The organism is Streptomyces sp. NPDC107538 (assembly GCF_055657445.1).
In genome coordinates, this window is sequence record NZ_JBVKAY010000002.1 from 171,031 (window position 1) to 398,472 (window position 227,442).

General features: G+C 70.9%; 203 protein-coding genes, 2 tRNA genes, 1 pseudogene and 1 riboswitch (1 of these 207 only partly in view). Of the genes and pseudogenes, 90 read left to right on the forward strand and 116 right to left on the reverse strand.

Translation table 11 applies throughout. The features are described from left to right. A protein-coding gene (locus ACZ7MG_RS06605; RefSeq protein ID WP_471387481.1) for an NAD(P)-dependent malic enzyme crosses the window boundary here: on the reverse strand, positions 1 to 283 show its 5' portion. 959 nt of this gene lie to the left of the window's left edge; 283 of the gene's 1,242 nt are visible here — the first part of the coding sequence; its start codon is at positions 281 to 283; the stop codon falls past the left edge of the window. A 612-nt stretch (positions 284 to 895) separates the two neighbouring features. On the opposite strand from ACZ7MG_RS06605, the gene ACZ7MG_RS06610 reads away from it, so the two are divergent. Genes ACZ7MG_RS06610 through ACZ7MG_RS06620 form a run of 3 tightly spaced genes read left to right on the forward strand, consistent with a single transcriptional unit; the run spans position 896 to position 3,610 of the window. Further along, complete coding sequence (locus tag ACZ7MG_RS06610; RefSeq protein ID WP_471387484.1) at positions 896 to 1,861, forward strand: ABC transporter substrate-binding protein; 966 nt, start codon at positions 896 to 898, stop codon at positions 1,859 to 1,861. A gap of 49 nt (positions 1,862 to 1,910) precedes the next feature. Further along, on the forward strand, positions 1,911 to 2,852 hold the full coding sequence (locus tag ACZ7MG_RS06615; protein WP_471387486.1) for an amino acid ABC transporter permease: 942 nt from the start codon (positions 1,911 to 1,913) through the stop codon (positions 2,850 to 2,852). Next, positions 2,849 to 3,610 (forward strand): amino acid ABC transporter ATP-binding protein, encoded by a 762-nt coding sequence (locus ACZ7MG_RS06620; protein ID WP_471387489.1) that lies wholly within the window; start codon positions 2,849 to 2,851, stop codon positions 3,608 to 3,610. Before ACZ7MG_RS06615 ends, ACZ7MG_RS06620 begins: the two co-directional genes overlap by 4 nt. 80 nt (positions 3,611 to 3,690) lie before the next feature. Here ACZ7MG_RS06620 and ACZ7MG_RS06625 read toward each other — a convergent pair whose 3' ends face one another. Then, positions 3,691 to 4,449, reverse strand: a complete 759-nt coding sequence (locus tag ACZ7MG_RS06625) for a class I SAM-dependent methyltransferase (protein ID WP_471387490.1) — start codon at positions 4,447 to 4,449, stop codon at positions 3,691 to 3,693. Positions 4,450 to 4,583: 134 nt separating this feature from the next. On the opposite strand from ACZ7MG_RS06625, the gene ACZ7MG_RS06630 reads away from it, so the two are divergent. After that, entirely contained in the window at positions 4,584 to 5,213 is a 630-nt protein-coding gene (locus ACZ7MG_RS06630; protein WP_471387493.1) for a CGNR zinc finger domain-containing protein, read from the forward strand. On the opposite strand, the gene sodX is transcribed toward ACZ7MG_RS06630, so the two are convergent. Continuing rightward, positions 5,117 to 5,575 carry a nickel-type superoxide dismutase maturation protease gene (gene sodX / locus ACZ7MG_RS06635; protein WP_471387496.1) on the reverse strand — a complete coding sequence of 153 codons (459 nt, stop codon included), beginning with the start codon at positions 5,573 to 5,575 and terminating at the stop codon, positions 5,117 to 5,119. The two genes, ACZ7MG_RS06630 and sodX, sit on opposite strands and share 97 nt — an antisense overlap. A 156-nt stretch (positions 5,576 to 5,731) precedes the next feature. On the opposite strand from sodX, the gene sodN reads away from it, so the two are divergent. Next, positions 5,732 to 6,127: a superoxide dismutase, Ni gene (gene sodN, locus ACZ7MG_RS06640; protein ID WP_351404147.1), complete on the forward strand. Its 396-nt coding sequence runs from the start codon at positions 5,732 to 5,734 to the stop codon at positions 6,125 to 6,127. Positions 6,128 to 6,267: 140 nt separating this feature from the next. Here sodN and ACZ7MG_RS06645 read toward each other — a convergent pair whose 3' ends face one another. After that, positions 6,268 to 7,623 carry a glycoside hydrolase family protein gene (locus tag ACZ7MG_RS06645; RefSeq protein ID WP_471387499.1) on the reverse strand — a complete coding sequence of 452 codons (1,356 nt, stop codon included), beginning with the start codon at positions 7,621 to 7,623 and terminating at the stop codon, positions 6,268 to 6,270. A gap of 183 nt (positions 7,624 to 7,806) precedes the next feature. Between ACZ7MG_RS06645 and ACZ7MG_RS06650 the strand changes: the two genes are divergently transcribed. From ACZ7MG_RS06650 to ACZ7MG_RS06680, 7 genes are all read left to right on the forward strand, one after another. After that, positions 7,807 to 8,826 carry a LacI family DNA-binding transcriptional regulator gene (locus ACZ7MG_RS06650; protein WP_471387502.1) on the forward strand — a complete coding sequence of 340 codons (1,020 nt, stop codon included), beginning with the start codon at positions 7,807 to 7,809 and terminating at the stop codon, positions 8,824 to 8,826. 200 nt (positions 8,827 to 9,026) lie between these two features. After that, complete coding sequence (locus ACZ7MG_RS06655) at positions 9,027 to 10,382, forward strand: ABC transporter substrate-binding protein (RefSeq protein WP_471387504.1); 1,356 nt, start codon at positions 9,027 to 9,029, stop codon at positions 10,380 to 10,382. A 99-nt stretch (positions 10,383 to 10,481) separates the two neighbouring features. Further along, positions 10,482 to 11,468, forward strand: coding sequence for a carbohydrate ABC transporter permease (locus tag ACZ7MG_RS06660; RefSeq protein ID WP_471387506.1), 987 nt, complete (start codon positions 10,482 to 10,484; stop codon positions 11,466 to 11,468). A gap of 34 nt (positions 11,469 to 11,502) precedes the next feature. Continuing rightward, positions 11,503 to 12,384, forward strand: a complete 882-nt coding sequence (locus tag ACZ7MG_RS06665) for a carbohydrate ABC transporter permease (protein WP_471388262.1) — start codon at positions 11,503 to 11,505, stop codon at positions 12,382 to 12,384. A gap of 58 nt (positions 12,385 to 12,442) precedes the next feature. Continuing rightward, entirely contained in the window at positions 12,443 to 12,868 is a 426-nt protein-coding gene (locus tag ACZ7MG_RS06670) for a helix-turn-helix transcriptional regulator (protein WP_471387509.1), read from the forward strand. A 9-nt stretch (positions 12,869 to 12,877) separates the two neighbouring features. Beyond that, positions 12,878 to 13,324, forward strand: a complete 447-nt coding sequence (locus ACZ7MG_RS06675; protein ID WP_471387512.1) for a VOC family protein — start codon at positions 12,878 to 12,880, stop codon at positions 13,322 to 13,324. Positions 13,325 to 13,417: 93 nt separating this feature from the next. Continuing rightward, positions 13,418 to 14,230, forward strand: coding sequence for a VOC family protein (locus ACZ7MG_RS06680; protein WP_471387515.1), 813 nt, complete (start codon positions 13,418 to 13,420; stop codon positions 14,228 to 14,230). A 54-nt stretch (positions 14,231 to 14,284) separates the two neighbouring features. On the opposite strand, the pseudogene ACZ7MG_RS06685 reads toward ACZ7MG_RS06680, so the two are convergent. The 5 genes and pseudogenes from ACZ7MG_RS06685 to ACZ7MG_RS06705 all read right to left on the reverse strand — a co-directional run bounded on the left by ACZ7MG_RS06685 (position 14,285) and on the right by ACZ7MG_RS06705 (position 19,536). Next, positions 14,285 to 15,573 (reverse strand): annotated as a pseudogene (locus ACZ7MG_RS06685) (RNA polymerase sigma factor). 67 nt (positions 15,574 to 15,640) lie between these two features. Beyond that, entirely contained in the window at positions 15,641 to 16,054 is a 414-nt protein-coding gene (locus tag ACZ7MG_RS06690; RefSeq protein WP_471387516.1) for a YciI family protein, read from the reverse strand. Positions 16,055 to 16,211: 157 nt separating this feature from the next. Beyond that, a complete protein-coding gene (locus tag ACZ7MG_RS06695) occupies positions 16,212 to 16,613 on the reverse strand; it encodes a hypothetical protein (protein ID WP_471387519.1) in 402 nt (133 codons plus the stop codon). 283 nt (positions 16,614 to 16,896) lie between these two features. Next, complete coding sequence (locus tag ACZ7MG_RS06700) at positions 16,897 to 18,018, reverse strand: family 2 encapsulin nanocompartment cargo protein polyprenyl transferase (protein WP_471946117.1); 1,122 nt, start codon at positions 18,016 to 18,018, stop codon at positions 16,897 to 16,899. Between the two features lie 111 nt (positions 18,019 to 18,129). Beyond that, a complete protein-coding gene (locus ACZ7MG_RS06705) occupies positions 18,130 to 19,536 on the reverse strand; it encodes a family 2B encapsulin nanocompartment shell protein (protein ID WP_471387525.1) in 1,407 nt (468 codons plus the stop codon). A gap of 316 nt (positions 19,537 to 19,852) precedes the next feature. Between ACZ7MG_RS06705 and ACZ7MG_RS06710 the strand changes: the two genes are divergently transcribed. Beyond that, positions 19,853 to 20,443 (forward strand): N-acetylmuramoyl-L-alanine amidase, encoded by a 591-nt coding sequence (locus ACZ7MG_RS06710; protein WP_471387527.1) that lies wholly within the window; start codon positions 19,853 to 19,855, stop codon positions 20,441 to 20,443. Positions 20,444 to 20,496: 53 nt separating this feature from the next. Beyond that, a complete protein-coding gene (locus tag ACZ7MG_RS06715) occupies positions 20,497 to 21,477 on the forward strand; it encodes a 1-aminocyclopropane-1-carboxylate deaminase/D-cysteine desulfhydrase (RefSeq protein WP_471387530.1) in 981 nt (326 codons plus the stop codon). Here ACZ7MG_RS06715 and ACZ7MG_RS06720 read toward each other — a convergent pair. Continuing rightward, complete coding sequence (locus tag ACZ7MG_RS06720; RefSeq protein WP_471387532.1) at positions 21,474 to 23,069, reverse strand: Na+/H+ antiporter; 1,596 nt, start codon at positions 23,067 to 23,069, stop codon at positions 21,474 to 21,476. The genes ACZ7MG_RS06715 and ACZ7MG_RS06720 overlap by 4 nt on opposite strands. Positions 23,070 to 23,128: 59 nt before the next feature. Between ACZ7MG_RS06720 and ACZ7MG_RS06725 the strand changes: the two genes are divergently transcribed. The 3 genes from ACZ7MG_RS06725 (at position 23,129) to ACZ7MG_RS06735 (ending at position 25,294) form a co-directional block, all read left to right on the forward strand. After that, positions 23,129 to 23,389, forward strand: a complete 261-nt coding sequence (locus ACZ7MG_RS06725; RefSeq protein WP_471387535.1) for a UBP-type zinc finger domain-containing protein — start codon at positions 23,129 to 23,131, stop codon at positions 23,387 to 23,389. A 337-nt stretch (positions 23,390 to 23,726) separates the two neighbouring features. Further along, positions 23,727 to 24,140 carry an ATP-binding protein gene (locus tag ACZ7MG_RS06730; protein ID WP_033525425.1) on the forward strand — a complete coding sequence of 138 codons (414 nt, stop codon included), beginning with the start codon at positions 23,727 to 23,729 and terminating at the stop codon, positions 24,138 to 24,140. Continuing rightward, positions 24,137 to 25,294, forward strand: a complete 1,158-nt coding sequence (locus ACZ7MG_RS06735) for an RNA polymerase sigma factor SigF (protein WP_471387538.1) — start codon at positions 24,137 to 24,139, stop codon at positions 25,292 to 25,294. The genes ACZ7MG_RS06730 and ACZ7MG_RS06735 overlap by 4 nt, the downstream gene beginning before the upstream one ends. A 27-nt stretch (positions 25,295 to 25,321) precedes the next feature. Here the strand turns inward: ACZ7MG_RS06735 and ACZ7MG_RS06740 are convergent, their stop codons facing one another. Beyond that, positions 25,322 to 25,774, reverse strand: a complete 453-nt coding sequence (locus tag ACZ7MG_RS06740; RefSeq protein ID WP_471387539.1) for a hypothetical protein — start codon at positions 25,772 to 25,774, stop codon at positions 25,322 to 25,324. Between the two features lie 121 nt (positions 25,775 to 25,895). On the opposite strand from ACZ7MG_RS06740, the gene ACZ7MG_RS06745 reads away from it, so the two are divergent. Continuing rightward, a complete protein-coding gene (locus ACZ7MG_RS06745) occupies positions 25,896 to 26,867 on the forward strand; it encodes a diacylglycerol/lipid kinase family protein (protein WP_471387542.1) in 972 nt (323 codons plus the stop codon). A gap of 318 nt (positions 26,868 to 27,185) precedes the next feature. Then, the gene (locus ACZ7MG_RS06750) at positions 27,186 to 27,443 is read left to right on the forward strand and encodes a WhiB family transcriptional regulator (RefSeq protein WP_003992873.1); all 258 of its coding nucleotides are present in this window, start codon (positions 27,186 to 27,188) and stop codon (positions 27,441 to 27,443) included. A 200-nt stretch (positions 27,444 to 27,643) separates the two neighbouring features. Here the strand turns inward: ACZ7MG_RS06750 and ACZ7MG_RS06755 are convergent, their stop codons facing one another. Further along, positions 27,644 to 29,110 (reverse strand): sensor histidine kinase, encoded by a 1,467-nt coding sequence (locus tag ACZ7MG_RS06755; RefSeq protein ID WP_471388265.1) that lies wholly within the window; start codon positions 29,108 to 29,110, stop codon positions 27,644 to 27,646. Between the two features lie 584 nt (positions 29,111 to 29,694). Between ACZ7MG_RS06755 and nagB the strand changes: the two genes are divergently transcribed. Continuing rightward, the gene (gene nagB / locus ACZ7MG_RS06760; RefSeq protein ID WP_471387544.1) at positions 29,695 to 30,480 is read left to right on the forward strand and encodes a glucosamine-6-phosphate deaminase; all 786 of its coding nucleotides are present in this window, start codon (positions 29,695 to 29,697) and stop codon (positions 30,478 to 30,480) included. Between the two features lie 122 nt (positions 30,481 to 30,602). On the opposite strand, the gene ACZ7MG_RS06765 is transcribed toward nagB, so the two are convergent. The 4 genes from ACZ7MG_RS06765 to ACZ7MG_RS06780 form a co-directional block, all read right to left on the reverse strand. Next, positions 30,603 to 32,192: a glycoside hydrolase family 3 protein gene (locus tag ACZ7MG_RS06765; protein ID WP_471387545.1), complete on the reverse strand. Its 1,590-nt coding sequence runs from the start codon at positions 32,190 to 32,192 to the stop codon at positions 30,603 to 30,605. 8 nt (positions 32,193 to 32,200) lie between these two features. Then, a complete protein-coding gene (locus tag ACZ7MG_RS06770) occupies positions 32,201 to 33,073 on the reverse strand; it encodes a carbohydrate ABC transporter permease (protein ID WP_471387547.1) in 873 nt (290 codons plus the stop codon). Then, positions 33,070 to 34,062, reverse strand: coding sequence for a carbohydrate ABC transporter permease (locus ACZ7MG_RS06775; RefSeq protein ID WP_471387549.1), 993 nt, complete (start codon positions 34,060 to 34,062; stop codon positions 33,070 to 33,072). The genes ACZ7MG_RS06770 and ACZ7MG_RS06775 overlap by 4 nt, the downstream gene beginning before the upstream one ends. 243 nt (positions 34,063 to 34,305) lie before the next feature. Then, positions 34,306 to 35,589, reverse strand: coding sequence for an extracellular solute-binding protein (locus tag ACZ7MG_RS06780; RefSeq protein ID WP_471387550.1), 1,284 nt, complete (start codon positions 35,587 to 35,589; stop codon positions 34,306 to 34,308). 367 nt (positions 35,590 to 35,956) lie between these two features. Between ACZ7MG_RS06780 and ACZ7MG_RS06785 the strand changes: the two genes are divergently transcribed. The 7 genes from ACZ7MG_RS06785 to ACZ7MG_RS06815 all read left to right on the forward strand — a co-directional run bounded on the left by ACZ7MG_RS06785 (position 35,957) and on the right by ACZ7MG_RS06815 (position 44,454). Then, positions 35,957 to 36,721 carry a GntR family transcriptional regulator gene (locus tag ACZ7MG_RS06785; RefSeq protein ID WP_033525434.1) on the forward strand — a complete coding sequence of 255 codons (765 nt, stop codon included), beginning with the start codon at positions 35,957 to 35,959 and terminating at the stop codon, positions 36,719 to 36,721. 263 nt (positions 36,722 to 36,984) lie between these two features. Then, the gene (locus ACZ7MG_RS06790; RefSeq protein ID WP_471387552.1) at positions 36,985 to 37,281 is read left to right on the forward strand and encodes a DUF3311 domain-containing protein; all 297 of its coding nucleotides are present in this window, start codon (positions 36,985 to 36,987) and stop codon (positions 37,279 to 37,281) included. Continuing rightward, the gene (gene mctP / locus ACZ7MG_RS06795) at positions 37,278 to 38,906 is read left to right on the forward strand and encodes a monocarboxylate uptake permease MctP (RefSeq protein ID WP_471387554.1); all 1,629 of its coding nucleotides are present in this window, start codon (positions 37,278 to 37,280) and stop codon (positions 38,904 to 38,906) included. The genes ACZ7MG_RS06790 and mctP overlap by 4 nt, the downstream gene beginning before the upstream one ends. Before the next feature lie 122 nt (positions 38,907 to 39,028). Continuing rightward, complete coding sequence (locus ACZ7MG_RS06800) at positions 39,029 to 40,018, forward strand: nucleoside hydrolase (protein ID WP_471387556.1); 990 nt, start codon at positions 39,029 to 39,031, stop codon at positions 40,016 to 40,018. A gap of 128 nt (positions 40,019 to 40,146) precedes the next feature. Next, on the forward strand, positions 40,147 to 40,653 hold the full coding sequence (locus tag ACZ7MG_RS06805; protein ID WP_471387558.1) for a GNAT family N-acetyltransferase: 507 nt from the start codon (positions 40,147 to 40,149) through the stop codon (positions 40,651 to 40,653). A gap of 63 nt (positions 40,654 to 40,716) precedes the next feature. After that, positions 40,717 to 40,852: riboswitch (cobalamin riboswitch) on the forward strand. Positions 40,853 to 40,975: 123 nt separating this feature from the next. Continuing rightward, a complete protein-coding gene (locus tag ACZ7MG_RS06810) occupies positions 40,976 to 43,444 on the forward strand; it encodes a ribonucleoside-diphosphate reductase subunit alpha (protein ID WP_471387559.1) in 2,469 nt (822 codons plus the stop codon). After that, positions 43,444 to 44,454, forward strand: a complete 1,011-nt coding sequence (locus ACZ7MG_RS06815; protein WP_471387561.1) for a ribonucleotide-diphosphate reductase subunit beta — start codon at positions 43,444 to 43,446, stop codon at positions 44,452 to 44,454. The genes ACZ7MG_RS06810 and ACZ7MG_RS06815 overlap by 1 nt, the downstream gene beginning before the upstream one ends. 6 nt (positions 44,455 to 44,460) lie before the next feature. Here ACZ7MG_RS06815 and ACZ7MG_RS06820 read toward each other — a convergent pair whose 3' ends face one another. Together ACZ7MG_RS06820 and ACZ7MG_RS06825 are read right to left on the reverse strand one after the other, a co-directional pair. Further along, positions 44,461 to 45,258, reverse strand: a complete 798-nt coding sequence (locus ACZ7MG_RS06820; RefSeq protein WP_471387563.1) for a hypothetical protein — start codon at positions 45,256 to 45,258, stop codon at positions 44,461 to 44,463. A 93-nt stretch (positions 45,259 to 45,351) separates the two neighbouring features. Next, positions 45,352 to 45,570 carry a hypothetical protein gene (locus ACZ7MG_RS06825; RefSeq protein WP_471387565.1) on the reverse strand — a complete coding sequence of 73 codons (219 nt, stop codon included), beginning with the start codon at positions 45,568 to 45,570 and terminating at the stop codon, positions 45,352 to 45,354. A gap of 93 nt (positions 45,571 to 45,663) precedes the next feature. Here ACZ7MG_RS06825 and ACZ7MG_RS06830 point away from each other — a divergent pair, with 93 nt between their 5' ends. Further along, positions 45,664 to 46,626: a GlxA family transcriptional regulator gene (locus ACZ7MG_RS06830; RefSeq protein ID WP_471387566.1), complete on the forward strand. Its 963-nt coding sequence runs from the start codon at positions 45,664 to 45,666 to the stop codon at positions 46,624 to 46,626. A 31-nt stretch (positions 46,627 to 46,657) separates the two neighbouring features. Here ACZ7MG_RS06830 and def read toward each other — a convergent pair whose 3' ends face one another. From def to ACZ7MG_RS06870, 8 genes are all read right to left on the reverse strand, one after another. Continuing rightward, positions 46,658 to 47,308, reverse strand: a complete 651-nt coding sequence (gene def, locus ACZ7MG_RS06835) for a peptide deformylase (RefSeq protein ID WP_471387569.1) — start codon at positions 47,306 to 47,308, stop codon at positions 46,658 to 46,660. 151 nt (positions 47,309 to 47,459) lie between these two features. Then, positions 47,460 to 48,464 carry a tetratricopeptide repeat protein gene (locus ACZ7MG_RS06840; protein ID WP_216589631.1) on the reverse strand — a complete coding sequence of 335 codons (1,005 nt, stop codon included), beginning with the start codon at positions 48,462 to 48,464 and terminating at the stop codon, positions 47,460 to 47,462. Positions 48,465 to 48,591: 127 nt separating this feature from the next. Further along, complete coding sequence (locus tag ACZ7MG_RS06845; RefSeq protein ID WP_471387572.1) at positions 48,592 to 49,821, reverse strand: HD-GYP domain-containing protein; 1,230 nt, start codon at positions 49,819 to 49,821, stop codon at positions 48,592 to 48,594. Beyond that, positions 49,818 to 51,230 carry an HD-GYP domain-containing protein gene (locus tag ACZ7MG_RS06850; RefSeq protein ID WP_471387574.1) on the reverse strand — a complete coding sequence of 471 codons (1,413 nt, stop codon included), beginning with the start codon at positions 51,228 to 51,230 and terminating at the stop codon, positions 49,818 to 49,820. Before ACZ7MG_RS06850 ends, ACZ7MG_RS06845 begins: the two co-directional genes overlap by 4 nt. 164 nt (positions 51,231 to 51,394) lie before the next feature. Then, entirely contained in the window at positions 51,395 to 51,784 is a 390-nt protein-coding gene (locus ACZ7MG_RS06855; RefSeq protein WP_471387576.1) for a roadblock/LC7 domain-containing protein, read from the reverse strand. 55 nt (positions 51,785 to 51,839) lie between these two features. Beyond that, a complete protein-coding gene (locus ACZ7MG_RS06860) occupies positions 51,840 to 52,553 on the reverse strand; it encodes a hypothetical protein (protein ID WP_471387577.1) in 714 nt (237 codons plus the stop codon). Further along, complete coding sequence (locus ACZ7MG_RS06865; RefSeq protein WP_471387579.1) at positions 52,553 to 53,389, reverse strand: DUF4388 domain-containing protein; 837 nt, start codon at positions 53,387 to 53,389, stop codon at positions 52,553 to 52,555. Before ACZ7MG_RS06865 ends, ACZ7MG_RS06860 begins: the two co-directional genes overlap by 1 nt. After that, the gene (locus ACZ7MG_RS06870) at positions 53,386 to 53,727 is read right to left on the reverse strand and encodes a hypothetical protein (protein ID WP_471388268.1); all 342 of its coding nucleotides are present in this window, start codon (positions 53,725 to 53,727) and stop codon (positions 53,386 to 53,388) included. Before ACZ7MG_RS06870 ends, ACZ7MG_RS06865 begins: the two co-directional genes overlap by 4 nt. Positions 53,728 to 53,923: 196 nt before the next feature. Between ACZ7MG_RS06870 and ACZ7MG_RS06875 the strand changes: the two genes are divergently transcribed. Continuing rightward, positions 53,924 to 54,289 (forward strand): hypothetical protein, encoded by a 366-nt coding sequence (locus tag ACZ7MG_RS06875; RefSeq protein ID WP_471387582.1) that lies wholly within the window; start codon positions 53,924 to 53,926, stop codon positions 54,287 to 54,289. A 112-nt stretch (positions 54,290 to 54,401) separates the two neighbouring features. Here the strand turns inward: ACZ7MG_RS06875 and rsrA are convergent, their stop codons facing one another. The 4 genes from rsrA to ACZ7MG_RS06895 form a co-directional block, all read right to left on the reverse strand. Further along, positions 54,402 to 54,713, reverse strand: coding sequence for a mycothiol system anti-sigma-R factor (gene rsrA / locus ACZ7MG_RS06880; protein WP_060883359.1), 312 nt, complete (start codon positions 54,711 to 54,713; stop codon positions 54,402 to 54,404). Next, positions 54,710 to 55,381: an RNA polymerase sigma factor SigR gene (sigR, locus tag ACZ7MG_RS06885; RefSeq protein WP_193242057.1), complete on the reverse strand. Its 672-nt coding sequence runs from the start codon at positions 55,379 to 55,381 to the stop codon at positions 54,710 to 54,712. The genes rsrA and sigR overlap by 4 nt, the downstream gene beginning before the upstream one ends. Before the next feature lie 269 nt (positions 55,382 to 55,650). Next, a complete protein-coding gene (locus ACZ7MG_RS06890) occupies positions 55,651 to 56,298 on the reverse strand; it encodes an alpha/beta hydrolase family protein (RefSeq protein WP_471387584.1) in 648 nt (215 codons plus the stop codon). Position 56,299: 1 nt separating this feature from the next. Continuing rightward, positions 56,300 to 57,115, reverse strand: coding sequence for an SOS response-associated peptidase (locus ACZ7MG_RS06895; RefSeq protein WP_471387587.1), 816 nt, complete (start codon positions 57,113 to 57,115; stop codon positions 56,300 to 56,302). A 50-nt stretch (positions 57,116 to 57,165) separates the two neighbouring features. On the opposite strand from ACZ7MG_RS06895, the gene ACZ7MG_RS06900 reads away from it, so the two are divergent. The 4 genes from ACZ7MG_RS06900 to ACZ7MG_RS06915 all read left to right on the forward strand — a co-directional run bounded on the left by ACZ7MG_RS06900 (position 57,166) and on the right by ACZ7MG_RS06915 (position 60,883). Continuing rightward, on the forward strand, positions 57,166 to 57,888 hold the full coding sequence (locus ACZ7MG_RS06900; RefSeq protein WP_471387590.1) for a M50 family metallopeptidase: 723 nt from the start codon (positions 57,166 to 57,168) through the stop codon (positions 57,886 to 57,888). Positions 57,889 to 58,047: 159 nt separating this feature from the next. Then, positions 58,048 to 59,388 (forward strand): 3-phosphoshikimate 1-carboxyvinyltransferase, encoded by a 1,341-nt coding sequence (aroA, locus tag ACZ7MG_RS06905; protein WP_471387591.1) that lies wholly within the window; start codon positions 58,048 to 58,050, stop codon positions 59,386 to 59,388. 16 nt (positions 59,389 to 59,404) lie between these two features. Further along, positions 59,405 to 60,418, forward strand: coding sequence for a ribosome small subunit-dependent GTPase A (gene rsgA / locus ACZ7MG_RS06910; protein WP_471387593.1), 1,014 nt, complete (start codon positions 59,405 to 59,407; stop codon positions 60,416 to 60,418). 141 nt (positions 60,419 to 60,559) lie between these two features. Continuing rightward, complete coding sequence (locus ACZ7MG_RS06915) at positions 60,560 to 60,883, forward strand: DMT family transporter (protein ID WP_200304996.1); 324 nt, start codon at positions 60,560 to 60,562, stop codon at positions 60,881 to 60,883. A 27-nt stretch (positions 60,884 to 60,910) separates the two neighbouring features. Here the strand turns inward: ACZ7MG_RS06915 and ACZ7MG_RS06920 are convergent, their stop codons facing one another. Further along, positions 60,911 to 61,537: a TetR/AcrR family transcriptional regulator gene (locus tag ACZ7MG_RS06920; protein ID WP_471387596.1), complete on the reverse strand. Its 627-nt coding sequence runs from the start codon at positions 61,535 to 61,537 to the stop codon at positions 60,911 to 60,913. 369 nt (positions 61,538 to 61,906) lie between these two features. Between ACZ7MG_RS06920 and hisN the strand changes: the two genes are divergently transcribed. The 3 genes from hisN (at position 61,907) to ACZ7MG_RS06935 (ending at position 63,924) form a co-directional block, all read left to right on the forward strand. Next, on the forward strand, positions 61,907 to 62,707 hold the full coding sequence (gene hisN / locus ACZ7MG_RS06925; protein WP_471387599.1) for a histidinol-phosphatase: 801 nt from the start codon (positions 61,907 to 61,909) through the stop codon (positions 62,705 to 62,707). Between the two features lie 189 nt (positions 62,708 to 62,896). Next, a complete protein-coding gene (locus ACZ7MG_RS06930) occupies positions 62,897 to 63,289 on the forward strand; it encodes a CBS domain-containing protein (RefSeq protein WP_471387602.1) in 393 nt (130 codons plus the stop codon). Positions 63,290 to 63,507: 218 nt separating this feature from the next. Next, the gene (locus ACZ7MG_RS06935; protein ID WP_471387605.1) at positions 63,508 to 63,924 is read left to right on the forward strand and encodes a Fur family transcriptional regulator; all 417 of its coding nucleotides are present in this window, start codon (positions 63,508 to 63,510) and stop codon (positions 63,922 to 63,924) included. Between the two features lie 81 nt (positions 63,925 to 64,005). On the opposite strand, the gene ACZ7MG_RS06940 is transcribed toward ACZ7MG_RS06935, so the two are convergent. The 4 genes from ACZ7MG_RS06940 to ACZ7MG_RS06955 all read right to left on the reverse strand — a co-directional run bounded on the left by ACZ7MG_RS06940 (position 64,006) and on the right by ACZ7MG_RS06955 (position 69,525). Then, positions 64,006 to 64,079, reverse strand: a tRNA-Met gene (locus ACZ7MG_RS06940). A 221-nt stretch (positions 64,080 to 64,300) separates the two neighbouring features. Next, the gene (locus ACZ7MG_RS06945) at positions 64,301 to 66,301 is read right to left on the reverse strand and encodes a tetratricopeptide repeat protein (RefSeq protein ID WP_471387608.1); all 2,001 of its coding nucleotides are present in this window, start codon (positions 66,299 to 66,301) and stop codon (positions 64,301 to 64,303) included. A gap of 172 nt (positions 66,302 to 66,473) precedes the next feature. Then, positions 66,474 to 66,547: transfer RNA gene (locus ACZ7MG_RS06950), tRNA-Met, on the reverse strand. Positions 66,548 to 66,591: 44 nt separating this feature from the next. Then, positions 66,592 to 69,525, reverse strand: a complete 2,934-nt coding sequence (locus ACZ7MG_RS06955; RefSeq protein ID WP_471388271.1) for a UPF0182 family membrane protein — start codon at positions 69,523 to 69,525, stop codon at positions 66,592 to 66,594. A 163-nt stretch (positions 69,526 to 69,688) separates the two neighbouring features. On the opposite strand from ACZ7MG_RS06955, the gene ACZ7MG_RS06960 reads away from it, so the two are divergent. Further along, entirely contained in the window at positions 69,689 to 70,231 is a 543-nt protein-coding gene (locus ACZ7MG_RS06960; RefSeq protein WP_471387610.1) for a PPA1309 family protein, read from the forward strand. Between the two features lie 94 nt (positions 70,232 to 70,325). Here ACZ7MG_RS06960 and ACZ7MG_RS06965 read toward each other — a convergent pair whose 3' ends face one another. The 4 genes from ACZ7MG_RS06965 to ACZ7MG_RS06980 all read right to left on the reverse strand — a co-directional run bounded on the left by ACZ7MG_RS06965 (position 70,326) and on the right by ACZ7MG_RS06980 (position 73,414). Beyond that, complete coding sequence (locus ACZ7MG_RS06965) at positions 70,326 to 71,423, reverse strand: YlbL family protein (RefSeq protein ID WP_471387613.1); 1,098 nt, start codon at positions 71,421 to 71,423, stop codon at positions 70,326 to 70,328. A 71-nt stretch (positions 71,424 to 71,494) separates the two neighbouring features. Continuing rightward, complete coding sequence (locus ACZ7MG_RS06970; RefSeq protein ID WP_471946126.1) at positions 71,495 to 71,716, reverse strand: hypothetical protein; 222 nt, start codon at positions 71,714 to 71,716, stop codon at positions 71,495 to 71,497. 74 nt (positions 71,717 to 71,790) lie between these two features. Further along, complete coding sequence (locus ACZ7MG_RS06975) at positions 71,791 to 72,252, reverse strand: molybdenum cofactor biosynthesis protein MoaE (RefSeq protein WP_471387618.1); 462 nt, start codon at positions 72,250 to 72,252, stop codon at positions 71,791 to 71,793. Between the two features lie 49 nt (positions 72,253 to 72,301). Continuing rightward, complete coding sequence (locus ACZ7MG_RS06980) at positions 72,302 to 73,414, reverse strand: SDR family oxidoreductase (RefSeq protein WP_471387620.1); 1,113 nt, start codon at positions 73,412 to 73,414, stop codon at positions 72,302 to 72,304. Positions 73,415 to 73,604: 190 nt separating this feature from the next. Between ACZ7MG_RS06980 and ACZ7MG_RS06985 the strand changes: the two genes are divergently transcribed. Next, on the forward strand, positions 73,605 to 75,020 hold the full coding sequence (locus tag ACZ7MG_RS06985) for a zinc-dependent metalloprotease (RefSeq protein WP_471387622.1): 1,416 nt from the start codon (positions 73,605 to 73,607) through the stop codon (positions 75,018 to 75,020). Beyond that, entirely contained in the window at positions 75,017 to 75,532 is a 516-nt protein-coding gene (locus ACZ7MG_RS06990; protein WP_471387624.1) for an NUDIX hydrolase, read from the forward strand. Before ACZ7MG_RS06985 ends, ACZ7MG_RS06990 begins: the two co-directional genes overlap by 4 nt. A 139-nt stretch (positions 75,533 to 75,671) precedes the next feature. Here ACZ7MG_RS06990 and ACZ7MG_RS06995 read toward each other — a convergent pair whose 3' ends face one another. From ACZ7MG_RS06995 to ACZ7MG_RS07010, 4 genes are all read right to left on the reverse strand, one after another. Continuing rightward, entirely contained in the window at positions 75,672 to 76,424 is a 753-nt protein-coding gene (locus tag ACZ7MG_RS06995) for an AIM24 family protein (protein WP_471387627.1), read from the reverse strand. A 27-nt stretch (positions 76,425 to 76,451) separates the two neighbouring features. Next, positions 76,452 to 77,129, reverse strand: a complete 678-nt coding sequence (locus ACZ7MG_RS07000; protein ID WP_471387629.1) for an AIM24 family protein — start codon at positions 77,127 to 77,129, stop codon at positions 76,452 to 76,454. 8 nt (positions 77,130 to 77,137) lie between these two features. Beyond that, on the reverse strand, positions 77,138 to 78,763 hold the full coding sequence (locus ACZ7MG_RS07005) for a TerD family protein (protein ID WP_471387631.1): 1,626 nt from the start codon (positions 78,761 to 78,763) through the stop codon (positions 77,138 to 77,140). A gap of 169 nt (positions 78,764 to 78,932) precedes the next feature. Further along, a complete protein-coding gene (locus ACZ7MG_RS07010) occupies positions 78,933 to 79,529 on the reverse strand; it encodes a M48 metallopeptidase family protein (RefSeq protein WP_471387634.1) in 597 nt (198 codons plus the stop codon). A gap of 218 nt (positions 79,530 to 79,747) precedes the next feature. On the opposite strand from ACZ7MG_RS07010, the gene ACZ7MG_RS07015 reads away from it, so the two are divergent. Both ACZ7MG_RS07015 and ACZ7MG_RS07020 read left to right on the forward strand, forming a co-directional pair. Continuing rightward, complete coding sequence (locus tag ACZ7MG_RS07015; RefSeq protein ID WP_471388274.1) at positions 79,748 to 81,013, forward strand: TOMM precursor leader peptide-binding protein; 1,266 nt, start codon at positions 79,748 to 79,750, stop codon at positions 81,011 to 81,013. After that, complete coding sequence (locus ACZ7MG_RS07020; RefSeq protein WP_471387637.1) at positions 81,006 to 82,361, forward strand: ABC1 kinase family protein; 1,356 nt, start codon at positions 81,006 to 81,008, stop codon at positions 82,359 to 82,361. Before ACZ7MG_RS07015 ends, ACZ7MG_RS07020 begins: the two co-directional genes overlap by 8 nt. 21 nt (positions 82,362 to 82,382) lie before the next feature. On the opposite strand, the gene ACZ7MG_RS07025 is transcribed toward ACZ7MG_RS07020, so the two are convergent. The 5 genes from ACZ7MG_RS07025 to ACZ7MG_RS07045 all read right to left on the reverse strand — a co-directional run bounded on the left by ACZ7MG_RS07025 (position 82,383) and on the right by ACZ7MG_RS07045 (position 86,314). Beyond that, positions 82,383 to 82,592, reverse strand: coding sequence for a hypothetical protein (locus ACZ7MG_RS07025; protein WP_471387640.1), 210 nt, complete (start codon positions 82,590 to 82,592; stop codon positions 82,383 to 82,385). A gap of 148 nt (positions 82,593 to 82,740) precedes the next feature. Continuing rightward, complete coding sequence (locus ACZ7MG_RS07030) at positions 82,741 to 83,064, reverse strand: hypothetical protein (protein ID WP_371577022.1); 324 nt, start codon at positions 83,062 to 83,064, stop codon at positions 82,741 to 82,743. Beyond that, complete coding sequence (locus tag ACZ7MG_RS07035) at positions 83,061 to 83,429, reverse strand: WhiB family transcriptional regulator (RefSeq protein WP_005480495.1); 369 nt, start codon at positions 83,427 to 83,429, stop codon at positions 83,061 to 83,063. Before ACZ7MG_RS07035 ends, ACZ7MG_RS07030 begins: the two co-directional genes overlap by 4 nt. A gap of 173 nt (positions 83,430 to 83,602) precedes the next feature. Next, a complete protein-coding gene (locus tag ACZ7MG_RS07040; RefSeq protein ID WP_471387642.1) occupies positions 83,603 to 83,926 on the reverse strand; it encodes a hypothetical protein in 324 nt (107 codons plus the stop codon). Between the two features lie 165 nt (positions 83,927 to 84,091). Beyond that, the gene (locus ACZ7MG_RS07045; protein ID WP_471387645.1) at positions 84,092 to 86,314 is read right to left on the reverse strand and encodes an ATP-dependent DNA helicase UvrD2; all 2,223 of its coding nucleotides are present in this window, start codon (positions 86,312 to 86,314) and stop codon (positions 84,092 to 84,094) included. Between the two features lie 218 nt (positions 86,315 to 86,532). On the opposite strand from ACZ7MG_RS07045, the gene ACZ7MG_RS07050 reads away from it, so the two are divergent. Next, positions 86,533 to 86,775, forward strand: a complete 243-nt coding sequence (locus ACZ7MG_RS07050; RefSeq protein ID WP_086758502.1) for a mycoredoxin — start codon at positions 86,533 to 86,535, stop codon at positions 86,773 to 86,775. Positions 86,776 to 86,788: 13 nt separating this feature from the next. Here the strand turns inward: ACZ7MG_RS07050 and nudC are convergent, their stop codons facing one another. The 5 genes from nudC to ACZ7MG_RS07075 form a co-directional block, all read right to left on the reverse strand. Continuing rightward, positions 86,789 to 87,736, reverse strand: coding sequence for an NAD(+) diphosphatase (nudC, locus tag ACZ7MG_RS07055; protein ID WP_471387651.1), 948 nt, complete (start codon positions 87,734 to 87,736; stop codon positions 86,789 to 86,791). 97 nt (positions 87,737 to 87,833) lie between these two features. Beyond that, on the reverse strand, positions 87,834 to 89,237 hold the full coding sequence (locus ACZ7MG_RS07060) for a dipeptidase (protein WP_471387654.1): 1,404 nt from the start codon (positions 89,235 to 89,237) through the stop codon (positions 87,834 to 87,836). Between the two features lie 10 nt (positions 89,238 to 89,247). Further along, entirely contained in the window at positions 89,248 to 92,760 is a 3,513-nt protein-coding gene (locus ACZ7MG_RS07065; RefSeq protein ID WP_471387657.1) for a UvrD-helicase domain-containing protein, read from the reverse strand. A 57-nt stretch (positions 92,761 to 92,817) separates the two neighbouring features. Next, the gene (locus ACZ7MG_RS07070; RefSeq protein ID WP_471387659.1) at positions 92,818 to 96,201 is read right to left on the reverse strand and encodes an ATP-dependent helicase; all 3,384 of its coding nucleotides are present in this window, start codon (positions 96,199 to 96,201) and stop codon (positions 92,818 to 92,820) included. A 323-nt stretch (positions 96,202 to 96,524) separates the two neighbouring features. Beyond that, entirely contained in the window at positions 96,525 to 96,890 is a 366-nt protein-coding gene (locus ACZ7MG_RS07075) for an MGMT family protein (protein ID WP_471387661.1), read from the reverse strand. Between the two features lie 185 nt (positions 96,891 to 97,075). On the opposite strand from ACZ7MG_RS07075, the gene ACZ7MG_RS07080 reads away from it, so the two are divergent. From ACZ7MG_RS07080 to ACZ7MG_RS07090, 3 genes are all read left to right on the forward strand, one after another. Then, on the forward strand, positions 97,076 to 99,910 hold the full coding sequence (locus ACZ7MG_RS07080; protein WP_471387664.1) for a lysylphosphatidylglycerol synthase transmembrane domain-containing protein: 2,835 nt from the start codon (positions 97,076 to 97,078) through the stop codon (positions 99,908 to 99,910). A 131-nt stretch (positions 99,911 to 100,041) separates the two neighbouring features. Further along, the gene (locus tag ACZ7MG_RS07085) at positions 100,042 to 101,592 is read left to right on the forward strand and encodes an alpha/beta fold hydrolase (protein WP_471387667.1); all 1,551 of its coding nucleotides are present in this window, start codon (positions 100,042 to 100,044) and stop codon (positions 101,590 to 101,592) included. 119 nt (positions 101,593 to 101,711) lie between these two features. Next, positions 101,712 to 103,226 carry an alpha/beta hydrolase gene (locus tag ACZ7MG_RS07090; RefSeq protein WP_471387670.1) on the forward strand — a complete coding sequence of 505 codons (1,515 nt, stop codon included), beginning with the start codon at positions 101,712 to 101,714 and terminating at the stop codon, positions 103,224 to 103,226. Between the two features lie 92 nt (positions 103,227 to 103,318). Here ACZ7MG_RS07090 and moeZ read toward each other — a convergent pair whose 3' ends face one another. From moeZ to ACZ7MG_RS07125, 7 genes are all read right to left on the reverse strand, one after another. Next, a complete protein-coding gene (gene moeZ, locus ACZ7MG_RS07095) occupies positions 103,319 to 104,497 on the reverse strand; it encodes an adenylyltransferase/sulfurtransferase MoeZ (RefSeq protein ID WP_471387672.1) in 1,179 nt (392 codons plus the stop codon). Positions 104,498 to 104,560: 63 nt separating this feature from the next. Continuing rightward, positions 104,561 to 105,310: a spherulation-specific family 4 protein gene (locus tag ACZ7MG_RS07100; protein WP_471387675.1), complete on the reverse strand. Its 750-nt coding sequence runs from the start codon at positions 105,308 to 105,310 to the stop codon at positions 104,561 to 104,563. Then, the gene (locus tag ACZ7MG_RS07105) at positions 105,298 to 106,257 is read right to left on the reverse strand and encodes an NAD-dependent epimerase/dehydratase family protein (protein ID WP_451268714.1); all 960 of its coding nucleotides are present in this window, start codon (positions 106,255 to 106,257) and stop codon (positions 105,298 to 105,300) included. The genes ACZ7MG_RS07100 and ACZ7MG_RS07105 overlap by 13 nt, the downstream gene beginning before the upstream one ends. A 196-nt stretch (positions 106,258 to 106,453) precedes the next feature. After that, complete coding sequence (locus ACZ7MG_RS07110) at positions 106,454 to 107,740, reverse strand: hypothetical protein (protein WP_471387678.1); 1,287 nt, start codon at positions 107,738 to 107,740, stop codon at positions 106,454 to 106,456. Continuing rightward, a complete protein-coding gene (locus tag ACZ7MG_RS07115) occupies positions 107,737 to 109,920 on the reverse strand; it encodes a DUF3492 domain-containing protein (RefSeq protein ID WP_471387681.1) in 2,184 nt (727 codons plus the stop codon). Before ACZ7MG_RS07115 ends, ACZ7MG_RS07110 begins: the two co-directional genes overlap by 4 nt. A 190-nt stretch (positions 109,921 to 110,110) precedes the next feature. Next, the gene (locus ACZ7MG_RS07120; RefSeq protein WP_471387684.1) at positions 110,111 to 111,148 is read right to left on the reverse strand and encodes a DUF3152 domain-containing protein; all 1,038 of its coding nucleotides are present in this window, start codon (positions 111,146 to 111,148) and stop codon (positions 110,111 to 110,113) included. A gap of 779 nt (positions 111,149 to 111,927) precedes the next feature. Continuing rightward, a complete protein-coding gene (locus ACZ7MG_RS07125) occupies positions 111,928 to 113,205 on the reverse strand; it encodes an alpha/beta fold hydrolase (protein ID WP_471387685.1) in 1,278 nt (425 codons plus the stop codon). A gap of 294 nt (positions 113,206 to 113,499) precedes the next feature. Here ACZ7MG_RS07125 and ACZ7MG_RS07130 point away from each other — a divergent pair, with 294 nt between their 5' ends. From ACZ7MG_RS07130 to ACZ7MG_RS07145, 4 genes are all read left to right on the forward strand, one after another. Further along, complete coding sequence (locus ACZ7MG_RS07130) at positions 113,500 to 113,718, forward strand: hypothetical protein (RefSeq protein ID WP_471388276.1); 219 nt, start codon at positions 113,500 to 113,502, stop codon at positions 113,716 to 113,718. A gap of 200 nt (positions 113,719 to 113,918) precedes the next feature. Further along, positions 113,919 to 114,560 (forward strand): TetR/AcrR family transcriptional regulator, encoded by a 642-nt coding sequence (locus ACZ7MG_RS07135; RefSeq protein ID WP_316725964.1) that lies wholly within the window; start codon positions 113,919 to 113,921, stop codon positions 114,558 to 114,560. Between the two features lie 169 nt (positions 114,561 to 114,729). Then, positions 114,730 to 114,957 (forward strand): DUF3107 domain-containing protein, encoded by a 228-nt coding sequence (locus tag ACZ7MG_RS07140; RefSeq protein WP_005480533.1) that lies wholly within the window; start codon positions 114,730 to 114,732, stop codon positions 114,955 to 114,957. Positions 114,958 to 115,209: 252 nt separating this feature from the next. After that, complete coding sequence (locus ACZ7MG_RS07145; RefSeq protein WP_471387689.1) at positions 115,210 to 115,482, forward strand: hypothetical protein; 273 nt, start codon at positions 115,210 to 115,212, stop codon at positions 115,480 to 115,482. A gap of 122 nt (positions 115,483 to 115,604) precedes the next feature. On the opposite strand, the gene ACZ7MG_RS07150 is transcribed toward ACZ7MG_RS07145, so the two are convergent. Then, on the reverse strand, positions 115,605 to 116,375 hold the full coding sequence (locus ACZ7MG_RS07150) for a ferritin-like fold-containing protein (RefSeq protein WP_086752268.1): 771 nt from the start codon (positions 116,373 to 116,375) through the stop codon (positions 115,605 to 115,607). A 535-nt stretch (positions 116,376 to 116,910) separates the two neighbouring features. Here ACZ7MG_RS07150 and ACZ7MG_RS07155 point away from each other — a divergent pair. Continuing rightward, positions 116,911 to 119,391, forward strand: coding sequence for a DEAD/DEAH box helicase (locus ACZ7MG_RS07155; protein WP_471387692.1), 2,481 nt, complete (start codon positions 116,911 to 116,913; stop codon positions 119,389 to 119,391). A 364-nt stretch (positions 119,392 to 119,755) separates the two neighbouring features. Then, positions 119,756 to 120,631, forward strand: coding sequence for an alpha/beta fold hydrolase (locus ACZ7MG_RS07160; RefSeq protein WP_471387694.1), 876 nt, complete (start codon positions 119,756 to 119,758; stop codon positions 120,629 to 120,631). A gap of 38 nt (positions 120,632 to 120,669) precedes the next feature. Here the strand turns inward: ACZ7MG_RS07160 and ACZ7MG_RS07165 are convergent, their stop codons facing one another. Then, complete coding sequence (locus tag ACZ7MG_RS07165; RefSeq protein WP_471388279.1) at positions 120,670 to 121,575, reverse strand: NYN domain-containing protein; 906 nt, start codon at positions 121,573 to 121,575, stop codon at positions 120,670 to 120,672. Positions 121,576 to 121,812: 237 nt separating this feature from the next. Between ACZ7MG_RS07165 and ACZ7MG_RS07170 the strand changes: the two genes are divergently transcribed. Beyond that, positions 121,813 to 121,965: a hypothetical protein gene (locus ACZ7MG_RS07170; protein ID WP_471387697.1), complete on the forward strand. Its 153-nt coding sequence runs from the start codon at positions 121,813 to 121,815 to the stop codon at positions 121,963 to 121,965. A 59-nt stretch (positions 121,966 to 122,024) separates the two neighbouring features. Here the strand turns inward: ACZ7MG_RS07170 and ACZ7MG_RS07175 are convergent, their stop codons facing one another. From ACZ7MG_RS07175 to ACZ7MG_RS07190, 4 genes are all read right to left on the reverse strand, one after another. Continuing rightward, the gene (locus ACZ7MG_RS07175) at positions 122,025 to 122,630 is read right to left on the reverse strand and encodes a MarC family protein (RefSeq protein WP_471387700.1); all 606 of its coding nucleotides are present in this window, start codon (positions 122,628 to 122,630) and stop codon (positions 122,025 to 122,027) included. Positions 122,631 to 122,729: 99 nt separating this feature from the next. Beyond that, positions 122,730 to 123,590 (reverse strand): PHP domain-containing protein, encoded by an 861-nt coding sequence (locus ACZ7MG_RS07180; protein WP_471387703.1) that lies wholly within the window; start codon positions 123,588 to 123,590, stop codon positions 122,730 to 122,732. A 183-nt stretch (positions 123,591 to 123,773) separates the two neighbouring features. Next, positions 123,774 to 124,415 carry a DUF6758 family protein gene (locus tag ACZ7MG_RS07185; protein ID WP_152171539.1) on the reverse strand — a complete coding sequence of 214 codons (642 nt, stop codon included), beginning with the start codon at positions 124,413 to 124,415 and terminating at the stop codon, positions 123,774 to 123,776. Positions 124,416 to 124,670: 255 nt separating this feature from the next. Then, a complete protein-coding gene (locus tag ACZ7MG_RS07190; protein WP_471387706.1) occupies positions 124,671 to 125,255 on the reverse strand; it encodes a suppressor of fused domain protein in 585 nt (194 codons plus the stop codon). A gap of 516 nt (positions 125,256 to 125,771) precedes the next feature. On the opposite strand from ACZ7MG_RS07190, the gene ACZ7MG_RS07195 reads away from it, so the two are divergent. Both ACZ7MG_RS07195 and ACZ7MG_RS07200 read left to right on the forward strand, forming a co-directional pair. Further along, positions 125,772 to 126,896, forward strand: coding sequence for a magnesium and cobalt transport protein CorA (locus ACZ7MG_RS07195; RefSeq protein ID WP_471387708.1), 1,125 nt, complete (start codon positions 125,772 to 125,774; stop codon positions 126,894 to 126,896). A gap of 41 nt (positions 126,897 to 126,937) precedes the next feature. Then, the gene (locus ACZ7MG_RS07200) at positions 126,938 to 127,456 is read left to right on the forward strand and encodes a hypothetical protein (RefSeq protein WP_471387710.1); all 519 of its coding nucleotides are present in this window, start codon (positions 126,938 to 126,940) and stop codon (positions 127,454 to 127,456) included. A 617-nt stretch (positions 127,457 to 128,073) separates the two neighbouring features. Here the strand turns inward: ACZ7MG_RS07200 and ACZ7MG_RS07205 are convergent. Further along, a complete protein-coding gene (locus ACZ7MG_RS07205; RefSeq protein WP_471387713.1) occupies positions 128,074 to 128,829 on the reverse strand; it encodes a hypothetical protein in 756 nt (251 codons plus the stop codon). Between the two features lie 176 nt (positions 128,830 to 129,005). Between ACZ7MG_RS07205 and ACZ7MG_RS07210 the strand changes: the two genes are divergently transcribed. The 3 genes from ACZ7MG_RS07210 to ACZ7MG_RS07220 are packed head-to-tail and all read left to right on the forward strand — an operon-like array spanning position 129,006 to position 132,241. Beyond that, entirely contained in the window at positions 129,006 to 130,337 is a 1,332-nt protein-coding gene (locus ACZ7MG_RS07210; RefSeq protein ID WP_471387714.1) for a magnesium transporter MgtE N-terminal domain-containing protein, read from the forward strand. Further along, on the forward strand, positions 130,327 to 131,064 hold the full coding sequence (locus ACZ7MG_RS07215) for a DUF1003 domain-containing protein (RefSeq protein ID WP_471387717.1): 738 nt from the start codon (positions 130,327 to 130,329) through the stop codon (positions 131,062 to 131,064). Before ACZ7MG_RS07210 ends, ACZ7MG_RS07215 begins: the two co-directional genes overlap by 11 nt. Positions 131,065 to 131,107: 43 nt before the next feature. After that, positions 131,108 to 132,241, forward strand: coding sequence for an Mrp/NBP35 family ATP-binding protein (locus ACZ7MG_RS07220; RefSeq protein ID WP_471387719.1), 1,134 nt, complete (start codon positions 131,108 to 131,110; stop codon positions 132,239 to 132,241). 55 nt (positions 132,242 to 132,296) lie between these two features. Here the strand turns inward: ACZ7MG_RS07220 and ACZ7MG_RS07225 are convergent, their stop codons facing one another. The 5 genes from ACZ7MG_RS07225 to sigE all read right to left on the reverse strand — a co-directional run bounded on the left by ACZ7MG_RS07225 (position 132,297) and on the right by sigE (position 138,765). Continuing rightward, positions 132,297 to 132,968, reverse strand: coding sequence for a hypothetical protein (locus ACZ7MG_RS07225; RefSeq protein WP_471387721.1), 672 nt, complete (start codon positions 132,966 to 132,968; stop codon positions 132,297 to 132,299). A 361-nt stretch (positions 132,969 to 133,329) separates the two neighbouring features. Next, positions 133,330 to 133,818 (reverse strand): sec-independent translocase, encoded by a 489-nt coding sequence (locus tag ACZ7MG_RS07230; protein ID WP_471387723.1) that lies wholly within the window; start codon positions 133,816 to 133,818, stop codon positions 133,330 to 133,332. 234 nt (positions 133,819 to 134,052) lie between these two features. Further along, positions 134,053 to 136,704 carry a S1C family serine protease gene (locus tag ACZ7MG_RS07235; RefSeq protein ID WP_471387726.1) on the reverse strand — a complete coding sequence of 884 codons (2,652 nt, stop codon included), beginning with the start codon at positions 136,702 to 136,704 and terminating at the stop codon, positions 134,053 to 134,055. A 142-nt stretch (positions 136,705 to 136,846) separates the two neighbouring features. Further along, a complete protein-coding gene (locus ACZ7MG_RS07240; protein WP_471387728.1) occupies positions 136,847 to 138,067 on the reverse strand; it encodes an anti-sigma factor family protein in 1,221 nt (406 codons plus the stop codon). Then, positions 138,064 to 138,765: an RNA polymerase sigma factor SigE gene (gene sigE / locus ACZ7MG_RS07245; RefSeq protein WP_086755380.1), complete on the reverse strand. Its 702-nt coding sequence runs from the start codon at positions 138,763 to 138,765 to the stop codon at positions 138,064 to 138,066. Before sigE ends, ACZ7MG_RS07240 begins: the two co-directional genes overlap by 4 nt. Before the next feature lie 307 nt (positions 138,766 to 139,072). Here sigE and ACZ7MG_RS07250 point away from each other — a divergent pair, with 307 nt between their 5' ends. Beyond that, a complete protein-coding gene (locus tag ACZ7MG_RS07250) occupies positions 139,073 to 139,750 on the forward strand; it encodes an O-methyltransferase (protein ID WP_471388283.1) in 678 nt (225 codons plus the stop codon). 137 nt (positions 139,751 to 139,887) lie between these two features. Here the strand turns inward: ACZ7MG_RS07250 and ACZ7MG_RS07255 are convergent, their stop codons facing one another. Beyond that, positions 139,888 to 140,055, reverse strand: a complete 168-nt coding sequence (locus ACZ7MG_RS07255) for a DUF3117 domain-containing protein (protein ID WP_003966491.1) — start codon at positions 140,053 to 140,055, stop codon at positions 139,888 to 139,890. Positions 140,056 to 140,431: 376 nt separating this feature from the next. Here ACZ7MG_RS07255 and chcB point away from each other — a divergent pair, with 376 nt between their 5' ends. Next, the gene (gene chcB / locus ACZ7MG_RS07260; RefSeq protein ID WP_471387731.1) at positions 140,432 to 141,223 is read left to right on the forward strand and encodes a 2-cyclohexenylcarbonyl CoA isomerase; all 792 of its coding nucleotides are present in this window, start codon (positions 140,432 to 140,434) and stop codon (positions 141,221 to 141,223) included. Between the two features lie 67 nt (positions 141,224 to 141,290). On the opposite strand, the gene ACZ7MG_RS07265 is transcribed toward chcB, so the two are convergent. Then, a complete protein-coding gene (locus ACZ7MG_RS07265) occupies positions 141,291 to 141,881 on the reverse strand; it encodes a DNA-3-methyladenine glycosylase I (RefSeq protein WP_471387734.1) in 591 nt (196 codons plus the stop codon). Then, positions 141,878 to 142,228 carry a DivIVA domain-containing protein gene (locus ACZ7MG_RS07270; protein WP_471387737.1) on the reverse strand — a complete coding sequence of 117 codons (351 nt, stop codon included), beginning with the start codon at positions 142,226 to 142,228 and terminating at the stop codon, positions 141,878 to 141,880. Before ACZ7MG_RS07270 ends, ACZ7MG_RS07265 begins: the two co-directional genes overlap by 4 nt. A gap of 119 nt (positions 142,229 to 142,347) precedes the next feature. Here ACZ7MG_RS07270 and folP point away from each other — a divergent pair, with 119 nt between their 5' ends. Further along, on the forward strand, positions 142,348 to 143,208 hold the full coding sequence (gene folP, locus ACZ7MG_RS07275) for a dihydropteroate synthase (RefSeq protein ID WP_471387740.1): 861 nt from the start codon (positions 142,348 to 142,350) through the stop codon (positions 143,206 to 143,208). Positions 143,209 to 143,330: 122 nt separating this feature from the next. Here folP and ACZ7MG_RS07280 read toward each other — a convergent pair whose 3' ends face one another. Together ACZ7MG_RS07280 and dapE are read right to left on the reverse strand one after the other, a co-directional pair. Continuing rightward, positions 143,331 to 144,089 (reverse strand): LOG family protein, encoded by a 759-nt coding sequence (locus ACZ7MG_RS07280; protein ID WP_471387742.1) that lies wholly within the window; start codon positions 144,087 to 144,089, stop codon positions 143,331 to 143,333. Between the two features lie 120 nt (positions 144,090 to 144,209). Further along, on the reverse strand, positions 144,210 to 145,289 hold the full coding sequence (gene dapE / locus ACZ7MG_RS07285) for a succinyl-diaminopimelate desuccinylase (protein WP_471387745.1): 1,080 nt from the start codon (positions 145,287 to 145,289) through the stop codon (positions 144,210 to 144,212). A 187-nt stretch (positions 145,290 to 145,476) separates the two neighbouring features. Between dapE and ACZ7MG_RS07290 the strand changes: the two genes are divergently transcribed. Together ACZ7MG_RS07290 and ACZ7MG_RS07295 are read left to right on the forward strand one after the other, a co-directional pair. Beyond that, on the forward strand, positions 145,477 to 146,433 hold the full coding sequence (locus tag ACZ7MG_RS07290; protein ID WP_471387746.1) for a VldE C-terminal domain-containing protein: 957 nt from the start codon (positions 145,477 to 145,479) through the stop codon (positions 146,431 to 146,433). Between the two features lie 340 nt (positions 146,434 to 146,773). Further along, complete coding sequence (locus tag ACZ7MG_RS07295) at positions 146,774 to 147,187, forward strand: ATP-binding protein (RefSeq protein WP_471387749.1); 414 nt, start codon at positions 146,774 to 146,776, stop codon at positions 147,185 to 147,187. Between the two features lie 113 nt (positions 147,188 to 147,300). Here ACZ7MG_RS07295 and ACZ7MG_RS07300 read toward each other — a convergent pair whose 3' ends face one another. After that, positions 147,301 to 148,395 (reverse strand): bifunctional succinyldiaminopimelate transaminase/glutamate-prephenate aminotransferase, encoded by a 1,095-nt coding sequence (locus ACZ7MG_RS07300; RefSeq protein ID WP_471387752.1) that lies wholly within the window; start codon positions 148,393 to 148,395, stop codon positions 147,301 to 147,303. A gap of 148 nt (positions 148,396 to 148,543) precedes the next feature. Further along, positions 148,544 to 148,861 (reverse strand): ferredoxin, encoded by a 318-nt coding sequence (fdxA, locus tag ACZ7MG_RS07305; RefSeq protein ID WP_086754973.1) that lies wholly within the window; start codon positions 148,859 to 148,861, stop codon positions 148,544 to 148,546. Positions 148,862 to 149,001: 140 nt separating this feature from the next. Between fdxA and ACZ7MG_RS07310 the strand changes: the two genes are divergently transcribed. Next, the gene (locus ACZ7MG_RS07310) at positions 149,002 to 150,054 is read left to right on the forward strand and encodes a GNAT family N-acetyltransferase (RefSeq protein WP_471387755.1); all 1,053 of its coding nucleotides are present in this window, start codon (positions 149,002 to 149,004) and stop codon (positions 150,052 to 150,054) included. Continuing rightward, the gene (locus tag ACZ7MG_RS07315) at positions 150,051 to 150,929 is read left to right on the forward strand and encodes a transglutaminase-like and tetratricopeptide repeat-containing protein (protein ID WP_471387758.1); all 879 of its coding nucleotides are present in this window, start codon (positions 150,051 to 150,053) and stop codon (positions 150,927 to 150,929) included. Before ACZ7MG_RS07310 ends, ACZ7MG_RS07315 begins: the two co-directional genes overlap by 4 nt. A gap of 183 nt (positions 150,930 to 151,112) precedes the next feature. Here ACZ7MG_RS07315 and ACZ7MG_RS07320 read toward each other — a convergent pair whose 3' ends face one another. The 8 genes from ACZ7MG_RS07320 to ACZ7MG_RS07355 all read right to left on the reverse strand — a co-directional run bounded on the left by ACZ7MG_RS07320 (position 151,113) and on the right by ACZ7MG_RS07355 (position 158,886). Beyond that, on the reverse strand, positions 151,113 to 151,727 hold the full coding sequence (locus tag ACZ7MG_RS07320; RefSeq protein WP_471387760.1) for a response regulator: 615 nt from the start codon (positions 151,725 to 151,727) through the stop codon (positions 151,113 to 151,115). After that, positions 151,724 to 152,926, reverse strand: a complete 1,203-nt coding sequence (locus tag ACZ7MG_RS07325) for a sensor histidine kinase (protein ID WP_471387763.1) — start codon at positions 152,924 to 152,926, stop codon at positions 151,724 to 151,726. Before ACZ7MG_RS07325 ends, ACZ7MG_RS07320 begins: the two co-directional genes overlap by 4 nt. Then, on the reverse strand, positions 152,923 to 153,663 hold the full coding sequence (locus tag ACZ7MG_RS07330; RefSeq protein ID WP_471387765.1) for an ABC transporter permease: 741 nt from the start codon (positions 153,661 to 153,663) through the stop codon (positions 152,923 to 152,925). The genes ACZ7MG_RS07325 and ACZ7MG_RS07330 overlap by 4 nt, the downstream gene beginning before the upstream one ends. Then, a complete protein-coding gene (locus ACZ7MG_RS07335) occupies positions 153,660 to 154,619 on the reverse strand; it encodes an ABC transporter ATP-binding protein (RefSeq protein WP_471387768.1) in 960 nt (319 codons plus the stop codon). The genes ACZ7MG_RS07330 and ACZ7MG_RS07335 overlap by 4 nt, the downstream gene beginning before the upstream one ends. A gap of 162 nt (positions 154,620 to 154,781) precedes the next feature. Beyond that, complete coding sequence (locus tag ACZ7MG_RS07340; protein ID WP_471387770.1) at positions 154,782 to 156,980, reverse strand: hypothetical protein; 2,199 nt, start codon at positions 156,978 to 156,980, stop codon at positions 154,782 to 154,784. A 160-nt stretch (positions 156,981 to 157,140) separates the two neighbouring features. Beyond that, complete coding sequence (locus tag ACZ7MG_RS07345; protein WP_471387773.1) at positions 157,141 to 157,572, reverse strand: DUF6113 family protein; 432 nt, start codon at positions 157,570 to 157,572, stop codon at positions 157,141 to 157,143. 64 nt (positions 157,573 to 157,636) lie between these two features. Then, the gene (mshB, locus tag ACZ7MG_RS07350) at positions 157,637 to 158,608 is read right to left on the reverse strand and encodes an N-acetyl-1-D-myo-inositol-2-amino-2-deoxy-alpha-D-glucopyranoside deacetylase (RefSeq protein WP_471387774.1); all 972 of its coding nucleotides are present in this window, start codon (positions 158,606 to 158,608) and stop codon (positions 157,637 to 157,639) included. An 83-nt stretch (positions 158,609 to 158,691) separates the two neighbouring features. After that, positions 158,692 to 158,886: a hypothetical protein gene (locus tag ACZ7MG_RS07355; RefSeq protein ID WP_005480627.1), complete on the reverse strand. Its 195-nt coding sequence runs from the start codon at positions 158,884 to 158,886 to the stop codon at positions 158,692 to 158,694. Positions 158,887 to 159,111: 225 nt separating this feature from the next. Between ACZ7MG_RS07355 and ACZ7MG_RS07360 the strand changes: the two genes are divergently transcribed. Beyond that, a complete protein-coding gene (locus ACZ7MG_RS07360; RefSeq protein WP_471387778.1) occupies positions 159,112 to 161,229 on the forward strand; it encodes a S9 family peptidase in 2,118 nt (705 codons plus the stop codon). A 166-nt stretch (positions 161,230 to 161,395) separates the two neighbouring features. Here the strand turns inward: ACZ7MG_RS07360 and ACZ7MG_RS07365 are convergent, their stop codons facing one another. The 5 genes from ACZ7MG_RS07365 to ACZ7MG_RS07385 form a co-directional block, all read right to left on the reverse strand. Then, entirely contained in the window at positions 161,396 to 162,487 is a 1,092-nt protein-coding gene (locus tag ACZ7MG_RS07365; protein WP_471387781.1) for an ABC transporter ATP-binding protein, read from the reverse strand. Next, entirely contained in the window at positions 162,468 to 163,463 is a 996-nt protein-coding gene (locus ACZ7MG_RS07370; RefSeq protein ID WP_471387783.1) for an ABC transporter ATP-binding protein, read from the reverse strand. The genes ACZ7MG_RS07365 and ACZ7MG_RS07370 overlap by 20 nt, the downstream gene beginning before the upstream one ends. A 189-nt stretch (positions 163,464 to 163,652) precedes the next feature. Further along, positions 163,653 to 164,681 carry an ABC transporter permease gene (locus tag ACZ7MG_RS07375; protein ID WP_471387786.1) on the reverse strand — a complete coding sequence of 343 codons (1,029 nt, stop codon included), beginning with the start codon at positions 164,679 to 164,681 and terminating at the stop codon, positions 163,653 to 163,655. Continuing rightward, positions 164,674 to 165,597, reverse strand: coding sequence for an ABC transporter permease (locus ACZ7MG_RS07380; protein WP_471387789.1), 924 nt, complete (start codon positions 165,595 to 165,597; stop codon positions 164,674 to 164,676). Before ACZ7MG_RS07380 ends, ACZ7MG_RS07375 begins: the two co-directional genes overlap by 8 nt. Before the next feature lie 6 nt (positions 165,598 to 165,603). Then, positions 165,604 to 167,238 (reverse strand): peptide ABC transporter substrate-binding protein, encoded by a 1,635-nt coding sequence (locus tag ACZ7MG_RS07385; protein WP_471387791.1) that lies wholly within the window; start codon positions 167,236 to 167,238, stop codon positions 165,604 to 165,606. Between the two features lie 409 nt (positions 167,239 to 167,647). Here ACZ7MG_RS07385 and ACZ7MG_RS07390 point away from each other — a divergent pair, with 409 nt between their 5' ends. The 3 genes from ACZ7MG_RS07390 to ACZ7MG_RS07400 all read left to right on the forward strand — a co-directional run bounded on the left by ACZ7MG_RS07390 (position 167,648) and on the right by ACZ7MG_RS07400 (position 171,530). After that, entirely contained in the window at positions 167,648 to 168,649 is a 1,002-nt protein-coding gene (locus tag ACZ7MG_RS07390; RefSeq protein ID WP_471387794.1) for an ABC transporter permease, read from the forward strand. A 68-nt stretch (positions 168,650 to 168,717) separates the two neighbouring features. Continuing rightward, the gene (locus ACZ7MG_RS07395) at positions 168,718 to 170,508 is read left to right on the forward strand and encodes an ABC transporter substrate-binding protein (protein ID WP_471387796.1); all 1,791 of its coding nucleotides are present in this window, start codon (positions 168,718 to 168,720) and stop codon (positions 170,506 to 170,508) included. A gap of 38 nt (positions 170,509 to 170,546) precedes the next feature. Next, positions 170,547 to 171,530: an ABC transporter permease gene (locus ACZ7MG_RS07400; RefSeq protein WP_471387799.1), complete on the forward strand. Its 984-nt coding sequence runs from the start codon at positions 170,547 to 170,549 to the stop codon at positions 171,528 to 171,530. Positions 171,531 to 171,561: 31 nt separating this feature from the next. Here ACZ7MG_RS07400 and ACZ7MG_RS07405 read toward each other — a convergent pair whose 3' ends face one another. The 9 genes from ACZ7MG_RS07405 to ACZ7MG_RS07445 all read right to left on the reverse strand — a co-directional run bounded on the left by ACZ7MG_RS07405 (position 171,562) and on the right by ACZ7MG_RS07445 (position 184,058). Further along, positions 171,562 to 171,945, reverse strand: coding sequence for a VOC family protein (locus ACZ7MG_RS07405; RefSeq protein WP_471387802.1), 384 nt, complete (start codon positions 171,943 to 171,945; stop codon positions 171,562 to 171,564). A gap of 71 nt (positions 171,946 to 172,016) precedes the next feature. Next, positions 172,017 to 172,670 (reverse strand): HAD-IA family hydrolase, encoded by a 654-nt coding sequence (locus ACZ7MG_RS07410; RefSeq protein ID WP_471387806.1) that lies wholly within the window; start codon positions 172,668 to 172,670, stop codon positions 172,017 to 172,019. A gap of 90 nt (positions 172,671 to 172,760) precedes the next feature. Further along, entirely contained in the window at positions 172,761 to 173,903 is a 1,143-nt protein-coding gene (locus tag ACZ7MG_RS07415; RefSeq protein ID WP_471387809.1) for an ABC transporter ATP-binding protein, read from the reverse strand. Between the two features lie 14 nt (positions 173,904 to 173,917). Then, positions 173,918 to 174,979, reverse strand: coding sequence for an ABC transporter ATP-binding protein (locus ACZ7MG_RS07420; RefSeq protein WP_471387813.1), 1,062 nt, complete (start codon positions 174,977 to 174,979; stop codon positions 173,918 to 173,920). A gap of 10 nt (positions 174,980 to 174,989) precedes the next feature. After that, the gene (locus ACZ7MG_RS07425; protein WP_471387816.1) at positions 174,990 to 175,967 is read right to left on the reverse strand and encodes an ABC transporter permease; all 978 of its coding nucleotides are present in this window, start codon (positions 175,965 to 175,967) and stop codon (positions 174,990 to 174,992) included. 126 nt (positions 175,968 to 176,093) lie between these two features. After that, entirely contained in the window at positions 176,094 to 177,896 is a 1,803-nt protein-coding gene (locus ACZ7MG_RS07430; protein ID WP_471387819.1) for an ABC transporter substrate-binding protein, read from the reverse strand. Between the two features lie 103 nt (positions 177,897 to 177,999). Further along, entirely contained in the window at positions 178,000 to 179,040 is a 1,041-nt protein-coding gene (locus ACZ7MG_RS07435) for an ABC transporter permease (RefSeq protein ID WP_471387822.1), read from the reverse strand. 415 nt (positions 179,041 to 179,455) lie between these two features. Continuing rightward, complete coding sequence (gene typA, locus ACZ7MG_RS07440) at positions 179,456 to 181,372, reverse strand: translational GTPase TypA (RefSeq protein WP_471387824.1); 1,917 nt, start codon at positions 181,370 to 181,372, stop codon at positions 179,456 to 179,458. A gap of 331 nt (positions 181,373 to 181,703) precedes the next feature. Next, the gene (locus ACZ7MG_RS07445; protein ID WP_471387826.1) at positions 181,704 to 184,058 is read right to left on the reverse strand and encodes an ABC transporter family substrate-binding protein; all 2,355 of its coding nucleotides are present in this window, start codon (positions 184,056 to 184,058) and stop codon (positions 181,704 to 181,706) included. A gap of 485 nt (positions 184,059 to 184,543) precedes the next feature. Between ACZ7MG_RS07445 and ACZ7MG_RS07450 the strand changes: the two genes are divergently transcribed. From ACZ7MG_RS07450 to ACZ7MG_RS07465, 4 genes are read left to right on the forward strand one after another with little or no spacing between them, the layout of a single operon-like run. Next, positions 184,544 to 184,834 (forward strand): hypothetical protein, encoded by a 291-nt coding sequence (locus ACZ7MG_RS07450; RefSeq protein ID WP_471387829.1) that lies wholly within the window; start codon positions 184,544 to 184,546, stop codon positions 184,832 to 184,834. 51 nt (positions 184,835 to 184,885) lie between these two features. Next, positions 184,886 to 185,722, forward strand: coding sequence for a hypothetical protein (locus ACZ7MG_RS07455; RefSeq protein ID WP_471387831.1), 837 nt, complete (start codon positions 184,886 to 184,888; stop codon positions 185,720 to 185,722). Beyond that, positions 185,722 to 187,674, forward strand: a complete 1,953-nt coding sequence (locus tag ACZ7MG_RS07460) for a fumarate reductase/succinate dehydrogenase flavoprotein subunit (RefSeq protein WP_471387834.1) — start codon at positions 185,722 to 185,724, stop codon at positions 187,672 to 187,674. Before ACZ7MG_RS07455 ends, ACZ7MG_RS07460 begins: the two co-directional genes overlap by 1 nt. After that, positions 187,671 to 188,456, forward strand: a complete 786-nt coding sequence (locus ACZ7MG_RS07465) for a succinate dehydrogenase/fumarate reductase iron-sulfur subunit (RefSeq protein ID WP_471387837.1) — start codon at positions 187,671 to 187,673, stop codon at positions 188,454 to 188,456. Before ACZ7MG_RS07460 ends, ACZ7MG_RS07465 begins: the two co-directional genes overlap by 4 nt. Positions 188,457 to 188,537: 81 nt before the next feature. Here the strand turns inward: ACZ7MG_RS07465 and ACZ7MG_RS07470 are convergent, their stop codons facing one another. Then, complete coding sequence (locus ACZ7MG_RS07470) at positions 188,538 to 188,834, reverse strand: hypothetical protein (RefSeq protein ID WP_471387841.1); 297 nt, start codon at positions 188,832 to 188,834, stop codon at positions 188,538 to 188,540. A gap of 150 nt (positions 188,835 to 188,984) precedes the next feature. On the opposite strand from ACZ7MG_RS07470, the gene ACZ7MG_RS07475 reads away from it, so the two are divergent. Next, positions 188,985 to 190,595, forward strand: coding sequence for a hypothetical protein (locus ACZ7MG_RS07475; RefSeq protein WP_471387844.1), 1,611 nt, complete (start codon positions 188,985 to 188,987; stop codon positions 190,593 to 190,595). A 103-nt stretch (positions 190,596 to 190,698) separates the two neighbouring features. Here the strand turns inward: ACZ7MG_RS07475 and ACZ7MG_RS07480 are convergent, their stop codons facing one another. From ACZ7MG_RS07480 to ACZ7MG_RS07505, 6 genes are all read right to left on the reverse strand, one after another. Then, positions 190,699 to 193,509, reverse strand: coding sequence for a SpoIIE family protein phosphatase (locus ACZ7MG_RS07480; protein ID WP_471387847.1), 2,811 nt, complete (start codon positions 193,507 to 193,509; stop codon positions 190,699 to 190,701). Positions 193,510 to 193,826: 317 nt separating this feature from the next. After that, on the reverse strand, positions 193,827 to 194,234 hold the full coding sequence (locus ACZ7MG_RS07485; RefSeq protein ID WP_471387850.1) for an ATP-binding protein: 408 nt from the start codon (positions 194,232 to 194,234) through the stop codon (positions 193,827 to 193,829). A 348-nt stretch (positions 194,235 to 194,582) separates the two neighbouring features. After that, positions 194,583 to 194,987 (reverse strand): (deoxy)nucleoside triphosphate pyrophosphohydrolase, encoded by a 405-nt coding sequence (locus ACZ7MG_RS07490; RefSeq protein WP_471387852.1) that lies wholly within the window; start codon positions 194,985 to 194,987, stop codon positions 194,583 to 194,585. A gap of 45 nt (positions 194,988 to 195,032) precedes the next feature. Continuing rightward, positions 195,033 to 195,233 carry an SPOR domain-containing protein gene (locus tag ACZ7MG_RS07495; RefSeq protein WP_471387855.1) on the reverse strand — a complete coding sequence of 67 codons (201 nt, stop codon included), beginning with the start codon at positions 195,231 to 195,233 and terminating at the stop codon, positions 195,033 to 195,035. Positions 195,234 to 195,677: 444 nt separating this feature from the next. Then, positions 195,678 to 196,430, reverse strand: coding sequence for a GntR family transcriptional regulator (locus tag ACZ7MG_RS07500; protein ID WP_471387858.1), 753 nt, complete (start codon positions 196,428 to 196,430; stop codon positions 195,678 to 195,680). Between the two features lie 147 nt (positions 196,431 to 196,577). Further along, positions 196,578 to 197,723, reverse strand: coding sequence for a DUF4190 domain-containing protein (locus tag ACZ7MG_RS07505; protein WP_471387861.1), 1,146 nt, complete (start codon positions 197,721 to 197,723; stop codon positions 196,578 to 196,580). A gap of 157 nt (positions 197,724 to 197,880) precedes the next feature. Here ACZ7MG_RS07505 and ACZ7MG_RS07510 point away from each other — a divergent pair, with 157 nt between their 5' ends. After that, on the forward strand, positions 197,881 to 198,987 hold the full coding sequence (locus tag ACZ7MG_RS07510; protein WP_471387864.1) for a threonine synthase: 1,107 nt from the start codon (positions 197,881 to 197,883) through the stop codon (positions 198,985 to 198,987). Between the two features lie 28 nt (positions 198,988 to 199,015). Here ACZ7MG_RS07510 and ACZ7MG_RS07515 read toward each other — a convergent pair whose 3' ends face one another. Together ACZ7MG_RS07515 and ychF are read right to left on the reverse strand one after the other, a co-directional pair. Further along, positions 199,016 to 199,189 (reverse strand): hypothetical protein, encoded by a 174-nt coding sequence (locus tag ACZ7MG_RS07515; protein WP_471387867.1) that lies wholly within the window; start codon positions 199,187 to 199,189, stop codon positions 199,016 to 199,018. Between the two features lie 141 nt (positions 199,190 to 199,330). Continuing rightward, on the reverse strand, positions 199,331 to 200,419 hold the full coding sequence (gene ychF / locus ACZ7MG_RS07520) for a redox-regulated ATPase YchF (RefSeq protein WP_471387870.1): 1,089 nt from the start codon (positions 200,417 to 200,419) through the stop codon (positions 199,331 to 199,333). Positions 200,420 to 200,578: 159 nt separating this feature from the next. On the opposite strand from ychF, the gene ACZ7MG_RS07525 reads away from it, so the two are divergent. Continuing rightward, positions 200,579 to 201,310, forward strand: a complete 732-nt coding sequence (locus ACZ7MG_RS07525) for a DUF6542 domain-containing protein (protein WP_471387873.1) — start codon at positions 200,579 to 200,581, stop codon at positions 201,308 to 201,310. A 246-nt stretch (positions 201,311 to 201,556) separates the two neighbouring features. Here the strand turns inward: ACZ7MG_RS07525 and ppgK are convergent, their stop codons facing one another. Beyond that, positions 201,557 to 202,303: a polyphosphate--glucose phosphotransferase gene (gene ppgK / locus ACZ7MG_RS07530; RefSeq protein ID WP_471387876.1), complete on the reverse strand. Its 747-nt coding sequence runs from the start codon at positions 202,301 to 202,303 to the stop codon at positions 201,557 to 201,559. 151 nt (positions 202,304 to 202,454) lie between these two features. Further along, positions 202,455 to 203,465 carry a 4-hydroxy-3-methylbut-2-enyl diphosphate reductase gene (locus ACZ7MG_RS07535; protein WP_471387879.1) on the reverse strand — a complete coding sequence of 337 codons (1,011 nt, stop codon included), beginning with the start codon at positions 203,463 to 203,465 and terminating at the stop codon, positions 202,455 to 202,457. Between the two features lie 274 nt (positions 203,466 to 203,739). Between ACZ7MG_RS07535 and xseA the strand changes: the two genes are divergently transcribed. Both xseA and ACZ7MG_RS07545 read left to right on the forward strand, forming a co-directional pair. Continuing rightward, complete coding sequence (xseA, locus tag ACZ7MG_RS07540; RefSeq protein WP_471387882.1) at positions 203,740 to 205,008, forward strand: exodeoxyribonuclease VII large subunit; 1,269 nt, start codon at positions 203,740 to 203,742, stop codon at positions 205,006 to 205,008. 10 nt (positions 205,009 to 205,018) lie between these two features. Continuing rightward, positions 205,019 to 205,303 carry an exodeoxyribonuclease VII small subunit gene (locus tag ACZ7MG_RS07545; protein ID WP_471387885.1) on the forward strand — a complete coding sequence of 95 codons (285 nt, stop codon included), beginning with the start codon at positions 205,019 to 205,021 and terminating at the stop codon, positions 205,301 to 205,303. 111 nt (positions 205,304 to 205,414) lie between these two features. Here the strand turns inward: ACZ7MG_RS07545 and ACZ7MG_RS07550 are convergent, their stop codons facing one another. After that, positions 205,415 to 205,924 carry a DUF4245 domain-containing protein gene (locus ACZ7MG_RS07550; RefSeq protein ID WP_471388286.1) on the reverse strand — a complete coding sequence of 170 codons (510 nt, stop codon included), beginning with the start codon at positions 205,922 to 205,924 and terminating at the stop codon, positions 205,415 to 205,417. A gap of 134 nt (positions 205,925 to 206,058) precedes the next feature. Between ACZ7MG_RS07550 and glpX the strand changes: the two genes are divergently transcribed. After that, entirely contained in the window at positions 206,059 to 207,093 is a 1,035-nt protein-coding gene (glpX, locus tag ACZ7MG_RS07555; protein WP_471387888.1) for a class II fructose-bisphosphatase, read from the forward strand. 76 nt (positions 207,094 to 207,169) lie between these two features. Here glpX and ACZ7MG_RS07560 read toward each other — a convergent pair whose 3' ends face one another. Together ACZ7MG_RS07560 and ACZ7MG_RS07565 are read right to left on the reverse strand one after the other, a co-directional pair. Continuing rightward, positions 207,170 to 207,547, reverse strand: a complete 378-nt coding sequence (locus ACZ7MG_RS07560; protein ID WP_351404479.1) for a WhiB family transcriptional regulator — start codon at positions 207,545 to 207,547, stop codon at positions 207,170 to 207,172. Positions 207,548 to 207,732: 185 nt separating this feature from the next. Continuing rightward, complete coding sequence (locus ACZ7MG_RS07565) at positions 207,733 to 208,455, reverse strand: DUF1707 SHOCT-like domain-containing protein (RefSeq protein ID WP_471387892.1); 723 nt, start codon at positions 208,453 to 208,455, stop codon at positions 207,733 to 207,735. A gap of 157 nt (positions 208,456 to 208,612) precedes the next feature. On the opposite strand from ACZ7MG_RS07565, the gene ACZ7MG_RS07570 reads away from it, so the two are divergent. From ACZ7MG_RS07570 to ACZ7MG_RS07585, 4 genes are all read left to right on the forward strand, one after another. Beyond that, entirely contained in the window at positions 208,613 to 210,280 is a 1,668-nt protein-coding gene (locus ACZ7MG_RS07570) for a fumarate hydratase (protein WP_471387895.1), read from the forward strand. A gap of 210 nt (positions 210,281 to 210,490) precedes the next feature. After that, on the forward strand, positions 210,491 to 211,876 hold the full coding sequence (locus tag ACZ7MG_RS07575) for a class II fumarate hydratase (protein WP_471387898.1): 1,386 nt from the start codon (positions 210,491 to 210,493) through the stop codon (positions 211,874 to 211,876). Positions 211,877 to 212,001: 125 nt separating this feature from the next. Continuing rightward, the gene (gene fomD / locus ACZ7MG_RS07580) at positions 212,002 to 212,694 is read left to right on the forward strand and encodes a cytidylyl-2-hydroxypropylphosphonate hydrolase (protein ID WP_471387901.1); all 693 of its coding nucleotides are present in this window, start codon (positions 212,002 to 212,004) and stop codon (positions 212,692 to 212,694) included. 355 nt (positions 212,695 to 213,049) lie between these two features. After that, on the forward strand, positions 213,050 to 215,170 hold the full coding sequence (locus ACZ7MG_RS07585; RefSeq protein WP_471387904.1) for an ATP-binding SpoIIE family protein phosphatase: 2,121 nt from the start codon (positions 213,050 to 213,052) through the stop codon (positions 215,168 to 215,170). Positions 215,171 to 215,290: 120 nt separating this feature from the next. On the opposite strand, the gene ACZ7MG_RS07590 is transcribed toward ACZ7MG_RS07585, so the two are convergent. Next, positions 215,291 to 217,681: a transglycosylase domain-containing protein gene (locus ACZ7MG_RS07590; RefSeq protein WP_471387907.1), complete on the reverse strand. Its 2,391-nt coding sequence runs from the start codon at positions 217,679 to 217,681 to the stop codon at positions 215,291 to 215,293. A 346-nt stretch (positions 217,682 to 218,027) separates the two neighbouring features. Between ACZ7MG_RS07590 and ACZ7MG_RS07595 the strand changes: the two genes are divergently transcribed. The 8 genes from ACZ7MG_RS07595 to ACZ7MG_RS07630 all read left to right on the forward strand — a co-directional run bounded on the left by ACZ7MG_RS07595 (position 218,028) and on the right by ACZ7MG_RS07630 (position 227,389). Then, positions 218,028 to 218,552, forward strand: coding sequence for a PadR family transcriptional regulator (locus ACZ7MG_RS07595; protein ID WP_257566873.1), 525 nt, complete (start codon positions 218,028 to 218,030; stop codon positions 218,550 to 218,552). Continuing rightward, positions 218,552 to 219,238 (forward strand): ABC transporter ATP-binding protein, encoded by a 687-nt coding sequence (locus tag ACZ7MG_RS07600; RefSeq protein ID WP_471387911.1) that lies wholly within the window; start codon positions 218,552 to 218,554, stop codon positions 219,236 to 219,238. Before ACZ7MG_RS07595 ends, ACZ7MG_RS07600 begins: the two co-directional genes overlap by 1 nt. After that, on the forward strand, positions 219,235 to 221,589 hold the full coding sequence (locus ACZ7MG_RS07605) for an ABC transporter permease (RefSeq protein WP_471387914.1): 2,355 nt from the start codon (positions 219,235 to 219,237) through the stop codon (positions 221,587 to 221,589). The genes ACZ7MG_RS07600 and ACZ7MG_RS07605 overlap by 4 nt, the downstream gene beginning before the upstream one ends. A gap of 118 nt (positions 221,590 to 221,707) precedes the next feature. Next, positions 221,708 to 222,241 (forward strand): alkylhydroperoxidase, AhpD family, encoded by a 534-nt coding sequence (gene ahpD, locus ACZ7MG_RS07610; protein ID WP_471387917.1) that lies wholly within the window; start codon positions 221,708 to 221,710, stop codon positions 222,239 to 222,241. Between the two features lie 162 nt (positions 222,242 to 222,403). Beyond that, positions 222,404 to 223,201, forward strand: coding sequence for a class I SAM-dependent methyltransferase (locus ACZ7MG_RS07615; protein WP_471387920.1), 798 nt, complete (start codon positions 222,404 to 222,406; stop codon positions 223,199 to 223,201). 652 nt (positions 223,202 to 223,853) lie between these two features. Next, positions 223,854 to 224,627: an isoprenyl transferase gene (locus ACZ7MG_RS07620; RefSeq protein WP_471387923.1), complete on the forward strand. Its 774-nt coding sequence runs from the start codon at positions 223,854 to 223,856 to the stop codon at positions 224,625 to 224,627. 326 nt (positions 224,628 to 224,953) lie between these two features. After that, complete coding sequence (locus ACZ7MG_RS07625) at positions 224,954 to 226,279, forward strand: PhoH family protein (protein WP_471387926.1); 1,326 nt, start codon at positions 224,954 to 224,956, stop codon at positions 226,277 to 226,279. Between the two features lie 405 nt (positions 226,280 to 226,684). After that, a complete protein-coding gene (locus ACZ7MG_RS07630; protein WP_471387929.1) occupies positions 226,685 to 227,389 on the forward strand; it encodes an aggregation-promoting factor C-terminal-like domain-containing protein in 705 nt (234 codons plus the stop codon). Positions 227,390 to 227,442 lie beyond the last annotated feature (53 nt).

Genomic DNA, 227,442 nt, shown 5'->3' on the forward strand with positions numbered 1-227,442 from the left:
CCGTCACGACGGCGACGACCGACGACTTCCAGGTGTAGTCGTTGACCAGGTCGGGCTGCTCGGCGATGGCGGTGCACACCCGCGCGACGCCGGGCGTGTAGGCGAGGGACAGGTCGTCCTTGTCCCGGATCGGCACGGTGGCCTGCACGGCCATCTTGCCGCCGCGGTGCAGGGCGAAGGCGGGATCGAAGGAGTCCAGGGAATTGAGGGGCTCCCCGCCGCCCTCCTGACCCGTACTGCCGTCGCCGCTGTCGGTGCGAGGATTGACAATCTCCGCTGCCACTTTGTGTACCCCTTAGGTCTTCATGGTTTGAGGGTGAACCGCCCCCGGTTCGGGAGCGGGCGGGCACCGCGTAAGTCCCAGGTCAACCGATACGTACGGCGACGCCTGCGGGCTCAGACGCGACGGGCGCGCCGCACACGCGCCCTGGGCCCCGGATGAGGGGTGTAAGGAACCTTCTTACCGGACGGACGGCGCCGAGGACGAGTCCATACGTCTTCATACCTCGAAGGTCACAACTCGAAGGTCATTTGAAGACGATCATGGGTGGTTCGACTCTTCGACGGATGACCGGACAAGTCGGGACACTTCACGACAAGTCCCGTACAGCCACGTGCGCGGAGTTCGTGGCCGACCGCATCCTGAGATGCACCGAAGATCTTCCGGCCGGAAGGCGGGATTCCCGCACAGCGTCCGGCGTGATCACCTGGTCCGCAGCGGTTCATGAGTCATTCGGGGGGTCACCCGTTATCCGATTTTGACATGGCCGGTCATCTGAATGCACATGCCCGAATGGCAAGATGCCGTAATCACACGAGGTCGCCACACTCGAAGACGCGTGTTATTCGTCGACCTGTCGGCAACTCCACACCACCCCCGCCGGAGGAACCCACCATGACCGCAAGCACCACCTGTCGTACGACCGGCCTGCGTTCCCGTACAGCCGCGGTCGGAGCGATCGCGGTCGCGGGCGCCCTGCTGCTCACCGGCTGCGGTGACCAGACCAAGAACAAGGACAACGGTTCCGACGACACCTCCACCAGTGCGGCCCCGCTGGCCGACAAGCTGCCCGCGGCCGTCCGGGACAAGGGCGTGATCAACGTCGGCTCGGACATCGCGTACGCCCCGGTGGAGTACAAGGACTCCTCCGGCAAGGTCGTCGGCATCGACATCGACATCGCGAACGCGATGGGCGAGCAGCTCGGTGTGGACTTCAAGTTCCAGAACGCCACCTTCGACACCCTCATCGGTGGTCTGGCGGCCAAGCGGTACGACATCGCGATGTCGGCCATGACGGACACCAAGGACCGCCAGGAGGGCATCGACGCCGACACCGGCAAGAAGGTCGGCGCCGGCGTCGACTTCGTCGACTACTTCACCGCGGGTGTCTCGCTGTACACCAACAAGGGCGACGACCAGGGCATCAAGACCTGGGACGACCTGTGCGGCAAGACGATCGCGGTGCAGCGCAACACGTTCTCGCACGACCTCGCCAAGGACCAGGCGAAGAAGTGCAAGGACGACAAGAAGGAGGCCCTCAAGATCGAGGACTTCGCCACCAACCCCGAGGCCGAGACCCGGATGCGCTCCAAGGGCGCGGACGTCGTCTCCGCCGACTACCCGGTGGCCGCGTACTCGGTGAAGACCTCCGGCGGCGGCGACTACTTCGAGATCGTCGGCGACCAGGTCGAGGCCGGCCCGTACGGCATCGCCGTGGCGAAGGACAACACCGAGCTGCGGGACGCGCTGCAGGCCGCCGTGAAGGCGATCATCGACAGCGGCGAGTACGAGAAGATCATCAAGAAGTGGGGCGTCGAGGACGGCGCGATCACCGAGGCCAAGATCAACGGCGGCACCTGATCCCCGCTGATCCCGGCTCGGTTCTGCTCGTTCCTGAAAGGCTCCACCCGTGACTGTTGACGTCAGCAAGACGGACGGTCCCTCGGACACGCCCCCCGCCGGCCCGGAGGCCCTCAAGGCCGTTCCGGTCCGGCACCCGGGGCGCTATGTGTCCGCGGCCATCGCACTCGCCCTCCTCGGTTCGATCGTCTACGCGTTCGCGCAGGCGAAGAAGATCAACTGGGGCGCGGTCCCCGACTACTTCTTCGACGACCGCATCATCGAGGGCGTCCTGAACACCCTCCTGCTCACCGTGCTGTCCATGGTGATCGGCATCGTCGGCGGCATCCTGCTCGCCGTGATGCGGCTGTCGAAGAACCCGGTGACGTCGTCCGTCGCGTGGTTCTACATCTGGTTCTTCCGCGGCACCCCGGTCCTGGTCCAGCTCTTCGTCTGGTTCAACCTCGGCCTGGTCTTCGAGTACATCAACCTCGGTCCGATCTACAAGGACTACTGGTCGTCCTTCATGACGCCGCTGCTGACGGCGCTGCTCGGCCTCGGTCTCAACGAGGCCGCGTACATGGCGGAGATCTGCCGGGCCGGTCTGCTGTCGGTCGACGAGGGCCAGACCGAGGCGTCGCACGCGCTCGGTATGAGCCACTCCAAGACGCTGCGCCGGATCGTCATCCCGCAGGCGATGCGCGTGATCGTGCCGCCCACGGGCAACGAGGTCATCAACATGCTGAAGACCACGTCGCTCGTCTCGACGGTGCAGTACGTGGATCTGCTCAAGGCGGCCCAGGACATCGGCCAGGGCTCGGGTTCCACGGTGGAGATGCTGTTCCTCGCCGCCGCCTGGTACCTGATCCTGACCAGCATCTTCAGCGTGGGGCAGTACTACCTGGAGAGGCACTACGCGAAGGGGTCCTCGCGGTCCCTCCCGCCGACACCGATCCAGCGTCTGAAGACGGCCGTACTGCCCGTGCGCCGCACGAAGGGAGCCCCGGCATGACCGCCATGGTGAAGGCCGAGGGCATCCACAAGTCGTTCGGCCCCGTCGAGGTCCTCAAGGGCATCGATCTGGAGGTGCAGACGGGCGAGGTGTTCTGCCTCATCGGCCCGTCCGGCTCCGGCAAGTCCACCTTCCTCAGGTGCATCAACCACCTTGAGAAGATCAACGCCGGGCGGCTGTACGTCGACGGCGAGCTGGTCGGCTACCGCCAGAAGGGCGACAAGCTGTACGAGCTGAAGGACAGCGAGGTCGCGCTCAAGCGGCGTGACATCGGCATGGTGTTCCAGCGCTTCAACCTGTTCCCGCACATGACGGCCGCGGAGAACGTCATGGAGGCGCCGATCCAGGTCAAGGGCGTCAGCAGGGGCCAGGCCCGTGAGCGCGCCCATGAGCTGCTGGAGCGCGTCGGCCTCGGCGACAAGGCGGGCAACTACCCCTCCCAGCTCTCCGGCGGCCAGCAGCAGCGGGTGGCCATCGCCCGCGCGCTGGCCATGGAGCCGAAGCTGATGCTCTTCGACGAGCCGACCTCGGCGCTCGACCCGGAGCTGGTCGGCGACGTCCTCGACGTCATGCGCGACCTGGCCGAGTCCGGGATGACGATGGTCGTCGTCACCCACGAGATGGGCTTCGCCCGCGAGGTCGGCGACAGCCTGGTCTTCATGGACGGCGGTGTGGTCGTCGAGTCCGGCAACCCCCGTGACGTCCTGACCAACCCGCAGGAGGAGCGCACCCAGTCGTTCCTGTCCAAGGTGCTGTAGGGCGGTAGCGCGGTCGCACGACCAGGTGAGGGGCGGTACGGGATTCCGTACCGCCCCTCACCCGTGCGGCGCCCGGTGGTCTACTTCACCGCCAGGACCAGCGAGTCGGAGGGCGAGCACCACACCGGGCGGGCCTCGGCGAAGCCCCGCTCGCGCAGGACCCGGACATGCCAGTCGACGGAGGGTGTGTCACCCTCCGCGTGCTCGCCGTAGATCGCGAAACGGCGGGCCGTCGGCGCGGCGAGCACGGGGTCCTCGGCCGCGAGCTGCCACCATTCGGCCCAGTCGAGAACACCGGCCGCCTTGGCCTGTTCCATACCCGTGTGCCGGTGGGCGCGCTCCGCCGCGTTGATCCGGGGCGTCGACTCGTCGATCATGTGGTCCGCGTTCATGAAGACACCGCCGTCGCGGACGAGTTCCGCGACCTGACCGTAGAGGGCGGCGAGGGGTTCGCTGTGCAGCCAGTGCAGGGCGGTGGCCGTCAGGACGGCGTCGTACGTGTCGTACGGCAGCCGGGTCGTCCAGGCGGGGTCGGTGAGGTCGGCGGTGACGAGGGTGACCCGCGGGTCGCCCGTGAACGTGCCCTCGGCGATGGTGAGCAGCGCGGGGTCGAGGTCCACGCCGGTGCTGACGGCCTTCGGGAACCGCGCGAGGAGTCTGGACGTGATGGAACCCGTACCGCAGGCGAGGTCGAGGACACGGGGCTCGGGGCCGGTGAAGGCCTCGACCATGTCGAGCATCACCCGGAACCGCTCCTCGCGGTCCGGCAGGTACATCTCCTGCTGCCGGTCCCAGCTCTCCTGCCAGGCGTGCCAGTCGGTGCCGGCCGTGGTGGTCATGAGGTCCCCTTCCTCCGTGTCCCGCGTGGTCCCGTACTTCCGGTACTTCCCGCAGTCGCGTAATACCCTGTAAGCACGAGCAGCCATTACCTGTCCCGCATTACGACCATAGAGCGCCCCCGTAAGGACTACAAGTGGAACTGGCCCATTACTCGGACTATGCCGTACGCCTCGTCAACACCGAGGAACCGGCTCGGGGCAAGGACACGCTCACCTCGGTGGAGGCCGTCCGCGATCTCTTCGGGCCCAGCCGGCAGGCGGCCCGGCGGGCGACGGACGCCGATGTCACCCGGTTCCGGTCGGTGCGGTCCCGGCTGCGCTCGGTCTTCGAGGCGGCGAACGACGGCGACGAGACCCTCGCCGTGGACCTGCTGAACTCGCTGCTGCTGGAGTTCCCGGTGAACCCGCAGATCTCCGGGCACGACTTCCGGGACGACGACGGCCGCCCGCTGTGGCACATGCATCTGGCGGACCACCCGTCCAACGCGACGGCGGGCTACGCCGCCATCGCCGCGATGGGTCTCGCCTTCCACCTCACCGAGTACGGCGTGGACCGGCTCGGCCTGTGCGAGGCGGCGCCGTGCCGCAACGCCTACCTCGACACCTCCACCAACCGTTCCCGGCGCTACTGTTCGGACCGCTGTGCGACCCGCGCCAACGTGGCGGCCTACCGGGCCCGCAAACGCCTGGAGGCGGACCGGTCGCCGAACACGGGCCTGGCGGCCGAGAGCACCCAGCGGGCGAGCGCGAACGGCGAACGCTGACCCTCGGGCCGGGGCCGGTACCGGAACCGCACCTTCCCCAGCACCAGTTCGTCGGGGACGACGCCGTAGTCCGTGCTGTCCCCGCCCGCGTACGCGTTGTCCCCGAGCACCCACCAGCCGCCGTCGCGCCGCTCGGCGATCCGCTTCACGACCAGCAGGTCCTGCTGGAAGGGGTGGCGCAGCACGAGCACGTCACCGACCCCGAGTCGGGCCCCGTAGTGGACGAGCAACTGGTCCCCGTGGCGCAGCGTGGGAACCATCGAGGGCCCCGTGACCTCGGCCACCCCGAAGGGCAGGAGGGCCCTCCCCCGCTCGATCCCCGGCCCACTCTCCGGCCCGCTCTCCTGCGACGGCTCCGGCATCACCCGGCACCTCCCCGGTCCGTTCCTCTCCAGTGCTCCGCCAGTCCCAGTCTGACCCCGGACTTTTGTCCTAAGCCCATGGGGGCACTCGCGAAAACCTCTCTCGCAGGGAGTAATGTCCCACCTGAGAAGACGATCACGAGGAAGGAATGCTCCATGCTTTCCCGCCTGTTTGCCCCCAAGGTCAAGGTCAGCGCCCACTGCGACCTGCCCTGCGGCGTGTACGACCCGGCCCAGGCCCGCATCGAGGCGGAGTCGGTGAAGGCCGTGCAGGACAAGATGGCCGCCAACGACGACCCTCACTTCCAGGCTCGCGCCACCGTCATCAAGGAGCAGCGCGCCGAGCTGGCCAAGCACCACGTGTCGGTCCTCTGGAGCGACTACTTCAAGCCCCCGCACTTCGAGAAGTACCCGGAGCTGCACCAGCTGGTCAACGACGCCCTCAAGGCCCTCTCGGCCGCCAAGGGCTCGACCGACCCGGCCACGGGCCAGAAGGCGCTCGACTACATCGCCCAGATCGACAAGATCTTCTGGGAGACCAAGAAGGCCTGACCCGGCCTCTCTCGCCCGCACCCGGTCCGTATGCCGCCGTCCCGAACGGCGGTGTGACGGGCCGGGTGCGGTCGTGTTCGGGGGGTGCGGTCGTGTTCGGGCGCGGTGCGCGGCCGTCCCGAACGCCCGGGTGCGGCGGGTCAGTTCGGGGTGGGGCCCGGCCAGATCGCCGAGGCGTCGTCGCGGGTGGGGTCCGGGAGGCGGAGGGGGCGGACGGGGACGGTGCGGGTGTGGTTCTCGGTGGTCGCCGTCCAGGGGGCGGGGTGCCCGGAGTAGGAGAGGGCGGTGAGGACGAAGACGCCGTCCGCGTAGACCTCCACGTATTCGCCGATCGTCAGGACCCGCAGGGACGTGGGGGGGTCGGGGAGGACCGTCTCGGCGAGCGGGGTGCCGGAGCGGCCCGTGACGCGGAGGTTCTTGCCGTCGCAGGTGAGTGTGAGCGCGGGGTCGTCCGAGCCGGCGGTGACCGTGCGGAGGGTGATGTCCACGGGGCGGCCGGAGACGTCGATGTCGCCGACCGCGTGCAGAGCGGGGGCTGTCGTCGGGGCGCCGAGCCAGGCGTCCAGGCCCGGCCACCAGGCCAGGTGGGGCGGTGAGTCGGCGGGTACGACCAGGGACTTGGGCTGGGCGAGCATGCCCCGGCAGGGGGCGCCGGTGTCGGTGAGGCCCACCCGGCGGGGGGTGGTGTGCAGAACGACCCGGGAGCCGTCCGGGGCGGGGATCACGCGGGGGGCGTACGCCCCGGTGGGGCCGAGTTGGCCCCGGCGGGTCCAGGGGCCGCGCAGCCGGGGGGCCGTCCATGCCTCGAAGCCCCGGGTGGCGCCGACGGAACCGAGGAGGAGCCAGGTGCCGTCGTCCAGGCGTTCCAGGACGGGGCACTCCAACTCGTCCACGTCGCCCGGGGAGATCAACGGCGGGTGGACCGTCCAGTGTTCGAGATCCGGGGAGGTGGCCCAGGCCACACAGCCGCTGACGTCCACCGGGAGCGAGGCGTCGGCCGCGCAGATCACCATCGCCCAGCCGTCGCCCTCGTCGTCGCGCACCACGAAGGGGTCGCGCCAGCCCATGCGGTCGGCGGTCCGGTACCAGCGGGGGTCCGCCTCGACCACGGGGGCGGTGCCGTGGCGCCGCCAGCCCGTGCCGTCCGTGCGGTCGGAGTACGCGAGGCCCACGGACTGCAGCGGCCAGCCCTCCGGCGTCAGTCCGCTCACGCCGGTGTAAACCATCGCCATACCGGTGGTGCCGTGGCGGAAGGGGTGCATCGTCCAGACCGCCTGCTGGTCGAAGCGGCCGGGCGGGCCGTTGCCGAAGGCGGTGCCCTCGGGCCGCCAGCCGACCAGGTCGGCGGAGGTGGCCCGGCCGTAGGAGGTCTCCATCCGCAGATGGTCGAACTCGGTGGTCCAGGGGCCCTGGAGATGCAGCACGGTGTAGGTGCCGTCGTCGTCGCGGAGCAGGGCGAAGTCGTTCACGCAGAGGCCGGGCGGGGCGTATCGCATGCGCAGCAGTTCCTGTCGGCTCGTAGCGCCCAAACGTGTGCGCTGACCACGGGTACGGAAGGTCTCGCTTGAGAATCAGCGCAAGTAAAACTGAACGCAAACGCTTGCGCAACAAGGAGGCCGGGTTTACGGTCACGTCACCCACCGACCACATCGACGTGAAACCGACGGGAGAAAACCGCCGTGACGGTCAGCATCACCGATGTCGCCCGAGCCGCCGGGGTCTCGGCGTCCACCGTGTCCCGCGCGCTGCGGGGCCGGACGGGCGTCTCGGACGAGGTGCGCGCCCAGATCGCGGCCGTCGCCGCACAACTCGGCTACACCGCCTCCCGCTCGGCGTCCAGCCTGGCCAGTGGGCGCACCTACACGATCGGGGTCGTCGCCCCGTACATCGGCCGCTGGTTCTTCGGCACCGTGCTGGACGCCGCCGAGCAGGTGTTCAGCGCCGCCGGGTACGACGTGCTGCTCTACAACCTGGGCTCGCCCGAGGCGCGGAAGCGGTTCTTCACCAAGCTGCCGGTGCGCAAGCGGGTCGACGCGGTGCTGTCGCTGCTCATCCCGGACGAGGACGAGTCGGCCGCCCTGCGCTCGCTCGGGGTGCCGCTGGCCTCGACGGTCGGCGGCCCCCGGCCCGGCTTCACGGTGGTCGGCATCGACGACCGGGCGGGCGCGGAGAGCGCCGTACGGCATCTGGTGAACCTCGGCCATCGCCGGATCGGCATGGTCTCCGGAGCCAGCGGCCCGCTGCACTGGACCACGCCCGTGGACCGGCGCACCGCCTATCTGCACGTCCTCGCCGAGGCCGGGATCGAGCCGGACCCGGCGCTGGTGGCGGACGGCGACTACACCGTCGACGGCGGGGAGCGGGCGATGACCGAACTGCTGGCCGCGTCCCGGCCGCCTACGGCCGTGTTCGCCCAGTCCGACGAGATGGCGATGGGCGCGTTGCGCGCGCTCAGACGGCATCGGCTGCGGGTGCCGGACGACGTCTCCGTGGTCGGCTTCGACGACCACGAACTCGCCGATGTGGTCGGGCTGACCACCGTCGCCCAGCCGGTCGCCGGACAGGGCGCGGAGGCCGCCCGGCTGCTGCTGCGGCAGCTGGACGAGCCGGACGCCGACCAGCCCGGCCATGTGCAGATGCCCATCCGGCTCGTCCTGCGCGAGACGACCGCTCCGCCGCGCCCGCGCGGACCGCAGTGACCACCACGACCGCCCTCGCCATGGCCGGCGCCACCACCGTCACCACTGCCGACCCGCCCGCACGGGTAGCAACTCCCCGTCCGCGCACCCCTCTTGACCCCACACCCCCCGATCACGACGGCTTCACCCGCGATCTCCGCACCCCTCGCTCCGGAAAGCCCCCGCACTTCGCACCCTCATCCCGCACGGAGGCACACACCATGAACCCGACCACCAGTTCGACCAGCAGAAGGTTCCGCCGCACGGCCCGTACGGGACTGGCCCTGGTCCTCCCGCTGGCGGCGCTGGCCGCCTGCGGCGGAGGCGGCGGAGGCGACACCTCCGCCGAGGCCGGCAGCGGTGAGGGGACGATCAGCGTCTGGGCCCACCAGGGTCAGAAGAGCGAGTCGGAGGCGCTGCAGAGCGCGGTGAAGTCGTTCAACTCCTCGCAGGACAAGATCAAGGTCGAGCTGAAGCTGATACCGGAGACCGACTACACCAAGACGATCACGGCGACGTCGCCCGACAAGCTGCCGGACGTCCTGGAGTTCGACGGCCCGACCATGGCGAACTTCGTCTACAACAAGAAGCTCGCCCCGATCGACGACTACGTCTCCGCCAAGACCCTCGACAACGCCACCGACGCGAGCAAGGCGCAGGGCGAGATCGACGGCAAGCACTACGGCCTGGGCATGTTCGACTCCGGGCTCGGTATGTACGGCAGCAAGAAGCTGCTGGACGCGGCCGGGGTGACGTATCCGAAGGGCGTGGACGACGCCTGGACGGCGGACCAGTTCGACGCCGCGCTCAAGGCGCTCAAGGCGAAGGACTCCGACGGCAAGGTCATCGACCTGCAGGAAGGTTCCGGCTATGCCAACGAGTGGGGCACCTACGGCTTCGCCCCGATCGTCTGGTCGGCCGGCGGCGCCCTGCTCAAGGACGGCAAGGCGGAGGGCGCCCTCGACACCCCGGCCGTGGTGGCGGCGATGAAGACCTTCCAGTCCTGGAAGGCGTACACCGACCCCAACACCGACGGCAACGCCTTCGCCAAGGGCCGGGTCGCGCTCAGCTGGGTCGGGCACTGGATGTACCCCGCCTACAGCGAGGCGCTCGGCGACGACCTGGTGGTGCTGCCGCTGCCCGACTTCGGCGAGGGCCCCAAGACCGGCCAGGGCTCCTGGGCCTGGGGCGTCGGAGCCGACTCCAAGAACGCCAAGGCCGCGGGAACGTTCCTGGACTCCCTGCTGGGCGACGCCAATGTCACCGCCATGACGAAGGCCAACGGCGCCCCGCCCGCCACCAAGTCCGCGCTCGCGGCCAGCGATCTCTACAAGCAGGGCGGCCCGCTCCAGCTCTTCGCCGACCAGCTCGCCAAGCCCTGTGGTGACAGCGACATCGGCACGTCCTGCGTCGCCGTCACCCGCCCGGTGACCGCCGGATACCCCGTGGTGACCGCGAAGTTCAGCGAGGCGGTCAACTCGATCTACGGCGGCGCCGACCCGAAGGACGCCCTGTCCGAGGCCGCCCGCGCCATCGACCGGGACTTCTCGGACAACGCCGGCTACGAGATCCCGTAAGGACGCGCTCTCTCGGACCCATCGGGCCCGGTCGAACCCATCGGCCGGGGCGGGCGCGCACCCCGTGGCCGCCGCCCGCCCCGCCGGAAAGAGGACCCCGTGAAAACCGTGGAACCCGCGCCCGCGGCCGCCTCCGGCCGGCAGCAGGCCTCCCCCGCCGACGCACCGGCCCCGCGGCCGTCCCGCCGCGACCGCGACCGGCTGCACGGACTGCTGATGTCCGCCCCCGCCGTCGCCGGGCTGATCGCCTTCGTCGGCATCCCCTTCTGCTACGCCGTGGTGCTCTCCTTCTACAACGTGCGCCTCGGCTCCCCGCTGGAGCCCACCTTCTTCGGGGTCGAGCAGTACCGGCGGCTGTTCACCGACCCCGACCTGTCCGGCCCGTTCCTGCGGGCACTGCTCAACAACCTGACCTTCGCCGTGGTCGTCGTACCCCTCCAGACGGGCCTCGCGCTCGGCCTCGCGATCCTCCTCAACCGCAAGCTGAAGGCGATCGGTCTGTTCCGGTCGATCTTCTTCATGCCTGTCGTCTTCCCGATGGCGCTGGTCGCCGTGATCTGGCGGCTGATCCTCGCCCGCAGCGACCAGGGCATGCTCAACTCCGCGCTGGACGCGGTGAGTCTCGGCCACTGGGGCGCGTTCGACTGGCTCGGCGACGGGCTGACGGCGATGGCCTCGATCATCGTGCTGTCGGTGTGGCAGGGCGTGGGCTTCCAGATGGTCATCCTGCTCGCGGGGCTCCAGCAGATCCCGGGCGAGCTGTACGAGGCCGCCGAACTGGACCGCGCCTCCCGGTGGCAGCAGTTCCGGCACGTCACCCTGCCTGGTATCCGGGGCACCCTCGTCTTCGTCGCCCTCCTGACCTCGGTGCTGTCGTTCCGGGTCTTCGACCAGGTGTACGTCCTGGTCAAGGGCGGCGGACTCGACGAGGACGCCGCGCGGACGGTGATGTACGAGGCCGTCACCACCGCCTTCGACCAGAACAACATCGGCCAGGCGTCCGCGATCACCGTCGTCTTCTTCCTGATCGTCGTCGTCCTGACCCTGATCCAGCGCCGCGTCGTCCGGCCCGACAACGAGGACTGATCGCATGAGCACGATGGGGACTGATCACATGAGCATGAGCACGATCGGGACTGATCACATGGGTACGGTCGCGACCGGCCGGACCCGCGCACCGCTGCGCCGCTTCCTCGACTACGCCGTCCTGTCCGTCCTGGCGTTCGTCTTCGCGCTGCCCGTCCTCTACCTCCTCCTGGGCAGCCTCAAGCCGTCCGACGAGGTCCTCGACGGCCTGTCCGGTTTCCTCCCCACCCAGCTGTCCTTCGACAACTACACCGCGGTCCTGGACAGCCTGAACTCCGACAGCACCGGCTACTTCTGGCAGTTCATGGGCGTCTCGCTGCTGCTGGCGTTCGTGGTCGTGACCGGGGGCCTGTTCATCAACTCGATGGCCGCGTACGGGCTCTCGCGACTGAAGTGGCGTGGCCGGGAAGCGGTGTTCACCCTGGTCCTGCTGCTGATGCTGGTCCCGTTCGAATCGGTGGCCGTACCGCTGTTCTATCTCTTCAACGACCAGCGGAACACCCTCTTCATCCAGGCGCTGCCCTTCATCGCCAACGCCTTCTCGGTCTATCAGTTCCACACGTTCTTCCGCTCGATCCCGCCGAGCATCGAGGAGGCCGCCCGGCTGGACGGGGCGGGCCCGTGGCGCACGTTCTTCGCGATCATCGTCCCGATGTCGAAGCCGGCGTTCGCGTCCGTGGCGATCCTGACCTTCCTCACCCAGTGGGGTTCGTTCCTGTGGCCGGTGCTGATGGTCTCCGACCCGTCGGTACGGCCGCTGCCGCTGGAGATGAGCGTCTTCCAGGGGCAGCAGCCCCCGGACTGGGGCCAGATCCTCGCCTTCGGTGTCCTCCTGGTCCTCCCGGTCCTGATCGTCTTCGCCTTCTTCCAGCGGTGGTTCGTCCAGGGGGTGGCCAGCTCGGCGGTGAAGGGGTGACGGCCCTCTCTCCCGGCTCTCCCTCCCCGTTGTCAGTGGTCGGTGCGATGCTGTGTGCATGAACCGGGACGATCTGGTGCGGCTGCGGCGGGCGCGGGACCGCATGGACCGCGAGTACGCCGAGCCGCTGGATGTGACCGCCCTCGCCCGCACCGCGCTGATGTCCCCCGGACACTTCCAGCGCAGCTTCCGCGCGGCCTTCGGCGAGACCCCGTACGGCTATCTCATGACCCGCCGCATAGAGCGCGCCAAGGCGCTGCTGCGCCGGGGTGACCTGACGGTGACCGAGGTGTGCGTCGAGGTGGGGTGTACGTCGCTGGGCTCCTTCAGCTCCCGCTTCACCGAGCTGGTCGGCGAGACACCGAGCGCGTACCGGGCGCGGTCGCACGAGGAGAGCGCGGCGATCCCCGCGTGCGTGGCGAAGCGCCTGACCCGGCCGACCCGGCATCGCATACGCACGGCGGAACCGGGCGAAGCGTCCTAGCGTGAGGGCATGGCTACGAACGACGCAAGCAGATCAGCTGCCGCCGACGTGAAGCTCGCCCAGTGCTTCCTCGCCGTGGACGACCACGACAAGGCGCTCGCCTTCTACCGCGATGTGCTGGGCATGGAGGTCCGCGGTGACGTGGGCTTCGAGGGCATGCGCTGGGTCACCGTGGGGTCTCCGCTCCAACCGGACGTCGAGATCGTCCTGGAGCCCCCGGCCGCCGACCCCGACATCTCCGCCGCCGACCGCGAGACCATCGCCACGCTCCTCGCCAAGGGCGTCCTGCGCGGGGTCAACTTCACCACCACCGACTGCGACGCCCTGTACGCCCGCGTCGAGGCCTCCGGCGCGGATGTCCTCCAGGAGCCCATGGACCAGCCGTACGGCGTCCGCGACTGCGCCTTCCGCGACCCGGCGGGCAACATGCTGCGCTTCATGCAGCGCCGGCCGTAGCGGGGCGGAAACCTCGTTGCGTGGAGCGCGGTGGCGGGAGACCGTACGAGTCGGCCGGCCATGAGGGCGGACCGTGCGAGAGGGAGCGGCGCTGTGGGTGGAGTGGGCGGGAACGACGGCAGCGGGGACAACGGCAGCGGGAACGCGGGCTCGGGGGGAGCGGGCGGGGCGATCCGGTGGGTGTACGCCTTCGTCGACCGGCCGGTGGCCGCCTTCGAGCGGGCGTGCGCCTTCTGGACGGCGGTCACGGCGACGAAGCTCTCCGAACCACGCGGTGACCAGGCAGAGTTCGTGACCCTGCTGCCCGGGACGGGCGACGCGTGCGTGAAGGCGCAGGGTGTCCTGGCCGGTCCCGGCGGCGCCCATCTGGACCTGGCCGTCGAGGACGTCACCGCGCTCGTCGACCGGGCGGTCCGGCTCGGCGCCGAGGTGGCCGCCCCGCACGAGGGCTGGGCGGTGCTGCGCTCGCCCGCCGGGCACCTGTTCTGCGCGGTGCCGTGGCACGGGGAGTCCGTGCGGCCGCCGGTGGTCGACGACAGCCGGCTCGACCAGGTGTGCCTGGACGTGGCACCGGCCGCCTTCGAGGGCGAGGTGGCGTTCTGGACGGCCCTGTCGGGCTGGGACTCCCGCCCGGGCTCACGCCCGGAGTTCCATGTCCTGCGCCCACCGGCCCCGCTCCCCATCCGTATCCTCGTCCAGCGCCTCGACACCCCGCGCCCCGCCTCCGCCCACCTCGACCTCGCCTGCGCCGACATCGACACCACCCGCACCCACCACGAGTCCCTCGGCGCCACCGTCGTCGCCCACCACCCGCACTGGACAGTGATGCGAGACCCCTCGGGCGGCACGTACTGCCTGACGGGAAGATCACCGGAGACGGGCGGACTGCCCACCGGGACGGCGTGACGCCGGCGCCCCTCACCCAGGCCCCACGCCCTCCCCCACCCACACCCCTCTGTCTCACCCACGCCCCTCTCCGCCGTCACCCCCCGTCAGCCGAGCCGCCCGTGTCAGCAGGTAGCGCTGCTCGGGGAGGCTCAGCGTGCGTCGTGCGGCCGACTCGTACGCGGCTCGCGCGGCCTGTGGCTCCCCCGCCCGCTCCAGGAGGTGGCCCCGGACCGCCTCCACCCGGTGCCCGATCACGGCCGTGTCGTCCCCCAGCTCCGCCAACTCGGCGAGCCCGGCCCGCGGCCCTCGCACCATGGCCACCGCGACCACCCGGCTGAGCCGCTCGACCGGCCCGGGAACCAGTTCCACCAGCACGTCGTAGAGCCCGAGAATCTCCCGCCAGTCCGTGGCGTCGTACGAGTCCGCCTCGTCGTGCACCGCGGCGATCGCGGCCCGCACCTGATACGGCCCCGCCCTCCCCCTCGCCCCCGACAGGGCCCAGGTCATCAGCGCGACCCCCTCCTCGACGGCCGCCTTGTCCCACCGCGCCCGGTCCTGTTCGTCGAGCGGCACCAACTCGCCCCGCGCGTCCGTGCGCGCGGCCCGCCGTGCGTCGGTGAGGAGCATCAGCGCCAGCAACCCGGCCACCTCACGGTCCTCGGGCAGCAGCCGCCGCACCGTCCGCGTCAGGCGGATCGCCTCGGCCGCCAGATCGGGCCGCCGCAGACGCGGCCCGGACGTGGCCGTGTATCCCTCGTTGAACACGAGATACAGGACCTGCAACACGGCGGGCAGCCGTTCCTCCCAGTTGTCGGGCCGCCCGAACCGCACCCCCCGAACTTTCCGCTTGGCCCGGCTGACTCTCCCCCAATTCTCGACTTCGCTCGAACCGGGGGGACCCCCACGGCCATCGTCGGCTCGGGCACCAGACACGCTCGCGCGATCTCGGCCGTGGTCAGCCCGCCGACCGCCCGTAGCGTCAGCGCGATCTGCGCGGGCACCGACAGTGCGGGGTGGCAGCACAGGAAGAGCAGGGTCAGGGTGTCGTCCTCGTTCGGCGCCCGGTCCGTCCCCGGCTCCGGCGTCACGAACGCGTCGCGCGGCGTCAGCGCCGCCGCCCTCTCCTCCCGCAGCCGCCGGGCCCGCTCACCGCGCAACGCGTCCGTCAGCCGCCGCGAGGCCACCTTGACCAACCACCCGCGCGGATTGTCCGGCACCCCCTGCGACGGCCACTGCCCGGCCGCCGCGAGCAACGCCTCCTGCACGGCGTCCTCGGCGGCGGAGAAGTGCCCGTACCGCCGCACCAGCGCGCCGAGGACCTGCGGCGCGCACCGGCGCAACAGGCCCTCGACCTCGCTCATCCGCCCTACCGAACCTCTCGGAGCCCCGCCCTGAACCCCCTTCGGCGTCCGGCCGACTCCCGGCGGCTCAGATGTCCCCCGCGCCGTCCAGCACGGGCCGGATGACCACCGGATACTCCGTGAGCCCCTCGGGGCCGGGGCACCGCGCGACGCGGGCAGCGATCTCCGTGACCCGGTCCAGGCTCGCGCAGTCCAGGAGCCAGTAGCCGGCCAGCAGCTCCTTGGTCTCCGGGTACGGCCCGTCCGTGATCACCGGCTCGCCGTCGGCGCCGGCCGTGACGAACCGGGTCCGGTCCGGCTCGGCCAGCCCCTGGCCGTCGATCATCTCCCCGGTCTCCGCGAGGTCGTCGTTGATCGCGCCCATGTGGGCGTACATGGCCTGCAACTGCTCCGGCGTCCAGGCCGGGGAGTGCTCGGATGCCTTGCCGCGCATGCCCTCGTAGTCCGCCTGGGTGCCCAGGACCATCATCAGGTACTTCATGAGTCCGCTCCTCGTCTTCCTCGGTTCGAACCACCCGGGCGGGCGGCTCTCACAGGAGACGTCGGAGCCGCCTCGCGCTTCTCGACACACCCGCGCGATGTTTCCCCGAGTTCTTCTCCGGACCGGACGAACCCACGACTCGGGCCCCCAGGCCGCTCTACTCCTCACTCCTCGCCCCGGCCGCCCCGGCTGCCGCCTCGTTCGCTCCGGCCGCCCCGGCCGCCGCATCCGCCGCATCCGTCCTGGCCGTCTGTGCCGTCTGTGCCGTCTGTGCCGCCTGTGCCGTCGACTCGACGGTCTCGGGCCCGGCCTTCGCCTCCCGCACGTCATGACCGCCGTGCGTGTGGTGGGTGCCGTGTGTGCGCCGGGCCACCGCCCGGGGCTTCTCCGCGGCGGCCTCCTCGGCCTCGACGGCCTCGTCGACATACACCGCACACTCTTGGTTCCTGCACGGACCCGGACTCCATACGGGTACCCACGCGCCGAACGTCTTGTGCCGCCGTACGACCGTGGCCACGGGCTGTCCGCAGACCGGGCAGACCTGTTCGTCGATGCCCATGTCCTCAGGGTATGACCGCCGGGGTCGGAACGCTCCCCGCCGTGAGCATGAACGCGGAGTAGGCGAAGCCGGAGCCGGACACCGGCATGCCGGAGCCCCGCACGACGGGGTACGGCGCGGCCCTGGGTGGGCCCCGCACACCGTGGGGATGTGCGGGACCCACCGACCATCCGAAGGCACCGGCACCGCGCAGGGTCAGGTCGACACGGCACCACCACCTCCGGAGCATCACCCGGCACACGGCCCCACCTCGGCCGCCGCGCCACTCCGGCCCCGCTCCCCCTCAGCTACTGCGTCGCGTCACGAACTCGGCCAGCGCGAGCAGCCCCCCGGCCGACGCCGGATCCGGAACGGCACGCGACAGTTCGTGCATCGCCCGCGCCATGTGATCGGCCGCCTGGACCTGAGCCCAGTCACGGCCACCGGCCCGCTCCACCACCAGCGCCGTACGCTCCAGGTCCCCCTCGGTGTAAGGCAGTCCGTACAGCTCGGCGAGTTCCGCGGCCTCCGGAGTGCCGGAGGCGAGCGCGGCGACCACGGGGAGGGACTTCTTGCGGACCATGAGATCCGCCCCGGCCGGCTTGCCCGTGCGGCTCGGGTCCCCCCAGATGCCGATCACGTCGTCGATGAGCTGGAAGGCGAGTCCGGCCTCCCGCCCGAACGCGTCCAGGGCCTCGACGTCCTCCGCGCCGGCCCCCGCGTACAACGCCCCCACCGCGCAGGCGCAGCCGAGCAGCGCGCCCGTCTTCGCCTCGGCCATGGCGAGCACCTCGTCGAGGGTGACCTCCTCGGGCCTGCGGCCCTCCATCTCGGTGTCCGTGTGCTGGCCCGCGCACAGTTCGACGACACAGGCCGCGAGCCGTGCGGAGGCCGCGGCCGACGCCGGATGCGGGTCCTCGGCGAGCAGTTGCTGAGCGAGGGCCTGTAACGCGTCCCCGGCGAGGATCGCAGCGGGGACGCCGAACACGGTCCACGCGGTGGCCCGGTGTCTGCGGGTGGTGTCCCGGTCCATCACGTCGTCGTGCAGCAGTGTGAAGTTGTGCACCAGTTCCACCGCGGCCGCGGCCCGCACGGCGACGGACTCGCGGCCGCCGAGCGCGCCGACCGCGGCCAGGACCAGTGCCGGGCGTATCGCCTTGCCCGCGTTGCCCGCGGAGGGGGTGCCGTCCGCGTCCTCCCAGCCGAAGTGGTAGCGCGCGACCCGGCGCATCGAACCGGGCAACGACTCGACGGCCCGTCGCAGTTCGGGGTCGACGGACACCCGGGCCTGCTCCAGGATCCCCACCGCCTCCTGTCCGTCGGCCGGACTCGCCCCGCCCCCCGTCGGATCCAGCGCTGTCCTCCGATCCACGGCTCCCGCCGACCCGGCGGGACCCGACTTGGTCTCCGTCATGAACTCACCCATGGGATCGCCTCGGCGAGTCCGGGGAGGGTGGCGGTTCGGCCGCCGATGGGCGCGTACCGCCGAGGTGCGCCCGCCCTGACGGACGGGTGCACCGCAACCGGTCGGACGAGGTCACCGCCAGCGGCCGATCTCGACGTTCTCCAGAACGCCGAGCGCGTCGGGGACCAGGACCGCGGCCGAGTAGTAGGCCGTCACGAGGTACTTGATGATCGCCTGTTCGTTGATGCCCATGAAACGGACGGACAGGCTGGGCTCGATCTCGTCCGGGATGCTCGCGGCCCGCAGACCGATGACGCCCTGGTCCTCCTCGCCGGTACGCAGGGCGATGATCGATGTGGTCCTGGCCTCGGTCACCGGGATCTTGTTGCACGGGTAGATCGGCACACCGCGCCAGGTGGGGATGCGGTTCCCGGCGATGTCGATGGTCTCGGGGACCAGCCCGCGCTTGTTCAGCTCGCGGCCGAACGCGGAGATCGCGCGCGGGTGGGCGAGGAGCATCTTGGTGCCCCGGCGGCGGCAGAGCAGTTCGTCCAGGTCGTCCGGGCCGGGCACCCCGTCGTGTGGCTGGAGCCGCTGGTCGTACTCGCAGTTGTGGAGGAGGCCGAACTCCCGGTTGTTGACCAGCTCGTGCTCCTGGCGCTCCTTCAACGCCTCGACCGTGAGCCTGATCTGCTGCTCGGTCTGGTTCATCGGCTGGTTGTAGAGGTCGGCCACGCGCGTGTGGATGCGCAGGACGGTCTGGGCGACGCTGAGTTCGTACTCGCGCGGCGCGGCCTCGTAGTCGACGAAGGTGTGCGGGATGTCCGGTTCACCGCTGTGGCCGGCGGCGAGGTCGATCTCCTTCTCGCCGTACTTGTTGGTGCGCTGCGACGGGATCGCGCGCTGCTCCTGGAGGTGCTCGCTCAGGGTCTCGGCGCGCTGCGCGAGCTGTTCGACGGCCTGGCGCGGCAGGACGAGCACCGTGCACGCGGTGACCGCGCGGGCCGTGTACTCCCAGATCGCCTCGGCATCGAGGAGGGCCTGCTCCCCGAAATAGGCCCCGTCGGCCAGCACGCCGAGGACCGCGTCGTCGCCGTAGGGCCCGGTGCCGATCTTCTCGACCTTGCCGTGGGCGAGCAGGAACACCTCGTCCGCCTGGCTGCCGAATTCGGCCAGTACGTCACCGGGCGCGAACTCCCGCTGCTCGCACCGCTGGGCCAGCTCGCCCAGGACGTCGATGTCCTCGTAAGTCCGCAGGGCCGGCAGTTCGCCCAGCTCCGCGGGGATGACCGCGACCCGGTCGCCGGTCTTCACAAAGGTGACGCGGCCGTCGCCGACCGCGTAGGTGAGCCGCCTGTTGACCCGGTACGTGCCACCCTGCACATTCACCCAGGGCAGGGTGCGCAGCAGCCAGCGCGAGCTGATCTCCTGCATCTGGGGCGTGGACTTCGTGGTGGTGGCCAGGTTCCGGGCAGCGGCCGTACCGAGACTCTGCTGCGGCCTGTCCTGCTGAGAGCGAACCTCTTCGCCTACCGACATACGGATTTCCCCTCCGGGTGTGCACTGATATCGCGGTCACCGATCTCGCGATCCAGCCTCCCATCACGGAGCGTGCCGATGCTATTACCCGAAAGAGCGGGAATGGATCTTAGGAGACTGGGCATATCAGGGAAATTTGTCGACGATGCGTACCCGCTCCCCGTACTCCGCCGGGCAGTTGCGCCGCTCGCCGAATCTTGACCGGATCGACTCGTACGGCCCAGCGCCGACTGGCCCCCGTGGGGAGTCAGGGGTACAAGCCTGCGTACGAGGCGGCCACGACCAGCGGCCGTCGCACCGCACGAAGGAGTCGGTCATGGCCCCACCCATGCCCGCGGGCAGGTTTCTCACGGTCCTCAAGAACGAGGGCGTCCGGGTCGTCGAGGTCGGCGACTGGGAGCATCACAACCGCAACCACGTGGGCCCGTGGGGGCCCGTGCACGGGGTGATGATCCACCACACCGTCACCTCCGGCAGCGAACGCACCGTGCGCATCTGCCGGGACGGGTACTCGGGCCTGCCCGGCCCGTTGTGCCACGGCGTCATCACCAAGGACGGCCGGGTCCACCTCGTCGGCTACGGCCGCGCCAACCACGCCGGACTCGGCGACGACGACGTCCTGCGGGCCGTGATCGCCGAGAAGGGGCTCCCGCCGGACAACGAGTCCAACACCGACGGCAACCGCCACTTCTACGGCTTCGAGTGCGAGAACCTCGGCGACGGCCAGGACCCGTGGCCGGCGGCCCAGCTCGACGCCATCGAGCGGGTGTCCGCCGCCGTCTGCCGCCATCACGGCTGGAACCAGCGGTCCGTCATCGGCCATCTCGAATGGCAGCCCGGCAAGGTCGACCCCCGGGGCTTCACCATGAACTCCATGAGAAACCGCGTACGGGATCGCCTGAAATAGCCGCCCGGTCCCGCGGCCGGACGCCGGCCGGTCATGTGTCCGACAATGGGCAGGTGACCGGCCAGTCCTCCGCCCCCGACCCCACCACCGCCCTGCGCCCGCGGCTGCCGTCCCCGCTCCAGGAGGTCGTGGACGAGCGTTTCGCCCGCCACGGCGTCCGGCTGCTCCTCAAGCGCGACGATCTGATCCACCCGGGGCTCGTCGGCAACAAGTGGCGCAAGCTGGCCCCGAATCTGCGCGCGGCGGCCGGCCGGCCCCTGCTCACCTTCGGCGGCGCCTACTCGAACCATCTGCGCGCCACCGCCGCCGCGGGCCGTCTCCTGGGTCTGCCCACGATCGGTGTGGTGCGCGGTCAGGAACTGGCCGACCGCCCCCTCAACCCGTCCCTGGCGCGCTGCGCGGCGGACGGCATGCGGCTGCACTTCATCGACAGGTCGATGTACCGCCGCAAGTCCGACCCGGCCACCCTGGCCGCTCTCCTCCGCGCCGCCGACGCCGGGGACGCGTACGTCGTCCCCGAGGGCGGCAGCAACTCGCTCGCCGTGCGCGGCTGTCAGGAGCTCGGCGCGGAACTGCGCGACCGGGCCGATGTCGTGGCCCTCGCCTGCGGCACCGGCGGCACCCTCGCCGGTCTGGCCGCCGGCCTGGCCCCCGACCAGTACGCCCTCGGGATTCCGGTTCTCAAGGGCGGCTTCCTCGAAGAGGAGATACGGCGGCTCCAGGACAGGGCGTTCGGTGGGCCGCGCGGCGACTGGCGTCTCGACGACCGCTTCCACTTCGGCGGCTACGCCCGTACCGCTCCCGAACTGGACGCCTTCGCAGCCGACTTCGAGACTCGCCACGATCTGCCCGTGGAACGTCTCTATGTCGCCAAGTCGCTCTACGGACTCGTCACCCTGGCGGCGGAGGGCGCCTTCCCGCGCGGGACGACGGTCGCCGCCGTGATCACGGGCCGCCCGTTCCCGGAGCGAACCGCCCAGGACCACCCAGAGTCGGCCCGGGACCGGCCCGGTGCCGGCCCAGGACTGACCTAGGACGCCTCCCGGTAGGCCGCCGCCTCCTCCAGGTCGAGCCGGCGCAGCAGCGTGCGCAGCATCTCGTCGTCGATGTACCGGCCGTCCCGCAGCCGCACGAAGACCGCGCGTTCGGCGCCGATCATCTCCCGGGAGAGGCGGCTGTAGGTGTCGTCGACGCTCTCCCCGGTCACGGGGTTGACCGCGCCGAGCCGCTCCCAGACGGCGTTGCGGCGCCGTTCCAGGACCGTGCGGAGGCGCTCGACGAGCGGCGGCGGCAGTTCGTTGCGCTCGTTGGCGAGGAGTTCGTCGAGGCGGGCCTCGGCGACCCGGGACGCCTGGGCCTGGGCGTTGGCCTCGGCGAGGGTCTCGGCCTGCTGGTCGCGTCCCGGCAGTTTCAGGATGCGGATCAGCGGCGGCAGGGTCAGCCCCTGGATGACGAGGGTCCCGATGACCGTGGTGAAGGTCAGGAAGAGGATCAGGTTCCGCTCGGGGAAGTCGTCCCCGCCGTGCACCGTGAGCGGGATCGAGAAAGCGATGGCGAGCGAGACGACGCCGCGCATACCGGCCCAGGAGATGACGAAGGGCCCCTTCCAGGTGGGGTTGTCCTCCCGTTCCCTGATGCGCCGCGACATGATCCGGGGCAGGAAGGTCGCCGGATACACCCACCCGAACCGGGTCGCGACCACGACGAGGAAGACGGCCACGGCGTACCAGGTGGCGCTGGCCCCCTCGTACTCGCCCAGGCCTTCGAGGACGACCGGGAGCTGGAGTCCGATGAGGGCGAACACGGCCGATTCCAGCAGGAAGGCGACCATCTTCCAGACGGCCTCCTCCTGGAGGCGGGTGGCGAAGTCGACCTGCCAGTTGCGGTGGCCGAGATACAGGCCGACGACGACCACGGCGAGCACCCCGGAGGCGTGCACCCACTCGGCGAGCCCGTAGGCGACGAACGGGATCAGCAGGGAGAGGGTGTTCTGCAGCAGCGCCTCCCTCAGGTGCGTGCGCAGCCAGTGGATCGGCACCATCAGCAGCAGGCCCACCAGGACACCGCCGACCGCCGCCACCAGGAACTCGACGATCCCGCCGGTCCAGCTCGCGCCCTCGCCGACGGTGGCCGCGAGGGCCACCCGGTAGGCGGTGATCGCGGTGGCGTCGTTCACCAGGGACTCGCCCTGGAGGATCGTGGTGATCCTCGACGGCAGTCCCACCCGCCGGGCGACCGCGGTGGCCGCGACCGCGTCCGGCGGCGCCACCACCGCGCCGAGCACCAGCGCGGCGGTCAGCGGCATCCCGGGCACGATCAGATAAGCGGCCCAGCCGACCACCAGGGTCGCGAAGAGCACATAGCCGACCGACAGCAGCGCCACCGGCCGCAGTTGGGCCCGCAGATCGAGATAGGAACTGTCGCCGGCGGCCGTGTACAGCAGCGGGGGCAGGATCAACGGCAGGACGATCTCGGGGTCCAGTTCGTAGTGCGGCACTCCGGGCAGATACGACACCACGAGCCCCGCCGCGACCAGCAGCAGCGGAGCGGGCACCGGCGTACGCCGGGCGGCACCGGCGACCGTCGCACTCCCTGCGACCAGCAACAGCAAGGGCAAAAAGTGCATCGCTTCCGCCGCCTTCGTTTCCGCGCGGGGTTCCGCGCGCCCGTCGTAACCTGGCAATCATGAAACAGTGCACGCACGCGGACGCGCTGCCGCACCCCGAGCCGGATCCGCTGACCGACACCTGCCCGGAGTGCCTGGCCGCCGGGAGCCACCCGGTGCAGTTGCGGATGTGCCTGGAGTGCGGGCACGTGGGCTGCTGCGACTCCTCGCCGATGCGGCACGCGACCGAGCACCACAAGGAGAGCGGCCATCCCATCATGCGTACGTTCGAAGCGGGCGAGACCTGGCGCTGGTGCTTCGTCGACCATGTACTCGTATGACGGACCTTGTACGCGTATGACGCCCGCGGCCGGAACGCCGTACGACGGAACCATGGCACCCCGTGACACGTCGAGGTACTCGAGTGACAAGGTTCGGCAGTCCGGTGCCTGGGTACGTCAATCCGGCGCGCGCTCTTCCTATTTGAGGCCCGCAAACCTCTAGCCACCGAGCGTATTCATAGGCTTACTATGAGTGACAGCATGGGGTGGGGTCCCCAGGACCCCGAGGACACGGCGCTCGGTAGCGCGATAGCGTCACCGCTGAACCACGTAGCGCGTTACCCCGGGGGGCGACCCCTGGGCCCCCGAAAGAGCTTGTACCACCTTGGAGGTGAGGGTGTCCCAGATCGCAGGCGAGCCCGGGACCCAGGACTTCGTGGAAGTCCGGCTGCCGGCCGCGGGTGCCTACCTGTCGGTGCTGCGTACGGCGACGGCCGGCCTCGCGGCCCGTTTGGACTTCACCCTCGACGAGATCGAGGATTTGCGCATCGCGGTCGACGAGGCCTGCGCGATCCTGCTTCAGCAGGCCGTGCCCGGCTCGGTGCTCAGCTGTGTCTTCCGTCTGGTCGACGATTCGCTGGAGGTCACGGTCTCGGCCCCCACCACGGACGGCCACGCCCCCTCGCGTGACACCTTCGCCTGGACCGTGCTGTCGGCCCTGGCGGGCAAGGTCTCCTCCGCGGTGGCCGACGACAAAACCGTTTCGATCAGCCTCTACAAACAGCGCGGCGCGGGACCCGGGCCGGCGTGAGGAACGGGGACGGGCCGGTGCGGGACGAAGAGCGCGGCACACGGGGACTTCCCGCGGAGGACGACGGCGGTCCGAGTGGACCGGCGCATCTGGCGGACGGCGTCGACGGCATCCCCGAGCAGGCCCGGCCGCACCCTGAGGACGAGTCCTCGGCGGCCGGGGCGTCTCGATGGGCGGCACCGGTCGACGGCGAGGAGCCCGAGGCGCCGTCCGACGGGCAACGGGATCCGGAGGGTGTCCTCCGGAACACCACGTCCTCACGAGGGCGGACTGGGGCCTCCCCCGCTCGAGCACAGTCGAGAGCTGGGGGAACGGTGACGGCGGGCGGGACTATGAGCGAGCACGAGCGACACGACGAGGCGGGCGGCGCGCAGAGCGTGCGCGGCGCGCAGCACAACCCTCAGGACCGCAGCGGGGCGCGCGCCCTGTTCGTAGAGCTGCGGGCCCTGCCGGAGGGAAGCGCGGAGTACGCGGAGCTGCGCAACCGGCTGGTCCGGATGCATCTGCCGCTCGTGGAGCACCTGGCCCGTCGCTTCCGCAACCGCGGTGAGCCGCTGGACGACCTGACCCAGGTCGCCACCATCGGTCTGATCAAGTCGGTGGACCGCTTCGACCCGGACCGCGGCGTGGAGTTCTCCACGTACGCGACCCCGACGGTCGTCGGCGAGATCAAGCGGCACTTCCGCGACAAGGGCTGGGCGGTGCGGGTGCCGCGCAGGCTGCAGGAGCTGCGGCTCGCGCTGACCACGGCCACGGCCGAGCTGTCCCAGCAGCACGGCCGCTCCCCGACGGTGCACGAGCTGGCGGAGAAGCTGGCCATCTCGGAGGAGGAGGTCCTGGAGGGCCTGGAGTCGGCCAACGCGTACTCCACGCTGTCCCTGGACGTCCCCGACACCGACGACGAGTCCCCGGCCGTCGCGGACACCCTCGGCGCCGAGGACGAGGCACTGGAGGGCGTCGAGTACCGGGAGTCCCTCAAGCCGTTGCTGGAGGACCTGCCGCCGCGCGAGAAGCGGATCCTGCTGCTGCGTTTCTTCGGCAACATGACCCAGTCGCAGATCGCCCAGGAGGTCGGCATCTCCCAGATGCACGTCTCCCGGCTGCTGGCGAGGACGTTGGCGCAGCTTCGGGAGAAGCTGCTCGTGGAGGAGTAGCCGGCCGCTTGCGCGTCCCGTCGGGAGTTACCGCTTCGTCCCCTCCGCCCGGCCCGGCCCCTGGATCCCCAGGGCCTGGGTCGTGGCGGGATTGATCAGCAGGACCAGCGCCGTGACGGCGACCACGGCGAGCACGATGCCCGCGGGGATCGCCACGCTGTCGGCGCGCAGCAGGTTGTAGGCCACCGGCAGCGCCATGACCTGGGTGATGACGGCGGGCCCCCGGCTCCAGCTCCGCCGCAGCAGCAGTCCACGCGCGGCGATCAGCGGCAGCAGGGCCAGCGCGACGAGGGTGAGGCCGCCGGTGACGCCGGTGCTGAGGTCGTCCGAGTCGCCGGTGAGGCCGAGGACGAGCATGGCCCCGCCGCCCACCAGCAGGGCCACCCCCTCCAGCGCGGCCAGCGCCGCCGCGGCGGTCAGCCGCCCGGGACGGGGCTCAGCGTCGGAGGTGTCCGGTGTGGAGGTCTGCTCAGGGCTCACCCGTGAAGGGTAGCCCTGCCCCCGTCGCGCGCCCCCACGTGCTCATCGTCACTACCCGATCTCCCCCTTGATCCGCACCTCGGTATGGGCCGGGTACCACCCAGTAGGTACCCTGCAACCCATGCGTGCACTTCTCGTGGTCAATCCGGCGGCAACCACCACAAGCGCACGGACGCGCGATGTGCTGATCCACGCTCTCGCGAGCGAGATGAAACTCGAGGCGGTCACCACCGAGTACCGGGGGCACGCCAGAGACCTCGCCCGGCAGGCCGCGGAGGGCAAGGGCGACATCGAGCTGGTCGTGGCGCTCGGCGGCGACGGCACGGTCAACGAGGTCGTGAACGGCCTGCTGCACCACGGCCCGGACCCCGACCGGCTGCCCCGTCTCGCCGTGGTCCCCGGCGGCTCCACCAATGTCTTCGCCCGCGCGCTGGGGCTGCCCAACGACGCCGTGGAGGCGACCGGCGTCCTGCTCGACGCCCTGCGCGAGAGCCGGGAGCGCACGGTCGGCCTGGGTATGGCCTCGGGCACTCCGGGCACGGAGGACGAGGCGGTGCCGTCCCGCTGGTTCACGTTCTGCGCCGGCCTCGGATTCGACGCGGGAGTGATCGGCCGGGTCGAGCAACAGCGGGAACGCGGACGGAAATCCACACACGCTCTTTACCTGCGTCAGGCATTCCGGCAGTTTCTGGAAGAGCCCCATCGCAGACTCGGCACGATCACTTTGGAACAGGCCGGCCAGGAGCCGATTTCCGATCTTGTCCTGTCCATAGTCTGCAACACGTCCCCTTGGACGTTTCTGGGCAATCGCCCGGTGTACGCGTCGCCTAAGGCCTCGTTCGATAAAGGCCTCGATGTACTCGGCCTCAGCCGTATGTCGACGCCCGCGCTCGCCCGATATGGCACACAGTTGCTCACTTCGTCCCCCGAGCGCGGACCCCAGGGCAAGCACGCCACCACCCTGCACGATCTGACCGACTTCACCTTGCATTCGAAGGTCCCCCTCCCCCTCCAGATGGACGGCGACCACCTCGGACTGCGTACGAGCGTGACGTTCACAGGCGTACGCCGTGCACTGCGTGTGATTGTGTGAGCGGAACGGGCAAAAGTCCTTCCACTCGAACGTTTAGACCAGGGTCCACCCCATGGAAGTACGGCTGTGACACAGTCGACACCGAGGAATCAAAAAAAACTTTCCGGTAGGGGTTGTATCCGCCGCTGAGGTTTGCGAGTCTCTACGTGGCGCTCGGGACAGCCCGCAACACCGGCTCAAGCAAGCGCCAGAACCCCTCCTCAATCCACAGGACCACACCAGTCCGTCTGGTGATCGGCCCTTCACTTGTTGAGGGATTCGTGAAAGCGTTCACATTCACAAGCAACGAGCATGTAATACCAAGGAGAGGTAGCAGCCATGGACTGGCGTCACAACGCCGTTTGCCGCGAGGAAGACCCCGAGCTCTTCTTCCCCATCGGCAACACCGGTCCTGCGCTGCTGCAGATCGAGGAAGCCAAGGCTGTCTGCCGTCGCTGCCCGGTTATCGAGCAGTGTCTGCAGTGGGCGCTTGAGTCCGGTCAGGACTCCGGCGTCTGGGGTGGTCTCAGCGAGGACGAGCGCCGCGCCATGAAGCGCCGCGCCGCCCGCAACCGGGCCCGTCAGGCATCCGCCTGACTCCCACCCAGCAATAGCCTGAGCTTGGCGGCGCGCACAGCGAGTGCGCTTCTCCCGCCCCCGAGCCGCAGCGCGCAGTGCCCCCGGTGCGCTTAACAGCCACGAGCCCGAGCCCCGGACCACATGATGGTCCGGGGCTCGGTGCTGTTTCCGGTACGACGGCCGTGAGTCGGCGAGGGGTACGGCCGCCGTAGAGGCGGCTACTTCTGGGCGCGCACCGGGAGGTCCAGGATGACCTGGGTGCCCTGCTCCGGAGCCGGGACCATGTCGAAGGTGCCGCCCAACTCCCCCTCCACCAGCGTCCGTACGATCTGCAGGCCGAGGTTGCCGGAGCGGTGCGGGTCGAAGCCCTCGGGGAGGCCGACGCCGTCGTCCTGGACGGTGACGAGGAGACGGGTCTCCTTGGTGGTGCCGCCGCGCACGGCCGAGACCTCGACGGTGCCGGTGTCCCCTTCGCGGAACCCGTGTTCGAGGGCGTTCTGCAGGATCTCGGTGAGGACCATGGAGAGCGGGGTCGCGACCTCCGCGTCCAGGATGCCGAAACGTCCGGTGCGCCGGCCGGTGACCTTGCCCGGTGAGATCTCGGCGACCATGGCGAGCACCCGGTCGGCGATCTCGTCGAACTCCACCCGCTCGTCCAGGTTCTGGGACAGCGTCTCATGCACGATCGCGATCGACCCGACCCGTCGCACGGCCTCTTCGAGGGCCTCCCGGCCGCGCTCGGACTCGATACGCCGGGCCTGCAGCCGCAGCAGCGCGGCGACGGTCTGGAGGTTGTTCTTCACCCGATGGTGGATCTCCCGGATGGTGGCGTCCTTGGTGATCAACTCGCGCTCGCGGCGCCGCAGTTCCGTCACGTCCCGGAGGAGGACGAGTGAACCGATGCGCGGGCCCTTGGGCTTGAGGGGGATCGCCCGGAACTGGATCACCCCGTCGCTGGACTCGATCTCGAACTCGCGCGGCGCCCATCCGCTCGCCAGCTTGGCGAGCGCCTCGTCCACCGGGCCCCGGGAGGGGGCGAGTTCGGCGGTCGTACGGCCGAGATGGCAGCCCACCAGGTCGGCGGCGAGGCCGAGGCGGTGGTAGGCGGAGAGGGCGTTCGGGGAGGCGTACTGGACGATGCCGTCGGCGTCGAGCCTGATCAGCCCGTCGCCGACGCGGGGGGAGGCGTCCATGTCGACTTGCTGGTCGGGGAACGGGAACGCGCCCGCGGCGATCATCTGGGCCAGGTCGGAGGCGCTCTGGAGGTAGGTCAGCTCCAGGCGGCTCGGGGTGCGCACGGTCAGCAGGTTGGTGTTGCGGGCGATGACGCCGAGTACGCGCCCCTCCCGGCGTACGGGGATGGACTCGACCCGTACGGGGACCTCCTCACGCCACTCCGGGTCGCCCTCGCGGACGATGCGGCCCTCGTCGTGCGCGGCGTCGAGCAGGGGGCGACGGCCGCGCGGGACCAGGTGGCCGACCATGTCGTCCTGGTACGAGGTGGGGCCGGTGTTGGGGCGCATCTGGGCCACGGAGACATAGCGGGTGCCGTCGCGGGTGGGGACCCACAGGACCAGGTCGGCGAAGGAGAGGTCGGACAGCAGCTGCCACTCCGACACCAGCAGGTGCAGCCACTCCAGGTCGGAGTCGCTGAGGCCGGTGTGCTGGCGGACGAGTTCGTTCATGGAGGGCACAGGTGCGAGCGTACCTGGCGGTACGAACATGACCGGAAACAGTGGGTGGCATGGCCGGAACGGGCCCCGGAGACACCCGCGGGCCGCGGCGCCTGAGAGGGACCCTCAGCCCTCCCGGCACCGCAGCCCGGAGCAACATCGGCCGTGGGGTGTGCGGTCCCGGTCGGCCGAAGGATGAGGATCCGGAGCAGTCAGGGCAGAGAGCGCCGGGTCCTCGGTCCGCCTTCCTGTGCGGGGAAGACGGAGGCTTGTCGAGGCGTGCGATCTCCTGCGGCTCAGGCCGCTGATCGATCACATGCCCTACCACGCATTGTTGACTAGACCACTGCGTGTGTCCATGCGTTGGCGGATGTTTGTTGTTGTTCCCTTGTCCGGCATCCGCGGCCGGCACATCCGAGAGTAGCCCGCTCCGGCGCGGGGCGGGCCGGAACGCCGTCGCCGGCCCCGGGGACCGGGCCCCTGTGGAGAAAGGGCCACCCCTGCTAGATTGGTCTACACCACATGGGAAGTGCTTGACCCCGTGGGTTCCGGTCGCTTCTTCTTGAGTCCTTACTTTCCAGATCGGCAGGCACAGCGTGGAAGTTGTCATCGTTCCGGATGCCAAGGCGGGTGGCGAGCTCATAGCCGAGGCGATGGCCACATTGCTCCGGCGCAAGCCCGAGGCGCTGCTCGGGGTGGCCACGGGGTCGACCCCGCTGCCCATCTACACGGCGTTGGCGCGGAAGGTGCGGTCCGGTGCCGTGGACGCCTCGCGGGCGCGGGTCGCCCAGCTCGACGAGTACGTGGGGCTGCCGGCCGAGCACCCCGAGTCGTACCGCTCGGTGCTGCGGCGTGAGGTGCTGGAGCCGTTGGGGCTCGGTCTGGACGCGTTCATGGGGCCCGACGGGACCGCCGAGGACGTGGCGGGGGCGTGCGAGGCGTACGACAGGGCGCTGGCCGAGGCGGGGGGTGTGGATCTGCAGCTGCTCGGCATCGGGACCGACGGGCACATCGGGTTCAACGAGCCGTGCTCGTCGCTCGCCTCCCGGACGCGGATCAAGACGCTGACCGAGCAGACCCGGATCGACAACGCGCGGTTCTTCGACGGTGACATCGAGCAGGTGCCGCACCACGTCATCACCCAGGGCATCGGCACGATCCTGGAGGCCCGGCATCTGGTGCTGCTCGCCACGGGCGAGGGCAAGGCGGACGCCGTCGCGGCGACCGTGGAGGGGCCGGTGGCGGCGGTCTGCCCCGCGTCCGCGCTGCAGCTCCATCCCCACGCGACGGTCGTGGTGGACGAGGGGGCCGCGTCGAAGCTGAAACTCGCGGACTACTTCCGGCACACCTTCAGCAACAAGCCGGACTGGCAGGGGATCTAGGGCGGCCGAAGCCGCGCGGCAGGCGCCACGGCCCGGGATGGGCCGTGGCGCCTGTGCGTACCGGACTGTGCGTACCGGACTGTGTGTACGGGGACTGTGGTACGGGCTGCTCCGGCGCCGCGCTACCGCACCCCCGCGATGACCTCCGCCGCCGCCCTGCCGCAGACCCTGGCCGCGCCGTGGGTCGCGATGTGGAGGGGGCCTCGGGGCGGGGACTGGGGGATGCCCATCTCCACGACGATCGTGTCGGGGCGGATGCCGAGGAGGGTGTCGAGGGCGGTGGTCATCCAGGGGTGGCGGTGTTCGTCGCGGACGACGGCGACGATACGGCGGGTCCCGGCGACCGCCAGGGCGGAGGCACCGGCGCTGTCGCCGGCGAAGGTGCCGGTCTCGGTGCCCGGAAGGAGGCGGGCCAGTTCCGCGCCGACGCCCCAGGGGGTCTCGTCGCCCACGGCGATGTTCGCCACCGGGGTGAAGGCCGCCACGTAGAGGGGCTGGGTCGGCGGCTCGTACGGCACCGCGAAGGTCGCCGTGAGGGCGCGGCGCGCGGCCACCAGGCCGACTCCTCCGCCGGGGCCGCCGTTCTCGCCGGTGGCCTCCTGACCCGGCCGGGCGCCGTGGGCCGGCCCGGCACCGTGGCCCTGCCCGGCACCACGGCCCGCTTCCCCGGCCGCCGACCGGGTCCACTTCGCCAGGGCCCGGACCCGGTTCGCCGCGTCCGCCAGGCGTTCCTCCGGGAGGTCGCCGGTGCGGACGGCCGTGACGAGGGCGTCGCGGAGCCGGAGGACGGTCTCCTCGTCGGCGAGGCCGCCGCCGACGCAGATGGCGTCGGCACCGGCGGCGAGCGCGAGGACGCTGCCGTGCTCGATGCCGTAGGTGCCGGCGATGGCCTTCATCTCCATGCCGTCGGTGACGATGAGGCCGTCGTAGCCCAGTTCGCCGCGGAGCAGGTCCGTGAGGATGCCGCGGGACAACGTTGCCGGAAGGTCCGGGTCCAGGGCCGGGACCAGGATGTGGGCGCTCATCATCGCCCGCGAGCCGGCGGCGACGGCGGCCCGGAAGGGTGCCAGGTCCCGGGAGTCCACGAGTGAGCGGTCCGCGTCGATGCGGGGCAGGGAGTGGTGGGAGTCGACGGCGGTGTCGCCGTGGCCCGGGAAGTGCTTGGTGCAGGCGGCGACGCCGGCGGCCTGGAGGCCGGTGACATAGGCGGCCGTGTGCCGGGCGACCAGGCCGGGATCGGCGCCGAAGGACCGGACGCCGATGACGGGGTTGGACGGGTTGGCGTTCACGTCGGCCGACGGGGCCCAGTTGAAGTTGACGCCGCACTCCACCAGGCGGCGGCCCAGGGCGTGGGCGACCTCCCTGGTCAGGTCCACGTCGTCGACCGCGCCCAGGGCGTGGTTGCCCGGGAAGGAGGAGCCGGTGCGGACCTCCAGGCGGGTAACGTCACCGCCCTCCTCGTCGATCGCGACCAGGACGTCCTCGTGCTCGGCCCGCAATTGTGCGGTGAGGGCGGCCAGTTGGCCGGGCGAGACGATGTTGCGGCCGAAGAGGCCGACGGAGGCGAGGCCCTCGCCGAGGCGGCGCAGCAGCCAGTCGGGGGCGGTGGTTCCGGTGAAGCCGGGCTGCAGGACCGTCAGCGCGTCCCGCGCGAGCCCGTCGTGTCCGGAACCGGAAGGGGAACCGGGCGAGTCGGTGGCGAATGTCGTCATCGGGGTGCTTATCCCTTCACGGCGCCCGCGGTGAGGCCCGCGGCCATCTTGCGCTGGACGAGGAGAAAGAGGACGACGATCGGCACGGCCATCAGGGTGGAGCCGGCCATCATCGGGGCGTATTCGGTGCCGTGTTTGGTGGTGAAGTTGCCGAGCCAGACGGTCGCGGTCTGGTTCTGCTGGCTCATCAGCATCAGGGCGTACAGGTACTCGTTCCACGCCTGGATGAAGCCGTAGACGGAGGTCGCCACCATGCCCGGTGCGAGCAGCGGGAAGACCACGCGGATGAAGGCGGTGGTGCGGGAGCAGCCGTCGACCATGGCCGCCTCCTCCAGTTCGCGCGGGATGTTGACGATGAAGCCGCGCAGGGTCCACACCGTGAACGGGAGGATGAACGTCAGATAGGTGAGGATCAGGCCGCTGAGGCGGTCGTACTGACCGAGGTCGTTCAGCAGCAGGAAGACCGGGATGATCATCGCGACCAGCGGGACCATCTGCACCGCCAGGATGCCGACGATGACCACCTTGCGGCCGCGGAAGGCGAAGCGGGAGATGGCGAGGGCGGCCAGCATCCCGACGACGACGCCGATCACGACCACGGTCAGGGACACGATGAGGCTGCGGCCGACCGGGCCCCAGAAGTCGGCGATGTCCAGCGCCCGGCTGAAGTTGGAGAGGGTGATCGACGTCGGCAGCAGGCTCGGGTCCGGGTCGATGGCGTCCTTCGCCGGTTTGAACGCGGTGTTCAGCATCCAGTAGACGGGGAAGCCGGCCGTGACGAAGACGAACAGGCCGAGGAGGTCCCAGCCGAGCTTGGACTTCCGGGGGCCGGAGGGGCTCTTGGTGGTCTTCCGGGGACCGGAGACAGTGGCAGTGCTCATTCGACCTCTCCGATCTTCAGCATCTGGCGCATGTAGACACCGATCACACCGAGCAGCAACAGCACGGTGAGCAGGGCGATCGCGGAGCCCTGCGCGTAGTCGTTGACCACGAACGCCTTGTCGTACGAGTAGGTGGTGAGCAGTTGGAACTCGGCCTCGGGGTGGCCGTTGCGCATCACGAAGACCTGCGGGAAGACGCCCATGTCCCAGATGACGGAGAGGGTCGTGAGCATCACGATGATCGGCTTGAGGATCGGGAGGGTGACATAGCGGAACACGCCCCACGCCCCTGCGCCGTCGAGGCGGGCGGCCTCCTCCAACTCCTGGGGGACCTGGGTGAGTCCGGCGCTGAGCGTGATGACGACGAACGGCACCGCGCCCCACACCACCAGGAGCGTGATGACGGCCAGGCCCTCGGGGCCGCTGGCGAACCAGTTGTGGCCGATCATGTCGACGCCTGGCAGCTTGCTGAGCAGTGCGTTGAAGATGCCGTAGTCGGAGTCGAACAGCCACTTGAAGACGGTGGTGGCCACGATGATCGGCATGCCCCAGCTCGCCACCAGCGCGATGTTGACGAGCGTCTTCACCCAGCCGGAGACCCGCTGGAGCAGCAGGGCGATCGCCATGCCGATGACCATGGTGAAGACGACACAGGCGGCGGCGAAGACGATGGTCCGGACGACGACCGTCCAGAACTCGCCGTCACCCAGGACCTTGGCGAAGTTGTCGAAGCCGACCGACTCGGCGGGCTTGAACCCCCACAGCTGGGACTGCCCGAACTCCTGGAAGGACAGGGTGACGAGGCGGACCAGCGGATAGCCGAGAACGACGGCGAGGATGAGGAGGCAGGGGGCCAGCAACGCCCAGGGGATGGCGGCGCCGCCTGCCAAACGTTTGGCCGAACTCACGGTAACCACCGGCGGTTTCGGCGGCGGCGCCGGCCGCGCGGGCGGCACCTTCGCGGGGGCGGTCGTCTCTGCGGCACTCATCGCGCACTCCTAAGCAGCTAAAGGAGGGGCCGGCAGCAGCGCGCCCCATAGGGGCGCGGGGCTGTATCGATATGCGGCTACCGCCGCGTGGGCGCGACCAGCCACGACGCACCGGCACCGAACCGACACCCCATCGCGGCACTTTCGTGAATCACCCACCGGTTCAGCCGATTGCTTCAATCGGCTGAACCGATCCCCCGGCCGGGCCCGGCCACCACGGCCAAGCCCGACCGGCAGGTCACCTCACTCGTTGTTGATGACCTTGTCGATCTCGGCGTCCGCCGTCTTCGCGGCCTCCTCGACCGACTGCTTCCCGGTGCCGATGGACTGCAGCATCGTCTGGAGGATCTGCGCCTTCTCGACCTGGCCCCAGCCGGGCGCCATCGGGACGAACCAGTTGGACTCGGCCGCCGTGGCCGGAACCGCGGTCGCCGGGTCGTCCTTCAGCGTGGCGAGGTCGGTCTTGTTGTTGGGCAGGTTGCCCTTCTCGATCAGACCCTTCTGGCCCGAGGGACCGGTGAAGGCGTTGATCCACTCGGCGGCCACGGTCTGCGCGTCGGACTTCACCGGGACGGCGAGGTCGCTGCCGCCGAGGAAGACGGGCATGTTCTTGCCGGACGGGCCGGGGAGGACGAAGTTCTCGACGTTGCCGGCGAGCTTGCCGGTCTTGTCGTTCTCCTTGGCCGCGGCGGTCGCGCCCTCCCAGGCGGGGGCGAAGATCATGCCGGACTTGCCCTGGCCGTAGACGATGTACCGGTCGGACTCGTCCTTGGTCTTGTCGCCGTGCATGTACTTGTCGACGACGTTCTTGAACTCGTTGAGCCCTTCGAGGGACTCGGGCGAGGAGAGGTTGGCCTTCCACTTGCCGCCGGACTCGACGGCTATGGAGCCGCCGGCGTCGTAGACGAAGGACATGGCCGCGTACCAGTCACGGGTGGGCTGGTACCAGGCGCTGAACTTGTCGCCCTGCTTCTTCTGCACCTTGTCGAGGGCGGCGGTCAGCTCGGCGTAGGTCTTCGGCGTGGACTTGACGCCCGCGGCGGCGAAGACGTCCTTGCGCCAGTTGGCGACGCGGCCACCGGCGTAGTACGGGACGCCGTACGTCTTGTCCTCGTAGGTGACGGAGGCCTTGAGGCCGTCCAGCCAGGCGTCGGAGTTGTCGAACTTCGACGCGTCGAGGGGGGCGAAGGCGCCCTTCACCATGTAGGCGAGCATCTCCGTGTTGCCCATCTCGACCACGTCGGGGGCCTTGTCGGTGGCGAGGACGGCGTCGAGCTTGGCGTTCTTGTCGGGCCAGCCGTAGTACTCGTGCGTGATGGTGATGCCGGGGTGCTTCTTCTCGATCGCCGCGTCGGCGGCCTTGACCAGCTCCGGCCAGTTGTTCTGCGCGTCGACCGTGAGCCAGACGGTCAGCTCCTTGGTGTCCGCCCCCGTGTCGGAGCTCTCGCTCCCGCCGCCGCCCCCGCACGCCGCGACGGAGACCATCATGCCCGCGATACAGACCGCGATCGTCAGCTTCCTCTTCACGCCACCCTCCTCAGGGATGCCATTGCTCAGGGATGCCACAAACCCCCCTGCTCCCCGCGGTGACAGACGTACCGCCCATGGGGCCAGGACCTGGACCAATGGTGTAGACCAGTAGGCGGAGCTTGGCTCAGACCATTCGGTGTGTCAAGGGGGTGCGAACCGGCTCCCACCAGCCGTTATGCGACCTACATATGCAAGAACCTTTATGTAATAAGCCAGCGAAAACCGTGCGCTTGAGCCACACTCTTCGGGTAGACCACTGCGCCCTCGTGGAGTGGACCAGCGGAGACCCCTCCGTGGACTAGACCAGCGGGAGCTGCGAAGGTATACAGAGGGATCACGCCACGAGGAGCCGGGAAGGCGGAGCATGAGCACCGACGTCAGCAGTGCGGAGAACGAGAACGGGGCGACCGTCCGTACCGCACGCGTGCCCAAGTACTACCGCCTGAAGAAGCACCTGCTCGACATGACCGAGACGCTGCCGCCCGGCACGCCCGTGCCGCCCGAGCGCACCCTCGCCGCCGAGTTCGACACCTCGCGCACCACCGTGCGGCAGGCGCTCCAGGAACTGGTGGTCGAGGGGCGGCTGGAGCGCATCCAGGGCAAGGGCACGTTCGTCGCCAAGCCCAAGGTCTCCCAGGCGCTGCAACTCACCTCGTACACCGAGGACATGCGCGCCCAGGGCCTCGAACCCACCTCCCAGCTGCTGGACATCGGCTACATCACCGCCGACGACACCCTCGCGGGGCAGCTCGACATCACCGCCGGCGGGCGCGTGCTGCGGATCGAGCGCCTCCGGATGGCCAACGGCGAGCCGATGGCGATCGAGACGACCCATCTGAGCGCCAAGCGCTTCCCGGCCCTGCGCAGGTCACTGGTCAAGTACACCTCGCTCTACACCGCGTTGGCCGAGGTGTACGACGTGCGGCTCGCCGAGGCCGAGGAGACCATCGAGACCTCGCTGGCCACCCCGCGCGAGGCCGGCCTGCTGGGCACGGACGTGGGCCTGCCGATGCTGATGCTCTCCCGTCACTCGCTGGACAAGGACGGGCAGCCGGTGGAGTGGGTGCGGTCCGTCTACCGGGGCGACCGCTACAAGTTCGTGGCCCGCCTCAAGCGACCGCAGGACTGAGCCGCCCGGGGCCCTCACGGAGCGAGCAACAGGTGGTGCACGCGGTGTAGCGCGACCGCCCCTCCTGTTCTACGGTCCTTGCGCCGCCGCATGGACACGGGCGGCCGGCCGGCCACCCCCGACAGGGGTTCCGCCGACGCTGAGTCCTGTGAACACACAACCTCCGCATCCGATATCCGGACCGGGGGTTCCGTACGACGGAACACGTCCCATAGATTTCCTGCGCGTTCAGCAGGTGACCAGTGAGGGGACGGAGTCGGGACATGTCAGAAACGCCTGAAGTGAGACCACCAGGGGCACCGGTGACGCCGGTGGCACCGGTGGTGACACCTGTCAGGGTGGTCATCGCCGTGTGTCTGCTCGCCCCGTTCGTGGCGATGCTCTGGGTCGGCTCGTACGCCAAGACGGACCCGGCGTTCATCGGTATCCCCTTCTTCTACTGGTACCAGATGGCCTGGGTGCTCATCTCCACGGCGCTGACCGCCACCGCGTACGTGCTGTGGAAGCGTGACCAGCGCGCCCGCGGGCCCAAGACCAAGGGTGGGGGTGCCGCGAAGTGAAGGACGGCGTGAACGGCGTGGCACTCGCCGTCTTCATCTTCTTCTTCCTGGCCGTCACGGTCATGGGCTTCCTGGCCGCGCGCTGGCGCAAGGCCGAGAACGAGCACAGCCTCGACGAATGGGGCCTGGGCGGCCGGTCGTTCGGCACCTGGGTCACCTGGTTCCTGCTCGGCGGCGACCTCTACACGGCGTACACCTTCGTCGCCGTCCCGGCGGCGATCTACGCGGCGGGCGCGGCCGGTTTCTTCGCGGTGCCCTACACGATCCTCGTCTATCCGCTGATCTTCACCTTCCTGCCCCGCCTGTGGTCGGTCTCCCACAAGCACGGCTATGTGACGACCTCGGACTTCGTCCGCGGCCGCTTCGGCTCGAAGGGCCTGTCGCTGGCGGTCGCGCTCACCGGCATCCTGGCGACGATGCCCTACATCGCGCTCCAACTGGTCGGCATCCAGGCCGTGCTGGACGTGATGGGCGTGGGCGGCGGCGAGAACACCAACTGGTTCATCAAGGACCTGCCGCTGCTGATCGCGTTCGGCGTGCTGGCCGCGTACACGTACTCGTCCGGCCTCCGGGCCCCCGCGCTGATCGCGTTCGTGAAGGACACACTGATCTACATCGTCATCGCGGTGGCGATCATCTACATCCCGATCAAGCTCGGCGGTTTCGACGACATCTTCGCCAAGGCGGGCGAGGCGTACAGCCAGACCAACCCGGCGACGGACAAGCCGCGCGGGTCTCTCATCCCCGGTGACGCCAACCAGTGGACGTACGCGACGCTGGCCCTGGGCTCGGCGCTGGCGCTCTTCATGTACCCGCACTCGATCACGGCGACGCTGTCGTCCAAGAGCCGCGAGGTGATCCGCCGCAACACCACGATCCTCCCGCTGTACTCGCTCATGCTGGGCCTGCTGGCCCTGCTGGGCTTCATGGCGATCGCGGCCGGGATCCAGGTGCAGAACGGGCAGTTGGCGATCCCCCAGCTGTTCGAGACGATGTTCCCGGACTGGTTCGCGGGCGTCGCCTTCGCCGCCATCGGCATCGGCGCGCTGGTCCCCGCGGCGATCATGTCCATCGCGGCGGCGAACCTCTTCACCCGCAACATCTACAAGGACTTCATCAGGCCGGACGCCACGCCCGCGCAGGAGACCAAGGTCTCCAAGCTGGTGTCCCTGCTGGTGAAGGTGGGCGCGCTGGCCTTCGTCCTCACCATGGACAAGACGGTCGCCATCAACTTCCAGCTCCTGGGCGGCATCTGGATCCTCCAGACCTTCCCGGCCCTCGTCGGTGGCCTCTTCACCCGCTGGTGCCACCGCTGGGCGCTCCTCGCCGGCTGGGCGGTCGGCATGCTGTACGGGACGATCGCCGCGTACGGGGTGGCCTCGCCCACGCAGAAGCACTTCGGCGGCTCCTCGGCGGAGATCCCCGGCATCGGCGAGATCGGCTACATCGGTCTGACGGCCTTCGTCCTCAACGTCGTGGTCACCGTCGTCCTCACCTTCGTCCTGCGCGCCGCCAAGGCCCCCGACGGCATCGACGAGACCAGCCCCGAGGACTACACGGCCGACGCGGGCGACGCGGGCGTCCAGGTGGAGCTGCCTCCGGCGACGGCGGGCACAAGCCACTAGGCGCTCCGCTTCGCCGGCGGGGGGGGTGCGTTGGCGGGGGGTGCGCTGTCGGGTGCGGGTGCGTGGGGGCTGGTCGCGCAGTTCCCCGCGCCCGGCAACGCACCCCCGACTACGCTGGCCCGGTGACCGCTCGCGCCCCGATCGTCCTCGACAGCGACCCCGGTATCGACGACGCCGTAGCCCTCCAGTACCTCCTCGGCACCGGCCTGTGGGACCTCAAGGCGTACACCTCGGTCGGGGGCAACCTCCCCGCCGAGGGGACGTACGCCAACGCCCGCGCCCTGGCGAGAGCCCTCCGCATCGACACCGACGTCCCGGTCCACCGAGGCGCCGGCCGCCCCCTCTCCCGCCTCCCCTACCGCGAGGCCTCCGCCTTCCACGGCCCGGCGGGCCTGGGCCACGAGACCCTCCCCGACTCGACGGCCCCGCACCCCACGGAGTCGTCCGCGCAGGCCCTGCTCCGGCTCTCCCGGGAACACGAGGGCGAGCTGACCGTGTGCGCCACGGGCCCCCTCACGAACGTGGCGATCGCCCTGCTGGAGGACCCCGACTTCGCCCGCCGCGTCCGCAAGTTCGTGTTCATGGGCGGCGCAGCCCAGGTCCCGGGCAACTTCACACCCGTCGCCGAGTTCAACATCTGGGCCGACCCGGACGCCGCCGAGGTGGTGCTCTCCTCGGGCATCCCGTTCACCATGGTCGATCTGGACGCCTCGCACCGCTGGCTGTTCCGCCCCGCCGACCTCGCCGCGCTGGAGGCCGCGGGCCCGGGCACGGCCCTCGCCGCCCGGCTGATGCGCACCTACATGGACGCCTACTCCCGCCACGGCGGCGACGGCACCTGTCCGCTGCACGATCCGCTGGCCGTGGGGGTCTGCGGTGACGAGGCGTTCGTCGAGGCAGCCGACGGGGCCGTCGTCGTGGAGTGCGGAAGCGAACTCACGCGCGGCCAGACCGTGTTCGTCCCGGCCGCCGCCCGGCGCGTCTACTACTCCGAGTCCCCCGCCCTGACCGCCCGCCTCCGCGCCACCGGCCGGGTCGCCCTGGGCCCGGGCACCCGCGACTTCAGCAGGGATTTCGTGACGACGCTGCCGCGATGGCCGGCGGCGACCTGACCCGGCCCGATCCAGCCCAGCCAGGGCCCAGCCCGACCCGGTCCCGTCCGGTCCGATCGTCGGATGAACGACGGCCCCTGTGGATAACCCGAGACGCGCAGAGCCCCCACTCGTGCAAACTGCGACGCATGGACATCACGATCAGGCGGGCACTTCCCGACGAGTACGCCGGCCTCGGCGAGATCACCGCACAGGCCTACCTCGGCGACGGACTGCTGGACTTCGGGGAGAGCGACGCGTACCTCGGTGAGCTGCGGGACGTGGCGAAGCGAGCCGCCGCGGCAGACGTGCTCGTGGCCGTGGCGGACGACCGGGTGCTCGGCGGGGTGACCTTCGTCCCGGCGGGCGGCCCCATGGCCGACATCGCCCGTCCGGGAGAGGCCGAGATACGGATGCTCGCGGTGGCCGCGGAAGCGCGCGGGCGGGGCGTCGGCGAGTCCCTCGTGCGGGCCTGCGTGGAGCGCGCCCGAGCCGTGGAGGGCTGTGCACGTCTCGTGTTGTCGAGCCAGCAGCGCATGCACGCGGCGCATCGCATCTACGAACGCCTGGGCTTCACCCGCACACCGGAGCGCGACTGGAACCCTCTCCCCGACCATCCCGACCTCACGCTGATCACCTATGAGTTGACGTTCTGACACCCTGCGAAGTCGATCGCGACACAACATGTGGGGGTGACACCGCGCCCCGGCACTAGATGTATGCTCATGCTCGCTGTCGCCGCAGGGGAATCCGGTGCGAATCCGGAACTGTCCCGCAACGGTGTACTCGCGTGCGTTTCCGTCCTTTCGCACGCGCCTGTTCAGTCCGAACACCTGCCGACAGCGCGCCCGGCCGTCCGGTCCGGGTGCCTGACGTCCGGGCCTCGTGGAATGGGCCGGTGGACGCGACGCCCCCGTGCGCTCGTGTGCAGCCGCCTGCCCTCCGCAAGGCCCCTTGCCGAGCGAGGGAGAGCCCCACGTGACCATCGCGCCAGCCGAACCGGTTTCAGCCGAACCGGTTTCAGCCGACCCGGTTTCAGCCGACCTGGCTTCCGCCACCCCGGCGACGGAGACCGACGGTCCCGGTACCGCGTTGCTGCGGACCCTGACCGAGCTGACCGCCGACCTCCCCGACGCCGACCCCGGCCGGGTCGCCGCCGCCGCCCTGCGCGGCCGGTCGGCGCGGGCCGACGAGTCGGAGTTGCGCGAGCTGGCCACGGAGGCGGCCGCGGGCCTCATCTCCGAGGACCCCGCCTACTCGAAGCTGGCCGCCCGGCTGCTGGCCATCGGCATCCGCGCCGAGGCCGCCTCGCAAGGTGTCACGACGTTCACCGAGTCCATCGCGGTGGGCCACCGGGAGGGCCTCGTCGCCGATCGCACGGCGGAGTTCACCCGGGTCCACGCCGGGCGTCTGGACGCCCTGCTCGACCCGGCGGGCGACGACCGCTTCGGCTACTTCGGGCTGCGCACGCTGCACAGCCGCTACCTCCTCCGGCACCCCCTCACCCGCAAGGTCGTCGAGACACCCCAGCACTTCATGTTGCGCGTCGCCGCCGGCCTCGCCGAGGACACCGGGGCCGACGCGGAAGCCGGCATCCGTGCGCTGGACGAGGTCGCCGCGCTCTACCGCCTCATGAGCCGCCTCGACTACCTCCCCTCCTCCCCCACGCTCTTCAACTCCGGTACGCGCCACCCCCAGATGTCGTCCTGCTACCTCCTCGACTCCCCGCTGGACGAGCTGGACTCCATCTACGACCGCTACCACCAGGTGGCCCGTCTCTCGAAGCACGCCGGCGGCATCGGTCTGTCGTACTCCCGCATCCGCTCACGCGGTTCGCTGATCCGGGGCACCAACGGGCACTCCAACGGCATCGTGCCGTTCCTGAAGACGCTGGACGCCTCGGTCGCCGCCGTGAACCAGGGCGGCCGGCGCAAGGGCGCGGCCGCGGTCTACCTGGAGACCTGGCACTCCGACATCGAGGAGTTCCTGGAGCTGCGCGACAACACGGGTGAGGACGCCCGGCGTACGCACAACCTGAACCTGGCGCACTGGATCCCGGACGAGTTCATGCGCCGGGTGAACGCCGACGAGCAGTGGTCGCTGTTCTCCCCGGCCGACGCGCCCGAGCTGGTGGACCTGTGGGGCGAGGAGTTCGAGGCCGCGTACCGCAAGGCGGAGGCGGACGGCCTGGCGAGGAAGACCATTTCGGCCCGTGATCTGTACGGCCGCATGATGCGCACCCTCGCGCAGACCGGCAACGGCTGGATGACCTTCAAGGACGCGGCCAACCGCACGGCCAACCAGACGGCCGAGCCGGGCCATGTCGTCCACTCCTCCAACCTCTGCACGGAGATCCTGGAGGTCACGGACGACGGGGAGACGGCGGTCTGCAACCTGGGCTCGGTGAACCTGGGCGCGTTCGTCGACCCGGCGGCGGGCGACCTGGACTGGGAGCGGCTGGACGAGACCGTCCGGACCGCCGTCACCTTCCTCGACCGCGTCGTCGACATCAACTTCTACCCGACCGAGCAGGCGGGCCGCTCCAACGCCCGGTGGCGGCCGGTCGGCCTGGGCGCGATGGGGCTGCAGGACGTCTTCTTCCAGCTGCGCCTGCCCTTCGACTCCCCGGAGGCGAAGGCCCTGTCCACGCGGATCGCCGAGCGGATCATGCTCGCCGCGTACGAGGCCTCCGCCGATCTCGCCGAGCGCAACGGCCCGCTGCCGGCCTGGGAGAAGACCCGTACGGCCCGCGGTGTGCTGCACCCCGACCACTACGGCGTGGAGCCGACCTGGCCGGAGCGGTGGGCGGCCCTGCGCGAGCGCGTCGCGGCCACGGGCCTGCGCAACTCCCTGCTGCTCGCCATCGCGCCGACGGCCACCATCGCCTCGATCGCCGGGGTGTACGAGTGCATCGAGCCGCAGGTGTCCAACCTGTTCAAGCGCGAGACGCTGTCCGGTGAGTTCCTCCAGGTCAACTCGTATCTGGTGAAGGACCTCAAGGACCTGGGCGTCTGGGACGCCCGCACCCGGGAGGCGCTGCGCGAGTCCAACGGCTCGGTGCAGGACTTCACCTGGATCCCGGCCGACGTACGGGCGCTGTACCGCACGGCCTGGGAGATCCCGCAGCGCGGTCTGATCGACATGGCCGCCGCCCGCACCCCGTATCTGGATCAGTCGCAGTCGCTGAACCTGTTCCTGGAGACGCCGACCATCGGCAAGCTCTCCTCGATGTACGCGTACGCCTGGAAGTCGGGTCTGAAGACCACGTACTACCTGCGTTCGCGCCCGGCGACCCGAATCGCCCGCGCCGCCCAGGGCCAGGGTCAGGCGCCAGCACAGACCTCGGCCCAGCCCGAGAAGTCCATCCCCGTCCAGCAGGCCGCCACCTCGGAAGAGGCCCTCGCCTGCTCCCTTGAGAACCCCGAGTCCTGCGAGGCCTGCCAGTGATGCCCAGCAACCAGAACCTGCTCGACCCCGGCTTCGAGCTGACTCTCCGCCCCATGCGCTACCCGGACTTCTACGAGCGCTACCGGGACGCGATCAAGAACACCTGGACCGTCGAGGAGGTCGACCTCCACTCGGACGTCGCCGACCTGGCGAAGCTCTCCGAGGGCGAGCAGCACATGATCGGCCGGCTGGTCGCGTTCTTCGCGACGGGCGACTCGATCGTGGCCAACAACCTCGTGCTGACCCTCTACAAGCACATCAACTCCCCCGAGGCGCGGCTCTATCTGAGCCGCCAGCTCTTCGAGGAGGCCGTCCACGTCCAGTTCTATCTGACGCTGCTGGACACCTACCTCCCCGATCCGGAGGACCGGGCGGCAGCCTTCGCTGCGGTGGAGAACATCCCCTCCATCCGCGAGAAGGCGGAGTTCTGCTTCAAGTGGATGGACTCGGTGGAGAAGCTGGACCGTCTGGAGTCCCAGGCGGACCGCCGTCGCTTCCTGCTCAACCTGATCTGCTTCGCCGCGTGCATCGAGGGCCTGTTCTTCTACGGCGCCTTCGCGTACGTCTACTGGTTCCGCAGCCGGGGCCTGCTGCACGGCCTGGCGACCGGCACCAACTGGGTGTTCCGCGACGAGACGATGCATATGTCGTTCGCCTTCGAGGTGGTGGACACCGTCCGCAAGGAGGAGCCGGAGCTCTTCGACGAGCTGCTCCAGCAGCAGGCCACGGACATGCTCAAGGAGGCCGTCGAGGCCGAGCTGCAGTTCGGGCGCGACCTGTGCGGTGACGGTCTGCCGGGCATGAACACCGAGTCGATGCGGCAGTACCTGGAGTGCGTGGCCGACCAGCGCCTCACCCGCCTCGGCTTCGCCCCGGTCTACGGCTCGGAGAACCCGTTCTCCTTCATGGAGCTGCAGGGAGTCCAGGAGCTGACCAACTTCTTCGAGCGGCGTCCGTCCGCGTACCAGGTCGCGGTGGAGGGCACCGTCGACCTGGACGAGGACTTCTGAGCCGCGCTACTTCAAGGTGATGGCGTCCCCGGCCGACGTGACCCTCGCGGTCGTCGTCGTGCCGGGGAAGTACCAGCGCCAGCTGCCCGCCGCCGTGACGGTCACCTTGGCGGTGAGCTTCCCGGCGCTGCCCGTCTTCACCGTCCTGACGGTGGTGTAACGGGCGGCGCCCTTCTTCTTGAACTGCAGCTGGACCGACTGCCCGGTGAACCCGCCGTACTTGAGGGTCTCCCAGTTGGCCCGGGTCAGCTTGCCGCCGACGGTGACCTTCGCGCCCTTGGCGACTTTCTCGGGCTGGATCACCGTGGTGAGGACCGAGGCGCGCTTGACCTTGTACCGGGCGATGTTGTCGGAGATCCAGTAGTCGCCGTCGTTCGCCTTGACGGTGGCGTTGACCTGCCACACTCCGGCGACGCGGTTGGAGTCGATGTCGTCGCTGTCGGCGATCCAGCCGGGGTCGACCGTCATCGTTCCCGTGCACACGGATGTCGTCGCGCTCTTCTTCTTGCAGGAAGAGTCGCCGTCCCAGGTCGTGAAGCCGTAGCCGTTGGACCGGTTGAACGTGCTGAGATCGGTGATCTTCTTGGCACCCGAGTCGTCCTTGACGGTGACGGCGACCGGGTACCGGATGGTCTTCGCCGTTCCGATGATGACGTTCTTGCCGCCGTTGACGACCGTCTTGGTGACGCGGACGTCTCCCCTGCCCTCCGCGTGGGCGCCCGTCGCCGCGAGCAGCACCAGGGCCGCCGCCCCGCCCGCCACGGCCAGGGTCCGGCCGTGTGCGGGGCGCGTTCTGTGTCTCATGATCCTCCCCTTGGGTCGAGGAGAGGCTACACAGAGGGGCGATCACTGTCGTACAGATATGCGGCAGTACGGGTTCTCGGGCGAACGCCGAGGTCAGGCGGCACGGGCGATGCGGTGCGACGCCCGCCGCTCCTCCGCCTTCGCGACCTGCCGCTCCTCCGCCTTGGCGATCTGCCGCTCCTGCGCCCTCGCGATCTGCCGGTCGACGCGCCAGTCGTGCACGACGCCGATGATCGCCGGCAGCGCGACCAGGGCGAACAGTCCGAGGACGGCCAGTGTTCCGATGAGTCCTTGCAGCTGTGTCGTATCCATGGACACCACTGTCGCGCCGAACGCACCTGACAAACAGTGGCAGGACTGCCGCACCCCCTCGAATTCCTGCCACTTCCGAGGCACACTGGGGGCATGCTGAAAAACGTGGCCGCCATCCTCCTGGAGGGCGTGCATCCCTTCGAACTGGGCGTCGTCTGCGAGGTCTTCGGCCTCGACCGCAGCGACGAGGGCCTGCCGGTGTACGACTTCGCGGTCGCGTCGGCGGAGGGCCCGACCCTGCGCACGCACGCCGGGTTCACCGTCTCCACGCCGTACGGCCTGGACCGGCTCGAAGAGGCCGACCTGGTGGTCGTCCCGGCGGGCGACAGCTATCTGCACCGGATCTACCCGGCCGAGCTGCTGGACGCGCTGCGCCGGGCCGCCGACCGGGGCGCCCGGGTGCTGAGCGTCTGCTCGGGGGTGTTCGTGCTCGGCGCGGCCGGTCTGCTGGACGGGCGGCCGTGCGCGGTGCACTGGCGGCACGCCGAGGAGCTGGCCCGGCGGTATCCACGGGCGGTGGTCGAACCGGACGTGCTGTACGTGGACGCGGACCCGGTGATCACCTCGGCGGGTACGGCGGCCGGTATCGACGCCTGTCTGCACATCGTCCGCAAGGAGCAGGGCCCGGAGGTCGCCAACAAGATCGCCCGGCGGATGGTGGTCCCGCCGCACCGCGACGGCGGCCAGGCCCAGTACATCGAGCGCCCGCTGCCCCGCTCGCAGTGCGACACGGTCGGCGAGGTGCTCGTGTGGATGGAGCAGCATCTCGACGAGGAGGTCACCGTCGAGCAGCTCGCCGCCCGGGCGCACATGTCCCCGCGCACGTTCGCCCGCCGCTTCCAGCAGGAGACCGGGACCACGCCGTACCGCTGGATCCTGCGGCAACGGGTGCTGCTGGCCCAGCGGTTGCTGGAGGCGACGGACGAGACGGTGGACGCGATCGCCTGGCGCACCGGCTTCGGCACCGCCGCCGCGCTGCGCCATCAGTTCGTACGGTCGCTCGGCACGACCCCGCAGACCTACCGCCGGACCTTCCGGGGCCCGGAAGTCGCCTGAGGCGGGGCCGTCGGCGACGCGGTGCAGCGCCTCAGTCGTTGGCGACCACGGGGTAGCGGGGCTCGTTCTCGGCCATCTGCCGCAGCGCGTCCTTGCGGTCACGCTTGGAGAGCCGGTCGATGTACAGGTAGCCGTACAGGTGATCGGTCTCGTGCTGCAGGCAGCGCGCGAAGTAGCCGGTGCCGCGCACCTTGATCGGGTTGCCCTTCTCGTCCTGCCCGGTGACCTCGGCGTAGTCGGGGCGGGCGAGCGGCATGTACGCGGTCGGCACCGAGAGGCAGCCCTCGTTGCTGTCGTCCAACCGGCGCGCCTCGGCGGGCAGTTCGACCAGCTTGGGGTTGCAGATCACACCGGTGTGCCGCTTGCCCTCGTCGTCCGGGCAGTCGTACACGAAGACCTTGAGGTCCACGCCGACCTGGTTCGCGGCGAGGCCGACGCCCTCCGCCGTGTGCTGGCTGGCGAACATGTCGTCGACCAGCTTCGCCAGCTCGTCGCCGAACTCGGTGACGTCCTTGCACTCCTTGTGCAGCACCGGGTTCCCGACCACGGTGATCGGCAGCGACGTACCACGCTCCCGGTACGCCTGCTCGCGCTCCTCGCAGTCCTCCGTGTCGACGACGAACCCCTCGTCATCGACGGGGAGCACGCCCACGTGCTGCTGATCGGTGTCCTGCTGGGCCATGACAGACGTACGCCTTCCTAGAAAACAGGGGGTGGTGATGCTGATACAGGGTACGGGGATCCCGCCCCGCAGGAGGGCGCCCCGTAAGGGGCGCGGGGAACTGCGCGAGAAGCCCCACCGAACCTGCGGCCGAAATCGAACCGCAAGCCCCCTAACAAACCTCTTCCAGATCCCGCCAGTCACGAGAATCCGGACTGTCGGCGACCCACCCGTCCAGCAACCCCCGCACCAGAGAAGCCGGCGCAGCCACCCCGCACTCCCGCTCCGGCGCCCACAACTGCCCGTCCGTCACATGCCCCAGCGGCCCCGGATGCCCCGGCTCACTGTGATCATGCGGATCGAGATGCTCCCCGTCCCCCTCGTCGGACGGCATCCGCGACTCCGAGCACAGCCGGCACAGCAACCGCACCGACGACGACCAGTCCTCCGCCGCGAACCCCGCGTCCGCCGCGAGCCGCTCCAGCGCGTCCCGGTCCGCTTCGGTCGCCGCCTCCAGCAGCACCACCCAGGTCGGCACGGGCGACGGCGCCCACAACTCGATCTCGTCGAACACCGGATACGCGTGCCCCACGGCCGTGGTCCGCTCGCCGTGCGGCACCCCGTCGTGCAGGACGACCTCGCCCCAGCGCCGCCCGGACGACGGCAGCGGAATGGACAGCACCTCGATCCGGGCGGGGTCGAGCCGCCGCCCCCACACGACCTCGGCCTCACCCTCCGGCGAGAGCCGTACGGCCGCGCTGCCGAGGTCCATGCCGACCGGCTCGCCGGTGTCCCCGGCGCCGCCCGGCCTCGGCCGGGAAGCGCCACCGGGCACCCGCAGCCCGTACGCCTGCCAGGCGCGGCGGGCCAGCGGCCAGTCCTGGAGGGCGGTCGCGGCGATGCCCACGTTCCACCAGTCGGGCGCCCCGGTCTCCCGGTCGAGCAGCGCGACGGCCCGCAGACCGGCCGCCCGCGCCTGCTCCCAGTCGTGCCGGAACTTGTGCAGCAGCGCGAGGTTGAACCAGGACTCGGACAGCCACGGCTCCAGGTCCGCGGCACGTGTCAGCAGCGCGCCCGCGTCCTCGTACCGACCGTCGCCGATCAGCGTGAACGCACGATCGGTGGCCTGCCGCCAAGAGGCGGAGGGCCGATGCCGTCCCTTGCCGAAGATCCTCACGATTCCCGCCTGCCAGTTACGGTTCCCGCCTGCCAGTTCCGTCGGAGTGGGCTGGCCGTCGCCCCCGGTACACCCTCTCCCTCGCATCCAACCACGACCGGATGGAGGGCCGCTCATTACCCATGGGTTACCCCACCTCGGGCAGGGTCAGACAGTCTCTCGACAGTACCCTCGCAAGCGTCTCCACCACCTCCGGGTGATAGTCCCGGGCCGTCCCCAGCCGCAGTTCCTCCAGGACCCTGAGCGGCCCTCCGGGCCCTGCTTCCCGGACCTTCTCCTCGTATGCGTTCACGGCCCGCACGATCCGCGCCCCCACCGGCTGTTCACGGTACGGATCCGCCTGCCGCTCCACCACCACGGCGACCTCGCCGTCCACCCCGGTCTGCCGTACGACCGCGCCGCCCAGCAGCGCGATGCGGCGCTGTTCGGCCGCCGGGAGCCCGGCCGTCGCCCCGCCCGGCACGGGGTCGACGAGGCTCAGCTGGCCTATGTCGTGCATCAGCGCCGCGTACTCCAGTACGGTCAGCTCCGGTTCGGCGAGGCCCAGCTCCCGGCCCACCGCGCGGCTGAGCAGGGCCACGCGTCTGGCATGCCCGGCCGGGGTGTACCCGGCGATCTCCGTGGCCCGCGCGAGCGAGGCGATGGTCTGCCGGTAGGTGATCCGCACGGCCGCGTACCGCCGGAACGACAGCTGGGCGAGCAGGAGGGGCAGGGAGAAGACCGGCAGGGCCCACAGTCCGACGACGCCGACCGCGAGCGCCATGACGACCCCGGTCGCGCACACCGCCGACCCGATGCCCGGTAGCGCCCGCAGCTCGTCCCTGAGCAGCGGGCCGAACGGCCACCGGGTCCGCGCGTGGGCCATGGCCGCCGCCAGCACGGCGTCGCAGAGCGCGGTCACGACGAGCAGGGCGACGAGCAGCAGTACATAGGAGTGGCCGCTCCACTCCAGCAGCCTGCCCCGGTTGTACAGCGGCTGGAAGCAGAGGGCGGCGAAGGCGACGGTGAGCACGCGCCGGGTGAGGTGATCGACGGTGGACCCGCATCCCCTCGCCACATGCGGCACACAGCCCAACAGCCCGGCCGCGACGACGACGGCCACGACCTGGAGCACCCCGTGCCCGGTCGCCCGCCCGCCGTTCTCCCCCAGCAGGGCGTACGCCAGCGCACCGGCCGCCCCGAGCGGCGCGGCCTCCCGCCCCTCCGCCCCACGCCACCGCGACAGCTCCCCCACCACCACGAGCACCCCGAACGCGAGTGCGACACCGGCTTCGTCGAGCCCGTGCCAGAGGGTGTGGGCGAGGCCGAGGAGAGCGAGAAGGAGGGCGGCACCGCGCAGGAGGACGAGCAGCGTCACGGCACCCGCCCTCCGGTGGGGTCCGCCCGCCCGGCACGGGCCTGATCGCCATGGGTCTGATCGCCGCCGGGACGGGCGGGCGGTACGTTGCCGCACGAGTCCGCGGTGACCGTGGGGTGCCAGCCGTGGCGGCCGAGGGCGCGGGCCAGCGCGCGCACCATGGCGGGGTCGAACTGGGCACCGGCGCAGCGGTCCAGCTCGGCCAGCGCGGCGGCGACGGGACGGGCCCGGCGGTAGGAGCGGGTGGAGGTCATGGCGTCGAAGGCGTCCGCGACGGCGACGACCCGGGCGAACTCGGGGATCTGGCCGCCGGCCAGCCCGTAGGGGTACCCGCTGCCGTCCAGCCGCTCGTGGTGGTGCAGCACCGCCGCCCGGGCCTCCCCGAGGAAGGAGATCCCGCGCACGATCTCGTGGCCGTACTCGGGATGCAGTTCGATGACCCGCCGCTCCTGAGGCGTCAGCGGCCCGTCCTTGCGCAGCAGCCGGGTGGGCACCCCCAGCTTCCCCACGTCGTGCAGAATCCCGGCGAACCGCAGGACCTCGGCCCGCTCGTCGTCCATGCCCAGCTCCCGCGCGATCAGCAGGGACGCCCGCCCGACCCGCTCGCTGTGCCCCCGCGTGTAGCCGTCCTTGATGTCGACGGCCTGGACGAGCGCCCGGATGGTGGCCCGGTGCGCGGCCCGCTCCCGGTGGTACTGCGCGAAGACCCAGCAGGACACGTACATCGGCAGCAGCACGAGCAGCGCGGCGACGGGCCCGTACGGGCTGTGCCACAGCACGGCCATCATCAGCCCGGCGAACCCGTGCACGAGGACGGGCGCCAGCGACCGCAGGAAGAGCCCCTTCCAGGCCGTGCGCACGGGCGCCCGCTCGGCGAGCGCCCGGATGCCGCCGTCGAGCAGGGTGAGCACCACACAGAACACCAGCGCCGCACCCCCGGCGGGCAACAGCGCGTACGGGAAGCCGGAGCCGACGACCACCTCCCCACCGCCGAGCGCGCCCCCGACCGCGCTCCCGACCGCGTCCCGGCCGCCGAGCATCTCGTACGCCCGCGACGCGGCCCCCACCGCGAGCACCAGGCGAGCCGCACGCCAGATGCGGCGCAGCGCTCGTGGCCGCTGCTCGACGCGGGAGAGCAGCGCCCCCGGCACGGCCACCAGCGCGGCGGCGGGCACCGGCAGCAGAAAGGCCCCGGCGAGCAGCACCGGGAAGAAGGTGCCCATGCCCTTGGGGGCCCGGTGCCCCATGAACGGACACCGGGTGATCTGCTCGCACGCGGCGTACAGCACGGCGAGCAGGGCCACCGCCCACCACGGGACACGGACGTCCGGCAACGGGGCGAGACAGGCCAGGGCACCGAGGGCGGCACAGGCGACGTACACACGTGCCCCTGCCGGCACCGACCCCATGGCACCCCTCCCGAGTCCAGGCTCCGGAGCCTAGGACGGGCCGGAGCGGGCGGGGACGGCTACGGACGAATCCATGGGGCCGCGACGGCCGGATTAACTCCTTCGAGTGAAGACACCACTGACGACACCCCGGACGACACCAGTGAAGTCACCAGTGATGGGGATCAGTGCGCCACGTCCGCCGCGAGCACCTTGCTGAGCTGTTCCACGGTCGCCGGGGACTCGCGCTGGAACGCCTCGATGTCGAGACCGTCGTCGCCCATGACGGTCAGCAGCGTGCGCTCGCCGACGGCGACGACGATGACGTGCCCGGCGCCGCACCGCACGACCACCTCGCGGAGGGCGCCGACGCCGGACTGGTCGGCCATGCGGCGGCCGACGCCGAGGGTGGCGGCGGCGAGCGCGGCGACGGACTCGGGGTGGACCTTGTCGACGTCGGCGACGACGAGGAGCCCGTCCACGGTGGACAGGACGCTCTCGGCGACGCCCATCACCCGGTCACGCAGCGAGGCCAGGATGTCCGTCAGCGATTCGGTCGATGCGTGTGCGGTCATGGGCACGTGCTCCTTGGTCCAGGCTTCTGCGGTGGGGTGTGCGGGTCCGAGCGGCTCAGTCGGGCAGGTGCCGGTCGGACTCGGGGAGAGCCCGCAGCCCGCGGCGGACGCGCCGCAGCATTTCGACGGAGGGTTGGTCGGCGAGGAGTTCCTCGGCCGACAGCAGGGACAGGGGTGGGAAGGGGGGCGGCACGGCCGGGGTGTCCGACGCGTCGTCCCCGGTGTTCGCGGGACCGCGTGCCGCGCCCCGCACGGGTAACCGCGGCAGCCCCGCGGCGACTTCACCGGGATCGGCGACTTCACCGGGATCGGCGACTTCACCGGGATCGGTGACTTCACCGCGGTCGGCGACTTCACCGGAGCCGGGCGCCGCACCGAGGTCGGCCACTTCACCAGAGCCGGTGGCCGCCTCAGGGTCGGTGGCCGCACCGGGTCCGGCGGTGTCACCCGGCCCGACGGTGTCACCCGGCCCGGCGATCTCACCGGATCCGGCGCGCGACGGCCGTGGTGCGGCGGCGGCGCCGGTCGGGGTGGACGGTGACGGCCCCGCCGCCGTGTCACCGGGCGGTGGCCGTTCGGCTGTGCTGCCACCGGGCTCGGTGGACGGTGGCTGTGCCGCGTGCGGGGGGACGGGTGCGGCGGGCTGTGGGGTTTCGTCGGGCGGGACCGGGCGGTCGTCCGCGGCGGCTCTGGGGACCGAACGCCGTCGGAGGCGGGCGGCCTTGCTGCGTATGCGGCGCTTGCGGGCCGGGTCTTTGTCGGGGCTCACTACCCGTCCTTCGCTCCGAGGCCTCCGGCGGGAGAGCCTCCACCGGGCCTGCGTCTGGGCAGGGGACCGGCTCTGGGTGACGTTTCGTCGGCCGCCGCGTGCCCCTGCGGGGTGCGGGGCGCGGTGCTGGGCCGGCTGTCGGGCGCGGGCCTGGTCTCCCAACGCACGGCCCGCAGCGACTCCAGCCGGACCAGGTCCAGCATCACCGCGTAGAGGCCGCGCCCGCGGGCGAAGGCGATGTCACGCGGAGTACGGCGGCCGTTGGCGCTCTCCACGAGGTCGCGGTGGCGCCGGGTCAGCCGGCCGTCGGACTCCGGGGTGTCGCGGCCGGTGACCGGTTCGGGCCGGGCGCGGGCGAGTTCGCCCGCCGGTCCCCACAGCCGGGTCAGCAGCGCCATGCGTCGGGTGGTCTCCTCGGCCAGCGGTCGCGGCTCGACACCGGGCCGGGCGAGCAGGGTGGGCCGGCGTTCGGCCAGCTCCCAGCCGCCGGGCGGGCTGAGCGCCATCGCGAAGGCCCCGTCGAACACGGCGGCCGTGCAGACCACCTCCAGTTCGGCGGCGCCGATCAGACCGGTGGCCGACAGATACAGATCGAGCCGGTCGGCGTCGGGTTCGGCGGCGCAGGCCGCGAGCCACGCGTCGTCGTCGATACGGCCCGAGGCGAGCAGCGCGGACGTCGCGGTCGGCGCGCCCGGTGTCTCGATCGCGCCGATCCGTCCGTCCCGCAGGTGAATCGTGCCACCAGGGGAGCCGGAGACCCGCACGGTGCCGGTGTAGCCCTCCTGGTGGAGTGCCTGCAGCAGCGCGGGGACGTTGCGTGCCGAGGGAGTCTTCACGCCAGCACCTCTCGGGCCCGGTCGCCGAGGCTGCGCAGCGCCAGGGCCACGTTCGCCCGGTCGCGGTCGAGCCCGGCCGCCAGGAACAGCGGGTCGCCGGCCGACCGGTCCACCCGGAGCAGCACCTGATGGCGTCTTTTGCTGGTCATGACCACGCTCTCCAACTCCCCCTCGGCCCCCGCCGCGCCGAGCCGGTCGGAGATGAGGGTGGCGAGATCGGAGCACTCCGCCCCCGTCCCCGCCTGGGCGGCGTCACCCGCCACGGCGTAGGTCAGGCCCGTGACCGCGTCGACGAGGGCTACGCCGGTGACGCCGGGAGAGTCGAGAAGCCGGTCCAGCGAGGTCTGGAGCGCAGGCTTCCTTTCCTCAAGTCCCCCCATTCGCCCTCCACGTTCACGCGCCGCACAGTACTTTGAACGCCAACTTCCGTAGCAAGCAAAAAAGTTGATGTTTGTGACCGGTGGGTCACTCGCGTTCGATCGTAGTTGGCCGGACAGTGACCGGTCAGCAGCACTGAGGAATTGGGGCAGCAATATGAACATCGAGACCGCACTCAAGGAAGCCATGGCCCTCGACGGTGCGATCGGTGTCGCGCTGGTCGACTACGAGAGCGGTATGTCGCTCGGCGCCCTCGGCGGCGGACAGAACCTCGACCTGGAGCTCGCGGCGGCCGGGAACACCGAGGTGGTGCGCTCCAAGATGCGCACGCTGGCCTCGCTGGACATGAACGACGTGATCGAGGACATCCTGATCACGCTCGGCCGGCAGTACCACCTGATCCGCCCGCTGACCAGCAGCAAGGGCTCGCTCTTCCTCTACCTGGCGCTGGACCGCTCGCGCAGCAACCTGGCGCTGGCCCGGCACGGCCTGAAGCGCATCGAGAACGGCCTGGAGGTCTGATCGACAGCGGCCTGGCGGTCTGAGCCCTCCGGCCAACGCCGCGCACACGACTGAGCCCGTTACGGGGACGGCCGCACAGCCGCCCCGTAACGGGCTCAGTCATCAGCTCAGCTCAGCTCTCCTGCGGTGTGACCGGCGAGGCGGTCACATCATGCTCGGGAACGGTCTGACCCGATCGGATCAGATCGATCCTGCCCATCACCTTGGCCCGCAGATCGGTGGGCACGTCGTCCTGCCCACAGCACCGCTTGACCAGCTTCTTGACGGCCTGTTCGAGGCCGTACTTCTCCAGGCAGGGCGAGCACTCCTCGAAGTGGTGCTCGAACTTGGTGCAGTCGGCGTCGGGCATCTCGCGGTCGAGGAACTCGTAGAGATGATCGAGGATTTCGCTGCAATCCGTCTCATGCGGCTCTCCGCAGCTCATGAGCCCGAGCCTTTCGCTTCGTTCGACTCCCCGGCGCCGGCCGGAACCAGCCCGCGGTCACGGGCGTAGTCCTCGAGCATGCCGCGCAGTTGACGGCGGCCCCGGTGCAGCCGGGACATCACCGTACCGATGGGTGTCCCCATGATGTCGGCGATCTCCTTGTACGCAAAGCCCTCGACATCGGCGAGGTAGACGGCGATGCGGAACTCCTCGGGGATCGCCTGCAGCGCTTCCTTCACATCCGAGTCGGGCAGGTGGTCGAGCGCCTGCGACTCGGCGGAGCGCAGCCCGGTCGACATGTGCGACTCGGCGCGCGCCAGCTGCCAGTCCTCGATCTCCTCGGCCGCGGAGCGCTGGGGTTCGCGCTGCTTCTTGCGGTACGAGTTGATGAAGGTGTTCGTGAGGATGCGGTACAGCCAGGCCTTCAGGTTGGTGCCCTCACGGAACTGGTGGAAGGAGGCGTACGCCTTCGCGTACGTCTCCTGCACCAGGTCCTCGGCGTCGGCCGGGTTGCGCGTCATGCGCAGCGCGGCCGAGTACATCTGGTCGAGGAATTCCAGAGCGTCCCGCTCGAACCGGGCGCTGCGCTCCGCGGCGGTCTCGGTGCCCTCGGGCTGCTCCGCCTGGCCCCGTTCGGTCCCTGCGTCGGTCCCAGTGACCGGACCCACCTCCTCCAGCGTCTGTGCGATACCGAAACCGGTACCACCAGAATCGGAGGATAGACGACGATCCATGCCCGCCGCCGCCCGAACAGGGCCGCTCTTGGCCGCGTGCAGCACCGTCCAGTCCAGGTCAGCGCGGCTGCTACGGCTCGGGCAATAGGTCGAACCCATGCGGCGGACTTCCTCTCCTACGGCGGTCAGCACGCTCTTTCGCGCTGTCTGATCGGCACAACAGGGACCCGCCGCTCCGCATTCCCGGCCATCCGCCGAACCGGTCACCGAAGTGACGCGATCCACTCCGCGACACCCTCCGTGATCACCGTCAGCGCCTCCTCCTGCCCGAGCGGCGCCCGCTTCGGCACGGCGAAGCCGTGATCGCCGTACGGCACCTCCACGAGCCCGTACGAGCCCTCGGGGAACTCCTCGGGCCTCCCGAACGGATCGTTCCCGCCCTGCACGACGAGCGTGGGTACCCCGGCCCCGAGCAGCTCGTCGGCCCGTGACTTCTCCGGCTTTCCCGGCGGATGCAGCGGAAAGCTCAGCGCCAGTACGGCCGCCGCGCCCAGCTCGGTCGCCGTACGGCAGGCCACCCGGGCCCCGGCGCTGCGCCCGCCCGCGATCACCGGCAGCCCCGGCTTCGCCAGCGCGGGCCACAGCCCCCGCCAGCCCGTGTCCAGCGTCTTCGGCGCGGGCGCGAGCTTTTTCCCGGCCACCCGCCACGGCTGCTCCACCAGGGCGACGGTCACCCCGTGCGCCGGGAGCACGGCGGCGAGGGCCTGAAGATCACGCGCCTCGATCCCGCCACCGGCACCATGACCGACGGCGAGGACGAATTCCGGCCGCGCGGCCTCGTACCAGCCGACCCGGGCCGTCCCCGCCTCGGTGTCGATCTCTTCCTTCGCTGCTGCCTCGATCTCGGTCACGTCAGAAGAGTGTGCCCTCCTCAGGGCCCTCCAGCTCCGTCAGCAGCTCCGGGCTGTTGTTGCGGACGTTGCTCACGGCCGTGGAGACGGGGTAGGCGCGCATCAGCCCGGCGGGCGGCGGTTCCAGCAGCCCGCGCAGATCGTCGAGGTCCGTACGGGCGGGATCGAGCCAGCTGTCCCAGCGGTCGGGCGTGAGCATCAGCGGCATCCGGGGATGGATCTCGGCCAGCGCGTGCGGGCCGTCCGCCGGGGCCACGGCCAGCGGGGTCGTCTCGGCCTCCGTCGTGATCACCGAGCAGGTCACCCACCAGGCCCCCGGATGGTCGTCGGGCAGCGTCCGGTCCCGCCAGAACTCGTACAGCCCCGCCATCGCGAAGACCGACCCGTCGGCCGGGAGCACGAAGTACGGCTGCTTGCGCGGCCGCTTCTTCTTCCCCTCGACCTCCAGATCGCGCTCCTCCTTGGCGGTGACCCACTCGAAGTAGCCGTCGGCGGGCAGGATGCAGCGCCGGGTGGCGAAGGCCCGGCGGTACGACGGCTTCTCGTGCACGGTCTCCGCACGGGCGTTGATCATCCGGGCGGCGCCCTCGGGGCTCTTGGACCAGGACGGGACCAGGCCCCACTTCAGCTTGCGCAGCTGGCGAACCGGCCGCTTGTCGTCGGCGTCCTTCAAGGGGCGGTCGAGAACCGCGTAGACCTCCTTGGTGGGAGCCACGTTGTAATCCGGCTCCAGGGTCTCCTCCGGCTCCCACTTCTCGATCTCAAAGATTCCTGCGAGATCCTCGGGCCTACGACTTGACGCATACCGTCCGCACATAAGTGCCACACTGCCAGATCCGAAACCACCCCGAGGAGCCCCCGCAGAACATGGAAAGCACCGCAGCCACCTCGCTGGCCTCCCTGTGGGACGAGGTCTTCGGCACCCAGCCCGACCCCGATCTCTGGGTCGTCATAGCCACCGCCGTCGCCGCGCTCGCCGCGATCGTCCCGCACGGCGTCTGGCGACTCTCGCGCAACGCCATCACCATCGCGCACGAGGGCGGCCACGGACTGATCGCGCTGCTCACCGGCCGCACCCTCACCGGCATCCGGCTGCACTCCGACACCAGCGGCCTCACGGTCAGCCGCGGCAAGCCCACCGGCATCGGCATGATCCTCACCGCGGCCGCCGGCTACACCGCGCCCCCGCTGCTCGGCCTCGGCGGCGCCGCGCTCCTCGGCTCCGGCCGCATCACCCTGCTGCTCTGGCTGTCCACGATCCTGCTGGTCGCCATGCTGGTCATGATCCGCAACGCCTACGGTGCCCTGACCGTGCTCCTCACCGGCGGCACCTTCGTCGTCGTCTCCTGGCTGGCGGGCCCCCAGGTCCAGGCCGCCTTCGCCTACGCGGTCGTCTGGTTCCTCCTCCTCGGCGGCGTACGCCCGGCCTTCGAACTCCAGGCCAAACGCCGCCGCGGCGGCGCCGGCGACTCCGACGCCGACCAGCTCTCCCGCCTGACCCACCTCCCGGCGACGGTGTGGCTGGTGATGTTCCACGTGGTGTCCCTGTGCGCACTGATGGGCGGCGGCAGGTGGCTGCTGGGGCTGTGACGGTGCTGTGATGCAGCCCCGCAGGGGCGCATCACAGGGGCGCGGGGCGTCTCCATGTGCGGCTCCGCCGCGTGGGCGCGATCAGCCCCCACCGGACCCGCGGCCGCCCACGGCGATCACGAGGAACCCCCTTGGGCGAACCCCTACTAAAGTGGCCGCATGGCCCTGAACGCACAGCCCGCCCTCTGGCCCGCCCCCACCGCGAGCGGAGCCGTCGACGCGACGGTCCACGTCCCGGGGTCCAAGTCGGTCACCAACCGCGCCCTCGTCCTCGCCGCCCTGGCGAGCGAGCCGGGCTGGCTGCGCCGCCCCCTCCGCTCCCGCGACACCCTCCTGATGGCGGGCGCCCTGCGCGCGATGGGCGTCGGCATCGAGGAGACGGTCTCCTCCAGCTCCGCCGCCACGGGCGGCTCCGCCGGCTCCGGCGAGGCCTGGCGCGTCCTGCCCACCGGCCTGCACGGCCCGGCCACCGTCGACGTCGGCAACGCGGGCACGGTCATGCGCTTCCTCCCCCCGGTCGCCGCCCTCGCCGACGGCCCCATCCGCTTCGACGGCGACCCCCGCTCCTACGAGCGCCCCCTGAACGGCGTGATCGACGCCCTGCGCGTCCTCGGCGCCCGGATCGACGACGACGGCCGGGGCGCCCTCCCGCTGACGGTGCACGGCGGCGGCGCCCTGGACGGCGGCCCGGTGGCGATCGACGCGTCCTCGTCCTCGCAGTTCGTGAGCGCTCTCCTGCTCTCCGCCCCCCGCTTCAACCAGGGCGTCGAGGTCCGCCACACCGGCGCGACCCTCCCCTCCCTCCCCCACATCCGGATGACCGTCGACATGCTGCGCTCGGTCGGCGCGCAGGTGGACACCCCGGAGTCGGGCGGCGAGCCGAACGTCTGGCGGGTCACCCCGGGCGCCCTGCTCGGCCGCGACCTGACGATCGAGCCGGACCTCTCCAACGCCCAGCCGTTCCTGGCGGCGGCCCTGGTGACCGGCGGCAAGGTGGTCGTCCCCGACTGGCCCGCGCGCACCACCCAGCCCGGCGACCAGCTCCGCGAGATCTTCACGGAGATGGGCGGCATCTGCGAACTGACCGAGTACGGGCTGGTGTTCACCGGTTCGGGCGCGATCCACGGCATCGACGTGGACCTGAGCGAGGTCGGCGAGCTGACCCCGGGCATCGCGGCGGTCGCCGCCCTCGCCGACTCCCCCTCCACCCTGCGCGGCGTCGCCCACCTCCGCCTCCACGAGACGGACCGCCTGGCCGCGCTCACCAAGGAGATCAACGAACTCGGCGGCGACGTCACCGAGACCGCCGACGGCCTCCACATCCGCCCGCGCCCGCTGCACGGCGGTGTCTTCCACACCTACGACGACCACCGCATGGCCACCGCCGGTGCGATCATCGGCCTGGCCGTGGAGGGCGTACAGATCGAGAACGTGGCGACGACGGCCAAGACCCTGCCGGACTTCCCCGACATGTGGGCCGGGATGCTCGGGAAGAACTGACGGGCGGACCGGGATCATGCGCCGTTACGGCAAGCACACCGACGAGGACGACATCCGCAGCCGCCCGAACCGCAAGGGCAACCGTCCCCGCACGCACATCCGCCCCAAGCACGAGGACGCCGCCGAGGGCATGGTCCTCACCGTCGACCGCGGCCGGCTGACCTGCCTGGTCGAGGACCGCGTGGTGATGGCGATGAAGGCCCGTGAACTGGGCCGCAAGGCCGCCGTCGTCGGCGACACCGTCGCCCTCGTCGGCGACCTCTCCGGCAAGAAGGACACCCTCGCCCGCATCGTCCGCATCGCCGACCGTACGTCGGTGCTGCGCCGCACGGCCGACGACGACGACCCGTACGAGCGCGTCGTCGTCGCCAACGCCGACCAACTCGCCGTCGTCACGGCCCTCGCCGACCCCGAACCCCGCCCCCGGCTGATCGACCGCTGCCTGGTGGCCGCGTACGACGGCGGTCTCACCCCCCTCCTCGTGCTCACCAAGTCGGACCTGGCCTCCGCCGACAAACTCCTGGAGCTGTACGGCGACATCGACATCCCGTACGTCGTGACGAGCCGCGAGGAGTTGGAGACGGGCGGCGCCGCCGACCGGGTACGCGCGCACCTCGCGGGTAAGGTCACGGCGTTCGTCGGCCACTCGGGCGTCGGCAAGACGACCTTGGTGAACGCCCTGGTCCCCGAGGACCGCCGCCGTACGACGGGCCACGTCAACGCGGTGACGGGCCGGGGCAGGCACACCACGACCTCGGCGCTCGCCCTCCCCCTCGCGGACTCCGGCGGCGGCTGGGTCGTGGACACCCCCGGCGTACGCTCCTTCGGCCTCGCCCACATCGACCCGTCCCGGGTCATCAACGCCTTCCCCGACCTGGTGCCGGGCACGGAGGGCTGTCCGCGCGCGTGCAGTCACGACGAGCAGGACTGCGCACTGGACCAGTGGGTGGCGGACGGGCACGCGGACCCGGCCCGTCTTTACTCTCTGCGCAGGCTCCTCGCGACGCGCGAACGGCGGGAAGGCGACTGACCTCCGGGTTGACCTCCGCGTTGTTTGCGCCCCCGTCCACCCGGTAAGTGCATAATCGCACCGAGTCGGACCCAGACCAGACGAGATCAGCCGAGAACAGACGAAGCGGTCACGGAACGTGGGCACACGGGAGGACGAGACATGGCGTGGCTGCTGGTGGTCGTGGCGGGGCTTCTGGAGACCGGGTTCGCCGTCTGTCTGAAGCTCTCGCACGGATTCACCAGACTCTGGCCCACGGTCGCCTTCTGCGTCTTCGCGCTCGGCAGCTTCGGCCTGCTGACCCTCTCCCTCAAAAAGCTCGACGTCGGCCCCGCCTATGCCGTCTGGACGGGCATCGGCGCGGCCGGCACCGCGATCTACGGGATGATCTTCCTCGGCGACATCGTGTCGACCCTGAAGATCGTCTCGATCAGCCTGGTGATCGTGGGGGTCGTGGGCCTGCAACTGTCGGGCTCGGCCCAATAGTTCGCCCCCACTGCCCGCCCCCTCCCCCTACAAGTGGTTGAGGGGCCGGCTCAACTGGCGGGGCAGCGCCGTCCGCACGAGATCCGTGACGCCGCCCTCGCCCGGGGGCGCGGCCACGCACGACAGGGCGAGCCGTACGGCGAGTTCGCAGGACCGGGCCAGTTCCCCGGTGTCCGACCTGGGGGTGCCGGGCGCGGAGAGCACGGCGACGGCCCGCTCGCGCACCAAGGCCACGAAGTCGGTGGGTGCGGGCAACGGTCCGTCCGCGCGCCGCTGCGCGGGGACGGCCGAGGACGAGGGCACCGCCGAGAGCGTCGGCGCGGGCAGCCGCTCGCCCCAGCAGCCGGTGAGCATGGCGCGAACGAGTGCGTTGTTCCGGGAGGCCGCCACGGTCCATTCGGCGGTCGCGGCCAGCCGGTCCCGGGGGTCCGCGTGGGCGGCCAGCGCCCGGTCGACGCCTGCCAGATAGCCGTCCGCCTCCCTCCGGACCAGGGCCCTGGCGAGCCCCTCCTTGCTGCCGAACTCGTTGTACAGCGTCTGACGTGACACTCCGGCCACCGCCGCCACGTCCACCATGCGCACGGCGGACCACGGCCGGCGCACCAGCGCCGTGTAAGCGGCGTCCAACAAGGATTCCCGCGCTGCAGGCATCATCGCCTCCCTGAATGCGAGCGGGCGGCTCTGGCCCTCAGATTTGACGCGCATCAAGTCACTGTCAAGGGTTCCCGGCGGCCCCCAGGGGCGCACACCAGCCAACGCACGCGGCCCCCTCCCCGTCCCTGCCCCACCAAACTGCGGGCAATCGTGCCGCTGGGGCGATGGGGGCACCTCCCGCTCGAGCGAAGCCGAGAGTGGGGGAGGGTGGGCGCAGGCGGCACCCGGCGAGCGCCGGTGAGCGAAACCCCGCCCCGCCCAGCACCACCCCCGGGCGCCCCACAGCCCCGCCGCCCCCAACCCCGTACCCCCAACCGCCCCCCGGCCCCCGCTAGCCCCGCACCGACCTCGACAGATACCGTTCGCCACATGGCCGACTACCTCGACGACCTCCGCTTCGCCCACGTCCTCGCGGACGCCGCCGACGCGACCACCATGGCCCGCTTCAAGGCCCTCGACCTGAAGGTCGAGACGAAGCCGGACATGACCCCGGTGAGCGAGGCCGACAAGGCCGCCGAGGAACTGATCCGAGGCCAACTCCAGCGCGCCCGCCCCCGCGACGCCGTCCTCGGCGAGGAGTTCGGCCTCGACGGCACCGGCCCCCGCCGCTGGGTCGTCGACCCGATCGACGGCACCAAGAACTACGTCCGCGGCGTCCCCGTCTGGGCCACCCTGATCTCCCTGATGGAAGCGGCCGAGGGCGGCTACCAGCCCGTCGTCGGTGTCGTCTCCGCCCCCGCGCTGGGCCGCCGTTGGTGGGCCGCGAAGGGCCACGGCGCCTTCACCGGCCGCAGCCTCAGCTCCGCCTCCCGCCTGCACGTCTCCCGCGTCGCCGAACTCTCGGACGCCTCCTTCGCGTACTCCTCCCTCAGCGGCTGGGAGGAGCGAGGCCACCTGGGCGGCTTCCTGGACCTGACCCGCGAGGTGTGGCGCACGCGCGCGTACGGCGACTTCTGGCCGTACATGATGGTCGCCGAGGGTTCCGTGGACATCTGCGCCGAACCCGAGCTGTCCCTCTGGGACATGGCCGCCAACGCGATCATCGTCACCGAGGCCGGCGGCCGCTTCACCGGCCTCGACGGCCGCCCCGGCCCGCACAGCGGCAACGCGGCGGCCTCGAACGGCCTGCTCCACGACGAACTGCTGGGATACCTGACCCAGCGTTACTGAACGAACGGCGCCCCTCGATGCGTACGGGGCCCCCGAGTGATCCCGGGGCGCCCCGAACTGACCACGCACGCCCCCTTGTTGACCTCCGCTTTACCTGCCACATTGAGAGTTCCCCCACTTGTGAACTTGTGAATCCTTGAACTAGCTGCCCAGCCGTTCACCGGATTCCCTAGGAGGTGGCTGAACTCCATGCTCGTCCGCGACGCCATGAGCACAGTGGTCCTCACCATCGGCCCCGATCACACCCTCCGCCAGGCCGCCGCCCTGATGTCGGCTCGCCGGATCGGCGCGGCCGTGGTCCTCGACCCGGACGCCGGCGGACTCGGCATCCTGACCGAACGCGACGTCCTCAACTCCGTAGGCCTGGGCCAGAACCCGGACGCCGAGCGGACCCACGCCCACACCACCAACGACGTCGTGTTCGCGGCGCCGTCCTGGACCCTGGAGGAAGCGGCCCGCGCCATGACCCACGGCGGTTTCCGCCATCTGATCGTCCTCGACCGGGGCGCCCCCATCGGCATCGTCTCGGTCCGCGACATCATCCGCTGCTGGGTCCCGGCCCGACAGCACGCGACGGCATAGCGAACGGGCCGGGTTCTCGTACGAGATCCCGGCCCGTCCCCGACGGCAAGCGGTCCAACCCCGGTCAGCCGCACAGGTCCTGGACGGCGGCCTGCGGGCGCTTGCCGAAGCCTCAGTTGATCGCACCCGATCCTACACTGGACTAAATCCATATCAAGTCCAGATCCAAAGTCACACCTGTTCAGGATCTGTCTCCACCTGCTGTTACGCTGACCGGTATGAGTGACCTTCTGGAGCGGCTGCGCGGACGCGGCTGGCGTATGACCGCGCAGCGGCGCGTCGTGGCCGAGGTCCTCGACGGCGAACACGTCCATCTGACGGCCGACGAGGTACACGTGCGCGCTGTCGCCAAGCTGCCCGAGATCTCCCGGGCGACCGTCTACAACACCCTGGGTGAGCTGGTCTCCCTCGGCGAGGTGCTGGAGGTCGCCACGGACAGGCGCGCCAAGCGGTACGACCCCAACGCGCACCGCCCGCACCACCACCTGGTCTGTGCCCGCTGCGGCACGATCCGCGACGTCCACCCCACGGGCAACCCCCTGGCCGACCTCCCCTCCTCCGAGCGCTTCGGCTTCACCGTCTCGGACGTCGAGGTCACCTACCGAGGCGTCTGCCCGACCTGCACGTCGGCGTAGCCCCTCCCCAGGGGCTCGTCGCTCACCTCAGAACACACCTAGGGCCCGGAACCTGATCGGTTCCGGGCCCTAGGCCTTCAGTAGCGGGGACAGGATTTGAACCTGCGACCTCTGGGTTATGAGCCCAGCGAGCTACCGAGCTGCTCCACCCCGCGTCGATGAACAGAACACTACGTCACGGCCATCGACCAGCGCAAATCCATTAATCGCCGCTCTATCTGCCCCCCTAGCTGCGGGCAATCGTGCCGCTGGGGCGGCACGGGTGGGCGCAGCGGCACCCGGCAAGCGCCGGTGAGCGAAACCCCGCCCCGCCCAGCACCCACCCCGGGCGCCTTGCAATCCCCGGGCCGCAGAACCACCCCAGCCCGCCGAAGGCCTACGCCGACAACTCGTCCCGCAACGCGTCCCGCAACCGCGCGGCCCGCTCCGCGACTTCCACCGGCCCGAGCGCGACAGCCCGATCGGCCCACCGCTTCCCCTCCACCAGCTCCCCCCGACGCGCGTAGACGAGGGCGAGCCGCAACGCCGCCCGCCCATGCCCCGCGTCGGCGGCCCGGGCCCACCACACCGCGGCCTCCGGTTCACTCCCCTCCCGAGCCAGCAGCAGCCCCAGATTGAACGCCCCGTTCCGCGACCCGGACTCCGCCGCGACCCGGTACCACCGAGCCGCCTCGACGACGTCCCCCCGCCCCGCCGCCAGCATCCCGACCCGGACCTGCGCCCGCCGATGCCCCTGCGACGCGGCTCTCTCGTACCACTCCTCGCACTCGTTCTTCTCCCGCACCGGCTCCCCCAGCTCATGCGCGGGCGCGGGCGGACGGCGCGCGTCGAGCACGGCGGCCAGCCGGTACGCGGCCTCCGCGCTGCCCCCGCCGGCGGCACACCGCAGATGCCGCTCGGCGGCCCGCTCGTCGCCGTCCCGCAGCCGCGCGATGGCGACCTGGAGCGCCGCCTCCGTGTGCCCGGCGGCGGCCGCGCGCTCGTACCAGACGAGCGCCGTCGCGTCGTCGCCACGGCCGGCGAACAGGATGCCCAGGTTGAAGGCGGCGTCCACGCTGCCGGCCTCGGCGGCCTTGGAGAACCACGGCTCGGCCCCGGACGCGTCCCCGACCTGCAGCAGCAGGATGGCCAGCGCGTTCGCCGCCTCCCGGTGCCCGGCGTACGCGGCACGCCGGTACCACTGCTCGGCCTGCGCCGTCCGCCCCTGCTCGGCGCAGAGCAGCCCGAGGTTGTACGCGCCGTTGACGTCACCGGCGTCCATCGCCGCCCGGTACCACCGCTCGGCGGTCTGGGTCTCACCGCGTTCGGCGTGCAGCGCGCCCAGCGCGTTCGCCGCGTTGCCGTTGCCGTCCTGGGCGGCCCTCAGCCACCACACGGCCGCGCTCTCGGTGTCGCCCGCGTCCCGCAGCAGGAACCCGAGGGCGCACGCGGCCCGGGGCTCGCCGTCCTTGGCCGAGGTCAGATACCAGCGGCCGGCCTCCTTCAGCTCCCCACGCCGCTCCAGGATCGCCCCGAGGTGCAGCGCGGCCCGCCGGTGCCCGCGCGCGGCGGCCTGGCGGTACCACTGCTCGGCCTCCTCGGCGGCGCCCCCGACACCGTTGTCTCCACCGGGCTCCGCCGCTCGTACGGCGGCGCCACGGCCTTCCCGTACGACGGGACGGCCCTCGCGGGCGGCCTCACGGCTCGCGCTGCCGATCTCGATCGCCGCGCGCGCGATCCGGCGCCCCTCGCGCACGGCCGCGCGCTCCTCCTGCTCGGCGAGCTGGTCGAGCGCCCGCGCGAGGCGGTACGCGGCCTCGCGGTGGCCGCGCTCGGCGGCGACCCGCATCCAGCGCTCGGCGGCGGCGTCGCTGCGGTGCTCCAACAGGTCGGCGAGGGCGTACGCGCCGAGCGCGTGCCCCTGCTCGGCGGACTGGCGCAGCCAGTACTCGGCGGCCGGTTCGTCGCCGCGCTCACGGTGGTGCCGGCCGAGCGCGTGCGCGGCGGCGGCGGACCCGGCGACGGCCGCGATCCGCCACCAGCCGGCGGCGTCGTCGGCGTACCCGCGCTGGTGCAGCAGAACGCCGAGGTTGTTGGCGGCCGCACGGTCCCCGGCGGCGGTGGCGCCCCGCAGATAGGGCTCGGCTCCGTCGAGGTCACCGCGGCGCAGCAGCATGGATCCGAGGACGCTCATCGCCTCGGCGTCGCCGGCTTCGGCGGCGAGCCGCTGACGCGCCTCCTCCACGGCGTCCCCCGTCTCGTCCTCCTCCGCGGCCTGCACGGACTCAGCCGACGAAGCGGACGCGGGCACCACAAGGTCGGCAGACAGCCCAAAGTCGGCGGGCTGCGCAAAACGCCCCGTCTCCAACAGAGTTGCCTTGTCCCCCATAACGTCCATCGTCGCACCACCTGCAACCTGGGTACACCTGGTATACCGCAGCCATTGAGGTCACTACAGCGTTTTGTCGACATGCCCACAGAGCGACAAGTCAAACACAGATGTGCCCGAGCACCCCGGACAACACGTCGAAGGCCCGGATCCTTTGGAGGATCCGGGCCTTCAACTTCAGTAGCGGGGACAGGATTTGAACCTGCGACCTCTGGGTTATGAGCCCAGCGAGCTACCGAGCTGCTCCACCCCGCGCCGTTGCGTTGCAACCGTACCACGGCGCGGGGCGGAGCCTTGCATCAGCCGCTTCCGGAGCCTCCGTCGCCGCTCTGGTCGCTGTCCTCACTGCCGCTGCCGCCGGTCCCGTCGGCCTTGGACTGTGCGTCCTCGGCCCGCTTCAGCGCGTCCTCCAGGTCCTGTTGGGCCCGGCCGTACGCCTCCCAGTCGCCGTCCTTGAGGGCCTGCTGCCCCTCGTCGAACGCCTTCTGGGCTTCCTGCAGGGCCTGTTGGACCGTCGGATCACCGGACGTGGGTGGCTCGTCGGTGCCCTCTTCGGGGTCCTCCACCGGTGGCTCAGTGGGTGAACCCTCGGTCTCGAACACCTTGTTGAGCGCCTCGTCGAGGGTGTCCTCGAAGGCCGTGTTGCCGCCGTAGGTGACCAGCACCTTGCGCAGCAGCGGGTACTTGAGCCCGCCGCCTCGCACATAGACGGGCTCCACATAGAGCAGTCCGCCGTCGAGCGGGACCGTCAGGAGGTTGCCGTACTCGACCTGTGAGTCACCTCTCTTGAGGAGGCTGATGGTCTCGGCGATGTCCTGTTCGGAGTTGAACTGGCTCTGGACCTGTTTCGGTCCGTCGATCGGTTCGCTGGTCGGCAGTTTCAGGACTCTGATCTTGCCGTAGTCCTCGGTGCCCGCCTCGGCGTTGACCGACACGAAGGCACTGAGGTTGTCCCGGCCGTTCGGCGTGAGCGTGGTGGTGAGCGAGAACGCCTGTGCCGTCTGGCCCGGCAGCTTCATGCTCAGGTAGTACGGCGGCACCGCGTTGCCCGAGGTGTTGGTCGGGTCGTCCGGGACCTGCCACACCTCGCTGCCGCTCAGGAACGTCTCGGCGTCCTTCACGTGATAGCGCGTCAGCAGCTCGCGCTGGACCTTGAACAGGTCCTGCGGGTACCGCAGATGGGCCTCCAGCGACTTCGAGATCGCCGTCTTCGGCTCCACCGTGTCCGGGAACGCCTTCATCCAGGTCTTCAGGACCGGGTCCTGGGTGTCCCACTGGTAGAGCTTGACCTGACCCGTGTACGCGTCGACGGTCGCCTTCACCGAGTTGCGGATGTAGTTGACCTGGTTCTGCTGGGCCACCACCGCGCGCTGACTGTTGTCCGCGGTCAACGAGTCGGCCGTGGTGTCGCCCAGGGTGGTGCGCGAGGCGTACGGGTAGCCGTTGGTGGTGGTGTACGCGTCGACGATCCACTGGATCTTCCCGTCGACGACGGCCGGGTAGGCGTCGCCGTCGATGGTCAGCCAGGGGGCGACCGCCTCGACGCGCTCCTTGGGCGTGCGGTTGTACAGGATCCGCGAGCCCTCGCCGATGGCGCCGGAGTAGAGGATCTGCGGTTCGTTGAACGCCACCGCGTACGCGGCCCGGTTGACCGGGTTGGAGAGGTTGACCCCGCTGCCGCCCTTGTAGCTGGTGGTCTTCTCACCGCTGTCGTCGGAGTAGTCGATCTCCTTCTGGGGACCGCCGACGATCGAGTACTGGGTGGTCTTCTCGCCGTAGTAGACCCGCTGCTGGTACTTGCCCAGGTCGCCCTTGGACGGCAGGTCGGACTCGGTGAACACCGGCCGGCCGCCGGAGGTGGCCTCGGTGCCCTTGGCGGCGACCACGCCGTAGCCGTGGGTGTAACGGAAGTGGTCGTTGATCCAGTTGTTCTTCGGGATGCCGGCGAGGTTCAGCTCGCGCAGACCGATGACCGTGTCCTGCTCCGCGCCGTCCTCATTGCTGTACCGGTCGACGTCCAGGTTCGTGGGGAACGCGTAGTAGTTCCTCATCTGCTGGAGCTGCTGGAACGTCGGCGAGACGATGTTCGGGTCGAGCATGCGGATGCTGGCCGTGGTGTCGGCGTCGGCACGGAGCTTGTTCTTGTCCGTGGTGTCGCTGACACCCGAGTACTCCTCGACCTCGGTCCCGTCGATGCCGTAGGCCTGCCGGGTCGCCGAGAGGTTCTTCTCGACGTACGGCGCTTCCTTGGCCTGCTCGTTCGGCTGGACCTGGAACTTCTGCACGATCGCCGGGTACAGCCCGCCGATCAGGATCGCGGAGAGCACCATCAGACCGAAGCCGATGACGGGCAGCTGCCAGGTGCGCCGCCAGATGGTGGCGAAGAACAGCAGCGCGCAGATGGCGGCGATGCAGAACAGGATGGTCTTGGCCGGCAGATAGGCGTTGGCGTCGACGTACCTGAGGCCCGTCCAGTTGCCGGTCGCCTTGAAGTCGCTGGACTTCACCGCGAGTCCGTACCGGTCGAGCCAGTACGCGACCGCCTTCAGGGTGACGAAGATGCCGAGGAGCACCGACAGGTGTCCGGTGGCCGCGGCGGTGGCACGCGCGCCCGGGGAGGTGACCCTGAGGCCGCCGTACAGGTAGTGCGTGAGCGCGGCGGCGATCACCGAGAGCACGGCGGCGGCGAAGCCGAAGCCGAGCAGGAATCGGTACCAGGGCAGGTCGAAGGCGTAGAAGGAGACGTCCAGGTGGAACTGGGGGTCCTTCTGTCCGAACGACACCCCGTTGACCCACATCAGCCAGGTGCGCCACTGCCCGGAGGCGGAGGCGCCGGCGATCAGGCCCACCAGGGAGGTGATCCCGAGCAGCAGCCACTTCTTGTAGGGCGCGATGCCCATGCGGTACCGGTCGAGGCTCTGCTGCTCCATCGACATGGCGCTCAGCGGCGGTCGCAGCCGGTGCGCCAGCCAGATGTTGAAGCCGACCGAGGCCGACATCAGCAGACCGAAGACGAAGAAGAGACCGATCTTCGTCCAGAGTGTGGTGGTGAAGACGGACGAATACTTCACCGACCGGTACCAGAGCCAGTCCGTCCAGAACCCCGCGAACATGACGAACGCCATGCCGAGGACGGCAAGGACGCCCAGCGTCATGAGCAGTGTCCGGACACGTCGGGACGGTCGGCCCACTCTGATCCGCGGCCCCGTCGGGCCTCCGCCGCGGTCCGGCATCTGGAAAGCCAAGGTGCGCACCTCGAAGTTCGCTGTCGATACGTCAGGCCCGCGTCTACGGACCCGCCAGCGGGCCCCGTGATCGCAGGGGCCTCACCTATGCAACTTACTCACGCTTTACTCGGTTCCCGCTTCCGGGAACGAACGAGGCAGGATTGTGACCATGTCCAACACTCCCATGGCAGCGAACCCCCTCACCCGGGCGGTGCTCGAGATCGACGAGTACGCCTCGGGCCTCGGCTGGGACCAGCCCGCTCGCCTCTTCGCCCTCGTGGATACCGCGCGTCTGCGGACCCAGGAACCCGCCCTCGCGGCGCAGCTCGGCCTCCAGGACGAGTCCGAGACCGCCGGTCTCACCCCGATCGAGCAGGACGAGATCCCCGCCGGCAAGGCGCTGGACGACTTCCTCGGCACCATCGCCTGGCCCGACGCGGTGGTCGGCTGCGCGCTGACCGTGGAGCGGCTGATGCTGCCGCCGTCCGCCGAGGCGTCCGTCCCCGAGAACCTCGACGGTGCCCGTCTCGCCAAGTGGGTCGCCTCCCACCCGGACCGCCAGGAGGTCCGGATGACGGTCGCGGTCCTGCGCGACGGCTCCCGCGACTCGGCCCTGCGCCTGCGCGAGAAGGACACCCCGACCGAGGTTCTCACCGGCCCCGAACTGGTCCCGGGCCTGGCCGAGGCCCTGTCCGCGACCTTCGTGGACTGATTTCCGTACCACTGATCTCCGTATGTACGACGATGGGGGCGCCCTCCGCTTTCGAGGGCGCCCCCACGCGCGCGTACGCCGTCCCGTGCGCCTGTCAGCCCTTGGTGGTGCACTTCGGCAGGTCGGCGGTGTCGCCGGAGCGGATGTCCTTCAGCGCGCCCAGCGCGTCCTCGATGGTGTCGACCTTGACGAGGGTGAGTCCGCCGGGGGTGTCCTTGGCGGCCGCGGCGCAGTTGTCCTTGGGCGTCAGGAAGTACTCGGCGCCCTTGTCGCGCGCGCCGACCGTCTTCATCTCGATGCCGCCGATGGGGCCGACCTTGCCCTCGTCGTCGATGGTGCCGGTGCCGGCCACGAACTTGCCGCCCGTCAGATTGCCGGGGGTGAGCTTGTCGTAGATCCCGAGGGCGAACATCAGTCCGGCGCTCGGGCCGCCGACGTCGGCGAGCTTGATGTCGATGGTGAAGGGGAAGGTGTGGTCGGTCCCGGCGGAGATGCCGACGATCGCCCGCTCCTCGCCGGTGTCGTCGGACTTGGCCGTGGTGATCGTGACCTTCTCGGTCTCGGTCGCCGTCCGGTTCGCCTTCTCGGCGGCGGCCTGCGCCTTGGCGGGCACGATGACGAAGTCGACGTCCTCGCCGGGCTTGTGCTGGGTGACCAGTTTCGCCACGTCCTCGGGCGCCTTCACCGCCGTACCGTCGACGGACTTGATCACATCACCGGCGTGCAGCTTGCCCTCGGCCGGGGAGTCCTTGAGGACGGTGGAGACGATCACCCAGGACTTCACCGGGACGCCCAGTTCCTTCAGCGCCGCGACCTTGGCGCTCTCCTGGGACTGGCTGAACTCCTCGGCGTTCTCCTGGGTCGACTGCTCCTCGGTCTTGCCGTCCGGGTAGAGCGTGTCGTGCGGCACGACCTTGTTGTCGTGTGCCAGCCAGCCGTACACCGCCTCGACGAGGTTCATCCGGTAGTCGGCGCTGGTGACACGGACCGTGGTCATGTTGAGGTGACCGGTCGTGGCGTACGTCTTGCGCCCGGAGATCTGCAGCACCGGCTCGCCGTCGTGCTCCCCGAGCGTGTTCACCGTCGGCCCCGGCGACATCTCCGAATAGGGCACGGGGATGATCACACCCGCGCACAGGAGCGCGATCAGCATCAGGGTGGAGGCGAGCATCGTCGCGGTGCGGCGTGGCATGGAACGACAGTACGGGACAGGCCTGTCAGTGCACCGTCGGGGCCGTCCGTCCGGGGCGACGGCGGGTGTGGTCAGCCGCCCGTGTGGGACCGCTCCATGGCCTCACGGAAGCGGGAGTAGCCCGCGAGTTCGGTGCCGTCCTCGATGCTCTTGCGGTTCCGGCTGGCCCAGCCACCCCACAGTCCGGCACCGATCGCCGCCACAAGTGGAATCAGCAACCAGGCGAGCGCCGCCATGCCGGCCTCCCAACCCCTATCAAGCAACCACATCTGACTGATCAGCAGATTATCCATCCGCTCCGTCAACGCTCGCGCCGGGGGGCGGGTTACGCAACCGGAACGCGCGGGGGCGTTTTCCGGTCACGGCCTCAGCAGGCCCCCACCCATTCCTCCGTCCCGTCGGAGAACTTCTGGTGCTTCCAGATGGGCACTTCGTGCTTGAGATCGTCGATCAGTTTCCGGCACGCCTCGAAGGCCTCGCCCCGGTGCGGACAGGACACCGCGACGACCACGGCCAGGTCCCCGACCTTCAGGTTTCCCACCCGGTGCACGGCCGCGAGCGCCCGCACCGGGTAGTCGGCGACCACCTTCTCCGCGATCCGCCGCATCTCGGCCTCGGCCGTCGGGTGACACGAATAGCCGAGCTCGTCGACATCGGCTCCCCCGTCGTGGTTCCGCACGGTCCCCACGAACAGCGCGGTCCCCCCGGCCGCGTCGTCCCCGACCGCCCGGAACACCTCGTCCAGGGAAAGCGCTGTCTCCCGAATCCCGATCAACTTGACGGGCTCCACGGCCCCCTGCTCACCAGGGTGATCCTCATTCACAGCCATATCCCTATCGTGCCCCACCCGCGCCCCTCACCGGCGAAGGCCCCTCGGCTCAACGCCTGCCCCGAGCCTTCCGCGCCCGCCGCACCAACGCCGCCGTACCCAGCAGCGCGACCGTCGCACCGGCCGCACCCGCCGCCGTCGCGTCCTTGCGCCCCAGCCGCCGCCCGGCCACGGTGTGCCGCCCGGCGACCTCCTCCAGCAGCTCCGCGAGGACCTCCTCGTTCGTCCACTGCGGCCGCCACCCGGCGTCGTGCAACCGGCTCCCGCTGACGACCCACGGGTACATCGTGTAGGCGAGATCCCCGGCCGGCGAAGGCGTCAGCCCGATCCGGTGCAGCCGGGCGGCGGCCCCGAGAGCCACCGCGGACGGCAGTTCCATGCGCCGGATCCCGCTGAGCTCCTCGACCTCCTCCTGCTCCAGCCACCCCTCGCACCCGACGGCCAGCTCCCCGTCGACCTTCTCCAGCACGGCGTACTCCAGCGCCCCGCACAGATCCTCGACATGACAGAACTGCCAGGCGGGCCGCGACCCGGCCACCACCAGCAGCCGAGGCGACTCGAAGTACCTGGTCAGCGCCGTGTCCGTGCCCCCGACGAGGGTCGCGGGGCGCACGACGGTGACATTGAGGCCCGGATGGGCGCGCGGCGCCCGGCGCGCGAGCCGCTCGATCTCCAGCAGGTCGCCGACCCCGGTGGCCTCGGCGGTCGCCCGCAGCTCGGCGTCCTCCGAGAGCGGCAGCTCGTTCTCGGGCAGCGCCCCGTAGACCATCGCCGACGTGCAGAGCACGACCCGGTGCACGCCGGCCGCTGCGGCGGCCGTGAGCACGGTCTGCGTACCGCGCACGTTGTACGCGCTGCGGGCAGCCGAGTCCGTGCCCAGGTCGAGGTCGACGGCGAGGTGCACCACGACGTCCGCGCCGCGCAGCTTCTCGGCGATCGCCGGGTCCCGCACGTCCAGGATGTGCCACTGCGCGGCGGCGCACTCCCCGCGCCGCTCGTCGATGGCGACGACCTGCCGGATCTCGTCGGACTCGGCGAGCCGCTCGGTGAGCAGCGCTCCTACCCCGGACGCGGCACCGGTGACCGCGACGACGGGCCCGCGCACGGCGGGACTGGTTGAGTGGTTTCGCGCTGCGCGAACCTGTGGATCTGGGGAACTCACCGGGCGTCTCCAGCGGTTGTCTTCAGTACGAACGCGGGTGACGCGTACGTACCAGGTGGCATCCATCCTGCCGCAGGCCTTCGGTCGGCGGAGCACCGAGGCCTTAACCCGCCGTGGTGTCTACGCTGGGTGGTGTTCGGGCAGCCGTGCCGTCGGAGAAAACCGATGGCCCTATCAGCCGAGGAATCCCGTGAGTGACACCCCATTCGGATTCGGCCTTCCGCCGGAGGAGCCGGACGACGGCGACGAGGGCAAGAAGAAGGACCAGGAGAGCGGTGGTGGTCAGGGACCGGCCAACCCGTTCGGCTTCGGGTTTCCCGGGGCCGGCGGCCCCGGCGCCGACAATCCGTTCGCCGCGATGTTCGGTTCCATGAACCCCAACGACCTGGGCGCCGCCTTCCAGCAGCTGGGCCAGATGCTCTCGTACGAGGGCGGCCCGGTGAACTGGGACATGGCCAAGCAGATCGCCCGCCAGACGGTCGCCCAGGGCACCGCAGACGGCACGAAGGACGCGAGCGTCGGCCCCGCCGACCGCACCGCCGTCGAGGAGGCCGTCCGCCTGGCCGACCTGTGGCTCGACGACGTGACGTCCCTGCCGTCCGGCGCGGGCTCCGCCGTGGCGTGGAGCCGCGCGGAGTGGGTGGAGGCCACCCTGCCCGCCTGGAAGGAGCTCGTCGACCCGGTGGCCGAGCGGGTCGGCGGCGCCATGGGCGACATCCTGCCGGAGGAGATGCAGGCCATGGCCGGCCCGCTGATCGGCATGATGAAGTCGATGGGCGGCGCCATGTTCGGCCAGCAGATCGGGCAGGCCGTGGGCGTGCTCGCGGGCGAGGTCGTCGGCTCCACCGACGTCGGCCTGCCGCTCGGCCCGGCCGGCAAGGCCGCGCTGCTGCCGATCAACGTGGACGCCTTCGGCAAGGACCTGGGCATCGGCAAGGAGGAGGTACGCCTCTACCTGGCCCTGCGCGAGGCCGCCCACCAGCGGCTCTTCGCCCACGTACCGTGGCTGCGCTCGCACCTGTTCGGCGCGGTCGAGGGCTACGCGCGCGGGATCAAGGTCGACACGGCCAAGCTGGAGGACGTGGTCGGCCAGTTCGACCCGCAGAACCCCGAGGAGCTGCAGCAGGCGCTCCAGCAGGGCATGTTCCAGCCGGAGGACACCCCGGCGCAGAAGGCCGCCCTGGCCCGCCTGGAGACCGCTCTGGCGCTGGTGGAGGGCTGGGTGGACGCGGTGGTGCACGCCGCCGCGAAACCGCGTCTGTCGTCCGCTGACGCGCTGCGCGAGACCCTGCGCCGCCGCCGCGCCACGGGTGGCCCGGCGGAGCAGACCTTCGCCACGCTGATCGGCCTGGAGCTGCGTCCTCGCCGACTGCGCGACGCCTCCCGTCTGTGGGCGTCCCTCGCGGACGCGCGCGGTGTCGACGGCCGCGACGCCCTGTGGGCCCACCCCGACATGCTGCCCACCGCCTCCGACCTGGACGACCCGGACGGCTTCGTCCACCGCGAGCAGCTGGACTTCTCCGAGCTGGACAAGATGCTCGGCGAGGCCGCTGGCGGCTCCACCGAGAAGCCCGACCTGAAGAAGAAGGACGACGACACCGAGTGAGCCTGCACGACGACGCGGTCCTCGTACTCAAGGGCTACGAGGACCAGGCCGAGCTGCGTCAGGCGTATCTCGACCACCTCGCGGCCCACCCGGACGGCATGTGGAAGGCGTGCGGTGCCGGACACATCACGGCGAGCGGACTGGTGATCGACCCCGAGCGCGGCCGGGTGCTGCTCACCCTGCACAAGAAGCTGCGGATGTGGCTCCAGATGGGCGGCCACTGCGAGCCCGAGGACACCACCCTCGCGGGCTCCGCCCTCCGCGAGGCCACGGAGGAGTCCGGCATCGCCGGCCTGACGCTCCTGCCGGGCGGCCCGGTCCGCCTCGACCGCCATCACACCCCGTGCGCCTGGCACCTGGACGTCCAGTACGCGGCCCTCGCCCCCTCCGGCGCCGAGGAGGCGATCAGCGACGAGTCCCTCGATCTGCGCTGGTTCGCCTACGACGAGGTCGCGACGGTGGCCGACGACTCGGTCGTACGCCTACTGGAGGCCACACGGGCGCGACTCTGAGCTCGCTCTTTCGCGTGAGGGCGGCGGTCTGCCGGCATGACGCCGACGGACGGTGGGCAGGCCCCCACCGGGGGGACGAACGCGGTAAGGGGCGTCCGCAATGGCGGACGCCCCTTACCCATGTGCCCCCAGCGGCTGATCAGTTGCGGCTGCCCCCGAGGGAGTTTCCGCTCAGGCCGCCGCCGCCCATGCCGAACTGTCCGAGGACGCCGGACGTACGCAGGTGCTGCGGCGGGAGCAGCTCGCTGGGCTGCACCAGGACATGTCCCTGGCCCCCGAAGTGCATCTCCCAGCCCTCCCCGGTGGAGCCCCGGCGGCGCCACACGGCGGAGGTGGAGGTCGGCGCCTGGAGCTGTGTACGCAGCGAGGTGGACCAGGCGATGACGGCGTCCGAGTCGACGCAGATGTTCTTCTCCGGCGTCACTTCGAGGGCGAGCGGCGGGCCCGAGGTCATCAGGACGATCTTGCCGCCACCGGACAGCTCCAGGTTGTACGCCCCAGCCGAGGCCACCTCCACGGCGCTGTCCACGGCGACGATGCCGACGTTCAGGGAGCCGTCGAAGGCGAGGACGGCGGAGGAGTCGACGGTGATGCCACGACCGACCTCCATGATGTGCAGGTACTGCGCGAAGTTGGCGAGATACACGATCCCGTTGCCCTTGCAGCGCATGAGTTCGAGCCGCTCGCCGGTCATCCGCTCGGCGTTGCGCCAGCTGCGGTTGCGGTACTGACTGTCGAACTCGACCTGCCCCTCGAAGGCGACCATGGCGCCCTGGCGGGCCAGGACGGGGCTGCTGCCCATGGTGACGTCGGTCTTCAGCAGCTGCGGGTTCTGCAGTGTGTAGCGCTCGGTGTGGTTCACCGGGATGTGCGCGAAGAGTGTGCTGTGCATGGTGCGGTGTTCTCCTCTCGGTCCCGGTCAGCCACGGATCTTGAAACGGTCGCCGGTGTCCTCGCTGGGCTGGACGACGACGAAGCCCTGCCCCTTGAACCCGATCTGGAACGCTTCCCCGCTGCCCCGGCCGATGAGCGCGCCGGCCTTGATGGTGCGGCGGGCCTTCATGTCGAGGCCGTCGGTCCAGGCGATCAGCGCGTCCGGGTCGACATATGTCTCCCGTTCGCCGCAGTCCAGGGAGATCGGCACGCCCCGGCTGACCAGGGCGACCCATCCGGTGCCCCGGATCACCAGGTTGGTGAGACCCGAGCCGGACAGCTTGGCGAGGCCCTTGACCGGCTCGATGGTGAGCTGGAGCGAGGCGTCGCAGGCCAGCAGGGTCGGGCCGTTGACGGACAGCGCCTCGTTGTTCAGGTGGAGGATGAGGACGTCACCGCCGTAGTCGGCGAGGTACAGCTCCCCGTCGCCCCGGCAGAGCATCAGCTTGCCGCCCTCGCCGGTCACCATCTCCTCCGCGCTGCGCCGCAGCGTGGCGGGCGGGCCGTCGAACTGCACATAGCCGTCGTACGCGATCATCGAGCCGGCCTTGGCCAGGAGGTCCTGGCCGGTGACCATGGTGACCTTGAGCATCTTGGAGCTGTGCACGCTCATGCGGACGCCGGTGGAGGCGGAGCGGTGCGCGTTGAGTGTCTGGAGGTCCATGCTCTGCCTCACACCTCGAAGGGCTGGACGACGACGAAGTTGCCGGGGGCGCCGCGGAACTGGAGGTTGATGGCCTCCTGGGTCTGCCGGGCGTACCCGGAACGGCGCAGCCTGAGCGAGGTCGTGGTGACGGCCTGGGCGCCGGCGGACCAGGCGATGACGGCGTTGCCGTCGACGTAGGTGGCCGGGCCGACGGGGAGCACGACGGGAATGCCGCGCGTCTTGACGACGACCGCTCCCGTGCCGGAGAAGAGCATGCTGAACAGGCCGCCGCCGGGCAGGCCGGCGCCCTCGATACGACGGATCTCGGTGTCCAGTGACTCGTCGAAGGCGAGCACTCCGCGCGCGCTGGTGTAGAGCTGCTCGTTCTCCAGGCGGATCACGAAGAGGTGGCTGCCCTCGTCCGCGAGGAACACCTCGCCGTCTCCGGAACAGCGCATCAGGGCCATGCCCTGGCCGGTGAGCTGACCCGTCAACTTGCCGAGCAGGCCCGACCCCTTGTGAGCGAAGTCGATGTCGCCCTGGTAGGCGACCATGCTGCCCTGCTTGGCGAGGATGTTGGCGCCCTTGGTGAGCGTCGTCCGCACCAGCTGGGGGTTCTGCTCTGTCCAGCGGTCACCGACGGGTGCCTCGGAGTACTTCGTCAGGACGACCCGCAGTCCCGCCTCCGGAGGCACGGGCGCGAGCTGCGTGCCGCCGCCGAAGGGCTGCGCCTGTCCGGGGAACGCGCCGGGAGCGCCGGGAGGCGTGAACGGGCCGCCCTGCGGAGCGCCCGGAGGGGTGAAGGGCCCACCCTGGGGCGGTGCGCCGGGCGGCGTGAAAGGCCCACCTTGCGGCGGTGCGCCGGGCGGGGTGAAGGGGCCGCCCTGCGGTGCGGGCGGGGCCGGAGGCGGGACGGTACCGCCGGGCGGGGTGTGCAGGGGCGCGGCGATGGTCGGCGCGGCGTGCACGGAGGGTGAGGGCGCCGGGGGCGCGAACGGCTGCGCGGGCTCCGGGGCGGGTGCGGGCACCGGGGCGGCGGGAGCGGGCGGCGCGCCGAAGGCGGGTGGGGCGAAGCCGGGCGCGGCGTCGGCCTGCGGCTGCTGCGGTGCGGCGGCGGGCTCCTCCTCGGCGACCTCGCCGCCGAAGTTCTTCAGCAGTGCGTCGAGTCCGCCGTCGAAGCCCTGTCCGACGGCCGCGAACCGCCACACGTCCTTGAGGTAGAAGTCGCCCAGCATCACGGCGCGCTCGGTGGAGAACTCCGAGCCGTCGAACGGGTACCGGGCCACTTCCTCGCCGCCCGCGACGATACGGACGTATCCGGGTGCGATCTGCGACATCTGCCCGTTGCCGTCGATCGTCGCCGTGAAGGACAGCTTCTGGATCTGCGGCGGGATCTTGTCGAGCGTGACGCGGAAGGACTCCGTGTCACCCGACTGGGCACCCAGGAGCTGGATCGACTCCTCGGGGGTCTTCGGCTGGTTGAAGAAGACGAAGTAGCGGTCGTCCGAGAGCCGTTCGTCGGCGTCCAGACCGAAGCAGCTGATGTCGAAGCTCAGCCCGGGGGCGGAGATCTGTACACCCACGTACAGATCCGTACCCGCGGTGAGGTCACTGATCTTGGCCTTGTGGCCGCGTTGGAATTCCCTGGCCATGCGTAACGACCGTCCCCCATCCCGAAAGTGCGTGCGCCTGCGAGTGCGTCGCGTCAGGCTAACCGCAAAGTCCGGGGACGTACGAGGCTGGTACAGAGCCGGTACAAAAGCGCGACTTCGGTCACCGGACCCACAAACGCGCACGCGCGCGTGGGATGCCGGTGACGCGTCATTCGTCGCGCTCGGCCGGCAGCTGCGGCAGCCGGTCGGCGGCGACCACCCCTTCGAGGTAGCCGCGTGCCCGCTCGGTGCGCGGATAGGCCTCCAACAGCTCCCAGAAACGCGGCCCGTGACCGGGTACGAGCAGGTGGGCGAGTTCATGGAGGAGGACGTAGTCGACGACGTACTCGGGCATGCCCTGCAGCCGGTGCGAGAGGCGGATGCTGCCCTCCGCGGGGGTGCACGAGCCCCAGCGGGTGTTCTGGTTGGTGACCCAGCGGACCGAGGCGGGCCGGGCGCGACCGTCGAAGTACTGGTCCGAGAGCCGGGCGGCACGCTCCGCGAGTTCGGTGTCGCCGAGACGCCGTTTGCTTTCCTGCGCGGCCAGCTTGTCGAGCATGACCGTCACCCAGCGCTGCTCCTCCGCCTCGGACATCCGCGCGGGGATGAGCACGACGGTGCGATCGCCCTCGCGGTACGCGGAGACCGTTCTGCGCCGCCGCGCGCTCCTGCGGACCTCGATCGCGCTCGACCGCGAGCCGCTCGGCGGCTGGCTCGTCGTGCTGCGCTGTGGCTTTCCGGCGCGGTGCAGTGGGTCGGCGGGCACGCCCCGACGTTACCCGCTGCACACGGGAGAAGTCCCGCCTCCGGGAGGGTTCGATATCGATCCGCACTCCGAGCGCCTGATTTGTACGACGAACGGCGTCGCCTGTGGACAACTCTCGACACGCTTCGTCGCGGTCCGTGCATGCTGGCACCCGTCGGCGGACCAGGCACTGGCGCCGTCGGTGAACGAGGACCAATCTCTGGCTACGGGGGCCGATGATGCATCCGATGGTGAAGCCCGCGCTCCGGCGCGGCTGGCGGGATCTCAACACCGTGCAGTTCGGTCTGGCGCCGGCGCACGCCATGGTGCTGGGCCCGATGGACACGGCGACAGGCAGTTTCCTCGCCCTGCTCGACGGCACCCGCGGGCTGCCGCTCCTACGTGACGAGGGGCGTCGCATGGGTCTGCCGGACGGACATGTGGACGGTCTGGTGGACCGCCTGTCCCGGTCCGGTCTGCTGGACGACGCGACGGGCGGCGGCCCTGCCGCGGACGACCTGCGCGCCAAACCGGGGGTCCTCGACCGGCTGCGTCCGGACGCGGCCACGCTGTCCCTGAGCGCGCCCGAGCCCGGCGATGCCATGAAGCGTCTGGCGAGCCGCCGGTCACTGAGAGTGCAGGTTCGGGGCGCCGGTCGGGTGGGGGCGGTGCTCGCCTCGCTGCTGTCGGCGGCCGGTGTCGGCGAGATCGACGTACGCGACGTCGGCCGGGTCGAGCCATGGGACGTGACGCCGGGCGGTCTGCCGACGGAGTCGATCGGCGAGCGCAGGGACATGGCGGCCCGCCGCGCCGCTCGCCACGCGGCCCCCGACCGACCCCCGCGACGCCGCCGTGGTCCCCAGCGGCCGGCCGAGCCGACCGACGAGGTGGCGACCGACCGCCTCCGTGAGGAGCCCGGCTTCTCGCTGGTGATCCTCGCCCCACGGGACGGTGTCGAGGTCCACGCCCCCAAGCCCGCGGCCGCCGAACCGCTGATCGCCTCGGGCACACCCCACCTGTACGCAGGCGTGGTGGAGGGGACGGGCGTGGTCGGCCCCCTGGTGCTGCCCGGTGAGACGGGCTGCGCGGGCTGTCTCGAACAGAGCCGTGCCGACCGCGACGAGACCTGGCCTCGGCTGGTGGCACAGTGGCGGTCCGGACGCCCACACCCGTTCGAGGCCTGCGATCTGACGTTGGCGACGACCGTCGCGGGGCTGGCCGCCGGGCATGCGCTCGCGTTCCTCGACGGGCGGACGCCGTCCAGCGCGGGCGCCCGCTGGGAGGTCTCGGTACCGGGGTTCGACTGGCACCCGCGTCCGGTGTGGCCCCACCCGGGATGTTCCTGCGCAGCCGCTGAAAACGGCACGGCCGGGAAAGGTAACGGGGAACACACCGCAAAGGACGGGGAGGCGCGCGAGACAATGGCGGGGCATCAGCGGTCAACGAGGTTGTCCCGCACGGCACACGCGGCACGGCCTGCTGGGACTTGGAGGGCGCATGTCTGATCTTCCCCGGAAGGCGGTCACCCGGACCGCCAAGCTCGCCGCGCTTCCGCTCGGCATCGCAGGCCGGGCCACCTGGGGACTCGGCAAGCGGATCGTCGGCGAGTCGGCGGATCTCGTGGGCCGCGAACTCCAGCAGCGCACGGCGGAGCAGCTGTTCAAGGTCCTGGGCGAGCTGAAGGGCGGCGCGATGAAGTTCGGGCAGGCCCTGTCCGTCTTCGAGTCGGCGCTCCCCGAGGAGGTCGCGGGCCCCTATCGCGCGGCCCTGACGAAGCTTCAGGACGCGGCGCCCCCGATGCCGACCCGCACGGTGCACGCCGTACTGGAGGAGCGCGTCGGAGAGAACTGGCAGGAGCTGTTCCTGGAGTTCGAGGAGAAACCGGCCGCGGCGGCGTCGATCGGCCAGGTGCACCGCGCGGTGTGGCACGACGGCCGTGCGGTCGCCGTGAAGGTGCAGTACCCGGGCGCGGGCGAGGCGCTTCTCTCCGACCTCGGCCAGCTCAGCCGGTTCGCTCGGCTGCTGGGTCCGCTGATCCCCGGGATGGACATCAAGCCGCTCATCGCGGAGCTGCGGGACCGGGTCTCCGAAGAGCTCGACTACGGCCTGGAGGCCCAGGCCCAGCAGGCGCACGCGGAGGAGTTCGCGGACGACCCCGATGTCGTGGTGCCGGCCGTGGTGCACCAGTGCGATCAGGTGCTGGTGACCGAGTGGATGGAGGGCACCCCTCTCTCCGAGATCATCACCGACGGCTCCCAGGAGCAGCGCGACCGGGCGGGCCAGCTGCTGACCCGCTTCCTCTTCTCGGGCCCGGCCCGTACCGGCCTGCTGCACGCAGACCCGCATCCGGGCAATTTCCGTCTCCTGCCGGACGAGAAGGGCGGCTGGCGCCTCGGCGTCCTCGACTTCGGCACGGTGGACCGGCTGCCGGGCGGCCTGCCGAGCCCGATCGGTGACGCCCTGCGGCTGACGATCGACGGCGAGGCGGAGGCCGTCTACGACATGCTCCGCGCGGAAGGCTTCGTGAAGGAGTCGATAGACCTCGACCCGGACGCGGTCCTCGACTATCTGCGTCCCATCATCGAACCGGTCCGGGCGGACGAGTTCACCTTCGCCCGTGGCTGGATGCGCAGCCAGGCCGCCCGGATCGCCGACCCCCGCTCCCCCGCCCACCAGTTGGGCAAGCAGCTGAACCTGCCCCCGTCGTATCTCCTCATCCACCGGGTGACGCTGAGCACCATCGGTGTGCTGTGCCAGCTCGGCGCGACGGTCCGTATGCGCGACGAGTTGGAGGAGTGGCTGCCGGGCTTCGTGTGGGAAGAGGAGGAGGGCGAGTCGGCCGCCGAGGCGTGAGGGGTCGGAGCGGGGGCGGGTTCACCACCAGGCCGAGTCCACCCTGCCCTCGATCGCCCGAAGGTTCTCCCTGGCGCAGGTGGTGCAGAAGTAGTGCCGCGCGCCGTTCTCCACGGAGCAGATCCACAGGGGTTGCGGGGCGTCCGCGGTGATGCCGCAGCGGGCGCACATGAGGGTCTGGGGTTCCGCGCCGGGGCCGCCGCTGTCGCTGTCCCCGAAAAGACTCGTCACCCGGCGACGATAACGCCGCCCTCGGCGGTTTTCGTGGCCACCACGCACCGCGGGGGCCGGTCCCTTCGGACCGGCCCCCGCGGGGAGCCACTACGGACGGTGGTGCTGTGCCTGTCCAGGCCGGATCATGCCGGTTGCCGCGGAACGGCTACTGCATGACCGCCATGGCGAGCGCACGGCGGGCGCGCATCGACGCGCGCTCGGCCCGGCGCTGCATCCGGCGGGCGACCGCCAGGCGCATGGCCCGGCGTTCCTGCTCCGCCTGGTGCAGGCGCTCGTGCATATGCGCACGAGCCAGGGCTTCTGGCATGAGATGCATCTCTCGGGTCCTGTTCTGACGCGAGGCGTTCGCGCCGGTGGTGGTGAAGTCTGGAGTCGCGGAGCCGACGGGCTCACTCGTGGACGGCTTCATCGGGGCCTGCTTCTTGGGATCGTGCGTGAGGGGGCGGTCGATCGTTCCGGTGATGTTCATGCCGTGACCGGGTTCTTGCGCGGGCGACCACGGGGCCGCTTGCGGGCCACGACCACACCCTGGACGAAGAGCTCGCCACCCCAGACGCCCCAGGGCTCACGCCGCTCCTTGGCGCCGGCGAGGCAGGCCTCCATCAGCGGGCAGGTGCGGCAGAGGGACTTGGCGTACTCGACATCGGCCGGCGACTCGGCGAAGAAGACCTCCGGGTCGTAGGAGCGGCAGGGGACGGGTACGCCGAGGTTCTCGATGGCGTCGTCGAGCGCGGTGAGCGCGGTGAGCGGGGTCAAGGTGGAGTCCTCCGTGAGGCCGGGCGGGGGGATCGTTTCGGAAGGCGGTACGGACGGGGCGTGCGCTTCGAGTTGCACGGTTCGTCTTCCTCGTCTGGTCGTTCCGGCCTGTTGGCCGGTGGCGGCTGGTACCGGGTTCTTTTCTTGTCCCGAGGCCCCTTCGCTCTGCAGTCCCCGGTCGGGGACAAACAGAAGGGCCGCGGATCCCGGATGGGGTTCCGCGGCCCTGAAGGCGCCGGCCTGATCGTCGATCAGGCTGGATCACTCCAGGGTTCAGGCCCACGGAAGGCCCACATCAGGTGGTGCTGCGTCGTCTGCTTCCGGAATCCGGCACCGGCCGCCGCGAAGGCATAGGCCTGAGCCTGTGCCGTTACTGCTGCTTCCAGTGCCTTGGTCGGTCGCTCATTGCGCTCACGGACGGGAAGACCCGCCAGAGACACGGAGGACGCCGGACGGCCGCCACTGATGGCGGACAGACCGGTGCCCAGGTTCGAGACGCCGAGCAAGCACAGGGAGACGGCCGAGCGATCGGTCATTTTGACCGTGCTGGTGAAGCTGGTGTCGATGCTGATCACTGGACTCGCCTCCTCTCGGCGTCTATGGGGACCGGCGCGAACCAATCCGACGGATATGAAGTACATCACGAAACCGGGGCCTTCGAGAAGGCCGCCTGCTCTCGTGCCTAAGAACCTATGGGGATTGCCGGGGCATGCGCAAACTATTTTTTCGACGAGTTCGTATCAGTCGTTCTCGTCCTCGTACCCGGGCTCCCGACCTGCACAGATGTCGAGAACATCGGCGCCGTAGCGCTGCAACTTGCGGGCACGGACACCGGCGATACGACCGAGCTCAACCGGAGTGCTCGGCCCCGCTTCCGCGATCGCCATCAGCGTCCGGTCGGTGAAGACGCAGAAGTCGGGTTGTCCACTGCGCCGCGCCTGGACCGCGCGCCACTCGCGCAGTCGCTCGTAGAGTCCCTCGTCCATGTCGGAGGGGCAGTCCTCGCAGCGCATCAGCTTCATGTCACCGGCATCCCGCAGGGTGCGTCCGCAGACTCGGCAGCGGGCCGGCGTCCGGCTGGTGCGGCGTGGGGCCGCCTCGGTGCCGCCGCCCGCGAGGTCACCCGTACGGCCGCCCGCCGTGCCCCGCTCGACGCCCCCGGAGCCACCTGTGCCAGTCCGGCCCGTCGTGGCGGTGGATCCGGGGCGCAGACCGTTGAGGAAGCGGCTGGGGCGGCGGTTGGGGCGGCTGCCGGGCGATCGGGACAGGGCCCAGGAGACGGAGAGCTGTTCGCGGGCGCGGGTGACGCCCACGTAGAGGAGTCGTCTCTCCTCCTCGATCTGTTCGTCCGTTCTCGCGTAGGTGATCGGCATCATGCCCTCGGCGACACCGACCAGGAAGACGACATCCCACTCCAGGCCCTTCGCGGAGTGCAGCGAGGCGAGGGTGACGCCCTGGACGGTCGGGGCGTGCTGGGCGCCCGCCCGTTCGTCGAGCTCCGCCACCAGGTCGCCCAAGGTGGCCTCGGGCCTGGCGGCGGCGAAGTCCTGGGCCAGGTTCACCAGGGCCGCCAGTGATTCCCAGCGCTCCCTGACCGCGCCGGAGCCCGCCGGCGGTTCACCGGTCCACCCCTCGCCGGACAGCACGGCCCGTACCTGTGAGGGAAGGTCGACGGTGTCCTCAAGGAGGGTGTCGTTGCCCCCGAAGCGGGCCGCCGCTCTCAGCGAGGCCCACGCCTTGCGCACCTCGGGGCGGTCGAAGAACCGTTCCGCACCGCGCAGTTGGTAGGGCACTCCGGCGTCCGCGAGGGCCTGCTCGTAGGTCTCGGACTGGGAGTTCGTCCGGAACAGGACGGCGATCTCGCTCGCGGGGACGCCGGAGGCGATGAGGTCGCGGATACGGCGGGCGGCGCCCTCGGCTTCGGCGGGCTCGTCCGTGTACTCGGTGTAGCGGGGCTCCGGGCCCGCCGGGCGCTGGGAGATCAGTTCGAGTCGGTGGTCGGCGGCACGGCCGCGGGCCTGGGAGAGCAGGCCGTTGGCGAGGTGGACGACCTGTGGGGTGGAGCGGTAGTCACGGACGAGCTTGACGACGGTGGCCCCGGGGTGGCGGTGACGGAAGTCGAGCAGATGGTCGGGAGTTGCGCCGGTGAACGAATAGATCGTCTGGCTGGCGTCGCCCACGACGCACAGGTCGTCCCGGTCGCCGAGCCACAGCTCCAGCAGGCGCTGCTGGAGGGGGCTGACGTCCTGGTACTCGTCGACCACGAAGTGCTGGTACTGGGAGCGGACCTGCTCGGCGATGTCGTGGCGGTCCTGGAGGATACCGACCGTGAGCAGGAGGACGTCCTCGAAGTCGATGACGGCCCGCTCCCGCTTGAGGTCCTCGTACGTCGCGTAGATCTGGGCGATCTCGGCCGGGTCGCGGGGGGCCTCGCGGCCGTGCTTGGCGGTGGCGGCGGCGTAGTCGGCGGGGACGGTCCGGGTGACCTTGGACCACTCGATCTCGGCCGCGGTGTCGCGGAGTTCGTTGCGATCGAGACGGATGCGGCAGGCGGCGGCCGCGTCCGCGACGAGTTGGATCTTGCGGTCGACGATGCGTGGCATGCCGCCGCCGACGGCCTTCGGCCAGAAGTACTGGAGCTGGCGCAGCGCGGCCGAGTGGAACGTCCGGGCCTGGACTCCGGCGGCGCCGAGCTGGCGGAGCCGGCCGCGCATCTCCCCGGCGGCGCGGTTGGTGAAGGTGACGGCCAGGACGCTGGCGGGCTGGAGGATCCCGGCACGGACGCCGTAGGCGATCCGGTGGGTGATCGCCCGGGTCTTGCCCGTGCCGGCGCCCGCCAGCACGCACACCGGCCCGCGCAGGGCGGTCGCCACCGCGCGCTGCTCGGGGTCGAGCCCTTCGAGCACCGCGTCGGCCGAGTCGGGGACCCGCGGGAAGAGGGTGGAGTGCGTTGCTGCTGTCACATGGCCATGCTGCCAGGTCGCCGGAGACGGCTGGGCAAGTTGTCCACAGGCAGGCACTCGCAGTCGTACTAATGCGGCAGGTGCGGGTGTGTTCCGGTGCGCCGGACGCAGGGGGCGCGGTGGTGGACGCCACCCGCGCAAGGGAATGGCGGGCGTGTCGCGTACGTTCCACTCACTGCGACCAAGCACCCCTCAGACCGTGAAGGAGCGCCAGGGACATGCCGGGCACTGTGACGATGTACAGCACCACGTGGTGCGGCTACTGCCGTCGGCTGAAGAGCCAGATGGACCGCGAGGGCATCACGTACAACGAGATCAACATCGAGCACGACCCGGAGTCCGCCGCGTTCGTGGAGAAGGCGAACGGCGGGAACCAGACGGTCCCCACCGTCCTCTTCCCGGACGGTTCGACGCTCACGAACCCCTCGCTGGCGCAGGTCAAGCAGAAGATCGGCGCGTAACCGCGGCGGGTCCCTAGCCGATGTGGCTTCGCGTCGGCAGGGGCTTGCCGTACCAGAGTTCGATCAGTCGGGCCGCGATCGAGATGCCGTAGGGAGGCAGGACCTCCCCGGACTCGAACGCGGCCCGCAGCTCTTCCCGGGAGAACCAGCGGGCCTCGTGGATCTCGTCGCCGTCGACCTGCACGGTGGTCGAGGTGGCGCGGGCCATGAAGCCCAGCATGAGGCTGGAGGGGAAGGGCCAGGGCTGGCTGGCGATGTACTCGACCTGGCCGACGGTGATGCCGACCTCCTCGTACACCTCGCGGCGCACGGACTGTTCGATGGACTCACCGGGCTCCACGAAGCCCGCCAGGGTGGAGAAGCGGCCCTCGGGCCAGTGCACCTGGCGGCCGAGCAGGATGCGGTCCTCGTCGTCCGTGACCCCCATGATCACCGCCGGGTCGGTACGCGGGTAGTGCTCGGCGCCGCAGGCCTGGCAGCGGCGGATGTGGCCGGCGGCCGCGATGACCGTGCGCTCGCCGCAGCGGGAGCAGAAGCGGTGGGTGCGCTGCCAGTTCTCCAGACCGACCGCGTGCACCATGAGGCCCGTGTCGCGCGGTGACAGCAGCATGCCCGCCTCGCGCAGTCCGGCCGGGCGCGCGGACTGGTCCATGCGGCCGGGGAGCGCGTCCTTCTGGAGTGCGAAATAGCTCACACCGTCGGCGTCGGTGCCCAGGAAGTAGCGGTGCGCCTCGGTGAGCGGCGCCTCGAAGGACGGGGTCATGACGAGTTCGGTGGTGCCGTCCGGGGTCTCGTCGATGAGTACCTGGCCGCCGGAGACCACGAAGCAGCGGGTCGTGGGGTGGCTCCACGCCGCCGCGAGCCAGGCCTCGTCGAGCCGGTGGTGGGCGGCCCGGTCGATGCCGTTGGGGGCGGTGAGCGCGATGGGTCGGTCGGCGGTGTGGTCGGTCCAGGTGGTCACGGGTGCTTCCAACTCCCCCGGTGAAACGGTTGATTGGGGCGGGCGGTTCGGCGGGGCGTGCGGCGGGCGGGTGCGCTGGGGCGGACGGGGGCCTTCTTCAGTGTGCCTCGCGGTTGTTTCGAGCCAGTTCGCCCCAGAGGTAGGCACTGGTCTCGACGCCTTTGAGGAGCAGATCGAGTTCGACCTTCTCGTTGGGGGCGTGCCAGCCGTCGGACGGGACGGAGATGCCCAGGAAGAGCACGGGTGCGTCGAGGACTTCCTGGAGGTCGGCGGCGGGGCCGGAGCCGCCCTCGCGCGTGTAGCGGACCGGCTGCTCGAAGGCACGGCCCATGGCCCGTACGAGCGACCGCAGAGCGGGGTGGTCCAGCGGTGTCAGACAGGGGCGTGTGGAGCCGCTGAACGTGATCTCGTGGCGGATCCCGGCGGGGATCCGCTCCGCGGCCCAGGCGGTGACGGCCTTCCGGATGTGGTCCGGGTCCTGACCGGCGACCAGGCGGAAGGACAGCTTCACCATGGCCGAGGACGGGATGATCGTCTTGCTTCCCGCGCCCTGGTAGCCGCCGCCGATGCCGTTAACCTCGGCGGTCGGGCGGGCCCAGACGCGCTCCAGGGTGGTGTGCCCGGCCTCGCCGTGCGTCGCCGTCGACCTGGCCGTGCGCAGCCATCTCTCCTCGTCGAAGGGGAGTTCGGCGAGGAGTTCGCGCTCGCGGTCGGTGAGCTCGGTGATGCCGTCGTAGAAGCCGGGGATCGCCACGCGCGCGTGCTCGTCGTGCAGGGCGGCGACGAGACGGGCGACCTCGGTGGCCGGGTTCGGTACGGCGCCGCCGAAGGAGCCGGAGTGGATGTCCTGGTCGGGGCCGTACAGATGGATCTCGCACTCGGCGAGGCCGCGCATGCCGGTGCACACGGTGGGGGTGTCCTCGGCCCACATGCCGGTGTCGGAGACGACGACCGCGTCGGCGGCGAGCCGCTCGGCGTGCTCCTCGACGAGCGCGCGGAAGTGCGGGGAGCCCGACTCCTCCTCGCCCTCGATCAGCATCTTCAGATGGACGGCCGGGGCGGTGCGGCCGGTCGCGGCGAGGTGGGCGCGGACGCCGAGTGTGTGGAAGAACACCTGGCCCTTGTCGTCGGCCGCCCCGCGCGCGTGGAGACGGTTTCCGCGGATCACCGGCTCGAACGGCTCGGTGTCCCAGCCGTCCGCGAGAGCGGCGGGCTGTACGTCGTGGTGCCCGTACACCAGAACGGTGGGGGCGTCGGCGTCCGTGGAGGGCCACTCCGCGAAGACGGCGGGAGCGCCCGGTGTCTCCCAGACCTCGGCCGTGGGAAAACCGGTCTCCTTGAGCTTGGCGGCCAGCCAGTCGGCGCTGCGTCGTACGTCCGTCGCGTGCTCGGGCTGGGCCGAGACCGACGGGATGCGCAGCCATTCCACGAGGTCGTCGAGGAAGGCGGCACGGTGGTCCGCTATGTACGTACGGACGACGCTGTCCGGGGTCTCGCTCATGCTCACGAGCCTATAGGCCCGCGCCGACATGCTCGTCCGGCGGTTCGTCCGTGAACGCCTCCTGCCCGTACGCCGACGGCTCCGGCTCCTCTCCCGTCGTATCCGCTCCCGCACCACCGCCGGGCTCCTCCGAGAGCAGCCGCTCCAGTGCCTCCCGGTCGGGGAGGTTCGTGGGCCGTACGACGTCCCCCGTGCGGACGTAGAGGAAGGTCGCCCCGACGGTCTCCAGGGGCACGCCCTGTTGCTCGGCCCAGGCGAGCCGGTAGACGGCGAGTTGGAGCGGGTCGGCGGTGCGGGTGCGGCTGGTCTTCCAGTCGACGATCTCGTACCTCGTCGTCCCGTCGCCGTCGCGCTCCCGGTAGACGGCGTCGATGCGGCCGCGCACGACGCGTCCGGCGATGCCGAGTTGGAACGGTGCCTCGACGCGGTGGGGTGTGCGGTGCGCGTACGGAGTGCGGGCGAATGCCTCCTTGAGGGCCTCCAGGTCCCGTTCGTCGGCGATCTCGGCCTCGCTGCCGGGCAGGTCGTCGGGATCCAGCATGGGCAGCCGCAGCTCCTCGAAGCGTGCCTCGACCCAGGCGTGGAATCGGGTGCCACGCCGTGCGGCGGGCTGTGGAGGCCGGGGCATGGGGCGCGCGAGTTCCTGCGCGAAGCCGTCCGGATCGGCGGCCAGCCGCATCAGCTGGGAGGCGGTCAGCGAGGCCGGCAGGGGTACGTCGGTGACCTTGGCGCGGGCCCGCATGAGCTCTCCGGTGAGGGCGTCCAGGTCGCGGTCCCACGAGGCGACGGTGCGCGCTTCCTCGGGGCTGAGGCCGGACGCGGCGGGGTGCCTGCGGGCGTGCGGCACGGCTGGTGCGCGCGGGTCCGGCACGGGGTCCACGCGCGCGTGGGGGGCCTGTGCGGGACGGTCCGCCGACCAGGAGTCCCAGTCGCCGGTGTCATCCTCGAAGTCGTCCCCGATGGGGACGCCGTCCGGGGCGTCCAAGTCGACGGCGCCCGCATGCGTGTCGTCGTGGGACGCGGCGCTGTCCAGATGGGCCAGTACGGTCGCCGCGGCGGCGCGGCGGCGCAGCAGGGCCGTGTCGTCGAGCGGCAGGGGCCAGGCGTGGTCGGCGGCCGCCTCCTGGAGGGCGGGGTTCTCGGCGTCCTCCTCGGGTGCGTCGGCCCAGGCCTCGATCTCGCCGTGTCCGGCGGCGCAGTGGTCGTGGAGGGCCGTGAGGAAGTCGGACGGCCCGCGCGGGCGCTTCTGGGACGGGCCCCACCAGTGGCCGGAGCCGAGAAGCAGGGAGCGGGGACGGGTGAAGGTCACGTAGCCGAGGCGGAGTTCCTCGGTGTGCTGGTGGTCCTTCATGGCTTCCTGGAAGGCCTTCAGACCGCGGGAGTCCCAGGCCTCGACGTCGGGAAGGGTGTCGGCGTCGCCGCGCAGTTCGTGCGGCAGGACCTTGCCCTGGGCGGTCCACTTCTCACGCCCCTGGGTGCTGGGGAAGGTACCGGTGACCAGGCCGGGGACGGCGACGACGTCCCACTCCAGGCCCTTGGACTTGTGGGCGGTGAGGACCTTGACGGTGTTCTCGCCGCCCGGCAGGGCGTTGTCGAGGCCCTTCTCGTACTGGGCGGCCGTACGCAGGAAGGCGAGGAAGGCGAGGAGGGTGGCCTCACCGGCGCTGTTGGCGGCGAATGAGGCGGCGATGTCCAGGAAGTTGGACAGGGTCTCGCGGCGGCGGGCGGCGAGCGCGTGCGGGGACGCGGAGAGTTCGACTTCCAGGCCGGTGACGGTGAGTACCCGGTGGAGGACGTCCATGAGCGGGTCGGCGAGGGAACGGCGCAGGTCGCGCAGTTCGGCGGCGAGGCGGGCGAACCGCACGCGCGCGTCCGGTGAGAACGGCAGTCCGTCGTCCTCCGCCTCCGCTGCGAGCGGCAGTTCCAGGAACGTGTCCAGCGCGTCCGCGAGCGAGATCACCTCGGACGGGTCGACGCCCTCGACGGCCGCGGCGAGCCGCCGGTCGGGGTCGTCGTCGCCGTCCACGCGCGCGTGGGACACCAGCAGTCGGGCCCGGCGCCCCAGGAGGGCGAGGTCGCGCGGGCCGATCCGCCAGCGCGGTCCGGTGAGGAGGCGGACTAGGGAGGCGTTGGCACCGGGGTCCTGGAGGACCTCGCAGACGGCAACAAGGTCGGCGACCTCGGGGAGGTGGAGCAGCCCGGAGAGACCGACGACCTCGACCGGGATGTCACGGGCGACGAGCGCACCCTGGATTTCGGCGAAGTCGCCCGCCGTGCGGCACAGGACCGCGATCTCGCCGGGTTCCTTGCCGGTGCGCACGAGGTGGGCGATCGAGTCGGCGATCCAGTCGAGTTCCTCGGCGTGGGTGTTGAGCAGGGCGCAGCGGACCACTCCGTCGCGTTCGGCGCCCGGGGCGGGCCGGAGGGCCTCCACGCCCGCGTGCATGGCCCTCAGGGGCTCCGCGAGGCCGTTGGCGAGGTCGAGGAGCCGGCCGCCGCTGCGGCGGTTCTCACTGAGCGCCTGACGGGTCGCGGGGCGGCCGTCGGGGTGGGCGAAGTGCTCGGGGAAGTCGTCGAGGTTGGCGACGGAGGCGCCACGCCAGCCGTAGATGGCCTGGCAGGGGTCGCCGACGGCGGTCACGGGGTGGCCGGTGCCGCCGCCGAACAGGCCCGCCAGCAGGACGCGTTGGGCCACCGAGGTGTCCTGGTACTCGTCGAGCAGGACCACCCGGAACTCGTCCCGCAGGACGCGCCCCACCTCGGGGAGCCGGGCGAGGCCGGCGGACAGGGCGATCTGGTCGCCGAAGTCGAGGAGGTCCCGCTCACGCTTGGCAGCGCGGTAGCGGCCCACCAGTTCGGTGAGTTCGCGCCGGGCCGCGGCCGCCTCGGGGACCTTGCGGAGGTCCGCGTTGGTGAGCTTGGCGCCCTCCAGTTCGCGCAGCAGTTCGGCGTCGTACGCGCGCAGGTCCTCGGGGCGTACGAGGTGCTCGGCGAGTTCGGAGTCGAGGGTCAGGAGGTCGCTGACCAGGTCCGGGAAGGAGCGGGTCAGCGCCGGGTACGGGCCCGGGGACTCCCTCAGCACGCGTGCGGCGAGCTGGTAGCGGGTGGCGTCGGCGAGGAGGCGGGAGGTGGGTTCCAGGCCGATGCGCAGGCCGTGGTCGGTCAGGAGGCGGCCCGCGAAGGCGTGGTAGGTGGAGATGACCGGCTCGCCGGGCGGGTTGTCCGGGTCGATCACGTCGGGGTCGGTGATGCCCGCCCTGACCAGGGCCTTGCGCACGCGCTCGGCGAGTTCGCCCGCCGCCTTGTTGGTAAAGGTCAGGCCGAGCACCTGTTCGGGGGCGACCTGCCCGGTGCCGACCAGCCACACCACGCGCGCGGCCATCACCGTGGTCTTCCCCGACCCGGCTCCCGCCACGATCACCTGCGGGGCCGGCGGCGCGACGATGCAGGCCGTCTGCTCCGGGGTGAACGGGATGCCGAGGAGCTCCTTGAGCTGCTCGGGGTCGCTGATACGGGCGGACATTCCAGAGAGGCTAGCGCCGGCCACTGACAGCGGGCGCCGGCCACCCTGCGGGCCGGGTCACTCGACCACGTGACGGCCCTCCGGGCGCGCACTGCACGATGCCCGGAACGCGCAGTGTGCACAGTGTTGTCCGGCGGTTGGGGAGAAACGTTCGTCCAGGACCTTGCCCGCGGCCGTCGCCAGGAGGTCTCCGACCCACTCCCCTTCCAGGGGTTCCTGGGCCTGCACCTTGGGGACGGTCTCGCCGCCGTTCTTCTTCGCGGCGCCCTGTCGCAGCTGGACGAGTTCGGCACCGCCGGGTTCGGGCCGGGCCCCGCCGAAGGGCTCGTCGACGGCTCCCTCGCGGACCGCCAGCTGGTACACCGCGAGCTGGGGATGACGGGTCACCTCGGCGGAACTCACGGCCTGCTTGCCCGTCTTGAAGTCGACGACGTACGCGCGGCCCTCGGTGTCGGCCTCGACACGGTCCATGGAACCCCGGATGCGCACCTCGTACTCGCCCGCTTCGAGGGTGACCTCGAAGTCGTGCTCGCTGGCCACCGAGGTCCGCCCGGTGCGGTCCATCACATGCCACTTCAGGAAGCGTTCGAGCGCCACGCGCGCGTGCTGCTTCTCCTGCTCCGACTTCCAGGGCGCGTCGAAGGCGAGCGCGTTCCACACGGAGTCGAGGCGTTCCATGAGGACGTCGAGGTCGGCGGGGGTGCGCCCGGAGGCGACCTCGTCGGCGAGGACGTGGACGACGTTGCCGAAGCCCTGGGCGGCGGTCGCGGGCGCGTCGGCCTTCACCTCACGGCCCAGGAACCACTGCAGGGCGCAGGTGTTGGCGAGCTGGTCGAGGGCGCTGCCGGACAGCACGACGGGCTGGTCGCGGTTCCTGAGCGGCACCTTGCTCTCGGTGGGCTCGTACATGCCCCACCAGCGGTACGGGTGCGCCGACGGCACCAGCGGACGGTCGTCCTCGTCGCTGAGCGCGGCCAGCCGGGCCAGGCGCAGGGCGGCGGCCTCGCGCAGACCGTCGGACACGCGCGGGTCCACCGTCGTGGCGCGCAGTTCGGCGACCAGGGCGGCCACGGACAGCGGGCGGCGGGGGCGGCCGGTGACGTCCTTGGGCTCGACGCCGAGTTCGGTGAGGAAGCGAGAGGGCTGGTCGCCGTCGTCGGCCGGGGCCTTCACCGCGGTCACGACGAGGCGTTCACGCGCGCGCGTGGCGGCCACGTAGAAGAGACGGCGTTCTTCCGCCAGCAGTGCGCCCGGGGTGAGCGGTTCGGCGAGACCGTCGCGGCCGATGCGGTCGGCCTCCAGGAGCGAGCCGCGCCGGCGCAGGTCCGGCCACAGGCCCTCCTGGACGCCCGCGACGACGACCAGGCGCCATTGCAGGCCTTTGGAGCGGTGCGCGGTCATCAGGCGCACGGCGTCGGGGCGCACGGCCCGTCCGGTGAGCGTGTCGGCGGCGATGTCCTCGGCCTCGATCTCCGCCAGGAAGTTGAGGGCGCCGAGGCCGCCGGTGCGCTCCTCCGCACGTGCCGCCGTGGCGAACAGCGCACACACGGCGTCGAGGTCACGGTCGGCGTTACGTCCGGCCGCGCCACCGCGCCGGGCGGCCCGCTCCAGGCGCCTGGGCCACGGTGTGCCGTCCCACAGCTCCCACAGCGCCTCCTCGGCCGTACCGCCGCCCGCGAGCCGTTCGCGGGCCTTGCGCAGCAGCGCGCCGAGGCGTTGCGCGCCCCGCGCGTACACCGGGTCGTGCGCCACCAGGCGCTCCGGCTCCGCCAGCGCGCGTGCGAGCAGTTCGTCCGAGGGCGGCGGGACGGCGTTGCCGCCGGCCCGTTCCTCCTCGCGCAGCGCGCGGCCGAGGCGCCGCAGATCGGCGGTGTCCATGCCCGCGAGGGGGGAGGCGAGCAGGTCGAGCGCGGTCTCGGTGTCGAGCCAGGAGAGCCGCACGTCGGACGTGTCAGGCGCGGCGGGCGGCTCGGGCCCGCTGGCAGACGCGTCGGTGGCCTCTACCGAGGCCGTCGGGGGCGTCGAGGCCGTTGGAGGCGCCTCCCCCAGCTCCGCCCGCGCCACCGCGCGCAGTGCCGTCAGGAGGGGCTGCACGGCCGGCTCGTGGCGCAGCGGGAGGTCGTCGCCGTCGATCTCCAGGGGGACACCCGCGGCGGTGAGGGCGCGCCGGATCGAGGGGATCGTGCGGGCGCCAGCGCGCACCAGGACGGCCATCTCGCTCCAGGGGACACCGTCCTCCAGATGGGCTCGGCGCAGGACGTCCGCGATGTTGTCCAGCTCGGTGCCCGGCGTCGGGTACGTATGGACCTCGACGCGCCCCCCGTCCCGTACCGGCCTCAGCTCACGGTGGGCCCGTACCTTCTCCGCCGGGAGGCGGGTGAGCGGCATGCGCTGGGTGAGCAGACGCGTGGCGGCGAGCAGGTCCGCTCCCGAGCGGCGGGAGTGCCTGAGGACCGCGACCGGGGCCGGGCGGCCGTCCGCGCGCGGGAAAGCCGCCGGGAACTCCAGGATGCCGTTCACGTCGGCGCCCCGGAAGGTGTAGATCGACTGGTCGGGGTCGCCGAAGGCCACCAGGGTGCGGCCACCGCCCGCGAGGGCCCTCAGCAGCCGGACCTGGGCGGGGTCGGTGTCCTGGTACTCGTCGACGTAGACCGCGTCGTACTGGGCCGCCAGCCGCTCGGCGACACCGGGGCGGTCGGCGAGGAGTACCGCGCGATGGACCAGTTCCGCGTAGTCGAGCACTCCCTGCAGATCGAGGACGTCGAGGTACTCGGCGAGGAAGGCGGAGGCCGCGAGCCAGTCCGGGCGGCCGATGCGCTCGGCGAAGGCCCGCAGTTCCTCGGGCGCCAGGCCCAGTTCACGGCTGCGGGCGAGGACCGCGCGGACCTCGTCGGCGAACCCGCGCGTGGTCAGGCAGGCGCGCAGTTCGTCCGGCCAGCGCACATGGGCGAGGCCCAGGCGCTCCAGGTCGGGCTGGCCGGCGAGCAGCTCCCGGACCGCCACGTCCTGTTCGGGACCTGACAGCAGCCGCAGGGGTTCGACGAACAGGTCGCTGTCCTGGTGGGCGCGGACCAGCGCGTAGCAGAACGAGTGGAAGGTCGTGGCCTGCGGCGCGCGCGGGGCGCCCATGCGCAGGGCCATGCGGTCGCGCAGTTCCACGGCAGCCTTGCGGCTGAAGGTCAGGACCAGCACGCGCGCGGGGTCCCCCCCGCGAGCGACGCGGGCCGCCACGGACTCGACCAGCGTGGTCGTCTTCCCGGTGCCCGGCCCCGCGAGGACGAGGAGAGGGCCCCTCTCGTGGTCAACCACGCCGCGCTGCTCGGCGTCCAGACGAGGGGGGTCCGTCCGGGCCGGTGGCGTACGCACCAGTCGGTAAGCGCCACGGCTCCCCTGTCGCACCTGGGTGTGCGACAGGCGCCTGGTGGAGAAAGAGGAGCTCACGTGGTTCGCCGGTCCTGGTGGGTGTGCGAGATGTCACTGCCGACGCGGTGCGCCGACGTCGAGGGGTGGTCGGGAAACGGGTGCGAGGCCCACCGCTCGTCGAGGGCGGTGGCCACGGGGTGAGAGGGACACGCGCAGCCGACGCTACGCCGACCGGCGGTACGGAAGCAGGGCTTCCCCTTGTTCCCTCCCGACCCGCGCGGCCCGCGCCTCCCGTGCCCCACGAACGTACGGCATGCCGCCGACGTGCCCCTCTTCCCCCGTACGGAGCAGTGGCGCACGGAGCAGGGCGCGCACCGAGGTCCGTGGGATGCCGGAGGCCGTCAGGTGGGCCCCTCCGCGCGCCCTTCGCCGTCCCAGCGCGCCCGTCTCATGTCGAGACGCGGCACATGTCCCTCGGCGGAGCGGCCCGCCTCGCGCAGGGGCGTGCCCTCCGCGCGGTAGTGGTTCAGGGCTCTCAGTTCGTGACCGGACAGCAGCACGCCGTCCGCGCGGACGACCCGCCACCACGGAACCGCGCCCCCGTAGAGGGCCATCACACGGCCCACCTGGCGCGGGCCGCCCTCCCCCAGCCATTCGGCGACGTCCCCGTACGTCATGACCCGCCCCGGCGGGATCAGGTCGGTGACCTCGAGGACCCGCTCCGCGTACTCCGGCAGGGCGTCCGCCGGAAGGCTCTCCTCGCTCATCCGCCCCATCCTGCCGCACCCCACCGACAATGGGACGTGGTGGCCGCCGCGTGCGTCCCTCGCTCCGGGGGCGGTCTTCGGGCAGACTGTGCGCCCCCGCATTGCACCCTGATGCCCCTGTGTGCCCACCCGGCATGCCACCATCGTGCGGGCGGTGACCGGTGATACGAGACCAAGAAGAGACGATGAAGCAGCAGAGCGTGCAACCCGATGACGCGTCGGGCACCTCTGGCGCCTCGTCGCGCCCGAACGCCTCCCAGGGGAGCGACAAGGGCACCGACGACGTCTCGAAGCCGGCCTCCGGCACGGCCCCGTCCTCCCCGTCACCCTCGCCGTCCCCGTCCCCGTCCTCGGCCGAAAACTCCTCCCCCATGGCGGACGAGAACGAGAAGCCGCAGGTCGAGCGGGACGAGGACGACCTCGGTGAGGCACACGCCGAGGAGGTCGAGGGCGACGAACCGCTGCTCCCCGCGCGCGTGCACCGTCCTTCCGACCTCATGCGGCTGTCGGTCGGCATCCTCGGGATCATCGTCCTGCTGGCGATCGCCGCGTTCGCCCACGGCACCACCTCCGGGCTCGAACAGGACATCAACAAGGGCACGGGACAGGCACCGGATCTTCTGATCAAGCTCGCGGGTCTCGGGTCGAGCATCGCGATCCTGCTGGTACCGGTCGCCTTCGCGATCGAACGGCTGATCAAGCGGGACGGGCTGCGCATCGCCGACGGCGTGCTCGCGGCGGTCCTGGCACACGGGGTGACACTGGCGACCGACCTGTGGGTCGCCAGGGCCGCCCCGGACTCGATCCAGGAGGCCCTCACCCAGCCCTCCCCCGGCGACATCCACGCCCTCACCGACCCGGTGCACGGCTATCTGGCGCCGGTCATCGCGTACATGACCGCCGTCGGCATGTCCCGCAGACCGCGCTGGCGGGCCGTGCTGTGGATCGTGCTGCTGCTGGACGCCTTCTCGATGCTGGTCACCGGCTACACCACACCGTTCTCGATCATCCTGACGGTGCTGATCGGCTGGACCGTCGCCTACGGCACGCTGTACGCGGTCGGCTCCCCGAACGTACGCCCGACCGGCCGGACCCTGATGGCCGGCCTCCGACGAGTCGGCTTCAAGCCGGTCAGCGCCGCCCGCGAGGAGATCCCGGAGACGGCGGAGGTCGGGGACCGGGGCCGCCGGTACTTCGTGACGTTGGAGGACGGCCCACCCCTGGACGTCACCGTCGTCGACCGGGAGCAGCAGGCGCAGGGCTTCTTCTACCGCGTCTGGCGGCGGCTGACGCTGCGCGGCATCACCACGCGCCGCAGCCTGCAGTCGCTGCGCCAGGCCCTGGAGCAGGAGGCCCTCCTCGCGTACGCGGCCATCGCGGCCGGAGCCAACGCGCCCAAGCTGATCGCGACCTCCGAACTCGGACCGGACGCCGTGATGCTCGTCTACGAGCACACCGGCGGCCACACCCTGGACTCCCTGGCGGACGACGAGGTCACCGACGAGCTGATGTCGGACACCTGGCACCAGGTGAAGGCACTGCAGTCGCGGCGCATCGCGCACCGCCGGCTGGTGGGTGACGCGATTCTGGTGGATCGTTCCGGCACGGTGATCCTCACCGATCTGCGGGTCGGCGAGATCGCGGCCGGCGATCTGGTGCTGCGCATGGACGTCTCCCAGCTGCTGACGACCCTGGGTCTGCGTGTGGGGGCCGAGCGCGCGGTGGCCTCGGCGGTGAGCGTCCTCGGCCCCGACGCGGTGGCCGACTGTCTGCCGATGCTGCAGCCCATCGCCCTCTCGCGCTCCACGCGCGCGACCCTGCGCAGGCTGGCCCGGGAGCGCGCCGAACGCGAGCGCGAGGCTGTCCTGGAGGCGTCCCACCTGGCCAAGCAGGCCCGCGCGGAGGAGCACACCAAGGCCGCCGAGCCCAACAAGGCCGACAAGAAGGCCGTACGGGCCGAGCAGCGGGCCGAGAAACGGGCGATCGACGAGGCACTGGAGGAGGCCCGCGAGGAGGATCTGCTCACCCAGATCCGCCACCAGGTGCTGCTGATCCGGCCCCAGGCACCGGTCGAACCGGCCCGGCTGGAGCGGGTCAAGCCGCGCACCCTGATCAGTCTCATCGCCGGCGCGATCGGCGCGTACTTCCTGCTGACCCAGCTCACCCACATCGAGTTCGGACCGCTGATCGAGAACGCCGAGTGGGGCTGGGTCGCCGCGGCCGTGTTCTTCTCCGCGCTGAGCTATGTCGCGGCGGCGATGAGCCTGCTGGGCTTCGTACCGGAGCGGGTGCCGTTCCTTCGGACGATCGGGGCCCAGGTCGCCGGCTCGTTCGTCAAGATCGTCGCACCGGCCGCGGTGGGCGGTGTGGCGCTCAACACCCGCTTCCTGCAGCGTGCGGGGGTGCGGCCGGGGCTCGCGGTGGCGAGTGTCGGCGCGTCGCAGCTCTTCGGGCTCGGCTGTCACATTCTGATGCTGCTCGCCTTCGGCTATCTGACCGGCACCGAGAAGACGCCGTCCCTGTCGCCGTCCCGCACCGTCATCGCGGGCCTGTTGACGGTGGCGGTACTCGTCCTGGTGGTGACGTCGATCCCGTTCCTGCGCAAGTTCGTCGTCACGCGCGTGCGGTCACTCTTCGCCGGTGTCGTGCCGCGCATGCTCGACGTGCTGCAGCGGCCGCAGAAGCTGGTCACCGGCATCGGCGGCATGCTGCTCCTCACCGGCTGCTTCGTGATGTGCCTGGACGCCTCGATCCGCGCCTTCGGCAACGAGGACGTGTCGATCAGCATCGCCAGCGTCGCCGTGGTGTTCCTCGCGGGCAACGCGCTCGGTTCCGCGGCGCCGACCCCGGGCGGTGTCGGCGCGGTCGAGGCCACCCTGACAGTGGGTCTGATCGCCGTCGGCCTCCCCAAGGAGGTCGCCGCGCCGGCAGTGCTGCTGTACCGCCTGCTGACGCTGTGGCTGCCCGTGCTGCCGGGGTGGCTGGCCTTCAACCAGTTGTCCCGCAAGGGCGCGCTCTAGGAGGTTCCCCGCGCGCGTGGGTCGCCTTCCGGGATCCCTCTGCCCACGCGCGCGTGTCGGCGCTTCCCGTGCCTCACCCGCACGGCTCGCGCCCCGAGCGTGTCGCCCCGGGCACCTCCAGGATGGAGGGCATGCCCACCTCGCCCCGACCGCGTGCCGCCGTCATGACCGCCCTCGCCGTCCTGCTCACCCTGTCGGCGGCGGGCTGTGGCGACGACGCCAAGGGCGACGACGGGGACCTGACGACCCAGAAGCTGAGCTGGGAGACCTGCGAGGCACCGTCCCAGTCCCAGGGCGGCGGCACCGCGCCCGCTCCGCTGCCGGACGGCGAGGTCTGGCAGTGCGCGACCATGAAGGCGCCCCTCGACTGGGACGATGCCGAGGGCGACACCATCGGCATCGCGCTGATCAGGGCCGGGTCCAGCGGCTCCCGGAGTCAGCGCATCGGTTCGCTCGTCTTCAACTTCGGCGGCCCCGGCCTCTCGGGCGTCAAGACGCTCCCTTCCTTCGGCGAGGACTACGCGAGACTGCGCACCCGCTACGACCTGGTGAGCTTCGACCCACGGGGCGTCGGCCGCAGCGCCGGCGTCGAGTGCGAGGACGACGAGGCGCTCGACGAGTACTTCCAGCAGGACGTGACCCCGGACGACACGGCGGAGCGGAACGACTTCCTCGACAACACGACGACGTTCAACTCCTCCTGCGACGAGAACTCCGGCAAGACCCTCCCGCACGTCCCCACCACGGACGCGGCTCGCGACATGGACCTCCTGCGCCAGGTGCTCGGCGACGACAGGCTCCACTACTTCGGCTTCTCGTACGGCACCGAACTCGGCGGCGTCTACGCCCACCTGTTCCCCGGGAACGTCGGACGGGCCGTCTTCGACGCGGTCGTCGACCCGACCCAGAACGCGGAGCAAGGGGCGCTCGGCCAGGCCAAGGGCTTTCAGCGGGCGCTCGACAACTACGCCCGGGACTGTGTGTCGAAGGTGGAGGACTGCCCGGTCGGCGACACCCGGCAGGAGGTCGAGGACCGGATCGTCAAGCTGCTCGACGACCTCGACCGCAAGCCGATCAGCGGAGTCTTCCCCCGCGACCTGACCGAGTCGGAGGCGAGAGCCGGTATCGCGCAGGCCCTGTACTCCCAGGACCTCTGGCAGTACCTGACCGAGGGCCTTGAACAGGCGTACGACGGGGACGGCAGTGTGCTGATGCTGCTGTCCGACTCGCTGAACGGGCGCAGCGAGAACGGCGAGTACAGCAACATCACCGCGGCGAACGTCTCCATCAACTGCGCGGACGACAAGCCGCGCTACACCACCGGGGACGTGGAGGCGAGGCTCGCCGAGTTCCGGGCGGCCTCCCCCGTCTTCGGTGAATGGCTCGCCTGGGCCATGCTCAGCTGCACCGACTGGGCCGTCGCCGGCGCGGCCGCCCATCCCGACGTGCGCGCTCCGGGCTCGGCGCCCATCCTCGTGATCGGCAACACGGGCGACCCGGCCACACCGTACGAGGGCGCGCGGAAGATGGTCGAGGCGCTCGGGGCGGGAGTCGGCGTCGAGCTGACGTACAGGGGGCAGGGGCATGGTGCGTACGGCAGCGGCAATGCCTGCGTGCAGACGGCCGTGGACGGTTACCTGCTGACGGGGAAGGTACCGAAGTCCGGCACGATCTGCTCGTGAACATGCAGGTCAGAACGTTATCCACAGGCCATCTCGGCCTGCGGGGCACTCCGCATACCATGGCATGACTGCCATTCGGGACATCCGATGGACGGTACCGCGAGAGGGGGGAAGTGTTCATGGCGCGTTTTCCACGGGGGGCGGCTCTGGCCGCTGCCGTGCTGCTGATGGCCGGCTGTAGTGGCGGCACGGACGACAAGGCGGGTGACGACGCGGACGACGGAAAGGCCTCAGCCTCTCCATCGGCGCCCCGGGAGGTCGACTGGGGCCGCTGCAAGGCGACTTCGGAGGGCCCCGCACCGGGCGACGAGTGGCAGTGCGCGACGCTGAAGGTGCCGCTGGACTACGCGAACCCGGACGACGGGACGATCGGGCTCGCGCTGATCCGCAGCAAGGCGACCGGCGACGCCGACGAACGGCTCGGCTCGCTCCTGTTCAACTTCGGCGGGCCCGGCGGCTCCGGGGTGTCCATGATGCCGTCGTACGCGGGACTCACCAGCGAACTGCACGAGCGGTACGACCTGGTGAGCTGGGACCCGCGCGGGGTGGCCGGGAGCGAGGGGGTGCGCTGCCGCAGCGACAAGGAGATCCAGGCGGGCGAGTCGGTGGACGCCACTCCGGACGACACGACGGAGGAGACCGCCTTCTTCAAGGACGCGTCCGACTTCGGCGCGGGCTGCGAGAAGGCCGCCGGCAAGCTGCTGTCGCATGTCTCGACCACCGACACCGCCCGCGACATGGACCTCATGCGCCAGGCCCTCGGCGACGAGAAGCTGCAGTACTTCGGCATCTCGTACGGCACCGAACTCGGTGGGGTCTACGCTCACCTGTTCCCCAAGAATGTGGGGCGTCTGGTCCTGGACGCGGTGGTCGACCCGACCGCGGACACCGTGGGCCATGCGAAGAACCAGACCCTGGGCTTCCAGCGCGCTCTCGACAACTATCTGAAGTCCACGGGCCAGGACCCCGCGAAGGGCACCCGCAAGATCGCGGCCCTGCTGGAACGGATCGACGCCGAGCCACTGGCAACGACCTCCGGCCGGAAGCTCACCCAGACCCTGGCGACCACCGGTATCGTCCTGCCGCTCTACAGCGAGCAGAGCTGGCCCACGCTGACCAGCGCGCTCGACGCGGCCGAGGACGGCGACGGCACCGAGCTGCTCGCGCTGGCCGACGGGTACAACGAGCGTGATCCCTCGGGCCGCTACGGCACCACGACCCACTCCCAACGGGTCATATCGTGCTTGGACCAGAAGCAGCGGCCGAGTCCGGAGGAGACGAAGAAGCTGCTGCCCGAGTTCCGGAAGATCTCGCCCGTCTTCGGCGAGTACCTCGGCTGGGACACCGCAGGCTGGTGCCACGACTGGCCGGTGCCCGGTCTGACGGACTCTCCGGAGGTGAGCGCCCCTGGAGCGGCGCCCGTCCTCGTGGTGGGCAACACCGGGGACCCGGCGACACCCTACGAGGGTGCGCGGAAGATGGCCGGGGAGCTGGGCGAGGGCGTCGGTGTGATGTTCACCTGGAAGGGCGAGGGCCATGGCGCGTACGGCAGCGGCAGCAGCTGTGTCGACTCGACGGTGAACGCGTATCTGCTGGACGGGAGCGTGCCGAAGGACGGCAAGGTCTGCACCTGAGCCGGGGCGGACGTCGGCTCGCGCTCGCGCGGGTGGCAGCGGAAAGGGGCCCGGCACCCGTGGTGCCGAGCCCCTCTCGGGAAGGCGTGTGCCTAGTAGACCGGCTTGTGCGGCTCGATCTGGTTGACCCAGCCGATCACACCGCCACCGACGTGGACCGCGTCGGCGAAACCGGCCGACTTCAGGACGGCGAGGACCTCCGCGCTGCGGACACCCGTCTTGCAGTGCAGGACGATCTTCTTGTCCTGCGGGAGGGCCTCCAGGGCCGTGCCCATGAGGAACTCGTTCTTCGGGATCAGCTTGGCGCCCGGGATGGAGACGATCTCGTACTCGTTGATCTCGCGGACGTCGATGATCTCGATGTTCTCGCCGTCGTCGATCCACTCCTTGAGCTGCTTGGGAGTGATCGTCGAACCGGCCGCCGCCTCTTGGGCCTCCTCGGAGACGACGCCGCAGAAGGCCTCGTAGTCGATGAGCTCGGTGACGGTGGGGTTCTCGCCGCAGACCGCGCAGTTGGGGTCCTTGCGGACCTTGACCTGGCGGTACTGCATCTCCAGAGCGTCGTAGATCATCAGACGGCCGACGAGGGGCTCGCCGATGCCCGCGAGGAGCTTGATGGCCTCGTTGACCTGGATCGAGCCGATGGAGGCGCACAGCACACCGAGGACGCCGCCCTCGGCGCAGGAGGGGACCATGCCCGGCGGCGGGGGCTCCGGGTAGAGGCAGCGGTAGCAGGGGCCGTGCTCGGACCAGAAGACGGAGGCCTGGCCGTCGAAGCGGTAGATCGAGCCCCAGACGTACGGCTTGTTCAGCAGCACGGCCGCGTCGTTGACCAGGTAGCGGGTCGCGAAGTTGTCCGTGCCGTCGACGATCAGGTCGTACTGGCTGAAGATGTCCATCACGTTCTCGGCCTCGAGCCGCTCTTCGTGGAGGATCACGTTCACGTACGGGTTGATGCCGAGGACGGAGTCGCGCGCGGACTCGGCCTTGGAGCGGCCGATGTCGGCCTGGCTGTGGATGATCTGGCGCTGCAGGTTCGACTCGTCGACCTCGTCGAACTCCACGATGCCGAGCGTGCCGACGCCCGCCGCGGCCAGGTACATCAGCGCCGGCGAGCCCAGGCCGCCGGCGCCCACACACAGCACCTTGGCGTTCTTCAGCCGCTTCTGCCCGTCCATGCCCACGTCGGGGATGATCAGGTGGCGGGAGTACCTGCGGACCTCGTCTACGGTGAGCTCGCCGGCGGGCTCGACCAGGGGTGGCAGCGACACGGGGACTCCGTTGGTCGGTCAATCACTACAGTTGTTCTCCCCGTAACACTGCCACGCCCTTTTTCATTCCGAGACACCCGTTCCAACCAGCGAGACGATGTCGTCCCAGTAGCCGGGCATGGTCTGCCAGGGGTCGATCCGGCCGCCGCGGTCCGTGCGGTCGGTGAAGTAGATCGTGGCGGCGCCCTGCCAGCGGGCGATGCGCAGCGCCTCGTCGAGATGGCCGCGTGGAACACCGTGGACGAAGTGGCAGAAGCGCTCGGGTGGATGGTCGGCGGTCCACTCGGCCACCTGCGACCAGCGGTAGTCGCTCCAGGGCCCGGAGAAGGTCACCAGTTGGTCGGCGATCTCCGCATATCCGGGGTGCGGGTGGGTGCCGTGGCCGAGGACGAGGTGGCCGCCGCCGAGGAGCGCGCGCAGTGCGGTGACCTTGCGGCCGGTCTCGGCGAGGGCGCCGCGCTCGGTGGGGCAGCGGTCCAGGACGAAGCCGTCGACCCGGTACCAGTCGAGATAGCGGTGGGCGTCGGAGGTGATCTCGGTGAGGGCGCGCGCCCCGTAGGTCGTGTCCAGGTGGCCGAGAACCAGGACACCGGCGTTCCGCAAGCGTCCGGCGGCTTCCAGGCAGTGCGGGTCGGGGCGGCTGCCCGGGCCGTCGGAGACGTTCAGGACGACCCAGTGGAGAGGAGTACCGGGGCGGGTGAGTTCGCCCCATTCCAGAGGCGCGACGAGGGGGTGGGCATAGCCGGGGATGCCGAAGCCGAGGCTCAGGCCGGTGCCGGCGATGCCGGACGGGGCGGGGGTCAGATACGGCATGCCGCCTCCATCCAGATGTCGGCGAGCGACTCCTCCAGGTTGATGCGGGGCCGCCAGCCGAGGCGGTCGCGGGCGGTGCGCACATCGGCCTGCTGCCAGCTGCCGCAGCCGTCCGGGTAGGGGTAGGAGACGGGGGCCGCGTGGTCCGGTTCGGGACGGGGGTGGCCGATGGTGGGCCTGAGGGGGCCGGGTGGGGCGTCGAGTTCGTGGAGGGCGCCGCCGTAGCCGGCGACGCGGGCGAGGACGGCCGCGGCGTCGCGGAGGCGCACGGCTCGGCCGGAGCCGATGTTGATCACGCCTTGGGCGGCGGAGAGCGAGGCGGCGTGGACGGCGCGGGCGACGTCGCGTACGTCGACGAAGTCGCGCTGGACGCCGAGGCCGCCGAGTTTGAGTTCGCCGTCGCCGGACTGCATGGCCCGGCGCATGGCTTCGGCGAGGCGGCCGAGCGGGGAGCCGGCGGGTGTGCCGGGTCCGGCGGGCGAGAAGACACGGAGGACCACGGCGTCCAGGCCGGAGCCGAGGACGAGTTCGGTGGCGGCGAGTTTGCTCACGCCGTACGGGCCGCCGGGGCGGGGTACGGCGTCCTCGGCGGTGGAGGAACCGGGCTGGCTGGGCCCGTACTCGGCTCCGCAGCCGAGTTGCACCAGGCGCGCGCCGCAGCCGCTGCGGCGCAGGGCCTCGCAGACGGTGGCGACGGCAACGGTGTTGTGCCGGGTGAGTTCGCGGGCGCCGCCTCGGGTGGCTCCGGCGCAGTTGACGACGACGCCGGGGTGGACGGCGTCCAGGAAGCGGGTGAGCGCGCCGGGGCTGCCGGTGGCGAGGTCGAACCGTACGTCGGCGTCGTCGCCGCGGCCGAGCGCGGTGAGCTGGACGGCCGGGTCGGCGAGCAGGCGTTCGGCGACGAAGCGGCCGAGGTATCCGTTGGCTCCGATCAGCAGGACCCTCATCGGGCGGCTCCCGGGGCGGGTTCTCCGGTTCGGGAGGTGATCATCTGGAGTTCTCCTTAGGGGGTGGTGCCGTGGGTGATGAGGTGGGCCCGCGGTGTCGGCTCCGCGGGAGGGGGAGCCCGGGACGGAGGTCCCGCGCATCGGTCGGGCCCCGGGTCGCGCACGCGGTGTTCGGCCGTGCGCGGCCCGGGGTGGGTCAGGTCGCCCCGGGGGGCAGGGCGTGGGCCGAGGCCCGGGTCAGCGTGCGGGTGGCGTGGACGAGCAGGGCGAGCGCGGCGGCGCCGCAGACGAGGGCGGGGACGGCCGCGGGCCCCCAGGCGTCGGCGACGGCCTCGACGGGGACGGCCAGGAGGGAGCAGCCGGGCAGGCGGCTCGCCAGGGCCGTGCCCAGTGCGAGTGCCTCGGCCACGGCGGCCGTGCGGAGGGCGACGGCCGGGGCCTGGGCGAATCCATGGGCGGCGAGGAGACGGGCGAGCAGAAGGAGTGCGCCCAGGGCGCCCGCGCCGGCGTACCCGGCGGGCTCGTCCAGGACGGCGCCGCACAGTGCGAGCAGGGCACCCAGAGCGCACAGGTGGAGGGCGAACACGCCGAGGATCAGGGGCTTCACGGAGTCGGCGAACTCGGCGAGGCCTCGGCTTGCGGCGAGTTTGCGGCGGGCACGTACGGAGAGGAGGTGGGCGCACCAGACGGCGGGAGCGCAGGACAGGGCGAGGGCGAGGACGGGTGCGACGGCCAGGGGCCAGCGGCCGTGGGGGCCGCCGTCGAGAACGGAGGCGAGCAGACCGTCGCCGAGGAGGGCGTACGCGACCAGCCAGCAGGTCCAGGCCCGGGTGCGGCCCGTCGTGTCCGACGGGAGGCGCAGGGGGCCCCGGTCGAAGGCCACGCGGAGGCAGAGCGCCACCGCGAGGGCGCCGAGGGCGGCGGCCATGAGACGGGGTTGCCCCTCCGTCAGACGTACGCCGACGACGGCCGCCGCGCACACGGCACCCGGCAGGAGGGCGAACACAGCCCAGCCACGGCGTGCGCCGGGCCCACTCGGCAGCGACTCGCGCTCCGTGGATTCCTCCCCGTCACGCGACACGCGCGCGTACATCTCCTCGGCGAGCGAGAACACGTCACGGTGCCGGAAGCGAGCGGCCGTACGGTCGGTCACCCCGTGCGCCTCCAGCCCGGCGGCGATCTCCAAGGGGTCCACCGCCCGTTCGCACAGCTCCCGGTGCCGGTGCATCAGAGCCTTCACGGGGTCGACGGCACCGCGGCGGGGGGAGGCCTTGGGCTCGGCCTGGGCGGGGCTGTCGTCGAGGGTCCGGGGAATGACATCGGGTGGGGCGACCGCGTCCATGCGGTCCGGGACGGCGGAACGATCAGGGACGGCCGAACGATCCAGGCCGGCCGAGCGATCCGGGACAGCTGAGCGATCCGTCCCGTCGAACCCGTCGAACCCATCCAGTTCGTCCAGCCCGTCCAACCGCAGCTCGCTCATCGCGCCCCCTCCCCCGCGGGCACCGGCTCCCCGGCCGTCGCGCCCGCGGCTCTCTCCGCGGCTCTCTCCGTGGCCCGCACCGGATCGGGCACCGAGACCGACGCCGGAGCGGACGCAGGCGAAGCCGTGTTCTCGGGTGCCGCGCCCGGAGTTGGGCCGGATACAGGCCCCCGTGCCGGGCCAGGCGTGGAACCAGGTACCGACGTAGCCTCCGGCGCCGGCATAGCGCTCGGCGTCGGCGTCGGCGAAACCGGTGCCGACGCCGTCCCCCGGAGCGGCACCGTCGCCCGCACAGGCGCCCCGACGGCCCAGCGCGGCCTACCGGCGGCCCCCGCGAGCCCAGCCGCCCCGGCGACGCCGGCAACCCCCGCCACCCCGGCGACCCCTGCCACACCAGCAACCCCCGCGATTCCAGCGACCCCGAGGCCGCCCGTCACCAGGCGGGGATCGGTCCAGCGGCCGGGGACATGGGCTTCGGCGGGGGCGCCGAAGGGCACTGGTTCGCCGGTGTCGTCGAGGACGACCTTGCGCACCGGGGCGTGGGAGACGACGTCGAGGTAGATGCCACGAAATGCCTCGACGTTCTGTTCCACCGTGAAGAGTTCGAGGGCTCGTGCGCGGGCGGCCGCGCCCAGGCGTGCGCGGCGCTCGGGTTCGCGCAGGAGCGCCACGCACGCTTCGGCGAGCGCCCGCGGATTGCGCGGCGGTACGACGAGCCCGGTGCCGCCGATGACCTCCACGACCGCGCCCACATCGGTGGAGACCGTCGGCCGGGCGCAGAACATGGCCTCGACCAGGCTGATCGGGAAGCCCTCGACGACGCTGGACAGCACGACCACCGCGCCCGCCGCGTATGCCTCGGCCAGGTCGGGGACGGCCGGGTCGCCGATCTCCTCGAAGGAGACGGGGTTGTCGCCGACCGCGTGGACGCCGTCCGCCTCGTCGGGGAAGAGCTGCGCGGCCAGGGCCTGGCAGTGGCCCAGGTAGGCGACGGCTTCGGATCCCGCCGCCGCCCCGACGATCCTGAGCCGCGCCTTGGGTTCCGCGCGGCGGATCTCGGCGAAGGCGTGCAGCAGCGAGATCAGGTCCTTGGCGGGCTCGATGCGCCCGACCCACACCAGCGTGTGCGGATCCGCGCACTCCGCCGACTCGCCGATCTCCGCGAATCGGGCGGCGTCCATGCCGGGGTAGACGGTCCGGATCCGGGCGCGGTCGGCGCCACAGCGCTCCTGCCAGCGCCGGGCGTGGGTGTTGCCGGGGGTGAGGCAGGCGGCCTGCCGGTAGACCTCGGCGGTCAGGCGCCGGTGGAAGGCCGCGAGCAGGGCGCGCACCGGCGGCTCCCCCGAGGCCCCGAGATAGTGCGCCCGCAGCGGCACACCGTACTCGGTGACCAGCAGCGGAACCCCGTGGAAGTGCCGGGCCAGCAACCCGGGCAGCGCGGCCGAGCCGCCCGCCACCGCGTGGCACAGATCGACCGAGCCGAGCCCGTCGTCCTCGTACCAGTCGAGGGAGAGGGGGCGCAGAGCGCGTTCGAGGTGCGAGGCGACCGTCAGCAGATCCGGGACGCGGGCCTCGCGCGCCCCCCGCACCGCGCCCGGCGCACGACAGGCGCGCTCCAGGGTGCGCACGGCGATCTCGGAGCGCAGTGCCCCGACCAGCCCGCCCTCGTCACGCCCCAGTTCGGCGAGCCCGTACAACGCGTTGCCGAAACGGTCCGCCTCAACGTCGACCCCGTTTCGGGAAGCCTCCCCGTTCGGGGAAGCCCCCCCGGTCCGGCCGACCTCCCCGGCCCCACCCGTCCCGTAGGCCCCACCAAGCGCCCCGGCAGCACCAGCCCCACCAACGGCGCCACGATCAGCGCCACCATCGACCCCACCCACGCCCGCGCGCCCCGAACACACCGCCGCCACCAGTTCGCCGTACGCCTCGGCGAAGCGCCTCCGTGCCCGGCGGCCGAGGACGACCCCGTCGTGATCGGCCGTCCACAGCGGAGCCGTGCGGACCCGGTTGACCTGCGGCGGCAGCGGGATCCAGCCCTCGTCCTCCTGCCGCTCGCTCCGGCTGAGCGCATAGATGTCGAACTCGTGTCGCTCCAGCCCGCGTACGAGTCGGTCGCACCAGAGCCTGGCGTCACCGCTCACATACGGATAGCCACCCTCTGTAAGCAGTCCGATGCGCACGCGTGCACCCCCGATCTCCCGTTTGAGGAGCCGCCGTTCACCCGGCGGCTCGCAGCGGGACGAACGTATGCGGACAAGGCGGTGGCGCGACGGACGGTTGTCCATCGCGCCACCAAAAGGGGTGAACGGTCGTAACTTTCGCTAGCGGGACGCGTTTTGTCGCGCTAAGGGATCACATGATCACGGCCCGTCAACTACCGGGGTAGGGCCAAGGATTGGCCTTGCACGTGATCCCGTCGAACGTCAGGAACTTGCTCTGCTGCTGCATGACGGGTGCGAGGTCGCCGTCCTTGTCGCAGGTCTCATGGCCGTAGCGGAGGCGGTGGCCGATCTCGTGATTGATCAGCATCTGCCGGTACGCGTGCATCTGGTCGCCGTACGTCTTCGCACCCTGGGCCCAGCGGTACGCGTTGATCATCACGCGCTCGGTGGAGGCCGAGTTGCAGGACACGTTGTCCACGGTCGTGTCGAGCCCCGACTTGGCGCACCAGATCGCGGTGGTGCCCGGGCTGGCCAGGGTGATCACGAAGTCGGGTGTCCCCGACGAGATCCGCTCGAACGTCCGACCGCCGTTGTGGGCCCAACTCCGTTCGTCGTTCAGGGTCTTCTGCACGGCCTCGGCGAACAGTCGGGCGTCCAGCCCGAGCCCCTGCTCGACATCGACCCGGTAGCGGTACTTCTGTCCCGTCCCCGGCGCCTTGTCGAAGCCCATGACCGCCTCGAACTTCCCGCCGCCCTTCAGATCGGCGGCGAGCGCGTACTTCGCGGCCATCTTCTGGTCGTACGACAGCGGGGTCGCGCTCACGCTCGGACTCGGCGAGCTGGACGGCGTGGGCCGGTTGTCGCTGCGCGAGGTGTCGCGTACATCGCGTTCACCGGCGTCGGCGGCCTGCGGCCGCAGGGCCGTGCCGTCGTCCCCGCCGGCCATCTGGACGCCCACGACGACCACCAGCACGGTCGTGACCGCGGCGGCCGCGATCCCGGCGAACGCGCGCCCCTTGCCGCCCTTCGCCGTCCCCATGGCCTCGGACTCGTCGTCCGGAGGCTCCTCGGACGGCGTCTGCCGCCGGGGAGGGGTGTCCCTCAGCGGCTTCTCCTCCAGAGCCGTCTCGACCCGATCACCCGCGTCGGCACCTGGCGCGGCACGATGCGTCCGACCTGGTGCGTGGACGTCGTCGACCTCGTCGAAGGCGTCCAGGTAAGCCTGGCGGGGGCCACCGGGGGGCATGGTCTCCTGCCGCTGCCGGGGAATGGGGATGCGGCGACCGGAACGCTCCGGAGGCTCGCCGTACGGGGCGCCGGGGGGTGACGCCTCGCCCGGCACACCATACGGGGCCCCCTCGGGAGCCCCTTGCGCCACGCCGTCTCCGGCACCCGTCCGGCGCCCACCACCACCCAAGTGCCCCCAGCCACCGCCCGCTTCACGCTGCTCCGGATGCCCCCCGCGACTCGGCGGATATCCACGAGCCGGGGAGCCGTCCGGGAGCCGGGGGAAACCGTGCGCCGGCGTGCCGTCAGGGAGCCGGGGAAAGCCGTGCGCCGGCGTGCCATCGGTGAATCGCGGCATCCCGTGCGCCGGAGTGCCGTCGGGCAGGCGGGTGAAGCCGTGCGCGGGGGTGCCGTCGGGAAGACGCGGGCCCTGCTGCCCGGGCGCGCTCCCGGTGAATCGCGGCATCCCCTGGCCGGGAGTGCCGTCGTACCTGCGGGGCGGCGGAGTGCCATCGGACGGCCGCGCACCCGTCCCTCCCGGCGACCAGGCCCCCGGCGGACCCGCCGGAGCAGCGGCACCACCCCTGGCGCCCGGCACCGCCGGCCCGCGTCCCCCCTGGACGCTCTGGACGCCCTGGACGCCCTGGACGCCCGGGGCACCCTGGGCCTCCCGCGCTCGCGGCGCCGCAGGTCCGCGCGCGTCCGGCCCGGCGGGCATCGCCGTCCGGGCTGTCCTTATGTCGTTGGTGTCGCCTTTCGGCGCCCGCCCCTTGCGGCTGTGCCGTCCCACGCCGCGCCTCAGCTCCCCACGCCGGGAGAGCCCGATGGAGGCCCTTCGGCAGTCGATCCGGCACCGTCGGCACCGGCCGCACCCTCGCCGCCCACCGAACCACCCTCACTCGAATCGCCGACCGAGCCCGAACCCGAGCCCATGCCCGAAGCCGAGCCCGAATGCGAAGCCACGACACCAACACGCGCACCGGCACCGGCACCGGCACCGGCACCGGCACCAACGCTGTTCGACCTCACCGCGGCCGAATCCGAAGCCGAATCCGAATACGTGCCCGGATGCCATCCACCCGCCCCCGAACCTATCGGCGCCCCGTCCACCTCACCACCCGACTGCCGCGTATCCCTGAGCAGTTCGCGGAACGCGGCGGCGACCGCCTCCGGATACTCCATCATCGCCACGTGCCCCGCGTCCGGCAGGGAGACGAGACGGGAGTCACGGAAGGAGCGGGCCGCGCGCTGGGCCATGCGATAGCCGACGAGCTGGTCGCGGCGGCCGTAGACGAGGAGGGTCGGGGCGAGGACGCGCTCGGCCTGGCGCCACAGCGAGTGCTGGCCGCCCAGCGTGTACGCGTCCACGAGCCCCCGCGTGGAACGCGTCATCGCGTCCCACATGTACGGCAGTCGGAGGCGTCGCTCCATCTCCTCGACGGCGTTGCGGAAGGCCTCCTCCGAGACACGGCCGGGGTCGCCGTAACAGAGCGCCATGACGCCCCGGACCCGCTGCTCCGCGGTCCAGCCCTTGGTGAAGCGGGCGAAGAGCCTCGGCACGCCCGGCAGGGCGAACATCGCGGTCGGTACGGCCGTCCGCTGCACCAGGAACTCCGGCAGGGCGGGCGAGACGAGGGTCAGGGAGCGGACGAGATCGGGGCGGAGGGCGGCGACACGGGTCGTGATCGCGCCGCCGAGGGAGTTGCCGAAGAGGTGCACGGGGCCGCGTCCGGCCGCGTCGAGGTGGCGGATGACCGCGCGCGCGTGGCCGGTGACGGAGTAGTTGCCGTCGTCCGGTGGCGGGGAGTCGCCGAAGCCGGGCAGATCGAGCGCCTCGCCGTCCACGAGTTCGTCGAGCAGCGGCATCAGCGCCGACCAGTTCTGCGAGGAGCCGCCCAGGCCGTGCACGTACAGGGCGGGCGGCAGTCCCTCGCGCGCCGGCGGTCTCGACCGTACCGACAGCGTGATCCCCGGCAGTCGGACCGACCGCAGCCGCTCACCGGGCGCCACACGCACGGCACTCGCCTTCGGCGACGCGGTGGCGGTCAGCAGGGACGGCAGATCGGTCGAAGACATGCGGGCAATGTTACGAGACGATCACGCAGTGGCTCATGTGTTCGCCGTCACAGACCAGGGCGCAAATCGGCCATCTGTCACGGGGTACCGGGGGTGGACAGCCGTCGCCGCCGGCCGCGGCGGACCACGCGGACCGCATAGCGCCCCGATCGCCCGTCTCCTAGGCTCATAAGCAGGGAATCCATGCTCGCGAACAGGGCATCCGGGCCCACAAAAAGGGAACCCGTACGCGGCCCCACCGCCGCCGGGGACGAACGGCGGCATCCGGGCGGCACCGAGGAAGGGGAACCCACGATGGCCGTTGACCCGTCCGATCCCGACACCTTCGCCGAGGAGGACTCCGTGGAGTTCGACGACGTCGAGGCCCCCGAGGCCGATGCCGCCGAGCAGCACACCGACATCGCCCGGACCAGGGACGACCCGCTGACCGAGGCCGACCCGGACGCCGCCAACGAGGCGGACCTGGCGGAACAGGCCCGTGTGGTCTCCCTGGACGAGGACGACTACCGGTAACCGGATCCTCACCTGGGACGACGACCGGTGATGAGAAAGGGCTTCCTTCTGCCCGCCATGCCCCTGTTTGACGTGGTCCGCGGCACTTTCCCCGACGTCCGGTCCGTGAAATTCTGCGCTCGCACCGCGCACACCCGGGTTACCGAAAAGTACGATGGCGGCGCGGCGCTCACCGCATGTGGACGATTTTGGGAGGCGGCGTGACAGCCATCGAGCAGACAGAGGCGGCGCGCCCGCGGGGCACGCGCCTGCCGCGCCGAGCCCGACGGAACCAGTTGCTGGGCGCCGCCCAGGAAGTCTTCGTGGCCCAGGGCTACCACTCGGCCGCGATGGACGACATCGCCGAACGCGCCGGAGTCAGCAAGCCGGTGCTCTACCAGCACTTTCCCGGCAAGCTCGACCTCTATCTGGCCCTGCTGGACCAGCACTGCGAGTCCCTCATCCAGGCCGTACGCAGCGCGCTCGCGTCGACGACCGACAACAAGCAGCGCGTGCGGGCCACGATGGACGCCTACTTCGCGTACGTCGAGGACGAGGGCGGCGCGTTCCGGCTGGTCTTCGAGTCGGACCTGACGAACGAGCCCGCCGTGCGCGAGCGCGTCGACAAGGTCACCAACGAGTGCGCCGAGGCCATCTGCGACGTGATCGCGGAGGACACCGGCCTCTCGCGCGCGGAGTCGATGCTGCTCGCCTCCGGCCTGGGCGGTCTCTCCCAGGTGGTGGCGCGGTCCTGGCTGCACAGCGACCGCAGCGTCCCGCGCGAACAGGCGGTCCAACTGCTGGCCTCGCTGGCCTGGCGCGGTATCGCCGGCTTCCCCCTGCACGGCATCGACCAGCACTGACGGACAGCGCCGGACGGCGGCGGCGATCGGCGGTCGGACGTTTTGTTCCCGCCCGCTGTTCGCTCCTGGCGTTCTCATGCGGAGCGTGTACGTCCCCTCACCGGGCTAATGTGTGCTGCGTACGGCGCGGAAGCCCGCGCATTTCACTGACCGTCGGAGGGACATAGCCGTGGAGGTCAAGATCGGCGTGCAGCACGCGCCCCGCGAGATCGTTCTGGAGAGCGGTCAGAGTGCCGAGGAGGTCGAGCGTGCCGTTGCCGAGGCGCTGACCGGCAAGTCGGCGCTGCTGAGCCTCACGGACGAGCACGGCCGCAAGGTGCTGATCCCGGCCGACCGTCTCGCCTACGTCGACATCGGCGAGTCGGCGGTCCGCAAGGTGGGCTTCAGCGCGCTGTAGTCAGCTGTAGTCAAGAGGCACAAGAGGCGTACGGAGAGGGCCCGGTGGTGTGAAACCACCGGGCCCCTTTCCGTATGTCCGCCCCTGTCCGTCCCTGTCCGCTTCTTGTCACCCCCCAGGGCGCACTCAGGGGCCGGAACGCACAGAGCCACCACATCTCATGCACAGACGATGATTGCGTTCCCTGACTGACGGGTAGTACCGGCTACGACCGATTTGCCCAGGCCAGGCCGTGCGGGAGGGAACCCGATCATGTTCTTGGAAGCACTCGGATCCGCACTCGTCGGCTTCGCCCTGGCCTGCGCCGTGGCCTACCGTCTGCCGCACCGTCTGCCGTCGCGCACCCTGGTCCTCCCGACCGGCACCGCGGGCGGCCTCTTCGGCGCCTTCCTGACCCACACGGCACTGGGCTCCGGGAACTACCTGCTGATCCTCATCGGCGCACTGATCGTCGCCGCGGCCTCCCTGTCCCTGCTCCTGCGCCCGACGGAGCGCTTTCGACGCAGCAGCTCGGCGACGGCGTGAGGAAGGCCCCCTGACGGCGGCGAAGCCGCCCGTCCAGGGGCGCGGGGACCTGCGCGACCGGGCACGACGAGCGCCGCACCCGCAGGACGGCACCGCACCCCACGACGATTAGGCGCCCCCGCTCAGGCCGCGAGGCCCAGCGCAGCCATCCGCTTGGTGTGGGCCTCGGTGATCCGCGAGAACATCCGCCCCACCTCGGCCAGATCGAAGCCGTCGGCGACACCGCCCACGAGCATCGTGGACAGGGCGTCCCGGTCGGCCACCACCCGCTGCGACTGCGACAGCGCCTCGCCCATCAACCGCCGTGCCCACAGCGCCAGTCGGCCCCCCACCCGCGGGTCCTCGTCGATCGCGGCGCGCACCTTCTCCACGGCGAACCCGGCGTGCCCCGTGTCGTCGAGCACGGCGAGCACGAGCCCGCGCGTGTCCGAGTCGAGGTGCGCCGCGACCTCGCGGTAGAAGTCGCTGGCGATCGAGTCTCCGACGTACGCCTTGACGAGCCCCTCCAGCCAGTCCGACGGCGCGGTCTGCCGGTGGAAGCCGTCGAGCGCGTCGACAAAGGGCTCCATGGCCCGCGTCGGCTCCTCGCCGATCTCGGTGAGCCGGCCGGCGAGCCTCTCGAAGTGGTGGAACTCGGCCGCCGCCATCTTCGCCAGCTCCGCCTTGTCGACGAGGGTCGGCGCCAGCTTCGCGTCCTCCGCGAGCCGTTCGAACGCCGCCAGCTCCCCGTACGCCAGCGCCCCCAGCAGATCCACCACCGCCGCGCGGTACTGCGGGTCGGCGGAGGCCCGGGCCCAGTCCTGGGCGGCGATCCCGGTGACCTCGGCGGTGTCGGCGGCGGACTCGCCGCCGGTGGCGTTCTCAGGCTTGTCAGACGTGGTCATGAAGCGCACAATAGCCCGCTTCGCCTACCGTGGAAGGGCCCGGTCGCACAGTGCGCCCCCAGCGCACGATTCGGCGCGTGATTCGATGTGACGACGACTACGTGACCAAATCGGCCATCGCATATGCGCGATTCCGGGGTATGGTGGTAATGCGCCTGCTGATACGTCGATGTAGTTCGGACGTAGTTCGTTCGCTCGACCGTATCTCGACAGGCCGCACGCATGAGGATGCCCGGTCGGTGGCCCGATCGGCTCCGACCCGACAGCCCTCCTTTTCCGTACGGCACTCCGCGTACGGCGTCCGGAGGGAACCCCTCAGCGGTATGAGCGCTAGAGCGTCGGCAGTGGTCCCGTGCCACACGGTCCGCCCGTGAGGCGGCCGACGTCCCCGGCACGGTCCGACACGACCCCCGCGCTCGCCTCGCACCGCGTACACAGAAGAGGCAGCACCCTGACTACGACTTTCCGAGATCTCGGAATCTTTCCCGAGACGGCCGAGGCCCTTGAGGCCGTCGGCATCATCAACCCCTTCCCCATCCAGGAGATGACGCTCCCGGTCGCCCTCTCCGGCACCGACGTCATCGGCCAGGCCAAGACCGGCACCGGCAAGACGCTCGGCTTCGGCCTCCCGCTCCTCGAGCGCGTCGTCGTCCCCGCCGACGTCGAGGCCGGCCGCGCCAAGCCCGAGGACCTCGTCGACTCGCCTCAGGCGCTCGTCGTCGTCCCCACCCGCGAGCTGTGCACCCAGGTCACCAACGACCTGTTGACGGCCGGCAAGGTGCGCAACGTCCGCGTCACCGCGATCTACGGCGGCCGTGCCTACGAGCCCCAGGTCGAGGCCCTCAAGAAGGGCGTGGACGTCGTCATCGGCACCCCCGGGCGGCTCCTCGACCTCGCGGGCCAGAAGAAGCTGAACCTGAAGCACGTCAAGTGCCTGGTCCTCGACGAGGCCGACGAGATGCTCGACCTGGGCTTCCTGCCCGACGTCGAGAAGATCATCAACATGCTTCCGGCCCGCCGCCAGACGATGCTGTTCTCGGCGACCATGCCGGGCGCGGTCATCGGTCTGGCCCGCCGTTACATGTCCCAGCCGACGCACATCCGTGCCACGGCCCCGGACGACGAGGGCGCGACGGTCCGCAACACCTCGCAGCACATCTACCGCGCGCACAACATGGACAAGCCCGAGCTGGTCGCGCGCATACTGCAGGCCGACGGCCGGGGACTGGCCATGGTCTTCTGCCGTACGAAGCGCACGGCCGCCGATCTCGCCGACCAGCTCAAGCAGCGGGGCTTCGCCTCCGGCGCGGTCCACGGCGACCTCGGCCAGGGCGCCCGCGAGCAGGCGCTGCGCGCCTTCCGCAACGGCAAGGTGGACGTCCTCGTCTGCACCGACGTCGCCGCCCGCGGCATCGACGTCGAGGGTGTCACCCACGTCATCAACTACCAGTCCCCCGAGGACGAGAAGACGTACCTGCACCGCATCGGCCGTACGGGCCGCGCGGGCGCCAAGGGCATCGCGATCACTCTCGTCGACTGGGACGACATCCCGCGCTGGCAGCTCATCAACAAGGCGCTGGACCTCGGGTTCAACGACCCGCCGGAGACGTACTCCACCTCCCCGCACCTCTTCGAGGAGCTGAGCATCCCGGCGGGCACGAAGGGTGTCCTGCCGCGCTCCGAGCGCACCCGTGCCGGGCTCGACGCGGAGGAGCTGGAAGACCTCGGCGAGCCGGGCGGGCGCGGCGGTCCGCGCGGGCGTGGCGGCCGTGGCAGTGGTGCCTCCGGCCCGTCGTCCGCCGAGCGCGAGCGTGAGCGTGAGCGCCCGGCGCGTACGCCGCGTCGGCGCCGCCGTACGCGCGGTGGGGCCACGCTCGACGAGGCGTCCCCCGGGGCCGCCGCGGTCACCGAGCCGTCGGGCGCCGACGCCGCCGACTCCGAGTCCGAGTCCCGTACGCCTCGCCGTCGCCGTCGGACGCGGGCCGGGGTGAACCCCGGCGCCGAGGCCGCGGTCTCGACGGTGGAGAGCACGCCGGTCGAGCGGGCCGAGGCCGTGGTCGAGACCGTCGCGGGTACGGCCGCGAGTGCGCCGGCGGGTGCGCCTGCCGAGTCGGTCGAGGAGGCGGCCAAGCCGCGTCGTCGTCGGACCCGTAAGTCGGTGGAGGCCGTCGAGGCTGCCGCCGTCGCCGAGGTCGCACCGAGCGCGGAAGCCGCGGTCGACACGGTCGAGGGCACGGTCGGCGCCGAGGCGGTGGCCGAGGCTCCGGCGAAGCCGCGTCGGCGTACGCGTAAGGTCGCCGCGACCGTCGAGGCCGCGCCGCCCGTCGAGACCGTGGTCGAGGAGGCCGTCGCCGAGGAGGCTCCGGTCAAGCCTCGGCGCCGGACCCGCAAGGCGGCGCAGGCTGTTGTCGAGGCTCCGGACAGTGCTGAGGTCGCGCCCGTCGATGCCGCCGAGGTGAGCACGCCTCGCCGTCGGACGCGGAAGGCCGCGGCTCCGGTCGAGGGTGTGGTCGAGGCTGTCGCCGAGGAGGCTGTGGTCGCGCCTCGTCGGCGGACGCGGAAGGCCGCGGTGGCGTCTGCCGCCGAGGGCGCGGTCGATACGGCTGAGGGTGCCGCCGAGGCCGACGCCGAGGTTCCGGCCACGCCGCGTCGGCGTACGCGTAAGGTCGCCGCGCCTGTCGAGGCCGTGGTCGAGGAGGCTGTTGCCGTTGCCGAGGAGGCTCCGGTCAAGCCTCGGCGTCGGACCCGCAAGGCTGCGGAGGCCGTTGTCGAGGCTGTGGACAGTGCCGCCGAGGCCGTCGTCGACACCGTCGAGGCCGTGAAGCCTCGTCGGCGGACGCGGAAGGTCGCGGATGCGGCTGAGGCCGCGGTTCCGGCTCAGCCGACGGAGGAGCAGGCTACGAAGCCGCGGCGGACTCGGAAGGCTGCGGCTGCGGCTGGTGCGGAGGATGGTGGGGCTGAGGCTCCGGCGCCTCGGCGGCGGGTGCGGAAGGCTGTGGCTGCCGTGGAGGGCACGGAGGGCTGAGGCGATTCTGCCGAGTGAAGGTCCGGCTTCCCTTTGGGGGGCCGGGCCTTCGGCGTTCCCCAGGGGTTTCTCGCCCCCGCCGCCCCTACCCGTCCCATCCCCAGGGGCTGCGCCCCTTCGACCCCCTTTCGCGCTCCGCGCGGGCGTTCGGGGTGGGTGGGTATGCGCGGGTTCGGTGGGGGTTCTCGCGCAGTTCCCCGCGCCCCTGAAAGGCAAAGCAGGGGCTGCGCCCCGCTTTGCCTTTCGCCCTTGAGGGGCGCGGGGAACTGCGCGACCAGCCCCCACCCACCCGCACCCGACAACGCACCCCCTCCGAAACAGGGTCGCGCGCTCGGCGGAGCCCACCGGCGGTTACCCTCCACCCATGAGCCGTCCGCCCACCTTCACCCCGCCGCCCGGTGCCCGGGCCCATCGTCTGCGTACCGCGCGGAGCGAGTTCGCCGTGATCGAGGCGGGGGTGGCGGTGAAGGGGAGTGTGCTGCTGGTGCCGGGGTTCACCGGGAGCAAGGAGGACTTCATCGCCTTGCACGAGCCGTTGGCCGAGGCGGGGTACCGGTCGGTGGCGGTGGACGGGCGGGGGCAGTACGAGAGCCCGGGGGCCGAGGACGACGAAGCGCCGTACGCGCAGGCCGAGTTGGCGAGGGATCTGCTCGCCCAGGCGGAGGCCGTGAGCGACGGCGGTCCGCTGCACCTCGTCGGCCACTCCCTCGGCGGCCAGATCTCCCGCGCCGCCCTGCTGCTGGACGCCTCCCCCTTCGCCTCGCTCACCCTGATGGCCTCGGGGCCCGCCCAGATCTCGGTCGGCCAGCAGGAGCGCGTGAAGCTGCTGCGGGACGCCCTGGCCGTGATGGACATGGAGCAGGTGTGGGACGCCATCCAGGCGATGGACGCGCCGGAGCCCGAGGAGGCCGAGACGGGCGCCCTCGACGCGGGCCTGGACGACCGTGACGACCTGCGCCGCCGCTGGCTCGCCACCAGCCCGGCCCAGCTCATCGCCACGGGCCGCCAGCTCTGCGCGGAACCCGACCGCGTCACCGAACTCGCCGCCGTGGACCTGCCCAAGCACGTCCTGTCCGGCGAACGCGACGACACCTGGCCGATCCCGCTCCTCGACGCCATGGCCGTACGGCTGCGGGCCCACCGCACCGTCGTCCGCGACGCCGAGCACTCCCCCAACACCGATCAGCCGAAGGCGACGGCGGACGCCCTCATCGGCTTCTGGGACCGGATCGACCGCTGAGCACCCGCGGCACGACCACCACCGGTGCCGCGCCGCGCCTAGTACTGGGCCCGCAGATGCTCCCAGAACCCGTCCCGCAGTGCCCGTCTCAGGTCCGCCTGGCCCCGTAGCGAGTACTGGAGCAGCCCCTCCGCCTCGACGAGCAGGTCCTGGTCGACGGAGCCGGGGAGGTACGGGTGGCCGTGGAGCAGTTCCTGCAAGGTCTCCCGGCCCCGGGAGGCCAGCCACTTCGCGGCGATCTGGGCGCCGACGAAGCGGACGTCCTCGCGGGTGGGGCGGGCGCCGGTGGGGGCGTCGTAGGTGGCGGCGGCCCGCCGTGACACGTACGGCTTGAAGAAGTCGAGGTCGAAGGTCCGCTGGCTGTCGACCTCCCAGAGCAGGGGCTCGGCCTGGTTGCGGCCCTCGGGGGCCTCGATGCCCCACAGGTGGACCCGCGCCCCGTACCCCTGCGCGGCTTCGACCGCCGAGACCAGGTCCTCGTCGCCGCCGATCAGGGCCGCGTCGCTGATCGCGCGGTGCCGGGCCAGCGACTCCAGGTCGGTGCGGATGAGGGAGTCGACGCCCTTCTGCTGGTTGTTGGCGTTGAGATTGCCGAGCCGCACCTTCACGTCCGGCAACTCGGCGATCGACTGCTGCTCCGCCGTGTGGATGCGGCGCCGCGCCCCGTCGTACCAGTAGACCCGCAGCAGCCGGCTGTCCGCGAAGATCGTGCGCGCCTTGTCGATCAGGGCGTCGATCAGCCCCTCCGGGTCCAGGTCGAAGGACCGCCGGTCCTCCGTCCCCGCCGCGAGCCGGCCCACGGCCGCGTACAGATACCCCGCATCGACGAAGATCGCGTGTGTCGAGGGTGTCTTCGCCACCTCGGCGAGCATGCGGTGCAGCAGCTCGTTCGTACGGTCGATGCGGGCGCCGAGCGCCGTGAGGTCGTCGTTCATCACGTCCATTGTCCCGGCGGTCACGCTGCGAACACAACCGGTCCCAATCAGTCTTCCTGCCTGCCGGTAGACATACCCCCCACACCACTTACCGGCTAGTAATTAGCTTCTCGAAAATTTTCCTTAGCGTAAGGAATGTTTGTCACAGGCATGCCGTTGAACCCTCATGGAACACGGGCACCGATGACCCGCGAACCACCATCAGTAGTTCTCCTCAGGAGGATGACCAGACGAAGGGAGAAGCCCTTGCGCTTCGAAATCCTGCGACTCGACGATGTCAGCGGCGCGCCCGTGGACAGCACCGTCGTGGACGCCGCCTCCGTCAACCGGATCGTGCAGCAGGCCGCCGCCATCGGGCAGCGCCTCTGGATCCGCCCGGCCGACGTGACCGCCTCATAGGACGCGGATCCGTTCACACTTCGGAGCCCCGTACGGCATCGCTGCCGTACGGGGCTTCGCTATGCGGCCTGTACGACCTGGGTGACGCCGTTGATGATCTGCTGCACGGCGATCGCGGAGAGCATCATGCCCGCGAGCCGGGTCACCAGGACCACACCGCCGTCCTTGATGACCCGGATGATCAGCAGCGAGTACCGCATCGTCAGCCACAGCACGACGTGGATCGCCAGGATCGCGGCCCACACGGACACCTGACCGGCCACGCCGTCCGCCTTCTGCACCGCCAGGATCACCGACACGATCGCACCGGGGCCGGCCAGCAGCGGCATCCCGAGCGGGACGAGCGCGACGTTCACGTCCTTCGTCTGCTTCGGCTCGTCCGTCTTGCCGGTCAGCAGATCGAGCGCGATCAGCAGGAGCAGCAGCCCGCCCGCGATCATCAGCGCCGGGACGGACACATGCAGGTAGTCCAGGATCTGGTGGCCCAGCAGCCCGAAGACGGCGATCACACCACCGGCCACACAGACGGCCTGGAACGCCATCCGCTTCTGCGTACGCGCGGGCCGCCCGGCGGTGAGACCGAGGAAGATCGGGGTGATCCCGGGGGGATCCATGATCACGAAGAGGGTGAGGAAGAGGGAGCCGAAGACGGCGAGATCGAACACGGGGTGCCTTGCGGAAGAGGGAGAGGACAGACGGGGCCCTTCGACGGCGGGTGGGCACAGCCGACAGCCGCCGAGGGCCGAACAAAGCCAGGGGATCAGCTAGTGGAGCCCGCCGGTCCCCGGGACGGGAAACGCTCCGGTGGCCCGGCGCGTGATCTCCCCGTACACCTCGGGGTCGGTCGTGTACTCGCCGAGGACGCAGGTCTTGCGGCTGCCGTGGTAGTCGGAGGAGCCCGTGGTGAGCAGCCCCAGTTCCTTCGCCAGGCCGCGCAGCCGGGCCCGGGTCGCCGGGTCGTGCTCCATGTGGTCGACCTCGATGCCGTCGAGTCCGGCGGCGGCCAGCTCGGCGATCGCGGACTCCGGTACGGTCCGGCCGCGCTTGGCGGCGGCGGGGTGGGCGAAGACGGCGACACCGCCGGCGCCCTTGATCAGCCGGATCGCCTCGAAGGGGTCGGTCTCGTGCTTCTCGACGTAGGCACGGCCGCCGTCGGCGAGCCACTGCTCGGTGAAGGCGTCGCCGACGGTCGGTACGACGCCGAGTTCGACGAGGGCGGTGGCCACGTGCGGGCGGCCGACGGAACCGCCGGCGGCGATGCGCGCGACCTGGTCCCAGGTGACCGGCACGCCCAGTTCGTTCAGCTTGGCGATCATCCCCCGGGCCCGCGGCACCCGGTCGTCCCGGACCAGCTCGCGCTCGGCAAGCAGCTCGGGCTCTTCGGGGTCGAACAGGTAGGCGAGCATATGCATGCTGACGCCGTCGAGGCGGCACGACAGCTCGGCGCCGGTGACCAGCGTGAGCCCCTCCGGCAGCGCGGCGATCGCCTCGGCGTGCCCGCGCGTCGTGTCGTGGTCGGTCAGCGCGACGACGTCCAGGCCGGCCGCGCTCGCCTTCCGCACCAGCTCGGCGGGAGTGTCCGTACCGTCGGAGGCGGTGGAGTGGCAGTGCAGATCGATGCGCACGACGCGGACTCCAGGCTCGGACGAAACGGAAGCGAAAACGGAAGCAGGCGCTCAAGGATAGCGCCCTTTCGGACTACTCCTGTCACACCTGAAACCCCTGGGTGCCCCCTACAGCGAGCGTACGAAGAGTGCGCCCCGCAGCTCGGGAGGTTCGGTCGCGTCGGCGGCAACCGGCCCGGCTTCCTACGGCTCCAGGATCCGCGGTGAGAGCGCCCCGCACGGCAGCAGCTCCACCTCCGCCCCCGCGTCCCGGAGGTCCGTCAGCACGAGTTCGTCGTACATCAGCAGCCCCGTCTGCTCGGGCCAGACGATCGCCCACAGCCAGAGTCCGAGCGCCTCCCCGGCGAAGACCGCGCGGTCGTCCGGTGTGCCGGTGACATGCCAGAGCGGCGTCGGCCGGCCGGCGGCGAGCACCTTCGCCTGGGGCGGTTTCTCGACGCTCAGATACGGCCCGGGGTCGGGGCCGTCGATGCCCGCGTACCGCGAGCCGAGGCCGACACCGAGTTCCTCCGCGATGAGGACGAGCTCTCCGACGCCGCCGAGCGGGCCGGGTCCGGAGCAGGCGACGGCGGTGGCCCGTCCGCCGCTGCGGTCGTCCCCGGCGAACGCGGCGCCCGTGAACAGCCAGCCCACGGGCAGCGGCCACGGCATCCAGACCGGCACCTTGGCACGGTGCACCACCACGCTGAGGGCCTCGACGCTGGGCGGGATCACGGGCTGCAGCGGGTGCACCGTCCCGTGCGCGGCGCACTGCCAGGAGTCGGCAAAGAGGCCGGGAGCCCTGACCCGGCCACCACACTTCGGGCAACTGGGTTCGCCCCTCATAGGGCCCAACGGTCCTCCCCGTGGTTCCTCGCGTCAAGGACGATCACCCGTCCGGCGTGTGCGCGTCACATTCCGCGCACGAACCGGGCACGAACGCCGGCCTACGGACGGCGGGCGGCCCGTCGGGCCGACCAACGGAATCAACTACCCACGCGGCCAAGGGAAGCGGTGGTTTTCGGCCACCTCGCGAGCCGCCTCCGGTCACGTACGGGGTGCCGTCCGTCACATGAGGCACTCGGCGTCGGGGCGGTCCGGTCAGTCCAGGGAGACCGACCTGCGGGCGGGGTCGCGGAGGTCCGTCCCCTGGGTGAGCCAGCGCTCCTGGAGGGCCTGGGCGCCGTGCACGCGCTTCCAGGCGGCCTCGTTGGCGGTCATCGGCAGGAGCGGCAGGAACCGTACGGGGTCGGCGGGGGCGTCCAGTTCGAGGTCCTCGACGAGGCCGCCGGACTCGGCGACGAGGACGGAGCTGAAGGGGGCGCCGGGCCAGAGCGGATCGCCCACGTCGAGGGAGGCGCCGGGAGCCACGATCAAGCCCTCGACCTGCGGTGACGCGGCGAGTACGGCGAGCGGGCGGAGCACCTTGTCGGTGTCGGCGAGGCCGCGGCGCACCGACAGGACGAGTTCGGCGCGGGGGCCCTTGACGGGGTCGGCGAGGACGGCGGTGGGGTCGGCCATCGGCTGGGCGGACATGCCGAGCGTGGCGTAGCGGACGACCTCGCCGTCGGTGAAGCGGAGCACCTCGATACGGTCCGTGCCGAGGAAGGTGACCGCGGCGCGCGCGTCCGGTTCGCCCAGCGCGGTGCGCAAACGGGCCTCCACCAACGGAAGAACATCAGCCATGAACCGAGCATAGAACTCGTCAGGAACCGGCAAACGGGCGCCTTGACACTTCAGTCCACTGTTAGTCTGGGGCGCCGGTCGGGACAGCCCTTCGCGTCCCGGACCGTGAAGACTGACTCCCCTACGGGGAACCCCGGATGGGGTATGGAACGTCCCTTACGGGGGACCGGCCGGAGGAGGTGGGGCTGCGATGGACCGAAGTCGGCCTGGCAGTACCACCCGCTCTTCCGCGCGCTGAGTTCCGTAGCTCTTGTCGTAGCCGTATTTCTCGCTCCGCTGGCTGCCACCCTCACTCGCGTCGTGCCGCTCGTCGGTCGTCGCGCATCGGAAGAGCACTTCTTTCCCGTCTTGATCCGATCGATCCGAATCAAGCGCATCTGAATCAAGCGAAGCTGTCACCGCGACGGTGCGGTGCTCCCCGCTTTGTGGACGTGCCAAACATCCGCAGTCAAAACGTCCCCATTCCGGGTAGTTCCAACCGTCGTCGGCGGCCTTTCGTTGCGAAGGAGCCTGCTCATGTCGATGATCCACAACCTGCGTGCCGCCGTTCGCCCGTCCCGTCCCTCGCGCCTGTCGCTGCGCAAGGACGGCGGCGTGTACGACGCCACGCGTCCGGCGGAGGCGGTCACCGCCGTCGTGGACTGCGCCGTCTACCGCGACGGGGCGCGGGTCGCGTTCGACCGCAATCTGACGCCGCACGAGGCGATCCGTCAGGTGCGCCGGGACGGCGGTTTCGTCTGGATCGGCCTGCACGAGCCGTCGGAGGCCGAATTCGCCGGTATCGCGGCCGAGTTCGGGCTGCACCCGCTGGCCGTGGAGGACGCGGTGCACGCGCACCAGCGGCCGAAGCTGGAGCGCTACGACGACACCCTGTTCACCGTCTTCAAGACCATCCACTACGTCGAGCACGACGAACTCACCGCCACCAGCGAGGTCGTGGAGTCCGGCGAGGTCATGTGCTTCACCGGACGGGACTTCTTCATCACCGTCCGGCACGGCGGGCAGGGCTCGCTCAGGGCGCTGCGTCACCGGCTGCAGGACGACCCGGAGTTGCTCGCCAAGGGGCCCTCGGCCGTGCTGCACGCCATCGCCGACCATGTCGTCGACGGGTACGTGGCGGTCGCGGACGCCGTGCAGGACGACATCGACGAGGTGGAGACGGAGGTGTTCTCCCCCGGGCGCAAGGGCACGCCCCGGGGCACCGACGCCGGCCGGATCTACCAACTCAAGCGCGAGGTCATGGAGTTCAAGCGCGCGGTGCTGCCGCTGGTGCGGCCCATGCAGTTGCTGAGCGAGCGGCCGATGCGGCTGGTCGACCCGGACATCCAGAAGTACTTCCGTGATGTGGCCGACCACCTCGCCCGCGTCCAGGAGCAGGTCGTCGGCTTCGACGAACTCCTCAACTCGATCCTCCAGGCGAACCTGGCGCAGGCGTCCGTCGCGCAGAACGAGGACATGCGCAAGATCACGTCCTGGGCGGCCATCATCGCCGTACCGACGATGGTCTGTGGCGTCTACGGCATGAACTTCGACTACATGCCGGAGACGCACTGGAAGTTCGGCTACCCGGTGGTCCTCGGCGTCACGGTCGCGCTCTGCCTCGGCATCCACCGGACGCTGAAGCGGAACGGGTGGCTGTAAGGCGGCGGGGGGTGTTGTGGGGGCGCGGTTAGGCTGCCCCCATGACCGCCGACGCTCTGTTCGATCAGGCCCTCGTCGAAGAGGCCACCAAGAAGTCCGGGCTCGTGTGGGTGCGGGGGCCTGGTGTCGCCTCGCGTGCTCTGTGGCACGTGTGGCACGAGGGTGCGGCGTGCGTGGTCGGTGACGGGCCCGGTGAGCAGCCGTTGCCGGGGCTGGTCGACGGGGGGTCGGCCGTGGTGACCGTGCGCAGCAAGGACAAGGGCGGGCGGCTGGTCAGCTGGGCCGCGAGCGTCGTCGAACTGGCCCCCGGCTCTCCCGAGTGGGAGGCCGTCGTGGCCGAGCTGAAGGGCAAGCGGCTCAACGCCCCCGACGGTGAGGCGATGCCGGCCCGCTGGGCCCGCGAGTGCCGGGTGCTCCGCCTGAAGCCGACGGGGTCGACCCTGCCGCTCCCCGACGACGACCTGGCGGAGGCCCCGCTCCCCACCCCCGCGACGACCCGCCGCCCGATCCCGGCAGCGGTACCGCGCCTCCTCTTCGGCCGCCGCAAGCGCAAGCCCTGAGGGCCGGCCGGCCCGCGTCCGACGCCGGGACGCCGCTCGGCAGCGGGCCCCTGTCAGGGTCCCGGCCCGCTCGGCACCGCCGGATCCCGCCACGGTGGCTGATCGCCGCCGGGGCGGGGAGAGACGAGCCGGCGGAGACGGACAACCGTGCGGTCGGCCCGCCCCTGAGCGCCGGGCCACCGCGGCACACCCACGCGCACGGGGCCCGGCCGTCCGGGTGCACGGCGCGGCCGTTACGGCGACACGGCATACCCACGCGCACCTCCCAACCCCGTCGACACCACGCCGCATCCCAGGCGCGCCCTCACGCCCCACCGGCACCACGCCACATCCCACGCGCGGCCTCACGTCCCACAGGCATCGCGCCGTATCCCACGCGCGACTCACGCCCCACCGGCACCACGCCACATCCCACGCGCGGCCTCACGTCCCACAGGCATCGCGCCGCATCCCACGCACGACTCACGCCCCGCCGGCACCACGCCGCATCCCACGCGCGGTCACATCCCGCCGGCACCGCACCGCGACCCACGTACGCCCTCACGGCCCGCCGTCGGCGCGGCCCACCGACCCCGGGGGCCCGGCCCCCGTACGCCCCCGCGCAGCCCCTCCCCGGACTACGACGTCGGCAGCTGCTTGCCGTAGTCCACCACCGACTTCTCGTCCGGTTCCTCCAGGGTGAAGCTCTTGCCCCAGTCGGTGAGGAGGATGGTTCCGGCGTCGCCGGCGCGGACGAGGCGGAGGGGGTAGGGGGTGCCTTCGAGGGAGACGTCGAGGGTGCCGCCGGAGCCCTTGTCGCCGGTGATGCGGATGGTGCGGGTGCCGGACTGCTCGTGGTGGCCGTCGGTGGACAGCGTGCCGTGCAGGGTGAGGAGGCTGTTGAGGAGGACGTCCTTGTCGGTGAAGCCGCTGAAGCGCTTGTAGGCCGGGTCGCCGGTCGGCACCTTCACATACATGCCGTCCAGCTTGTCCGCGGCGGCCGTCTCCGAGTCTTCGTCGCCGCCGTCCTTCCCGGAGTCCTGGTGGTCCCAGAAGTCCGCGTCGGCCTTGAGGAAGAGGTGCTCGCCGACCTTCAGCAGCCGGAAGGTGGACCCCTCGGACGTCACCGAACCCGTGCCGCCGTCCTCCTTCAGGCGCATGTCCAGCTTGTAGATCCTGCCGTTGCTCACCACGGCCCCGGACAGCCGGACCGTGTCCGCCGCCGTGGCCGCCGCCTTGGTCGTGCTCTGGATCTTCGCGGGCTCCAGCTTGCCGACCCCGTTGGTCCCCTCGTTGGGATCCTCGCTGCACCCGGTGAGCCCCAGCCCGCTCGCCACGAGGGTGCAGACGGCGCTCACCAGTGCGGCCCTTCGGGTACGGGGAATCACAGTCACAGGCGATGCACCTCTTCGTGGGGAGTCCAGGCGTACCGCAGAGTACCGGGGCTCTCGGCCCACCTCGGCGCCAGTCCGTCCGCACCGCTCACCAGGGCATATCCGATCGGGACGGGCTAGCCTGAAGCCCTCCTCGACGGACAATCCCCTCGCGACGGGACGGAAAGGGGCGGCTCATGGCGGCGGTGGCGCCCCGGATCTTCGTCTCCCATCTCTCCGGCGTCGCCGTGTTCGACCCGAACGGCGACCAGGTGGGCCGTGTCCGCGATCTGGTGGCCATCCTGCGGGTGGGGCGCAAGCCGCCGCGGCTGCTCGGTCTCGTCGTCGAACTGTCCACCCGCCGCCGGATCTTCCTGCCCATGACCAGGGTCACCGGCGTCGAGTCCGGCCAGGTCATCACCACCGGCGTCCTGAACGTGCGCCGCTTCGAACAACGGCCCACCGAGCGCCTGGTCATCGGCGAACTGCTGGACCGTCGCGTGACCCTCGTCGAGACCGGCGAGGAGGTGTCCGTCCGCGACATCTCGGTGCAGCAGCTGCCGGCCCGCCGGGACTGGGAGATCGACCGGGTGTTCGTACGGAAGGGGAAGGCCGGAGCCTTCCGGCGGCACAAGGGCGAGACGCTGACCGTGGAGTGGTCGGCGGTCACCGGGTTCTCCCTGGAGGAGCACGGGCAGGGCGCCGAGAACCTCCTCGCCACCTTCGAGCAGCTCCGCCCGGCCGACCTCGCCAATGTGCTGCACCACCTCTCCCCCAAGCGCCGGGCCGAGGTCGCCGCCGCCCTCGACGACGACCGGCTCGCGGACGTCCTGGAGGAGCTGCCCGAGGACGACCAGATCGAGATCCTCGGCAAGCTCAAGGAGGAGCGGGCCGCCGACGTCCTGGAGGCCATGGACCCGGACGACGCCGCCGACCTCCTCGCCGAACTCCCCGAGGAGGAGCAGGAACGCCTGCTGACCCTCATGCAGCCGGACGACGCGGCGGACGTACGGCGGCTCATGGCGTACGAGGAGAAGACCGCCGGCGGTCTGATGACCACCGAGCCGATCGTGCTGCGCCCGGACGCGACCGTCGCCGACGCGCTCGCCCGGGTCCGCAACGCCGACCTGTCCCCCGCGCTCGCCGCCCAGGTGTACGTGTGCCGGCCGCCGGACGAGACCCCGACCGGCAAGTACCTCGGCACGGTCCACTTCCAGCGGCTGCTGCGGGACCCGCCGTACACCCTGGTCGGCTCGATCCTCGACGACGATCTCCAGCCGCTGGACCCGGAGGCCGCGCTGCGCGCCGTCGCCGGGTTCTTCGCGACGTACGACATGGTCGCGGCGCCCGTGGTCGACGAGAGCGGCTCGCTGCTGGGCGCGGTGACCGTGGACGACGTCCTCGACCACATGCTGCCCGAGGACTGGCGGGAGACGGAGTTCCATCTCCACGAGGAGGAGAACGGGGGCGTCACGGGCGGCGCCGGCGTCGCGGCCGACGGCGAGGGGGCGACCGTCGATGGCTCCTGAACGGGACCGGCGCGAAGGGCGCGAAGGGCGGCACGGAGGCTGGGACGTGCGGCACGGCGGGCGTGAGGGGCGGGACGGGCGCAACTCGGGGCGGGAACGGGCGCACTCCGGCACCGGCGCACGCGAGCGCACGACCTCGCCCTCCGGGGCGCCCGCGCGGGAGCGCACGCTCTCCGGGGCCACCGCCCGCCCGCGTACACGGCTCGATCAGCCGCTGCCGCGCCGGGCCAGGCTGCTGCCCGAGTGGGACCCGGAGGCCTTCGGACGGCTCTCTGAGCGGATCGCGCGGTTCCTGGGCACCGGACGGTTCATCGTCTGGATGACCGTCGTGATCATCCTGTGGGTGGTGTGGAACGTCTCCGCGCCGCGTGACCTGCGCTTCGACACCTATCCCTTCATCTTCCTGACCCTGATGCTCTCGCTCCAGGCGTCGTACGCCGCCCCGCTGATCCTGCTCGCGCAGAACCGCCAGGACGACCGCGACCGGGTCAACCTGGAACAGGACCGCAAGCAGAACGAGCGGTCGATCGCCGACACCGAGTACCTGACCAGGGAGATCGCCGCGCTGCGGATCGGTCTCGGTGAGGTCGCCACCCGCGACTGGCTGCGCTCGGAACTCCATGACCTGGTCAGGGAGCTGCACGAGCACGACGGTGAGGGCTCGCGCGCGAACCGGACGGTATTCCCGCCGGAACACCCCCGCGGACGTGACATGGGCGACCGCTGACAGGGCTCCCAGGGGCCCCGCGCAGCGCCGTACCATCGTCCTTATGGCTACGGAAGACGCGGTGCGCGAAGCACTGTCGACGGTGAACGACCCCGAGATCAACCGCCCCATCACCGAACTCGGGATGGTCAAGTCGGTGGAGATCGGTGCGGACGGAGCGGTCGCGGTCGCCGTGTACCTGACCGTCTCCGGCTGCCCCATGCGGGACACGATCACCCAGCGCGTGACCGAGGCGGTCGCGGCCGTCGAGGGTGTCACCCGTGTCGACGTCGAGCTGGACGTGATGAGCGACGAGCAGCGCAAGGAACTGGCGGGCGCGCTGCGCGGCGGCCAGGCCGAGCGCGAGGTCCCGTTCGCCAAGCCGGGCTCCCTCACGCGCGTGTACGCCGTCGCCTCCGGCAAGGGCGGTGTCGGCAAGTCCTCGGTGACGGTGAACCTGGCGGCCGCCATGGCCGCCGACGGACTCAAGGTGGGCGTCGTCGACGCCGACATCTACGGCCACTCCGTGCCCCGCATGCTGGGCGCCGACGGCAGTCCCACCCAGGTCGAGAACATGATCATGCCGCCGTCCGCGAACGGTGTGAAGGTCATCTCGATCGGCATGTTCACCCCGGGCAACACCCCGGTCGTCTGGCGCGGCCCGATGCTGCACCGCGCGTTGCAGCAGTTCCTCGCGGACGTCTACTGGGGCGACCTGGACGTGCTGCTCCTCGACCTTCCGCCGGGTACGGGCGACATCGCCATCTCGGTGGCCCAGCTGGTCCCGAACGCCGAGATCCTCGTCGTGACGACCCCTCAGCAGGCGGCGGCGGAGGTCGCCGAGCGCGCCGGGTCCATCGCCGTGCAGACCCACCAGAAGATCGTCGGTGTCGTCGAGAACATGGCGGGCCTGCCCTGCCCGCACTGCGACGAGATGGTCGACGTCTTCGGCACGGGCGGCGGCCAGTCCGTCGCCGACGGCCTCACCCGCACCACCGGCGCCACCGTCCCGGTCCTCGGCTCCATCCCCATCGACGTCCGCCTCCGCGAGGGCGGCGACGACGGCCGCCCGGTCGTCCTCTCCGACCCCGACTCCCCCGCCGGCTCCGCCCTCCGCGCCATCGCGGGCAAGCTGGGCGGCCGCCAGCGCGGCCTGTCGGGCATGAGCCTGGGAATCACCCCGAGGAACAAGTTCTAGAGCGCCTAACGACGATGAGGGGCACCGCAGCACAACTCAGCGGTGCCCCTCAAAACTACGCGTACCCCTCGATGTCCTTGATCACGGCGAAGCCGAGCCCGTACGCGCTCATCCCTCTCCCGTACGCCCCCACATGCACCCCCTCCGAGGTAGACCCGGCGAGCACCCATCCGAACTCGGACTCGCGGTAGTGGAACGGCGTCGGCACCCCGTCCACGGGCAGGGACAGCGTCGACCAGTCCTCCCCGGCGAGATCGTCCGCCAGGACCCACGCGGCCTCGGTCTGCTGGTCCAGCCAGTCGTCACGCAGGGAGTGGTCCAGCTGTCCGGGCCACGTGAACGACAGCAGCCCCACGCCCGCGAGCCACGCCGCCGAGGAGACCGACGTGGCCTCCAGCAGCCCCGTACCGTCGGCGCTCCTGCGGGACGGATTCGCCGCGACGGTCACCACGACCGCGAACCGCTCCTTGGCCTCGTCGTCCGACCCGGCGGTGTACTCGTTGCGCACCGAGGGCTCGTCGCCGTGTCCGATCGAACCGTGCTCGACGGCTCCTTCCGCCGACGTACCGACCTGCATCAGCCAGCGCGGTCCCGTGAAGGCCTCGTCGAGGCCGTACCACGGGAAGGGCGCCAGCAGATAGCCGTCGACCGTGCGACGGGCGGAGGGGACCTGTTGTCCACCCTCCGCGGCCGACGCCTGCGCGCCTACCCGACTCGTCGTCTCCATGTGCCCGGACGCCTCCTCGCTCTCGACGGACCGGAGCGGCCGCCCGCCCCCCTCGGGCGTCGTCGCTCGCTCTCCTACGGTCCGCACAACAACTGGGCAGCATAGCCACAGCTCTCCGAGCAGCAGGGAAAGCGCCCGGCGCGTGGGACGGCGTACGGGCGGCTTCAGGCCCTACGAGGGTGCGTCACGGTATGAATCACGTCACGTCCGGGGGCGCGGCGACACACGGGCGTACGGCACGGAAGGGCAGGTCGGAGGCGGTACGGACGGCTCGCGGGCGCACGGCGGCGGCGCGTGCGACGGCCGGACGGGCGGCGACCTGACGTATTGGGGGCCGGGCGCGCTGGGCCGGGCGTACGGCTCAGGTGGCGTCCATGTCGTACGGCGGACGCTCGTCGCGCTCGGCCTTCTTGGTCATGTCGATGGCTGCGCCGGACGAGGCGGACCCGGAGCCCTCGGAGCCGGAGCCGATGGCGGCGGCGGAAGAGGAGGACGATGACGAGGCGGAGGAGGAGGACGACTCGGACTCGCTGCCGTGGACGGCGTCCGTCAGCTCGGCCATCTCCTTCTTCAGGTCGAAGCCGTTGCGGATCTCCTTCAGCCCCAGCTCGTCGTTGTCCAGCTGCTTGCGGATGAACGTCTTGGGGTTGAGGTCCTCGAACTCGAAGTCCTTGAACTCCGGCCCCAGTTCGCTGCGGATGTCCGCCTTGGCGCTGTCCGAGAACTCGCGGATCTTGCGGATGGTCCGCGTGACGTCCTGGATCACCTTCGGGAGCTTGTCCGGACCGAAGACGAGCACGGCGAGGACGACGAGCGTCACCACCTCGAGCGCACCTATGTCATTGAACACCTGAAGCTCCTTGCGATGTCCTCGGTCCCGTTCCGCGGGCCTCGGCAGGTCTTCCGTGGTCCGGGCCGGATCCACGGTACCCGGCGATCCCGTCGAACCGGTACCGTCGGGCGGCTCCGGACCGCACCCGGGCGACGGGTTTTCCCAGCTGTTTGCCTGACAGGAGGGGGTGCGGGACCCCCTCCTGTGAAGTTGCTGTCACTACGCGCCGCCGTCCTGGCCGCCGTGCCGCGGTCAGGCGCCGCCGGACGAGCCGAGGGTGAGGGTGACCGTGCGCTCCCTGCCGTCGCGCTGGAGGGTGAGTTCCAGGCGGTCGCCGGGGCGGTGGGCGCGGACCTTGACGATCAGTTCGTCGCCGGAGTGCACGCGCTGGCCGTCGACCTCGGTGATGACGTCACCGGAGCGGATGCCCGCCCGGTCGGCGGGCCCGCCCGAGGTCACCCCCGTGCCGTCGCCGTCGTCCTCGTCACCGACCCGGGCGCCGTCGCCCGAGTAGTCCATGTCGAGGGTGACACCGATCACCGGGTGGGTGGCCTTGCCGGTGTTGATCAGCTCCTCGGCGACGCGCTTGCCCTGGTTGATGGGGATCGCGAAACCGAGCCCGATCGAACCGGCCTGCCCACCGTCCGACTCCGAGCCGCTGCCGGCCGAGCGGATGGCGCTGTTGATGCCGATCACCCGGGCCTTGCCGTCGAGGAGGGGGCCGCCGGAGTTCCCCGGGTTTATGGGCGCGTCGGTCTGCAGCGCGTCCACGTACGACACGTCACTGACGTCGCCGCTCTCGCCGCCGGCCGTGATGGGCCGCTCCTTGGCGCTGATGATGCCGGAGGTGACGGTGTTGGCCAGGTCGAAGGGGGCGCCGATCGCGACGACCGGGTCGCCGACCTGGACCTCCTCCGAGTTGCCGAGGGGCAGCGGCTTGAGCCCGCTGACGTTGGACACCTTGACCACGGCGAGGTCATAACCGGTGTCCCGGCCGACGATGGTGGCCTTGGCGGTCTCGCCGCCGCTGAACGTCACCGATATGTCGCCGTCGGTGCCGGCGGGGTCGACGACGTGGTTGTTGGTGAGGATGTGGCCGCGCTCGTCGAGCACGAAGCCGGTGCCGGTGCCCTGGGCGCTGTCGCCGCTCACGTGGAGGGTGACGACGCCGGGCAGGGCGCTGGCGGCGATCCCGGCGACGCTGTCGGGGGCCCGGCCCGTCACGCCGTCGCTGGTCTGCGGCAGTTCGATCGCCCCGACTCCGCCGTTCCGCTCCAGATACGCGCCCACGGCCCCGCCGATGCCTCCGGCCACGACGGCGATCAGCAGCGCCCCGACCAGCAGGACCTTCCCTCTCCCCCGCCGCCGGGTGCCGCCGCCCACGGCGGCCCCGTTCTGCTGCAACGACCCCGACCCGGCCCAGGGGTCGTAGTTCTGCCAGGGCCCCTGGAGCTGGTGGCCTCCGGCGACCTGCGTGGGCTGCGCGTGCTGCGAGGACTGCACGTGCTGCGTGGGCTCGGCTCCACCGGCGTAGGGCGGCGGCACCGGCTGGGCACTGCCCGCGTGGGAAGGCGGCATCGGCTGGGCCCCGCCCGCGTAGGGAGGCGGCGCCGCGTCGCCGAAGGGCGGAGGGCCCGGCTGGGACGGGTACGCGTAGGAGGCGCCGGGGGGCTGGGACGCGTCGGGGTAGGGCGTTGCCGCGGCCCGGGACGCGTCCGGGAAGGGAGCGGCGGCCGCCACCGCGGGCTGCGCGGTGGTCGACGGTACGACGGTGCCGTGGGCCGGGGGCACGGGCGAGGTCGCATCGCTGTGCGCCGCCACCCCCACCATGGCGGGCACGTCGTGCGCCGGCGCCGCTGGCTGCGTGTCCGTGCCGTGGGCGGGAGTCGTCGCCGGGTGCTGCACCGGCGGAGCGGGCGCCCAGGGGCCGGGCTCGCCGTACGGCGGGGTGCCGTAGGGATCGGGGGCGTGCAGCGGCTTGGGGCGCTCAGAGGGCGCTTCAGAGGCGCTCAGGGCACCCTGCACGCCCGTCGGCCGGGCCTCGGCAACGGCGGCCGCGTCCACGACGCCGGTCGCGGGGGCGACCGCAGAGGTGGCAGCGACCGCGCCGGCACCGGAACCGACCCCAGCGGCGTCGGCCGCCGAACCCCCTGGCTCGGCCACCGGAACGCCGCTCTCGGCCGACGAGTCGCCCGGCGGAACCGCCGCGACACTGGGCTCGGCCGCCGAGCGATAGAAATCGACCCACGAGTCACCCGACCCGACCGACGCGACACCGGACCCGGCCGACGAACCGCCCGAATCGGCCGAAAGGTCACCCACCTCAGACGACGCGACACCCACCTCAGCCGACGAACCACCCGAGTCGACCCACGACTCACCCGACCCGACCGCCGCGACACCGGACCCGGCCGATGCAGCACCCGAGTCGGCCGACAGGTCACCCACCTCAGACGACGCAACACCCACCTCAGCCGACGAACCACCCGAGTCCGCCGACGAGTTGCCCGGACCAACCGGCGAACCGGCCACCGCAGTCGCCGAACTCGCCTCGTCCGCCTCGTCCGGCCCCGCGTTCGGCGCGGCCGGTCGCTCCAGTTCGAAGTCTCCGTCCATGTCGACAGCCGTGTCGGCGATCGACGTGGAGCGGGGCTGGAGCGCTGATTCGGCATCCGGGCGGGCCAGTTCGAAATCGGAGCCCAGGTCGGGCCCGGTCTCGGTCCGGGTGTCGGCCTCACCGGAGGCCGGTGCCGTCACCGGCGCCGACACCGGACGCTCCAACTCGAAGTCGCCCTCGGGGTTTCCTTCACGACCCGCCCCCGCGGACACCCCGTCGGCCCCCGTCGCGCCGTGCGCCCGGGGGCGGCTCCACCATTTCGCCTTCGTGGGCTTCCCCTCGTTCATGTTCTCCCCACACCTGGGGCCCGCCCCAAGGACCGGCCCGCCGCCCACCGTTCGCCGAGTGCCGCGGGCCGGAACCGGCCCGAGCGGACACGGCCCACTCCGGATTCAACCAGGTTCACGGGCCGGTGCGCAGAACTCGGGGTCAGCGGAGGACGGGCGAGGTGGGTGTGGGAGACGAGGTGGCGTCGGGTGCCGTCAGCAGGCCCGGTCCGGTCAGCTCGGGGGCCGGGGACCAGTCGGTCAGCTGCAGCGGAGGCGCGGCGGTGAGCGGACGTATGAGCGGGGAGATGACGGCCGCACCGGCGAGCACGGGCGCGGTCAGCGGGTGGATCTCCCGGCGGTTCTGCCCGGCCGGGGCAGGGACCCCGGGCAGCAGGGGCGCGGAGATCTCCGTCGGGGCGACGGGCACCTCGCCCAGGGACTGCTGGCCCTGTCCGAGCAGCGGCCCGAGGGTTCCCCGGCGGCGCTGCGACTCGGGCTGCGGAACCGTGCCCGAGGCCTGGGTCCGCAGCGGGGTGACATTGCTGCCGGAGCCGGAGCCGCCGCGGGCGTCCGCCGTCTCGGCGGGCATTCCGTTGGTCACGCCGCCGAGGGCGATCGCGGCCAGCGAGACCGCGCCGGCCGCCACGAAGGCGAACCGCATGCCGCGTGAGGCGGAGCGCTCGGCCTCCTGCCGGCTCACGTCATGGATCCGAAAGCCACGGTCGCCCGTGGCCCCACGGCCCGTGCCGTCGTCGGCGGATCTCTCCGCACGGTCCGCGCGGCCCTCCGCGTCCCCGGAGCCGGAGAGGTCGCGTCCGCCGCCCAGGAAGCCGCGGTCGCCCAGCGCTCCGCGGTCGCCGAGGAAGCCTCGCCCGCTCAGGAAGCCGCGGTCACCGAGGAAGCCACGGCCGCCGGACGCTCCTCGGCCGCCGCCGAGCAGCCCGCGGCCCTCCGACGGCGTCAGCGCGCCGCCGTGTGGTCCCGACGGGAGGTATCCGAAGGAGTCGCCACCGGGTCCGAAGACGCCGAAGTCGGCGAAGTCCCGGGAGTCGGAGGGGTCCACGGGCAGGCCCGGCCCACCGGCCGTGCCCCCGAGTCTTCCGCCGAGGCCGCCGGGCAGCGGCGAGCCGCCCTCGCCGTCGCCGCCCGCCGGGAGCATCTGGAGGCGGGCCAGGAAGCTCTCGGAGGGAGGTGGCGGGGCGACCTCCGCGAAGACGTTCTTCAGGCGGCGCTGCTCGTCCGCCTCCGTCTTGCACTTCGCGCAGGTGGCGAGATGTGCCAGGACGCGGTCACGCGCCTCATGACCGAGCTCTCCGTCGACCAGTGCGGAGAGACGGTCTCCCAGGTGCTGCTCGGCAGGCGTAGGACGGGATCCACTCACGCGGTCGCGCCCCCTCCTCCCAGCACGGGCACCCGCGGCACCGTGAACCCGCGGCGCTGCTCGGCCCGGGCCTCCGGGGAGCGGTGCGCGAGGGCCTTGCGGAGCTGGGAGCGGCCGCGGTGGATCCGGGAGCGGACCGTGCCGAGCTTGACGCCCAGGGTCGCGGCGATCTCCTCGTACGACAGTCCCTCGATGTCGCAGAGGACGACGGCGGCGCGGAACTCGGGCGCCAGGGTGTCGAGGGCCTGCTGGACGTCGGCGTCGAAGTGCGCGTCGTTGAAGATCTGCTGCGGGGTGGGCTCGCGGCTGGGCAGGCGCTCGGCCGCGTCGTCCCCGAGGGCGTCGAAGCGGATGCGCTGCTTGCGCCGGACCATGTCCAGGAAGAGGTTGGTGGTGATGCGGTGCAGCCAGCCCTCGAAGGTGCCGGGCGTGTAGGTCGACAGGGAGCGGAAGACGCGGACGAAGACCTCCTGGGTGAGGTCCTCGGCGTCGTGCTGGTTGCCGGTCAGACGGTAGGCGAGCCGGTAGACGCGGCCGCTGTGGGTGCTGACGATCTCCTCCCAGGTGGGCGGAGTCCACGCCTGCGCGTGCGCGTCCGTGGTGAAGGTCGCGGTCTGTGCGACGGCGGCGTGGCTGTGGTCAGCGGTGTCGTTCACGGATTTCGGCCTGCCCGCCGATCCGAGAAAGCGCCGCAGCACTCCTCCCCGATCCACAGGCGCAGCCGCACCTCCCCTGTCGGCTCTGGTGGTGTCCAGTGGAGCCCCTACCATAGCCACCTCGCCCGTTAGCTCCGGATAAGCGGTTTTATAAGAAATTGATGTGCGTCGATCCGGCCCATAAGGCCGATCCGGCTCATAAGGCTTGGTCAGCACCTGCGTCGACACCTGCCCCGATGCCCGCACCTGCTCGCCGGTCCGATCCATCCCGTGCCCCCCGTCGCGGCCCCCGTCACTCACTCATCCCTTTAAACGACCGGTCCCATCAGCAGGTTCCCGACGGCAACGGATACAGTCACGCCCAGGCAATCCACGGGGACATAAGGAGAGGGTCATTACCGGCAACCGGCTGACGAGCTGGGCGTTCGCCGACGCCTTTGTCGCCGAGGACGACGCGCTGCGCTGGGCCCGGGAACGGGCCCGGGAGGCAGGGCTGCGCTCGGTGTCGCCCGGCACGGGCGCCGCGCTGCGGGTGCTCGCCGCCACCGTGGACGCGAAGGCGGTGGCGGAGATCGGGACCGGGACCGGTGTCTCCGGGATCCATCTGCTGCACGGTATGCGGCCGGACGGGGTGCTGACCACCGTGGACCCGGAACCGGACCACCAGCAGTTCGCCCGACAGGCGTTCCGCGTGGCCGGTTTCGCCAGCAATCGCGCGCGCTTCATTCCGGGCCACGCCCTGGATGTGCTGCCCCGGCTCGCGGACGCCGGGTACGACCTGGTCTTCTGCGACGGCGACCGGCTGGAGTGCCTCGACTATCTCGCTGAATCGTTGCGCCTGCTCAGACCCGGTGGCCTGGTCGCCTTCGAGGGCGTCTTCGCCAGTGGCCGCACCGTGGACTCGAACCCGCAGCCGACCGAGGTCATACGTCTGCGGGAGCTGCTGCGCACAGTCAGGGAGAGCCCTGAGCTGGTGCCGTCCCTGCTCCCGGTGGGCGACGGCCTGCTGTGCGCGGTCAAGCGCTGAGCCGCCGCCCCCGAACCCGACCGGCCCTCCCGCGCTCCCCCGGCGCCCCCTCTTCTCTCACCCCGGTACAACAGCGCCCCGGCACCGCCGGGTGCGGCGGTGCCGGGGCAACTGAAAGGGTATGGTCGCTACGCGCGTCAGCCGACGACCTTCTTGAGGGCGTCGCCGAGGGCGTCTGCCTCGTCAGGGGTCAGCTCGACGACGAGCCGACCGCCGCCTTCGAGCGGAACGCGCATGACGATGCCCCGCCCCTCCTTGGTCACCTCGAGCGGGCCATCGCCCGTCCGCGGCTTCATGGCCGCCATGCTCGTACCCCTTCCTGAAACCAGCTCATCGCCAAGCCGACGGCCCGGGAGGGCAGGCGCGGGCCCACCTGGGGACACGCGACACCGGCATCGAACACATTGCTTCCAGGCCATTATCCCGCATCTCATGACCCGATGACCAACATCGGTCGGCATCGCTTGGGCAACGCGCGCGAGCAAAACCACCCAATTCGGCGATGTGACTGCGATACTGCGCCGCCACATGGTCCCGGCTCGACGCTCGGCCATTGGTGATTCTTTGACGCAGGTCACACGTCCGGCACCGGTCGGGACCCGTGAACTCCGCCATGCTGTGCTGTGACGAGGGCGTACTGACCAGTACGTCCACGAGCCGCGACACCGGAGGGGAACCACCATGGCCGACACCGTGCTCTACGAGGTGCACGACGGACTCGCGACGATCACGCTGAACCGCCCCGAGGCGATGAACGCGCTGAACATCGCGGCGAAGGTGGCCCTGCGGGAGGCCGTGGAGGCCGCCGCCGGGGACGACGCCGTACGGGCGGTGCTGCTGACCGCCGCAGGGGACCGGGCGTTCTGCGTGGGGCAGGACCTCAAGGAGCACATCGGGCTGCTGGTCGAGGGCTCGGGGGAGGTCATGAGCACGGTCAAGGAGCACTACAACCCGGTGGTGAAGGCGCTCACCGGGATGGCGAAGCCCGTGGTGGCCGGGGTGAACGGCGTCGCCGCCGGCGCCGGCCTGGGATTCGCGCTCGCGGCGGACTACCGGGTGGTCGCCGACACCGCCTCCTTCAACACCTCCTTCGCCGGGGTCGCGCTCACCGCCGACTCCGGGGTCTCCTGGACCCTGCCCCGGGTGATCGGCCCCGGCCGGGCCGCCGATCTGCTGCTGTTCCCGCGCAGCATCAAGGCCCAGGAGGCGTACGAGCTGGGCATCGCGAACCGGGTCGTCCCGGCGGCCTCGCTGCACACCGCCGCCGAGCAGGTGGCGCGGATGCTGGCCTCGGGGCCGACGGTGGCGTACGCGGCGATCAAGGAGGCGGTGGCGTACGGGTTCTCCCACTCGCTGGCGGAGACGCTGGAGAAGGAGGACGAGCTGCAGACCCGGGCGGGGGCTTCGGAGGACCACCAGATCGCCGTACGGGCGTTCGTGAACAAGGAAGAGCCGAAGTACCTGGGGCGGTGACGGTCCGTGGGGCGCTGCGGGTCCGTCGTGGCCGGTCGCGCCCACGCGGCGGAGCCGCCCCGCTCCCCTAGAGGGGCGCGCTTCTCGCCACGCAGCTCTCCAAGTGGTCGTTGACCAGGCCGCACGCCTGCATCAGGGCGTACGCCGTGGTCGGGCCGACGAAGCGGATGCCTCTCTTCTTGAGGGACTTGGAGAGGGCGGTGGACTCGGGGGTGACCGCCGGGACGTCCGCGAGGGTGCCGGGGGCCGGGCGGGTCCTCGGGTCCGGGGCGTGGGACCAGATCAGCTCGTCCAGCTCGCCGGGGGCCCAGGTGGCGAGCTCGCGGGCGTTGGCGATCGTCGCCTCGATCTTTGCGCGGTTGCGGATGATGCCGGGGTCGCCGAGGAGGCGTTCCTGGTCGGCCTCCGTGAAGACCGCGACCGAGGCGATCTTGAAGTCGGCGAAGGCGGAGCGGAAGCCCTCGCGGCGGCGCAGGATGGTGATCCAGGAGAGGCCGGACTGGAAGGCCTCCAGGCAGAGCCGTTCGTACAGAGCGTCGTCGCCGTGCACCGGGCGGCCCCACTCCTCGTCGTGGTACGCCACGTAGTCCTCGGTCGACAGGGCCCAGGGGCAGCGCAGTGCGCCGTCGGCGCCGGCCAGGGCGGTGCCGTCGCTCATCGGTGGTCGCCCTCCTCCGGCTTGTCCAGCGAGATCGCGGGTGCCGTCCGGACACCCGCGAGCGCGGACTCCAGGTCGGCGATCCGGGCGTCCCGCTCGGCGATCTCCGCGCTGAGGCGGCCGAGGGCGTCGTCCACGTCCACCATGCGGTAGCCGCGGACGGCGAGCGGGAAGCGGAGCGCCTCGACGTCCGCGCGGTTGACCGGGCGGTCCGCCGGGAGCGGGTCCTGGAGCCGCTCGCCCTCGGCCTCCGGCAGCACCGCGTTGTCGCCGCCGCCCACGACGGCGAGCGTCACCGCGGCGACCACGACGGCGAGCGCGACGACCAGGAACAAGAACATGAACATCGCTGGGTCCCCTCGACTGTGTTCGGCTCCGATCGTGCCATGCGAGTCTGACAGCTAAGGTCGCAGGCGGTCGGGCGAGCCCGTCGATCCATGGAACGTACTGGGAGAGGTCACAGCGGATGCTCAGGCTGGGCAGGCGGGAATTCGGCCCGCACGAGCCGGTGATCATGGCGATCGTGAACCGGACGCCGGACTCCTTCTACGACCAGGGGGCCACCTTCCGGGACGAGCCCGCCCTCGCGCGCGTGGAGCAGGCCGTCGCGGACGGCGCGGCCGTCATCGACATCGGCGGGGTGAAGGCCGGGCCCGGTGAGGAGGTGACCGCGGCGGAGGAGGTGCGGCGGACCGTCGGGTTCGTCGCGGAGGTGCGGCGGCGGTTCCCCGAGGTGGTCATCAGCGTCGACACCTGGCGGCACGAGGTCGGGGAGGCCGTGTGCGAGGCCGGGGCGGATGTGCTCAACGACGCGTGGGGCGGTGTCGATCCGCGGCTCGCGGAGGTGGCGGCGCGGTATCGGGTGGGGCTGGTGTGTACGCACGCGGGTGGGGCGGAGCCTCGGACCCGGCCGCATCGGGTGGAGTACGACGATGTGATGGCCGATGTGCTGCGGGTGACCGTGGGGCTGGCGGAGCGGGCCGTCGCGCTGGGGGTGCCCCGGGAGTCGGTGATGATCGATCCGGGGCACGACTTCGGGAAGAACACGCGGCACGGTCTGGAGGCGACTCGGCGGTTGGGGGAGATGGTCGCCACCGGGTGGCCGGTGTTGGTGTCGTTGTCCAACAAGGACTTTGTGGGGGAGACGTTGGACCGGCCGGTGAAGGAGCGGGTGGTGGGGACCTTGGCCACCACCGCTGTGTCCGCCTGGCTGGGGGCTCAGGTGTATCGGGTGCATGAGGTGGCGGAGACCCGGCAGGTGGTGGAGATGGTGGGGGCGATCGCGGGGTGGCGGGGGCCCGCCGTTGCCCGGCGGGGGCTTGCCTAGATCTTTTTCGCCCCCGCCGCCCCTACCCGTCCCATCCCCAGGGGCTGCGCGCCCCTTTCCACCCCCGTCAAAGATCGGGGCTCCGCCCCGGACCCCGTTCGCGCAGTTCCCCGCGCCCCCTATTAGCGGCCTGCCTCCTTCGATACCAGGGCCACCGCCTCGTCCACGTCGTCCGTGACGTGGAACAGGGTCAGGTCCTTCTCCGCGGCTTTGCCCTGGGCGATGAGGGTGTGGGTGAGCCAGTCGACGAGGCCGCTCCAGTAGGACTCGCCGAAGAGGACGATGGGGAAGCGGGTGACCTTCTGGGTCTGGACGAGGGTGAGGGCCTCGAAGAGTTCGTCGAGGGTGCCGAGGCCGCCGGGGAGGACCACGAACCCCTGTGCGTACTTGACGAACATCATCTTCCGGACGAAGAAGTAGCGGAAGTTGAGGCCGATGTCGACGTACGGGTTGAGGCCCTGTTCGAAGGGCAGCTCGATGCCGAGGCCGACGGAGGTGCCGCCCGCTTCGAGGGCGCCCTTGTTGGCCGCCTCCATCGCGCCCGGGCCGCCGCCGGTGATCACGGCGAAGCCGGCCTCCACCAGGCCGCGGCCGAGCCGGACGCCCGCCTCGTACTCGGGTGAGTCGGCCGGGGTGCGGGCGGAGCCGAAGACGCTGATCGCGGGCGGGAGTTCGGCGAGGGTGCCGAAGCCCTCGATGAACTCCGACTGGATGCGCAGGACCCGCCAGGGATCGGTGTGGACCCAGTCCGAGGGACCGCCCGCGTCCAGCAGCCGCTGGTCCGTGGTGCTCGCCTGCACCTGGCCCCTTCTGCGCAGCACCGGCCCCAGCCGCTGCTCGTCCGGTGGCTGCTTCTTGCCCTCGGGGTTGCCGGTCGCCATGTCCGCTCCCTCCGCCGTGCTGGTGGTTCACCTCAGCGTAGATCCATACGGGTTACGGACGGGGGACGTGAGCGTGTCCGCCACGATCCGTTGTCCGGGACGCCCCTTCACCGGGACATCTCACGCCGTCAGCCAGGCCCTCAGCCGTTCCTCGCCGGTCAGGATCTTCGCCGTCTCCACCCGCTCGTCGCGCCGGTGCGCCAAGTGCGGGTTGCCGGGGCCGTAGTTGACGGCCGGGACGCCGAGGGCGCTGAAGCGGGAGACGTCCGTCCAGCCGTACTTGGGCTGCGCGGTGCCGCCGACGGCCTCGATGAAGGCGGCGGCCGCCGGGTGGGACAGGCCGGGCAGCGCGCCGGGGCTGTGGTCGTCGACGGTGAAGTCCTCCACCCCGCAGTCGGCGAAGACCTCGCGGACGTGGGCGATGGCCTCCTCCTCCGTGCGGTCGGGCGCGTAGCGGAAGTTGACCTTCACCACACAGGCGTCGGGGATGACGTTGCCGGCGACGCCGCCGGAGATGCCGACCGCGTTGAGGCCCTCGCGGTACTCCAGGCCGTCGATCACCGGGTAGCGGGGCTCGTACGAGGCCAGCTTGGCCAGGATCGGGGCCGCCGCGTGGATGGCGTTGGAGCCCATCCAGCCGCGGGCGGAGTGGGCACGCTCGCCCTTGGTCGTCAGCAGGACCCGCAGGGTGCCCTGGCAGCCGCCCTCGACCTCGCCGTCGGTGGGCTCCAGGAGGACCGCGAAGTCGCCCGCCAGCCACTCGGGGTGGGCCTCGGAGATGTGCTTGAGGCCGTTGAGGTCGGCGGCGACCTCCTCGTTGTCGTAGAAGACGAAGGTCAGGTCGCGGTTGGGGGCCGGGACGGTGGCCGCGATGCGCAGCTGGACCGCGACGCCGGACTTCATGTCGCAGGTGCCGCAGCCCCACAGGACGCCGTCCTCGTCGAGGCGGGAGGGGACGTTGTCCGCGATGGGGACCGTGTCGATGTGGCCGGCCAGGATCACGCGCTCGGCGCGGCCCAGGTCCGTGCGGGCGACGACGTTGTTGCCGTACCGGTCGACCGTGAGGTGGGGCAGGGCGCGCAGGGCGGTCTCGATCGCGTCCGCGAGGGGCTTCTCGGTGCCGCTCTCGGAGGGGAAGTCGACGAGCTGCGCGGTCAGCCGTGCGGCGTCCAGCGTGAGGTCAATGGGGGTCTCGGCCATGTCCCCGACCCTAACGCGCCGCCGGGGCGGGGCCGCCCGGCGAGTGGATCAGCTGTCTCCCGCCCCTGTGTTCACAAGTCCCACACGTGCGCCGTTACTCTCCAGTACCTTGGACCGCGTGCCAGAGCCGTACCCCTTCCCCCCAGCTCCCCGCCCTCGCCGTCGCGGCCGTCGTGTGCTGCAGTTCATGGCGGCCTTCGTCGTGCTCGCCGCGATCGGGGCGTATCTCACCGTGCAGTATCTGACCGGGGGGAACGGCACACCGCGGTGTGTGGTCGTGTCCGGGACGGACGACGGGCAGTCGTACGAGTTCACGCCCGAGCAGGCGGCGAACGCGGCGACGATCTCGGCGGTCGGCACCTCGCGCGAGCTGCCCGAGCGGGCGGTGACGATCGCGCTGGCGACCGCGCTCCAGGAGTCGGGCCTGCGGAACATCGCGCACGGCGACCGGGACTCCCTCGGCCTCTTCCAGCAGCGGCCCTCGCAGGGCTGGGGCACCGAGCAGCAGATCCAGGACCCGGTGTACTCGGCGGGCGAGTTCTACGAACACCTCGTGAAGGTCGACGACTACGAGCAGCTGCCGCTGACGGTGGCCGCCCAGCGGGTGCAGCGCAGCGGCTACCCGGAGGCGTACGCCAAGCACGAGCCCGACGCCACCCTGCTCGCCGCCGCGCTGACCGGCCGGTCGGCGGCCACGCTGACCTGCGAGGGGCGCCGGGAGACGACCGGCACCGGCACCACCTACGCGGGCGGGCCGGAGGCCGTGCGCGGCGCGCGCGGCCCCCAGGCCGTGCGCGGCGCGCTGGCGCGGGACTTCGGGGACGACGCCTTCGAGTCGGCCGGGGCGGTGGTGAGCGCCGAGGGCGGCGCCTCCGCGCAGGCGAGCCCGACGCCGAGTCCGAGCGCCTCCCCCGTCGCCGGGACCGTCACCATCCCCCTCAAGGACGCCGGGGACGCGGACCAGCTCCGGCAGCGCGGCTGGGAGCTGGCGCACTGGGCCGTGGCCAACTCCTCCCGGCTGGGCGTCGAGCGCGTCACGTTCGCGGGCCGGGAGTGGGTCGCCGAGGGCCGGGCCGGGGCGTGGCGGAAGGCCGAGGGCGTGACGGCCTCCACCACCGAGGTCCGAATCGTCACTGGACAGTAGGCCGCGCGGCTCACCCGTACGGGGCAGGCGCGGCGCGTCGAGTGGACGGGGTGCGCGGGATTTCACCTGCTCACCCCCGTCTGCCGGAATCCCTTGGGAGCACCGAGCCGTAAGGATTCAGCAGACTGTCGGACCGGATGGCGTTTGTCCGACTGAATCCGCATTTGATGATGTGACGCATTGCCAACTCTTTACGTCGGGCCGCCGCAACCTTCGCGGACTTCGAGCGGTAGTCACTGCGTCCGAGCCCGGAACGATCGACTCCGAGCGATCAACTCCCGGGCACGGTCGGACACTTCACGTCCTCTTCCGTTTCCGTACAGTCCGTCTAAGGAGCACCATGTCCCTCCCCCTGACCCGCCGGATCGCCCGTGCCGCGCTGCTGACCGCAGCGGGAGCGGCCTCCGTGGTCGGTGCGGCCGGCTCCGCGAGCGCGGCGCCCGAACTCCCGGCCACCCCGAACCTGGGCGGCCTGTCCGCCGTGGACGGGGCGAACGCCGGTAACACCGTGGACGGCGCGACGCAGAACGTCACCGGGGTCGCGAGCGACGCCGGCACCAAGGCGGCCAAGCAGACCCTGCCGACCGTGAGCAAGACCGGCGGGAAGGCCGTCAAGACGACGACGCCCGTCGCGCAGAAGGCCGCCGGGGAGACCGCCGGGTCCGCCGGCACCGTGCTGGGCGACACGACCAAGACGGCCACCAAGGGTGGACTGCCCACGGGGCAGCTGCCGGCCCAGAGCCCGCTCGGCTGACCTTCCGCACCGACGTTCCGTACGCCGAATCCGTACGCCGAAGGGGCCCGGGAAATCTCCCCGGGCCCCTTCGGCGTACGGTCGCGTACGGCTACGCCCGCCTGCGGCTACGCCTACGCCAGGCGCTCCACCGCCGCCGCCACCCGCTCGTCCGTCGCGGTGAAGGCCACGCGGACGTGGTGGTCGCCCGCCGTGCCGTAGAAGTCGCCGGGGGCCACGAGGATGCCGAGGCCCGCGAGGTGGGCGACCGTGGTCCAGCAGGACTCGCCCCGGGTGGCCCAGAGGTACAGGCTCGCCTCGCTGTGCTCGATGCGGAAGCCGTGCGCCTCCAGCGCCTCACGGAGGGCCTGGCGACGGGCCGCGTAACGGGCGCGCTGCTCCTGGACGTGCGCGTCGTCGCCGAGGGCCGCGACCACGGCGGCCTGGGTGGGCGCCGAGGTCATCATGCCGCCGTGCTTGCGGATCTGCAGGAGCGGGCCGAGGACCGCCGGGTCACCGGCGAGGAAGGCCGCGCGGTAGCCCGCCAGGTTGGAGCGCTTGGAGAGGGAGTGGACGGCGACGATGCCCTCGTACGAGCCGCCGTTGACGTCCGGGTGCAGGACCGAGACCGGGTCGGCGTCCCAGCCCAGCTCCAGGTAGCACTCGTCGGAGAAGATCAGGATGCCGTGCTCACGGGCCCAGGCCACGATCCGGGTCAGCTCGGGCCGGGAGAGGACCTTGCCGGTGGGGTTGGACGGCGAGTTCAGCCAGAGGAGCTTGAGGCCGGCCGGGTCCAGGGTGGTCGGGTCGTCGTAGACCTCGTACCCGGCGCGGGCGAGACGGGCGCCCACCTCGTACGTCGGGTAGGCCAGGCGCGGGTACGCGACCCGGTCGCCGGGGCCTAGGCCGAGCTGGGTGGGGAGCCAGGCGACGAGTTCCTTGGAGCCGACGATCGGCAGGACGTGGTGGTGGGTGACGTCCCGGGCGCCGAGGCGGCGCTCCAGCCAGCCCGTGATCGCGTCGCGCAGCTCGACGGTGCCCCAGACGGTCGGATAGCCCGGCGAGTCCGCCGCGGCCACCAGCGCTTTCTGGATCAGGTCGGGCACCGGGTCGACCGGGGTGCCGACGGAGAGGTCGACGATGCCACCGGGGTGCGCGGCGGCCGTCGCCTTGTACGGCTCCAGCTTGTCCCAGGGGAAGGTGGGGAGGCGGTCGCTGACTGCGGACACGGGATCTGGCTCACTTTCTCGTACGTCTTGCCGTACGTACGGCGAACGCCTCGGTCCCGTACGGCGATCATGGTGATCGGGGCGTACGGGACCGAGGCGGCGCGGATGCGGGCCGCAGGGGCCGTGCCCCGGGCCCGCGGCGTCGCTCTCAGGCCTGCGGCGGCAGTCCGGCGACGAAGGGGTGGTCACGCTCGATCAGACCGAGCTTGCTGGCACCACCGGGCGAGCCGAGCTCGTCGAAGAACTCGACGTTCGCCTTGTAGTAGTCCTTCCACTCCTCCGGGGTGTCGTCCTCGTAGAAGATCGCCTCGACCGGGCACACCGGCTCGCAGGCACCGCAGTCGACGCATTCATCCGGGTGGATGTAGAGGGATCGCTGCCCCTCGTAGATGCAGTCGACCGGGCACTCTTCGATGCACGCCTTGTCCTTGACGTCGACACAAGGCTGCGCGATGACGTAGGTCACGCTGTCGTTCCTCCTCGATAGGGCGCTGGCGGGCCTCCTCAGGCTCCGCCGCCTGGCGCGCGGGAGCGCGGCGTCGTCGATGCCCGCACCTAGTATCTCCGTTCCGGGGCATGATCCGAACAGGAGGGGTGGACGGACCTGTGGAAATCTCTGCCGGTGGACGTCTGGAGATCCGTGTCTCCGCCGCTGACGTGGGCAAACGCGTCTCCGTGCGGCGCGTCGACGAGGATGCCGCCGGGGGTGGGAAATTCACCGACACGGTTGGTGTTCTCACATCATGGGACGACGGTGTCCTGCTGATCACCCGGCGGAACGGGGAGCGGGTACGGATCGCGGAGTCCTCGCTGGTGGCGGGGAAGACCGTGCCCGCCGCCCCCGCCCGGCGCCGCGGTCCGGCCGCCTCGTACGCGGAACTGGCGCACATCTCCGCGCGGGCCTGGCAGCCGGTCGAGCGGGAGCGGCTCGGTGAGTGGGAGCTGCGGGCCGCCGCCGGATTCACCCGGCGCGCCAACTCGGTGCTGCCGCTGGGCGATCCCGGGCTGCCGCTCGACGAGGCGCTGACGGCCGTACGCGACTGGTACGCGGCCCGGGGGCTGCCCGCGTACCTCCAGCTCGCCACCGGCGCGGAGGGCACGCAGGAGCTGCTGTGCGCCGAGGTGGCGGACCGGGGCTGGGTCCGTGAGGTCACCGCCGAGCTGTGGATCGGGGCGCTCGCGCCGGTCGCGGACCGGGAGGCGGCCGGGGTCGAGCTGTCCCGGACAGCCGACGAGGCGTGGCTCGGCCGCTATCAGCGCAAGGGCCTCGGCGAGGTCGCGCTGAAGGTGCTCGGGAGCGGGCCCTCGGTGTGGTTCGCGACGGTGCCGGGCGCGGAGGGCGCGGGGCCCGCCGCCATCGGGCGGTGCGTGGTGGACGGGCGGTGGGCCGGTTTCTCGGCCGTCGAGGTCGACCCCGCCCTGCGGCGGCAAGGGCTCGCGACGACGGTGATGACGGCGCTGGCGCGGCGGGCCCTGGACGAGGGGGCCTCCGCCGGCTGGCTGCAGGTGGAGGAGGACAACGTGGGGGCGCGGGCCATGTACGGGGGGTTGGGCTTCGCGGCGCATCACTCGTACCACCACTATCGGGAGCCCGGGAGCGCGGCCGGGAGTGCGGCCGAGGGCTTCGGCGCCGGCTCGCGGTCGGGTGGATCGTCGTGAGCGGGCAGCAGCCGGCCGGGGCGGGGCCGGGGCCGCGGCCGCCCGGGGCGGAGCGGGGCGGCGAGGTGCGGCGGCGGTTCGCGGAGGAGGCCCGGGCCGAGCGGCCCGATCTGGCCATGCTGTGCCTGCTGGTGGGCGCGGCGGGCGACGGGGCGCTGGACGACGCGGGGATCGACGCCGCCGAGATCGAACTCGACCGGCTGGCCGGGCAGATGCCGTACCGGCCCGGCGGCCCCCGCGCCTGGGCGGACGCGACGGCCGAACTGCTCGGCGAGCGGTGCGGGTTCCGTGGCTCCCCGGGTGACTATCAGCGGCTGGAGTCCTCGCTGCTGCACCAGGTGCTGCTGCGGCGGCGGGGGCTGCCGATTCTGCTGTCGGTGGTGTGGATGGAGGTGGCCCGGCGGGCCGGGGCGCCCGTGTACGGGGTGGCGCTGCCGGGGCACTTCGTGGTGGGGTTCGGGCCGCCCGGGGACCAGGTGCTCGCCGATCCGTTCGACGGGGGGCGGGTACTGACCGGGAGCGACGCGGAGTTGCTGGTCGCGGGGGCGACGGGGGCTCCGCTGGACCCCGGGATGCTGGAGCCCGCCGATCCGCTGGACGTGGTGGTGCGGGTGCTGAACAACGTGCGGGCGTGGGCCGCCGCCCGGCCCGAGCGGACGGATGTCGCGCTGTGGGCGCTGGAGTTGTCGCTCGCGATGCCGTCGCATCCGGCGCGGTTGCGGTACGAGTGGGCGCGGTTGCTGGTGCAGCGTGGGGAGTATGTGCGGGGGGCCGTCGCGTTGGAGGAGTACGCGGAGGTGGTGGACGGGGTGGATGCGGGGGCCGCGGAGAAGGTGCGGCGGCAGGCGTCCGCTGCGCGGGCTCTGCTGAATTGAGGGTGGCTGTTCGCCTTGGGGCGCCTGTTCGCGGTGGGGCGCCTTTTCGCCGTGGGGCGCCTGTTGTCGGGCGGGTGCGGGTTCGTTGGGGCTGGTCGCGCAGTTCCCCGCGCCCCTGACTCTGCTGCGGCTGGACTCGGTCAGCAGCACAGCCATCCGTCCTCCAGCCAGCACCCCCGGCTTCTACAACCAGCCCTTCTCCCTTGCCGTCCGTACCGCCTCCGTTCGGTTGCGGACCGCCAGTTTGTGGATCGCCGTCGACAGGTAGTTGCGGACCGTGCCCTGGGAGAGGTGGAGGGTCTTGGCGAGTTCCGCGTTGGTGGAGCCGTCGGCCGCCGCGCGGAGGACCTCGCGTTCGCGGTCGGTCAGGGGGTTGGCGCCCTCGGCCAAGGCCGCCGCCGCGAGGGTGGGGTCGATGACGCGCTCGCCCGCCAGGACTCGGCGTACCGCGTCCGCGAGTTGCGCGGCGGGGGCGTCCTTGACCAGGAAGGCGTCGGCGCCGGCCTCCATGGCGCCGCGGAGGTAGCCGGGGCGGCCGAAGGTGGTGAGGACGACCAGTTTCACCGCCGGGAGCGCTTGGTGGAGCTGGGCCGCCGCCTCGATGCCGGTCGCGCCCGGCATCTCGATGTCGAGGAGGGCCACGTCGATGTCGTGGGCGCGGGCGGCGGCAAGGACCTCGTCACCGCGGGCCGCCTGGGCCACGACCTCGATGTCGGGCTCCAGGCCGAGCAGGGCGGCCAGGGCCTCGCGGACCATCGACTGGTCCTCGGCGAGCAGGACCTTGATCGTGCGGGTCATGCGCCGGATCCTATGTCCGGGTGCGGGTCCCGGGGAGTGGCGGGGGCCCTGGCCACCAGGCGGAAGCCGTGGGGGGAGCGGCCGGCCTCCAGAGGACCGGCCTCCAGGGTGCCGCCCACCTTGTCGAGCCGCTCGGTGAGGCCGGCCAGACCGCTGCCGAGGGCGTCACCGCCGACGGCCGGGCCGCCCGGGTGACCCCTTCCGTCGTCGTCCACGGTCAGTTCGAGCATGGGGCCGTCGAGGGTCTGGCGGCGGACCAGGTCCACCGTGCAGCGGCGGGCGCCGCTGTGTCGTACGACGTTGGTGACGGCCTCGCGCAACGCCCAGGCGAGGGCGGACTCGCTGTCCTCCGGGGCGTCGGTGAGGTCGGGATCGGCGGGGAGTTCGGCGGTGATGCCGGCCGCCGTCAACGCGTCGCGGGCGCCCGCGAGTTCGGCGGCGAGGCGGGGGCGGCGGTAGCCGGTGACGGCCTCGCGGACGTCGACCAGGGCCTGACGGCTGACGTGTTCGATGTCGGCGACCTGCTCGGCGGCCCGGTCGGGGTGGTCGGGGAGCATCCGGCCCGCCAGCTCGCTCTTGAGGGTGATCAGGGAGAGGGAGTGGCCGAGGAGGTCGTGCAGGTCACGGGCGAGCCGCAGGCGCTCCTCGTTGGCGGCGAGCTGGGCGACCGTGGCCCTGGCCTCGCGCAGTTCCCGTGTCGTGCGGATGAGTTCGCGGACGCCGGTCATGGAGAAGCCGCCGAGGAGGGCCGGCAGGAGCAGGGAGGCGAGGTACGCCTCGCCCTCCGGTACGGCGAGGGCGATGGCGGTGAGCAGCGCGGAGGCCGCCAGGATCGTGAAGCGGGCGAGCCGCAGGGGGAGGGCCGCGCCGGACGCCACCGACACGTAGACGAAGAGGACGAGCCACTCGCGGCCGAGGCTGAGGGCGAGGACCGAGGACTGGGCGGCGAGGACGGCGAGCGCGCCGAGCACCGGTCCGGTGGTGTCGCGGCGGCCGGTGCGGAAGATCAGCGCGAAGTACCAGGCGACGAAGGCCACCAGGCCGATCCAGCCGAGGACGACGACACCGTCGCTGTGGCCCCCGTGCAGCAGGTCGCTGACGGGGGCGCTCAGATAGGCGAGCCAGATCCCGGTCCAGAGGAACTTGATGGCCCTCTGCCGACGGTTCTGCGGGCGCTGCCCGATGCGGACGCCGCTCACGCCTTCAGCGTGTCCTTGCGGTAGAGCCAGGCCGCGCCGCCCGCGAACAGGGCGAACCAGACGGTCAGGATGGCGACGTCCTTGGCGTGCGGGGCCTGGCTCTGCTCGATGGCCTGCCCCAGGGCGGCGTACGCGTGCGTGGGCACCCATTTCGCGATGTCCTGCAGCCACTGGGGGAACGTCGTCGTCGGCATCCACAGACCGCCGAGCATCGACAGACCGAAGTAGGTGATCATCGTGATCGGGCGGACCGCGTCGCCGCTGGCGAGGTAGCCGAGGGCGACCCCGAGCGCGGCGAAGACCAGGCTGCCGGCCCAGATCGCGCCGGTGAGGGCGAGCCACTGCCAGGCGTCCAGGCGTACGCCCTTCACCACGGCCGCCACCCCGAAGACGATCACGATGGAGGGCAGGCTGACCACGGCCGCGCTCGCGGTCTTCGCGAGGACATAGCCGCGGCCCGGCAGCGTGGTGAGCCGCAGCTGCCGTACCCAGCCGCCCTCCCGTTCCTTGGCGATGCGTTCGCTGTTGCCCATCAGGACGGCTGTCAGGGCGCCGAAGGAGGCCATGGAGACCATCATGTACGTCGGCAGGGTCAGACCGGTGTCGCCGAGCTTCTCGGTGTTGCTCGCGCTGCCCGCGATCAGCAGGAACAGCAGCGAGGGGTAGAGCACCGAGAAGAACATGGCCTTGCGGTTGCGCAGGGCGCGGACGAGTTCCAGCTTGATGAGGCTGTTCATGACTGCTGCTTCGCCTCCTCGGCGGCGGTGATCGCGACGAAGGCCTGCTCCAGGCCGAGGCCGGTGACTTCGAGGTTGCGGGGGTACAGGCCGAGGCCGTACAGGGCGTGGACGGTCGCGTCGGCGTCGGTGGACTGGATGCGGACGGTTCGCCCGGAGCCCGCGGCGGAGCCGCTGTGGGACACCGTGAGGGTGGCGAGGAACGGGAGGCCGCGCAGCCGCTGCTCGTCGGCCCCGCCGTCGGGCAGGTCGAAGGAGATCCGGCGGGCGCCCGCCTTGGCCTTGATCTCGGCCGCGGTGCCGTCGGCCAGCAGACGGCCCCGGTGCAGGACGAGCACCCGGTCGGCGATGGCGTCGGCCTCTTCGAGGTAGTGGGTGGCGAACAGGACGGTACGGCCCTGGTCGGCCTGTTCGCGCATGGTGGCCCAGAAGGCCTGGCGGGCGGTGACGTCCATGCCGGTGGTGGGCTCGTCCAGGACGATCAGGTCGCTGTCGCCGGCCGTGGCGAGGGCGAAGCGGACGCGCTGGGCCTGGCCGCCGGAGAGCTTGTCGACCTTGCGGTCGGCGATCTGGGTGATGCCGGCGCGGGCGAGCACCTCGGGGACCGGGTACGGCCTCGGGTGCAGGTCGCAGGCGAGCCGGACCAGTTCGGCGACCGTGACCTCGTCCATCAGGCCACCGCTCTGCAGCATGGCGCCCACGCGTCCGGCGACGAGCGCCTCGCGCGGGCTGGTGCCGAACAGGCCGATGGTGCCGCTGTCGGCGTTCTTGAGGCCGAGCAGCAGGTCCAGGGTGGTGGACTTGCCGGCCCCGTTCGGGCCCAGCAGGGCCACGGTCTCCCCCGGGTACAGGGCGAGCGTCATACCGTCCACGGCCCGCACGTCCCCGTACGCCTTCGTCACGTTGTCGAATCCCACCACCGCGCTGGCGGTGGCCGTCGTCGTGGTCGTCGTCATGGACACCATCGTCGGCGGGCGTGGGGTGCGGGCGGCAGTGTCGGGGGTCCTGAAGGCGGGATGACAGAAGTCATACCGGGGACGGTGACAAGGCGGCGCGGGATACGCGGAGGGGGCGCCCGGTGAGTACCGGGCGCCCCCTCCGTGAGGTGATCCGATCCGCTAGCTCGGGTCCGTCTCGATGACCGCCGTGCGGTTCGTCGTGCTCTTCAGGGCCTGGCGGAGGGCGCCGTAGACGTCCTGGACGGTGACCGGGGTCTTCTCGCCGGTGGCGCGGGTGATGAGGACGCCGTCGAAGGTGCCGCCGTAGAGCTCCTTGAGGGCCTTCTCGTCGTAGGAGTCGACGAGCTTGCCGTCGACGGTCTTGACGGTGAGGAACCTCCAGAGCGAGTTCTCCGGGCTCAGCGGGATGCTGTGCGCGGCGTCCGTCTGGACGGTCACGGTGCCCGACATGGCGGGCCTCGCGAACTCCTTCATGAACCGGTCGACCTCGGCCTTGTCGACCGACGGCTCCTTGGTGGTGGTCGGGAGCTGTACCGCCGCCGCCTTGCCGGTCTCGACCTGGGTGCGGTACGCCTCCTCGACGGCCTCGGTGGACTCGCCGACCGCGACGCCCTTGCCCGCCTTGCCGTAGACGGCGACCGCCTTGCCCGCCTCGTACTTGACGGTGCCGTCGGTCGACGAACCCGCGCCGCCCGCCGCGCGCTGCAGCGCGGCCTCCAGCTTCTCCTCGTCGACGGGCATCACGGGTGCGACGACCCGCTGCTGGCCGAAGAGGGAGCCGATCACCGAGACGGGGTTGTAGTCGCTGACGGCGGCGGCGCTGACCGTGGCCTGCTTGTCGAACTGGAGTCCGGCCTGGTCGGGGCGGAGGGAGACGGTCTCGCCGTCGACGCTGAGCTGCAGCGCCTGCTCCGTGCTCTTGCCGAAGGCCGCGTCGAGCTTGTTGACGGCCTCGTCACGGGTTCCGCCGCCGATGTCGACGCCGAGGACGGTGGTGCCCTTGGGCACGTCGGAGTGGTTCATCAGCAGCCCGGCGCCGTAGACACCACCGCCGAGGACGATCACCCCGCCGACGAGCAGGCCGAGCTTGCTGCGGCCCTTCTTCTTGGCCGGCTTGGCGGACTTCGTGTTCTTCGCCGGGCCGGACTTCTGCTGCTGCGGCCCGGGGTCGGGCAGCTTCGGCGGGGTGTGCCGCACCGCGCCGTCGGGGCCGCCCGCGCCGAACGGTGTGCCCTGGGTGCCCGGGGGCACGACCGGGATGCCGCTGGTCAGGGTGTGCCCGGAGGGGTTGTCGACGAGCGGGCCGGGGCCGCCGTGGACCGGGGCGCCCGGCTCGGGGGCGTGCCGCTGCGGGGTGAGGACCGCGGTGTCGTCGCTGAGACCGCCGCCGGGGCGGGCGTAGGCGCTCGCGGCACCGGGTGCGGAGAAGTCCTCGGGGCCACCGAAGGGGTTGCCCTGGTAGCCCGGGTTCCCGGCACCTCCCTGTCCGGGCGGCGGGCCGAGCGGGCTGTCGCCGGTGACGGGGCCGCCGGTGGGGCCCGCCGGGCCGGAGCGGCCGTTCGGGCCGCCGGGGCGGGCGCCGCCGTCGGAGAAGTACGGCAGGTCGTCGCGCTCGGGCTTGGTGCCCGCCAGCGCGGCGGAGACGTCGAAGGAGCCGGTGCCGCCGCCGTGGCCGGGGGCGACCGGCTGACCGCCGGTGGCACCGGGGAGCCCGGCGCCGTTCGTCCCGCCGGGCCTGGGGCCGGCGCTCGCGCCGGGGCGCGGGCCTCCGGGCTGTGCGCCACCGGGGCCGCCGGCCAGCGGGCCGGTGCCGCCCGTGCCGCCGGGGCGGGCGCCCGCACCGGTGCCGTTACCGGGGCCGCCCGGCGCGCCGGGGCCGCCGAGCGAGCCGGTGGAGAATCCGGCGCCATTGCTCGGACCGCCGCCGCCCGCGCCCTTCGGGGGCGGGGTGGCGCCCTTGCGGGGCGCGAACCAGTCGCTGGTGGGCTTGTCGTCGCCCGGCGCGGTGAGCTCCGGCGCGGGGGCCGGGGTGTCCGTGAACACGGGCATGGCCGTGGTGCCGGTGGTCTCCGACACGGACCCGGGTCCGGTGTCGTCCGCGGCGCCCTCGCCGTCGCCGACCGGCTTGCGGACGACGACCGGCGGGATCGGACGCGAGCCGGGGATGTTGATCCGGACGCGCGTCGTCAGCGTGGTCTCGGTCTTGGGTCCGTCCGGTCGCTCGCCCGCGCCCGACCGGGCCGCGTCGGCGCCGGCCTCGGTGGCCATGGGCGTGCCGTACGGCGGTGTCCCCGACGGGTACGCGGTGCTGCCGCGCCCATTGGCCCCGGAGGACGAAGTGTCAGTTTCACGACTCAAGGCAGGTTCTCCCGGTTTGCTCCGCCGCCCGTCACGACCTCAACTCAGCGGGCAGCTCGGCGGCGCGCACCACCATACTGGCCACTTCCGGCGCGTATCCCACGACCGCGTGGGAAACCATCACGGGACCCGCACCTGGGTACCGCGGCGAAGTGGTACGTCACTTGCCAAGTCGGGCGTCGGACCCGGTCGGTTGCCGCCCCCGCCCAAGGGTGGCGCACATCACAGCCACCGCCATACCGCCGAGCAGGAACAGATACGAGCCGGTGCCCGCCCCGAACAGGAAGTCTCCCTCCGGCCGGGTGGACGTCAGCAGGACGACGGAGATCATCCAACCGGCGGCCGGCGCAACGGCCCCCGCCCGGCCGCCCGTCGCCCGTGCGCCGCCCAGGAAGAGCCCGGTCGCGGCCAGCAGCGCGAGCAGCAATCCGCCGGGGAACCAGGCCGCTTGGAGCAGCCCGCCGGCCACGCCGACCACCGCTCCCAGCACGAAGAGCCCCAGATGGGCGACGGCCCGCCCGGCCGGGGGAAACGCCAACGGCTGGGCGAGCGCGCTGCCTTGTCCGCCCGTCGGCCGGTCCTTCGCGGTCATCGCCGGCCCGCCTCTCGGCGGCCGTGCGCGCGCACCACTCGTTCGTCATACCCATGCGTACGCATCACAGGGCCGTTCCGTTCTGCTGTTCCTCGAAAGACTGCCGTTCTTCCCCGAAAGACCGCCGCTCCTGGGGAGAAACACCGGGGATCCCCTCGAACAAGTCGCTCTCCCGGCTCCCTCCTTCACGTCTGCCGCGGACCAACTCGTAGTACTCGGTGGCCAGGAGGGGCTGTGCGAGTTTGTTGGAGAGGGCGAAGTACGGTCCGGCGACCTCGATCTGGGTGACGTGCGCGCGCATCGCGGCGGCCTTCGCTGCCGCGAAGCCGGTGCCGTCGATCTCGGTGGTGACGATGTGGTCGTCCACCACTCCGGGCACATCGGTGACACTCGCGGCCTGCCGGAACGGCAGCCGTCCGGGCTCGGCGAGGTCGCGGCGGAGCCGGCCGAAGCCCTCCAGGAGCACGCCGCGCGGCACCCGGTTCCAGTAGACCTTGTCGATGTCCCAGGGGGCGCCCAGGTCGGGGCGGAAGTCCGGGTCGGCGGTCAGCGCGGCGGCGCGCATGGCGACGCGGTGGGCCTGGAGGTGGTCGGGGTGGCCGTAGCCGCCGTTGGGGTCGTAGGTGACGAGGACCTGGGGGCGGACCTCGCGGATCACCTCGACCAGGTGGGCGGCGGCCTCGTCGACGTCGGCGGACCAGAAGGCGCCGGGGCGCTCGTTCTGTTCGACGCCCATCATCCCGGAGTCGCGGTAGCGGCCGGGGCCGCCGAGGAAGCGGTGGTCGGTGACGCCGAGTTCCTTCATGGCCCGGGCCAGCTCGTCCACCCGGTGCGGGCCGAGGGTGTCGTCACGGTCGGGTGCGAGGTGCGCGAGACCGGGCGGGATGACCTCGCCCTCCTCGCCGAGCGTGCAGGTCACCAGCGTCACCCGCGCTCCCTCGGCCGCGTACCTGGCCATGGTCGCGCCGTTGTTGATCGACTCGTCGTCCGGGTGCGCGTGCACCAGGAGCAGTCGGCGGGTGGGCAGATCCGTCATGGGGCCCACCCTACGAGGCCCACGGACCGCGCCCGTGCCGGGCGCGGTCATTCACAGGAACGGCCGGACCTCGGCCGGAGGGGTCAGAACTTGATGCTGCCGATCATGCCCGCGATGTTGGTCGTCAGCTCGCTGATCGTCGGCGCGATGGTCGAGGAGGCGAGGTAGAAGCCGAGCAGGATGCAGATGATCGCGTGTGGTGCCTTCAGCCCTGACTTCTTGATCAGGATGAAGACGATGATCGCCAGCAGCACCACCGCCGAAATCGAGAGTGCCACGGCGGCTCACCTCCAAAAAGTTCCCTGGGACCTGGGGAGCGAAGCAGTTGTCGTGGGCTGACGGCGGGACCGTCGTCAACCGGTGACGTGGGTGACGCAGTTGTAAATCCATACAGCGGCCAGCAGGTTCATACCCACCCAGCGGTAGTGATCATAACTATCCATACGCGCGCATCGATCGGCGCACGGCCGCACAAGGGGGCGCATGGCCAATATGGTCGGAGCATGACGACCCAGCCCGAGTCCTTTCCCCGCCGACACGCCCGGACACAACGTTTCACCCTCGGCGCGCCACGGGCGTTCTCCGTCGCGCCGGACGGCTCCCGGGTGGTGTTTCTGCGGTCTTCGTCCGGCTCCGATCGGGCCAACAAACTCTGGGTGCTGGACCTCCGGGACGGTGGTGAGCGCGTGGCGGCCGATCCGGGCGCGCTGCTCGCCGGCGCCTCGGAGGAGTTGTCGGCCGAGGAGCGCGCACGCCGTGAGCGCCTGCGCGAGGGCGGCGCCGGGATCGTCGGCTACGCCACCGACGCGGCCGTGGAAATGGCCTCTTTCGCCTTGTCAGGGCGGCTTTTCGTGTCCGAGCTGCGGGCCGGGACGGCACGTGAACTGGACGTTCCCGGACCGGTGATCGACCCCCGCCCCTCCCCCGACGGCCGGTACGTCGCCTACGTCGCCCAGGGCACCCTGCGGGTGGTGGAGGCGGAGGGCGGCGACGACGTCGCGCTCACCGAGGAGGACGTGGAGAACGTCACGCACGGTCTGGCGGAGTTCATCGCGGCCGAGGAGATGGGCCGTTCCCGTGGTTTCTGGTGGTCGCCGGAGTCGGACCGGCTGCTGGTGGCGCGTGTGGACGACACGCCGGTGCGCCGCTGGTGGATCTCGGACCCCGCACAGCCGGAAAGGGACCCGCGGCGGGTCGCGTATCCGGCCGCCGGGACCGCCAATGCCGACGTACGGCTCTTCGTGACCGACCTCGCCGGGGCCCGTACGGAGGTCGTGTGGGACCGGAAGCGCTACCCGTATCTGGCGCATGTGCACTGGTCAGCGGCGGGTGCGCCACTGATCCTGGTGCAGGCGCGGGACCAGCGCAGCCAGCTGTTCCTGGCCGTGGATCCGGACTCGGGGACGACCCGTATGGTGCACGCCGACGAAGATCCACATTGGCTTGATCTTTTCCCCGGGGTGCCCGCCTGGAGTCCGTCGGGGCGGCTCGTGCGTGTCGCGGACGAGGGCGGCGCGCGGGTGCTGGCGGTCGGCGAACGCCCGCTGACGGGCCCGCAGTTGCACGTCCGCGCGGTGCTCGACGTGTCCGACGACGACGTCCTGGTCTCCGCGTCGGCCGGCGAACGGGCCGCCGCCCCGGAGATCGGTGAGATCCACGTCTACCGGGTGAACGAGCTGGGGATGGAGCGCGTCTCGCAGGAGCCCGGCGTGCACTCGGCGGTGCGCGCCGGGGGCGTGACCGTACTCGTCTCGGCCGTCCCGGAGCGGCCGGGCGCCCAGGTCCGGGTGCTCCGGGACGGCAAGCAGGTGGCCACCGTGGCATCCCATGCGGAAGATCCCGGTATGTCACCGCGCGTGCGGTTTACACAGGGGGGCGCACGCCGCGTACCGTGCGCCCTGCTTATGCCGAGTGACTACGACGGGACCGCACCCCTGCCCGTCCTCATGGACCCCTACGGCGGTCCGCACGGCCCTCGGGTGCTCGCCACCCACAACGCGCACCTCACCTCGCAGTGGTTCGCCGACCAGGGTTTCGCGGTGGTGGTCGCCGACGGGCGCGGCACCCCCGGCCGCTCCACCGCCTGGGAGAAGGAGATCGACGGCGACTTCACCCTCTCCCTGGACGACCAGGTGGACGCCCTGCACGACCTCGCCGAGTCCCATCCGCTGGACCTGTCCCGGGTGGCGATCCGTGGCTGGTCGTACGGCGGCTGGCTGGCGGCCCTCGCGGTGCTGCGGCGCCCGGACGTCTTCCACGCGGGCATCGCGGGCGCCCCGGTCACCGACTGGCGGCTGTACGACACGCACTACACCGAGCGGTACCTCGGCGATCCGGCGCAGGCACCGGCGGCGTACGCGAGGAGTTCGCTGGTCACGGACGAGGGGCTGTCCTCGCCCGCCGAGCCGCATCGCCCGCTGATGATCGTGCACGGCACCGCCGACGACAACGTGGTCTTCGCCCACGCGCTGCGGCTGTCCTCCGCGCTGCTCGCGGCCGGCCGCCCGCACGAGGTGCTGCCGCTCTCCGGTGTCACCCACATCACCCCGCAGGAACAGGTCGCCGAGAACCTGCTGCTGCTCCAGGTGGACTTCCTGAAGCGCTCGCTGGGGCCGAGCTAGCCGGGTGGCGGAACGGGCAAGGCAACGGGCCGGGGCTACATGGCGAGCCCCGGCCCGTTTACGGCACCCGCACGGCCGTACGCGTAGTAGATTCGCGCGTCCGTATATCGGAACGACGACAGTCAAGTTGCCTGTGTGTTAACGCGGTTGGTGAGCATTTGTACGCCTATTCCGCCCCATCCGCATGATCGTCCGGTGGCACCACGCGCTTCTCCTCCGCGAAGTGGCAGGCCGAGTCATGGGCCGCCGGGCCCGTGGTGAGCCGGAACTCCGCCGGGACCGCGAGCAGCGGCACCTCCAGCGTGCAGCGCTCCTGGGCCTTCCAGCAGCGGGTCCGGAAGCGGCACCCGGAGGGGATGTTGGTCGGCGAGGGCACGTCGCCGAAGAGGATGATCCGCTCCCGGTGCTCACGCGCCTCGGGGTCCGGGACGGGCACGGCGGACAGCAGCGCCTGGGTGTAGGGATGCGTCGGGTGGTCGTAGATCTCGGCGTCGCGGCCGACCTCCACGATCCGCCCGAGGTACATCACCCCGACCTGGTCGGAGATGTGCCGCACGATCGACAGGTCGTGCGCGATGAACACGTACGACAGGCCGAACTCGCCCTGGAGCCGGTCCAGCAGGTTGATGACCTGGGCCTGGACGGAGACGTCGAGGGCGGAGACGGGTTCGTCGGCGACGATGATCTCGGGGCGGAGCGCCAACCCCCGGGCGATGCCGATGCGTTGGCGCTGGCCGCCGGAGAACTGGTGCGGATAGCGGTTGATGTACTCGGGGTTGAGGCCGACCACGTCGAGCAGGTCCTGCACCCGGCGCCGGCGGTCGCCCTTGGGCGCGACCTCGGGGTGGATGTCGTACGGCTCGCCGATGATGTCGCCCACGGTCATCCGGGGGTTGAGCGAGGTGTACGGGTCCTGGAAGACCATCTGGATGTTGCGGCGGACGGTCTTGAGGGCCTTGCCGGAGAGCTTGGTGATGTCCTCGCCCTTGTACTTGATCGCCCCGGCCGTCGGGCGCTCAAGGTTGACCAGCATCTTGGCAACCGTTGATTTGCCGCAGCCGGATTCCCCGACGATGCCGAGGGTCTCACCCCTGTGGAGCGTGAAGTCCACACCGTCGACAGCCTTGACGGCACCGACCTGCTTCTTGAACAGAATGCCCTGAGTCAACGGGAAGTGCTTGACCAGTCCACTGACTTCCAGGATCGGATCAACACTTGATCCGGACGCCTCCACCGCCTCAACGGTTGACTCGGTCATCGAGGCACTCCCTCCAGAAGTGGCAGGCGCTCATCCGGATCCCTTCGGCCGGTTCCACGTCGTACAGCGGGGGTACGTCGGTCCGGCACAGGTCGCGGGCCATCGGGCAGCGGGGGTTGAAGGCGCAGCCGGACGGGATGTTCATCAGGTTGGGCGGCAGGCCCTTGATCGCGTACAGCTCCTGGCCCTTCTGGTCCAGCCGCGGGATCGAGTCGAGCAGGCCCCGGGTGTAGGGGTGGGCGGGGGCCTTGTAGATGTCGTGGACGGGGGCGGACTCGACGATCCGGCCCGCGTACATCACGGCGATGCGGTCGGCGACGTCCGCGACGACACCGAGGTCGTGGGTGATGAGGACGAGGCCCATCCGGAGTTCGCGTTGCAACTCGGCCAGCAGGTCCATGACCTGGGCCTGGACGGTGACGTCCAGCGCGGTCGTCGGTTCGTCGGCGATGATCAGGGCGGGTTCCAGGGCCAGCGCCATGGCGATCATGATGCGTTGGCGCATACCGCCGGAGAACTGGTGCGGATAGTCCCGTACGCGCTCCTTGGCGGCCGGGATACGGACCCGGTCCATCAGCTCGACGGCCTTGGCGCGGGCGTCCTTCTTCGACATGCCCCGGTGCACGACGAACATCTCGCCGAGCTGATCGCCGACGGAGAGCACGGGGTTGAGGGAGGACAGGGCGTCCTGGAAGATCATCGCCATCCCGGCCCCGCGGATCTTCCTCCGCTCCTCCTCCTTGAGCTTCAGCAGGTCCTGGCCCTTGAAGAGGATCTCGCCACCGGTGATCCTCCCGGGCGGCATGTCGAGGATGCCCATGATCGCCTGCGCGGTGACCGACTTCCCGGACCCCGACTCCCCGAGCACGGCCAGCGTCTGCCCCTCGTCCACCCCGTAGTCGACCCCGTTGACCGCCTTGGCGACCCCGTCCCGCGTCCGGAACTCCACATGCAGATCACGCACTTCGAGCAGCATGACGCCGGCTCACCTCACCTTCGGATCGAGGGCGCCGCGCACCGCGTCGCCGAGCATGACGAAAGCCGGGCCGGTGACCGCCGTCGCCCCGCGCGGCCACGGGGGCGCGAAACCCCGTCCACCCCCGCGACCACCCCCGCCCGGCCACCTCACCCACGGCCCACACGCCCCTTGCCACATGACCACCACTCACCTCAGCTTCGGATCAAGGGCGTCGCGCACCGCGTCGCCGAGCATGATGAAGGCCAGGACGGTGATGGCTAGGGCTCCTGAGGGCCACAGCAGGGCGTGTGGGGCGTTGCGGATGTACGGGGAGGCGGCGGAGATGTCGATGCCCCAGGAGACGCTCGGGGGTTTCAGGCCGACGCCCAGGTAGGACAGGGTCGCCTCCAGGGCGATGTACGTGCCGAGCGCGATGGTGGCGACAACGATGACCGGGGCGACCGCGTTCGGGGTGATGTGGCGCAGCAGCATGCGGGAGTTGGAGGCGCCGAGGGCACGGGCGGCCTGGACGTAGTCGTTCTGTTTGGCGGTGATGACCGAGCCGCGGGCGATGCGGGAGATCTGCGGCCAGCCCAGCAGCACCATGAAGCCGATCACCGGCCAGATGGAGTTGCTGGTGACCACGGACAGCAGCACCAGACCGCCGAGGACCACCGGGATCGCGAAGAAGACATCGGTGATCCGGGACAGGAACGAGTCCGAGTACCCGCCGAAGAACCCGGCGAGTCCGCCGAGCACGGACCCGAGGAGCGCGACCCCGAGCGTGGCGCAGACACCGACCGCGATGGAGATCCGGGCCCCGTAGACCGTACGGGTGTAGACGTCACAGCCCTGCCCGTCGTACCCGAACGGATGGCCGGGCTGCGCGCCCTCCTGCGCCTTGGACAGGTCGCACTTGAGCGGGTTCCCGGAGGCGATCAGCGACGGCCAGAGGGAGATGACGACCAGGAAGAGGATCACCAGCGCCGAAATGATGAAGACGGGGTTGCGGCGCAGGTCGCGCCAGGCATCGGACCAGAGGCTGCGGGCCTTCTCGGAGGGGTCGCCGTTGACCGGGGCATCGTTGGCCGGGTCGCCGAGTCGCTTCTCCAGGGTCTCCCCCTCGGTGGTGGCCAGGTCCATCGTGCCGTCCTGCCCCGTCGCGGCGATCACCCCGTCCTCGGCGGCGCGCTGCCCGCCCGAGACGTGCGGCTCCTCCGGCTGCGGCTCAGGCATAGCGGATCCTCGGGTCGAGTACGGCGTAGAGGAGGTCGACGAGCAGGTTGGCGATCAGGAACACCAGGACGAGGACGGTCACGAAGCCGACGACGGTCTGCGTGTTCTGCCGCAGGATGCCCTGGTAGAGCTGGTAGCCGACGCCGTGGATGTTGAAGATCCGCTCGGTGACGATCGCGCCGCCCATCAGCGCGCCGATGTCGGTGCCGATGAAGGTGACCACGGGGATCAGCGAGTTCCGCAGCAGGTGTTTGCGGATCACCCGGTGGCGGGGCAGTCCCTTGGCGACGGCGGTGCGGACGTAGTCGGCGCGGGTGTTCTCCGCGATGGACGTCCGGGTCAGCCGGGTGACATAGGCGAGGGAGACGGAGGCGAGGACGAGCCCGGGGACGATCAGTTCGTCGAAGGGCGCCTCGGAGGAGACGGACGGCCGGATCCACCCCCACTCCACGCCCAGCAGCAGTTGCAGCAGCAGACCGGTGACGAAGGTGGGCACCGAGATGACGACCAGGGTGACCACCAGCGCCCCGGTGTCGACGGGCCGCCCGCGCCGCAGCCCGGTCACGACCCCCAGCGTGATGCCGATGACGATCTCGAAGAGGATCGCGACGATCGTCAGCCGGATGGTGACCGGGAAGGCGGAGCCCATCAGCTCGGTGACCTCCTGCCCGTTGAACGCGGTGCCGAAGTCGCCGGTGAAGACGTTGCCCATGTAGGTCAGGTACTGCCGCCACACGGGCTCGTCGAGTCCGAACTCGTGACGCAGCTGGGCGGCCGTCGCCGGATCGCACTCCCGGTCGCCGCAGAGGCCCGCGATGGGGTCGCCCATCACGTTCACCATCAGGAAGATCAGGAGGGTGGCGCCCACGAAGACCGGGATCATCTGGAGCAGGCGCCGGACGACGTACCGTCCCACGGAGGGTCAGCCGACCTTGATCTGGTCGTACACCGGCACGCTGAACGGGTTCAGGGAGACGTCGGAGAGACGAGCCGAGTAGCCCGCGCTGCCGTTCTGGTACCAGAGCGGGATGGCGGCCATGTTGTCCCGGACGACCTCCTCGGCCTTCTGGAACGTCTCCACGGCCTTCGCCGTGTCCGACTCGGCGTTGGCCTCGTCGACGAGCTTGTCGAAGTCGGCGTTGGACCACTTGCCGTCGTTGGAGGAGGCGTTGGTGTAGTACAGCGGCTGCAGGAAGTTCTGGATGAGCGGGTAGTCCATCTGCCAGCCGGCGCGGAACGGGCCGCTCATCTTCCGCTGGGTGATCTGGTTGCGGTAGTCGGCGAAGGTGCCGACCGGGTTGCCGACGCACGCCTTGTCGTTGTCGAGGGCGTTGTTGATGGAGTTGCAGACGGCGTCGACCCACTGCTTGTGGGAGCCGGTGTCCGCGTTGTACGTGATCTTGACCTGGCCGCCGGGGAGGCCGCCGCCCTCCTGGACCAGCTTCTTGGCCGCGTCCGCGTCGTACTCGCAGGCGTCACCGCACAGGCCCTCCTTGAAGCCGCCCTCCTCGCCGAGGACGGGGGAGGTCCAGTCGGTGGCGGGGGTGCGGGTCTTCTGGAAGATGGTGTCGGTGATCTGGTCGCGGTCGATGGCCCGGGAGAGCCCCTCGCGGACCTTCTCCGAGCCCTCCTTGTTCCACTCCTCGTCGTAGAACGGGAAGGACAGGGTCTGGATGATGCCGGCCGGGGTGTTGATGTACCGGTCGCCGAGGTCGGCCTGGACGTTCTTCAGCTGGGCCGCGGGGACGTCGTCGACGAGGTCGAGGTTGCCGGCCATCAGGTCGGTGTAGGCGGTGTTGTTGTCGGTGTAGACCTTGAGGTCCACGCCGCCGTTCTGCGCCTTGTCCTCACCCGGGTAGTCGTCCCACTTCCGTACCGACAGCTGGGAGCCCTTGGTGTACGAGTCGACGGCGTACGGGCCGTTGCCGACGGGCTTGGCCAGCCAGGCGTCGTGGTCGGTGAAGAACGACTGCGGCAGCGGGGCGTACGCGTTGTAGCCGAGGGTGTCGGGGAACGTCGAGAACTTCTGGGTGAGCGCGACGGTGAAGGTGTTCTCGCCGGTGACCTTCAGCCCCGAGAGGGTGTCGGCGGTCTGCTTGCTGCCGTCGTCGGGGTGCGTCTTGTCGTAGCCCTGGATGTACTCGAAGAAGTACGCGTTCTTCTGGTTGTTCTTCAGGCTCGCCCCGTAGTTCCAGGCGTCCACGAAGGACTTGGCGGTGACCTTCTCTCCGTTCTGGAAGGTCCAGCCGTCCTTGACGGTGATGGTGAAGTTCTGCGAGTCGGTCGTCTCGATGTCCTCGGCGAGCATGTCCTTGGCCTCGCCGGTCTTGGCGTCGTACCGCTTCAGCCCACGGAAGATCATGTCCAGCACCTTGCCGCCCTGCACCTCGTTGGTGTTGGCCGGCTCCAGCGGGTTCTGCGGGTCTCCCCAGGAGGAGCTGAGCACCGCGCCGGTGTCACCACTGCCGCTGCCGCCGTCGTCGCCTCCACAGGCGGTCGCGGCGAGGGCGACCGCCGCCGCGCCGGCGATCCATCGGGCGTGCGTGGCTCCACGCATGGGTGCCTCCTCGTCGTGCGTGCGCGATCTTCTTGTTACCGGACAATATCGATGCGTTTCGCCTATACCGCACATTTGGGGGGCCGTATGGGGTGCGTTGTCGGGTGCGGGTGCGTGGGGGTTCTCGCGCAGTTCCCCGCGCCCCTTAAAAGATCAGGCCCTGCGGGCCTGAAAAGCGCAGGGCACAGCCCGTGCTTTTCAGGGGCGCGGGGAACTGCGCGAGAGCCCCCACCCACCCGCACCCGCCGACGCACCGCACCCCCCACCCCCTCCCACGCCCCCCATCCCGACGCGCCGGTAAGAGAAGAGGTTCGCCCCAGTAAGAGCCGGTTCGGCAATCCCCCTCACCTTGGTCAAAGCCCGCGCGAACGCATTGACCCACCCCCGCCACCGGTTGAAAGGTCACGTCATGGGGACCTCGACACCACTCACCGCCGCCCCCTTCGAGACGGCACCCGCCCCGCCCCGAACCGGCGGCACCAGCTCACCGGGCCGCATCGCCTGGCGCCGTTTCCGCCGGGACCGCGCCGGGGTCATATCGGCGTACGTCGTCGTCCTGTTCTTCACCACCGCGATCGCCGCCCCGCTGATCGCCAAGGCCTACGGCAAGGACCCGTACACGACGTACGGCCAGAACCAGCCGGGCCTGCTGAACCAGTTCGGCTTCCCGGTCGCACCGAACGGCGGCGTGAGCGGCGGCTTCTGGTTCGGCGTCGAGCCGCAGCTCGGCCGGGACGTCTTCACCCTCCTCCTCTACGGCATCCGCAACTCCCTGCTGATCGCCACGGTGACGACCCTGCTGGTCACGGCGCTCGGCATCGTCGTCGGGGTGACGGCGGGCTATCTCGGCGGCCGGATCGACAACGTCGTGGGCCGGATCGTCGACATCCTGCTGGCCTTCCCCTCCACGCTGTTCTTCATCGCGATGTGGCCGGTCATGATCTCGATCCTGGTCCCGCCGGACGAGAACACCCCGACCTGGCTGACGGTGGTGAGCCTGATCTCGGTGATGACCGCGTTCGGCTGGGCCCCGATCGCCCGGCTGCTGCGCGGTGAGGTACTGGCCCTGCGGGAGCGGGAGTTCGTGGAGGCGGCGAAGGTCACCGGCGCCTCCCCGGCCCGGATCGTCTTCCGGGAGCTGCTGCCGAACCTGTGGACGCCGGTCCTCATCCAGGCGACCCTCGCGCTGCCGATGTACGTCACCACCGAGGCGGCCCTCGCCTTCCTCGGCGTCGGTCTGAGCGACCCCACCCCCGACTGGGGCGTGATGATCCAGCGCGGCGCGCAGGTCTACCAGAGCGACATCACGTACATGCTCTTCCCCGGCCTCTCGATGGTGGTCTTCGTGATCGCCTTCAACCTCCTCGGCGACTCGGTCCGCGACGCGCTGGACCCGAAGACCAGACGCTGAGCCCCTTTCAAGACGGCCCCGCCTCCACCGACGAGGGCCCCCCTCTCCCTGATCCAGGCAGGACACCCATGTCGATCTCCCGCAGAAACTTCGTCATCGCCAGTTCGGTCGCCACGGCCGGCGGCGCCCTCGTCCTCAGCGCGTGCAGCAGCGGCGGCGGGGGCGGTGCGGCGGGGGGCGGCGCGGCCTCCGGCTCCGCCGCCACGTACTCCAAGGTCGCGGTGGGCACCGCGGCGGACTCCACCGGCCCCGCGCCGGAGGTCGCGGGCGCGCGCAAGGGCGGCACGATCCACCCGATCGGCCCGGACGACTTCTCCCACCTCGACCCGCAGCGGATCTACTTCGCCTGGAACTCCACGGTCGCGAACCTCTACGTCCGCTGTCTCACCGGCTACAAGATCGCCACCGACGGCTCGATGAAGCTCGTCGGCGACCTCGCCACCGACACCGGCACCATGACGGACGGCGGCAAGACCTGGACGTTCACCCTCAAGAACGGCCTGAAGTGGGAGGACGGCAGCGAGCTGACCGTCGACGACGTACGCCACGGCATCGAGCGCGGCTTCGCGAGCTTCACCACCGAGGGCGCCACCTACGTCCAGACCTGGCTGACCGGCTCGAACGACTTCCGGTCGGTCTACAAGGGCCCCTACGGCGGCAAGCACCTCTCCTCTGTCGTCACCGACACCGCGAAGAAGACCATCACCTTCCATCTGAAGACGGCCCGCCCCGACCTCAACTGGGCGCTGGCGATGCACTCCTACGGTGCCGTGCCGGTCAAGCAGGACACCAAGGAGAAGTACGACAAGGACCCGGTCTCCTGCGGCCCGTACCGCATCCGGCAGCACTCGGTCGACAAGTCCCTGACCCTGGTGCGCAACACCCACTGGGACCCGAAGACGGACCCGATCCGCAACGCCTACCCGGACTCCGTCGTCTTCGAGTTCGGCCCGGAAGCCCTCCAGGCCACCGACCGGCTGATCGCCGACTCCGGGACCGACGCGTACGCGGTGATGGCCTACAGCGGGGTGCCGGCCGAGCGCATCCAGAAGGTGATCAGCGACTCGACCCTGGAGTCCCGCACGGTCGACGGCCTGCTGACCGGCCTGTACTACTACGCCATCAACTGCCGGCGCATCAAGGACGTCCGGGTCCGTCAGGCCCTCAACTACGCCTGGCCGCTGGAGCAGATCCGCTCCATCTACGGCGGCCCGTCGGCCGGTGACTACGCGACCACCGTCCTCAGCCCGGACATCGCGGGCCGGGAGAAGTTCGACGTCTACGGCAAGCTGAAGAACCCGCGCGGCGACACGGCGAAGGCGAAGTCCCTGCTCAAGGAGGCCGGCAAACTCGGCCAGAAGATCGTCTACACCTATCCGCAGGGCGCCAACGACGCCTACGACAAGACCAAGGTCGTCATCGCCAACGCCCTGAAGGAGGCGGGCTTCGACCCGGTCGTGAAGCCGGTGGAGTCGACGAGCTACTACGACCAGGTCGGCCAGATCGACAACCAGTTCGACGTGATGTGGTACGGCTGGTCGCCGGACTGGCCCGCCGCCTACACCCTCCTCCAGCCCCTCTTCGACGGCACCACGATCGCCGACAACGCCCCCAACGTCTCCCAGTTGAACGTGAGTTGGGTCAACGCGGCGATCAAGAAGAACACGACCATCACGGACACCGTGAAGGAGGAGGCGGCCTGGGCGGCCCTGGACAAGGAGATCATGACCAAGGAGGCGCCGATCATCCCGGAGACCTACCAGCGGCGCTACTACCTCTACGGCTCCAAGGTCGGCGGCGCCCAGTTCGACCCGCTGTTCTCGGCGTTCATCGTCTACAAGCTGTACGCCAAGGCCTGAGCCACACGGCCGGGACCGGGACCGGAGACCGAACCGCCATGCTCCGCTTCATCGCACGCCGGACGCTGAGCGCGCTGCTGATCCTCCTCGTCATCAGCGCCATCACGTTCCTCCTCTTCTACGTCGCCCCGCGCGACCCCGCCCGCACGGCCTGCGGCAAGCTCTGCACCCCGCAGACGCTCGCCCTGGTCCGGCACAACCTCGGCATCGACGACCCGCTGCCCGTCCAGTACTGGCACTGGCTCGCGGGGGTCTTCACCGGCCGGGACTACACCGGGCTCGGCCACTGCCCGGCCCCCTGCCTCGGCTACTCCTTCACCAACCACGAACCGGTCCTCGGCCTGATCACCGACCGCTTCCCGACCACGCTCTCCCTCGCCCTCGGCAGCACGGTCGTCTTCGTGGTGTTCGGGGTGGGCACCGGCATGATCGCGGCGGTGGCACAGGGCCGCCCGCTGGACAAGATCGCGTCCTCGGCGTCCCTGATCGGTTCGTCGCTCCAGATCTACATCGTCGGCGTGGTGGCGATGTACTACCTGTCCGACCAGTGGGGCCTGCTCCCCCGCCCGTCCGACGCGGTCGGCTTCTCCCAGGACCCGCTGACCTGGTTCAAGGGCCTGCTCCTCCCCTGGCTGGTCCTGGCGATCATCTTCACCGCCAACTACACGCGGATGACCCGCTCCCAGCTGGTCGAGACCCTCGCCGAGGACTACGTCCGCACGGCCCGCGCCAAGGGCATGTCCCGCTCCACGGTCTTCTTCCGGTACGCCTGGCGCGGCGCCATGGGCCCCATCGTCACCATCCTCGGCCTCGACCTCGGCTACCTCCTGGGCGGCGCCATCATCACGGAGGAGACCTTCGGCCTCCACGGCATCGGCGCCCTCTCCATCAAGGCCGTCCGCGACAACGACCTGCCCCTGCTGCTGGGGGTGGTCCTGGTGGCGGCCACCGCGATCGTGCTCGCGAACATCGTGGTGGACGCGGTGTACGCGCTGATCGATCCCCGGGTGCGGCTGGCGTAGGACGGAGGGGGGCCGGGCCCCTCCCCCCGGGTCAGCCCAGCTCCCCCCGCTCCACACAGAACTCGTTCCCCTCGGGGTCGGCCATGAGCACCCAGCCTCCACCGTCGGGACGCGTGTGGTCGGCGACCACCCGGGCACCCAGCCCGAGCGCCCGCTCGACCTCCTCGGCGCGGGTGCGGCCGTGCGGCTTGAGATCGAAGTGGATCCGGTTCTTCACCGACTTCCCCTCGGGCACCCGCACGAACAACAACCGCGGCCCACCCGCCGGATCCGCGATCAACGCCTCCGGATCACCGGGCTTGTCGTCATCGGCCAACGGCCGCCCGAGCAACTCGCTCCAGAACAGGGCGACGTCGTAGGGATCGCCGGTGCAGTCGAAGGTGAGGCTGTGGATGCTGGGGTGACTCTGGCTCAACTGGTGTCTCCGTGAGGTCGGTTGGGACGTACGTGCCCAGTGTGACGCGTGCGTTGCGTGTGCCGCATGCCCTACGTCCGACGCCTGCCTCGCGTGTGCCGCACGATCGCCTCCGCCGCCTCCGCCAAGGACCCGAAACACGCGTCGGCGTCCCGGAGTTCCTCCGGCCGATGGGTGGAGGCCACCGCGTACACCGTGCAGCCGGCCGCCAGGCCCGCCGCGATGCCCGCCGGCGCGTCCTCGACGACCAGGCACCGGCCCGGGTCGGCGCCGAGGCGCGCGGCGGCGGCCAGATAGCCCTCCGGCGAGGGCTTGCCCGCGGAGACGTCCTCCGCGCAGACGCGTACCTCGGGCACGACGAGCCCGGTACGGGCGAGCCGGGCGGCGGTCGGCCCGGCGCGGCTGGAGGTGACGACGGCCCAGCGGCCGGACGGCAGCGCGCGCAGCAGCCCGGCGGCCCCGTCGAAGGCCCGGAACCCGGGTTCCTCGGCGGCCATCAGCCGGTCCAGGGCCCGGTGTTCCTCCGCCGGATCACGCTCCGGCGCCACCAGCCGCAGGATGTCCGCCCGCCGCCGCCCCTGCGTGACCCGCCACACGGCCTCCGCGTCCAGGCCCCGCGCCCGAGCCCAGGCCCGCCAGACCCGCCCGTGCGCGTCGGCGGTGTCGATCAGCACGCCGTCGACGTCGAACAGCACCGCGGCGGCCGACACACCGTCCCCTGCCACCCGTTGCCCCCCATCCCTCGGTCGCCGACGCTCGAAACGCCGCGGGGCCCGCCGTGTGGCAGGCCCCGCGGTTCACGACAGAACGGCCGGTCAGCCCTTGCTCACCGGTGCGTCGGAGTCCTCCGGCGCGCCGTCCTCCAGCGCCTTGAGCGCCGGGTCCAGGACGACGTCCTCGGCGCGGGACTCGGTCGTCGGGTCCTCCGGGAAGTGGCAGGCCGTCAGGTGGCCGGCCAGGTTGCCGGAGAGCTGGACCAGCGGCGGCTCCTCGGAGGCGCACTTGTCCTGCGCCTTCCAGCAGCGCGTACGGAAGCGGCAGCCGGACGGCGGCGCGATCGGCGAGGGCACGTCACCGGCGAGCCGGATCCGCTCCTTCACCTCCACCTCGTCGTCGAGCGCGACCTCGGGCACCGCGGACAGCAGGGCGTGCGTGTACGGGTGGCGGGGCCGGTTGTAGAGCGAGTCACGGTCGGCGACCTCGACGATCTTGCCGAGGTACATGACCGCGACGCGCTTCGAGAAGTGCCGGACGATGGCGAGGTCGTGGGCGATGAACAGGAACGCGATGCCCAGCTCGTCCTGGACCTTCTGGAGCAGGTTGACGACCTGCGCCTGGATCGACACGTCCAGCGCCGAGACCGGCTCGTCCGCGACGATCAGCTTCGGGTTCAGGGCGAGCGCGCGGGCGACGCCGATGCGCTGGCGCTGGCCGCCGGAGAACTCGTGCGGGAAGCGGTTGTAGTGCTCGGGGTTGAGGCCGACCAGCTCCAGCAGCTCGCGGACCTTGTTCTCCCGGCCGCCCTCGGGGTTGATCCCGTTGACCTCCATCGGCGACTTGATGATCGTGCCGACCGTCTGCCGCGGGTTCAGCGAGGAGTACGGGTCCTGGAAGATCATCTGGATCTCGGACCGCACCGGCGCCAGCTGCTTGCGCGAGGCGTGGGTGATGTCCTGGTCCCTGTAGGTGATCTTCCCGCCGGTCGGCTCCATCAGCCGGGTGATCAGCCGCCCGGTGGTCGACTTGCCGCAGCCGGACTCACCGACGAGGCCGACGCTCTCGCCGACGCCGACGGTCAGGTCGATGCCGTCCACGGCCTGGACCGCACCGACCTTGCGTTTGATCGGGAAGCCGCCGTAGATGGGGAAGTGTTTCGTCAGACCCTCGACCTTGAGGAGCGTTTCGGCCGCGGTGTCCTGGGAGCCCTGCTGTGCGGGGAGGGTGAGGTTGTCGCTCATGATCTCGGTTCTCCCTAGCGCAGCCGGGGCTGGATCTTGTCGATGAAGATGGTCTGCTTCTGGTCCGCCGTCAGGTGGCAGGCAGAGGCACGCCCCTCGCCGAGCGCCGGCCGCTCCGTGCTGCAGCGGTCGCCGGTGACCTCACCGGTGAACGCGCAGCGCGGGTGGAACGGGCAGCCGGTGGGCGGGTTGAGCAGGCTGGGCGGGGAGCCGGGGATCGGGGTGAGCGCCTGGTCGGTGTCGCCGCCGAGGCGGGGCATCGAGCTGAGCAGACCCCAGGTGTAGGGGTGCGTGGGGTTGCGCAGCACCTCACGGACGCTGCCGCGCTCCACGGCCCGGCCCGAGTACATCACCAGCAGGTCGTCGGCCATGTCGGAGATGACGCCGAGGTCGTGGGTGATGAAGATGATCGCGGAGCCGAACTCCTGCTGCAGGTCCTTGAGCAGGTCGAGGATCTGCGCCTGCACGGTCACGTCGAGCGCGGTGGTCGGCTCGTCCGCGATCAGCAGGTCGGGGTCGCAGACCAGCGCCATGGCGATCATGGCGCGCTGGCGCATACCGCCGGAGAACTGGTGCGGATAGTCGTCCACGCGGGTCTGCGGGTGCGGGATGCCGACCTTGGCCAGCATCTCGATCGCCCGCTGCCGGGCCTCCTTCTTGGAAGCGCCGGTGTGCTTCATGAACGGCTCGGCGATCTGCCGGCCCACCGTGTAGTACGGCGAGAGCGCCGTCAGCGGGTCCTGGAAGATCATCGCCACCTTGTTGCCGCGGAGCTGCTCCAGCTCCTTCTCCTTGGCGGTGACGAGTTCCTTGCCGTCGAGGATGATCTCGCCCTCGACGGTGGTGGTCTTGGGGTTGTGCAGGCCGAGGACGGTCAGGTTGGTCACGGACTTGCCGGAGCCCGACTCACCCACGATGCCCAGCGTCTTGCCGCGCTCGACGTCGAAGGAGAGCCCGTCGACGGCCTTGACTATGCCGTCCTCGGTGGAGAACCGCACCCGCAGGTCGCGGACCGAGAGGAAGGCCTCGGGCCCGGTCGGGGCCTTCTCGCCTTCGGTCTTGGTCAGAGTGGTCACGGTATTTCTCCTAGCTGAGGCGCACGCGCGGGTCGATGTAGGCGTAGGCGATGTCCACGACGATGTTCAGCATCAGGATGAAGAAGGCGCCGAACAGCATCACGCCCATCGTCAGCGGGATGTCCTTGCCGACCGAGGACTCCACCGCGAGACGCCCGATGCCGGCCAGGTCGAAGGTGAACTCCGTGACCACGGCGCCGGACAGCAGCGCGCTCAGGTCCATGCCGATGATGGTGACGATCGGAATGAGTGAACCACGCCAGGCATAACGGAAGAATACGTACCGCTGCTTCATGCCCTTCGCGCGAGCCGTGCGGACGTGCTCCTCCGAGAGCTGCTCGATCATGGTCGAGCGGGCCATACGCGTGTACTGGGCGGTGAAGATGGTGGCCATCACGGCCCAGGGGATCAGCAGGCCCATGAACCAGCCCGCCGGGTCCTCGGTGAACGGCACGTACTTGGGGCTCTCCATCCAGCCGGTGCTGTAGACGAAGATGCCGAGCACGATCGGGCCGAGGAAGTAGATCTGGAACGAGCTCAGGACCATCGAGGCGCCGCTGACGGCTTTGTCGACGGCGGTGCCGCGCTTCCAGGCGGCGAGGAGGCCGGAGCCGAGGCCCAGCACCAGGAAGATGATCAGACCGCCGATGGTCAGCGACAGGGTGAGCGGGAAGCTGTCGGTGATGGAGTCCCAGACGAAGTCGCCGGACTGGAAGGACATGCCCAGGCACGGCGCGGAGCAGTGCCCCACCGCGAAGTCACGGCCGACCACGATGCCGGACATGAACTCCCAGAACTGCGTGGTGATGGGCTTGTCGAGGCCGAGGTTCTCTCTGATGACCGCGATGTTCTCGGGGGAGCAGTTCTTGCCGCAGGACAGCTGCGCGAAGTCTTGGGGGATCGTATAGAACAGGAAGAACGTGAACGCGCCGATCAGGAACATGATGACGACGGCGCCGATCAGCCTGCGGATGAGGAACTGAAGCATGGCGGGTGGATGCTCTCTTCGAAAACGCGGCGGTCGGAGGGGGTGGAACCGACCGCGGGGGTGCGCTCCGCCTGGCGCACACCCCCGCGGATCAGCCGGTGTGACCGGTCTGGCCGGACAGCCGGATTACGGCTGCTTCAGGAACACGTCGTTGATGTCGATGTAGCTCGACTCCGTGCTGTACCGGGCACCACCGATGTTCGATCCGAAGAGCTGGATCTGCTTCGAGTAGTAGACCGGGGCGGCCGGGTTGACCTCCTCCACGATGCGGTGGTGAGCCTCTTCCCACGTCTTGGCCGCGGCCTCGGGCTCCTCGGTCAGAGCCTTCTTGATCAGCTCGTCGACCTTGGCGTCCTTGATGTGGGAGTAGTTCGAGCCACCGTCGGCGACCAGCGTGCCGTCGTAGACCGGGGTGATGACCGTGGACGGGGAGGACCAGTCCTGGCCCCAGCCGGTCATGTAGATGTCGTACGGGTTGTCCAGCTTGCCGACCTGCTCGTAGAAGCTGGCCCGGTCGATCTCCTTGGCCTGGACGTCGAAGCCGATCTTGGCCAGCGCGTCCTTGATGATCACCTGCTGGGCCTGGCCGCGCGGGGTGTTGGAGTAGGCGTAGCTGAGCTTCGTGCCCTCCTTGACACCCGCCTCCTTCAGCAGCGCCTTGGCCTTGTCCAGGTCACCGTTGGGCTTCTTGGTCTTGCCGAACGGGTCGTAGGACGCGTCGTAGCCCGGCAGGGTCGGCGCCATCAGACCACCGGCGACCTCACCGCCGTAGCGGCCGCCGTCGGCCTGGACCATGGCCTGGGACGGGATCGCGTAGGTGATCGCGTCGCGGACCTTCTTGTCCTTGACGGCGTCGGCGTCGAGGTTGAAGGTCAGCTGCCACACGTAGGGCTGGTAGCCCTGGATGGTGCGCTTCTTGGTCGCGGCGTTGCCGATGACCGTCGACATCTGCGCCGGGTCCACGGAGTCCGTGAACTGCATGGCGTTCTTGGCGTCGCCCTGGTCGGCGATCAGACGCTTGGTCTGGCTGGCCTGGTCGATGGTGTTGGTGAAGTTGAAGCCGTCGACGTACTGGTGACGCACCACGTCCGTCTTCGGGTCCCACTGGTCGTTCTTGACCAGGGTCAGCGACTTGCCGGCCTTGAGCTCGGAGATCTTGTAGGGGCCGAGGGAGGCCGGCGCCTTGTCGTACTTCTCCTTCGTGTCCTGCTTCTCGGGCACGATGGCGTAGCCGGCCATGGCCAGGGCCTGCGGCAGGTCCGGGCGCGGCTGGTCGAAGTGGAAGACGACCGTCTTGGCGTCCGGGGTCTCCAGGACGGAGTCCGGCAGGTGCTTGCCCTTGTACGGGCCGTCCGGCAGCGCCTTGCGGTAGTCGGAGCCCGACAGCCAGCTCTGGACGTACGTCGGGCCGTCGAAGATGACCTTGGAGTACTGGCGCTCGATGGTGTGCCGGACGTCGGCCGAGGTGATGGCGTTGCCGTCCTCGTCCTTGATGCCGTCCTTGAGCGTGTACGTCCAGGTCTTGCCGCCGTCGGAGGACGTGCCGGAGTCGGTGGCGATGTCACCGACGACCGTCAGGTTGCCCTTGTCGTCCTCCTGGTAGTTCGTCAGACCGCGGTGGATCAGGTTCGCGAGCTGACCGGCGTCGGAGACGTAGATCTGGCCCGGGTCCAGGTGGGTGATGTCCGACTGCTGGTAGACGTTGATGACACCGCCGGACTTGGCGCCCTTGACTTCCTCGGCCGGACCCGTGGACGCCGCGGCGTCACCGTAGGCGACAGGCTTCGACTGCTCGGCGGCGTCGTCCTTGGACTTGGACGTGTCCTTGGTGTTGCTGTCGCCGTTGTCCGAGCAGCCGGCGAGCGCCAGCGAGCCGGCCACGAGCGCCACAGCCACGGCGCGCGTGGTGCGGTTTCTGATGGGCTTCATGATGCCTATGCACCTACCTGTCGATAGTTGTCCACGAGTACTGCCTGACGGCCCGGGCGAACCCGGGTCGGGGGCGGCAGTCCCCCCACCCACCAATGGACGATTACCGTCCGGTCTTGGGGTCGAAAGCGTCCCGGACGGAGTCGCCGAGAAGGTTGAAGCAGAGCACGAAGACCACCATGGCCACGCCCGGGAAGAACATGAACATCGGGTCCTGCTCGTAGACGTCGGCACCGACGGCGAACATCCGGCCCCAGTCGGGGGTGGGCTCGGTGAAGCCGACGCCGACGAACGAGAGGAAGGCGATGGAGAGGATCGTGCTGGGCAGGATGTACGTGCCCTGCACCAGGATCGGGGTGACGATGTTCGGCAGGATCTCCTTGCGCACGATGCGCCAGGGCGAGGCCCCGGACACCTTGGCCGCCTCCACGAACTCGCGCTCACGCAGCGAGAGCACCGAGCTGCGCACCAGACGGGCCAGGCCCATCCAGCCGAGGAACCACATCACCAGGACGATGGCCACGGCCCGCAGATAGGTCGGCGTCTCGTCACGCGGGTCGACGAAGAGCGCGGTGACGACCGGCATGAAGGCGATGAAGAACAGCTGCTGCGGGAACCCGAGGAAGAAGTCGGTGATCCGACCGACCCAGTAGTCGACACGACCGCCGAAGTAGCCGCCGATCATGCCGATGAGAACACCGGTGGTCACGCTGAACAGGGTGACGAGGACCGCCATGTACAGCGAGGTCCGCATGCCGTACAGCAGCATCGTGAACACGTCGCGGCCCAGCTTCGGCTCGACGCCGAACCAGAAGTCACCCGACATGCCGCCGAAGGAACCGGTGGGCATCGCGAAGTCGTCGAGCAGGAACGGGAAGTCGGGCTCCTGCGCGTACAGCGTGTAGGGGTTCTTGCCGTACAGGCTCGAGATCACCGGTGCGAGCGCGGCGACGGCGAAGAAGAAAATCACTACGCACGCGGAGACGACTCCCGTACGGTCACGCTTGAACCGTTGCCACATCAACTGCCCGGGGGAACGACCCTCAAGCTTCTTCTCACCCTTGGCGACCTCGGCGGTCGCGTCGAGCTCGGGGTCCAAGGCGACCGCGGACCCGGAGCCCTCGGCCTTGGTTGGACTGGTCATGTCTGTTCTTCCCCCGGGGGGTTGGAGAGTTGAGCGCAGCACAGTTACCGGCAGGTTCTGTGGTTTGGGGGAACTTTCGCCAAATGGGTCAACGCGCGTCAAGGGCGGAAGGCATAGGGATCTCCCTACCGTCCATATTTTGAGCAAAAATTGCAAAGATTGACACCTGGTCGCGCTTGACAGGCAACAAGGGAAACCGGCGAAGCGGACATTCAGGGTACGATTTTTGTTTACATGTCCGAAACTTGATCGCCGGATCACCGATATCCGAACAGCCCTTCACAGCTCTCAGACAGCCGGATGAACGGTGGATTCGCCCCCATACGGGCAGCCCGGAAGCCCGGCCCTCCAATAATCGGAGAACCGGGTCTTCACAGACGGTAGTTGACGGAACGTCAGACGTACGGCCGGATGATCAGCCGTGCTTGGCGCGGCTCGCGGCACGCGCGCGCTCGCGGGCGTCCAGGTTGACCTTGCGGATGCGTACGGCCTCCGGGGTCACCTCGACACACTCGTCGTCCCGGCAGAACTCCAGGGACTGCTCCAGGGAGAGCTTGCGCGGCGGGACGATCGCCTCGAACGAGTCGGCCGAGGAAGACCGCATGTTCGTGAGCTTCTTCTCCTTGGTGATGTTCACGTCCATGTCGTCGGAGCGCGAGTTCTCACCGACGATCATGCCCTCGTACACCTCGGTGCCGGGGTCCGTGAACAGCACACCGCGCTCCTGGAGGTTCGTCATCGCGAACGCGGTGACGGCGCCGGAGCGGTCGGCGACGAGCGAGCCGTTGTTACGGGTCGTCAGCGTGCCGAACCACGGCTCGTGGCCCTCGTGGATGGAGTGGGCGATGCCCGTGCCGCGCGTGCCGGTCAGGAACTCCGTACGGAAGCCGATGAGGCCGCGGGACGGGACGACGAACTCCATGCGGACCCAGCCGGAGCCGTGGTTCGACATGTTGTCCATGCGGCCCTTGCGGACGCCCATGAGCTGCGTGACCGCGCCCATGTGCTCCTCGGGCACGTCGATCGTCATGCGCTCGACCGGCTCGTAGACCTTGCCGTCGACGTCCTTGGTGACGACCTGCGGCTTGCCGATGGTCAGCTCGAAGCCCTCGCGGCGCATCTGCTCGACCAGGATGGCGAGCGCCAGCTCACCGCGGCCCTGGACCTCCCAGGCGTCGGGACGCTCGGTGTCGAGGACCCGGAGGCTGACGTTACCGACCAGCTCGCGGTCGAGGCGGTCCTTGACCTGGCGGGCGGTGACCTTGCGGTCCTTGACCGCGGCCTTGTTGTCCGCGCCCTTGCCGGTGCCGCCGCGGCCGACCAGCGGCGAGGTGTTCGTGCCGATGGTCATCGAGATCGCCGGCTCGTCGACCGTGATCAGCGGCAGCGCGATCGGGTTCTCGGTGTCGGCGAGGGTCTCGCCGATCATGATGTCCGGGATACCGGCGACGGCGCAGATGTCACCGGGGCCGGCCACCTCGGCGGGCTTGCGGGTGAGCGCCTCGGTCATCATCAGCTCGGTGATGCGGACGTTGGACATCGTGCCGTCGCGCTTGATCCAGGTGACGGTCTGGCCCTTGCGCAGCTCGCCCTGCTCGACGCGGAGCAGCGCGATACGGCCCAGGAAGTTGTCGGCGTCCAGGTTGGTGACGTGGGCCTGGAGCGGGGCCTCCGCGTCGTACGACGGGGCGGGGACGTGCGACAGGATCGTGGAGAAGAACGGCTCCAGGCTGTTGCTGTCGGCCGGGACGGTGCCGTCCTCCGGCTTGGTCAGCGAGGCGACACCGTCACGCGCACACGCGTAGACGATGGGGAACTCGATCTGGTCCTCGTCGGCGTCGAGGTCGAGGAAGAGGTCGTAGGTCTCGTTGACGACCTCGTCGATGCGCGAGTCCGCGCGGTCCGTCTTGTTGATGCACAGGATGACCGGCAGACGCTGCTGGAGCGCCTTGCGGAGCACGAAGCGGGTCTGCGGCAGCGGACCCTCGGAGGCGTCGACGAGCAGCACGACCGCGTCCACCATCGACAGACCGCGCTCGACCTCACCACCGAAGTCGGCGTGGCCGGGGGTGTCGATGATGTTGATGGTGATGACGTCGCCGCCATCCTTGGGGTGGTACTTCACCGCCGTGTTCTTGGCGAGGATCGTGATGCCCTTCTCACGCTCCAGGTCGTTCGAGTCCATCATGCGGTCGTCGAGCGACTCGGCGGCGTGCGCGGCGAAGGCACCGGCCTGCTTGAGCATGGCGTCGACCAGAGTGGTCTTGCCGTGGTCGACGTGGGCGACGATGGCGACGTTGCGGATGTCGTGACGCGTTTCGGTCACAGCCATAGTGAGGCGCTTCTCCCGGAGTGTGCGGACGGCCCACGCTGACGTCTGTACCGACATCTGTCGCGCGGACCCTGCCGGGCTGGACACGCCACGGCCTCACCCCATCGTACGGGGCCGCGGACGCGCGGGCTCCCCGGGCCGTCCCGGACCTCCCCAGAACGGGCCCGGGACCGGCCCCCGCCCCAGCTCGGCGACGCCCCGGTGTGACTCAGACCTCCTCGGCCAGGGGCTCCGGGCGGGTCTCGCAGGAGCCCCGCCCCTCCCCTCCCCGTACGTCGGCCGCCGCCCGCGTGGACACGGGCGGCGGCCGAGGTTTCCGGGGAACGATCTCCTATTTCTCCGTCGGCCGGGCCGGTCCCCTCGCACCCTTCTCCAGGAAGCCCATGTCCTCGTAGACCGGTGTCTGGAAGCCGAAGGCGCCCGCGTTCGCGAGGGTGGTGCGGGCGGCGACGAGCTGGGGCCGCTGGTAGAGGGGGATGGACCCGGCGGCGGCCCAGATACGGGCGTCCGCCTTGCGGATCAGGGAACGGGTCTTGGACTCGTCGAGCGTGGCCACGGCCTGGTCGAAGAGCTGGTCGACCCGGTCCGTGCCGACGCGCGTGTAGTTCTGCTCGACGCTCAGCGAGCCGTCTGCCGCGGGCACCGGCTTGGCGTAGATCGGCCGGGCGTCGGTGGCGGGGTACGCGGAGGTCGGCCAGGAGTACAGCGCGAGGTCGTACTGCCCGTTGGCGATGTGGTCCTTGAAGTAGCTCTCGTCCGCGACCTTCGTGATCTCCGTACGGATCCCGACGCGCTCCAGCATCGCCGCGATCCGCTGACCGACGGCCCGCAGGGACTCCGTGCCCGGCCCCGAGGGCAGCACGAACCGCAGCGTCAGCAGCTTGCCGTTCTTGGCGAGGGGCCCGCGCGCGGCGTCGGCGGGTGCGCGCGTCCCCTGCGGGGCGTACGCGCCGGGCGCACCGCCCGGCTTGAACTGCTTGCCGTCCTGGGCGAGGTTCTCGTCGGCGTCGTACGGCTTGTTGTCGTCGCCGACGATGTACGTGCTCTCGTCGCCGGAGCCGGAGCCCGAGCCGGAGCCGCCGTCGGAGGCGCGGCCGGAGGCGGTGTCGGCGTCGCGCTTGCCCTCGCCCTTCTCGTCCTTCTCCTCGGCCTTCTTCTCGCCCTTCTCGTCCTTCTTCTCGCCCGCCTGCCGCTTCTTCTGGTCCGTCTCCCCCTCCGCGCCGGCCGCCTTCTTGCTCTCCGGGACGGGCTGGAGGGGGCCGCCCTGTTCCCAGCCGGCGTCGGCGAGGAGGGCGCGGGCCTCGTCGGTGTCCTGGTCGCCGAGGGCGCCGCTGTTGTCGGCGTAGGCGGCCTGCCCGGCGAGGGCGAGGTGGCTGCCGACGGGTTCCGCGGGCAGGCCGAGGGGCTCCAGGACGAGGGCGGCGAGCTTCTTCCGGTCGATGGCACGGGCCACCGCGCGGCGGACGCGCTCGTCGGAGAGGGGGCCCTCGGAGCCGTTCAGGGCGAGCTGGGTGAAGGCGGGCTCCAGGGACCGGCGGACGGTGAAGCCGCGCAGCGCGGACTGCTGGGCGGTGTACGCGGCGAGCGCCGCGCGCCGCTTCTTCCGGGCGCCGGCCTCGTCGTCCGCGGCCTCCTCGTCCGAGCCGTGCGCGACGGCCCAGGACCGCATCGACTTCGCGGGGGTCAGACCGGCGTCGGGGCCGGAGTCGGGGCCGTGGGCGGGGCCCTCGTGGGCGAGGGGACTGCTCTGGGAGAGCGGACCCGCACCCTGCGACTTCTTCTTCTCCGGGGCGGCGAGCATGATCCGCTCGGCCTGCGCCGAGTCGATGTCGGCGATGTCGACCTTGCCCTCGGCCAGCGCCTTCGCCCGTTCGGCGCGCGGCACGGCACGCAGCACCAGTTGGGAGAGCTTGGCGGTGCGACCCCACCAGCGGGGGCTGCGGACGAGCGTGACCTCGCCGTCCTGACGGTCGATCTCCTTCAGCGCGAACGGACCGGCGGTGACCTTGAGCTTCTTGCGGGCGCCGTCGTTGAAGGAGTCGGGCGTGCCCATGACCTGCTTCGGGTACAGCGGCGAGAACAGCGACTTCCAGTCGGCGTACGGACGGGCGAAGGTGACCCGGACCTCCAGGTCGTTCTCGCCGCGTTCGATCTTCTCGATGCGCTCGTAGCCGGCGTTCCGGGCCGTCCAGTACGCGGAGTCCTTGCCGGACAGGGCCCGCCACTGCGCGACGAAGTCGGCGGCGCCGATCTCCCGGCCGTCGCTCCACACCGCTTCCTGGTGGAGCTTGTAGAGGACGACCTGCCGGGGCTCGCGCTCGACGACCGCCGCGGACTCCACGAAGTCGGAGTTGAGCTGGGGGCGTCCGCTGGCGTCGAGGCGGTACATCGACGGCAGGACGGCGCCGGCGATCCGTGACGTGGCCGGGTCGGCGTCCGCCTGGAAGGTGTTCAGCGTCTCCGGTACGGCGTCCACGGCCCAGCGCAGGGTGCCGCCGTCCGCGACCAGGTTCCGCGCGGCGGGCGCGATGTCCTGCTCGGCGACGGGTCTGCCCGCCGGGTCCTCCTCACCGCATCCGCTCAGCAGGGGCAGCGTGAGCACGCCGGCGGCCAGGAACGCCAGGGAGCGGCGCGGGGCGCGCGGTCGGACGCGGTCGTGTCGATCGCGGTCGTGGGGAATCGGCATCACTGCGACCTCCTCGCTCCGCGGTGGGAGAACGGGGACGGGGGTGGCTCTGATCACGTTCGGCGGTATATGGAGCTGATCAGACGGATGCGGCCCACTGAAGAGGACGGGGCCCCTGCGGGGCGGCCGACACGACGGGGCGTGCGCCGGAACCCACCCGTTTGGCCGCGCCTCCCCTCCGGGGTGCGGTCGTGTTTCGGCCGCGGGTGGGTGGGGCTTCTCGCGCAGTTCCCCGCGCCCCTGAAAAACAGGGGCTGCGCCCCGTGCTTTTCAGGCCCGTAGGGGCCTGGTCTTTTAGGGGCGCGGGGAACGGCGCGAGAAGCCCCACCGGACCCGCACCCGACAACGCACCCACCCGGCGCCCCCCGACACGCGCAAAAGAAAACCGCAAACCGCTTCCCACCGGCCGGTGTGACGCGCGACACTCGCAGGCGCATGAACGTTGCCGCCTTGGGGCCGAGGCCCCGTGAAAGCGAGGGCAAGTCATGTCCGTGCACGACGACTTGGCGTCGGTCCGACGCTGTCTGGACGAACTGACCATGTCCGTACGCCGCCTGGAACAGCAACTCGGCGGCACCGGCCTGGAGATACGCCGCGTCCGAACCGACGCCGACCACCTGCGCGAGAGCATCGCGCTGCTCGGCGAGGCCGCCCCCGACCTGGCGAAGCCGCGCCGCCCCGACCTCGTCCCCATCCCCGACACCCCGTACGACAGCTCCCTGTGGACGGACTCCGACGACGAGGGCCTCGGCTCCCGCGACCGCCGGGCCCCCTGACCGCCGTCGTCCGGCCCACCCCCGACAACCAACCCGACCGGGAGTCCCCCGTTGGCCACTGGTACGGAACCACCCGCAACAGATCCCCATCCACAGCGCGGCGGCGTACGGACCCGTACGCGCGCCGCGATCTCCGCCCCGCATCTGCGCACCGACCGCTGGTGGCTGGCGCCCGCCGCCACGGCCGCCGGACTGCTCGCCTTCATCGTGTACTCGACCTGGCGGGCCTTCGCGGACGAGCACTACTACGCGGCCCCCTACGTCTCGCCGTTCTACTCGCCCTGTCTGGCGGAACGCTGCGAGCCCATGCGCGGCGGCCCCAACTGGGAGATCCTCGGCGGCTGGTGGGGCATCTCACCGGCGATCATCATCCTGATCTTCCCGCTCGGCTTCCGCCTGACCTGCTACTACTACCGCAAGGCCTACTACCGCGGCTTCTGGGCGTCCCCGCCCGCCTGCGCCGTGGCCGAGCCACACCAGAAGTACTCCGGTGAGACCCGGTTCCCGCTGATCCTGCAGAACCTCCACCGGTACTTCTTCTACGCGGCCCTCCTCGTCGCCGGCATCCTCACCTACGACACGGTCCTGGCCTTCCGCGACGAGCACTACGCCTGGGGCCACATGGGCCTCGGCACCCTCGTGTTCCTCGTCAACATCGTGCTGATCTGGGCGTACACCCTCTCCTGCCACTCGTGCCGGCACATCGTCGGCGGCAAGCTCAAGCACTTCTCCAAGCACCCGGTGCGGTACCGGATGTGGCAGTGGGTCGGGAAGCTGAACGCCCGTCATATGCAGCTCGCCTGGGCCTCGTTGGTGAGCGTGGCGCTCGCCGACTTCTACGTGTACCTGGTCGCGTCCGGCGCCTTCGACGATCCGAGGTTGTTCTGATGTCCGTGGTCGAACGACAGCAGTGGGACGTCGTCGTGATCGGCGCCGGCGGCGCCGGGCTGCGCGCCGCGATCGAGGCCCGTGAGCGGGGCGCCCGTACGGCCGTGATCTGCAAGTCCCTGTTCGGCAAGGCCCACACGGTGATGGCCGAGGGCGGCATCGCGGCCGCGATGGGCAACGTCAACTCCGGTGACAACTGGCAGGTCCACTTCCGCGACACCATGCGCGGCGGCAAGTTCCTCAACCAGTGGCGGATGGCCGAGCTGCACGCGCGCGAGGCCCCGGACCGGGTGTGGGAGCTGGAGACCTGGGGCGCCCTCTTCGACCGTACGAAGGACGGCCGGATCTCGCAGCGCAACTTCGGCGGCCACGAGTACCCGCGTCTCGCCCACGTCGGCGACCGTACGGGCCTGGAGCTGATCCGCACCCTCCAGCAGAAGATCGTCGCGCTGCAGCAGGAGGACCGCGCGGAGACCGGTGACTACGAGTCCCGGCTGAAGGTCTTCCAGGAGTGCACGGTCACCCGGGTGCTGAAGGACGGCGAGCGCGTCTCCGGCGTCTTCGGCTACGAGCGCGAGTCGGGGCGTTTCCTCGTTCTCGAAGCGCCCGCCGTCGTGATCGCCACCGGGGGCATCGGCAAGTCGTTCAAGGTGACGTCGAACTCGTGGGAGTACACGGGCGACGGGCACGCGCTGGCGCTGCTCGCGGGCGCGCCGCTGCTGAACATGGAGTTCGTGCAGTTCCATCCGACGGGCATGGTCTGGCCGCCGTCGGTGAAGGGCATCCTGGTCACCGAGTCGGTGCGCGGTGACGGCGGGGTGCTCCGGAACTCCGAGAACAAGCGGTTCATGTTCGACTACATCCCGGACGTGTTCAAGGAGAAGTACGCGGAGTCCGAGGAGGAGGGCGACCGCTGGTACGAGGACCCGGACCACAACCGCCGCCCGCCCGAACTGCTGCCGCGCGACGAGGTGGCGCGGGCCATCAACGCCGAGGTGAAGGCGGGCCGGGGCTCTCCGCACGGCGGTGTCTTCCTGGACGTGTCCACCCGGATGCCGGCGGAGACCATCCGGCGCCGACTCCCCTCCATGTACCACCAGTTCAAGGAGCTGGCGGACGTCGACATCACGGCGGAGGCCATGGAGGTCGGGCCGACCTGTCACTACGTGATGGGCGGGATCGCGGTCGAGTCGGACACGGCGGCGGCCCGCGGCGTGCCCGGTCTGTTCGCCGCCGGTGAGGTGGCCGGCGGCATGCACGGCTCCAACCGGCTCGGCGGCAACTCCCTCTCCGACCTGCTGGTGTTCGGCCGCCGGGCGGGACTGCACGCGGCCGAGTACACGGCGGGTCTCACCGGCGCACGCCCCCCGGTGGACGACGTCCAGATCGACACGGCCGCCGCCGAGGCGCTGCGCCCGTTCTCCGCCGAGGGCCCGGCGCCCGGGCGGCGGGACGAGGCCACGGGCCGGCCGCCGGAGAACCCGTACACCCTCCACCAGGAACTCCAGCAGGCCATGAACGACCTGGTCGGCATCATCCGCCGCGAGGGCGAGATGGAGCAGGCGCTGGAGAAGCTGGCCGATCTGCGGGTGCGGGCGCGCCGGGCGGGCGTGGAGGGGCACCGGCAGTTCAACCCCGGCTGGCACCTCGCCCTCGATCTGCGGAACATGCTGCTGGTCAGCGAATGTGTGGCGCGGGCCGCGCTGGAGCGTACGGAGTCCCGTGGCGGGCACACGCGCGAGGACCATCCGACGATGGACCGCGACTGGCGCCGGCTCAACCTGATCTGCCGGCTCGCCGATCCGACGGGCGGACCGGAGACCTGGGATCCCGCCGTCGGCCAGATCGCCCTCACCCGTGAGACCACCGAAGCCATCCGCCCCGACCTGCTCGCCCTCTTCGACAAGGAGGAGCTGGTCAAGTACCTCGCCGAAGAGGAGCTGTACGAATGAGCGGCTACGCGGCCCACTTCAAGGTGTGGCGGGGTGATGTGCGGGGCGGCGGCCTGAAGGATTTCGAGGTCGAGGTGAACGAGGGCGAGGTGGTCCTCGACATCATCCACCGCCTCCAGGCCACCCAGGCGCCCGACCTCGCCGTCCGCTGGAACTGCAAGGCGGGCAAGTGCGGTTCGTGCTCGGCGGAGATCAACGGGCGTCCCCGGCTGATGTGCATGACCCGGATGTCGGTGTTCGAACAGGACGAGACGATCACCGTGACGCCGCTGCGGGCCTTCCCGGTCGTTCGCGACCTGGTCACGGACGTCGGCTTCAACTACACCAAGGCGCGCGAGGTCCCGTCGTTCGTACCGCCGGAGAAACTCGGGCCCGGCGAGTACCGGATGATGCAGGAGGACGTGGACCGCCCGCAGGAGTTCCGGAAGTGCATCGAGTGCTTCCTCTGCCAGGACACCTGCCATGTCGTCCGCGACCACGAGGAGAACAAGACGGCCTTCGCCGGCCCGCGCTTCCTGATGCGCGTCGCGGAACTGGACATGCACCCGCTGGACGCAGCCGAGGACGCCGGCCTGGACCGCAAGGCCACCGCCCAGGACGAACACGGCCTCGGCTACTGCAACATCACCAAGTGCTGCACGGAGGTGTGCCCCGAGGGCATCAAGATCACGGACAACGCGCTGATCCCCCTGAAGGAGCGCGCCGTCGACCGTAAGTACGACCCGCTGGTGTGGCTGGGCTCGAAGATCAGAAGGCGTACGTCCACGACCCCGGACCGCTGACGACGCGGACCTGCCCGGCCGGGGTCGTCAGGACGGTGAGGGCCGTCAGGACGGTGAGGGCCGTCAGAGCGGTGAGGGCCGTCACTGGGTGATGCCCCGGCCGGGGCGGGTCGCGAGGTACGACAGCACGGTGTTCGAGACGATCAGGAGCAGGCCCGCGAGACCGAAGACGTCCGCGCGCTCCCTCACCACCATGCCGGCGCACCACAGGCACAGGCCCGCGCCGCCGGCGAGCGTGGCGTAGCCCCACAGCACCGGTCGTAGCGTGCGGCGCCGCAGCCACGGCAGCATCCATCCCGTACGGATCGCGGCGACCCCGAACACGACCGTGGCCACGACGGCCGCCGCGAGACACCCGATCCCGATGTTGCTCAGCATGCCCCTGCCCCTGCCTATGCCTCTGCCTCTGCCCCGGCCTCACGGACGAGGCGATCATGGCATGCTCCCGCCATCGGTACCGGCCTCCCCCTCCCCCGGTCCGCCGCACCCCGCTCGCGACCACGCACTCCCGGTCATACGCTCCCAAATGTGACGTCGCGTCTGAGAAGAAACCGAGCGCGGGGCGCCACGTCGCACATAGCCGTGCGCCTGGCCCACGCCGTCTTCGGCGGCCTCGTGGCCCTGGCCTGGCTGCTGCTGCCCACGGCGACACGGACGGCCGCCGAGAGGCCTGACACAGGGCCGGCCGCCGACCGGCTGTTCCTGGCCGCCCCGTCGACCGACGGCGCGGCGGCACCGGCCGACGACGAGGCGTCCGGGGCGGACCTGATCCTGCCGGTGGCCGCCGCGGGTACGGCCGTCGCCCTGGCCGCGTACTCGCTCGTACGACGCCGGCGCCGCGCCCGGCTGTACACCACCCCCACGGGCACCTTCGTCCCGCCCGCCGCCCCCCTGCCCGACCTCCGCGACCGCGCCCTGCGCCTGCTCGTCGAGACCGACGACAGCGTCCGTACGAGCGCCGAGGAACTCCGTTTCGCGGCGGCGAGACCGCGCCCCACGGAGGCGGAGCCGGAGGAGAAAGAGGAGACGGAGGAGGCGGAGGAGAGAGCGGAGGAGGCCGGCGAGGCCGGACCGCTCGTGACGCCCCCGGAGCGGCCCGTCGCCCTCGATCCGGCGCAGCCCTTCGCGGAGACCCCAGCGGCACGGGACGCGGTGAGGCCGTTCGTGGAGGCGCTGGCGGACGCGCGGGGCGAACTGGTGGCGGCCTTCGTGGCGAGGCAGCGGCTGGATGAGGAGAGCGCATCCCTGCCACCCGAGGAAAAACGCGCGCTGCTGGAGGAGATCCTCACCCGGTGCACGACGGCGCAGCGGCGGCTCGACACGGCGACGCCCGCCTTCGATCAACTCCGCGCCCTGGAACGGGACATCACCCCGGCCCTGGAACACGCGGAGACCCGCTTCCGTGAACTGACCGGCCGTACGGCGATCGCCGCCACCACTCTCACGGCCCTCCGCGACGCCTACGCCCCGGCCGCGTCCCTCCCCGTCACCGGCCATGTCGAGCAGGCCAAGGACCGCCTGGTCTTCGCCACCACCGAGCTGAACCGCGCCCGCCAGGCCGCCTACCCCGGCGACCTGCTGACCGCCGCCGTACACCTGAGGGCCGCCGAGGGAGCGATCGACCAGGCGGACCTGTTCGTCACCGGGGTGGAGCGGCTCGCCGCCGAACTGACGGAAGCCACAGCCGCCGTGACCGCCGCAGCCCAGCAGGACACCCCGTCCAGCGGCCCGCACGACGACCCCCGTGACCCCCTGGACGCCCTCACCCACCGAGACGACTGGCTCCTCCCGGCCCGCAGCGCGGTAGTCACCGCGGCCGACTTCGTCACCACGCACCGGGGAGCGGTGGGCGCGGAGGCCAGAACCCGGCTGTCGGAGGCGGAACGGCACTTGGCGGACGGTCACCCCCAGCGGGCCCACACGCTCGCCCAGGAGGCCCGGAACCTGGCCGAGCAGGACGTCCGGGCGTACGGCAACCCGTACGGCGGCCCCGTCGGCGACGGCCTCGCGGGTGCCCTCCTGGGCGGCATCATCCTCGGCGAGCCCCCCGACGGCACCGGCCGAGCCGACCTGCGCGGCCCCGCCTGCTACGGCGGCACGGCCACCCGAGCCCGCAGAACAGCAGGCGGCCAGTTCTGAAGGAAGGCCCCACACACGCGCCCCAAGGGGCGCGGGGAACTGCGCGACAAGCCACGACGCACCGTCACCCCGGAACCCACCGCGACCACCCCACCGTCGCCGTCTAGAACAGGCTCAGCAACGCCTCCGCCGGATCGGTCAGTCCATGTTCCCCACCCGGCAAGGGCAGTTCGAACCACACCGTCTTGCCCCGGGGCGTCCGCCGGGACCCCCACGCCGCGGAGAGCAGTCCGACGAGCTGCAGCCCACGCCCGCCCTCGTCCGTGTCACGGGCCCGCCGCCGGCGCGGCTGCACCAGCCCCGCGTCCCACACCTCGCACACCAGCGTCCTGTCGAGCAGCAGCCGCAGCCGTATCTCACCCTCGCCGTACCGCAGCGCGTTGGTGACCAGCTCGCTGACCAGCAGCTCCGCCGTGTCGACGAGCGGTTCCAGGTCCCACGCCAGCAGCTGCCCGCGCGCGTACTCCCGCGCGCGGCCCACGCTGCGCGGTTCGCGCGGCAGCGTCCAGTCGCCGACGGAGTCCTCCGGCAGCCCCTGCACGCGGGCCATCAGCAGCGCGATGTCGTCCTCGCCGTGGTGGGTGTCGAGGGTGTTGAGGACGTGGTCGCAGACGTCCTCCAGCGACCGGGGCGTGTCGGAGCGCAGTGCGGTCGGCGGCTGGGCGGGGTCGGTGAGGGCGCCGACGAACGCTTGGAGGCCCTCGTCGAGGGGATGGTGGCGCGATTCGACCAGTCCATCCGTGTAGAGCGCCAAGAGCGCGCCTTCGGGTAGTTCGACCTCCACCTCCTCGAACGGTTCGCCGCCGACCCCGAGCGGCATCCCGGGCGGCACGTCGAGCATCAGCGCGCTCTCGCCGGGCTCGACCAGCACCGGCGGCAGATGGCCCGCGTTGGCGAAGGTGCAGCGCCGGGTCACCGAGTCGTAGACGGCGTAGACGCAGGTGGCGAGGTAGACCTCGGAGAGGTCCTTGTCACGGGGCCGACTGGCGGACGTGCGGCTGGCGGACTGGACGCCGCCGGGGGTGCCGAGGCCGCGGGCGATCTCGTCGAGCGCCGAGAGGACCTCGGCGGGTTCGAGGTCCAACAGGGCCAACGTACGAACGGCCGTACGAAGTTCGCCCATCGCCACCGCTGCCCGCAGTCCGCGGCCCATCACGTCGCCGACGACGAGTGCCGTGCGGTGGCCGGGGAGTTCGATGACGTCGAACCAGTCGCCGCCGACCTCGGTGGCGGCGTTGCCCGGCAGATAGCGGCAGGCGATGTCGAGTCCGGAGGCCTCGGGGTCGCCCGGCGGCAGCAGGGAGCGCTGGAGGATGAGGGCGCGTTCGTGCTCACGGCGGTAGAGGCGCGCGTTGTCGATACAGACGGCGGCGCGCGCGGCCAGTTCGACGGCGAGCCCCCGGTCGCGTTCGCCGAACGGCTCGCTGCCCTTGGTGCGGGAGAACTGCACGAGTCCGACGACGGTGTCGTGCGCGACCATCGGCACGGCGAGCGTCGACTGGATCAGGCTGCCGTCCTCGGGCACCTGTTGGGGGCGCGCGGTGCGCAGGGCGTCCGCGCAGGGCGAGTTGAACGGATAGTGGTGGACGGCGCCGACGCTCACGGGGGCGGGTCCGCCGACGAAGGGCGCGTCGGAGACGGCGCTGGCGAAGGCGACCCGGCGCAGTTCGGCGCTGCCGTCGGCGAGTCCGGGCGGGGTCTCGTCGCCGACCAGGAGGCCCTGGTAGAGGTCGACGGTGGCGAGGTCGCAGAAGCCGGGGACGACGACGTCGAGGAGTTCGCGGGCGGTGGTCTCCAGGTCCAGGGAGTTGCCGATGCGTGTCCCGGCCTCGTTGAGGAGGGCGAGATTGCGCCGGGCGGCGGCCGCTTCGCGGGCGGCGGAGCGGCGGGCGGTGATGTCGGTGGCGAGCCAGGCGATGCCGATGGGGCGGCCGGTGCCGCTGTGCACGCGGAAGAGGTTGATGGACCAGTGGCGGCGCTCTTCGGAGCCGGGCACGAAGCCCGTGATGTGCATGTCGGTGATGGAGTCGCCGGTCTCCATCACCCGCCGCAGGGTCGCCTCGACCCGCTCGGCCTCCGGGGACTGCAGATAGTCGTGGACGCCCCGGCCGCGGTGGTCGTCGACGTCGCCGCCGTAGATGGACGCGAAACGCTGGTTGGCGCGCCGCACCCGGAGATCGGTGTCTATCAGAAGGAAGCCGAACGGAGATTGGCCGAAAATGGCCTGCGAAGCGGCAAGGTCGGTCTCTATCCGGCGCAGGGTCCGGACGTCCACGACGATGCACACGGCGGCCCGTTCGCCGCCCTCCACCGTGGTGGGCATCACATAGACCTCGGCGAGCCCCTCCACTCCTTCGGGGCCGGGCACCCGGAAGGGGACCACTCCGGTCCACTCCCGGCCGTCGAGGACCTCGGCCATCTTCCGCTGGCCCTCTGCACGCCGGTCGGGGTCGATGAAGGCCTCGATGGGGTCCATCCCCACGGCCCGCGCCGCCGTGATGCCGAACAACTGCTCGGCCCGCAGACTCCACTGGTCGACGAGTCCGTCAGGACCGATCGAGAACGAAGCGACCTTGATGTAGTCGTACATGGACCCGGGCGGGCTGGTCTGCCACATCGAGTCTCCGGTCCCGTGACCACCCATGACACTCGCGCCGCCGTCGGACACAGCGGCATCACCACCGCGCGCGCCGGGCGCCCGGCTTCCGGACGCCCGACGTCCGGAAGTCCCGCTTCCGGACGTACGCCCCTCGGGCCCGCGGCCCGTGGGGCCGCCGCCCGTTCTGTCGCGTGCGGCCCCGTTGTCGCGCGTGGCTGCGCCCAGGCCGGAATCGTCTGCGGCCTCGGGCCTCGCGCGGTCCGACGGGTTCCTGGAACCCGTGGACTTCGTGGCCTTCGCTGGTATCTCGCTCACGCGAACCGTCCCCTCCAGCTCACCGCGTCCGGCTTCGGTCACCAGGGGCGGCTGCCCGCAGTATCCAGCACTACGGCGCCACACAACACGGTGTTCACGATCACAGCACGGTCCCGATCGTTTTTGGACCGGCCGGAACATACTCCCAAGTCTTCTAACCAGGCGTTGGCCCCTCGAACCAAAGACTCCAGCCAGCGCTACTGGCTTGAACCAGTCGGTCGCACGCGCGCCCCGGGGAGCCGCCCCCTCCCCCCGTCCGTACGCCGTGGACTCCCGCCGTGCACCAGGACCTTCGCCCTGTACGCCGACCGGTCCGCTCAGCCGGGAACCGCCAGTTCGAACCAGACGGTCTTGCCCGACTCCCCGGGCCGGGTACCCCAGGCCCGCGCGGAGCAGGCCACCAACTGCAGCCCCCGGCCGCTCTCGGCGTCGACATCGGCCGCGCGCTCGCGCGGGGGATCGGGCAGCGGGTCGGAGACCTCGACCAGGAGTGCGTCCGAGGGGCCGGTGGGACGTACGAGCCGCACTCCGATGGGTCCCGTGGCGTGCCGCAGCGCGTTGGTCACCAGCTCGCTCACCAACAGGGTGGTGATGTCCGCGAGCACGTCGAGCCCCCACGCGCGCAGCTGCCCGCGCACCACCGCCCGAGCGCCCCGCACCGCCCCCGGCTCCGCCGGAAAGGTCCACTCGGCGCAGTCGTCTCCGCTGTCGATCACGCCGATCACTTCCCAGTCCAGAAGCAGACCCTGTCCGGTTTCATGGGGTTAATGGGCACATACCCGATATCCCGCCCGAAGTACCGCGCACGAGGGCGCACTGTGGCACGAACGGCGTAGACAGGGCGCGGAGCCCTGGGCAAGCAGCACCCCCGCCCCGCAAGGGGCGCGGGGAACTGCGCGACCAGCCCCGACGGACCCGCACCCGCCAAAGCACAGTCGCCCCACCCCAGAAGGCCCGCGCGCAGCGCGAAGCGGGGTCGAAGGGGCGCAGCCCCTGGGGATGGGACGGGTAGGGGCGGCGGGGGCGAGGAAAATCCACACCTCCGGCGGCGGCACACACCACCCCCGGCCCCGTCAGCCCCCGTCCCCCCAAGCCACCCGCGCCGCCTCCATCACGGCCGGCACATCCTGCTCCAGCCAGTCGACGTCCCACACCTCATCCACGGTCAGCCAACGCAGCTCGTCATGATCCTCCAGCGCCCGAGGCTCTCCGGACAGCAGATGCGCGATCCAGACCCGCAGCACATACCCGGGCCGCACCACCCACTCACCGGGCACCCGCTCCGCGGACTTCGCCTCGACCCCCAGCTCTTCCCGCAGCTCACGCACGAGCGCCTGTTCGGGAGCCTCCCCGGGCTCCACCTTGCCGCCCGGCAGTTCCCAGCGTCCGGCCAGCTCAGGCGGTGCGCTGCGGCGCGCGGCGAGCAGTCGCCCGTCGTTCAGCAGAGCGGCTCCCACCACCACGATCGGTTCGGTCATGCGCGGGAGCCTACGGGAGCGGACAAGGGCACCGGGCGGAGGGAATCAGTTGCTCCCACTCTGCCCGTTCTGGACGTTCTGCCCGATGCGTTCGACCCAGTAGAGCTGCTTGTGGCCGCGACCGTCGAGGCTGTCCGCGATGTTCTGCGCCTCGGCGCGCGTCGCGTACCTGCCCACCCGGTAGCGATTGCCGTTGTCGTCCTGCCTTATGACGAGCCAGGGAAGAGTGATCGTGCCGTCGTTCATCGACCCCCACCGCTCCTTCCCGCCCCGGCACGCCCAGGTCCCACCCCCGGATGCCGCCGCGCCCCGCCACCTAAGGAAACCGCAATCCGCATATGCCCGAGCGTACGCCTAACCTTTACGCAGCGAATCCGCCTTTTCACAAAGAGGTACGCAACCAGCCAAGACGAGGGGGGCGCACCCCGCCGAACGCGCCGCCGATCACCACCCGCGCGCCCCCCAACGCTCCAACGAGCAGCGGTCCAGCACCATTCGCCCGAAACGGGCCGCCACCGGACGTCATGACGCCCCGGCGGCAAGAACGACCGAATTCGAACTACGTTCGGACGAAGCCCCGAGGCGCTGACAAGTCCAACTTCCCTCCGGCAAGGGCCACTTGACCCATGCCCGCGTCATCGCCGCATACACACGGAATCAGCCGGTTTCCGAACTACCGGCAGCGCGGGCTCACTTCACCGGCAGGTGGTACGCCACCTGGTAGCGGTCCGCCGGGACGACCACGTCGGCCGTCTCCACCGGGCGGCCGGAGGCGAAGTACGTGCGATGGACGACCAGGACGACATGGCCGGGGACGCCACCGAGAGCGAGCAGCTCCTCGGCGAGGCCGGGGCGGGCGCCGACCTCCTCGGTGACGTTGTCCACGACGACATCGATGGCCGCCATCCGCTCGACGACGCCCATGCCCCCGAGGGGGCCCTCCTCGGGAAGCATCACGGGGGTGCGGCCGGTGACGGCGAGGGGCTCCCAGGAGGTGGAGAGCATCATCGTCTCCCCCGCGTCCCGGAAGGTGTACCGGGTGCACATCACACGGTCGCCGATCTGGATCGCGAGCCGCTCGGCGATCGTCCGGCCCGCCTCGACCTGCTCGCTGCGCGACTCCCAGGTGCCGCGCGCCCCGACGTCGGCCTGCTCCTGCCGGAAGGGCGTGGCACCGCCGGCGGGCCGGAACCCGGAGCGGGAGACCCGGCGCGGCACCGGCCGCTCCCGCACATAGGTGCCCGAACCGGAGCGGCCTTCCACCAGGCCCTCGGCCATGAGCACCTTGCGCGCCTCCAGCGCGACCGTGTCCGAGACGCCGTACTCCTCGCGGATACGGGCCTGGGACGGGAGACGGGTGTGCGGCGGCAGCGATCCGTTCACGATCTTCCTGCGGAGATCACCCGCGACACGCAAGTACGCCGGCTGCTCACCGAAAGTCACTGGCCGCTCCCATCTGGATGTACAGACAGCAACAGCGTGGCAACCGTGGGTTCGGCCATGCAAGCGAAGGCCAGAGAATCACTCGATGTGATGACAAGTGACCGGTAGGGGCTTTACGCAGGCACTTTCTCCCCACTATGGGGGCCGTCACACCTCCGCGCCGGGGCCGTCCTCGCCAGCGCCGTCGCCGCCGTCCTCGTACTCGTACGTCGGTGCCTCGGTGGCCAGCCCCAGAGCCTCGCGCGCGGTGACCAGCTTCGGGCCGTCGGTCAGCCGGTAGGCCTTGTCCCAGTGGGCGGTGAAGTCATCGGCGTCGTTCGCCCGGCTCGCCGCCTCCCACTCCTCGCGCGCCCGGTCCAGGGCGTCCGCGTAGTCGCCGACCGCCCGCCCCGCGGCGGGCTCCCAGTCGTGCGCGCGCAGCGCGGAGGCTTGCAGTTCCAGGGCCCAGGCCACGTCCGACGCCCACATCTGATGCCCGCTCAGGTCGTCCTCGACGTACTCCGCCTCCGGCATGCCGTCGAAGACGTCGTTCAGGATCGCGTCGGCCTCCAGGAAGGCGAGCTGGTCGGCGTCGAGGGTCGTCCCGTCCTGGCGCAGCGAGCCGGTCAGACTGCCCTCGGGGTCGACGTTGCCGAACATGCAGGTGACCTCGCGGTCGCCGTACCGCCAGCTCTGCCGGGTGGGCGTGAAGTAGTAGACGTCGACGTCGGCCGGGAGCGCCCAGGGGTCCATCACATACGTCTCGGAGAGCGCGTAGCACCGGTCGTCGGCGGCGTCGGTGACCGCGTCGTCGCCCGGGAAGGCGTCGTCCGGCAGCGTGAAGTCGGCGAACACCTCGGCATCGTGCGCGCCCTCGCACGGCACGATGTCGACGTCGTACGCGTATCCCTCCAGGGAGCCGCTCCGCGAGTCGAAGCACTCGCCCGGGACCACGGTGAAGGTGCCGCCCGCGCCGCTCGCCGCGTCGCGCAAGCCGTGCCACGCGTCGCGCGCGCCGCCCGTGGTGAACGCGAGCGTGAGCAGCAGCGCGCCGATCGTCGAGAGGACGATTCCGGCCACGGCCATGCCCTTGCCGCGCTCGCCCCGCCGCCGGATCTGCACCAGCGCGACGACCCCGAGGAGCAGCCCGACACCCGGCAGGAAGCAGAGCACACCGAGCACGAGCGCGGCGATCGCGAGCCCGTTGACGGGCGGGGCGGGCACCGGCGCGGGATACGGCTGCCCCCAGGCCTGGCCCCAGGGCTGCCCCCAGGGCTGGTGCGGCCGGGGCCCGAGGGGCGGGGGTGTGGCCACAGCTACGGATGCTCCTTGCGCCGGGCAGAGTGGGAACTGACGTACGACTGGGCGCATGGTAAGCCGTGCGGGGCGTGGGCGATACGTCCGGGACCCACCTGACGCACCCTCACCGACCGCCCCGGTCACCCCACCCGGCCCCACTAACCTTCCCTCCATGACCCCTCTGCCGGATCGCTTCTGCCCGACGGACGGCACCCGCGTCCCCGCCGCCTCGCTCGCCTGGTGCTGTCCGGCCTGCCGCGGGCCGCTGGACCTGGACTTCGCGCCCACACCGGCCTCGCTCAAGTCCCTGGCCGGCCGGGTGAACTCGCTCTGGCGCTACGCGGAATGCCTCCCCCTGGCGGCGCCCACGGTGTCCCTGGGCGAGGGCCGGACCCCGCTCGTCGAGCTGAAGGACGGCATCCGGGCCAAGCTCGACTTCCTCATGCCGACGCTCTCCTTCAAGGACCGGGGCGCGGTGCTCCTGGCCGAGCTGGCCCTGCGGCTCGGGCCCCGGCAGGTGGTCGCCGACAGCAGCGGCAACGCGGGCACGGCGGTCGCCGCGTACTGCGCCCGGGCCGCGCTGCCCTGCACGGTGTACGTCCCGCTCGGCACGTCGGACAAGAAGCTGGAGCAGATCCGGGCGCACGGCGCGCAGCTCCACGTCGTCGACGGCGACCGCGAGGCCACGGCCCGCGCGGCCCGGGAGGCGGCGGACGCGGACGGCGTCTTCTACGCCTCGCACGTCTACAACCCGTACTTCCTGCACGGCACCAAGACCTACGTCCACGAGCTGTGGGAGGACCTGGGCGGCCGGCTCCCCGAGGTGATCGTCGTCCCCGTCGGCAACGGCACACTGCTGCTGGGCGCGGCCCTCGCCGTCGCCGAACTGCACGCGGCGGGCCTCATCGACCGCCGGCCCGCCCTCTGCGCCGTCCAGTCCGCCGCCGTGGCGCCCCTGGCCCGCGCCTGGACCGAGGGCGCCGACGACCTGGTCGGGGACACTCCGGTGGCACCCACCTTCGCCGAGGGCATCGCCATCCCCCGTCCGCCCCGGGCCCGCCAGATCCTCCGCGCCGTCCGTGACTCCGGCGGCACCTTCCTCACCGTGACCGAGGACCAGATCCGCCACGCCCAACGCGACCTCGCCTCGCGCGGCCTGTACGTCGAGTCCACGGGCGTGGCCTGCTGGGCGGCCGTACGGGAGGGGGCGCTGGGGGCGCGCACAGCGGTGGTGCCGCTGTGCGGCGCGGGACTGAAGACGGGTCTGGCTGAGCACTGAGGAGAGCGGGAACCAAAGCGGCCCGGGGTCAGTACGCCGCGTACAGCATCAGCGCGAGGAACCCCGCGCCGACCGCCGTCAGCAGCATGCTGCTCCGCTTGTGCCCGACCCACAGCAGGAGCGCACCGGCGGCGACCGCCAGCACCCGGAACTCACCGTTGAACACGACGAGCACCCCGAATATCGCCAACGCCACCCACATGCGGTCCCCCTCCCCCACCCTGACGTACCTGCCGGTCGAAGGCTTCCCACCGCCGGAGATCACCACCCCCAAACCGCCACGTTCCCGACACTGGAAAAGCAGAAAGGGCCGGACCCCTGGGGGTCCGGCCCTCGCACGGTTCTAGACGTTGAACCTGAATTCGACGACGTCCCCGTCCTGCATGACGTAGTCCTTGCCCTCCATGCGGGCCTTGCCCTTGGCGCGGGCCTCGGCGACGGAGCCGGTTTCGACGAGGTCGGCGAAGGAGATGACCTCGGCCTTGATGAAGCCCTTCTGGAAGTCGGTGTGGATCACACCGGCGGCCTCGGGGGCCGTGGCGCCCTTCTTGATGGTCCAGGCGCGCGATTCCTTGGGGCCGGCCGTCAGGTAGGTCTGCAGGCCGAGGGTGTCGAAGCCGACGCGGGCGAGGGTGGCGAGGCCCGGCTCCTCGGCGCCGACCGACTCCAGCAGCTCCATCGCGTCGGCCTCGTCCAGCTCGGCGAGGTCCTGCTCCAGCTTGGCGTTGAGGAAGATCGCCTCGGCGGGGGCGACCAGGGCGCGCTGCTCGTTCTTGAAGTCCTCGTCGGTCAGCTCGTCCTCGTCGACGTTGAAGACGTACAGGAACGGCTTGGTGGTGAGCAGGTGCAGGTCGTGGAGGAGTTCCTCGTTGCCGGAGCCCTGCACGATGCCCTGGGAGAAGAGGGTGTCGCCCTTCTCCAGGATCTCCTTGGCCGCCTCGACCGCGGCGACCTTCGGGGCGATGTCCTTCTTGATGCGCGACTCCTTCTGGAGACGCGGCAGGACCTTCTCGATGGTCTGGAGGTCGGCGAGGATCAGCTCGGTGTTGATCGTCTCGATGTCGTCCTTGGGCGAGACCTTGCCGTCGACGTGGACGACGTTCTCGTCCTGGAATGCGCGGATGACCTGGCAGATCGCGTCCGACTCGCGGATGTTCGCGAGGAACTTGTTGCCGAGGCCCTCGCCCTCGCTGGCGCCGCGCACGATGCCCGCGATGTCGACGAAGTCGACGGTCGCCGGGAGGATCTTCTGCGAGCTGAAGATCTCGGCCAGCTTCGTCAGGCGCTCGTCCGGGACGCCCACGACGCCGACGTTCGGCTCGATCGTGGCGAACGGGTAGTTGGCCGCCAGCACGTCGTTCTTGGTCAGGGCGTTGAACAGGGTCGACTTGCCGACATTGGGCAGACCGACGATTCCGATCGTGAGCGACACGTTTGCGACTTCCCGTTGCGTAGGAGGGCCAGGCGGCCGGTCCCCCAGTTTACGGCGTGCCGGCACCCGGCCAGGCGAGCTGTCGAACGCTTGGCCAAGGTCCGCTCAACGGCGTGTCTGTGAACCCATTCGGCACATTAACCGACCTAAGTTGGACGAGTGGATCAGCAGCAGAGCGTGTACCTCCCCCGCACCGGGCCGCAGCGCGGCGTCCCGCCCCTTCCCCCGCAGGCCGGGAGAGGGGGCCGGATTCCCGGCGCGGGCGTGCCGCGTCGTGCTCCGGTCGCGCGCGGGCCCGTACCGCCGCCGGTACGAGCCGTGCGGAGCGTCGCGCGGGCCGTGCGCCGGATGCCGAACCCCCGTCTGACCGGGCTGGGCTGTGGGTTGTTCTGCGGGGTGGCGATGTTTGTGCTCGCCGGCCTCGACCGGCTGCTGTTCGGTGCGTCCGCCGTGCTGTACGGGGTGCTGTTCCTGCTGGTCAGCGCGTTGAGCGCGGTGTGGGTGCGGGGCGGTGACCTGGCGAGCGCGCCCGTGGTCGTACCGATCGCCTTCGCCGCCGGGCTGCCGCTGCTCGCCGAGGGCGAGGGCGGACTCGGCGGGCATCTGATGGCCCTGGTCACCGCCCTCGCCATGCAGGCAGGCTGGCTCTACGGCGGCACGCTCGTCGCCGGCGTCATCGTGACCGTACGCAAGCTCCGGCTGATGGGTCGCCGGGCGGCCGAACGGGAACGGGAACGGGTGAGGGCTGGTCAAGTCGGCGGCCGGGTGCGGGTCGGGGGGCAGGGCCGGGGCCGGGGTGTCCAGCCGCAGCCCCCGGCCGAGCGCCGGCCGGCCGCTCCCCTGGCGCCGAGGCCTCCGGCCCAGCCCCGCCGGGCCGTGCCTCGGGGGTAGCTCCGGGGGTTCCAAGGCAGTCGGCGCTCTGGTGGGGCGTGCCGCGGCGGGCCGTCGTTCGGGTTTCGGCGCCGTCGTGGCTGAGCGCGCAGTTCCCCGCGCCCCTTCAGGGCGTCGGTGATCCGGGGGGGGTTCCAAGGCAGGCGGCGCTCCCGTGGGGCGTGCCGCGGCGGGCCGTCGGTTGGCTGCGGCGGCTTCGTGGCTGGGCGCGCAGTTCCCCGCGCCCCTTCAGGGCGCCGGTGGTCCCTAGTCCGCCTTTGCTGCTCTCATTGCCGCGCCTACGATGCCCGCGTTGTTCTGGAGTTGGGCCGGGGCGATCTCCGCTCTGATGTCCTCGATGAGGTGGAGGAACTTGGCGGACTTGCGGCTGACGCCGCCGCCGATGATGAACAGTTCGGGGGAGAAGAGCATCTCGACGTGGGCGAGGTACTTGGTGACGCGCTTGGCCCAGTGCTCCCAGGTCAGCTCGTGGTCCTCCTTGGCCTTGGTGGAGGCGCGGGTCTCGGCGTCGTGGCCGTGCAGCTCCAGGTGGCCCAGCTCCGTGTTGGGGACGAGGACGCCGTCGGAGAAGACGGCGCTGCCGATGCCCGTGCCGAAGGTGAGCAGGATGACCGTGCCCCGGCGGCCCCGCCCGGCACCGAACTGGACCTCGGCGACGCCCGCCGCGTCCGCGTCGTTGACCACGGTCACCGGGAGGCCGCCGAGCCGGTCGCCGAGGAGAGCGCGCGCGTCGGTGTCGATCCAGGACTTGTCGACATTGGCCGCCGTACGGATCGTGGCGCCGCCGGTGACCACGCCGGGGAAGGTGATGCCGACCGGGCCGGTCCAGCCGAAGTGGTCGACGACCTCCTTGACTCCGTCGGCGACCGAGTCCGGCGTCGCCGGGTGCGGGGTCAGCACCTTGTACCGCTCGTCCGCCAGGTCGCCCAGGTCCAGGTCCACGGGAGCGCCCTTGATCCCGGAACCACCGATGTCCACGCCGAAGATGTGCATGGCCCTACGTTACGTCGTACGACTGACAGTCACGTTGCCGAGGGGGTCGGCCGCCGCCGGGGGGCCGCGATCCTCACGCGCCGGTACGCGTACGGCCCCGGAACCTTCACGTTCCGGGGCCGTACGGTCGTGTCGGGGGTGCCCGTGTCGGTCAGGCGCTGCGCTCGGTGCGCTCGGCGACGAGGGACGCGGCCTCCTCGCGCAGGTCGCGGCGGAGCTCCTTGGGCAGGGAGAAGGTGATCGACTCCTCGGCGGCCTTGACCAGCTCGACGTCCTCGAAGCCGCGCTGGGAGAGCCACTCCAGGACCTCTTCGACGAGGACCTCGGGGACGGAGGCGCCCGAGGTGACGCCGACGGTCTCCACGCCCTCCAGCCAGGCCTCGTCGATCTCGCTCGCGTAGTCCACGAGGTACGCCTCGCGGGAACCGGCGAGCTTGGCGACCTCGACGAGCCGGACCGAGTTGGAGGAGTTGCGGGAGCCGACCACGATGACCAGCTCGGCCTCGGCGCCCATCTGCTTCACCGCGAGCTGACGGTTCTGCGTGGCGTAACAGATGTCGTCGCTGGGCGGCGAGACGAGCAGCGGGAACTTCTCCTTGAGCGCGCCGACGGTCTCCATCGTCTCGTCGACGGAGAGCGTGGTCTGCGAGAGCCAGACGATCCTGGACGGGTCGCGGACCTCGACCTTGGCGACGTCCCCGGGGCCGTCGACCAGCTGGATGTGGTCCGGTGCCTCGCCGGAGGTGCCGATGACCTCCTCGTGGCCCTCGTGCCCGATCAGGAGGATGTCGAAGTCCTCGTTGGCGTACCGGATGGCTTCCTTGTGGACCTTGGTGACCAGCGGGCAGGTCGCGTCGATGGTGGCGAGCTTGCCGCGGGCGGCCTCGTCGTGGACGGTCGGGGCGACGCCGTGGGCCGAGAACATGACGATGTTGCCCTCGGGGACCTCCTCCGTCTGTTCGACGAAGATGGCGCCCTTCTTCTCCAGCGTCTGCACGACGTACTTGTTGTGGACGATCTCGTGACGGACGTAGATCGGGGCCCCGTACTGCTCCAGGGCCTTTTCGACGGCGATCACCGCGCGGTCGACACCCGCGCAGTAGCCGCGCGGGGCGGCGAGGAGGACACGGCGGCGGCCAGGCGAAGCGGTCATGTCTTCCATCGTAGGGGGTTCCCCGGCGGGGCCTTGGCCGACGGGAGCGCGGCAGAGGGTGGGAGGTGCGGGGTTCGTCGGCGGGTGCGGGTCCGGTGGGGCTTCTCGCGCAGTTCCCCGCGCCCCTGAAAAGCAGGGGCTGCGCCCCGTGCTTTTCGCCCCGAAAGGGCCGCAGGCCTCTTTCAGGGGCGCGGGGAACTGCGCGAGCAACCACGAACCACCCGCACCCGCCGACGAAACCGCACCCCCCACCCCCGTCCGCGCCCCCCGCTACCCTCACCGCATGGCTCTCAACACGTCCGCCGAGTCCCCCCTCCCCGTCGGCGAGGTCTCCCGGCTCATCGGCGGCTGGATCGACCGGCTCGGCGCGGTGTGGGTGGAGGGGCAGATCACCCAGCTGTCGCGGCGCCCGGGCGCGGGCGTCGTGTTCCTCACGTTGCGGGACCCGTCGCACGACATCTCCGTGGGCGTGACCTGCTACCGCCAGGTGTTCGACTCGGTGGCCGACGTGGTGAGCGAGGGCGCCCGCGTCGTCGTCCTCGCGAAGCCCGAGTGGTATGCGCCGCGTGGCCAGTTGTCACTGCGGGCCACCGAGATAAAGCCGGTCGGGGTCGGTGAACTGCTGGCCCGGCTGGAGCAGTTGAAGAAGTCCCTGGCGAGCGAGGGGCTGTTCGCGCCCGAGCGGAAGAAGGCGCTGCCCTTTCTGCCGCAGCTCATCGGGCTGGTGTGCGGCCGGGCCTCGGCGGCCGAGCGGGACGTGCTGGAGAACGCCCGGCACCGCTGGCCGGCCGTCCGCTTCGAGGTGCGCAACGTCGCCGTGCAGGGCGTGCACGCGGTCCCGCAGGTCGTGCAGGCCGTGAAGGAGCTGGACGCGCTGGAGGGCGTGGACGTCATCGTCGTCGCGCGCGGCGGCGGCAGCGTGGAGGACCTGCTGCCCTTCTCCGACGAGCAGCTCGTACGGGCGGTCGCGTCCTGTCGTACGCCGGTGGTGTCGGCGATCGGGCACGAGCCGGACACGCCGCTGCTGGACTACGTCGCGGACCTGCGCGCGTCCACTCCCACCGACGCGGCGAAGAAGGTCGTGCCGGACGTGGGTGAGGAGTACGAGCGGGTGCGGTGGCTGCGGGACCGGGCGCGGCGGTGTGTGGAGGCGTTCGTGGAGCGGGAGGAACGGGGGCTGGCCCATGCGCTGGCACGGCCCTCGATAGAGGATCCGCACCGCATGATCGACGAGCGGGCCGACCATGTGGCCTCGCTGCTGGACCGGGGCCGCCGCTGTCTCGGGCACCATCTGGACCGTGCCGTCTCGGAGTTGACGCACACCCACGCGCGCGTGGTGGCCCTCTCCCCGGCGGCGACGCTCCAGCGGGGGTACGCGGTGCTGCAGAAGGCCGACGGGCATGTGGTCCGCGCGCCCGGCGAGGTCGGGCCGGAGGAGCCGCTGCGGGCACGGGTGGCCGAGGGCGAGTTCGTCGTCCGGGTCGACGGAACGGGAACGGTGGACGGGACAGCGGCTGCCGGTGGGACCGGGACTGTCGGAGGGGACGCATAAGGTGGGCCGCATGACCAGCAACGTGAGCGAGGCCGACGGGACGACCGGGGCGGCCGGGACCTCCGAGGCCGACCGCGCCCTCGGGTACGAGCAGGCGCGGGACGAGCTGATCGAGGTCGTCCGGCGGCTGGAGGCGGGCGGTACGACGCTGGAGGAGTCCCTCGCCCTCTGGGAGCGCGGCGAGGAGCTGGCCAAGGTCTGCCGCCGCTGGCTGGACGGGGCGCGGGCCCGGCTGGACGCGGCGCTGGCGGAGGACGAGGGCGGGGGCGGGGGCGGGGGCGGCAAGACCGGCTGATCGGCGGCGAGAAGGCCCCGGCGCGCAAGGAGGCCCCGACGAGATCGCCGGGGCCCTTCGTGTGTGCCGAGGCGGTGCGCCGGCCGGTGCGCCGGTTCACCGCCCGTGCCGTCACTCCGTCCTGAGTGCCTCGGCCATCTTCGTCAGCTGGGCGAAGGACGCGGAGCCGGCGACGACGGTCGTGGAGCCCTCCTGCTCCAGGACGAGGGCGTCGTAGCGCTCGCCCTCGTACCGGACCCAGGTCTCGTCGCCGATCTCCTGCGTGGTCCCGGTCTTCTTCGCGTCCTGGGTGGCGTCCGCGATGAACCGGGACGGCTTCTCGGCGGACTGCTCGACGCCCACGTACTGACCTTCGGGGTCGTGGAACCCGAGGTGCCAGTGGTCGGACTCGTCGCCCTGGAAGCGGACGGAGGTCGCCTTCCAGGCGCTGGGCAGGCCCTCGGGCGCGGCCACCGCGTAGGAGGCGGCGCGGCGTGCCGTCAGCAGTTCGACGCGGTAGTCGACGCGCTTGAGCTCCTGCTCGGTCTCGTCATGCGGGATGAAGAGATAGATGACCCATGCCGCCAGCACGATGAGCCCCAGGGAGAGGACCATGTCGCGAACGGTCTGCTTGCCTTTCATACCTGCCACGCCCTCATCGTCGCAGGTGCACCGGTCCGCTCATCCGTGGGGTCCCCTGCTCATTTTGTCGGACTGACGATAGAGTCGGGCGGAACCCTCATCCGGCCGTCGTCGTATCAGAAAGGTGCGCTCCGATGACCGAGAACCATCATCTGCCGTCCGAGCTCGAAGTCCCCTCCGAGGCCCCCGACCGCAACCTCGCCCTGGAGCTCGTGCGGGTCACCGAGGCGGCGGCGATGGCCGCGGGCCGCTGGGTCGGCCGCGGGGACAAGAACGGGGCGGACGGAGCCGCCGTGCGCGCCATGCGGACCCTCGTCTCCACCGTGTCGATGAACGGCGTCGTCGTGATCGGGGAGGGCGAGAAGGACGAGGCCCCGATGCTCTTCAACGGGGAGCGTGTCGGCGACGGCACCGGCCCGGAGTGCGACATCGCCGTGGACCCGATCGACGGGACGACGCTCACGGCCAAGGGCATGACCAACGCGATCGCCGTGCTCGCGGCGGCCGACCGGGGCACGATGTTCGACCCCTCGGCCGTCTTCTACATGGACAAGCTGGTGACCGGGCCCGAGGCGGCCGACTTCGTCGACATCGACGCACCCGTGTCGGTCAACATCCGCCGGGTGGCCAAGGCGAAGCGGTCCGCGACGGAGGATGTGACCGTGGTCATCCTGGACCGGCCCCGGCACGAGGGGATCATCCAGGAGATCCGGGAGGCCGGCGCGCGGATCAAGCTGATCTCCGACGGGGATGTCGCGGGCTCGATCCTGGCGCTGCGCGAGGGCACGGGTGTCGATCTGCTGCTCGGCGTGGGCGGTACGCCCGAGGGCATCATCTCGGCCTGTGCGGTGAAGTGCCTCGGCGGCACGATCCAGGGCAAGTTGTGGCCGAAGGACGACGCGGAGCGGCAGCGGGCGGTCGACGCGGGGCACGATCTCGACCGGGTGCTGACGACCGACGACCTGGTGTCCGGGGAGAACGTGTTCTTCGTGGCGACCGGGATCACGGACGGGGAGCTGCTCCGCGGTGTGCGGTACCGGTCGGAGACCGCGACCACCGACTCGATCGTGATGCGGTCGAAGTCGGGGACGGTACGGCGCATCGACTCGACGCACCGGCTGAGCAAGCTGCGGGCCTACAGCTCGATCGACTTCGAGAAGCCCAAGTAGGCCGTGGGCCGGGGCGGTTCCCCGCGCCCCTGGACAACATGAGGGCGCCCTCTTGTGCGGAGAGGGCGCCCTTCTGTCAACCGGCCGCCGCTATCGTCCCGTTCGTCCGTGCCGCCTTCTGCAGTTCCAGGTCCCGGCGGCGCCTGCGGGCCAGCACCACCCGGCGTTCGGCCGCGGTCAGGCCGCCCCAGACTCCGTAGGGCTCGGGTTGCAGGAGTGCGTGTTCCCGGCACTCGACCATGACGGGACAGCGGGCGCAGACGCGCTTGGCGGCTTCCTCCCGGGAGAGCCGGGACGCGGTGGGTTCCTTGGAGGGGGCGAAGAACAGCCCGGCCTCGTCACGCCGGCACACGGCCTCCGTGTGCCACGGGGCGTCCTGATCCCTGTCTCGCACTGGCACCCGCTGCGGCGGAACGGCAGCGACCTGCAGGGACGAATGCGGCGGATGCAGCACGGTCTACTCCTGACGACGGCTTCGCGAGCGAGAGACGATGCAGCAAGGCCTACCCGCTGTGCGCGGGCCTATGCACTGAGTCCCGATCCGCTGGAATTCGCCGTCAACACCGCCTGGTCACAAGCGGATCAGATCCTTTCGGGTGGGGTGCGGGTGGAGTGCGGGCCCGGTCGAATTCACAGGCGTCAACGGTCCAGGCGTTTGCGCAAATGGCCGTACGCCCCGTGGGACATGTGGTCGGCGACCCGGCCGAGGAGGTCGGCGATCGCCTTGCCCCGCTTGGGCCTCGCCTCGATGCTCCCGAGGACGGCGAATCCGTCCACGAAGACCACGGGGGCGTCGGGTTCGCCCGAATCCAGCGCGTCCACCTCGAAGTTGCCGAGGACACCGGCGCCGCTGCCGCGCAGCGAGACGTTCTCCGGGACGCGGATGTCGACGCTGCCGAAGACCGAGAACACCTTGATCATCACCTGGCGGTGCTCGAACAGGGCCTCGCTGAGGTCTATCTCCACGCTGCCGAATATCGCGTACGCGTGGATCCGGCGGCCCGGCCGCCAGCGGCCCTTGCGCGTGGAGGCGCTGAAGACGGCCAGCAGCCGGTCGTCGGGGTCGACCGGGATGGCGCCGGGGGTGGGGCGGGCGGGCGCGGTGGTGACGGGCGCGTACGACGCCGACGCGTACGGCGCCTTGGGGGTGTGGGCGGCGGGCAGGTCCTGGATGAACACGTCCAGTGCGCCGACCGTCTTGGCGGCCAGCACGCCCTCGACCCGCTCGGCGTGCTCCTCGGCGGTGAGGCGGCCCTCGGCGAGGGCGTCGCGCAGGATGTCGGCGATCCGGTCACGGTCGGCGTCCGAGGCGCGCAGCTCGGCGACGGAGGCACGCGGTTCGGGCTGCTTCTGAAGGTCCACGGCAGCAGCGTACCGAAACACGATAGATCGCGATAGCCCCCTCCAGGGTGGAACTGAGCCTTACCTCACAAGCCCGCCCCCTCGGGCAGGTTCTACGCTGGTGGACGCTGCCGATGGAGGCCAGCCGTGCGGTCTGTCTAGTGAGGAATGGGCACCGATGCCTGAGTTCGAGTACACCGATCTGCTCCCCATGGGAGAGGACACCACCCCGTACCGGCTGGTGACCTCCGAGGGTGTCTCCACCTTCGAGGCCGACGGGCGGACGTTCCTCAAGGTGGAGCCGGAGGCGCTGCGGGAGCTGGCCGCCGAGGCGATCCATGACATCCAGCACTATCTGCGCCCGGCGCACCTCGCGCAGCTCCGCCGGATCATCGACGACCCCGAGGCGTCGTCCAACGACAAGTTCGTCGCGCTCGACCTGCTGAAGAACGCGAACATCGCGGCCGCCGGTGTGCTGCCCATGTGCCAGGACACGGGCACGGCGATCGTCATGGGCAAACGCGGACAGAACGTGCTCACCGGCGGCGAGGACGAGAAGGCCCTGTCGAAGGGCATCTACGACGCGTACACCAAGCTGAACCTGCGGTACTCGCAGATGGCTCCGCTCACCATGTGGGAGGAGAAGAACACCGGGTCGAACCTGCCGGCGCAGATCGAGCTGTACGCGACCGACGGCGGCGCGTACAAGTTCCTGTTCATGGCCAAGGGCGGCGGCTCCGCCAACAAGTCGTTCCTGTACCAGGAGACGAAGGCCGTCCTGAACGAGGCCTCCATGATGAAGTTCCTGGAGGCCAAGATCCGTTCGCTGGGGACGGCCGCCTGTCCGCCGTACCACCTCGCGATCGTGGTGGGCGGTACGAGCGCCGAGTACGCGCTGAAGACCGCGAAGTACGCCTCCGCGCACTACCTGGACGAGATCCCGGCCGAGGGGTCGCCGCTCGGGCACGGCTTCCGGGACAAGGACCTGGAGGAGAAGGTCTTCGAGCTGACGCAGAAGATCGGGATCGGGGCGCAGTTCGGCGGCAAGTACTTCTGCCACGACGTACGCGTGATCCGGCTGCCGCGGCACGGCGCCTCCTGCCCGGTCGCGATCGCCGTCTCCTGCTCGGCCGACCGGCAGGCCGTCGCGAAGATCACGGCGGAGGGCGTCTTCCTGGAGCAGCTGGAGACCGACCCGGCCAGGTTCCTGCCGGAGACGACCGACGAGCACCTCGACGAGGCGTCGGACGTCGTCCGGATCGACCTCAACCAGCCGATGGACGACATCCTCGCCGAGCTGACCAAGTACCCGGTGAAGACGCGGCTCTCGCTCTCCGGGCCGCTGGTCGTGGCCCGTGACATCGCGCACGCCAAGATCAAGGAGCGGCTCGACGCGGGCGAGGAGATGCCGCAGTACCTGAAGGACCACCCGGTGTATTACGCGGGCCCGGCCAAGACTCCGGAAGGCTACGCGTCCGGCTCCTTCGGTCCGACCACGGCCGGGCGGATGGACTCCTACGTCGAGCAGTTCCAGGCGGCGGGCGGGTCCAAGGTGATGCTGGCCAAGGGCAACCGCTCGCAGCAGGTCACGGACGCGTGCGGCAGCCACGGCGGCTTCTACCTCGGCTCGATCGGCGGTCCGGCCGCGCGGCTCGCCCAGGACTGCATCAAGAAGGTCGAGGTCGTCGAGTACGAGGAGCTCGGCATGGAGGCCGTCTGGAAGATCGAGGTCGAGGATTTCCCGGCGTTCATCGTCGTCGACGACAAGGGCAACGACTTCTTCCAGAACCCGGCGCCGGCGCCGACGTTCACGAGCATTCCGGTGCGGGGCCCCGGGCTGGCGTAGCGCCTTCGGGGCGGCGGGAGAGGATTCTCGCCCCCGCCGCCCCTGCCCGTCCCCTCCCAGGGGCTCCGCCCCTTCGACCCCGCCGGGGCCCCGTCCCCGACCCCGTTCCGGTCTGAACGGCCTCGTCCGCACACGCCGGACGGGCTGACCGGGACACCCTCATGGCCTATCGCCGGGAACATCACGGCGGGCCGGGACGCTGTACCCGGTATGAGTGACTACCGCGTCGAACACGACTCCATGGGCGAGGTCCGCGTGCCGGTGGACGCCAAGTGGCGGGCCCAGACACAGCGGGCGGTGGAGAACTTCCCCGTCTCGGGGCAGCACATCGAGCGCGCCCACATCGAGGCCCTGGCCCGGATCAAGGGCGCCGCCGCGAAGGTGAACGCCGAACTGGGCGTGCTCGACAAGGACATCGCCGAGGCGATCCGGGAGGCGGCCGAGGAGGTCGCCGAGGGGCGCTGGGACGCGCACTTCCCGGTGGACGTGTTCCAGACCGGGTCCGGGACCTCGTCGAACATGAACACCAACGAGGTGGTCGCCACCCTGGCGAGCGAGCGGCTCGGGCGCGATGTGCATCCGAATGACCACGTGAACGCGTCCCAGTCGTCCAACGACGTCTTCCCGTCCTCCCTCCACATCGCCGCCACCGCCGCCGTGACGCGTGATCTGATCCCGGCCCTGGAGCATCTCGCCGACGCGCTCACCCGTAAGTCGGTGGAGTTCGCGGACGTGGTGAAGTCCGGCCGTACGCATCTCATGGACGCCACACCGGTCACTCTCGGCCAGGAGTTCGGCGGGTACGCGGCGCAGGTGCGGTACGGGATCGAGCGGCTGGAGGCGTCGCTTCCCCGGCTCGCCGAACTCCCCCTGGGCGGCACGGCCGTGGGCACCGGCATCAACACGCCGCCCGGGTTCTCCGCCGCCGTCATCGCGGAGGTCGCGCGGGCCACCGGGCTGCCGCTGACCGAGGCGCGGGACCACTTCGAGGCGCAGGGCGCGCGGGACGGGATCGTGGAGACGTCCGGGCAGCTCCGGACGATCGCCGTCTCCCTCACCAAGATCGCCAACGATCTGCGGTGGATGGCGTCGGGGCCGCGGACCGGTCTCGCGGAGATCAGCCTTCCCGATCTCCAGCCGGGCTCGTCGATCATGCCCGGCAAGGTCAACCCGGTGATCCCGGAGGCCGTGCTGATGGTCGCCGCGCAGGTCACGGGGAACGACGTGACGGTCACCACGGCCGGCGCCTCCGGCAATTTCGAGCTCAATGTCATGCTGCCGGTCATCGCCAAGAACGTCCTGGAGTCCGTGCGGCTGCTCGCCAACGTCTCGCGGCTGCTCGCCGACCGGACCGTGGACGGCATCGTCGCCCACCGGGAACGGGCCCGTGAGTACGCCGAGTCCTCGCCGTCCGTGGTCACCCCGCTCAACAAGTACATCGGGTACGAGGAGGCCGCGAAGGTGGCCAAGAAGGCGCTCGCCGAGCGGAAGACCATCCGGGAGGTCGTCGTGGAGAGCGGGTACGTGGAGCGCGGCGATCTGACCCTGGAGCAGCTCGACGAGGCGCTGGATGTCCTGCGGATGACACGGCCGTGACGCGGCCGTGAGCGGACGGCGAGTTCCGGCCGCCGCGGGTGTCACCCGGGTAACCGATTCCCGCCAAGGCGTGAACCGTGACCGGTACCGCAGCGTCATATGCGCATGACACCTAATATCTGCGCATGGGAGACGACGGAGTGGTGAGACGAGTGGAAGCGAGCGGGTCGACGGCGTTCTGGGAGCCGGGGAGTCAGATCCTGTGGCGTTACCGGGAGAACGGCGGCGAACGCTTCCATATCGCGCGCCCCGTCACGGTCGTACGCGACGACGAGGATCTGCTGGCCGTCTGGCTGGCGCCCGACACCGAGTGCGTACGGCCCGTGCTGGCGGACGGCAGCTCGCTCAACTCGGAGCCGCTGGACTCCCGGTACAAGAAGCCGCGCGGAGTGCGGCTCGGCCGGTGGTCCGGTACCGGAGTGCTGAAGCTGGCGCGGCCGGGCGAGCCCTGGTCGGTGTGGCTGTTCTGGGAGCAGGGTTGGCGTTTCAAGAACTGGTACGTCAACCTGGAGACGCCGCTGGCCCGTTGGGACGGCGGTATGGACTCGGAGGACCACTTCCTGGACATCTGCGTGTACCCGGACCGGTCGTGGAGCTGGCTCGACGAGGACGAGTTCGCGCAGGCCCAGCAGGACGGTCTGATGGACGCCTCGGCGGCCGAGCGGGTGCGGGAGGCGGGCAGATTGGCGGTGGAGGTGATCCGCGCGTGGGGCCCGCCGTTCTCGGACGGCTGGCAGCACTGGCGCCCGAATCCCGCATGGGGAGTACCGTCTCTCCCGGACGACTGGGACCGTACGCCCGCGCACTTGTCCTCATGAGACCCTTGATACGCCCCCGGTCCGCAACCGTAGGATCGTCCTCCGCAATAGTTCACAGGGGCAACTCCCGCAGTTCGGGCAGGGCTTGACCGTACGTCACCGAGGGGCGGCAAGACGTGATCAAGGGGTACGAGGGTTACACCGGGACAGGCCGGAGACGGCCTGACGGACGGGCAGTACTGTCGTTCGGCGAGCCCGCCGGTACCGTGTGTGGCACAGGAACTGCCTCTGACCACGCGGGAATTCCGTTCCCGGGACATGTGACAGGACGCGTAATCCGGGTATCGGCCTTTCTGCGGGACGAAGTATCGGGTTTGCGGGACGCACTGCGCACACGACGCGCAGTCCCGGACGGATGGATTCGACACGCGTGACGGAGCACCCCACCTCCCACGAGCGCCCTCAGAGCGGCGCCGGCCCCACGGATCCCCGCGGGGCGCTCCTGCGTACCCAGGAGCCGATGCGAGCCACGCCCGCCGCGGCCTTACCGGCTCAGGCGCGCATGGGTGACGCCCCGGCCGAGCCGGGCACCGCCGCCTCGTGCGCGAAGAGCGGACAAGCCGGACAGGCACCCTCGGAGCACGCCCAGCCGGCGGTCTCCGAGCACTCCCAGCCGGCGGCCACCGAGCCCGACCCGCACCGCCCGCGGCCCGCGCCGGAGACCATCCCGGCGCAGCCCGGCGGTGACCCGGACCGCTCCGGCGGGACCGGGAGCGGTCTGGAGCGGCGCGGCGGGCAGGGTGTGCCGCCGGGCGCCCCCATGCCCATGCGGCGCGACGGCGACCGGCTGCGCTTCGTGGGCGCCGCGACCCGGCGGATCGCCCGCGGTATCGACCTGGACGAGATCGTGATGGGTCTGTGCCGGGCCACCGTGCCGACGTTCTCGGACGCGATCCTCGTGTATCTGCGCGAGCCGCTGCCGGTCGGCGACGAGCGGCCCACCGGGCCCATGGTGCTGCGGCTGCGGCGCACCGACCGGATCCCCGAGGAACGGGACACCGAGAGCGGCTTCATGCCCGCGCTCCAGCCCGAGCAGCCGGCCGATCTGGCGGTCGTCACCGCCGAGCAGTGCGAGGTACGGCCCGGCGGCGCGCTCGCCGAGGTGCTGCGGGGCGTACGGCCGGTGTTCGCGGACGCGCCCGCCGCGCACGACGCGCTGCCGGAACTGCTCGGGCCGGACGCCGAGTTGACCGTGCCGACCGGCCAGCGGGCGATCCTCGCCCCGCTGCGCGGCCGGCGCCGGGTGATCGGCGCGGCGGTCTTCCTGCGCCGCCCGGAGCGGATGGCGTTCGAGCAGGACGACCTGCTGGTCGCCGCCCAGCTCGCCACCCACAGCGCGCTCGGCATCGACAAGGCGGTGCTGTACGGCCGCGAGGCGTACATCGCCGACGAGCTGCAGCGCACGATGCTGCCGGAGGCGCTCCCGAAGTGCACCGGCGTACGGCTCGCGCACCGGTATCTGCCGGCCGCCGAGACCGCGCGGGTCGGCGGTGACTGGTACGACGCGATTCCCCTGCCGGGGAGCCGGGTCGCCCTGGTCGTCGGCGATGTGATGGGTCATTCGATGACCTCGGCCGCGATCATGGGGCAGCTGCGGACCACCGCGCAGACGCTGGCAGGGCTGGATCTGCCTCCGCAGGAGGTGCTGCACCACCTCGACGAGCAGGCGCAGCGGCTCGGTACGGACCGGATGGCTACGTGCCTGTACGCCGTGTACGACCCGGTCTCGCACCGGATCACCATCGCCAACGCCGGGCATCCGCCGCCGGTGCTGCTGCATCTCGGCGGCCGTGCCGAGGTGCTGCGGGTGCCGCCGGGCGCGCCGATCGGTGTGGGCGGGGTGGACTTCGAGGCGGTCGAGCTGGACGCGCCGGCCGGGGGCACGCTGCTGCTGTACACCGACGGGCTCGTGGAGTCGCGGCTGCGGGATGTGTGGACCGGGATAGAGCAGTTGCGGGAGAAGCTGGCCGCGACCGCGCAGTTGACCGGGCCGGATCATCCGCCGCCGCTGGAGGCGCTGTGCGACGAGGTCCTCGACATGCTCGGTCCGGGGGACCGTGACGACGACATCGCGCTTCTTGCCGCGCGGTTCGATGGGATCGCTCCCAGCGATGTCGCGTACTGGTTCCTGGAACCGGAGGAGATGGCTCCGGGGCGGGCGCGTCGGCTGGCCCGGCACGCCCTGTCCCGCTGGGGGCTTGAGGAGCTGACCGACTCGGTCGAGCTGCTCATCAGTGAGGTCGTCACCAACGCGGTGCGGTATGCGACGCGGCCGGTGACCCTGCGGTTGCTGCGGACCGATGTGCTGCGGTGCGAAGTCACCGATGACGTGCCGCAGCTGCCTCGGCTTCGGCAGGCGCGGGCGACGGATGAGGGGGGCCGTGGGCTCTACCTGGTCAATCGGCTGGCGAAGCGGTGGGGGGCTACTCGGTTGAGTGCGGGGAAGGTTGTGTGGTTCGAGCTGAATCAGGCTTGAGCGTCGACTGCGGGATCGTCGTGGCTGGTCGCGCAGTTCCCCGCGCCCCTTGAAGGCAAAAGACAAAAGCGAAGGGCGCCCGGTGAATTCACCGGGCGCCCTTCGCTTTTGTCGGCTGCGCTAGTCGTCCGCCTGTGGGTCGTTCGGGTCTGTCGGGAACTCGATGCCGCCGTCGTCGTCCGACGGGGTTTCCTCCGGGGTCGTCGTCGGGGTTTCCTCGGGGGTCGTCTCCGGAGTTGTTTCCGGGGTCGTCTCCGGGGTCGTCGGGGCCTCGGTGGTCGGTTCCTCGCTGGTGGGGGTCTCCGACGGGGTCTCGGACGGGGTTTCCGAGGGGGTCGGGGACTCCGTGGGCGCGACGGCGGCGCCCTGCTTGGTGTCCAGCTCGAACTTGGTGGTCTTGCCCATCACACCGAAGGTGTAGGTGGCCCAGATCTGGGCGGGGAAGCCACCGCCGTTGACCCGGGGCACGCCGACCGCGTTGTACATCGAGACGTGCTTGCCGTTCTTGCTCATGTCCTCGCCGAAGAGGCCGACGGAGGTCACGAGGTTCGGCGTGTAGCCGGTGAACCAGGCGGAGCGGTTCTCGTCGGAGGTACCCGTCTTGCCGGCGACCTGCTGGCCGTTGCGGGACGGGTTGTCGCGGACGGACGTCTTCGCCGTACCGTCGTCGACCACACCGGTGAGGACCGAGGTGACCGTGTCGGCGGCCTCCTTGCTGATGACCTGCTCGCCGATCGGCTCGGGGAACTCGACCTCGCCGTCCCGGTGCGTGGCCGAGGCGAGGATGGTCGGGGTGACCTTCTTGCCGTGGTTGTCGAGGGTTGCGTAGATGCCGGCCATCTCCAGCGGGCTGGCGCCCATGGAGCCCAGGGTCTGGGCGGGGACCGCCTCCATACCCTCGGTGTCCATGCCGAGCTTCCCGGCGACCTCCATGACCTTCTCCATGCCCACGTCGACGCCCATCTGCGCGAAGACGGAGTTGATGGACTTGTTCATGGCGCCCTGCACGGTGACGTCGCCGTAGTCGACGTCGTCCTCGTTGGGCGGGGCGAAGCCGACCGCGGTGCCGTCGTCCGTGACCTTGTGCCGGCTGTCACCGTCGTAGACCGTGCTGGCGGTGATCGGGTCGCCGTCCTGGGTCTCGGCCTCCCCGTCGATCGCCGCGGCGAGGATGACCGGCTTGAAGGTCGAGGCGGGCTGGTAGTCCCGGCGGGTGGCGTTGTTCGTGAAGTGCTTCACGTAGTCGACGCCGCCGTACATGGCGACGACCTTGCCCGTCTTCGGGTCCACGGAGACGGCGCCGGCCTGGATGTACTTGTCGACCTTGCGCTTCTTCGGCTCCAGCTTGCTGGTGAGACGGTCCTTGACGGCCTTCTCCAGCGCGGCCTGCTTCTTCGGGTTGATGTTGAGCGTGATGTTCCAGCCACCCGCGTCGATCTTCGTCTTGGCGTCCTCGACGTCGTCCGCGGCGCCGTCGGTCACGAGCTGCCGGGCCAGCTGGTCCTTGGCGGCCACGACGAGGTAACCGTTCTGGCCCTCCAGGTCGGGGGCGGCCGCGGGCTCCTTCGGCTTGGGGAGCTTCATTTCCGCTCGCTCCGAGGCCTTCAGCACCCCCATCTCGACCATGTTGTCCAGCACGTAGTTCCAGCGCGCGGTGACCAGCTTCCTGCCGGTCTCGGTGGCGGTGGACAGGTCGTACTGGCTGGGGGCCTGGAGCAGCGCGGCGAGGTAAGCGCCCTGCTCGACGCTGAGGTCCTTGGCGTCGACGCCGTAGTAGGCCTGGGCGGCGGCTTGGATGCCCCAGGCGGTGCGGCCGTAGAAGCTGGTGTTGATGTAGCCCGCGAGGATGTAGTCCTTGGACTCCTCGCGCTCCAGCTTCAGGGAGATGACCAGCTCGTTGAGCTTGCGGGTCACCGTCTGGTCGGACGTCAGGTAGTAGTTCTTGACGTACTGCTGGGTGATGGTCGAGCCGCCCTGCTTGCCCTTGCCGGAGAGGGTGTTGATGACACCGCGCGCCATGCCCTTGAAGTCGACGCCGGGATCGTTGAAGAAGGTCTTGTTCTCGGCGGCGACGAAGGTCATCTGGACGTCTTTGGGGACCTTGTCGAGTTCGACGATCTCCCGGTTGGTGTCGCCGGTGCGGGCGAAGATCTTGCCGTTGGAGTACCGGTAGACGTTGCTCTCCTGAGTCGCCTCGGGGTTCCCCCCCTTGGGTATGTCGATCATCAGGTAGAGCACGATGAAGGCGCCCATGCCGAGCAGGCAGACACCCAAGAACGCGCCGAGGATCTTCTTCCACGTGAAGAGGCGGCGCAGGAAGCTCTTCTGCTGTGGCTTCTTGCCGCCGCCCTTGGCCGCCGCGCGGGCTGCCGCCCGGCCACCGCTCTGGCCGCCCGTCTCGGGCGCGCCTATGACGGTGGTCGTCGATCCTGCTTCGCTCCCCGACGAGCGCTTGGGCGCCGCGCGGCGACCGCCGCGCTGCCGCGCTCGTCTCTCATCCGCTCGTCCCATGGCTCCGGTCCGCTCCGCATTCTGCTCGGTCTCATACGTCACTCGGGTCTTGTCAGCTCAGCAAGCTAACACCGAGGACTATGACAAGAGGGAGTCGGTCCGCCTTGTGGTGGCGTGACAAAGCGCACGCGAAGCGCGCGCCTCAGAGAACTCATCCCACCGGAACGGACGTTCCAGCAGGACCGATGGTTGCCCCACCAGACCCACGAGTTGGTGTCGAGCGGCCGCCGTGGTCGGTGACAGAACCGTGACAATCGGCTCTGACCTGGGCCCCTTCCAGACCCGGGGACGACCTATACACGGTAGGTATACGTGCCGTGTATACCTCCTGTGTACAGTCGTGCTCATGTCCATCGGTCACACCCTCCTGGGACTCCTGGAGTCCGGGCCCCGACACGGTTACGACCTGAAGCGGGCCTTCGACGAGAAGTTCGGTCATGACAGGCCGCTGCACTACGGCCAGGTCTACTCGACGATGTCGCGGCTGCTGAAGAACGGCCTCGTCGAGGTCGACGGCATCGAGCCCGGCGGCGGCCCCGAGCGCAAGCGGTACGCGATCACCGAGGCCGGCATCACGGATGTCCAGCGGTGGCTCGCGACACCCGAGAAGCCCGAGCCATATCTGCAGTCGACCCTCTACACGAAGGTCGTCCTCGCCCTGCTCACCGACCGCAACGCGGCCGACATCCTCGACACCCAGCGTTCCGAGCACCTGCGCATGATGCGCATCCTCACCGACCGCAAGCGCAAGGGCGACCTGGCCGATCAGCTGATCTGCGACCACGCCCTGTTCCATCTGGAGGCCGATCTGCGATGGCTGGAGCTGACCGCCGCCCGACTGGGCAAGCTGGCCGAGGCGGTGGTCCGGTGATGACCCCCGCCGGCTCCCTGCTCGTCGCGACCGATCTGCGCAAGGCGTACGGTCCGACCACCGCGCTGGACGGTGCCGAGTTCTCCATCCACCCCGGCGAGGTCGTCGCGGTGATGGGCCCCTCCGGCTCCGGCAAGTCGACGCTGCTGCACTGCCTCGCCGGGATCGTGCCGCCCGACTCGGGCTCGATCACGTACAACGGCCGGGAGATGGCCACCATGAACGACGCCCAGCGCAGCGCGCTCCGACGCAGCGAGTTCGGGTTCGTCTTCCAGTTCGGCCAGCTGGTGCCCGAGCTGACCTGTGTGGAGAACGTGGCGCTGCCGCTGCGGCTGAACGGCGGCTCCCGCAAGGAGGCCGAGAAGACCGCCCTCGCCTGGATGGAGCGCCTGGAGGTCGACGACCTCGCGCGCAAGCGTCCCGGTGAGGTCTCCGGCGGCCAGGGCCAGCGGGTCGCCGTGGCCCGCGCCCTGGTCACCAACCCCCGGGTGCTGTTCGCGGACGAGCCCACCGGCGCGCTCGACTCGCTCAACGGCGAGCGCGTGATGGAGCTGCTCACCGAGGCCGCCCGGTCCACCAACGCCGCCGTCGTCCTGGTCACGCACGAGGCGCGGGTCGCCGCGTACTCGGACCGCGAGATCGTCGTACGGGACGGCAAGTCGCGGGACATGGAGCGCGTCGTATGAACTCGGCCGTGGTCCACCAGTGGTACCGGGACCTGGCGATGGGGGTGCGGTTCACCTTCACCGGGGGCCGTGAGGGCTGGGTGCGGGCGCTGCTCACCGCGGTCGGTGTCGGCCTCGGGGTGGCGCTGCTGCTGCTCACCGCGGCCGTACCGAGCGCGCTCGCGACCCGGGACGCCCGGGAGGAGGCCCGACAGGACCAGGGCGTCGGCTACTTCGAGAACAACTCCGCGTCCAAGCCGACCGACAAGAGCCTGATCGTCGCCGACACCGACACCGAGTACCGGTATCAGGAGATACGCGGACGGCTCCTCGAAGCCGAGGGGGCGGACGCGCCGCTGCCGCCGGGCGTCGGGAAGTTCCCCGCGCCGGGCGAGATGGTCGTCTCCCCCGCCCTCGCCGAGCTGCTGAAGTCCGACGCCGGGAAGCTGCTCCGCGACCGGCTGCCGTACGAGACGGTGGGCGGCGTCGGCGAGGAGGGGCTGATCGGCCCGGGTGAACTCGCCTACTACGCGGGCGCCGACGGACTGGCCGCGCGGCTCGACGACGCGGTGGTGTACCGGATCGACGCGTTCGGGTTCGCCACCGCCGACCAGCCCGAGGAGGAGATGGACCCGATCCTGGTGCTGCTCACGCTGGTCGTCTTCGTGGTGCTGCTGATGCCGGTGGCCGTCTTCATCGCCACGGCCGTACGGTTCGGCGGCGAGCGGCGGGACCGCAGGCTGGCGGCGCTGCGGCTGGTCGGCTCCGACGGGCGGATGACCCGCCGGATCGCGGCGGGCGAGGCGCTGGCGGGCGCCGTGCTGGGGCTGGTCTTCGGCACCGGGTTCTTCCTGCTCGGCCGGGAGATCGCCGGTTCGGTCGAGGTGCTCGACGTCAGTGTGTTCCCGAGCTATCTCGACCCCTCCCCCGGCCTCGCGCTGCTGGTGGCCGTCGCGGTGCCGGCCGCCGCCGTCCTCGTCACCCTGTTCGCGCTGCGCGGCGTCGTCATCGAACCGCTCGGGGTGGTCCGTACGGCCAAGCCCACGCGCCGCAGGCTCTGGTGGCGGCTGCTGCTGCCGGTCGGCGGTCTCGCCCTGCTCTACCCGATGGTCGGCCAGGGCTCGGAGAACGGGGCGTTCAACGAGTACATGGTGACCGGCGGTGTCGTCCTGCTGCTCTTCGGCATCACCGCGCTGCTGCCGTGGGTCGTCGAGGCGTTCGTCGCCCGGCTGGGCTCCGGCGCCGTCTCCTGGCAACTGGCCGTCCGCAGGCTCCAGTTGAGCAGCGGCTCGGCGGCACGCATGGTCAACGGCATCGCGGTGGCGGTGGCCGGCGCGATCGCCCTGCAGATGCTGTTCGCCGGGGTCGAGGGCAGGTTCACGAAGTCGACCGGGAAGGACGTCACGCGGGCCCAGATGGAGCTGAGCCTGCCGGACGACCTCTCCGCGAGCGCCGCCGGCAAGGAGCTGAGGGGGGCCAAGGGCGCGCAGGCCACCGCGGCGCTGTCCTCCACGGAGATCTCCGGCACCGCCAAGGAGCCCGAGGAGTGGGCGTCGGTGACCGTCGGCGACTGCGCCGCGCTGCGCGAACTCGCCCGGATCCCCTCCTGCCGCGACGGCGAGGTCTTCGTCCTGAGCGACCCGAGGGACCCGGCCGCGACGCGGCTCACCACCCCCGGGAACACGCTGTACTTCGACGCGTCCTACGGCGAGGAGCGGGGCGCCGAACTCGCCTGGAAGCTGCCGGCCACCTTGCCCGAGGTGACCGAACGCGCCGATTCGCTGCGGCCCGACACGGTGGGGCTGCTGGCCACCCCGAGCGCCCTGCCCGCCAAGGCGGAGGACACGCTCTACAGCACCGTCTATGTACGGACCGACCCCACGGTTCCGAACGCCCTCGACGAGGTGCGCAACGCGGCCGTGGCGATCGACCCGCTCATCAGGACCTGGGAGTGGCACTCGACCACGCGGGCCGACGAGTTCACGGACATCCGTACCGGTCTGCTGGTGGGCGCGTCCGCCGTGCTGGTCCTGATCGGGGCGAGCCTCCTCGTCTCCCAGCTGGAGCAGCTGCGTGAGCGCCGGAAGCTGCTGTCGGCGCTGGTCGCCTTCGGCACGCGGCGCCGCACGCTCGGCCTGTCCGTGCTGTGGCAGACCGCCGTCCCGATCACGCTGGGCCTGGTCCTCGCCCTCGCGGTCGGTCTGACCCTGGGCGCGGTCCTGCTGAGGATGACGAACATGCCGGTGGGTGTGGCATGGCCGAGCGTGCTGGCGATGACCGGCATCGGCGCGGGCGTCGTCGTCCTGGTCACGGCGCTGAGCATGCCGCCGCTGGTGCGGCTGATGCGGCCCGAGGGGTTGCGTACGGAGTAGACCGCCGCGGGTGGGTGCCTCGGCGGGGTGGGGAGTGGGCCGGTGCCGGGATGTTCCCGCGGCACCGGCCACACTGGTTCCCGTACCCCGTCGGCGCCCGCCCGGGAGTGAGGACGCCATGTCGCTCGACAGTTTGAGGTCCGCGATTCCGGACTACGCCAAGGATCTCCGCCGCAATCTGGACGCCGTCCTCGGCGGCTCCTCTCTGTCCGAACAGCAGCTGTGGGGGACGGTGCTGGTGACGGCGATCGCCTCGCGCTCGGCGATCGTGCTGCGGGGGCTCGGGCCGGAGGCCAGGGCGCGGTTGTCGCCGGAGGCGTACACGGCGGCGAAGGCCGCGGCGGCGGTCATGGCGATGAGCAACGTCTTCTTCCGTACGCGGCATCTGCTCTCCGACCACGCGTACGGGGGGCTGCGGACGGGGCTGCGGACGCGGGTGATCGGTGATCCCGGGGTCGCGCGGGTCGACTACGAGTTGTGGGCGTTCGCCGTCTCCGCGGTCAATGGGTGCGGGGCGTGTCTCGACTCGCACGAGCGGGTGCTCCGCGAGGCCGGCGTGAGCCGGGAGACCGTGCAGGAGGCGTTTCGGGTCGCTTCGGTGGTGGAGGCGGTGGGGGTCACGTTGGAGGCGGAGGCGATTCTCTCCGAGTAGGGCGAGGGGTAGGGGGCGGCCGCGGGTCCGGTGGGGCTTCTCGCGCAGTTCCCCGCGCCCCTGGACGGCAGGGGCTGCGCCCACTGCCGTCCAGGCCGCCGGAACGCCTGGGCGCCGGAAAACCACTCGCCGGCCTCCGCCAGTTCCGGGGAAGATCCCTCCATGGCCTCCCGTCCTCCGCACTCCACTCTCCCCTCCCCCACCTTCGAAGCGCTCGTCGCCGAAGGGGACGCCGTGCCCACCGAGGGGTGGGACTTCTCGTGGTTCGAGGGGCGGGCCACGGAGGCTCGGCCTTCGTGGGGGTACGCGCGGGGGATGGCGGAACGGCTGGGGCGGGCCTCGGTGGCGCTGGACATCCAGACCGGCGGTGGGGAAGTGCTCGCCTCCGCGCCCCGCTTTCCTGCGGTGACCGTCGCCACGGAGGGCTGGCCACCGAACGTCGCCAAGGCCACGGCGCTGCTGCGGCCGCGGGGCGCGTTGGTGGTGGCCAGTCCGGAGGACGCGCCGCTGCCGTTCGGGGACGCGGTGTTCGACCTGGTCACCAGCAGGCATCCGGTGCGGGCCCACTGGCAGGAGATCGCCCGGGTGCTCACGCCCGGCGGCACCTACTTCGCCCAGCACGTCGGGCCGAGCAGTGTCTTCGAGCTGATCGAGCACTTCACCGGGCCGCTGCCGGAGGAGACCCGCAGCGGCCGGCACCCGGACCGCGAGCGCGCCGACGCCGAGGCCGCCGGACTGGAGGTCGTGGATCTACGGGCCGAACGCCTGCGCATGGAGTTCTACGACATCGCCGCCGTCGTGCACTTCCTGAAGAAGGTCGTCTGGATGGTGCCCGGCTTCACTGTCGAGGCATATCTGCCGCAGCTTCGTTCGCTGCATGCGCGCATCGTGAACGAGGGCCCCTTCGTCGCGCACAGTGCGCGGCAGCTCTTCGAGGTGCGCAGGCCGGGCGGGCACTGAGGCCTGGACGGCGTGTTGTGGGTGTCCACATCGTTATCGGCTTCGGCTTGGCTTCTGCGGGTCTACTCGCGTAGGTTCGGACCAAGGTAATTCGCGTGAGCAAAGCTGCGCGGGGCGGCGTCGCGCAGTGGAGGGGGCTGCGCGAAGCCGCGTGCCGGCTCGGGGGCGTCAAGGGCGCGTTCCGGTCGGGCATCACCCACACGGGGGCGTGGAGCCGTATCTCCTCGGAAGTCGCACAAGAATGCGCAAACCCCGTATTCCATCCTGGATTCCTTCATTCCTCCTTGGAATCCGCCGGGATTCGGCCATGATCACCCCTCGATCACACCCTGAATGAACGCTTCCGCACTCACCGCCACGCTGTCGTCCGGCTCCGGAGAGTAGTTGTGGCACGCCGATGCACGCAGCATCACTCACGAAGGGTTATGGTGGAAACCCCCCCTCGGGCCGGTCCGTCTCCCCCCCACGGACCGGCCCGTTTTTTCTGCCCGGAAGTCGGCCGTCCGGAAGCCGGTCGGCGGCTCCGGAGAAGGCCGCCCGCTCGGCCCCGGGGCCGCCCCAACCCCGTACACCCCTTGGCGGAGTTGGCCTCCAGCCCCGGTAGGCTCTGCCAACCAAGGGGACTGCCACCGCATCGGAGGGGCTGGAACACGTGAACCTGCGCGACACACTGCGCTCCCTGCTGGTCAGGGTCTACGCACGCAGGGTCGAGGGTCACCTCGACCACGCCCAGGTGCCCAAGCACATCGGCGTCATCGTGGACGGCAGTCGGCGCTGGGCGAAGGCGGCGGGCTCCACCACCATGGAGGGCCACCAGGCCGGCGCCCAGAAGATCGAGGAGTTCCTCGGCTGGTGCACGGAGACGGACGTGAAGGTCGTCACGCTCTGGCTGCTCTCCACGGACAACTTCAACCGGCCCAAGGAAGAACTCGTCCCGCTGCTGGGGATCATCGAGGACACCGTCCGCTCCCTCGCCGCCGACGGCCGCTGGCGGGTGCACCACGTAGGGGCGATGGACCTGCTGTCCCCCGGGATGCAGAGCGCGCTCAAGGAGGCCGAGGAGTCCACCGCGGACGTCGACGGGATACTGGTCAACGTCGCCATCGGGTACGGCGGACGCCAGGAGATCGCCGACGCGGTGCGCTCCATGCTCCTGGAGGCACAGGACAAGGGCACCTCGATGGAGGAGCTCGCCGAGTCCGTCGACATCGACATGATCGGCCGGCATCTCTACACCGTCGACCAGCCCGACCCGGATCTGGTGATCCGCACGAGCGGTGAGCAGCGGCTGTCCGGATTCATGCTCTGGCAGACCGCCCACTCCGAGTACTACTTCTGCGACGTCTTCTGGCCGGCCTTCCGAAAGGTCGATTTCCTGCGCGCGATGCGCGACTACGCGGTGCGACACCGTCGTTACGGAGGCTGAAACTCCGTATTTCGGGTGAGGTGTGCATCGCCCCCATCGGGACAGAAGTAACGAGGAGTTCACCGGGACGCCGTCGTACCGCTTGGCATGGCGGCGCATGTTCGAGGGCATAAGCCAGTCAGGTCGACACCCGAACCACGGGTGTCGGATCTCAGCGGGCGGCTCGGGGCCGTCCGCCCGGGAGGCCCTTTGCACCAGCCCGATCGTGCGGTCACAGCACGGACGAAGCAGCGGAGGGCCGGTCACCGGCCCGTGCAACGGCGCCGACGACCGGCCCAGTTCGAACCCGTCGCTCCCCGACCTCATCCGAGGGGGTACGTCCTTCCGTGGTGACCAGCACAAAGCGCCGTATGCCAGACCGGCGCACCTACGTCCTCGACACCAGCGTCCTGCTGGCCGACCCGAACGCTTTGAGCCGCTTCGACGAGCACGAAGTCGTGCTGCCGATCGTCGTGGTGACGGAGCTGGAGGCCAAGAGGCACCATCCCGAACTCGGCTACTTCGCCCGGCAGGCCCTGCGTCTGCTCGACGAGTTCCGGGTCCGGCACGGCCGCCTCGACGCCCCCATCCCGATCGGGGAACTCGGCGGGACCGTGAGGGTCGAGCTCAATCACTCGGATCCCAGCGTGCTGCCGAGCGGCTACCGCCTGGGGGACAACGACTCCCGCATCCTGGCGGTCGCCCGCAATCTGCAGGCCGAGGGATTCGACGTCACCGTGGTGTCGAAGGACCTCCCGCTCAGGATCAAGGCGTCCTCCGTGGGCCTCCTCGCCGAGGAGTACCGCGCGGAGCTGGCCATCACGGACGCCTCCGGGTGGACCGGGATGTCCGAGCTGACCCTGCCGGGCGAGCAGGTCGACATCCTGTTCGAGGAAGGGACGATCTACGTCCCCGAGGCGAGCACGATGCCCGTGCACACCGGTCTGACCATCCAGTCGGAGCGCGGCAAGGCCCTCGGCCGGGTGACGCCCGACGGGAACATCCGCCTCGTGCGGGGCGACCGGGAGGCGTTCGGCATCAAGGGCCGCAGCGCGGAGCAGCGCATCGCGCTGGATCTGCTGCTCGACCCGGACGTCGGCATCCTGTCGATGGGCGGCCGGGCCGGCACCGGCAAGTCGGCGCTCGCGCTCTGCGCGGGTCTGGAGGCCGTCCTCGAACGGCGCCAGCACCAGAAGGTGATGGTCTTCCGTCCGCTGTACGCGGTCGGCGGGCAGGAGCTGGGCTATCTGCCGGGCTCCGAGTCCGAGAAGATGAGCCCCTGGGCGCAGGCGGTCTTCGACACCCTCTCCGCGGTCACCAGCCGTGAGGTCATCGAGGAGGTCACCGCCCGCGGGATGCTCGAGGTCCTGCCGCTCACCCACATCCGCGGACGCTCGCTCCATGACGCGTTCGTGATCGTGGACGAGGCGCAGTCACTGGAGCGGAACGTCCTGCTGACCGTGTTGTCCCGCATCGGCGCGAACTCACGGGTGGTTCTCACCCATGACGTGGCCCAGCGCGACAATCTGCGGGTCGGTCGCTACGACGGTGTCGTCGCCGTGGTCGAGAAGCTGAAGGGTCATCCGCTCTTCGCCCACGTCACGTTGACGAGGTCCGAACGGTCCCAGATCGCGGCCCTTGTGACCGAAATGCTGGAGGACGGCCAGATTTAACCCGACCCCAGCGCCAACCTCGGGGCGCCGCCCGGCAAAAGGCTCAGCAGCCTAGCCGGGCGGCGCCTTGGCGCGTGCGGCTTTCCTTGAATCTCTCGCGTCAAACGAGGTGTGAGCTTTCACACTCACCACTGAATTGCCTCGCGGTGTCGGGTTACGGCAGAGTCTCATTTCTGTCAGGCCCCGCATACGACACACCTGTACCCCCAGCGGTACGGAACCACAGCGACACCAGGTCAACTCCATAGCGTTGTCGTATGCCGCCCGAGCACCACGCGGCGCTCCCCGCAAGGGAGTTGCCCACCGGGCCCGTGCCTCCGTGACCCCGCAGTTGGGAGGCCAGCGTCAGGGGCACGATTGCGTCCGCCAGGGTCACCGAGGCGGGCGATGCTGGAAGGAACCCGTGTGAGCCGGATTTCGGTCCGGGGATTCGCAGTGGCCTCGGCCACCGCGGTCACCGCAGTCGGCAGTGTCGTCGGAGTTGCCTCGGGCAGCACCGCCCAGACCACTGACGACGCCGAGGCGGTCGCGAACGACACCACGTTGCTCGCCGACATACCCGTGGGCCAGCAGGCCCAGGTACAGACCGCGTCCCTGACTGCTCAGGCCGACGCCCAGGCCATCGCCGCCGACGCGAGCGCCCGTAAGGACGCCGAGGAGTCCGCCCGTAAGAAGGCGGCCCGGGACGCGATCGACAAGCAGAAGCAGGCGGAGAAGGCCGAGCAGGAGCGCAAGGCGAAGGAAGCGGCGGCGGCGGAAGCCGAGGCCAAGTCCGAAGCCGCGGGTTCGCTCGGTGACATCCCCACCCAGAGTTCGTACACCGTCGCCGAGATCCAGGCGATGGCGAAGGCGGTCGTGGCCAGCGACCAGTGGACGTGCTTCAGCAACATCGTGAACCACGAGTCCACCTGGAACTACAAGGCCGTGAACCCCTCCTCGGGTGCCTATGGTCTCTTCCAGGCGCTGCCCGGCTCCAAGATGTCGTCCGCCGGTTCCGACTGGCAGACCAACCCGGCCACGCAGATCAAGTGGGGCCTCAACTACATGGAATCGCGCTACGGCAGCCCGTGCGAGGCCTGGTCCTTCTGGCAGGCCAACCACTGGTACTAGTCCGGTTCACCGCCGAGTGCCCACCACTCGGCCGCTCAACCGTCTCAACCTTC

Coding starts and splice junctions, on each gene's coding strand:
- ACZ7MG_RS07365 (WP_471387781.1), bottom strand. CDS start 162,487: ATGACCGAGTCAACCGTTGAGGCGGTGGAGGCGTCCGGATCAAGTGTT.
- ACZ7MG_RS07020 (WP_471387637.1), top strand. CDS start 81,006: ATGTCTGATCTTCCCCGGAAGGCGGTCACCCGGACCGCCAAGCTCGCC.
- typA (WP_471387824.1), bottom strand. CDS start 181,372: ATGGCTGTGACCGAAACGCGTCACGACATCCGCAACGTCGCCATCGTC.
- ACZ7MG_RS06970 (WP_471946126.1), bottom strand. CDS start 71,716: ATGGATAATCTGCTGATCAGTCAGATGTGGTTGCTTGATAGGGGTTGG.
- ACZ7MG_RS07190 (WP_471387706.1), bottom strand. CDS start 125,255: ATGGCTGATGTTCTTCCGTTGGTGGAGGCCCGTTTGCGCACCGCGCTG.
- ACZ7MG_RS07465 (WP_471387837.1), top strand. CDS start 187,671: ATGAGCGGCTACGCGGCCCACTTCAAGGTGTGGCGGGGTGATGTGCGG.
- ACZ7MG_RS07050 (WP_086758502.1), top strand. CDS start 86,533: ATGCCGGGCACTGTGACGATGTACAGCACCACGTGGTGCGGCTACTGC.
- ACZ7MG_RS06690 (WP_471387516.1), bottom strand. CDS start 16,054: ATGAAGTACCTGATGATGGTCCTGGGCACCCAGGCGGACTACGAGGGC.
- ACZ7MG_RS07585 (WP_471387904.1), top strand. CDS start 213,050: ATGGATTCGACACGCGTGACGGAGCACCCCACCTCCCACGAGCGCCCT.
- ACZ7MG_RS07255 (WP_003966491.1), bottom strand. CDS start 140,055: ATGGCGGCCATGAAGCCGCGGACGGGCGATGGCCCGCTCGAGGTGACC.
- ACZ7MG_RS06695 (WP_471387519.1), bottom strand. CDS start 16,613: ATGGGCATCGACGAACAGGTCTGCCCGGTCTGCGGACAGCCCGTGGCC.
- ACZ7MG_RS06775 (WP_471387549.1), bottom strand. CDS start 34,062: ATGAGTGCCGCAGAGACGACCGCCCCCGCGAAGGTGCCGCCCGCGCGG.
- ACZ7MG_RS06705 (WP_471387525.1), bottom strand. CDS start 19,536: ATGTCGGTAGGCGAAGAGGTTCGCTCTCAGCAGGACAGGCCGCAGCAG.
- ACZ7MG_RS07220 (WP_471387719.1), top strand. CDS start 131,108: ATGGCTACGGAAGACGCGGTGCGCGAAGCACTGTCGACGGTGAACGAC.
- glpX (WP_471387888.1), top strand. CDS start 206,059: ATGACCGAGAACCATCATCTGCCGTCCGAGCTCGAAGTCCCCTCCGAG.
- ACZ7MG_RS06815 (WP_471387561.1), top strand. CDS start 43,444: ATGCCCAGCAACCAGAACCTGCTCGACCCCGGCTTCGAGCTGACTCTC.
- ACZ7MG_RS07435 (WP_471387822.1), bottom strand. CDS start 179,040: ATGACCAGTCCAACCAAGGCCGAGGGCTCCGGGTCCGCGGTCGCCTTG.
- ACZ7MG_RS07015 (WP_471388274.1), top strand. CDS start 79,748: ATGCATCCGATGGTGAAGCCCGCGCTCCGGCGCGGCTGGCGGGATCTC.
- ACZ7MG_RS06830 (WP_471387566.1), top strand. CDS start 45,664: ATGCTGAAAAACGTGGCCGCCATCCTCCTGGAGGGCGTGCATCCCTTC.
- ACZ7MG_RS07295 (WP_471387749.1), top strand. CDS start 146,774: ATGTCCCTCCCCCTGACCCGCCGGATCGCCCGTGCCGCGCTGCTGACC.
- dapE (WP_471387745.1), bottom strand. CDS start 145,289: ATGGCCGAGACCCCCATTGACCTCACGCTGGACGCCGCACGGCTGACC.
- ACZ7MG_RS06625 (WP_471387490.1), bottom strand. CDS start 4,449: ATGACCACCACGGCCGGCACCGACTGGCACGCCTGGCAGGAGAGCTGG.
- ACZ7MG_RS07545 (WP_471387885.1), top strand. CDS start 205,019: ATGACCAGCAACGTGAGCGAGGCCGACGGGACGACCGGGGCGGCCGGG.
- ACZ7MG_RS07235 (WP_471387726.1), bottom strand. CDS start 136,704: ATGAACGAGGGGAAGCCCACGAAGGCGAAATGGTGGAGCCGCCCCCGG.
- ACZ7MG_RS07290 (WP_471387746.1), top strand. CDS start 145,477: ATGGCGGCCTTCGTCGTGCTCGCCGCGATCGGGGCGTATCTCACCGTG.
- ACZ7MG_RS07335 (WP_471387768.1), bottom strand. CDS start 154,619: ATGACGACGACCACGACGACGGCCACCGCCAGCGCGGTGGTGGGATTC.
- ACZ7MG_RS06700 (WP_471946117.1), bottom strand. CDS start 18,018: ATGGGTGAGTTCATGACGGAGACCAAGTCGGGTCCCGCCGGGTCGGCG.
- ACZ7MG_RS06710 (WP_471387527.1), top strand. CDS start 19,853: ATGGCCCCACCCATGCCCGCGGGCAGGTTTCTCACGGTCCTCAAGAAC.
- ACZ7MG_RS06785 (WP_033525434.1), top strand. CDS start 35,957: ATGAGCACCGACGTCAGCAGTGCGGAGAACGAGAACGGGGCGACCGTC.
- ACZ7MG_RS07430 (WP_471387819.1), bottom strand. CDS start 177,896: ATGAAGCCCATCAGAAACCGCACCACGCGCGCCGTGGCTGTGGCGCTC.
- def (WP_471387569.1), bottom strand. CDS start 47,308: ATGGCCCAGCAGGACACCGATCAGCAGCACGTGGGCGTGCTCCCCGTC.
- ACZ7MG_RS07155 (WP_471387692.1), top strand. CDS start 116,911: ATGACGCTCCCGGTCGCCCTCTCCGGCACCGACGTCATCGGCCAGGCC.
- ACZ7MG_RS06670 (WP_471387509.1), top strand. CDS start 12,443: ATGAACCGGGACGATCTGGTGCGGCTGCGGCGGGCGCGGGACCGCATG.
- ACZ7MG_RS07460 (WP_471387834.1), top strand. CDS start 185,722: ATGTCCGTGGTCGAACGACAGCAGTGGGACGTCGTCGTGATCGGCGCC.
- ACZ7MG_RS06935 (WP_471387605.1), top strand. CDS start 63,508: ATGAGTGACCTTCTGGAGCGGCTGCGCGGACGCGGCTGGCGTATGACC.
- ACZ7MG_RS06920 (WP_471387596.1), bottom strand. CDS start 61,537: ATGATGCCTGCAGCGCGGGAATCCTTGTTGGACGCCGCTTACACGGCG.
- ACZ7MG_RS07000 (WP_471387629.1), bottom strand. CDS start 77,129: ATGGACCTCCAGACACTCAACGCGCACCGCTCCGCCTCCACCGGCGTC.
- ACZ7MG_RS07395 (WP_471387796.1), top strand. CDS start 168,718: ATGTCGATCTCCCGCAGAAACTTCGTCATCGCCAGTTCGGTCGCCACG.
- ACZ7MG_RS07400 (WP_471387799.1), top strand. CDS start 170,547: ATGCTCCGCTTCATCGCACGCCGGACGCTGAGCGCGCTGCTGATCCTC.
- fomD (WP_471387901.1), top strand. CDS start 212,002: ATGGGAGACGACGGAGTGGTGAGACGAGTGGAAGCGAGCGGGTCGACG.
- ACZ7MG_RS06805 (WP_471387558.1), top strand. CDS start 40,147: ATGGACATCACGATCAGGCGGGCACTTCCCGACGAGTACGCCGGCCTC.
- ACZ7MG_RS07065 (WP_471387657.1), bottom strand. CDS start 92,760: ATGTCCGCCCGTATCAGCGACCCCGAGCAGCTCAAGGAGCTCCTCGGC.
- hisN (WP_471387599.1), top strand. CDS start 61,907: ATGGCCGACTACCTCGACGACCTCCGCTTCGCCCACGTCCTCGCGGAC.
- ACZ7MG_RS07100 (WP_471387675.1), bottom strand. CDS start 105,310: ATGCCGTATCTGACCCCCGCCCCGTCCGGCATCGCCGGCACCGGCCTG.
- ACZ7MG_RS07195 (WP_471387708.1), top strand. CDS start 125,772: ATGTCGATGATCCACAACCTGCGTGCCGCCGTTCGCCCGTCCCGTCCC.
- ACZ7MG_RS06975 (WP_471387618.1), bottom strand. CDS start 72,252: ATGGCTGTGAATGAGGATCACCCTGGTGAGCAGGGGGCCGTGGAGCCC.
- ACZ7MG_RS07515 (WP_471387867.1), bottom strand. CDS start 199,189: ATGTGGGTGGCGTTGGCGATATTCGGGGTGCTCGTCGTGTTCAACGGT.
- mshB (WP_471387774.1), bottom strand. CDS start 158,608: ATGACGGATCTGCCCACCCGCCGACTGCTCCTGGTGCACGCGCACCCG.
- ACZ7MG_RS06855 (WP_471387576.1), bottom strand. CDS start 51,784: ATGACCGCACACGCATCGACCGAATCGCTGACGGACATCCTGGCCTCG.
- ahpD (WP_471387917.1), top strand. CDS start 221,708: ATGTCGCTCGACAGTTTGAGGTCCGCGATTCCGGACTACGCCAAGGAT.
- ACZ7MG_RS07210 (WP_471387714.1), top strand. CDS start 129,006: ATGGCGGCGGTGGCGCCCCGGATCTTCGTCTCCCATCTCTCCGGCGTC.
- ACZ7MG_RS07145 (WP_471387689.1), top strand. CDS start 115,210: ATGTTCTTGGAAGCACTCGGATCCGCACTCGTCGGCTTCGCCCTGGCC.
- chcB (WP_471387731.1), top strand. CDS start 140,432: ATGGCCGACACCGTGCTCTACGAGGTGCACGACGGACTCGCGACGATC.
- ACZ7MG_RS07330 (WP_471387765.1), bottom strand. CDS start 153,663: ATGAACAGCCTCATCAAGCTGGAACTCGTCCGCGCCCTGCGCAACCGC.
- ACZ7MG_RS07390 (WP_471387794.1), top strand. CDS start 167,648: ATGGGGACCTCGACACCACTCACCGCCGCCCCCTTCGAGACGGCACCC.
- ACZ7MG_RS07280 (WP_471387742.1), bottom strand. CDS start 144,089: ATGGCGACCGGCAACCCCGAGGGCAAGAAGCAGCCACCGGACGAGCAG.
- aroA (WP_471387591.1), top strand. CDS start 58,048: ATGGCCCTGAACGCACAGCCCGCCCTCTGGCCCGCCCCCACCGCGAGC.
- ACZ7MG_RS06645 (WP_471387499.1), bottom strand. CDS start 7,623: ATGCGATACGCCCCGCCCGGCCTCTGCGTGAACGACTTCGCCCTGCTC.
- ACZ7MG_RS07605 (WP_471387914.1), top strand. CDS start 219,235: ATGAACTCGGCCGTGGTCCACCAGTGGTACCGGGACCTGGCGATGGGG.
- ACZ7MG_RS06825 (WP_471387565.1), bottom strand. CDS start 45,570: ATGGATACGACACAGCTGCAAGGACTCATCGGAACACTGGCCGTCCTC.
- ACZ7MG_RS07320 (WP_471387760.1), bottom strand. CDS start 151,727: ATGACCCGCACGATCAAGGTCCTGCTCGCCGAGGACCAGTCGATGGTC.
- ACZ7MG_RS06750 (WP_003992873.1), top strand. CDS start 27,186: ATGGACTGGCGTCACAACGCCGTTTGCCGCGAGGAAGACCCCGAGCTC.
- ACZ7MG_RS07550 (WP_471388286.1), bottom strand. CDS start 205,924: ATGAAAGGCAAGCAGACCGTTCGCGACATGGTCCTCTCCCTGGGGCTC.
- ACZ7MG_RS06610 (WP_471387484.1), top strand. CDS start 896: ATGACCGCAAGCACCACCTGTCGTACGACCGGCCTGCGTTCCCGTACA.
- ACZ7MG_RS06790 (WP_471387552.1), top strand. CDS start 36,985: ATGTCAGAAACGCCTGAAGTGAGACCACCAGGGGCACCGGTGACGCCG.
- ACZ7MG_RS06960 (WP_471387610.1), top strand. CDS start 69,689: ATGTCCAACACTCCCATGGCAGCGAACCCCCTCACCCGGGCGGTGCTC.
- rsgA (WP_471387593.1), top strand. CDS start 59,405: ATGCGCCGTTACGGCAAGCACACCGACGAGGACGACATCCGCAGCCGC.
- ACZ7MG_RS06850 (WP_471387574.1), bottom strand. CDS start 51,230: ATGGGGTCGGTGCCGGCAGGGGCACGTGTGTACGTCGCCTGTGCCGCC.
- ACZ7MG_RS07345 (WP_471387773.1), bottom strand. CDS start 157,572: ATGACCGCGAAGGACCGGCCGACGGGCGGACAAGGCAGCGCGCTCGCC.
- ACZ7MG_RS07385 (WP_471387791.1), bottom strand. CDS start 167,238: ATGCGTGGAGCCACGCACGCCCGATGGATCGCCGGCGCGGCGGCGGTC.
- ACZ7MG_RS07030 (WP_371577022.1), bottom strand. CDS start 83,064: ATGAACATCACCGGAACGATCGACCGCCCCCTCACGCACGATCCCAAG.
- ACZ7MG_RS07130 (WP_471388276.1), top strand. CDS start 113,500: ATGGCCGTTGACCCGTCCGATCCCGACACCTTCGCCGAGGAGGACTCC.
- ACZ7MG_RS07085 (WP_471387667.1), top strand. CDS start 100,042: ATGCCCACCTCGCCCCGACCGCGTGCCGCCGTCATGACCGCCCTCGCC.
- ACZ7MG_RS07200 (WP_471387710.1), top strand. CDS start 126,938: ATGACCGCCGACGCTCTGTTCGATCAGGCCCTCGTCGAAGAGGCCACC.
- ACZ7MG_RS07470 (WP_471387841.1), bottom strand. CDS start 188,834: ATGCTGAGCAACATCGGGATCGGGTGTCTCGCGGCGGCCGTCGTGGCC.
- ACZ7MG_RS07370 (WP_471387783.1), bottom strand. CDS start 163,463: ATGCTGCTCGAAGTGCGTGATCTGCATGTGGAGTTCCGGACGCGGGAC.
- ACZ7MG_RS07270 (WP_471387737.1), bottom strand. CDS start 142,228: ATGTTCATGTTCTTGTTCCTGGTCGTCGCGCTCGCCGTCGTGGTCGCC.
- ACZ7MG_RS06900 (WP_471387590.1), top strand. CDS start 57,166: ATGGAAAGCACCGCAGCCACCTCGCTGGCCTCCCTGTGGGACGAGGTC.
- ACZ7MG_RS07215 (WP_471387717.1), top strand. CDS start 130,327: ATGGCTCCTGAACGGGACCGGCGCGAAGGGCGCGAAGGGCGGCACGGA.
- ACZ7MG_RS07165 (WP_471388279.1), bottom strand. CDS start 121,575: ATGGACGTGATGAACGACGACCTCACGGCGCTCGGCGCCCGCATCGAC.
- ACZ7MG_RS07575 (WP_471387898.1), top strand. CDS start 210,491: ATGAGTGACTACCGCGTCGAACACGACTCCATGGGCGAGGTCCGCGTG.
- ACZ7MG_RS07375 (WP_471387786.1), bottom strand. CDS start 164,681: ATGCCTGAGCCGCAGCCGGAGGAGCCGCACGTCTCGGGCGGGCAGCGC.
- ACZ7MG_RS06755 (WP_471388265.1), bottom strand. CDS start 29,110: ATGAACGAACTCGTCCGCCAGCACACCGGCCTCAGCGACTCCGACCTG.
- ACZ7MG_RS07225 (WP_471387721.1), bottom strand. CDS start 132,968: ATGGAGACGACGAGTCGGGTAGGCGCGCAGGCGTCGGCCGCGGAGGGT.
- ACZ7MG_RS06820 (WP_471387563.1), bottom strand. CDS start 45,258: ATGAGACACAGAACGCGCCCCGCACACGGCCGGACCCTGGCCGTGGCG.
- ACZ7MG_RS07110 (WP_471387678.1), bottom strand. CDS start 107,740: ATGAGCGAGCTGCGGTTGGACGGGCTGGACGAACTGGATGGGTTCGAC.
- ACZ7MG_RS06765 (WP_471387545.1), bottom strand. CDS start 32,192: ATGACGACATTCGCCACCGACTCGCCCGGTTCCCCTTCCGGTTCCGGA.
- ACZ7MG_RS07360 (WP_471387778.1), top strand. CDS start 159,112: ATGACGACCCAGCCCGAGTCCTTTCCCCGCCGACACGCCCGGACACAA.
- ACZ7MG_RS07060 (WP_471387654.1), bottom strand. CDS start 89,237: ATGAGCGAGACCCCGGACAGCGTCGTCCGTACGTACATAGCGGACCAC.
- ACZ7MG_RS07510 (WP_471387864.1), top strand. CDS start 197,881: ATGACCCCTCTGCCGGATCGCTTCTGCCCGACGGACGGCACCCGCGTC.
- ACZ7MG_RS07080 (WP_471387664.1), top strand. CDS start 97,076: ATGAAGCAGCAGAGCGTGCAACCCGATGACGCGTCGGGCACCTCTGGC.
- ACZ7MG_RS06770 (WP_471387547.1), bottom strand. CDS start 33,073: ATGAGCACTGCCACTGTCTCCGGTCCCCGGAAGACCACCAAGAGCCCC.
- ACZ7MG_RS07595 (WP_257566873.1), top strand. CDS start 218,028: ATGTCCATCGGTCACACCCTCCTGGGACTCCTGGAGTCCGGGCCCCGA.
- ACZ7MG_RS06995 (WP_471387627.1), bottom strand. CDS start 76,424: ATGCACAGCACACTCTTCGCGCACATCCCGGTGAACCACACCGAGCGC.
- ACZ7MG_RS07590 (WP_471387907.1), bottom strand. CDS start 217,681: ATGGGACGAGCGGATGAGAGACGAGCGCGGCAGCGCGGCGGTCGCCGC.
- ACZ7MG_RS07450 (WP_471387829.1), top strand. CDS start 184,544: ATGTCCGTGCACGACGACTTGGCGTCGGTCCGACGCTGTCTGGACGAA.
- ACZ7MG_RS07490 (WP_471387852.1), bottom strand. CDS start 194,987: ATGACCGAACCGATCGTGGTGGTGGGAGCCGCTCTGCTGAACGACGGG.
- ACZ7MG_RS06745 (WP_471387542.1), top strand. CDS start 25,896: ATGCGTGCACTTCTCGTGGTCAATCCGGCGGCAACCACCACAAGCGCA.
- ACZ7MG_RS07570 (WP_471387895.1), top strand. CDS start 208,613: ATGCCTGAGTTCGAGTACACCGATCTGCTCCCCATGGGAGAGGACACC.
- xseA (WP_471387882.1), top strand. CDS start 203,740: ATGGCTCTCAACACGTCCGCCGAGTCCCCCCTCCCCGTCGGCGAGGTC.
- ACZ7MG_RS06720 (WP_471387532.1), bottom strand. CDS start 23,069: ATGCACTTTTTGCCCTTGCTGTTGCTGGTCGCAGGGAGTGCGACGGTC.
- ACZ7MG_RS07600 (WP_471387911.1), top strand. CDS start 218,552: ATGACCCCCGCCGGCTCCCTGCTCGTCGCGACCGATCTGCGCAAGGCG.
- ACZ7MG_RS06675 (WP_471387512.1), top strand. CDS start 12,878: ATGGCTACGAACGACGCAAGCAGATCAGCTGCCGCCGACGTGAAGCTC.
- ACZ7MG_RS07120 (WP_471387684.1), bottom strand. CDS start 111,148: ATGCCCCCCGGTGGCCCCCGCCAGGCTTACCTGGACGCCTTCGACGAG.
- ACZ7MG_RS07075 (WP_471387661.1), bottom strand. CDS start 96,890: ATGAGCGAGGAGAGCCTTCCGGCGGACGCCCTGCCGGAGTACGCGGAG.
- ACZ7MG_RS06955 (WP_471388271.1), bottom strand. CDS start 69,525: ATGCCGGACCGCGGCGGAGGCCCGACGGGGCCGCGGATCAGAGTGGGC.
- ACZ7MG_RS07615 (WP_471387920.1), top strand. CDS start 222,404: ATGGCCTCCCGTCCTCCGCACTCCACTCTCCCCTCCCCCACCTTCGAA.
- ACZ7MG_RS06665 (WP_471388262.1), top strand. CDS start 11,503: ATGAGCACGATCGGGACTGATCACATGGGTACGGTCGCGACCGGCCGG.
- sodN (WP_351404147.1), top strand. CDS start 5,732: ATGCTTTCCCGCCTGTTTGCCCCCAAGGTCAAGGTCAGCGCCCACTGC.
- ACZ7MG_RS07445 (WP_471387826.1), bottom strand. CDS start 184,058: ATGCCGATTCCCCACGACCGCGATCGACACGACCGCGTCCGACCGCGC.
- folP (WP_471387740.1), top strand. CDS start 142,348: ATGCTCAGGCTGGGCAGGCGGGAATTCGGCCCGCACGAGCCGGTGATC.
- ACZ7MG_RS06725 (WP_471387535.1), top strand. CDS start 23,129: ATGAAACAGTGCACGCACGCGGACGCGCTGCCGCACCCCGAGCCGGAT.
- ACZ7MG_RS07535 (WP_471387879.1), bottom strand. CDS start 203,465: ATGGAAGACATGACCGCTTCGCCTGGCCGCCGCCGTGTCCTCCTCGCC.
- ACZ7MG_RS07415 (WP_471387809.1), bottom strand. CDS start 173,903: ATGAGCGACAACCTCACCCTCCCCGCACAGCAGGGCTCCCAGGACACC.
- ACZ7MG_RS07425 (WP_471387816.1), bottom strand. CDS start 175,967: ATGCTTCAGTTCCTCATCCGCAGGCTGATCGGCGCCGTCGTCATCATG.
- sodX (WP_471387496.1), bottom strand. CDS start 5,575: ATGCCGGAGCCGTCGCAGGAGAGCGGGCCGGAGAGTGGGCCGGGGATC.
- ACZ7MG_RS07160 (WP_471387694.1), top strand. CDS start 119,756: ATGAGCCGTCCGCCCACCTTCACCCCGCCGCCCGGTGCCCGGGCCCAT.
- ACZ7MG_RS07495 (WP_471387855.1), bottom strand. CDS start 195,233: ATGAACGACGGCACGATCACTCTTCCCTGGCTCGTCATAAGGCAGGAC.
- ACZ7MG_RS07185 (WP_152171539.1), bottom strand. CDS start 124,415: ATGAGGGGCGAACCCAGTTGCCCGAAGTGTGGTGGCCGGGTCAGGGCT.
- ACZ7MG_RS06895 (WP_471387587.1), bottom strand. CDS start 57,115: ATGTGCGGACGGTATGCGTCAAGTCGTAGGCCCGAGGATCTCGCAGGA.
- rsrA (WP_060883359.1), bottom strand. CDS start 54,713: ATGAGCTGCGGAGAGCCGCATGAGACGGATTGCAGCGAAATCCTCGAT.
- ACZ7MG_RS06655 (WP_471387504.1), top strand. CDS start 9,027: ATGAACCCGACCACCAGTTCGACCAGCAGAAGGTTCCGCCGCACGGCC.
- ACZ7MG_RS06915 (WP_200304996.1), top strand. CDS start 60,560: ATGGCGTGGCTGCTGGTGGTCGTGGCGGGGCTTCTGGAGACCGGGTTC.
- ACZ7MG_RS07125 (WP_471387685.1), bottom strand. CDS start 113,205: ATGTCTTCGACCGATCTGCCGTCCCTGCTGACCGCCACCGCGTCGCCG.
- ACZ7MG_RS07265 (WP_471387734.1), bottom strand. CDS start 141,881: ATGAGCGACGGCACCGCCCTGGCCGGCGCCGACGGCGCACTGCGCTGC.
- ACZ7MG_RS07090 (WP_471387670.1), top strand. CDS start 101,712: ATGGCGCGTTTTCCACGGGGGGCGGCTCTGGCCGCTGCCGTGCTGCTG.
- ACZ7MG_RS06930 (WP_471387602.1), top strand. CDS start 62,897: ATGCTCGTCCGCGACGCCATGAGCACAGTGGTCCTCACCATCGGCCCC.
- ACZ7MG_RS07005 (WP_471387631.1), bottom strand. CDS start 78,763: ATGGCCAGGGAATTCCAACGCGGCCACAAGGCCAAGATCAGTGACCTC.
- ppgK (WP_471387876.1), bottom strand. CDS start 202,303: ATGCACATCTTCGGCGTGGACATCGGTGGTTCCGGGATCAAGGGCGCT.
- ACZ7MG_RS06875 (WP_471387582.1), top strand. CDS start 53,924: ATGAACATCGAGACCGCACTCAAGGAAGCCATGGCCCTCGACGGTGCG.
- ACZ7MG_RS06965 (WP_471387613.1), bottom strand. CDS start 71,423: ATGCCACGCCGCACCGCGACGATGCTCGCCTCCACCCTGATGCTGATC.
- ACZ7MG_RS06945 (WP_471387608.1), bottom strand. CDS start 66,301: ATGGACGTTATGGGGGACAAGGCAACTCTGTTGGAGACGGGGCGTTTT.
- ACZ7MG_RS07105 (WP_451268714.1), bottom strand. CDS start 106,257: ATGAGGGTCCTGCTGATCGGAGCCAACGGATACCTCGGCCGCTTCGTC.
- ACZ7MG_RS06620 (WP_471387489.1), top strand. CDS start 2,849: ATGACCGCCATGGTGAAGGCCGAGGGCATCCACAAGTCGTTCGGCCCC.